Origin of the sequence: Rheinheimera hassiensis (genome assembly GCF_022436675.1) — a bacterium.
Lineage (GTDB): Bacteria > Pseudomonadota > Gammaproteobacteria > Enterobacterales > Alteromonadaceae > Alishewanella > Alishewanella hassiensis.
Window position 1 is genome coordinate 1 of the sequence record NZ_JAKUJZ010000003.1, and the last position, 198,125, is coordinate 198,125.

The window sequence follows — 198,125 nt, forward strand, 5'->3', positions numbered from 1 at the left end:
CGATAAATTTCATTTTTCGTGAAATCCATCATAAGTGCCCACACAGATGATTGATTGCTAATTGTTAAAGAGCGTGCTTTGAACTCTCAAAGCGGGAGGCGTATGTTACACTTCCCAGTTTTTAAGTCAAGCGTGACGAAGATTCTTTATCAACAAAAACTCTCGTCACACCCGACTTGTTTTCTCATTTCACCGCGTTAAACACCGCCGTGAAGCGAGGGCGCCATTTTAGTGATTTAAGCGGGTCTGTCAAGCGTCTTTTTGAAAGATTTTTGCGAACCGTTTTAACTCACCCGAGACACCCAAACTGCAGCACCCCGTGGCATGGCGCGCATTATAGGGCGTTTTTACATTGCTGCAAGCGGTTATTTGAGAATAACGATTCAACCGCTGCATAAATAAACAAAAAGCCTGATTTTACCGAACTATAGCTTTACGATTGTTATATTCAGCAACCATCTGCTGCATTTGCCCCTCATCGTATGGCATCAGATTGCTCAGGATCATCCGTTTTTCGCCTTTCCCTATCTGTTCGCCCTGCTCCGTTAGAGAAAACTCCAGTAATGCATTCCCGCGTTTGCCATCAACCATTAAAGAAGATTTCGTCAGGCTTAAATCGATGTTATGTTTTGGCAAACGACTAAAGCTCAATGCCATACTCTCATATATGACAAGTGGCCGTGTCGGGTTAATCATCACCTGATGTTGCTGCATCAGCGGTTGCAATATATGCGGGAAGTTTTGACCAGAGAATTTCACATAATCGCGGATCAGCGGTTCAATCACCGCCAGGTCATGCTGACACGCACCGCTGTGCTGCAGAGACAAATATACTTTCCCCTGACTATCACAAATGCTGATGAGATTATCCTGTTCTTTACATTGCAGCATGACATCAGCACCGACCATACCGGCAAATTGACAACTTAGTTGTTCAGTAATGCCATACCTGGTCAGTAAATATGAAAACAACAAGTCACCAGGGACACAAAAGCGCTTAGCATCTTCATCATGGATCGGATTGAAATCTGTCGCCACCTGCTTGGCAAACTCACACGCCTGTTTACGGCTAAAACTAAAACCTGCGCTACTCTGGTTAACATACTTTTCTAACAACATCGGTGGCTGACTCTCTTACAGTATAAGCAGGTTATTCTACTCAAATTTAATGGGGTAATGGTCCAGCCAGTACCGAAACAGCTGTGGCGGGGCCTCTGCGGCGCGAAACAAATATACCTCCAGCCGGCAACTTCTTCGCCTCTGCTTTTGCCGCTGTCGCTATCGCAGCCACATCATGATGACACAAACACAATGTGGGATCGGGTAATACTACTCCTATCGATAATGTCAGCAAAGGATAAAAGCAGATATCACCAGAACGGCTAACTGCACTAAGGCCCCCTGCCTCTAAGTGGCTCGCATCGTAATAATGTACGATGCGCTGATTAAAATCCTGCACTATCTGCTGGCAAGCAGTTCGCCAATTGTCACTGGTAAAGATAATAATGAAATCATCACCACCAACATGCCCGACAAAATTTCCGGCCCCCGCTACCACCTGGCAAATTATTTCACCCAGTAGCTGTAACACTAAATCCCCTCTGCTGTAGCCATATATATCGTTGTATGGCTTAAAATGATTTAAATCTGCATAGGCCAATGTAAAATTCCTGTGCTGGCTTAATAAGCGGTCTACTTCCTGATAAATCGGTACATTTCCTGGTAGTAAGGTTAATGGGTTGGCATAGCGCGCATGTTGTAACTTCCGTTCTGTAATTTTTTTCAGTAATAGCCGCACTGAGCCAATACCGGCATAACGCTGTGCTGAGGTAACAATAAAAAACCAGTTATTATCACCATCCTCATTATTAGTTACTAACTGACTGACATCGTCCAGGCTGGTGTGCTCATCCACCACTACCGGGCTTACTGCCATAAGGCGCTTTATCGGCTTTTTTTCATACAGTGCCCGGCCATATGGCATAGCAAACATTGCTAATAGCTGTGCCCGGCTTATCATTCCCACCGGGATGCCTGACTCAACAACAGCCAGACCAGCCCAATCAGGATTATTACTGAATAATTGCATAACTTCGCCCGCCGACACCGCACTTTCTACCGCAGGTAAAAACTGCACAATAGCGGATACTTTTTCCGCTGCCGCGGTGTAAGGTTGCTTCTGCTTGACCAGTAAATATCGTCCAGGCGGTGAAGACTCAATTTTTGCAGTTGGCCTTCCGAGCAAAAAACCCTGCCCATAATCAGCACCGAGCTCCTGGCAAAGTATTAATTCTTCTTGTGTTTCAATACCTTCTGCGACAATTTTTGAGCCTGTTGCATTTGCCAATGCCACGATATTTTGTACAAAAGCTCTTTTGGTCGGGTCGGTATGTAACTGGCTAATAAAGTAGCGGTCAATTTTAACAATATCCGGCTTTAGTTCAGACCACAGCTTCAAGCCGGAGAAACCGCTGCCTAGATCGTCAATAGCGATAGAAAAGCCAAGCTCACGGTAATGGTTTACGGCCTTTATTAATACACTTGGATCTTCAACCTGATATTGCTCTGAAATTTCAATCACAACCCGAGACGGATCAAGTTCGACCTGCTGTAGCAATCTGTTTGTCAGCCCGGAGGGATGATCTGATGCCAGTAATAGTAGTGGGTTGACGTTCAAAAACAGTAGGCCCGGCATTTTTGCTCTGGCGAACGCTTCAATACTTATCTGCCGGCACAGCATCTCAAGCTGTTCCAGCATTCCGCACATCAACGCCGCTTTAAATAACAATAAAGGAGAATGCAGCGGGCTGTTCGAGGGGCCTCTTATCAAGGCTTCATAACCCAGCACTTCTGTAGACGACAGATTGAAAATAGGCTGAAAAAGCGGGGTCAGTGCGCGCTGACGGATAAGGTGCGACAACTCAGTACAATAATTCGGGTTAATCGTCATAACTACAACCGATATAAGAAACTGCGGCAAAAGGTTAATACCACTGTATGACAACTGCATGACATGGCGTTGGTTTTATGACAGTAAAAAAACGGCTAAAACGCTTGCTTTTTACACAGCAAGCAAATACTGTATATCCATACACTGTATAAATAAACATGTAGGGATCGATATGTACAACCGTCCGGTTAACCAACAATTCTATAGTCATGCAGCAACCGCTTACGCCGATAGCCGCCTGCTGAAAATACATTCAGTAACCGATAGTGAAGCCACCGCAGCTAATGCATCGCATCACACTTTACTGCAGCTTATTCAGCAACATCAACATCAACAAGGATGGATTTTGTTAATAGCACCATCGCATATACCACACAAAGCATGGGCAGAGCAGCATCAATTATCTTTTCACAATGTTTTGGTTGTGCATCAGAAACAAATCAGAGATCTCAATGCGACTATCCAGCAAGCATTGGCATCATCGAGCTGTAAAGTCGTCATCAACTTTGCCCGGATGCTGGACCCGCAACAGCTTGACGGCTGTCGTAAACTGGCTGCCACGCATGACACCTGGTTTTATCAATGCGAACAGCTGCAACAGGAGCGCATTACCCATTAATGCATTTTAAATTCACACGACAAAGATGCTAAGATCTGGCCTTTCCAACAAACAGGTAAAGCAGATTAACATGCAGTGTTACTGTGGTTCAGCTAAAGAGTTCAGTTTATGTTGCCTGCCACTGATATCCGGACAGGCAAAAGCAGAACACTGTGAGCAATTAATGCGCTCACGCTATAGTGCTTATTGCCACCGTAATATCCATTACTTGCATCAGACTTACCATCCATCAAAACAGGCGGCAAATTCTCTTGCGTCACTCGCCGTTTTTGCCGATAGCAGCCATTTTATCAAACTGACTATTCTGTCTTCAGAGCAAACAGCTAGTGAAGGCTATGTTAGTTTCAGTGTCCGCTATATACAGCAAAGTACTTTGTACGAGTTTACCGAACGCTCCCGCTTTGTATACGATAAATCCTGGTATTACATTGACGGTATATTAGATGATAAAGCACCGGTAAAAATTGGCCGCAATGAGCTGTGCCCTTGTGGTGGCGCTAAAAAGTTTAAGCACTGTGTGGTGCACCGTCTATCGGGCAACTAACAGCTTTATTTAATAATTATGCAGCCTCAACGCCATGTATTTGCTGTAAGACTTCATAAAGATCAGCCGGGCTTGCCTGTGGCTTGTCTGGCGTTGTGCGCTGCAAACGTCTGCGGCTATGCAAACTCAAGTTTTGCCATACATCATCTGCTATTCGTTGTTTATTATCATAGCGGGCTAAAGGTGGCGGGTTAAGATAAGCAGCCAACTTTAACTGAGCTAAACTGCCCTGTGCAAAAGCCTCACTATGGCGCAGCATCTGCACTACATCGTCTTCTGTTTGTGCATAACTACGCGGTTGAGCAACACCAAGCTGTTGATACAGATTTGATGGTGCACTTTGCTGCAGGGCATCCGGAGTAAAAAACTGGGCAGACTCATCCACCGCCGGTGATAACAAGGCAAGGTACAAAGCAAAGTCTGTGCGCTGAGCACTTTGCAAAGCGCAATTTAGTTTTACATCAAGTTGCCATTCGTTAATTACCATCGACATTTTGTGCAGTTATACCGGTTTTATTTTACTCTTGCTGTATTTATCGGCAGTCAGACAAAAAAGTTTAGTAAATGCCTTTACATCAAAAGTCAGTTTGATAATATGCCGTCCACTCGTGGAGGGGTTCCCGAGTGGCCAAAGGGATCAGACTGTAAATCTGCCGGCACTGCCTTCGAAGGTTCGAATCCTTCCCCCTCCACCATTTTCCTGCTTTATCGCATCAAAACTTCATATCTCTTTATACTTCCATATTAATTCTCTTGCTAATCACCTTGTTATTTCCGACACTTAACTGAATTTAGCTTTAAGTTTAAGTGGTACTGATGAATAACAAGACGCTTGAGAATCAGCGAATATTAATCGTTGACGATCAACGGGCTTTTCAATTGATGTTTAAAGGTATCCTGTACTCTATGGGAGCAACTAATGTTGCATTTGCCCCTACTGGAGAACAGGCGCTGGCCAAGTGCGCTAATGTGAATTACGACATCCTGTTTGTTGATTACCACTTAGGCGTAGGGAAAAACGGCAAGCAGTTACTTGAAGATCTGCGTGAAAAAAAACTGCTTGGGCCGCACAGTATTTTTATGTTGGTTACCGGCGAAAACACCGTGCCCATGGTGATGAGCGCTGTAGAGTTAGAGCCTGATGACTATCTGGTAAAACCATTTTCACAAAATGTATTGCGCAGCAGAATTCAGCGGATAAAAAGAAAAAAAACGCAACTGGCAGGGGTTTATCAGGCTTTGTTTGATGAACAGGCAGAACATGTGGTAACGCTGTGCCGTCAAGAGATAGGCACCGAAGGCCGCTATCAGCAATTCTGTAAACGCGTACTGGTAGAAAACCTGATTAAGCTCAACCATCTTGATGAAGCCGAATATATATTACAGGAGGCGCTGTCACAGCGGCGCAGTGGCTGGGCGCTACTGTTGCAGGCTAAAGTGTACTATCGGCAGGACCGTTTTGAAGACAGTATGGTGTTGTGTCAGGAAGCTATCGAGAACAATCGCTATTTTGCCGAAGCTTATGATATTCAGGCACAGAATTATCGCGCCATGGGCGACATAGATAGTGCTTTTAGTAGCATTCAGGCAGCGGCGGAAATAGCGCCGTACAGTATGCAGCGTCAGTACCTTGTAATGGAGATAGCCCGCGATTTAAATAATATTCCCCAACAGGTTCTCGCCAGTAAGCAGCTATATGAGATCACCCGCCGCTCAATAAAACAAGATATTATCCATTTGCTTAACTATATTCGTACCGTTATTGAAGCCGCAGTAAGAGCCGACGAACCAGCAAGCCGTAACCGCTACCAGCAAGAAGTGTCGCTTGCTCTGCAAAGAGTTAAACGTGATGAAATGATGACCAGGGAAATCAACTTCGATTTATTTGAAGCCCTATGCCAGGCCCGGTTGGAATCATTAAACGGGGCCCAGTATCAGGCAAAAAAAACCTATGCGGCGGTATCTGAAGAACTACATGACCAACATCAGATTTTACCTGACGCGATCTTTTTGCTGAACCAGATTGGCGAGTATGAGCAAGCCGCAACACTACAAAAGCTTTTACCAGCAGAGCTGATGGCTAACCCGGTGCTGAATTCACTGTTCGGTGATCAACAACATTTTGTTGATCAGAAACAACTGCAGTTTGGTGAGTTAAATAAAGCCGGTATCAAAAGCTATAAAGAGGGTAATTTTACCGCTGCCGTCAGGCAATTTGAAGCCGCATTGGAAGTCGCACCAATGAACACCGGCAGTGCTTTAAATCTTATCCAGGCATCCATCCAGCTGTTAAACAGTCAACAACGACACAAATCAAGAGAGTTATTTGAGCGCTGCAAAAAAACATTCCGCGTTGTCGACAATATGCCATTACCAGAGCATCACCGCGTACGTTATAAAGAGCTTTTACAACAATTTGATAAATTACGCGATGAATTCAGGCGCTGATTATTGTGGCAAAATGTGTTGTGCCACGTCGTTAGCCAGCGCACTGGCTCCAATACGCATACCTGAGCTTGTGGCGATCCGACCCGTAATATCTTCATACAACTGCACCAGCTCAAGTGCCGGCGCAATACTGCGTACACCGCCTGAAGCTTTAAAGCCAACGGGCCGGTTTGCTGCCGCTATAACTGTAAGGATAATACGGGCCGCTTCAATAGTGACCCCAGTGGCGACTTTACCCGTTGAGGTTTTGACAAAATCAGCGCCCCCTTCTATTACCAGTTCAGTCGCTTTGGTAACTTGCTGAGCTGTAACCAGCTCACCGGATTCAATAATCACTTTTAAGCAAGTGTTGTCACAAGCCTGACGTATATCGTATAAAAAACTTTTAATTAAACCATGCTCGCCACGCAGCAGGGCTTTATAAGGCAATACACAATCAATTTCTGTTGCGCCTGCCATTTTGGCTTGCTGAATTTGCTCACATACGATATCCGCCGCTAAATCTGCGCCCGGAAAGTTAACCACTGTTGCAATCTCAGCCGGCAGTGCCCGCTGCGACCATTGTTGCAAAGGGGCTAAAAATTGAGGATACACACAGTAAGCTGCAGGCGTCAGTGCAGGTATGGTTTGCAGCCACTGGTTAAAACCCTGTTCTGTTTCATCATCTTGCAAACGGGTAATGTCTAATAATTTTGCCAGTTGTTGCAGGCGTAGCAGGTTTGTCATAGCTCAAGTCCAGTTACAAAGCAGCGATATCAGCTGTCTGTTCGTTATAGTCACACCACACTGTTGATGCCGCGGAGCTTAAACCAAATACATATAAAAATGCAAAACGCTGTCATGAAAAATAATTGAAAATAATTTTGAATCTTTTGCCAGGAGCCAGGTCCTATTTACCAGTAGTAGCTAAGTGATACTTTTTCTCTCCTGTTTCGATGTCCTAGTGTTTGCGCCGGTCTTGTACCGGCGCTTTTTTTATAACTCCAACAAATGCTGATTGTGTCTCAGCCAGGCTTTAGCGTCCTCCGCTTGCGGATAATACTCGTGTACTAATTGCCAAAAACGCGCCGAGTGATTCAGATGTTTAAGGTGAGCCAGCTCATGCACTACAACGTAATCCGCTACCCATTCCGGTGCCATCATCAAACGCCAGTTAAACCCCAACTCTGAGGTGCTTTTGCAGTAACCCCATTTTGTCCGCCAACTGCCAATCAATATATTGCCAGAGCGCACATTCATCTTGTTCTGCCAGTACAGTACCCGCTGTGTAAACCAGCTAAACGCTTGTTGTTGATACCATTTTTGTAACAACGTCAGCAGCACCTTTTGATAGCGTTGCGGTTGCACACGGGATGACACAATAATAGTAAGGTTATCTTTACTGTACAGCACTGCTGATTTTTCACCCCGCTGCCGGGTTAATGCCAGTGTTGTACCAAGCAGCGGCAATTGCTGCTCTGCCAACCATTGGGGCTTGGTTTGCAATTTAACTCGCTGCAGATGCTTTAATACCCACTGCTGCTTCTGTAGCACCAGAGCTTTGATCTCTGCCAGGCTGTAACCAAGTGGTGCACGTACTGTCAGCTGCCCCTGCTTAACCTGTAGTGCCACGCTACGTCTTCTTGAGCTGTAATGCACGGCATAGCTAAATTGCTCGGTTTCTATCATTAACGCTGACAATCTTTACTCCGTACCGGGTTTCTGACTTATGTCTATCACGCCGCCATTGTGCCACAGCATCGGATAAAGTGTTATTATCCTGCTACTTCGCCGCATTAAACAGATTAAGGGCCAATAACAATATGAAAATTATTTCCTTCAATATCAATGGAATTCGTGCAAGGTTGCATCAACTGCAGGCGCTTATCGACAAGCATCAGCCCGATATTATTGGCCTGCAGGAAATTAAAGTTCATGATGACGAATTTCCCATGGCCGATGTACAGGCGATGGGCTATCACGTTTATCACTTTGGTCAGAAAGGCCATTATGGTGTAGCCATTCTGAGTAAACAACCCGCTGTCAAAATGCAGTATGGCTTTCCTACTGACGAAACTGATGCTCAGCGCCGTATGTTGATTGGTAGCTTTACCCTTAATGACGGTACGCCTCTGACCGTACTGAATGGTTATTTTCCGCAAGGCGAAAATCGTGATCATCCGGTTAAATTCCCAGCAAAAACCAAGTTTTATGCCGATTTACAACGTTATCTTACCGAACACCATACCCCGGATGAGCATCTGGCCATTATTGGTGACATCAATATATCGCCAATTGACCTGGACATTGGTATAGGCGAAGCGAATGCAAAGCGTTGGTTGCGCGAAGGTAAAACCTCGTTCTTGCCTGAAGAGCGGGCCTGGTTGCAGCAGCTTAAAGACTGGGGCTTAATTGATACTTTCCGTGCGTTGCACCCGGAGACAGATGCACAGTACAGCTGGTTTGATTATCGCTCTAAAGGTTTTGATGATAACCGCGGCCTGCGTATTGATGTCGTTATGGCGACAGCCCCCCTGGCGCAGCGTTGCACTGAAAGTAGTATTGATTATGAATTGCGTGGCATAGAGCGGCCTTCAGATCACGCTCCGGTGTGGTCGGTATTTAGCGAAGAATAGCGGTAATATAAAGCAGTGGTTACAACCACTGCTTTATAAAAGTCTTGTCCAACTGCTGGTAGGCTTTTTTCAATAATGCCGCCAGATCTTTGTATCGCCCGGGCTGCGAAACGGGTGCCAGCTCTACTCCGTGCTTCTGCATTTGGTGCCGTACCTGCTGGTACCAGGATGCAATAGAAGGGGGTAACTGCGTTTCAGCACGCACGCCGAGCCAATACCAACCTTGCAAAGGCAGAGATACTAAAAACAGCATCATGGCCAAAATTTGTGGTAAAAACGCTGCCCCCAGATAACTGTATTGCACAGCCGCGCACAGTAACGCCAAGCCTGGCAAATATCGCCCTGTTAGCGACGTTAGTAAAATAACCTTGTTTTCAATAAACAGGCTATTAAGCTCAGCTCTGGCAGGCCATATCTTGCTGTACTCGCGCCCCGCGCGTAAGGTTGTATAAAGCGGATACTGCATTACCACCTCCTACTGAAAAGCAATATCTGAACGATAGCATAAAACCCGTGTATTTACCCCTGGCAATATCCCTGCAGTATTTTTGTTGTATAACAGCACGGATACAGCCATCACAAAATATGCACTTTACTCTGGTAAAACCGGCTTAATCATTTAAGGAAAACTAATATTTCAACCGGATTGACCCACTTTGCCATTACGAAACTGACTTTTTAGCAGCATTAGCGCGGCCTTTTGCTTAAACACAAACTAACAAAAAATATGCCATAATGTTTAGTTGTTTAGTTACATAAACTTAAGCAAGTTAAACAGTGTTACACACAAAGTTATCCACAAAATCTGTGGACAACACAACCCTATATAGCGCAACAAAACCACGGCTGTTGTCAGGTTATTTGCCAGCAAAAATGATGATTTCATGAAAAAATAATACTAAGTTCGTTAAAATGTCATATTTAGCGCATTCACCACTCTTACTATTTCGTTCTACGGTGCACGCAATGATACGAATTCATTGAGTAATCATGTTGGTTTGCATTAGGATAAGGCCACTGCCCTGTTTTAGGACCTCCGCTGTTGTTAAACTGGTTAACGCAATTAAGCGAGATGCAAGGTGTTGCGGTAAAAAGCCCCGCCTGCGGTATGCTATTACCCATGACTGCACACCCAGAGAGGCTGTATAACAGCGGCATTCTGCAGCAGGCGTTATGCATTAAGTTACAGCAGGGCACAGTGGTAGCGCCTTTTAACAGCCTTTACCAGTGCAGCCTGAACGGTCGGCGCAGGCTGAGTTTTAACCATAGCAGTGGCCTGACTCTGCAACTGGATTTACCCTCAAGCGTCATTGCTGGTTTGGGCCAGGGCATTGAGTATCAGGCAGATTCAGGCCAACAACTTAGCGCAGGTCAACCGGTATTAAAGCTAGACCCTTATTATCTGCAAGCTGAGCACGGTTGTTATGCAGCATTGATCGTTTTACCGCACCCTGCCATCGAGGCGATATTTTCTATGCAGCGTTATGTTACCGCAGCGACAGATACCGCCATAATTATTCAGTTAAAGAACAAGTAAAATATGACTACGCTATACGGCATCAAGAATTGCGACACCATCAAAAAAGCTCGTAGCTGGCTGGAACAGCAGCAAATTCCTTATCAATTTATTGACTATCGCGTTGATGGTTTAACAGCAAAGCAGTTGCAAACCTTCGCTGCACATTGCGGTTGGCAAAATCTGCTCAACACGCGGGGCACAACCTACCGTCAGTTACCTCAGAGTGATAAAGATGATCTAACAGAGCAAAAGGCACTGATGCTAATGCTCGCGCAACCGGCCATGATTAAACGCCCCTTACTGGTGCACAATGGCGAACATTATTTGGGCTTTAAACCTGCCGATTACCAACATATTTTTGGACTTAAAACATGACCGCCGTAAGCGCCGTAGTGGCATTAACACAAGACTTAATTTCGCGCCCGTCAGTTACACCGGACGATGCCGGTTGCCAGCAACTGATGGCAGCGCGTTTAGCCGCAGTGGGTTTTAATATTGAAGTTATGCATTTTGACGACACGTTAAACATGTGGGCCCGCCGTGGTAGCGGTAAACCGGTATTTTGTTTTGCCGGCCACACGGATGTGGTACCGACAGGGCCGGTTGAACAATGGCACACCCCGCCGTTTGAACCAACCATTATTGGCGACACGCTCTATGGCCGCGGCGCTGCAGATATGAAAGGCAGCCTGGCAGCGATGATAGTGGCCACCGAGCGGTTTTTGCAGCGCTATCCGACGCCGAGATTCGACTTAGCCTACCTGATTACCAGCGATGAAGAAGGCCCTTTTATCAACGGCACGAAAAGAGTGATAGAAACACTGGAAGCGCGTAACGAGAAAATAAGCTGGTGCATTGTTGGTGAGCCCTCCAGCAGCCAAAAAGCCGGTGATGTGGTAAAAAATGGCCGGCGCGGTTCATTAACGGGCCATCTTAGAATAAAAGGTATTCAGGGCCATGTTGCCTACCCTCAACTGGCAGACAACCCTGTACACAAAGCCGCCCCGGCATTAGCGGAGCTAGCAGCAGAGCAATGGGACAACGGTAATGCTTATTTTCCGGCAACCAGTTTTCAAATTGCCAATATTAATGCCGGCACCGGCGCGTCAAACGTGATCCCAGGTGAGCTAAAAGTCATGTTTAACTTTCGCTACAGCACCCAAAGCAGCGCAGAGCAATTACAACAACGTGTTATCGCACTGCTGGACAAACACGGTTTGAACTATGATCTGGACTGGACACTAAACGGCCTGCCATTTTTAACTGACAGCGGCAGCCTTGTGGCAGCCACCGTCAAAGCAATTTATCAGGTACAAGGCTTTGAAACCCGGCTTGAAACCACCGGAGGCACCTCAGACGGCCGCTTTATTGCCCCCACTGGCGCCCAGGTAGTTGAACTTGGTCCCTGCAATGCTACCATTCATAAAATTAATGAATGTGTGTCAGTAACCGATTTGGAGCAACTGGCCAAAATGTACGAGGCCGTGTTGGAACAGCTAGAATTGAGCCTATGACTAACTGCAGCGAAGACATTCTGACCGGCCTGAGCGAGCAGCACCTGCTAACGCGTTCAGACGGTTTTATGCTGCATAAAGCTGTTGCGCAGCCCTTTAGCGCATTATGTACAGCAGCGAAAGCCGCTGGCATTGAGATAAAAATTGTTTCTGCTTTTCGCTCTTACCAGCGCCAGGCTGCTATTTGGCAGGCAAAGTTAGCGGGTAACAGGCCTGTATACGATCAGGATGGGCAAGTAATTGATATCAGCAGCTTAAGTGGCAAAGCTAAACTCGATGCGGTACTGCTGTACTCTGCATTGCCCGGAGCCAGCCGCCATCACTGGGGCACAGAGCTTGATGTATATGATGCTGGCGCAGTGCCCCCAGATTACAAACCCCAACTTGAGCCGGCAGAATATGGTCCGGCTGGCCCATTTTACCGCTTACAGCAGTGGCTAAGCGCATATGCGGCTGAGTTTGGCTTTTTTCTGCCCTACCGCGAGTTTCAGGGAGGCGTTGCCGCCGAACCCTGGCACCTAAGCTACCAACCGCTGGCCAGCGCCTATCTGGCTAACTTTAATGCCGATATATTGCGTCAATGCCTGCTACAACATCCACTGGCGGAGCAGCAACTGGTGTTAACTCACCTCGACGCTATTTTCAACCGCTATGTCGCTAATATTTGCCTGGCAGAGCTATGAACTGGCCGCTGTTTTGGGCGTTGATCCTGGCCTTTGGCGTGGTTATCAGCAACCTTTTGCTGATAAAACACGCGGCAAAGTTAAAAATGCCCTCATCACCAAAACAGGCAGAGGGCAATAAAGATAACGTTACCAAGCAGCATAACACTACTCTGCGGAACCCTGTTCACGATCAAACGCCGAATAACCCTGAATAAAGCGCTGTAACTGATCGCGCAGGTTTGGTGGTGTGCCTTTAATCAAAATCGTATCGCTGTGTGGATCATACTGCACTCTGTCGCCAAGCAACTTCTGCTCGAAACTTAACGATAAGCCCGCCCCCTGCCCGGCAAATTTAATCAGCTTTTTCAGCTCCTTTACCTCAACCGGAAACTGCTCAGCCACCTCAAGCTGTTGCTCCTGGCAATAGCGCAAAAAGCCTTGCTGCTCCTGCTCATCAATCACAGCTGACAGCTCTGTTAACACTACATCCTGCCCGGCTTTGGCTCGCTCTTCGCAGTAGCTGAACACTTGTTTACGGGCATCCGTTTTTTCATTACTGTCAAACTCGGCAGCGCTAAAATACTCTTCTACCGAGGCCAACACCACTTTACTGTTCACCCGGGCATCTGTGCCTTCTTCACAGCCTAAAAAATCCAGAAAAAAATCAGCTACTTTACGCCCGGCCCGGCCACGGATAAAACTAATGTACTTGCCCTGCTCCGGTGAACTTTTATACTCGGTCAGATCGATCCGTGCCGCCAGTTGCATGCGGGCTATATCCAGATGGCGTGATGTTGCCAGCTCTAAATCATCACTTAATGAGAAGTGATCTTTACTACCTAACAAGCAATACAGCAGATAATCACTGGCCAGATAGCGGTAATGACAAATCAGCAAATAACCGCTTTCCGGCAACTGATGCGCCTGCAGTTGTTGCTCCAGTGCAGCGGTAGAGATATTAGCAAGCACGAGAAAGTCTGAGGTTTGCTTTTGCCAGTCATTCAATACTGTCATAACTTGCGGGTCTTTATCGGCGTTAAAAGCCGCATAGCCTTTGGCGGGTTTACCGTTGTACGCCAGATGTAACTGTTCAACCAAATGCGCTACCGCCGCCGTAGGTGTAACCAGAGATGGCCGGTAGTGCGCTTTACTCTGCGTTTGTTCATCCAGCTCAAGGTAATTTATCGCCAACTGCTGCACATCTACTGACATAATTTTTCCTGTTTAAAATGAATTCTGTTACTATTCTAACTGTTTAAACCACATGACTTGCGGATAATTCATGCCAATTGTATCAAAGTATTCCACCAGCCAGATTGAAAAACTGGTAAATCAGTTACTGGACGTACTGCATAACGAAAAAGCCACCACAGAACTCAGCCTGATGTGCCTGGGTAATGCCATTAGCCATGTTGTTAACAGCAGCGTACCGGCCGCTCAGCGCCAAACAGTTGTGGCACACTTTAATCAGGCATTAACCGATGCCGTAAATACTAAAGTGAACTAAGCGCTTATGGTGCTGGAAAATAATCTGTCACTGGTAAAAAAAGTAAACCGCCTGCTTAACTGGGGCCATTGGTTCAGTTTTTTTAATATTCTGTTGGCACTGGCTGTTACGTCCGCTTACTGGTTAGCCGAGCCTTCGCCGGTTTCCGTATTGGGTTGGTTGTATCTGCTGTTAAACTGGATTGGTCACACCGCTTTTTTATGCTTTATGTTTTTTATCCTGACTATTTTTCCGGTGTCGCTGGTATTCCCATATCAGCGCCATGTCCGCGGGCTGGCTGCTATATTGGCCACCACAGCGTTGGTCGTGCTGATTTTCGATGCCTATGTCTATGCCAGCCTTGGTTATCATATCGGAAGCGCCTCAATTGAGCAGGCTACAGAGCTGTTGCGCCAGCAAATTGTAACCAACTTACGTAATTTTGTCCTGATCGTACTGGCCGTTGGTACTTTGCTGCTGGCTGTTGAGCTGACCCTAAGCAACTACTGCTGGAAAAAAGTAGAACGTTTAAAGCAATCTGGTATTACGCGGCCGTTATTTACGCTTTTTATCGGCAGTTTTATGCTAAGCCATCTGCTACACATCTATGCAGATGCTAACCTGAAGTACGACGTCACCAAACAGGACAATGTACTGCCACTATCTTACCCGGCCACCGCAAAAACCTTTCTGGCCCGTTACCAACTGGTAGATTTAAACAACCGGGCTCTGGTTCAGTTGGATAAACTCAGCCTGCCAAATCAGTTTATCCATCAGGCGCTGGAATGCCGCGCGGATCATGCCGGTGCGTCAACCCTGTTGCTGGTTACCAGCAACTTTAGCGAACAGCTGAAAAACTCAGCTGTCAGCCAGGGCTTAAGGCCGCTGGAGCAGCATTTTGCGCCGCGCGCTGAAAATGAAGCTTTATTAAACTTACTGTATGGTAAGTTTATGATAGATAACCAAACAGAGCAGCAGTTGCTGGCAGAGCCGGGCTGGCTAGGTCAGCTTTCTTCCGCCAATATCAGCATCAACCGCAGCGCTGATACTGAAGTTGCAGGCCTGCCCTGGCTACAAAACGGCGTTTCCGGTCAGTTTGCTATTTTATTTGATGACGCTCCACAGCTGCGCTGGGAAGAATATCAGCAGTACAGCAATATCGTGCTGATGAACATTACCGGCGGCCACAATCAGTTTAATCTGGCGCCGGCTCAGGTCTGGTCAAACTGGGCTGCTTTGCGCCAGTTACAGCCGCACCAGGTAACCCAGCATCTGGACTGGCTACCTACCTTATTAGCCCAGGCTGGCTGCAGCGCTCATGGCAGCTGGCTGGGTGACAATCTGCTTAAACCACGCTCATTACCTAAACTTAATATCAGCGGTCAGGAAATTATCAGCTTTAAAAAAGATAAGATGGTAATACTGCGTGCCGATGGCAGTTACGGTGTCTGGTCTGCCGGTACACTGCTGCCGCTAAACGATAAACTTGATTTGCCGATGCTAATTGATGCGTTAAAACGGATCGAAACACCTGAGCATTAACTCTCCCCGTTTTAATGCACTGTTTGCGCAGGCCGCCTGGGTGGCCTGCCAGCCAGCTCTAACTCTGCCAGATGCAATATATTGGTTAATGCAATAGGTACTACCGGCTGAGAAAATCGCTCCAGATAAGCCACTTCAGCCTCTTTTAGCATCTGCTGACATAACTGGTCGTACATGCTAAAGCCGTCATAAGCTAAAGGTTCGTTCAATTCGGCCAGTTTTAATTCGCGCTGGCGGCGCATAAACCAATGCAATAGAAACTCAAACTGTTTTACCTCTAACCATTGTCGCCAGTCCATACCTATCTCCGGTAAGCTCGTTACAACATCATTGATAAAAGCGATTAGCTTAAATCAGTTTATTCACTTTAAACAATATTAAGAATCGCTATCATTTAACCTATAGCGATTACAGAGGATATCACCATGACTAAGACCATCACTTTTGCTGTTATGCATTTTACCATTGCTTTTGCCGTTACTTACCTGATCACTGGCAGCTTTGTGCTGGGTGGCCTGATCGCGGTAGTAGAGCCCGCTGTAAATACCGTCGGTTACTTCTTCCATGAAAAAATCTGGCAAAAACTGGGCAATACTGAACCGGCTGGTAAAAAAGTAGAGTGCATAAACTAACCTGCCTGCCGTTAGCAGCAATACATTAAACTATAGATTACCACTGAGTTTGTTGCTGTGGTGTCAGAAAGCTCCAGGCAAGAATACGGCTGACTTTTTGCCCCTGGCGCATCTCTATCACTTCAGATTGCACAGCGCCGACACTGCGTAGCAGTTTTTTCAGTATGCTCACATGCTTCTGCTGTGATACCAAAGTACTGAACCAGGATACCTGCTGTTTGAACAACTGGCTTTCAGTAATCATCTGGCTGATAAATTTAAGCTCTCCGCCGTCGCACCACAACTCATGCTGTTGCCCGGCAAAGTTGCGCTGATGCCCCTGACCGGCTTTACCAAGATTAGCCCATTTTCTGCTACTGGCTGCTTCCGCTTCTGCCAAAGATGCAAAAAACGGTGGATTGCACATTGTCAGATGAAACCGCTGGTCGCTTTTAATTACCCCACTGAAAATTGCCTTTGCCTCGTGCTGCTGCACAATATTAATATGCGATTTAAGCGCCGGATTAGCTGCAACAATAAGCGCTGCGGCCTTCACTGCTACTGCATCGATATCTGTACCATACACCTGCCAGCCGTAGCTCTGGCTGGCGATAACCGGATAAATGACATTGGCTCCGGTGCCAATATCAAGCAATTTAATTTGTTTGCCCTTTGGTAGTTCGTTATAGCTGCGCGCCAGTAAATCTGCCAGATAATGCACATAGTCGGCCCGGCCCGGAATAGGCGGGCACAAATAGCCTGGTGGTAACTGCCAGTACTTCACCTGATAATATTTTGCCAGTAACGCCTGATTAAGCAGCAACACAGCCTGGCTGTCAGTAAAGTCGATGGTGGGCTCTGCTGACGGATTCAACCGCACATAAGCTTCAAGTTGCGGTAAAGTTGCAATCAGCGCGGCAAAGTCGTAGCGCCCCTGATGAAGATTGCGTGGATGAAGTAACTGTTGTGACGACACTTTATGACAGAGCCTGTATCAGGAAAAATTACGCTAAGTTTATCATGCTATGGCTAATATGAAGCAGTGCTGCAAAAAAACCGCTACAATAGCCGCCATTGTAATCTGCCCGCTCAGGGCACACTTTTGGATACTGCATGCTGGCTCTTGGAAAAGTTAACCGTTTAACGGTAAAAAAACAGGTTAAATTTGGCTTTTATCTGGATGGTTTAAGCTGGGGTGAAATTCTGCTGCCCAATAATGTGGCGCCGGCGGGTCTGGAGATTGGCCAGCAACTGGATGTATTTTTATATCTGGACTCAGAAGATCAGCTGATTGCAACAACTGAACAACCGAAAATTAAAGTGGGTGAAGTGGCCCAGTTACAAGTTATTGCCACCACTAAAGTGGGCGCTTTTGTTAATTGGGGTCTGAAAAAAGATCTATTGGTGCCTTTCAGTGAGCAGCAAATTCCGCTAAAAGAAGGCAATAAATACCTGCTGTACTGTTATGTCGACAACAGTAACCGCATCGTTGCCTCCAGCAAACTCGACCGCCACTTACACAAAACCACGCCAGAGTATAATCCCGGTGATAAAGTCGACATTATTGTCAGTGAACAAACTGACATAGGCTATAAAGCTATCGTAAATTATCAGCACTGGGGCGTATTGTACAAAAATGAGGTATTTAAACCGCTGCGCCGGGGCGAAAAAATACAGGCTTTTATTGTTAAAGTACGCGACGATGGCAAAATTGACCTGCGTTTAAATGCCACTACTTATAAGCAAGCACTGGAACTTACAGAGCAGGTGCTGAAAAAACTGCAACAAAACGGTGGCAAGCTGGCATTAACAGATAAAAGTTCACCCGAGCTGATTTACGCTACCTTTGGCGTTAGCAAAAAAGCCTACAAGCAAGCTATTGGTACTTTATATAAAGATAAGAAAATTGTTATTCTGGAAGCAGGTATCATTCTGGTAAACAGTTAAAAGGGCCGTAAGGCCCTTTTAATCTGGTGGCATTATTCTCTGAAGCGCTTAAACTCATCTTCGGCTTCTTCGCGGGTCATGCCATAATGTTCCTGCATTTTGCCGCAGAACTTTTCAAAGCGGCCATTTACTTCTGACAGATCATCGTCAGTTAACTTGCCCCATTTTTCTTTAACAGAGCCTTTAACCTGACGCCATTTGCCTTCTGCAATATCACTATTCATAATTTGCTCCACTGTTAGTTAACTACTAAACACTGCAAATACGTTTTAATTACTCAGTCGCGTATTGCAGTAGCAACTTTAATAAAGCAAGGCATATACCACAAATAAAAATAGAAATAACACTATATTTTTCATAGTGTTATTTATAGCCAAGATCGAGTTGTTAAATTGTATTTAATAAACGTAAGTAGCTTTTACCGGTATCATTGCAACTTTTTCCGGAATATAAACCGTTAAGCACTGCGGTTTTGCGGTTTGGATAAAACCAAATGCACAGCGCTGGTGGCTCGCTCTCTAAAGCCGCCCTCACAGTAGCAAAGGTAAAAGTGCCATAGTCGGACAAAGTTATCGTCATACCCCAGCTGATGTACCTTATCGCGGGCGTGCATAAAATTATCGCACCAGTCTCTTAACGTACGGGCGTAATCAAAACCAATATCCTGCAGATGGCGTACAACCAGATCAGTTTTACGGCCAATAGCATCTGTCATCCGGCTGACCGAAGGTAAACAGCCACCGGGAAACACATAACGTTTAATAAAATCTACCTCACGCACGTATTGGCTGTAGCGTTGATCAACGATAGTAATAGCCTGTAACACCATTAAACCGTCTGGTTTAAGCAGGCTGGCGCATTTTTCAAAATAAGTATCCAGATAGTCTTCGCCCACCGCTTCTATCATTTCTATCGACACTAACTTGTCATACTGGCCTGTAAGATCGCGGTAATCATTCAGCAACAGGGTTATTTGCTGCTGCAGCCCCAACACCTCAATACGGGCCTTGGCGTAGTCGTACTGCTGCTGTGATATGGTAGTAGTGGTAACTTTGCAGCCATAGTGCTGCGCAGCAAATATCGCCATACTGCCCCAGCCAGTGCCTATTTCAATCAGGTGATCGTCCGGCTTTAACTGTAACTTTTCACAGATCATTTGCAGTTTATGCTGCTGTGCCTGCGCCAAATCGGCTGCAGCATCAGGATAAACAGCGCTGGAATACATCATGCTACTGTCTAAAAACAGCTGATACATGTCGTTACCCAGATCATAATGTGCCGCGATATTTTTTCTGGCTTGCTGTTTTGAATTACGGTTACGCCAGTTCAGTAGTTTCAACAGCGGACGGCCTAAGCGGGTTATTGCTGAATCCAGCTTATCCAAAGTGGCAAGGTTAAGAGCAAAAATACGTACCAAAGCCGTTAAGTTGTCACAGCGCCACCAACCGTAAATATAAGCTTCACCACCGCCAACTGAGCCGGCCATCACCATTTTCTGGTAAAAACCCGGATCCACAACGGTAATAACTGTTTTTAATTCGGCGTGTTCATCACCAAAGCGCAAGCGCTGGTTGCCTTCTACAACGGTAATATCGCCATGTTTTAGCTGGCTGATAAAGTCCAGTGCAAATTTGCGGCATAAGCGGTCAAACCAGCTCAGATTATCAAACACTGAAGCTTCAGTAAGGCTCATGGTCATGCATTTGTATCCTTCGTCTTGGGGTGGGCATGCACTGGTACCCTTTTAAAATACAGTTTAACGGCATGCCAGTATATTCGTAGTACTACCTGTACGTTTTGCCATGGCTGGCGGATCAGCCATTTTCGCCGCCAGGCAGCGCTGAGCTCATGCCGGGTTAACGTGATCCAGGCACTGAAAATTTGTTTCCCGGCCTCAGTATTGCGAATGCTGCAATGTAAATGCTGAGCCGGAGTGCTGATTTGCCAATGGTATTGCATATTCATTGGATGAAATGGAGATACGTGAAACGCTTTCTCGTGCACAAAATGATGCAACCCGGCATCCAAAGTGTGCAGCGGCATGGTCTGCAAATAATAATGCCGTTCATTCCAGGGCGTATTGGTTACTTCGGCCAACAAATAGCAAAAATGATCCTGTTCATCATAGCAGTAGTAAAGTGTTAACGGGCTGAAATACAGCCCCCAGTTAGCCAGTGGCGTCAATATATACACTTTTGCCGGAGTAGTGGTGCCGCCAAGCTCAGCGACTTTGCTACATACGGCGCTGTATACACTGCCGCTGCCTGGAAGATAATCCTTGCGCCGAAAACTCAGCGCGCCAAAGCGTTCAAACGCAACACCACAGGCTTGCAAGGAAGTTTTATCCAGCATGCTGCAATCAAGCCAGTAATGCGCCAGCGGGTAGCTAAAGCCATACTCGCGCGGGGATACGCGCAAATGCCCTACTTCGCCCTGATATACCGCATGGCCAGAGTGCATTAATAATCCACACCTAATAACGCAGCAACCTCTACCGCGCTTCTGGCACCGTCTTCATGAAAGCCGTTATGCCAGTATGCACCGCAATAATAGGTATGATTATGACCGCTGATTTTATGCCGCTGCTGCTGTGCGGCCAGAGTGTAATGGTTGTATACCGGATGATCGTACTGGAAAACACGGATGATTTTAGCCGGGTCAATAGCCTGAGTATTATTCAGCGTGACACAAAATGTGACCGGTGCACTTATCCCTTGCAGTAAATTCATGTTGTAGGTAAGGGTAGCGCGATCATTTACATTAGCATCCAGATTATAATTCCAGGCAGCCCAGGCCCGCTCCCGTTTGGGTAGTAAGCGGGTGTCAGTATGCAGCACCACTTCGTTCTGCTGGTAAGCTATACCACCTAGCACAGCGCGTTCTTCCTCTGTTGCGCTATCACCCAGCAACCGTAGCGCCTGGTCGCTGTGGCAGGCAAGTATCAACTTGTCGTAGTGCTCAGTGCGCCCATCAGCAAAGCTTAATGTTACGCCGTGTTCACCGCGCGAAACAGCACTAATCTGCTGTTGTAGTTTTACTTTTTCGTGCCCCAGTTTTGCCAGTAGAGCCTGCACATAGCTTCTGGAACCACCTTTTATTACCGACCACTGCGGCCTGTCAGTAATATTTAGCAAACCATGATTATTAAAAAACCGCAGAAAAAAACGCACCGGAAAGGCCGGCATATCCGCCAGGCCAGCCGACCAGATGGCAGCGCCCATCGGCATTAAGTAGTTATCACGAATGCCATTACCAAAATCATGTTTCAGTAAAAAATCACCCAGGGCCAGATCCAGATCGGCATCATTAGCCGCCAACAAGCGCTTACCCAACTTATTAAAGCGCATAATGTCACTAAGCATTAGCCAGAACGATGGCCGTAACACATTGCGGCGCTGGGCAAATAAACTGGCCAGGGTGTTGCCGTTGTATTCCAGATCCTGCGCGCTGTTTTTTACTGAAAAGCTCATTGTGGTGTGCTCAAAATCTACACCCAGCTCAGCAATAAAACGGTTAAATATTGGGTAAGTCCAGTTATTGAACACAATAAAACCGGTATCAATAGCATACGACTTACCCGCAACTTCAACGTCTGTTGTTGCTGTGTGACCACCCAGGTAATCGTTCGCTTCCAGTACCGTCACATCATGCTTTTGCTGCAACAGATACCACGCCATCATGCCCGAAATACCACCACCCACTACCGCTATGCGCATACTGCTCCCTTATACCACTCTATCTTTTGGCTAAATTACTGCCCGTTGGCCATACGTTGTTTTACTTTAGTGGTTAACCAGCCAATAACCGGTAAGTGCCGGTATACCATTTCGCTTAAATCGTAGTAATCTCGGTGATAAACAATCAGCCCGTCCTGCCAGCGCAATACACTGCAACCGTGTACTATTATGGTTTTACCTTTACCAATTGCCGGGTGGCTAAACTGCATTTGCCAGCTGAGAAACCCATGCTCACCCTGCTCCATTTGCTGTAAGCCAGTAAATTCGCAGTGCTGCAAACGGGCGTAGGCATGATCAAAATACTCTGTCAGCGCGCTGCGGCCATGTAGCTCATGTACCGGGTCAATAAAGTTGACGTCAGCATGATACAACTGCTGCAATTTCTGCATATTCTGGCTGGACAAACCATTATAAAACGCCAGAAATTGTTCAAAGCGTGGAGCTGCTGCAGTATTCATGCTTTTTTCTTTACCTCTGCAAAAAGCGCTAATGTGTGTTTACGTGCTGCACCGTGATCAACAACCGGCGCCGGATAATCGTTAGTAATCCCAGCCCCATGTGGCCAATGTACAGCTTTACCTTGCAGCTTACTTAGCTGTGGCACATAGAAACGGATAAAGTCACCCTTTGGATCAAACTTTTCACTCTGGCTGACCGGATTAAAAATACGAAAATAAGGCGCAGCATCGGTACCGGTAGATGCGGCCCATTGCCAGCCGCCATTATTCGCCGCAAAGTCACCGTCAATCAGCTTTGACATAAAGTATCGCTCGCCCCAGCGCCAGTCGATGTGTAGATCTTTTACCAGAAAGCTGGCGGTGATCATGCGCAGGCGGTTATGCATCCAGCCGGTTTGGTTTAACTGGCGCATCGCCGCATCAACAATCGGATACCCGGTCATACCATCACACCAGGCTTTAAACAGCGAAGGGTTATTACTCCAGCGAATAGCGGCGGTTTCAGCCTGAAATGGCTGATGTTTTATTAAATCGGGATAAGCCTGCAAAATGTGTTTATAAAACTCACGCCAGATAAGCTCAGACAACCAGACTTCCGCACCGCTTTTATCCTGCTGCCAGCTGTCGGCGGCTTCCAGTTGCAAACGTGCTACGCACTGCGCCGCAGAAACAACACCTGTTGCCAGATAAGCCGACAGTTTGGATGTGCCTTCTATGGCTGGAAAATCGCGGGCTGTTTGATAGTCTTGCACTTTCTCGCGGCAAAAGGCTCGCATTAGCTGCAATACGTCACTCTCTGCTACCGGCCACTCTGCAGAGCTGTTATCGCCGGCTTTTAACGGCGGAAAATCCGGCAACTTAAGCTCAACTTGCACCACTGGTTTAGGCCGGGCGTAACAGTTGACGCCTTGCTGCTTTAACTGCGCCAGCCAGCTACGCTTAAACGGGGTAAACACCTTGTAGATATCACCCTGCTGAGTACGCACAGAGCCCGGAGGCATAATGCACTGCGTGTCAAAGCGGATAAATTGGCCATTTAACGCTAGTACAGCTTGCTCAACCGCGGCATCACGCTGCTGCTCGCGCAGTTCATATTCACTTTGCCCAAATACTTTTAATAAAAAATGCTGCCCCAGCTGATTAAACACAGCGGGTATTTGCTGGTAACTGCTGCCTTCTAAGGCTAATAAAGGGATATTAAGCGTTGCCAGCTCTTGTTGTAGTTGCTTAACCCGCCGGCGAATAAGATCCTGCTTAATTGGCGCCATATCATGTAATTGCCAGGTTTTCGGCGTGGCAATATACAAAGCAATAACCCCGGCACCGGTTCTGGCGGCATCTTCGGTTGCACTGCTAAGCACTGCATTATCAAAACTACGTAAATCGTTGCGTAACCACACCACATTTAACTGCTGCATATCAGGCCCTCAGCCCAAGGTTTTCCGGATAAGGTGAAAAGTAGCGCTGGGCGCTGATATAAGCATTAGGGTATTGCTTTAAATGATGCTGCAACAAAGTCAGTGGTGCCATTAGCGGCACAAAGCCCTGGCGGTAGCGATGGATTAGCTCAGACAGCTCTTGCTTTGCTGCTGCCGTTAAACCATGTTTTAAAAAGCCCTGCAAATGCTGCAGCACATTGGTATGTTGCTTACGGGTAGCGATATTTTTCAATGCCTGCATTAAATCCTGCAGATAACGCTGTTGTAATTCCTGCGCTGAAAATAGTTTAGCCTGGGCAACCAGCCGGCCTAATTCGCGGTATGCCACCGGGCTATGCGCCATAACAAGAAATTTATAACGGCTGTGAAAGGCGACCAGCTTACCGGCAGAAAAACCGTCTTGCATACTCTGCTGATAGTCGTAGCAGCTAAATACGCGGCAGATAAAATTTTCTTTTAGTGCCGCATCAAATAAACGGCCATCTTCTTCTACCGGCAACCAGGGATAGTGCTGCATCAGTTGGCGGGTATAAAGGCCTACACCCAGCTTGCCAAGCTGCTGGCCTGCAGCATCAAATAACCTTACCCGCTCCATGCCACAACTGGGTGATTTGGCACAGACGATATAACCACAAAGATCTGCTAACTCAGGCAGCTTTTTCGCGGTAAAGTCCAGCATGGCTGCGGTATGATCAATGGTACTATTATCACTTTGCACCAGATGAACATTGTGGCCGTCGTCTAATTGCAGCCTTATTGCCGGACGCGGGGAGCCCATGCCAATAGCCATTTCCGGGCATATTGCTACATATTCAACTAAAGGTGCCAGTTGCTGTAAACAAAAAGCCGATGCTTTATGTCCGCCATCGTAGCGTACTTTATCACCCAGCACGCAGGCACTGATCCCTACTTTTATCGTCATAATATTACCGTTTAATTCAAGCCAATATTAATTACAGCAGGCAAAACAATTTGGATCGGAAAATTTTAGCCGCGCAGTGTTACATGCATAAAAAAACGGCAAGTTGCCTGCGCAACTTGCCGCTTTGTTATTCACAATAACAATAGCTTATTTTTTGCTGGTGCCAACCTCGACACGGGATTTTAGCTTTTGTCCCGGCCGGAAAGTCACAACACAACGGGCAGAGATAGGAATATCCTCACCCGTTTTTGGATTACGGCCAGGGCGCTGATTTTTAACCCGTAAGTCAAAATTGCCAAAGCCTGATAACTTAACCTGATCCCCCGCTTCCAGAGCTGCGCGGATCTCTTCAAAAAAAGCTTCCACTATTAATTTGGCATCGCGTTTGCTAACACCAAATTTTGTAAACAGACGTTCTGCTAAATCGGCTTTGGTAAGCGCCATTCTTAATCCCTCAACGTTGCGTTGAACTCTTCACCAAGCGCGTTAACTACTTGATTTACCAACTGTTGGATATCTTTATCTTCCAGGGTACGCGCTATATCCTGCAGGGTCAGAGCAATGGCCAGCGATTTAAAACCCTCTGCCACACCCGGTCCTGTGTACACGTCAAACAATTTTAGGTCAACTAATTGATTTCCGCCAACTTTTTTTATAGTAGCAGCTATATCAGCAAAACGCACCTCTGATTTCACTACCAGCGCTAAATCGCGCCGGTTGGCAGGGTACTTAGACAGCTCACGTGCCTGCACTATATCACGCAGACCAAGCGCAGCGACATTAAGTTCAAACAGATAGGCTTTACCTTTAATGCCAAGTTTGCGCTCGGCCTCCGGGTGCAGTGCGCCTACATAGCCGGCCAACACATCGCCACGATAAATCGCGGCAGTCTGCCCCGGATGCAGAGCACTGTGCTCAGCGGTAACAAAGCGGAACTGCTCTGTGGCTGACGTTTGTGCTAACAGCGCCTCAACATCGCCTTTAACATCATAGAAATCCGCAGTACGGCTTTCCATGTTCCAGTGTTCGTTATGCATAGAGCCAACAATAACACCGCCGATCACGGCTTCCTGGCGCACACCGCCTTCTGCTGTCGCATCAGGTATAAATTTAAGGCCATACTCAAATAAACGAATGCGGCTTTGCTGGCGATTCTGGTTATATTGCACCGTTTGCAACAAACCCGGCCATAAGTTTAACCGCATAGCCGACATGTCGGCTGAAATGGGGTTAGGCAACACCAGTGCAGTTTGCTGTGGAAACAGCTGCTGCTGTACTTTAGGATCAACAAAGCTATAAGTAATTGCTTCCTGATACCCTCTGTCTACCAGCACGGTGCGCAAACGCTGAACATTCAGCTCTGCCTCGTTAAAGCTGCGCATTTTCAGTGCAGCCTGTGGCGCGACATTCGGAATACTGTTGTAACCATATACCCGGGCGACTTCTTCAATTAAATCTTCAGCAATGCTGATATCAAAGCGGTAACCCGGAACACTAACCTGCCAGCCGTCGGCGGTTTCGCTTACATTCAGGCCCAACCGGCTAAAAATAGCCGTTACCTCAGCTTTAGCAATGTTAATACCCAAAATACGCGCCAGCTTGGCTTCTGTCAGGCTGATATTGGCAACTGCAGGTAAATGCTGCTCAGATACCGCTTCAACAACAGGCCCGGCTTCGCCACCACAAATTTGTAGTAATAACGCCGTTGCCCGCTCCATCGCGGTATGTTGTAACTGCGGGTCCACGCCTCGCTCGTAGCGGTGTGATGCATCAGTGTGTAAACCGTATTGGCGGGCTTTACCGGCAATGGCCAGCGGAGCAAAGAATGCGCTTTCTAAAAATACATCTTTAGTTTGCGCGGTAACACCGCTGTGCAAACCACCAAACACACCGGCCATCGCCAGCGCTTTGCTGTTATCGGCAATAAGCAGGGTATTGGCTTTTAGCGTGACTTCGCTTTCATCCAGCAATAACAGCTTTTCGCCCTCTGTTGCCAAACGTACGTTGATGTCACCGTCGATATTTGCCAGATCAAAGGCATGCATCGGGTGGCCCAGCTCCAGTAACACGAAGTTGGTAATATCAACCACCGCATCAATGCTGCGCACGCCACAACGGCGCAGTTTTTCAGTCAGCCACAAGGGGCTCGGTGCCTGTACATTTACATTACGTACAATACGGCCTAAATAACGCGGGCAAGCATCCGGGGCACTTAATGTAATGCCTTTTTTATCGCTGATTGCAGCGGCAACCGGGGTAATTTGCGGCTCGCATACGGCTTGCTTATTTAACACGCCAACTTCACGCGCCAGGCCTTTAATACCTAAGCAGTCGGCACGGTTTGGTGTTAAATCTACTTCAATAATATGGTCATCCAGTTGCAGATACTGGCGGATATTCTGCCCTACCGGCGCATCGTGCGGCAGTTCGATAATGCCATCAGAGTCATCCGCCATACCAAGCTCAGATAATGAACACAACATGCCATTTGAGGGTTGACCGCGTAGCTTAGCAGCTTTAATGGTAAAATCGCCCGGCAATACGGCGCCCACAGTCGCCACAGCCACTTTTAAGCCTTTACGGCAGTTTTTTGCACCACACACAATATCAAGCAGCTCGTTGCCGCCAACATTGACTTTGGTTACCTGTAACTTATCGGCATCCGGGTGCTGGCCACATTCAACCACTTCGCCCACCACTACACCACTGAATTGTCCGGCTACGGTTTCAATGCCGTCAACTTCCAGGCCTGCCATAGACAGCTGTTCAGATAAGGTGTTGGTGTCAATGGCTGGATTTACCCACTCGCGTAACCAGGCTTCACTGAATTTCATCTAAATTAACTCCGCTTATCTGAACTGTTTTAAAAAACGTAAATCGTTTTCGAAGAAGGCACGCAGGTCGGTCACACCGTAGCGCAGCATGGTCAGGCGCTCTACGCCCATACCAAAAGCAAAGCCGCTGTAAACTTCAGGATCAATACCCACAGAGCGCAACACATTGGGGTGCACCATACCGCAGCCAAGTACTTCTAACCATTTACCATTTTTACCCATTACATCCACTTCAGCTGAAGGCTCAGTGAACGGGAAAAACGATGGCCGAAAACGGATTTGTAAGTCTTCTTCAAAGAAGTTATGTAAAAAGTCGTGCAATATACCTTTTAGCTCAGTAAAGCTGACTTTGGTGTCGACCATTAAACCTTCAACCTGATGAAACATCGGCGTATGAGTTTGATCGTAGTCGTTACGGTATACCCGGCCAGGCGAAATAATGCGCAGTGGCGGCTGTTGCTGCTCCATAGTACGGATTTGCACACCGGACGTTTGGGTACGCAGCATCAGTTTTGGGTTGAAATAAAAGGTATCATGATCAGCCCGTGCCGGGTGATGCTCCGGAATATTCAGCGCATCAAAGTTATGAAAGTCATCTTCAATTTCAGGGCCCTGTTTAACTTCAAAGCCAAGTTCAGCGAAAAAAGCAGAAATACGTTCAATAGTGCGGGTAACGGGGTGTAAACCACCGGTTTCCAGCATACGGCCCGGCAGAGTCACATCAATTTGCTCTTGTGCCAGTTTGGCAGCCAGTTGGGCATTTTGCAGCAAATCACGGCGCGCATTTAATGCATCCTGCACCTGCTGTTTTAACTCATTGATCTCAGCACCGGCTTGTTTGCGCTGCTCAGGGTCCATCGCACCCAGCGATTTCAATAATTCAGTAATACTGCCTTTTTTACCAAGAAACTCGACCCGGATAGTTTCCAGTGCCGGAATATCTGCGGCGCCGGCAACGGCCTGTAAGGCGTTTTCCAATATTGCTGTTAGGTTCATGCGTGTCCTCAAAGCAGCTAGGGGTTAAATCGCGTCAAAGCCGCCAATGATACACCAGAATTGCCGCTAAACGCAGGCTGTTAAGGCATTTTTTCTAAAAAGCAGGCTGAAATAATGTTACAGATTAAATGAGGATTTCTTTAACAAAAGGAATTGTCAGCTTACGCTGATGCACGATGGTGGCTTTATCCAGTTTATCCAGAATAGACACCAAAGCGCGGATATCACGATCCTGATGATTCAATAAATACCGCGCCACCTCATCCGGCAGCTCCATACCACGCAGGCGGGCTTTTTGTTGCAGCAGCTTGTGCTTGTCGTCATCGGTAAGCAAACGCAGCTGAAACCCGGTACAAGCCTGCAGGCGCGAGACTAAATCGGCCAGTTGCAGGCCAAGTTGCTGCGGCGCTTCGTTGCCAACAATAATCAGCGCTTTACCCTGCTCTGCCATGCGGTTATATAAATCAAACACTGCCGTCTGCCAACTTAATTCACCGGCAATCGCCTGAATATTATCCAGACACACCAGATCAAGTTGCTCTAAATCATCAAGCAAACGCGGGCTTAACAAACGCCAGTCATCCAGCGTCAATAATTGGCTGGTCAGGCCCTGCTCTTGTGCCTGCACACAAGCGGCATATAGCAAATGTGACTTGCCACTGCCACTGGCACCAAACAGATAAACCGGGCTTTGATTCGCCGGCTTTTGCAGATAGTTTTTTAAAAACGCTACCGCAGCGGTTTGCCCGGCAGCGTAAAAACTGTCCAGTGTTTCATCTTCCGGCAAGGTTACCGCCAGCGTGTATTGCAACGGCTGCATCAGGGCCTCAGATAGCGGTATGTCGCCAACGTTGGCAGCGGTTGCTCATTCAGTGCTACAGCATCATTAGCCGGTACAAGCTGTAACTGCTTATTAAAGCGTAACGCGTTAAGCAAACCGTCTGCGGAAATCGCGGCCTGAACCGCATAGTGCGCAATACCTGCGTGATAACTGCTGACAGTAACCTGCGACACACCTACCACCTGTTGCAACAAACGTTGCACCTGAACAATGTCGGTCAGATTACCAAGCTGGCGCACCTGCAGCGTAAACTGCGCACCGCCGTCTGCTGACAACACACTGGCGTAACGCTCTGAAAGCTGAGTCGCCAGCACCACAGCAAACTGCTGCATTAATGCCGTTTCGTCAGCTGCGGTAATTTCATCGCGCAACGTTTTGCCATCGGCCTGACGCTGCCAGTTAAGCCGTAGCTGCTCTTTGCCGTCAGTACTTTGCTTTTCAATACTGGCTATTATCACTACATCAGCTGAGTAACGGCTACTGGCCTGTGCAACAGGTTGCCAAAAGCCAGCCCAGACATCAGTCTCAGATAAACTGAGCAAATCATCCATATCGTATAGTGGTAATGTTAATGGCAGTGCGGCTTGACGAAACGCCTGCTGCATAGCAGCATTAGCAGGGTGGCTGCTCTGGCGGATAAACTGACGTTCAGAGCCATTCTGCTCTACCAGCCAGATTAAGGTATCCGGGCGTAAGGCGCCCCATACTGCTATTCCTTGCTGCTGCAGCAACTGGTTAACCTTTTCAGCATCAAGCAATACCCGCATCCGGTTACCACCAGCCTGGCGCACGTTTTCAAATTGCTTAACATAGCCGGCTGCTTTTGCCAGCTCAGCTTTTACCTGTGGTAGCTCTGTAACCTCAGCCTTACCGCTAACCCGCACCAACACCTGCGCCAGCGCCTGACGCTGCCATTCATTGCCTGATGTTGTTGAGTCAACATCTGCCTGATATAAATCAGCAATTTGGGTAGCAAAAACAGGTTGCAGATACAGCATGCCGAGCAAAAATGCGACAATAGAAAAATAATGTTTCATCAGGTGTAACCTCAGGCCAATACCGGGAAAATACCTTTTAATCCGGCACCGATAAATTCAACCGTAATGGCAGCCAGTATCAGCCCCATTACCCAGGTAATCCAATTAATATTTTGTATTTCCAGCATAATCAAACTGCGTTATTTATGTATGCGATAGCTGCAGTGTAATGACAAAAGCAAATCCGTTTCAATGTGTTATAAAAAATAAAGCCACCGTAAGGTGGCTTTATCGGGAACGTAGTCTTTAATCCAGCTTAACACCAAGGCGGTTAGCCACTTCTTCATAGGCTTCTACCACACCACCTAACCCCTGACGAAAGCGGTCTTTGTCCAGCTTTTTACGGGTGGCCTTATCCCATAAACGGCAACCATCCGGTGAAAACTCATCGCCAAGCACAATTTCGCCGTTAAAAACGCCAAATTCCAGCTTAAAATCTACCAGCATCATGCCGGCAGCATCAAACAGCGCGGCTAACACTTCATTAGCTTTAAAAGTAAGCTGTTTCATTTTTGCCAGCTGGTCTTCAGTGGCCCAGTTAAAGGCGACAGCCAGAGACTCATTCACCATAGGATCATGCAAAGCATCGTTTTTCAGGAATAGCTCAAAGGTTGGCGGCGTTAACGCTATACCTTCAGCAACCCCCAGACGACGCACCAAAGAGCCGGCAGCAAAATTACGCACCACACACTCAACCGGGATCATGTTCAGCTTTTTTACCAGCACTTCATCGTCAGACAACAGCTGTTCTACCTGAGTAGGAATGCCTGCGTCCTGCAATTTTTGCATAATAAAATAGTTGAACTTGTTGTTAATCATCCCTTTACGGTCAAGCTGTTCGATACGCTCGCCGTCAAAAGCTGACGTGTCGTTACGAAAGTGCAACACCAGCAAGTTATGATCTGTTGTATTGTATACCGTCTTAGCTTTACCACGGTACAACTCGGTTGTCTTCTGAACCATTCTAAAACTCCAGCCGCGCAGCGAAAAATTCAGCCGCAGAGTATAAAGATCTTTGCCCTTTATTCAACTGCCTTTTCTGTTTGCTGTGTAATTAAAGCTCAACCATTGCCTGGCGTACAGCCTGTACAAAAGGATCATGTAGTGCCAGCACCATCTCAGCACTTAATGCCTCACCACTGCTATTTTGAATGGTCATTGCGGTACCATTGTTGTTACGCTTCAGCACCAGTTGGTATTCACCTTCCTGTAACGGTAACTGGATTGGCGCGTCGTTACCCCAAATACTGCTCCAAAAGCCCTGCTCCGGTTTCTGATAGTCCAGATAGTAGGTAAACGAGGATCGGTTCATATCGGTTACCGTTAAATTTAACGCCGTAAATACGGCTTCCAGCTGTGACCATACCACATCAACCGATTGCGAACTTAACAGTGCCGGATTACCGTCACTATCCAGGCCCGGCTCTACCGAAACATCTGGCGCTTTGGCTTTGTTGGCCAATGCAACTGCAATTTCTTCTTTGCCTACCCGGTCAATAATCTGGTTTAGCAAGGCTACTTCCTGGCGATGCGCTTCGCGGCCAGCCAGTTTATTTTCGGCAACAAAATACTCATGCTCCAGCATAGTTACCGTTAAACTGGCAGAGCGGCCGTGCGGACGCGGTTCAAATAATAATTTAAAACGTGCCTGTTCAGTTTCAGAGGTGGATTTCCAGAACCAAAAGCCGGTTTCATCTGAACGTTTTATCCAGCCGGTAGTATATTCCAGGCCTTTTTCGTCTGTTTGTTGCAGGGATACCCCCTGTTCCGCGAACTGTGCGGTTAAGGCGTGTTGTAAAAAGGGAATAAGATCGCCGGTAAAATCGTTGCGGTCAAACCAGACTCGCGCCAGGCGCTCGCCTTCTTCTACGCGGCTGCTGGACGCCGTTGCCAGCACCAGCGATGGTGCTTTTATTTCCACATCAGCCACTGCGGCATCCGTTGCCGGGATATCGAACTGGCCGGGTCTGGCGGGTTGTTGTAATCCGGCCGGAACTTTAATGCTCTCAACGCTACGCTGTGGCGCTGTGGCATCACCCTGACTGCCGTCAAACATGGAACAACCTGCCAGCAAAACACTGACAGCAATACTACTTTTGGCCCAATATTGCACTTAACTACTCCTAATAAATAACGCTATGCATTATGACAGCTCAATACCAGCCTGCTTTAATGCCTGTTCGATTACCGCCGCATGAATTGGTTCCAGTTGCGTTAATGGTAAACGCATCATGTCCGAACCTATCAAGCCCATTCTGTGCAAAGCCCACTTGGCTGGAATGGGGTTAGCTTCAATAAATAAATCGTGGTGCAGTGCCTGCAGTTTTTTGTCGATAGCCTCAGCTTCTGCCCGGTTACCCTGCGTAGCTGCCTGACACAAGTCCGCCATCAAACGTGGGGCTATATTGGTGGTAACAGAAATCACACCTTGGCCACCTTGCAGCATAAATTCAGCCGCCGATGCATCATCGCCACTTAGCAGTACAAAATCTTCGGGGCATAATTGCTGTAGCTCTGTCAGGCGCTGCATTGAACCCGTGGCTTCTTTAATACCAACAATATTTTTTGTCTTTGCCAGCTCGGCTACGGTTTCAGGTAATAAATCTACCCCGGTACGGCCGGGTACGTTGTACAACAATACCGGTTTATCTGTGGCAGCCGCTACAGCATTAAAATGTAATACCATGCCTTTTTGCATTGGTTTATTGTAAAACGGCGTTACCGTTAAAAAACCAGCGATGGGCAAATCTGATAAGGCTTTGGTGCGCTCTACCGCTTCAGCGGTGGCGTTAGCACCATTACCGGCAATAACGGCAATAGCACCATTAACTTGTTTACATACCGCAGCAATGACTTGCAGTTGGTCATTAAAACTAATAGTGGCCGCCTCACCTGTAGTGCCCATTATTACCAGGCCCTGAGTGCCATTTTTCAAATGAAAATCAACCAGCGCACTTAAGCCTGTGTAGTCAATTTCGCCTTCTGCAGTCATTGGCGTTATCAGTGCAACCCAGCTTCCTGTAAACATGTAAAGCACAACCCTTTTTACGTTAAGGGCGCCTATGTTAAAGACAGCAAGCAGCAAACACAAGAATGGATCCACGCTTATTGCAACTTGGTGTAAACGGATGAAATATTCCAGCCTTGTGCTACACTGCCGCGCATTGTTTTACTTTGTCTTTTTTATGTTTCTCCCGGGGTTTTATTATGCCGCAACAACTTGTTGTCACCGCCATCGGCACCGATCGTACCGGTATTGTTAGTAAATTGGCGCGTCTGGTTACCGACTGCAATTGCAATATTATTGATAGCAGAATGGCTATTTTCGGCGGCGAATTTACTTTTATTATGCTGTTGTCCGGTGATCCGGCGGCCATAAGTCGTATTGAACATTTATTACCCAACCTGGGGCTGGAGCTTGATCTGACGACCATGACCAAACGTACCAGTGCCCATCAGAGAAAACCGGTGGCCGCGCATTACGTGTTGGAATACACCGGCCCGGACCGGGTTGGTACCCTTGGCGCCATAACCGGTTTGCTGGCAAGCAGACAGGTTTATATTGGTTCGCTGCAATCAGAAAGCCGCCCCGGCACTGATAACAATCAAGCCGTAATGCATACTCTTATGACACTGGAGTTGCCTGAAGGCGAGCAGCCAGAACAGATAAAAGCAGACATTACAGCGTTAATGCAAACAATGAATTTAACCGGCAGTTTTCATGCCCAAACCTGAAATGGAGTGCCTAATGACATATTTAAGCGTCGGCGCCAGCGCGCCTGATTTTACCCTGCAAGACCAGCAGAATAATCCGGTACAGCTATCTGCACTGTTAAAACAACAACGGGTGTTAGTGTATTTTTATCCAAAAGCCATGACGCCAGGTTGCACGGTACAAGCCTGTGCTTTGCGTGACAGTAAAGCAGAGTTGGCAGCCAAAGGCGTAACCGTGGTGGGTATCAGTACAGATGCACCGGCTAAACTGGCTAAGTTTGCACAACGTGACCAGCTAAACTTTACTTTGCTTTCGGATGAAGATCATAACATTGCCGACGCCTTTGGCGTTTGGGGTGAGAAAAAATTTATGGGCAAAGTGTATGACGGTTTACACCGCATCAGTTTCTTAATTGCTCAGGACGGTAAGGTTGAAAAGGTTTTTGACAACTTTAAGACCAAAGATCACCACCAGGTCGTGTTAAATTACTTGAGCTAACTACAGGAGCACCATATGCAAAAACATTTAATGGCAGCACTTATTGCCCTTGCAATAGCTCCGGCAGCACAAGCTGATGATTTGAAAACGGAGAAAACGCCTCTAACCGTAAGCAGTGTTACCTCTGGGCTTAAGCACCCCTGGGGCATGGCTTTTCTGCCTGACGGCAAAGTCCTGGTAACCGAGCGTAATGGCGGCATGATAGTTGTTGACGCAGAAGGTAACAAAAGTGCGCCGCTGGCGGGTTTACCGGAAGTTGATGCCCGCGGCCAGGGCGGCTTACTGGATGTTGCCTTATCTCCCGACTTTGCGACCGACAGCACTATATATTTCAGTTTCAGTGAGCCCGGCACTGACAGCAATAGCACAGCCGTCGCCAGCGCCAAACTTAGCGGTGATAAACTAACCGACGTAAAAGTTATTTTTAGTCAGCAGCCTAAATATAAAAGTAACCACCACTTTGGTAGTCGCCTGGTGTTTGACAAAAACGGCGAGCTGTTTATTACCACAGGAGACCGCGGCAGCCAGCGCGATCAAGCACAAAAACTGGACAACCATATCGGTAAAGTGATCCGCATTAATACCGATGGTACACCGGCAAAAGACAACCCTTATATTAAAGACAGCAACGCCAAGCCGGAAGTTTGGTCGTATGGTCATCGTAATATTCAGGGCGCAGCACTGCACCCACAAACAGGTGCACTGTGGACACACGAGCACGGCCCTCAGGGCGGTGATGAAATTAATATCGCCCAGCCAAGTAAAAATTACGGCTGGCCGGTTATTACCTACGGCGAAGAATATGGCGGCGGCGTGATTGGTAAAAAAGAGCAGAGTGGCCTTGAGCAGCCGCTGCATTACTGGGTACCGTCTATAGCACCAAGTGGCCTGATGTTTTACACCGCCGATATGTTTAGTGAGTGGAAAAATAATATGCTGGTTGGCTCGCTGAAATTCGGTCAGTTGGTGCGCCTGGAGCTTGATGGTGAAAAAGTCAGCCACGAAGAGCGCATTATGATCGGCCACCGCATCCGTGACGTTGAACAAGGGCCAGATGGTGCAGTTTACTTACTGACTGACAGCTCAGACGGTCAGTTATTACGTTTAACACCGGCGAAATAATCCAGTGAACAAAGTAAAATCTACCGCCAGCCTACCGGCTTTGTCGGCGCTGGCGCTGGCTCTGCCATGCCTGTTCAACCACAGTTTACGCGCTGAAGAAACTGAAGTTATTGTGATAAGTGCCTCCGCGCAGTCTGAATCCTGGCTAGACAGTGCCGCTTCGGTAGAGCTTAGCCCGTTACCAGAGCAAGGTATTATTATCGACAGCGCGCAAATATTTGGCGCCATCAGCGGAGTGCAGGCAGACAGCAGAGCCAATTTTGCCCAGGACACCCGGGTTAGTATCCGTGGTTTTGGCAGTCGCAGTGCTTTTGGCATTCGCGGCCTGCATTTGCAGCAAGATGGTATTCCGCTGTCTACGCCCGATGGTCAGGGCCAGCTATCCAGCGTGTTGCTAGACAGCATAGCCCGGGTAGAAGTGCTAAAAGGCCCGCTGGCGGCACTATATGGTAATGCCTCTGGCGGCGTCATTTCGCTATACAGCCGCACACCGGTACAAAACGCCGTGACCGCCAGCGTGGCAGGCAGCGAGCAGCACCGGCAGTATCAGCTGCAGGCCGACTGGGTTAGTGGTGAGCACAGCTTAAGCACGGCGGTAAAACAGTTTCGTACCGACGGTTACCGGCCGCACTCTGCCGCAGAAAAACAACAGGCGCAGCTGCTATACAAAACGCTGCTGGCAAACAGCATTAGTCTTAGTGCAAGGCTGGATTACGCCCGAGATCCTGCCCTGCAGGACCCACTGGGTTTATCGCTGACAAACTGGCAACAAAACCCGCAGCAAACCGATAGTGCCGCACAAACATTCGATACCGAAAAAAACAGCCGCCACCGCCAGCTTAGCCTGAGTTTATCAGCCTATGATGATCCGGACCGCTGGCAACTCGGTAGCTGGCTTGGCGACAGACAAATTAACCAGCGTCTGGCCTTTACCGGCAGTGCGTTATCTTCTGCCGGGGGCGAAGTGGTTTTGCAACGCAAGTTTAAAGGTATCAATGGCAGCTATCGCTTGCTACACGGCGATAACTACAGCATACGCGCCGGTGGCAGCCTGGTACAAAGTGACGACGAACGCCAGGGTTTTGTCAATAACTTTGGCCAGCGTGGCGACTTGCGCCGCGATCAAACCGACAGCGCAGACAATACTGATGTATTTGTTCGTTTTAACTGGCAACCGGCAGATTTATGGCAGGTACAGGGCGGCTGGCGTTACAGCGAGTTAAAACTCAGCATTGCCGACCGCTTTATTATGCCGCAAAACCCTGATGACAGCGGTGCTAAACAGTTTTACAACGACGCTTTGGCACTGGGTTTAAGCTATCGCATTGCAGCGGGTTTTAGCTGGTTTGTTAGCGCAGGTACCGGCTTTGAAAGCCCTACCCTGGCAGAGATTGCGTACCAGACAGACGATACCGGCGTGAATCTGGCACTAAATGCCAGCAAAAACCGGCAATGGGAAAGCGGCTTTAAATGGCTAAGCGAGGGGCTGAGTGCCAGCCTGAGCTATTTTAACGTTGACAGCAAAAATGAGCTGTTAGTTGCCAGCAGCAATGGTGGCAGAACCAGTTACCGCAATGCCGCCAAAACAGAGCGCCACGGCGCTGAGTTGCAACTTAACTGGCAAACTAATGCTTATATACGCCAGCAGCTGAACGCCAGTTATTTATCCGCTAAGTTTGCCGATGCCGGGCTGGATGGCAAACGCTTACCAGGCATAGCTGACAGCCAGCTACACTGGCAACTGGCCGTGCAGCCATGGCAAGACAACACTGAATTTGCCCTGCACAGCCAGTATCGCAGCAAAGTGTATATTGATGATGCCAATAGCGACAGCGCACCGTCAGCGCTGACATTTTCACTCAGCGCACGCCATAGCCAGCAATGGCAACAGCTTAATCTGGCTTACTGGCTGGTATTGGATAATGTCAGTGATAAAGATTACGTCGGTTCAGTTATTGTAAACCAGAGCAATGGCCGCGCCATTGAACCAGCACCGGGTCGCCAGCTTAGTGCCGGTATCAGCATCGGCTACAACTGGTAACCTCAGGCTAATCGGTCCGCTCCGAGTTGGTCGGTTCAGAGTACGGATGTACTCTGGTCGACCAGGCATTAACGGTAGCTTTAACCAAGGAGGCCAGCGGAATAGCAAAGAAAATACCCCAAAAGCCAAACAGGCCACCAAAAAACAGTACCGCAATAATAATAAACACCGGATTTAAATCTACCGCTTCAGAAAACAGCAACGGCACCAGCAAATTGCCGTCCAGCGCCTGAATAATGCCATACGCCAGCATCAGATAACCAAACTCGGCTGTTGGGCCCCACTGAAAAAACGCTACCAGTGCTACCGGCAAGGTGACCACCGCCGCACCAACATAAGGAATTAATACAGACAAGCCCACCAGCACACCCAGTAACAATGGATAATTAAGCCCGAACAGCGCGAACACGGCATAACTCACTGTACCGACAATCAGGATTTCAAGAATTTTGCCACGAATATAATTCATGATTTGGGTATTCATTTCATGCCATACCTGCGTAATAAGCTTACGCTCGGTTGGCAACCACTGTACAAAGCTGGAGCTTAGTTGTGCCTTGTCTTTTAGCATAAAGAACACCATTAGCGGCACCAATACCAGATAAATCAGTAGCGCGACTAAATCAACAATTGAAGCCAGCGACAGCTCCAGCATATTGCGGCCAAATGTCATCACGCGTTCATTAACCGAATGCATTAAAATGTTGATTTGCTCAACGCTGACAATACCGGGAAAATTTTCTGGCAGCTCAAGCATGTAGGCCTGGCCCTGCTCTATCATCTGCGGTAAATCACGCAGTAAATTACGGCCCTGGTACCAGAAAATAGGAATAATCCACATCAGGATCAGTGTAGCCAGGCCCAAAAAGCCTGCTACAACCGCTATAGTACTGACACCACGCGACAACCCCAGTTTGCCAAGCCGCACTACCGGCCACTCCAGCAGATAAGCAAACGCAATAGCCACCAATACCGGTGCCAAAATGCCGCTTAGCCAGTAAATAGTCAAAAAACCAATCAGTAATAGCAGGAATAACGTAACCACCTGAGGATCAGAAAACTTATTGGTGTACCATTTCTTCAGCCAGTCCAGCATATTATTACTCCGTGTTACAGGGGGTTAAACGATTGCTGTAGCGTTTTGAGTATACCGGAGATCACAGATAATTTGGCAGTTAACATGCTGAGCTGACAAAATATATGGTAAATTAGCACGACACAAACACTGGAACTAATCAGCAAAAAGGCAGACAAAGTCTGCATTGTTGATCTGACATACAGAAGAGCCCGGGCGTTGTTATCATGAAATTTTCAGCAGTAACCAACTCTTTAACATCATGCCTGTTTGCAGCCAGCCTGCTCAGTTCAGTGTGTGCTGCCAGCAATTTGCCCGATTTAGGCGGCAATGGCTTTAGCGTCATTACACCTGATAAGGAAAAGCAGCTTGGCGATGTGATGATGCGCCAAACCCGTGGCAGTTTGCCCATGGTGTATGATCCGCTGCTTGACGAATATATAAACTCGCTGGGTAACCGTTTGGTGGCGCGGGCTAACGATGTGCGCTTTCCATTTAAGTTTTACTGGGTGCAAGACAGAAACATTAATGCTTTTGCCACGCTGGGCGGCAATATAGCGTCACATACCGGCACCCTGGCCGTTGCCGACAGTGAAAGTGAATTTGCGTCTGTAATGGCGCACGAAATTGTGCACGTAACCCAGCGCCATATCGCCCGTTTTGTTGAAGCACAAAGCCAGAAAGCACCGTTAACTCTGGCCGGTGTGTTAGGCGCCATCGTGCTGGCAACCGTTAACCCGGAAGCAGGCATGGCAGCCATGATGGCAACTCAGGGCGCCGCGCAGCAAAGCTCAATAAACTTTACCCGCAGCAATGAGCAAGAAGCCGACCGCATCGGTATGCAGGTTATGGCAGATGCCGGCTTTGATCCTTATGCGGTGCCTAATTTTTTCCGCAAACTGACTGAGCAAAGCCGCTTTCTCAGCCAGCAGCTGTCTTTTTTACAAACTCACCCGTTATCACAAAGCCGGGTAAGTGATACACGGATGCGGGCAGAGCAATTTCCACAACGCTTTATTCCAGACAGCCAGGACTTTACCCTGAGCAAAGCCCGGGTACTGGCGCGTTATCAGTACAATAAAAAAGATGCTGGGCAGGTATTTCGTAAAATGCTCAGCGAACCTGGTGGCAATACCAAAGCTAATCAGTATGGTTTAGCGATAACACTGCTGGATACCGGTAAACTGGATCAAGCCCGTAAACTGATTGAGCAGTTGCTGGAAAAAGACGAACATAATTTGTACTACATTGATGTGTACACCGACATTCTACTTGAGCAAAAAGAGTACCAGCTGTGTCTTGAAATGCTGGAACAGCAATATCTGCTGCGGCCAAATAATCAGGTTGTAACGTTAAACTACGCCAATGCGGCAATGAAATCCGGCGGCCACCATCTGGCAATTCATTTACTGAAAAGCCTGCTGTTCTATAAAAACGACAACATACTGGCCTACGATTTACTGGCTGATGCGTACAAAGAACTAGGCGACTTTGGCAAATTTTATGAAGCGAACGCCGACTTGGCTTATCAGTTAGCCAATTACCCCAAAGCCATTGATGATCTTAACGAAGCATTAAATCATCTTAAGCCGGAGCAAAAACTGGAAAACCGCCGGCTGGAAGCAAAGAAAAGACAATTACAGGCCGAATTTAACCGCCTGCAGCGTATGTAACGCTCAGGCCCTGCCGTAACAGGAATACACTGATGATAAAAATTTTGCATAACCCGCGTTGTTCAAAAAGCCGGGAAGCGCTGGCACTACTGCAACAACATGCATTACAAGTTGAAGTGATTGAATATTTAAAAACCCCGCTGACAGCAGACGAGCTTACTGTCTTGTTAGGCAAGCTGGATATACCAGCACGCCAGTTGCTGCGTAGCAAAGAGGACGAATACAAACAATTGGGGCTGGATGATATGTCGCTGAGCGAGCAGCAGCTGATTGAGGCAATGGCGCAACAGCCCAAACTGATCGAACGTCCGGTTATTATTAAAGGTAATAAAGCCGTTATTGGCCGCCCGGCCAGCAATATTCTGCCGTTGTTATCATGAGCTGCCGTATTCTGATTTTGTATTACTCACGCAACGGCGCTGTGGCTGCATTGGCAGATAAAATCGCTATTGGTGTACAACAAAGTGGCGCCGAAGCACTGGTGCGTTGTATTCCGCCACTGGATAAACAACATGCCAGCCGCCATGCCGTAGTTGAGCTTAAAGAGCTGGCCAGCTGCGACGGCCTGGCTTTTGGCAGCCCGGTGCGGTTTGGCAATATGGTTGCTGATGCCAAAGCATTCTGGGATGGCACCACCAGTGTCTGGCTTAAAGGTGAACTAATAGACAAACCTGCCGGTGTGTTTACTTCATCTGGCAGCATGCATGGCGGCAATGAGGCCACCCTGCTTAGCATGAGCCTGCCTCTGTTACATCACGGTATGCTGCTAACCGGCATTCCATACAGCGAGCCCGAGTTACACCAAACGCAAACCGGTGGCACTCCCTACGGCCCTACACATGTCAGTGGTCACCACAGCGATGACAAACTCAGTGTGGATGAACAACGGCTGGCCATTGCGTTTGGTAAGCGGCTGGCTACGTTAAGCCTGCAATTAAAACAACACAGGTTATAAATTATGCAACCAGGCAGTACTGCGCCAATGGCGGCCAAAACAACACGTTACTTATTACTGGGTCGTATTGGTTTTTTTGGTCTGTGGTTATTACAACCGCTATGGATCTTATGGCTGGCACCACCACAAATGGGTAATGCTTATGTGTTGCTCGCGTTACTCTGGCTGCCGCTGTGGCTGCCATTTTATGGCATTATCAAAGGCCATGCTTATACCATGGCCTGGGCCAACTTTATTGTGATGATTTATTTTTTGCATAGCCTGACTAACCTTTGGGTAAGCAGCGGTATACATCAACTATTGTCAGTAGTGGAGCTGGTACTGGCCAGCCTGATGTTTGTTGGTTGTACTTATTATGCCCGCCACCGTGGCCAGGAGCTTGGGCTAAAAATACCCAGACTGAAAGACGACCCCAGACGTTAACGCTCTAACGGCCGCCCCATATAAAATGCCAGCCGTTGCTCAATAAAGCCGCTGGCAGTTATCTGCTGCAATGTATCGAGTAGCAACTGCGCATTTTTTGGATTATGCCGGCTTAGGCCGCAGTATACTGTCGGTGCTTTTGACCACAAGGGATCCGCGCTAAAACTTTGATCGTCCAGAGTTGTTACAAAAAAATGGTAAGACAAATCAACTGTCATCACCATATCAAGCCGCCCTTGTTTTAAGCGTAATAAATTACTTTGTAACGAGTGTGCATCATCACGGATCACATCACCGCTTTGAAATACCTGCTCCAGCTCCGGGTAGGTAAAACCACGTGTCGTCCCTACTCTTTTGCCTGCCAGATGTTGAATGGCAGTAATCGGCTCGCTTTCACGGCGGCGCACTAACAGTTGCCGCGTGCTAAATAGTGCCGTGCTCCATAGCAGCTTATCAGGCTCATTTACCCAGTCAGGGTTTAAAAAGCAGGCAATTTCTGCCTGCCCTTCAATAAGCCAGGGCTCAACTCTGGCGCGGGGTAAATTAATATACTGTACCGTGCGGTTAATGCGCAGGCCCAGTTCGTCAATAATATCTTTGCTCAAGCCTGCTTGCAGTTCGTTATCGGCATTAAAAATAGCGTAAGGAGGAGTGTTGGTTTCACTGACAATAGCATAAAGCGGCGCTTTGTCTGGCAACGCTACTGCGGCATAAAACAGCAGAAACAGTAACAATGCGGCTATTGGCACTAGCTTAACTCCTTGGGCAGGCAGTCACTGGTTTCTGCGTCAGCTTTTAACTTAAATTATTGCTTGCTAATACAGCCTAGTCGCTTTCTTCCAGCCATTCCACTTTTTCTATCTGGCTGAAGCGGCTGCTTATTTTATGTGCTGATGTATGGATCTGTTTTACATCAGTCGCGGCCTGATCAATATGCTTAGCCAGATTATCAAAGCGGCCGCGGAAGCGGTCAAAATCCTCGGCCAGTTTAATCAGGTGCTCCTGGATTAAATGAATTTGCCGGCGTGTCGCGTCGTCTTTTAATACACTACGGGCCGTAGTTAGCACGGCCATTAACGTAGTTGGTGAGGTTAACCATACCCGGCGCCGGTAAGCTTCCTCTACGATATCAGCATGATAGGCATGCAGCTCTGCAAAAATAGCCTCGGCAGGTAAAAACATTATCGCGCCATCGGCAGTTTCGTTGGCAATAATGTATTTATCGGCAATATCGTTAATGTGCTTTTTAATATCCAGCTTAAACTGGCGCTGCGCCAGCTTGCGCTCTTCCGGACCAAATTGCGGATCGGTCATCTTTTTATAGCTTTCCAGCGGAAACTTGGCATCGATAACAATATTGCCGCTCGGCTTGGGTAAAAACAGTACACAATCGGCAATACGGCCGTTACTCAAAGTATGTTGCAAAGAAAAATGCTGTTCGGGCATCACATTACGGATCAGCGCGGTTAACTGCACTTCGCCAAAAGCACCGCGGGAGCGTTTATCAGCCAATACCTCCTGCAAGCTGACAACGTTAGTAGACAATTCGGTAATTTTTTTCTGGGCATCATCAATCAGCGCCAACCGCTTAACAATATCGGTAAAAGTTTGGTTGGTTTTTTCAAAGCCCTCGCTTAAACGGCGCTCTACCTGGCCGGCGATGTCTTTTAAGCGCAGATCAATGCTCTGCGTAAGTTGTTTAACTTGCTCTGCCAGCATAATTGCTTGCTGTTGCAAGTTTTTGCTCAGTTCAAAACGGGCTGATTGTTGGGTATCGGTTATTTTTTGCAGTACCTGCAGCAAATGCTCTTGCTGCTGTTGTTGTAAGTGCTGGCGTTGTAAATGCTGTTGCTCCAGCAACTGCTGCTGAAATTGTCCCTGCTGTTGCACCAGTTCAAGCTTATGCTGGGCCAGCTGCTCTGCCAGGCCAGTGCCCGGCGCACGGCGTAATAATAACAGCAGCACTAGCACGATATTCAGTGCCAACACAGCCGTTATCAGATAAATCCAGTGTTGTAATGTCATAAAACCCCTACTTTGGCCAAACCATTGCCGCTCATGTTACGTATAACAGGCAACTATACAACTTTATCAGCAGCACTATGAAAGAACTGGCATTATTTCCGCTAAACAGTTTTATCTTACCTGAGGGACGCATGCGCTTACGTGTGTTTGAGCGCCGCTATGTCCGTTTGGTCAGCGAGGCCAGTGTCGGTAAACGCGATTTTGCTCTGGCGCAAATTAACCCTTATGTCAGTAAGCAACATACTGATCGCATTCTGCCATTGGCAACACGGGTAAAAATTGAAGATTTTGAGCAGTTAGAAGATGGCTTGCTGGGCATCACCATTGCCGGTATTGAGCGGGTAAAAATTACCGAACGCTGGCAGGAGGCTGATCAGTTACACGTTGCAATGACAGAGCCTATGGAGAATTGGGCCACCACAGATGTAAATGCTGAATACACGCCGCTGATCAGGCAACTGCAAAAGCTACTACAAGAGTACCCGGCACTAAACCAACTTTACCCAACGCCTAAATATACTGACGCGGCCTGGCTGGCATCACGCTGGCTGGAGCTTATTCCGATGCAACCGGCACTTAAGCAAAAACTGGCGCAGGAAAACAGTCCGTCGCCTTGCCTGGACAGCTTACAAGCCTGGTTGTCGCATCAGGCCTGAGCATTGCGCACGCGCTGATAAGCAGCTTGTTCATCATCAGTAACTAATGCAACCAACTGCCAGTTACCTTGCTGTGATTGCAGTGTATATGAGGTATGGCAGGTAAACAGCACCTGATCGCCGTTACCATAGAAATACCAATACAGGCTGACAAACCTTAAGCTTTCTGACAGCCTAACCTGGCTTTGCAAGCGAAAGCTCACCCGGCTTACCCCTACCTGGCGGTATTGTTCAAACTGCTGTTCAAAATACTGCCGCAGGCTTTCAGGCTCGGAAAACATCATTTTGCTTTCGTCGGCTAATAACATGCACGGCAATGAGACTAACTCCAGCAAAGGCGACAACTGGTAATTGGAGTAGGCGTCGGCATAACACTGAAAAAACGGCTCAATATTTTGTGGCATTTAGCTAATCCCTAAATATTTATGCACCTGCACACTAAGCCGCCAGTTATGTTTTTTACACATTGCTATTGCCAGTTCTGTTGCCCGGCGCTGCTGACTGATCGGCTGCAGATAAATCAGCTTAGCTTTAGTGTCAGTATGTTGCAATAACTGCAACAGCTCATCTACATGTTTTTCCATCGCAACGGGGTGTTTAATCTCGTTGGCTCTGTCCAGCGCACTTTGCAAAACCTTGTAGCCACCAGCCATATTCACCTTGGGTGATACAGTAACCCAGGTTTGCGCTGGTGCTTGAATGGTAAAAGTACCACTGGTTTCAATTTGAGTACTGTAGCCATTGTGGTGTAGCAGTTCACACAAGGGGTTCAGATCGTACATGCATGGCTCACCACCGGTAATGACCACATGCTTCGCCTGGTAACCTTCTTTAGTAAACTGCGCCAGTAAATCCGCCGCGGTAACTTGTGCCCAGTGTTCTGTCTCAGCCGTTCTAATCACAATATCGCCCAACGGCATTGCCAGATCGTCTTTAATGTCCCAGGTGTGCTTAGTGTCGCACCAGCTGCATCCTACCGGGCAGCCCTGCAAACGGATAAAAATGGCTGCGGCGCCGGTAAAACTGCCCTCGCCCTGAATGGTTTCAAAAACCTCGTTAACTTTATACACTCTGTGCTTTGCCCTTTAGCCTGTGGCTGAATTACAGTACAATGCGCGCCCGGCTTCAGGGCCGGCAGCATTAATTGAAAATTTAAGCCGTATTATACAAGAGAGAGCCTGCTATGCCGAACAAAGTTGTGGTGATTTACTCCGGAGGGATGGATTCCTTCACCGTGTTACACAAAGCCGTGCAGGCCGGCCATGATGTATACGCGTTGTCTTTTAATTATGGTCAGCGCCATGTAAAAGAGCTGCAGTGTGCCGCACAGGTGTGTCAGGAGCTGGGTATCAAACATAAAATTGTGGATATCTCTGCTATTAACCAGCTTTTAGCCGGCTCGTCATTAACCGATGATATTGATATCCCCGAAGGCCATTACGCTGCTGATAATATGAAGTCTACCGTGGTACCCAACCGTAATATGATTTTACTGTCGCTGGCGGTAGGTTACGCGGTATCGCTGGGCGCATCGCAGGTATATTACGGTGCGCACTCGGGCGATCACTTTATTTACCCCGACTGCCGGCCGGAATTTGTGCAAAAAATGCATGATGTCTGCCAGATAGCCAACTATGAACCTATCGATATTATCAGCCCTTATCTGGCGCAAACCAAAATAGAAATCCTGGCCGATGGCCTGGCTATGGGGCTGGATTACAGCAAAACCTGGACCTGCTACAACGGCCGCGAAAAAGCCTGTGGTAAATGTGGTTCTTGTCAGGAGCGGTTAGAAGCCTTTACGCTGAATAAGGTTACCGATCCGCTGCCGTATGAGCAAAACCTGAGCTAATACCATATAACTGGTTATAACATATAGAAAAGCGGCCTTGTTGCCGCTTTTGTTGTCTCTATAATGGCGTAAAATTGAATTATGGCGCTATTTTATGTTGGCTTTCTGGTTTGCAATTCCGTTTTGGCAAAGAGTGCTGGGAGCACTGTTACTGGGTGTCACTACTGGTGTACTACTGGGCGAAACAGCCACCGTCTTTAAACCGTTAGGCACCTTATTTATTAATGCCATTCGCATGCTGGTAGTACCGCTGGTATTTTTTGCCCTGATCAGCAGCGTTACCTCACTGGCCGACAGCGGTAAAATGCAGCGGCTGGCATTTAAAACCGTGGGGTTATTTTTACTGACTGCCTTTATTGCCAGTTTAATTGGCTTAACGGTAGGCTCGCTGATGAACTGGGGCGATACCGTACAATTAACTGCTGCAGAGATAAAACCGCGCGATATTCCACCGGTAGCCGATGTACTGACCAACCTTATCCCTACCAATCCGCTGGCCGCGATGGTAAACGGTAATATTCTGCAAATTATCGTCTTTGCTGCCTTAGTGGGCATCGCCATTAATAAAATTGGCGAAAAAGCCGCGCCGATGAAAAAAGTGCTGCTGTCCGGTGCCGATATTATGTATCAGATCACCCGTATGGTGCTGGAGTTAACCCCGCTTGGCGTATTTGGTTTAATGGCCTGGGTAGTGGGTAATTATGGCCTGGACACTTTGTTACCGCTGGGCAAATTTATTCTGGCTATTTATCTGGCCTGTATTATCCATATTGTATTTACCTATGGCGGCCTGGTTAAGCTGTTTGGTGGTATGCGCGTACGTGACTACTTTAAAGCCATTTTACCGGCACAGCTGGTAGCCTACAGCAGCGCCAGCAGTTACGGCTCGCTGCCGGTAAGCCACAAAGTGGTAACAGAAAACTTAGGTGTATCAAAAGATTATGCCAGCTTTGTGCTGCCTCTGGGTGCCACCATTAATATGGACGGCTGTGGCGGCATTTACCCGGCCATTGCAGCCATTTTTATTGCCCATCTGTATGGCATAGACCTTACAACAGTCGATTATTTGCTGATTGCCGGCACCGCGACATTAGCGTCTGTTGGCACCGCCGGTGTACCGGGTACCGCTATGGTTATGCTAACAGTAACCTTAAGTGTGGTGGGTTTACCCATTGAGGGTATTGCCTTTATTGCTGCGATAGACAGGATTATCGATATGATGCGCACCGCCACCAATGTAACAGGCGATACCATGGTGGCACTGGTGATTGGCCGCTCAGAAGGTTTGGTACACACTCCTGCAAAGCCGGCACAACACAATACTGCAGTAGCATCATAAAAGACGCTACTGCAGTGCTTATTACGCGGCGCTAAACAGGCTTTGGTGCAGCTGTTTTACCACTGCCGGGGCATCGGCATCCTGCACTAAAAAGCACAGGTTATGCTTAGACGCCCCATGGCAGATCAGCCGCATATTAATACGCTCCAACGTATTAAATAAATCGCCGGTCACCCCTTTACTACTGTGCAGATGGTTGCCAATCACAGCAATCAGGCTTAACCCCTGCTCCACAGTCACTTCACAAAAACTGCGCAGCTCTGCCAGTGCCGGCTCTACCGACGCACTAAATGCACTGCTCATACCGCCTTCATCCAGCGTCAGCGCCACGCTGATTTCAGAAGTTGTCACTAAATCGACCGAAATCTGATGGCGGCTTAAAATATCAAACACCCGGGTTAAAAAACCTGCCGCGTGCAACATGGCCGGGCTTTTAACGGTGATCAGCGTTTGTGCTTTTCGAAGTGCAATCGCACGATAAGGCGGACGATCTTTTACCTCTTTGGCTATCCAGGTGCCGCCGGCTTGTGGTTCGCGGCTGGAGCCGACAAACACACCGATATTACGCCGCATCGCAGGTATCAGCGTTGCAGGGTGCAAGACTTTGGCACCAAAGGTGGCCATTTCGGCGGCTTCATCAAAGCTGATTTCTTTAATGCAGCGTGCCTGATCAGTTAGGCGCGGATCAGTGGTAAAAATACCGACTACGTCGGTCCATATTTGTACCACCGCTGCATTTAAGGCTTCACCCAATAAAGCTGCACTATAATCGGAACCGCCCCGGCCAAGCGTGGTGGTCTGGCCGATATCATCAGCACCAATAAAGCCCTGGGTAACGACCACGTTATCTGCCAGCAAGGGCTGTAACTGAATTGCACACAACTCACTGATTTGGGTAATTTGTGGCTCACCTTTACCAAAGCGGCTGTCGGTGCGCATTACCCGGCGGGCATCAAAGCATAAACCTGCAGCGCCACGCTCACGCAGCACCTGAGCAAACAGCACTGAGCTTAAGCGCTCACCGAAAGATTGAATTTCATCTTTATGTGCGCCGCTGTATACCGCGCCGCCCTGCTCTATCAGCTCTTTTAGTGCTGATAGCAGCTGGTCAATATCGGCAGCTACTGCATCGGGCTGCTGCAAACGGTTTAATACCGCCAACGTAATACGCTCAATGCCCTGATAGCAGGCATAGCGCTCGGTAACATCGGTATGTTTGGTAATATCGACAAGCAGGTTGGTTACGCCGGAACTGGCGCTAACTACCACTAAACGGATAGCGGGTTCAGCAAGAATAATGTCAGCGCAACGCGACATAGCATCGAAGTCTGCGACGCTGGTGCCGCCGAATTTTGCAACAATAAGTTTGGACAAGGGTGCCTCTCCTTATAAAACATAATAAGCAGAGCATGGCATTTGCTAACAGCAAAACGAGAATGGCACAGATTGCTTCTGTAATTTCTGTAAACTGTAGTTAACAAAGGCCAGAAGCTCTCCACCGAAATTCAGGTGACAGTCGCAAGGATTCAGCCTTAACGACCGAAAAGTGCAGCTCTATAACTGCGCTTTTCTCGGCGTTAGTCCCCCTTATTCAAGCTACGATGTATAGACATCTGTCCTGAACTACCTGGCTAACGCGCCTCTTCTGGTCTATCAGATATGATTGACGGGCGACACCTTACCTTGTTTTGCCTGAACAGGCAATAGCCTTTTAGCCGTCTAAAAAATAGTTACTCAGGTAACGCCCGCCGTCGTCTCTGCCAGCGCTTATAACTACGCGCTATGGTAGCGGTTTAAACTGAACAAATCCTTAGCCGCAGTGAAATAAAGCAGTAAAATAATTTAGTGCAGCCGGTTAATTTTGCGCAACTGCGCCACAAATTCATCCATATCTGTTTCTGATTTCGCATCACTGTGCCATTTGTTATGAAAACCCAAGGTTATCTGCACCTTGCCATTGCTAAAATACACCTCGTAACCATCAAAGCCAGAATTTACCGTAATCCCTTCCAGCTCAAAACCTGCGCCAAGCTCGTTGTTAATCGCTTTGCCGTGTTTTTCAACTTTACTAAACACGCTGAATAAAAATTTAGCATCCAGTTCATTTTGCATCTTTTTTTGCTCCAGTTTCAGTTGGCTTAAGCGTAACACCAGTTTGCAGCGAATACGCACAAAGGTTATAGTCCGGCGGTGTTATAAGGAGAAATATATGCACAAGACACTGATTACAAGCGCTATTGCCCTGACATTTTCTGCCGCTATTTCAGCGAATATAGTTCAGCCGGCGCCACAGGTATCCATAACCAGCCACGATGCTTACTTCGACAACCTGCGCGCGCACTGTGGTAAAGCCTATGAAGGCAAAGTCAGCATTGATAATCCGCAAAGTGGTGGCTTTGAAGGCCGTTTAGTTATGCATGTGCGTAATTGTACAGACACTCAATTACAAATTCCGTTTCATGTCGGAGGTGATCACTCCCGCACCTGGATTATTACCAAAACCGGCTCAGGCCTGAGTTTAAAGCACGATCACCGTAAAAAAAACGGCAGCCACGATGTCTCTACCATGTACGGCGGCCATACCACAGATGCCGGCTGGGCGAATGTGCAGAGCTTTCCGGCCGATCAATATTCAAAAGAGCTGTTCTCACGTTTAGGTAACCCGCAGTCAAATACCAATATCTGGCAAATGTATATTTACCCGCAAACCTTTAGCTACCGCCTGATCCGCGAAGGCCGCGAGTTCCGGGTTGATTTTGATTTAACCAAACCGGTCGCTCTGCCGCCAACACCATGGGGGTATAAAGACTAATCCCCCGGTACAGTCGACAGGTAAACTGGTCGCCTGATGTCAGTTACGCTAAGATAAACTGATTTTGCTCAACTGTCGCAGCCACTGCGCGTCAGTTAACAAAACAGACAACAATAAAAAACCACGGAGCCACTATGATTACCCTTTCCCGCTTTAGCGCGTTTGCCACTGCGCTGACAGCCATGGCAGTATTAACGGCTTGCTCAGAGCAACCAGCCAACGAAAAACCAGCAGAAGTTAACCCCACAGTCGTAAGCGAAACTGCAGCTAAAAGCAGCGAATTACAGTTTACTGAAGTCAACCCACGCTTAGGCGAATACATTAAAACGCTATCAGCAGACGAGTTTCAGGGCCGTGCGCCAGCAACAAAAGGCGAAGAGTTAACCGTTGCCTTTTTAGAAGACAATTTTCGCCGCATCGGTTTAAAACCTATCGATGGCGACAGCTATAAGCAACCGGTATCGCTGGTACAAATTGACCCGGTTCAGGTATCAGCCATGACACTAAAGGGCGATAAGTTACCGGCGCAGTTTAACTACCGTGACGATATGACAGCCTGGACAACCCAGGTGACCGGACAGGTTGAAGTAACCGACAGTGAAATGGTGTTTGTTGGCTACGGCATAGTGGCACCGGAATACGGCTGGAACGACTACGAAGGCCTGGACGTAAAAGGCAAAACCGTGGTGATGTTTGTTAACGATCCAGGCTTTGCCACCCAGGACCCGGCATTATTTAACGGCAATGCCATGACTTACTACGGCCGCTGGACCTACAAATTTGAAGAAGCCGCCCGCCAGGGTGCCGCTATGGCATTGATTATTCATGAGACCGCACCGGCCAGCTACGGTTGGGGCGTAGTAGCTCATGGTTCACCGATTAAATTCGATTTAATCAACGAAAACAAAAATATGGACCGCGCCAAAGTAGAAGGCTGGGTAACTACTGAAGCCGCCGAAAAGCTGTTTGCTAATATAGGCACCGATTTAGCTACTATGCACAAAAATGCCCTGCAAAAAGATTTTGCACCGGTCGCACTTAATGCCACAGCGTCAGTCAGTGTAAAAAACAACCTGCGCGAACTGGTATCCAGCAACGTAGTGGGTTATATCGAAGGCAGCAAATATCCGGATGAATATGTGCTGTATATGGCGCATTGGGATCACCTGGGCATGGACTTTTCTAACCCGACAAACAAAGTATTTAACGGCGCCCAGGATAACGCATCCGGCACCGGCGGCTTACTGGCACTGGCAGAGTATTTCACCCAGCAACCTAAGCCAGAGCGCTCAGTGGTATTTGTCGCGGTAACAGCAGAAGAGCGCGGTTTGTTAGGTTCAGCCTGGTATGCGGCCAACCCGGTATTCCCACTGGAAAAAACTGTCGTCGGCATTAACATGGACGTAATGAATGTGTATGGCCCGATGAAAGATATGGTGATTGTTGGTCTGGGTAATAATAACGCTGAAGATATTCTTATTAAGTACACCGAGCAACAAGGCCGTTATGCCGTGCGTGAGCACAACCCTGAAGCCGGTATTGCTTATCGCTCAGATCACTTTAATCTGTCGAAAAAAGGCGTGCCAATTCTTTATGCAAAAGGCGGTAACGACCACTTTGAAAATGGCGCAGAATGGGGTAAAGCTCAGCGTGCTGAATACAATACCTGTTGCTACCATAAGGTAAATGACGAGTGGAACGACGACTGGGATTTGCGTGGCGCACAGCAAGACTTATTCCTGTTTTATCAGGTTGGCAACGAGCTGGCTAACAGCCGCAACTGGCCAAACTGGAATCAGGGTAACGAATTTAAGGCAATACGCGATGCATCGGCTGATGCGCGTAAGTAAAAAAACCTTATGATAAGGGGCAGCCAAGGCTGCCCTTTTTTATTGCCACGGTTTTATACCACTGCTGCATAGAGATAACCTGGCCCAGCTGATATATTCATAATCTATTCAGTGAGTTCAGCTTACTGTCGGTTTACTTAAATAAAGGACCATACCCATGCGCTGGTGGCATAAAACGCTGCTTACAAGCTTAGTGCTAATGCTGCTGTTACTGGCTACGGGTTACTGGTACCTGCAAAAAACACTGGCGGCTTTGCCGGTGCAAAACCTGCATTATGAAGTCAAAGCTTTGTCGCTGCATCAACTGCAGTTAAGCCATGTCAGCTTTAACATCAGCTCTGCAGATGTTCATGTGCAATTGAATGACGTGACTGTTAGCTGGCTGTTTCCGGGCTGGTTTAGTCTGGCACTGGACCATGTTCAGCTGGGTAACGGCAATATTACCCTGACCACCTGGCCGCAAGCAGATACCAGCACTGCGGATACAGCAACGCCTGCTTTTAGCCTGCCAGAAAACTGGCAATTGCCGGCTATTTTGCCCGGCACTGTTTCGCTGCAACAGCTTGGTATCCACCTGCCCTGCGGCCAAAGCCGCTGCAGTTATCAGCTGCAGGCGGAACTGAGCATTGTGCAGCAAAAACTGCAGTACCAACTTACTGTTGCTGATGCTGCCAGTACCGACACATACAATGCCGATGCTGCCAACAGCGATATAACGCGGTTAAGCCTGAGCGGCGATTACCAGGCCATACAAAACCTCCCCCTGCTTAATGCCCAACTTACGCTGGATGACAGTGCCTGGCTTACACTCAGCCAGCAGCTCTCAGCCCAAGACGGCGTTAATGCCAGCGGCGAACTTAAGCTGGATATTGCCCCGCCCTCACCCTGGTTATTACAACAGTTTAAGCTGTGGCAAATTGAGTTGCCAGCCGATGCGTTAACGCAGTTTACCGCACCGGTAACGCTGCAGAGTAACTGGCAACTGGCATTACCGGAGCACCTTAGCCTGGCCAGCCTGAGTCAGCAAGCCAGCGGCACCTGGCAACTAAGTGCTAACCTGCCCACCCCGCTTAGCCTGCCGGGCATAGGCCAGCTGCAAGGCACGGTTGCCGCTAAGCTTGGCCTTGAACAAGGCGAATTAAGCCAATATCAGTTAAATAGCCAGTTAACCTTATTAAAACCACAGTTGTCCGGTGATTTGTTGCAGTTGGGCCTTAATGCCGACGCAGTGCATATTACAGTAAACGCCGATGGCAAAAACCAACCACAACTTAACGCCCTGCCACTGCAGATAGCCCTTACCAGCGAAGGCAAAACAGCGCTGGGCTTAACCGGCAATGCCATACTTAACCTGACTCCGCCAATGAGCGCACAGCTGCAACAGGCAAGGTTAAGCCTGAAACAACAGCTATTTAACCCGGCGCCAGACACTAAACTGGGCGAGGTACAACTGAACAGTGAGTTTAACGCCTACTGGCTTGCCGACAGCTGGCAACTGGATGTACAACAGTTAACCGCCGACATCGCCACCCTAAGTGCGCCCAGTATCAGTGGCCGTAATATTAAGCTCAGTATCAGCCCCGGCCAGTTTAGTGGTGACAGCCGCTTTAATCAGGTTAAGCTGCACTCTGATATCAAGCTGAGTGCCAGCGAACTGGCGCATCCGCAGTTAAAGCCCCAAAGCTGGCAGTGGCAAAGCAAACTCAGTGGCGAGCTAAACAATTTGGTACTGGACGGCCATATAAGCAATGCTGCCAGCCTGGGGCTTACACATCAGCTAACGTACCAACATGATAAGCTTAAACTTAACTGGCAACTGGATGATATGTTTTTGCTGGCCGGTAACCCGCTGGCGGCAACCCTAACCGCCTGGCCTGCCTTGCTGGAGTTTAACCGCGGCCGTATTGCCAGTTCAGGTGAGTTAACCCTGTTACCGGCAGTCAGTGCCAGCGCAAAGGTAAATTTTTCGGGTGTCAGTGGTATTTATGATCGTAGCCTGTTTAAAGAGTTAACTGCCGCTCTGCAGCTAAAATACCAGGCCGATGCCGTGCAACTGGCCACAACTGATGCCACCGTAGCCGAAATTGAGCACGGCGTAGTTGTCGGGCCACTAAAACTGAATGCGCAATATAATGCTACTGCCGACGCCATTACCGCAGGTAAACTGGATATCCAGCAGCTACAACTGCTGGCAATGGGTGGGCAGGTGCAGGTGGAACCGGTATTGCTGGATTTATCGCTGGCAGAGCAGCAATTACTGCTGCAACTCAAACAAATTGATTTAACTCAGCTGCTACAGCAACATCCCACAACTGATCTTAGCGGTAATGGCAGGATCTCCGGCACTATTCCACTGCTGCTTGGGCGTAACGGTGCCAGCGTTAAAGATGGCAGCATTGCGGCAGAAAGCCCGGGGGGCAAGTTACAGTACCGTCCGCCAACGGCGCAATCTATGGCAGCAAGCAACCAGGGCATGAAAGTGGTGCTGGAGGCACTGGACGATTTTCATTATTCGGTGCTATCGAGCAATGTCAGCTATGATACCAGTGGTAAATTGTTGCTGGGGCTAACCCTGAAAGGACAAAATCCGGCGCTGGAAGCTGGCCGGGCGATAAACCTGAATATTAATCTGGAAGAAGATATACCGGCGCTGATCACCAGCCTGCAGCTTAGCAGCAAAATCAGCGATAAAATAAAGCAACGGGTGCAACAACGTTTACAACAGTCAGGCGCAAAACGCGCTAACGGAGTACAACCATGATACAACAACTCAGTGGAGCAGTCGTTCTGGCACTATTGCTGGGCGCCTGCACTCCCAAAGTGCAGGTGGCTTTGCCAGCCGAACCGATTAACATCAACCTGAATGTAAAAATTCAGCATGAGATTTATATTAAAGTCGACAAACAGCTGGATGAGTTATTCAGCGATGACAGTGGTTTATTCTAAGGAGCACATGATGAAACGGTTTAATAAACTAAAAATGCTACTGTTACCTGCACTGTTTGCTATCAGCCTGCCGGTATTGGCAATGAATTTACAACAAGCCATGTCAGCACTGGGCCAGGCCAAAACACAAGGTTTGGTTGGCGAGCAGGCTAACGGTTATTTAGGAGTGGTCAGCAACAGTGGCGATGCGGCCAATATTGTTAAACTGATTAACGACGCCCGCCGTGCTGAATATGCCAAACTGGCGCAACAAAACAACATAGCGGTAGCAGACGTAGAGGCAATGGCAGGCAAAAAAGCCCTTGAGCGCACCAGCGCCGGCCATTATATTTTGCTCGACGGTAACTGGATTAAAAAGCCCTGAGTCCCGGCCCAGTCAGCCTTGTATATTCCAAACCGGCATCTGTAGCTAAGATGCCGGTCCTTCCAAGTTATTGGCTATTGGCGCATAGGATTTATCTATGCCAATAAAACCTTACCTCTGTTTTTTTTGCTTGTTTTACGGCAGTTTTTACAGCGCCGGTGCGCAGGCACAGCCACAACAGTTTGACGCGCTGGTAAAACAAATAGAACGGGGTGAGCGGCCTTTTTTCAGTATTGCAGATTATCAACAAGCACTGCTTGAGCTTGAAACTGCCCTACCCGCTAATGACACCAAGCGTGGCAGTATGCTCGACCGTTTACGCTGCACTTTGGTTTACTTTGATAAACCAGAGCAAGGCATCAGCTTTAGTGATGAAAAACTCAGCCTGGCTAACACAAATCAGGATCACGAGGCATTAGCCGATTATTATGTTTGCCGCTATTACCTTTACAGCCAACTGGGGCAAACCCAACTGGCAGAACAAAACGCCCAGCTTAGCTACGAAGCGGCCAGCACCAGTGAAAACCCGCTGAGCATTGCCATTAGTTTAAGCTTACTGGGGGATATAGCCTCATATCGGGGCCGTTATGCCGATGCCATGCAGCACTATGTTAGCGCTTATCAATTGCAGCTTAGTCTGGGATACAAATCTTATATCAGCGACTTAGTGCTCGCCATAGCGGCAACTTACCGTCGTATGGGCTTGTATCAGGATGCGCTGGATTATCTGGCTCAGGCAGACCAGGAATTTACCGCGCCACAAGAGCAATTTCGTCTGGCGATGATCTTAAACGAGAAAGCGTTCTCTTATGCTGAGATGAACCAGCCGCAACAGGCACTGGAGCTGTTTGAGCAATCTTTACAGGCGTATAAACAGCTGAATGAACCCTTATGGCAAACCTACATTAAGGTAAATCTGGTGTGGGTGTATAACCTGCTGCAGCAATATGACAATGCACTGGCCTACAACCAACAAGCGCTCGATGAGCTTAATAGCAGCACAGTGCCGGATCAGTCGTCGCTTGCTACCTACAAAGGGCTGTTAGCGCTGTACCACGGCGAAACGCTTATTGCACTGCAACAACCCGAAGATGCATTGCATCAGGTTACGCTGGCCGAACAGCACCTGAGCATTGATGACAACCCACGCTACCGGCTGATGCTGTACAAGGTAAAAGCGGAAGCTCTGGCAGCCACTGGTGACATGCCAGCGGCTTACCAAATGTTGCAACACTACCTCAGCAGTAATCAGCAACAACAGCAACAGGCCAAAGAGCAGCAAAGTAATTTGCTGCGCATTCAGTTTGACTCAGCCCGTCAGCAAGAGCGCAACCAGCAACTGGCGGCAGAAAAAACGCTGATGCAACAGCATGTCAGCACCTTACAGCTGGCCCAGCGCTGGCAATATGCCGCGTTAAGCTTAATTGCGCTATTGTTGCTGATTTTGTTTGCTGCTGCCCTGTCGCTAAAACGGCGCAACCGCAGGTTGCATAATCTCGCCATGACAGATGAACTAACCGGCATTGCCAACCGGCGGCGCATTATGTTGCTGGCCGAGCAAGAGCGGGTAAAAGCGCTGGATACCACCCTGCCTCTGAGCTTTTTAATTCTCGACCTGGATCATTTTAAACAGGTAAATGACCGTTACGGCCACGAAGCTGGCGATTTAGCCCTGCAGCAATTCAGTGTTACGGTCAGCAGTTTATTGCGGGAACAAGACCACTTTGGCCGCACCGGTGGCGAAGAGTTTTTAATCGTGCTGCCCGACACCGAACTGACACAAGCAGAAGTAATAGCCGAACGTTTGCGCCATGCGGTAGCGGCCATTAGCATAAGTGACAGCAAAAAGCCGTTTTCTATTACCTGCAGTTTAGGTATTGCGCAAAACCGGGCTGACGAAGCACTAAACATTACTCTTGGCCGCGCCGATGATGCGCTGTATCAGGCCAAAGCTGACGGCCGTAACAAATCATCAACGGGCCAGTAAGTATCAATAATCAGGTATAAAAAAACGGCGCTTAATCACAAGCGCCGTTTTTAAATTAAAACTTTATGCTGTTGCAGTGCGTTTATTATGCGCCATTACCAGCCCTATCAAACACATTACCGCAATCACTATACCTATCGGCTTACTGTATGTCGCAGGTAAATTCAAACCAATACCCGCTGTAGCAATATAAGCCACCGTTATAGCAGTACCAATGACAGCCGGAATGCTGGCAATCCAGTGGAATGTGCCTCTGTCAAACAGGTATTTTGTAGCCAACCACAATACGCTGGTTGATAACAGCATGTTAGAAAACGCGAAATAACGCCAGATCAACGAGAAATCCAGGAACGTCATTAAATAGGCAACGCCCAGTATCGGTACCGCCAACGCAAGTCTGTGCAGGGTTGTTTGCGAAATTTTAAACGCATCCATAATGGTTAGACGCAAAGAACGGAACGCCGTGTCACCAGAGGTAATCGGAAAAATAGCCACTGCAAGAATAGCCATAACACCACCGAAAATACCAAGATAGCTGGTCGCAATATGGTTAACCACTAAACCCGGCCCACCTTGAGCCAGCATAGTTTTTAATTCAACATAACCGCCAGGGAATGCAGCAATACCGGCCAAGGCCCAAACACAGGCCACAATACCTTCACACATCATTGCACCGTAAAAAACTGGACGGGCATATTTTTCATTTGTCAGGCAACGGGCAATCATAGGCGATTGTGTGGAGTGGAAACCACTTATAGCGCCACAGGTAATGGTTAAAAACAACAATGGCCAAACTGGCAAACCATCTGGATTTGGCGCTAAAAAGTCATGATCATGATGGCCATCAAAGTAAGCAAAAATGTCGTTCACCTGCGGCAGATGCGGAGCCTCCATCAGCAACGCAACCGCAATTAATGTGGTCATAACAATCATCAGCAAACCAAATGCCGGATACAGCTTAGTGATAATTTTATTAATCGGTAGCAGCGTGGCTAAAAAATAATACGCCAGTATTGCCAGCACCCAAAACGTATTGCCAGCCAAAAAAGTGCCTTCAAAATAAGACAAATTACTCAATAACCCGGCCGGGCTCATAATAAACACCACACCAACAAAAAACAGCAGCATCGCGGTAAATACCAACATGACGCCTTTAAATATTACGTTGTAATATTTGCCTGCAATCTCTGGTAAGCTTTTGCCGTCTTCTTTCAGACTCATCACACCGGAAAAATAATCGTGTACCGCACCACCAACAATATTACCAATGACTATCCAGACCAGTGCCACAGGGCCGTACAACGCGCCCAAAATAGGCCCGAAAATTGGACCAACACCGGCAACATTTAGAAACTGGATTAAAAACGCCTTAAAGGGACTGACTGCAACATAGTCCACACCATCATTTAGACGTTCTTGAGGCGTCTTGATATTAGGGTCTATACCCGCTTGTTTTTCAACAAAGGGGCTGTAGAACTTATAGCCGACAAGGAGTATGGCTATGCAGGCAAAGAAAATCAGCATTATAAAATTCCTTATTACTTCAGGTATTTAGGTAAATTAACTAGGATACTTGGTTGGCGCTTATTTTATGATCCGGCAGAATAGCACGGTATTTCCTCACTGAATACTAGCCTATAGTCGCAGATGCGGCACTGCGACATTGAACGGCAGATGCGCTTAACCCGAAAATAAAAAGGTGCATTGCTGATGAACAACAAACTGGCCGCTAGCGCGGCCAGAAGAGCGGTTTTACCTATTGGCTCAGGGAAGGCTCATATGTGTTATGTGAATTTAAACCGCGTGTGCTAACCATTTACAAGGCTCTAGACTCATTTCGGTAAACTTTGCTGTAAACGATGATTCTGAAGGACTACATGCATAAACGCCAAAACTCACCGCATTTTGCGCCGCTAACGGTGGATTACATTTACCCATTTCTATCGTAGTCTCTCCCAGCTGATGCAAGTGAAATATCCGCATTTGCTTGAAAACTTGGCCATCAAACGATGACTCGATGAGGAAATCTGGACCTCGACGATTTAAACGATACCAAATTTCTTTGGGGAGCGAGATGTCAGAGGTTGCCCAGTCTGAGTAACCTAAATTTGTAACCACACTACCGAGTCTGGAAAACTCTTGGTTTTCATACTCTATGGAAGCTTTGAACCAATTTTCATTATCTAGGTAAATGATCAATCCACATTGGTCAAACTGAGCTTGGTAAGCAAAACTTACCTTCGCTGTAAATGTGAAATTTTCTTCTGACTCGATTAATAATGCAGGGGCATTATCATTACGGAAACCGTAATAAGAGCGTTGCCAAAAATCTGTTTTCGGCCCCGTTGTTATCGACACTAATTCCGAAGTTACTTCACTAACTTTCGGCTCAAAAGTCCACTTTCCGACAGTAAAATTTACCATTACAAAATCTCTTTATTGTTTCCCGTAATCTGCTTATTTTCCTAAGTCCGTGCTTAACGGCAGTTTGCTATGCTCTACTGGTAAATAAGAGATAATGATCTCTGACGATTAGAGTCAAGAGTGAAACTATTCGCGTAATTTACTAGGTCATTTTCCTTAGGTTGCTCAAAATTATTTTCCAACATGGAAACTAAAGCTATTTTATTTGAGTCCATACTCAGCTCCCTCAAAAGTACATTTAGTTCGCTAAATTTCAGCTTTTTGGATAAAACATGTTTGTATTTTTGCACATAACCCAACTTACCTGAATCAAGCGAAAATGTTTTAAATTGATACAGGAACTCTGAAAATTCTAATTTTCTTACCTCTTTCCCAGTAGGCGAGCTACTTTCAGATACAGACGAGCCTGACACTAAAAGCTCTACAGGCTCAGGGATACTTGTTATAAGCCGACTACTACTCAATATTGACAACTTGATATTTTGCTCCAAAACCATTGTCATGCCGCATTTCTCGAAGTGTTAATACCACGTCGTTTAAATCCTGTTTTAACAAATCGTGTCGTCCATAAATTACTTTAAATGACGCGCTAGGTTCAGTGCCCGTGATGACTTTTTTAACATTCGCTTTAAACAAATAGAATGTAGACCAAGTCGAGCAATCGTTTTCACCAATGCATAATTTTCCTGATTCCTTTTGGGTATCTAAAAGGAACTCTAGATCAGCTTGCACTTTGATTTCGTTTGCTGCGAATACAAAGCAAGGTAAAAGCAAAAAAGTGAAGATTAATAAGTTTTTCATAAAGGCTTATAACGCCGAGCTAAGCGGCAGTTTTTAAGTTGTAGTTTTGTGGAATATTTTTGCGCAGCAAAACCACAAAACTGCGACTTAAAAACTGTCCAGCCACGAAGTGGCGGTGCTTGAGCGACTTGTTATGCATGGCTCGCGAATTAAAACCTTCCTATATCAATTTTAAGTCTTCCAGCATGGTATGCTCTGTGGCACTCTGGGCATAGAGTAATGATATTATCTGTTGATGCACTACCATTTTCAGAGAAAAGTATTATGTGGTGCCCATGATTTTTTTGGTCAACTTTGTTGCAAAAAAAACACATGTACGCATCAAGCTCCTTTCCTTCTTTCTGGGCTTTTTGGTGATCACTCGATCTTTTTTGGCTCATTTGAAATACTCGTTTGATTCAATTTGAGAGCTTCAGCTATTTTTTGTGGCATTTCGCTCTTAGTTCCTTTTGCAAATGTACCTCTGGCATTTGGTGCGACGGCACTTTTTAAATCAATTGCCCCCTTCAAAAGCTCATCTGCTTGTTGCGGAGTAACATTATCAAACTTAACCCAAAGTACATGACTTTCCGCTTGAACTGGTTCTCGATTGTTTTTTGGGCATGTCTTGGCATTGTGCCCATCTTCTTTACAAATTGAACAGGACATAGAGCATTCTCAAAATGAGCCAACTTCAAAGTTACTATCATCGTCTGCAATTGATGCCTTGACCGACTTTCCAGATTTAAAAGTTATCAAAACCGATCTCTCGTCAATCCGAGGGATTTGGTTTTCATCATAAGTTAGGGTGAATATTTCAAGATCACCACTTTTTTTCTTAATGGCGATTTTATTTTCGTAAAATCCAATTGCTTCATCACCTTGTTCAAGGATCTCAATCTTTACTTTCATAACGTTTATTCCATATAAAATTTTGGCAAATGTATTTGGCAGAACGATAGCGCATAACGCCTTGCTCACCGGAAAATTGCGAGCCCAGCGAGTAATTTATCCGTGTGCAGCGAATTGTTAGATTTACCACCCATCTATACCTCGTATTTCAAGATGACGTTTTCAACCAAATCGATAATGAAATCAGTTGCTTTGACATCAGATATCGTAACATTTGATGGGTGTGCATAAGAGTTCCTTATTCCTAACTTCACATCTAATATTTTCCGGACATCATTGGATATAATGCCTGCTGACCTAGTAAGCTCAATAAACTTGCCTTCTGGGATTTCTGAAAAGTCATCGACTTTTGAAATTTTTGTGACTTTGATCCTTTTGTCATTGTTTTTAGACAAGGCACCATCAAATGCAGTCCGCTCATATTTAAAAATATAATCATAAAGATGGTTTATAGTCAGAATCCATACCATGACAACCGAGGCTCTCCGCGCTCCAATTTCGTAGCAATCAATAGCCTCTTGTAGAAATGCACGTTTATGCTGACTCGAAACTTTGGAGAGAAGCCCCCTAAGTAGATGGCTTGTCTCTTGACGAGCAGGGCCAACATGCAATGTCTTTTGTATTTCTAACTCCATTCCCCTTTCAAGTTGGTAGCCAACTTTCGTTTTCAGAAATTTTGGTGAAGAGCTTTTTGATCTTTTCGAGTTCTTAGACAAATAGGCTGAAATATTTGAGTACTTTTGAATTCGCACAAGTTCAAAACACCTCTCAACTCCTGCAGCAGTGGCAGACCCCTCATTGATGATTACTGTTATAAAATATACAAAATACTCAATTAGTGTGGCTGGTTTCTGTTCCGTTATACTCGGAATTTGTTGAACAAATTCGTCGAGATCATCTTTCACTGCTCATCCCCTTGCTTTTTTAAATCATGCTCCAAGTGATTCATGCCAGGAACGGTAACTTTTATATCCTCTCCTTTGCTCGTATCAAGCCAACCTTTGTGCTTGGATGTATCCCAAAGTGACTGTTGAAGGGCACTAGGTACTTTAACTCCAACATCTCGGTAACATGTAAAAATATGATCGATAGTTATATTCTGAAGGTTGAGCCTGTGTTGTAGGTAATATACAAATATAAGATTTCGCTCATAGTTGCTTGATATCTTATATTGACTGAAGAAATCTTTGAGTCTTTCTGCCCCGCCGACGCCAGACAGATCTAAGTCGTTAACCATTTTTCCAGATGAGCTTCCACCACTTGCCTTTTTCTTCCGCCCAGTGAGTACCTTCTTGGCAGTTTCGGGCGCTGGGGGCGGAACTTCATGAGCCTCTCTCTTCACACCTTGCCCTGTCTTTTGGGGCGGAGAGAGTAAGCGATCCTTGAAATCATCGTAGACCGATTTAACAAAAGCAGAATCGCCTTCCGCTTCTACTATTCCTTGAACAAGGTCAATTCTTATTTTTGTATTTTCCATGACTCTCTCCTTATTTGAGTGAAAATCTAACGCTCAAAGCAGCTGCGCGGTACGCGTCAGATGCCTTTGCTTGTTAGCTGTGCTTTTCTTTGTTGAACATTTTAGGGATTCTAACTGCAGCAATAAATGCAAAAACAAATACTACTGCAACATATGCAAACCAAGATATTTGGTACAAACCCAATAAATTACTTAGTGCGTGAGACATGAAAAATACCAAGGTTGCAGAGAAGGCCAAATGTTTTATAGCGAGTGACTCTTTAATTTTGAGTTGCCCAAGATAGAAACCGACACCACCTATTAAACCTGCGACTAGAACGTTTATGCCAATATTTAGAACGCTAATATCTACGCCAGATTTATGCACCGAGTAATAACGAAGAATAAAACCAAATATAACCAAAAATGCAGTAAATATGCTTGATTGTTTAATAGTGCTCAATGGAACTCCTTGTACAGCTAACAGCTTTATAGTTTGGAGCGTACACGCTTTCACGCTGTGTAAACTCCCTTCTATCTTTTGTAAATAAAATCAAGCTATCCAATAACATCACGTAAAGCAACAGATTTTTTATTGAGCAGGATGCTTTTGCCTGGTGAAAGCGTGGTTTAAGTTTGCGATATACTTAACAACAATAAATTCACCTGCAACTGCTTATTTATCCATGCAATTTATTTTAATTTACACGCCATACAACGCTTGCTGCAAAGCGTGAAACTCGTCTTTAAATGCCTGTTCTGCTTTGGCCGGAAAGGGATAGCCTGCCGGGCCGACAAAAACGAAATCAGTTTGGGCGGTCAGGTGATTGTCATTGCGAATGCGGTTATAGGCTTCTATCCAGGCGTCGTAGTGTTCTATCAGGCTAACGGCGTGCAGCATAAGATGCGCTGGGATCAGGTGGCCTTTGGCCAGTAACAAATCACGAATGGCGATATTGCCCTTTTGAATAACCTCGGCTTCTAAATGCAGGTTTTTATTATCCCAGCGCTGAAAGGCGCGCTTGGTGCGCTCTAACTGCATTTGCATCGGGCCAAATAGCTCGGCCAGTGCTTGCTCTTTCCAGTTGCGGGTAGATTCAAACACCTTTAAGCCCTGGCTAAACTGGGCTTCTATCTGGGTTTCAATGGTTTTATTGCGCCGCAAAAACAGCACGCCCAGTAATGCAGTTACCACGCTGCTGCCAAGAAAACTGCCGATAATCACGTCCAGAAACTGTGCCATTTGTCAGCCGCCTGCTAGTTGTGGGTTTTAGCAATAAAGATAGCAGGCCGCTGTACGCTGCAGCGCAGATTTTAAGCTTTATCTTTTGCGCTACCCATTTAAGACCACAAAATACTTAAAATAATTAAGCCCATAATTGCAGACATAAACAATATGTTATACAACGAGCTGGTAAGCCAGAACTTCAACAGCGTTTTACCCCAGCCTTGCTGATAGTAAAATTTCTGGCTTAACAATAAATAAGTTGGGATCCAAATCAGGGTGGCCGTGGCCAGCCATTCAATGGGCTGCACCAGCCAGGGCCAGCTAACGGCAGCAAGTGCCTGCAGTGCCAGATACAACACTGAGAACTGCAGAATAAAACTGTGGCTGTGCAGTGCCACAATTAAGTGCTCGGTATAATACCGCTCTGAGCGGATATACAGCAGCTTAAGCAGTAGCGCAAATAACGGCAGCAGCACAAACATCATTTGCGGTGCCAGGCTGAAAAATTTATTTATCGCCAGTTTCGGGTTGGCCGTGATTGCATCCAGTTTGGTGTAAAAGATGTCTTTGTCGTCATCTGACAAAAACATCAGATCGTTATCAGTCGGCCCCTGTTTTTTTACGCCTTGATTAATGCCGCTGATCAGGCCGCTAATGCTTTCGGCCTGCTCTGCTGTGATGCCATCAGCAGCCAGCGGAGCGTTATCGTTGGGTATATTTACAGTGCCCACTGATTCAGGCATTAATTGAGCAAACAGTAAAAAAGCAATAATTGAAGTAAATAAATACAGCCGCAATGGCGGCACATAAGGTACGCGGTGGCCCTGTACATAACGGCGGCTTAAAAAGCCGGGCCGGAACCATAGCGGCACCAGTGTGCGCCAGACGCGGGTATCCCAGTTACTAAACTCACCGAAAAACTCTGTTACCACACCACTGACATTACGAATATAGCTTTTCTTCTCCTGGCCACACTGATGACAAAAATCACCTTGTAAGCTGGTGTGGCAGTTATCACACTGCCGGGCTGATAAATCCATTTTAGTCTCATGTTTTATTATTATCTGCATCACCGATTCTACGTTAAGCAATTGTTTTGGCAACTGTTGTCCGCAACTTTGCCGCGGACACTGCAAATGTCCGCGGACACTTATAAAAGCCATACCAAAAAAATAAATCATTAAAATTCAAACAGTTAAACTTTGGCACTAAAGCTGCTATATCACTACATTGCTAATAGGTAAGAGCACCGTAACGATGATCCAGGGTACAGAACAACAAGACAATATTATTCAGCGCCCGGCTAAAAGCGCACTGCGCCGTTTTCTCCCAGCCGTTGCCATCACCGGTACCACTTTGGTACTGGCGGTGGCGTTTTTTCAATCGGTTGGCGAAAGTGCCAGTTTAGTTTTACCACGCAGCCAAATGCAGTTTGCCAGCGTGCAACGCGGTGATTTAGTGCGCGACATCGCGGTGCAAGGCCGTATTGTGGCCGCCAATGCCCCTACCCTGTACAGCCAGGAAACCGGCCAGGTGCAGTTATTTAAACAGCCGGGCGAAGCCGTAACGCTGGGTGATTTACTGGCTACCATTACCAGCCCGGCTCTGCAAAACGATTTACAACAACAACAAGCCGTATTAGCCAGCATGCAAAGCGAAGCAGAACGTGCAGAGTTAGATGCGCGTGAACAACAGCTGGATATGGAGCAGATAATGAATGCCGCTCAGGTAAATTTACTGGCGGCCCGCCGCGAATTGCAGCGGGCCACCCAATCGATTGAACTTGGCGTCATTCGCAAACTGGATTTTGATATCGCCACCGATAATCTCACTAAAGCGGAATTGGAATTTGATCACGCCAAGCGCAAAGTTGAACTGGCAAAAGACAAACTTAGCTTTGAGCTCAGCTCACGAGAGCAGGATATTCACCGCCAGCAACTGGTGGTAAACGAGCTGGAGCGCAAAGTCACCGCATTAAATATTACTGCGCCGGTAACCGGCCAGCTGGGTAACTGGCTGGTTGAGCAACAAAGCCATGTGCTGCCAGGCCAGGCACTGTTAACCGTTATTGATTTAAGCCAATACGAGGCCGAACTTGCCGTACCGGAAAGCTACGCCCGCGATTTATTACCCGGCCAGCAGGTAGAAGTCGATTTAGGCAACCAACAGTTAAGCGGTGCCATTAGCTATATAGCGCCGGAAGTACGCAGCAATCAGGTAAGCGCAAGAGTGCGCTTTAGCCAGGCCGACAGCCGCCAACTGCGCCAGAGCCAGCGCTTAACCGCACGGGTCATACTGGAGCATAAAGAAAATGTGCTGAAAATTGCCCGTGGCGACTTTATCAGCTCAGGTGGCGGCCGCCAGGCTTATCAGGTGCTGAATAATCAAGCCATACGCAAGCCGGTTGAATTAGGTGCACTGTCGGTGCAGTGGGTAGAAATACTTAGTGGTGCCACCGAGGGCGAACAATGGGTCATTTCCAATTTAGCCGACTTTAAAGACCAGAACCGGGTAAACCTGAATTAACCATGCAACAAATCACATATAGGAATAACAAATGATAACGCTAACTAACTTAGGCAAAGTTTTTCGCACCGAATTAATTGAAACTCATGCCCTGCGTGAGGTTAACCTGCAGGTAAATGAAGGCGAGTTTGCCGCCCTTACCGGACCGTCTGGCTCGGGTAAGTCTACCCTGCTGAATATTTTAGGCACGCTGGAAAGCTTCGATAGCGGTGACTACCAGCTGGATGGCAAATCAGTAAAAGGGCTGTCAGATGCTGCGCTGTCCAAACTGCGCAATGAAAAGATAGGCTTTATCTTTCAAAGCTTTAATTTAATTAAAGACTTCAGTATTTACGATAATATCGAATTGCCACTGCGCTACCGCGGTTTAAATGCGGCAGCACGCAAGCAGCGTATTGAGCAGGCACTGGAGCTGGTTGGTCTGCATGCGCGGCGCGACTATCTGCCAGGCCAGCTGTCCGGTGGCCAGCAGCAACGGGTTGCCATCGCCCGCGCTATTGCCGGCGAACCTCGTATTTTACTGGCCGATGAACCCACCGGTAACCTGGATTCGTTAATGGCACGCCAGGTAATGGAGCTGCTGGAACAAATAAACCAGCAAGGCTGCACCATTTTAATGGTCACGCACGACCCGGATCAGGCGCGGCGCGCCGGGCGTAATATTCAGATCATCGACGGCCAGTTACACGACTCTACTATGTACGACCCACTGGCAGCGCAAAGCGCTTAAGGATCTGATAATGGAACAGTTTATTTACTACCTGAAAGTGAGCTTCAAAGGTATTAAGCGCGCACCGCTGCCTTATGCCTTAACCATTTTTATTCTAAGTGTTGGCTTGGGGGTGTTTTTCGCCAATGCTACCTTTTACTATCAGTTGAACTCGGATCCAATGCCACATAAAAGTGACAAATTATTTTTTCCGATGATGTTACTCGCACCATACACCTGCACCGATTGCAAACCACCCAGAGTGCTCAGTTACAGTAATATCGAAAAGCTCAGTCAGAGCGATATCCCATCAGCCAAAACCGCCATGTACAGCGCAGGTGGTTATATGCGGTTAAATGCTTCGCAGCCCGCGCTACCGGTGAGCATTCGTATTACCCAACGTGATTTTTTCAGCATGTTTGAAGTGCCGCTGCTGCATGGCACCATCTGGCCGGATAACAACGCCCGCCATGAAATTATTCTTAGCAAAGCTACCGCCGAAAAGCTGTTTGGCCGCACCGATGTAATAGGTGAAAAACTATTGCTGGATGACCGGCACTTAACCGTAACCGGCGTACTGGACGACTGGCAAATGTTGCCAAGGCTATATGATGCCAATAACCGCAATCATTTAAGCCCGGTTGAAGATGTTTATCTGCCGCTGGAAACCGGCTACGACATGAATTATCTGTCTAATACCCAGTCGCAAACCTTTGATCAAACAGACTACCGCCAGCTAAGCACTCAGGGCCGCACCGGCGCGCTGCACCAGTTGCAATATTGGGTGCAGTTGGATACCCCGGCGCAGCAACAGGCTTATCAGCAGTTTATGGCCAATTTAGTGCAGGACGAGAAAGCCGCGGGGCGTCACCCGTCTGAGGCCAATAATCAGCTGATACCAATGCGCAACATTGTTAATTACTTTGGCGGCGATAGTACTGATATTAAAGCGTTTGCTCTGGTAACTCTGCTGTTCTTACTGGTGTGTTTATTTAATGCCAGCCATTTATCCCTAAACCGCTATTTAGGTAACCAGTACGAATTTAGCCTGCGCCGAGCTCTGGGTGCCAGTCGTGCCCAGTTACAGTTGCAAATGCTGGCCGACGTTATACTGATGGCAGTATTTACTATCACTGGCGCGCTAATAACTGCTTACGGTGGTATTAAACTGATGAACCAGCTGTTGCCGAGTAACCGCCTGTTCTCCAGTTGGGATCTTACGCTGTTACTGAGTTTGCTAGGTATCGCTTTTGTCTGTAGTTATCTGGTAACACTTTACCCGTCGCTTCGTGCCTCTTTTGGTAATTTAAATCAGCAGCTTAAGGAGTAATCATCATGTCTTTTTATTTACTGTGCAAAGTGTTGTTTAGCCGTAAAGTGGTTACAGGCTTGTTACTGGTGCAATTGGCCATGACATTAGCGCTGCTGTTAAACAGTATTTTACTGGCGCAACAAACGCAGCAGCAATTAAATCAGCCAACCGGGTTAGATTTAAATAACACCCTGGTGGCACTGCTTAAGCCAACTACGGCTTCGTTACGGGTTTATCCGGCGCTGCAAGAGCTGTTAGACCGGCAATTAGCTGCAGTACAGGCATTACCCGGTGTTATCGCTGCGGCTTATGCCAATCAGTCGGCAATTTTGCAAGGCGGCAATAACGGTAATATCTATGATATAGAACAGGAAGAGCGGACTAATATCCCTACTGTCCCTATGTACTTTGTGTCAAAAGATTTTTTCAGTGTACTTAATGGCAAAGTGCTGCAAGGTGAGCTGCCACAACACTCAATATCGCTTGATGGCCCGGTTCAACCTGAAGTGGTGTTAACCAAAAGCCTGGCAGATAAACTGTTTTCTGGTGAAAGTGCCATAGGGCGGCAGAGTAGCCGTGGTCGGGTGGCTGCCGTTATCGACGATTTCTACGGCCAGCGCTACAGTGACCACGTAATGTACAATAGTGTGCAGGTGGCACCGCCTTATGGTGTTGACTGGGGCTACAGCATTATGTTGCGCACACAGCCTGAGCAAACCGAGGCGGTACGGCAGAAGTTAGCCGACGTGTTACGCGCCGTAGAACCTGATATAGAGATATTCCATGTCCGCACTTTGGCCGAACAGCATAAAGATCTGTATCGTAACGAATATGGTTTAGCCATGTTACTGGCTATTTTAAGTGCGTTAATGTTGCTGGTTACTATGGTCTCAAGCTATAGCAGCACCCATTTTCATGCTTTAAAACGTCAGCAGGAAATTGGCGTTAAACGTGCTTTAGGCGCCAGCAAAAACACCATCTTACTGGAGCTTCTAAGTGAGAACTGGCTCTGCACCGTTATCGGCGCAGTTTTCGGTATCGGTTTGGCTTTACTATTAAATCAGGCGTTGGCACAGGTCATTACTATTCCGCCATTGAGCTGGTGGTTACCGCTGGCAACCTGCGCTATCTTGTTGCTTTGTGTCACTGTAGCGACATGGTATCCTGCGGCTATTGCTACCCGGATATCCCCGGCCACTGCCACTAAAGCCTTATAAACTATGCTGAAATTATTGGTTATTGATGACAATCAGCCAATCTGTCAGGCCCTGCAAACGCTGTTTGCGTTGCAGGGTTATCAGGTGTTTTGTGCCCATACTCCCGAGCAGGCCTGGCAGTTGCTTGGCCAGCATAGCTTTAGCCAACACAGCATTGACTTAATCTTGCAGGATATGAATTTTAGCGCTGGCGAAATGCAGGGCGCTCAGGGCAAAGCGTTGTTTTACCAGCTGCGAGAGCAATATGCCGATATTCCTGTCGTACTGATGACCGCCTGGACCCAGTTAGAAATGGTGGTGGAACTGGTTAAAGCCGGTGCCACCGACTATATTGCCAAGCCCTGGGACGACCAGCGCCTGCTGCTTACCGTAGCTAATGCACTAAAACTAAAACAGCTGACACAGCAGCAACAGCGCGCAGAGCGTGAACGTAATGCCGCCTTTGCCGGTAAAGACCTGTGCGGCCTGGTGTTTGCCAGCAGCCAGATGCAGCAACTGCTGCAAATGACGCTGCAACTGGCACCGTCGTCGGCGGCGGTGCTGATTACCGGGCCGAATGGCGCCGGTAAAGAAGGCATAGCCAACGTATTGCATGCTAATTCTGCCCGTAAAGATAAGCCCTTTATTAAGGTGAATATGGGCGCCCTGCCCGCCGACTTAATGGAAGCCGAACTGTTTGGCGCCGAAGCCGGTGCCTATAGTGGCGCAACTAAAACCCGTATTGGCCGGTTTGAAGCCGCAGATGGCGGCAGTTTGTTTTTGGATGAAATTGGCAATTTGTCACTGGCCGGCCAGGCCAAGCTGCTGCGGGTGCTGCAAACCGGTGAGTTTGAACGCTTAGGCTCCAGCCAAACGCGCAAAGTAGATGTACGGCTAATCAGCGCAACTAATAGCGATTTAACCGCCGCTATTGCTCAGGGCCTGTTCCGCCAGGATTTATATTACCGCGTTAACGTGGTGCAACTGGCACTGCCTGCTTTAAGTGAGCGGCCGGATGACATCCTGCCACTGGCTCGTTATTTTCTAGCCGGTAAAAAAACCTTAAGTGCTGCTGCCGAACAGTTATTGCAACACTACCCCTGGCCCGGCAATGTGCGCGAGCTGCAAAACGTTTGCCAGCGTGCCTTGCTGCTAAGCAGCACTAATGATATTCAAAGCAACGATTTGGGTTTACCACAGTTTGCCCAGGCGGGTAAAAGAGCACTGGATGATATCGACCAGGCCCAACTGCAACAGGCGCTGCTACAAGCGGGGGGCGTAGTGTCGCGCGCAGCAAAACAGCTGGGCATCAGCCGCCAGGCGTTGTACCGGCGTATGGAGTACTACGGTATTGATGCGCCCTAAGCAGCGTTTTTATCTGCCAAGATTAGCAAAGTTAACCACCAATAGTCGGTTAAATGCGCTATGTGCAGCTATCGCCCTACTGTTGCTGGCAGTTCAGTACGCTTTTTTTGTTGCCAACGCCGTCGTCACCCTGGTGATATGCGTTGGCGTTGTGGTTTTGGCGCTGCTACTACGCTGGGTTTTAAAGCCGCTGCAACTGGAAATTCAGGCCCTTAACCTGCACGCGCAAAACCTGCAGGATGGCAGTTTTAACACCAGCGCTAATCAGCTCAGAGTACTTGAGCTCAGCAGCCTGGCTAGCAGCTTAAATGCCATGTCGGCTCAGCTGCGTACCGAGCGCGCCACCTTATATCAGCGCGAGTTACTGCTTGATACTGTATTACAAAGCAGCCCGACGGCGCTGCTGCTAACCGATGCCAGCGATACTGTATTAATGACTAACCCGGCGGCACGGCTGCTGCTTAACAGCGGTAAAGCCTTTGATGGCAGTAAGCTGTTTGCCGTTACCGGTATGCAGCCACAACTGGCTGCAGCCTTGCATAGCCGCCAACAAGGCCTGATCCGGTTGGAAAGCACCGAACAAGCCGTATGGCATTTATCTGTCAGCCAGTTTCAGCTTAACCAGAAGCAACACTGGCTGTATTTGCTAAAACCCCTTACCCGCGAAATTCAGCGCGAAGAGTTAAACGCCTGGAAAAAACTGCTAAGGGTAATAGGCCATGAACTGAATAATACGCTGGCGCCGCTATCGTCACTGGCATTTTCTGGCAGCCAGCTTGCACAGCAGCAACATAATACGGCGTTGGGGCAATTGTTTGACACCATCAGCGAGCGCTGCTTGCAGCTTAATCAGTTTGTGCAGGCCTATATTCAGTTTGCCAAATTGCCGCCGCCGCAATGGTGCGACATCAACTGGCCCAGGCTGATAAACCAGCTACAGGATCAATATGAGTTTGAACTGCAAGGTGAACTGCCAAACCAAAGCTGGCAGGCCGATCCGCAACAGTTAACCCAGTTACTGCTGAACTTGCTAAAAAATGCCCATGAAAGCGGCAGCAACCCAGAGCAAATTTCACTGCGGATAACACAAACGCCAGACAAGCTACTGCTGATATTGCAGGACAGCGGAGGCGGTATGACAGAACAGGTATTACAACATGCGCTGGTACCGTTTTATACCAGCAAACCCCAGGGCTCTGGTATTGGCCTGACATTATGCCGTGACATTGCCGAGGCACATGGCGGCAGCATCAGTTTGCGTAATCAGCCACCGGGGCTTGAAGTCACGGTGCAATTGGCAAAGCAAACACCCGCGGCGCTATAAGCTTTTTATTCCCACTGCACGGGAGTCTGCTTTTTCTGGGCTTTTTGCAGCATTTCCACTAACGGCATTGCCCGTACATTCAGGCTAATATAGGCTTTGCCAGTGTCGCTTTGCCCTTTATTAGCTTGTTCAGCTTCAGTTTGTGCTGCTTTTTCCTGCTCTGTTTCAGCTATCGCATTCAATCCCTGCTGCAGCTGCGCCAGTGCTGTTGCGACGTCTTCGGTAAATAATGCCGATGGAATTTTTTCGTCACGACCCATCAGTTTTAATAATTTAAGCGCCACATCTTTAAAGTAAATAAGATCGCCGCTGGCTTTGGATTTAAAGGTTACTATCATGCTCACTTTACCCCTGTGTTATAAGCCGCCGGGCTAATAATTGCCCGGCTGAACAATAACTGCAGCATAACGCTAAAACCGCTGCCAATGTTGAAATATATTTTGCTCTGGTGCAAAGCGGTAAACCAAGGTACCAGCAGTTATACAATACTGTGCTTAATAGCCTTAACCGGTTTATTTAAAAAATAATTTTGATCCAGCGCAAATTAAGCTTGCATAAAAAACGAGCGCTAATTAGAATGCGCTCGCTCGAAAGGCAAGTCTTCCGAAAGGAAGTACACGCAAAGCTTCAGGTCTAAGGGTTGTCAAGTAATGACATCTACGATAGCTGGGCTGCCGTCGCAAATGCGATGTTTATTCTGCTCTGTCAGAGTTACTCGACATGCTGCATGTCCTTTCGCGATAAGCACTTCAAATGACTGAAGCTGCTTAATTAAAGATTGTGAAATAACTCATTTTGGAGCACGACTATGAAAGCAAAATTAATCACCTTAGCTACTGTTATCGCCGCCACTTCATTTATCAGCACTCCAGTTGCAGCTAACGACCAGCTGGCACAATCAATTTGCTCTTACGTTGCAGCAGATAACAAAAACAACCTGCGTAAAACCTTAGCTGACAACCGTTTACGTTTACGTGCAGTATACGATGGTATCGTATGTGACGGTTTACCACTGGTTCGCCATGCTATCAAACACAATGCCGCTGACACTGCAGGCTTTATTCTTAGCCAGTTGCCAGGCAGCCTGGTTGCCGCTTCAGGTGACGCAGAGTGGGCTACAAGCAACGGTTTTGCTGCATCGCCAATTATCGCTTCTATCAAAGAGCGTAGCGCCAGCTAATAAGCTAATTCTTTTAAATAAAGGCGCCGGTTTGGCGCCTTTGTTTTTGCTGCAATGCTTGGCTTAGCGCCGGGCTTTGCTATAATCCGCTTTCAACCTGCCTGACGGGACGACCCGCCAGCGCATCTGTAACGGGGACGACCCCACCCGCTTTTGGTACTACCACTATGTCATGGTTTTTACTTTCTCTGGCAGGCCTGTTCGAAATTGGCTGGGCGCTTGGGCTTAAATACAGTGCTGGCTTTACTAAACTCTGGCCATCAGTATTTACATTAATAGCTATGCTGATCAGTATCAGCTTATTAGGCCTGGCTATGCGCCAGCTACCGGTGGGCACAGCCTACGCTGTTTGGACAGGTATCGGTGCTGTGGGTACCGTTATTGCCGGTATTATTTTGTTTAATGATCCGGTTAACCTGCCGCGGGTATTGAGTATTATGTTAATTCTGGCCGGAATCATTGGCTTAAAGCTAAGCTCTTAAAAGCAATCTGGTTAAAAACAGCCGCTGTCAGTGCAGCTGCAGCGGCTTTGTATCAGGCTTTTATATTAAAACAATGCTGTCGGACATGCTCTGCGATACCGACACCGGCCTCTGACATCGTTAAGTAGGTTTGATCAGCGCCGGCAGCAATAATATTGCGGGCTTCATCATCGTGCATACTGTGCGACACAATAAAGCCATTAAAACCAGCCTGGCGTAATTTTGTTGCGGCTATCATCTTGGCTTCAACATCATTCATGCTCAGGATCACGGCTTCTACACTGCCAAAATCCAGGCCTTGCCAAAATACCTGATCTTCTGCATCAGCATAGAAAATATTAATACCTTTTTTTTGATGCTCGGCAACTTTAGCCGGATCAGAATCCATGGCAATAATTGCGCGGCTGCTGGCTAAATAATTATACGCTGCAGTGCCGGTGCGCCCCATGCCCATAATCAGTACATCCGCATTACTTAATGACACCGGTTGCTCATCCGGATGATGAATATTACGTTCAAACTTCAGCAGCCGGTTACACAGCTTGTCATACAAGGGGTGCGCCAAACGATTTAACGGCGCGGAGATCACAAACGAAATAGCAACGGTAAGTGCCAAAGGAATAAGCCATTCGGGCAACACGACACTGGCGACTATCAGGCCAAACTCACTGTAATTGGTCAGGCTGATACTGGCTAAAAAAGCACTACGGGCGCGTAACTTGAACAGGATTAACAATAAGAAGAACAATATCGCTTTGACCGGTAACAATAATGACATGACACCGGCAAACAGCCAGGCATTTGCATCCGGCAGGCCATCAATACCAATTTGCAGGAAAAACCCCACCAGAAAAAACTCTTTAATACTCCAGAGCGATTTAGATAGCTCGCCAGCGCGCGCGTGTTTTGCCAGCATAGCGCCAAATACCAGCGCGCCAAGCTCAGAGCTTAGCCCCACCAGCTCAAAGCCCTGGCCACCAATTACCAGTGCCAATAGCAAGCCAAATAAAATCAGCAGGTCTTCATGGCCACTGGCATCAAGCAATTTATATAACACAGGGCGCAACAGCGGCAGAGCAAATACCAGCAGTGCCCAGGGCGATGGTATAGTGCCATTGGCCAGGCTCATAACCAGCAGTGCCAGTAAATCCTGCATGATCAGAATACCAATGGCAACGCGGCCATGAAAAGCGCGAATTTCACGCTTGCCTTCCAGTACCTTAGCCGCCAGTACAGTACTGGAAAATGCCAGCGCCACGGCCAGCATTAGCGCCTGATACCAGCTTACGTCAAAAATCAGCAGCACAGCCGGTAATGTAAGGACAATCGACAAGCAAAAATGCAGGATACTGCCACCCAGTACTTCAGGCTTGCCTAAACTGCGTACATTGAGCTTTAAACCTACGGTAAATAGCAGCAGCAACACACCCAGGTGCGCCACATGATGAATAATAGATGGCCCTTCTGATGGCAGGTTTAAATCAGAGGCCGTAGCAGAAATGACAAAACCAGCCAGCAAATAACCGACTAAAGGCGGCAGGCCGATGGCCCGTACCAGCAAACCCAGCGAAAATGCAAAGCCTATCCACACCGCTTCCAGCATCTGTTTATCCTTTTTATCCGGTGGTTAATATAGTAGCGTAATAACCAAGTTCACCTATTAATGTGGATCATGTCCGCGTTAAAAACTTGGCAGCCTGCCACTCTGCCTGCGTTATCGGGCTGGTTTCACCTTGTGGCACATTATGGCTGACAGCAAAATGTTTACGCTTGGCAACTTTTTGTAATATATCGATATTTTGCTCGTCTGTGCGCTTATTCCAGTCCACTATTTCACTGATGTGACGATAACAACCAACACATAACTTATCGCTGTTAAGCCGGCAACTGGCTACGCAGGGCGATTCAACCACATTTTACTCCTTGCTTTTATCTTTTGTTGTATGAGTTCTGACGCAAGGCCAGCATACAACGCTTAACTCTGCTACGGCTTTATGCCACTCTACAACAGAGAATAAAACTATGATAAGAAAATACAGGAACCTACCAATGAAACCAATAACCCCTTCGCTTATTGCACTTGCGCTAAGCAGTTTTTTTCTGCAGGCCGAAACAGACAGAGCACCGGATAAGGTACCGGCGTGGGACGTTAATGCACCGCAAGGTCAGTTTGAAACCGTTGATATTAACGTCTCACAAGGCAGTTGGATGAACGTGGCAGTGAGCCCGGATGGTAAAACCCTCGCCTTTGACTTACTTGGTGATATTTACACCATGCCCATCGGTGGAGGCAACGCCACACCGCTTACCAAAGACATTGGCTGGCAAATGCAGCCTACTTTTAGCCCTGATGGTAAACATATTGCCTATACCAGCGATGAAGGCGGTGGCGATAATATCTGGATCATGAATGCCGACGGCAGCGAGCCACGTGCTGTAACCAACGAGACATTCCGCCTGCTGAACAGCCCAGCCTGGAGCCCGGATGGCGAATTTATTGTTGCGCGTAAGCACTTTACTGCCAGCCGCTCGTTAGGTGCCGGTGAAATATGGCAGTACCATAAAACCGGCGGTAACGGCATTATGCTGACCGAAAGGGCCAATGATCAAAAAGACCTGGGCGAACCGGCATTTTCGCCAGATGGCAAATACATCTATTTCTCGCAGGATGACACACCAGGCAAAACCTTTCATTACAGCAAAGATTCTGAAAGCGGCATTTATGTGATCAAGCGCTTTGAGCGTGAAACCGGCAAATGGGAGGTGGTGCTGGACGGCGCCGGTGGCGCTATCCGCCCTACACCCTCACCGGATGGTAAATATCTGGCGTATATCCGCCGGGTAGATTTTCAAAGCACACTGTTTTTATATGATTTAACCAGCGGCGAACATATTAAGCTGTATGACGGCCTGGACCGTGATATGCAGGAAACCTGGGCCATTCACGGTGTGTATCCTACGCTTAGCTGGACACCCGATAATAAAGCATTGGTATTCTGGGCCGGTGGCGAGATTAAAAAGCTCAATATTGCCGATAAGCAAGCCACAACTATTGCGTTTAACGTAACAACCAGTAAGCAAATTCAAACTGCGGTGCGGGTGCAGCAGGATCTGGATAAAGATCAGTTCAATACCCAAATGCTGCGTTTTATTCAGGTGTCGCCAGACGGTAACCAGGCAGTATTTACCGCACTGGGGCATTTGTATATTACCGACGTGGCTAACCCGAAACCACGGCGCCTGACAAAACAAAGCACCGACTTTGAATACTACCCGCAGTTTTCCCGTGATGGTAAAGAGCTGGTGTATGTGAGCTGGAACGACAACGGCCAGGGTGCAGTGAATATTGTTAACCTGCGCAACGGCCGTATCAGTAAACTGACCGGCGAGCCTGGCAAGTATGTCGAACCGGTATTCAGCCCGGATGGTAAAACGGTAATATACCGCAAAACCGGTGCCGGCAGTTTACTGCCACGCCAATGGTCGTTAAATACCGGTTTATATAAAATCAGCAGCAAAGGCGGTACACCGGAGCTTATCAGCAGTAACGGCCGCGCGCCTATGTTTGGCGCCGACAATAACGCCGTTTATGCTATGGACTACGGTAGCTCGCCCAGCCTTATCCGCATTGATTTAACCAAACACACCCAACAAACACTGTACACTGCCAAATTCGGCACTGAATTTAAACTGTCGCCGGATGGTAAATACCTGGCATTTGCCGATCGTTTTAAAGTCTTTGTTACACCCTTTACTGAGCGTGGTAAAGCTATTGATATCAGCGGCACCGATAAGCAATTCCCGGTAAAACAACTGTCTGTGCGCGCCGGTGAATATATCAGTTGGAGCGGTAACAGCCGCCATATCTACTGGAGCCTGGGCCCGGAGCTGTATCATGCCAGCATTGAGGGCTTGTTTGATTTTGGTGATAAAACCGATTTTGCCGCTAAAAACGGCGTTAACCTGGGCTTTAGTGTACCGGCCGACATACCGCGAGGCAGTGTGGCTTTTGTTGGCGGCCAGGTGATCACCATGAACGGTGATGAAGTGATTCAGGACGGCGTAGTACTGGTTGAAAACAACAAAATTAAAGCCGTCGGTAAACGTAGTGATGTTGCTGTACCTACTGATGCAAAAGTATTTGATATCAGCGGTAAAACCATTATGCCGGGCCTGTTTGACGCCCATGCCCACAGCTCACAGGGCAGTAATCAGATAATACCGCAGCAAAACTGGCAGAACTATGCTTCACTTGCCTTTGGTGTTACCGCCATTCATGACCCGTCTAACGATACCCGCGAGGTGTTTGCCGCCAGCGAAATGCAGCGCTCCGGCATGATAGCCGGGCCGCGTATTTTTTCTACCGGCACTATTCTATACGGCGCAGAAGGTGCAGGTTACACCTCGCATATCGACAGCCTGGACGATGCTAAATTTCATTTAGAGCGCCTGCAAAAAGCCGGCGCTTTCAGTGTCAAAAGCTACAACCAGCCACGGCGTAACCAACGCCAGCAGGTTATTCAGGCTGCCCGCGAGCTAAATATGATGGTAGTGCCCGAAGGCGGCTCATTAATGCAGCATAACCTGACCATGATAGTCGATGGCCACACCACCGTTGAGCATGCGCTGCCGGCAGCAAAAGTGTATGACGACATTAAGCAATTGTGGCAGGCCAGCAAAACCGCCTATACCCCTACACTGGTAGTAGCTTATGGCGGTATTTGGGGGGAAAACTACTGGTACGATAAAACCGAAGTGTGGAAACACCCGAAAATGCGCAGCTACGTACCGATGGATCAGTTAGCACCACGCAGTATGCGCCGCCCTACCGCACCGGATAACCACTACAACCATTTTAATGTAGTAAAAACGGCCAAAGAGCTAAGCGATATCGGTGTAGTAGCCAATATCGGTGCTCATGGCCAGCGTGAAGGCTTAGGCGCGCACTGGGAAATATGGATGTTTGCCCAGGGTGGCATGAGCCCGCTGGAAGCGCTGAAAACCGCTACCATCAACCCGGCCAAAACTTTTGGTATGGACCATCAGTTAGGCTCACTGGAAGCCGGTAAACTGGCTGACTTAATTGTGATAGACGGCAACCCGCTCGAAGATATCCGCGTCAGCGATCGCGTAACCCACACCATGGTAAACGGCCGCTTATTTGATGCTAACAGCATGAACGAAATTGGCCTGCGCGAGCGTAAACGCCAGTTATTTGAGTTTGAACCACGTTAAAACATACAGCCCCGGCATAGGTCCGGGGCTTTTTGCTGCCACACAATAAGTAGTAACGATAACAACCTAACGTTTGAGCAGAAAATGGACCTGATTACGCAGTGCTTCGTTATCCTGAGTATCAAACGGCAATACCAGATCATCTTTGCCATTGCCGGTAAGGTCCATTACCTGCACTTTGCTGGCATCACGCGGTAAGTCCAGTTTTAACTTTTCACTGCGCCGGCTGAACAAGCGTGTATTATCATGCTGATATACCCGCAGTTGCTCGCGGCCATCGCCGACCAGCAATGATTTAAAGCCATCGCCGCTGAGGTTCGCTACCTGAAACAGCGGCATATCGTAGCGAAAGTTACCAATACTCACCTCAATGGTGGCTTGCTGGCGAAAATCGGCTTTGGCACTGTACTGGCGTTGCTCATTTAACAGATAAAAATCAATATCCAGATTAGCACTGCCGCGCAGCAATACCCGAACCAGAGTACCCACGCCAAAATGGGTGCTGGGAATATAAAAATCCTTGCGACCATCGCCGTTAAAATCATCAATCACCACATCTATCGGCGAGGTGTCGGTAGTAATACGGGTATCCGGCTCGGCGCTGAAGCTTAACCCCTGCTCAGTGGCAGTACCAAAGTGAATACGAAAACTGTTATTGCGCTCCAGTGCATCGGCCAGCTGCTCGCGGTTAATCACCAGATCAGCTATGCCATCACCATCAATGTCGGTGATATCACGCAGCGTGTCGATATTCTGGCCACTGTAACTACGCCCGGCATCGTTGCGCTGATCGGCTTCCTGCTCGGTAGACAACCCTACCGGCCAGTTCATTGCCACAGGCTCAGTAGCAAAACTGCCATCCAATTGCTGTAAAAATGCCTGGAACTTGCCCTGCCAGACAAACAATAAATCGGTTTTGCCGTCCATGTTTACATCAGCCAGATAGTGCTTACGCGGGCTGTAATCGGGGCTGGCACGCCAGCTTTGCACAAACGCCGGAATTTGCAGCGGATAGTGGGTAAAACTGCCATCAGCCTGCTGGCGGTATAAATGCGTGTGCTGAAAGTCCGCAATAATAAAATCACTTAAGCCAGAGCCAAGATCGACAACAAAATTGGCCTCGCGCAGCCGGTTTTGATCCAGCACCCGGTACAAGGACGTGCTGGTAACTAGCCGCTCAGCGGCCGTATTAGCGGCATTTAACCGGCTAATGCCACCCAGCCCGAGAAAGACCAGTTGTGGTTTACTGTCACCTGCCAGTAGGGCTTTGTTAAAAAACTGCGCGTCGTCCGGTATCGGCAACAACTGTACTTGATAATCGGTTAAATCTATTACCGACAACCAGCGGGCAAATTGGCTAAAACCTGACACCAGCAACTGCTGCCGCTCTGGCAAATGGATAATGCTGCCATTAGCAGGATGTTGCAGCGCAACCGTGACTTTATCTAACTGTGCCGATAATGCATCAACACAGGCAAAGCCTAAGGTAAACAGCAGCGCACTGACTTTTTTCATTATGTTTATCCCGGTTAAGACGTTAGGTGAATAAATAGTGTTACGTAACTTATTCTTATCCGGATGATAACGCAAAAAGCCGGTAAATACCGGCTTCAATTGTGTAACAAAATTTAGGACACCCTAACCTTAACGAGCGTTGGTGCTTTCGAAAATTTTATCTGCCGACGCCGCAACAAAACCGGTATACAGTAAACCGTTTGTCATTGGATAACGCCGGGCAAATTCATAAAAACAGCTTGGAATGGTAGCAACAACATCACTGAACTGCACCGGGTGTAAATCAGCCAGCGTCGACGACTGCTCTAAATAAACTTCTGGCGTGCCTTTAATTTCACCACCTGAAGTATTGAGTAAAAAGCCTTCGTCTTTTAATGTACTGTTTACCTGCTCTAAGGTAGCGAAGCTTTGCAAGTCATTCACACTCACGGTGAAGTGGTTAGCCCGGTAACCCCAGGCTGCAACCCAGGCCGCATACTCACTTTCTGCCAGCAACTTCTCATAGGTGGCCTGGCTTACCTGCCAGTGCGTACCGCTATAGAGGAAGTTATCCGCTGTTACCGCTTCAGAGGGGATTTGTTCAACCAGCGCGGTAATGGTATCGCGCAGGTAAGCTGAGCATTTATCTAACAGCAGCTCAGAGATAAACACTTTAGGTAAGCTACGATCGGCATGCTCGTAATGCTTGGCATACAGCTTTTTCGCTTCAAAATGATACTCGCCGCATTCTTCATAGCCCAGTGCTTTAAAGTGTGCAGCCAGTTTTTCCAACCCTACCTTTTCCAGATTAAAAGTACGCAGCGCAATATGGTCGTTAATCACGTCATCCTGCTGCGAGCTACCCAGCAACTGGTGTACTTTTTTGGCAGAAGGAGTCACGGCTACATAGTCTTGCCACAGGTTGGCAAACAACGCTTTTACATCAGTGTGCATATTTATTCCGCCTTAACATTTACCGGTTATTACTTGTCTGGCCCTCAGGCCTTGTCTAACACTATAAATCTCGCCATATCGCCATCGTGCAGACGCAGTGTATCGGCAAATTCTGCGCTTAGCAGCAGCTGTTGCTGATCTGCATCAAACTTGGCGTTCTTACCAAAACTGGCTCTGAACTGCTGCAATGCCGTATTTGCCACGGCCAGCGTTTGCTCCCCCTGCACTTCAGCGATTTTAACTCTGACTTTTTTGCTGGCCGCCACCGATTTTATTTGGCTTAACCGTGCCTCTACCGTGGGGCCCGCATCAAACAAATCAATATAACCACGATGGTTAAAGCCTTCGCTTTCCAGCATCTTCAGTGCCGGCTTGGTATTTTGATGCACCTGGCCTATCACCTGCTGTGCCGCTTCGGGCAGCAAACCAACATAAATAGGATGGCGCGGCATCAGCTCAGCAATAAAGGCTTTTTTGCCCACGCCGATTAAATGATCTGCCGTGGGGAAATCAATGGTTAAAAACAGCTTTTGCAACCAATGCCAAAATGGTGGCTGGCCATCTGTGTCGGCTGCGCCACGCATTTCAGCTATTACTCTGTCGCTAAAACGCTGTGGATACTCGGCCATAAACAAAAACCGCACTTTGGATAAAAACCGCCCGGCATGGTTGCGCCGGTAGCTTTCACGCAAAAACAGCGTGCAAATTTCTGATGCGCCGGTGTAATCGTTACACAGTGTCAGCGTTTTTAACTGGTTAAATACATTTAACTCAGCGCTGTGGTGAATAACGGTATTCTGCTGAAAGTGATACAGCGGCGTGCTGGTACCCACCGCGGCTTCTATGCCGGTAGTACCAACAATTTCACCGCTTTGGGTATCTTCCAGCACAAACAGATAGCCCTGATCGCCCGGTGTATTCACCTCAGCCGCAAAGCTGTGCTCGGCATGTTCAATTTTCTGCTTTAACCGCGCATCGTTTACCGGCAACGAGGTAAAACCGGCGCCGGATTCTATAGCGATATTTTTCAGCGCTGCAAAATCAGCTGCCGTTATCGGCCGGATCACTAACATGGTTTTACCCCTTCACTACGTGAGCTACGGCCTGCTCAAAGCGGGCTAAGCCTTCAGTAATGTCGGCGTCAGGTATAATCAGCGATGGCGCAAAGCGCACCACGCTGGCACCGGCCACCAGTGCCATTAAGCCCTGATCTGCCGCGGCTAACATAAAGTCACGCGCTTTACCGGCGTAATCACTGTTTAGTACCGCACCAATTAGTAAACCTGCGCTGCGTACTTCACTAAATACATGGTATTTATCATTAATTTGTTTCAGGCCGTCCTGAAACAATTGCGATTTAGCTTTAACGCCAGACAATACTGCCGGTGTATTTACCGTGTTAACTGCCGCCAGCGCCACTGCGCAGGCCAGCGGGTTACCGCCGTAAGTAGAACCGTGTGTGCCTACTACTAAGTGCTTGGCAATCTCAGTAGTGGTTAGCATAGCGCCAATCGGGAAACCGCCCCCCAGCGCTTTGGCTGTCGTCAGAATATCCGGTGTTACACCATAACCCATGTAGGCATACAGCTCGCCGGTGCGGCCCACGCCAGTTTGTACTTCATCAAAAATCAGCAGCGCATTGTGTGCATCACACAGCTCGCGCACACCTTTAATAAACTCAGCCGTGGCCGGCATTACACCGCCTTCGCCTTGCACCGGCTCTACCATTACCGCGCAGGTGTTGGCGTTAATCAGCGCTTTTACGCTATCAAGGTTATTAAATTCACCGTGCACTATGGCTTCCGGCTTAGGGCCAAAACCATCTGAATAAGCACTTTGGCCGCCCACAGTAACGGTAAAGAAAGTACGGCCATGAAAGCCCTGCTTGAAGGAGATAATCTGATTTTTCTGCTCGCCGTATTTGTCTTTAGCATAGCGGCGCGCCAGTTTCAGTGCCGCTTCGTTGGCTTCAGCGCCTGAGTTGGCAAAATACACTTTTTCAGCGAAAGTAGCGTCAACCAATGCCTGGGCCAGCAACAGCGCAGGCTCGTTAGTCATTACGTTAGATAAATGCCACAGTTTGTCAGCCTGTGTTTTTAACGCAGTTACCAACGCCGGGTGGCAATGGCCAAGGCAGTTAACGGCAATACCGCCGGCAAAATCGATAAATTCACGGCCTTGCTGATCCCACACACGTGAGCCCTCGCCTTTTACCGGAATAATTTTAGACGGTGCATAGTTTGGTACCATCACATCATCGAATACGCTTCTTGAAACCTGCATAACTACCTCACTGTGTCTGTTGAAATGGCCTGTCTTTATGAAGATAAACGCTGGCAGGCTCGGATAAATTTAACTCTATTATATTGCTCACCACTGCCACATTGCAGTACCATTATCGACAATTTAACAAGCTTAAATTGCAATTCAACGGAAAAGGTTAGCAAAATGATAAGCAAGGAAGATGAAAAATTATTAGCCGTACTAAAACACAATGCCCGCGCCAGTATATCTGACTTAGCCCGCATGCTGGATTTATCCCGCTCTACCGTACAAACCCGCATCGCCAAACTGGAGCAAAGCGGTGTAATTAAAGGCTACTCGGTAGATTACGGTGAGGACTATCTGGCGTCGCTGGTGTCGGCACATGTCAGCATTAAAGTACGGCAAAAACTTACCGCCAAAACCAATGTTGAGCTAAAACAAATTGCTCAGGTTTCAGCACTGTATGCCATCAGTGGCGAGTACGATCTTATCGCCATAGTGCAGGCACAAAGCACCGAGCAGCTAAGCCATATTCTGGATGATATTGGCAATTTAGACGGTGTAGAGCGTACTAACTCGTCGGTTATTTTAGAAACCAAGTTTAAGCGCTGAAAAGCAGGGTAGCAAAGCTGCCCTTAATCCGCTTTATCGCTGCAACGTCACCGTTGGTTCACGCTGTTGCTGTAATAATGCCGGGTTAGCTTTTAAGTAGTCTATAAACGCCTGTGCGGCGACTTTGCAATCTACCCCTTCGGTTTTACATGGTAGCCCGTCACTATTGTGATAGCGGGCGCTAAACGACTGCGCTCCGCTACTGTCTTGTACAGCGGTAACGCGTTTAACCGGATATAACACCACTTGCTGCTGGCGCAATATTATATCCTGCCGGTCGCTCTGTTTTGCCTGCAGTTGCTGTAACAGCTGCCAGCCGTCATTGCCATCGGCCAGATAACTGGTGGTGACCAAGCTATAACGCTGTTGCGGCTCAACGGCTTGCCAGCTTCCGTTTTGTTTGATGTCAAGCGTGGTTAAGTCTGCGGTAGCCGGGCCGGTTTGCTTTGCCACATAGCGAATACCGGCAACATAAGGAAACTTACCGGTGTGGGCACCTGCGACCACAGACTGGCTAATAATATCGGTTAATAGCGCACGTAGCTCGGCACCGCTAATGCTCAGCAAACTGAGTGGCGTATCAAACGGCAATACTTCCAGGCGGATATTACCTTCGCGCACTTCACCTGCGGCCAACGGCGCGCGGATATTACCGGCTGCAACTAATGACAGCTGTACCGGTCGTTTTATCAGGTTTTGCACTGCACTTTGGTTAACATATTTAAGCATGGCATCGGCGATATGCCCTGCCAGAGGCGAGCCATGTTTATCGCTGCCGCCGCTACCGGGCAGGCGCACATGCGGCACTTCGGTTTCGGTGCTGCTGATCACCGCACCATAAGCTTGCTGTACCGCCGGTAAGTAAGTGTTATCAAGCACAGAGCGCAGCGCGGCATCTTCGGCCACAATGGCGGTACGCGGCAGGCCGGCAACATAACGCTCTGTCACAGCCTGTTCAACTGCCGCAATACGGCTGGGTTCATTGCGTAATGCTTGTCGGAAATAGTCTGTGCCTGCCAGCAAGGTGTTTTGTCCGGCACAGCTTAACAGCTCACCGCCGGTGTTAAACTTAAGCGTTGCCTGGCCTACGGCCTGCGCAAACTGCCCGGCTTGCACTACGCAGGTTTGGCCTTTGCCATCAGGGTTAGTCACTATCGCAGCGTATGGGCGCTGCGCGCCCAAATACCAGTGGCGAAAATCACCCAGCAAACTGTGCGAATGGCCGCCAACAATGGCATCTATACCATTAACGGCGCTGGCCAGGGCCAAGTCGCGCTGGTGGCCTAAATGCGTCAGCGCAATAATATGCTGCACGCCCTGTGCCGTTAAGGCATCTACGGTGTGTTGTGCACTTTGAATTTCACTACTAAACACCACTGCACCGGTATCTGGGGCTATAGCGCGCATATCCTCCAGTGCCAGGCCAAACACCGCCACCACTTCACGTCCTGCTGCAGCGTTAACGCTTGCCACCGGTGTTAGTTGGTTGTTATCAAGCATAAATAAGCTGTATGGTTTCAGGTTCTGGCTGTTAGCCAGCAGCGGCTCAGCGGCGGTATCAATATTGGCCGCCAGAATAGGGAAATTAACCTTATCAGCAAAGTCGGCCAGCTTAGTTAAACCTATATCAAACTCATGGTTACCCAGTGCCATGGCGTCGATATTCATCCGGTTTAACACATCAATATTAATGCGCTGCTCGAACAGCTCAAAATAAGCACTGCCTTTAAAGGCATCACCGCCGTGCAAAAACAGCACCGGTATCCCCTCTTGTGCTGCTTGCGCACGTAGCTGCTGCGCCTTGGTTAACAAGCGCGGATGGCCACCAATATAGGTGTAAAGCGGTTCGCCGCTGGCGTCTTTCAAGCTGGCCGGGCTGGCATCAAATTGTGAGTGGGTATCATTAATATGAATAAGGCTTAAGGTTAAACCAGGCTCTGGTATTGATGACGGGGCTGAAGCGCAGCCGGCCAGCAGCATGGCAGAAAAAAGCAGTGAAGAAGTAAATCGCATAACCGGCAAACCTTTATAGCAAAGCAAAGAGTAACAATATTGGGCGCTACCTTAAGCACAAACCCGCTTTATCTCAAGTGAAAATCTGTAGTTGCTGCTTGTTTTGACCAGCACTGGCTGGCAGGATCATGGCTTCAGAAAAACAGAGGTTTAAAAATGGCGGCAATTGCAAATGTGGCCCTGCTGGTAGCAAACTACGACGAGGCTATTGCCTTTTATACCGAGAAGCTTGGTTTTGATTTGCTCGAAGATACCGAGCTTGGTGGCGGTAAACGCTGGGTACAAGTAGCACCAAAGAACAACAGCGGCACAGTATTGCTGCTGGCAAAAGCCAGTAACGAAAAACAACTTTCAGCCGTGGGCGATCAGGCCGGTGGCCGGGTATGGCTGTTTTTGCAAACCGATGATTTCTGGCATGATTACCATGCTATGCAGGCTGCTGGTGTAATATTTCACGAAACACCACGCCAGGAAGCTTATGCCACTGTTGTGGTGTTTGAAGACTTATACGGCAATAAGTGGGATTTATTGCAACGGCATGTTTAACCAAGGCGGCAAACCGCCGCCCTTACAGCTATCCGGTTTTTGCGGACAATCAGAGTGCTTCGCTGATTTTCTCTGCCAGAGCTTTTATTTTTTCCCTATCCCCCATTGCCGCACCATGGCCAGATAATTTACTTAAATGCTCCGGGATTAAGTGAAAATGCAGGTGCGGCACAGTTTGCCCTGCAGCGGTGCCATTTAACTGCAGCAGTACGACACCTTCAACACCCAGCGTAGATTTAAGCGCCGACATCACTTTTTGCACTGTGGTCATGGTGTGGCTAAGCTCGTCTGCCGGAATATCTAACAGCGTCTCGGCCTGAAATTTCGGGATCACCAGCGTATGGCCGTCGGCCTGCGGCATAATATCCATAAAAGCCAGGGTGTAGTCATCTTCGTACACTTTAAAGCTGGGGATTTCATCGCGCAGAATTTTGGCAAAAATATTGTCGTTATCGTAGCTCATGCAGCTCTCCTTTATGCGGGCCAATTTAATCAAGTATGCCAGCATCTGATGACATAAAACCAGCTTTTGACGTTACAGCTGAATAATCGCACTTGTTATTTAAACTCAGAAAACTGGCTGCAAAACCCGCCCCGGCTCGCCACAGCAACTCGCCCTAATGCCTGCGGCAGGGCTCAGACACTCTGTGGCGACCGAAACGGGGGGCCAGCCGCTTTTCAGGCCGGATTTAATCAAACAAATACCGTGCATGAAACTGTAAATGCTGCTCAATAAAGCTGGCAATAAAGTAGTAGCTATGGTCATAACCTGCCTGCATACGAATATCAGCTTTGGCACCGCTTTGCTTTGCCGCTGCGATTAAGCTTTCAGTGCGCAATTGCTCAGGGTAAAAGTTATCTGCTGTGCCCTGATCAACCAATAGCGGTAACGGATCTTGCGCTGCAGCTAACAATACAGATGCATCATATTGCTGCCATTGGCCTTTATCATCACCCAAGTAGCCACTAAAAGCTTTAATACCCCAAGGGCAATTTACCGGGTTACAAATGGGGGAAAATGCCGACATACTGCTATAACGTTGCGGGTTACGCAGGCCTATCACTAAAGCGCCGTGGCCGCCCATAGAGTGGCCGCTGATGGCACGTTTGGTCGATAACGGCAGTTCAGCTTCCAGCAACTGCGGTAATTCACTAACGATATAGTCGTACATACGGTAGTGTTTGGCGAACGGCTCGCGGGTGGCGTTAACGTAAAAACCTGCACCGAGGCCAAAATCGTAAGCGCCGCCTGCATCGTCCGGTACGCCATCGCCGCGCGGGCTGGTATCCGGTATTATCAGTGCTATACCCAGCTCAGCAGCAACGCGTTGTGCACCGGCTTTGGCAGAAAAGTTTTCATCAGTACAGGTTAAACCCGACAGCCAATACAGCGCAGGCACCGCCTGTGTTTCTGCCTGCGGCGGTAAAAACACCGAGAACTGCATATCGCAGTTCAGCACAGTGGATGTATGAGTAAAACGAATTTGTTTGCCACCAAAGCAAAGCTGTTCGCTGACTTTGGTTAATGCTGAAGTTGTCATTAGCTGTCCCTATATAATGACGACCAGAGAGGATTTGAACCCCGTTCTGGTCGCCACAGCGTGTCACTTTATTAACAGAGTAAAACTACCGGTTGCAATTCCCGCTGTGCTCGCCACAGCAACTCGCCCTACTGCCTGCGGCAGGGCTCAGACACTCTGTGGCTGCGCCATCGGGATTCCAACCTCTTTTTGCCGATTCTATTAAAAATGAATTACTGTGCGGATAGACTTACCCTCATGCATCAAATCAAACGCTTCGTTAATTTGCTCCAACGGCATGGTGTGGGTAATAAAAGTATCCAGCTCAAATTCACCGTTTAAATAGCGTTCTACATAATCTGGCAGCTCAGTGCGGCCTTTTACGCCACCAAAAGCTGTACCGCGCCAAACGCGACCGGTAACCAGCTGGAATGGCCGGGTAGAAATTTCCTGGCCGGCACCGGCCACACCAATAATCACCGACTCGCCCCAACCTTTATGGCAGCACTCAAGCGCCGAGCGCATAACGTTAACGTTACCTATACACTCAAACGAGAAATCTACCCCGCCGTCAGTCATTTCAACGATAACATCCTGAATCGGCTTATCAAATTTTTTCGGGTTAACAACATCGGTAGCACCAAGTTTTTTCGCGATATCAAACTTACTTTCATTAATATCAATGGCAATAATGCGGCTGGCTTTGGCCATTACCGCGCCGATAATGGCAGATAAACCGATACCTCCCAAGCCAAATACCGCAACAGTATCGCCCTCTTTTACCTTTGCGGTGTTCATTACCGCGCCCATGCCGGTGGTTACGCCGCAACCCAGTAAACACACTTTTTCCAGCGGTGCGGCTTTATTAATTTTAGCCAGCGAAATTTCCGGCAGTACTGTGTACTCCGAAAAGGTCGAAGTGCCCATATAGTGATAAATCGGCTTGCCATCTTTAGAGAAACGCGTGGTGCCATCCGGCATTAAACCTTTGCCCTGGGTAGCGCGAATAGCCTGACACAGGTTGGTTTTGCCGGATAAACAAAACTTACATTTACCACACTCTGGTGTGTATAGCGGAATAACATGGTCGCCAACTGCAACCGAGGTTACGCCCTCGCCCACCGCTTCTACTATACCGCCGCCTTCGTGGCCTAAAATCGCCGGGAAAATACCTTCAGGATCTTCACCCGATAAGGTAAAAGCATCGGTGTGGCACACGCCGGTGGCAACAATTTTAACCAACACTTCGCCTTTTTGTGGTGGCATTAAATCCACCTCTTCAATCGATAATGGCTGGCCCGGGCCCCAGGCTACCGCGGCGCGTGTTTTAATCATCTTCATTTAGTTGTCCTTTTACGTAAGTTCCACTGGCAATACTAGCATTGGCTACAAGTGTAACCTGATTTTTATTTTTGCCATATCAGTATGAATAGCACTAAAATGCAAATCAGTTTTTCATATATGAAAATCTGATTAACGAAAGGCTGCGGTTAGAACCCCGTTTTGGTCGCCACAGAGTGTCTGAGCCCTGCCGCAGGCAGTAGGGCGAGTTGCTGTGGCGAGCCAGGACGGGTGTTGTAACGCAAGCAGCCGGTTGACGGAGCAGAGGGGCTTAGTGAAACAGTGGATTGGCATCAGTGAATTTGTCGCCGTGGCAGAGCTGCAAAGCTTTACCAAAGCGGCCAAACAACTGGGTATTTCTGTCGCCCAGGTTAGCCGCAATATTGCCGAACTTGAAGCCAGTTTGGCGATAAAACTGCTGTATCGTAGTACACGCAGTGTTAGCTTAACCGAAGAAGGCCAACTGTATTTGCAGCATTGCCGGCATTTAGTCGCCAGTTTAGAAGAAGCCAACCGCACGCTGGCAAACTTAAAAGCCACACCACGCGGCCAAATAAAACTTACTGCGCCGGTATTTTATGGTGAAACCCGCATCGCTCCGTTGCTACATGATTTTATGCGCCTCTACCCCGATACCGAGCTGGATTTACAGCTGACCAACAACAAACTGGATTTAGTTCAGGGTGGCTTTGACCTGGCGATACGCCTGGGCACATTGGAAAGCTCCAGCCTTATTGCGCGTAAACTGGCCAGTAGAACGCAATATGTGGTGGCGTCACCGGTTTATCTGGCACAAAACGGTACACCGCAAAACCTGACAGAACTTGCCCAACATCAATGCTTAACCGGCACCGTAGCACAATGGCGATTTATGCAGCATGGCAAAGTGGTCCAGTTTAAGCCACAAGGCCGTATTGTCTGCAACAGCGGCGTAGCCTTGCTGGATGCCGCTCTAAAAGGGCTAGGCCTGGTGCAACTGCCGGATTATTATGTAGGCGACAAACTACAATGTGGTGAGCTGGTGGCAGTGCTAAATGAGTTGCGTCAACCTGATGATGGCATCTGGGCGATATACCCGCAAAACCGGCATTTATCGGCAAAGGTACGGGTATTGGCAGACTATCTCGCAGCTAAGCTTAATTAACCGCGCATTTGTAGCAGGCAAGCTTGGTAGTTAGCCCCTGCTATGATAGCGTTTTGACAAAATTTACTGTTTTGGATAGCCGATGAAAAAAATACTTTTTGCTTTAGCTCTGTTTTTAAACACTGGTTTTACTTATGCCAGTGAAACTTTCAATGAAAATGAACACTACAAAGTGCTGGAAATCCCCATCAGCGCCAGCCCAAAAGTTGTCGAGTTTTTCTCCTATTATTGTCCATTTTGTTATAACTTCGAACCTATCGTTGCTGAGCTTAAGCAAGCATTGCCCGCCGGTATCACCGTACAAAAAATCCCGGTTTCTTTTCACGGCGGTAAAATGGCGCCGACAATACAGCGAGCCCATGCTATGGCGGTTTCTTTGACTGTTGAAGAACAATTTACCCCGTTGTTGTTTACCCAAATTCATCAACAACGCCAGCCACCTGCAGACAGAGCAGCACTTAAAGCCCTGTTTAATAAAGCTGGCATTAACGGCAAACAGTTTGATGCCAACTTTGACAGTATGCCAGTTACGGCTATGGTGGCTGATTTCGATCAGGCCATCGAACAAGCAGCTGTGCGGTCAGTCCCCAGTTTTATAATTAATGACAAATATCTGGTAAATATCAGCGCAGTGTCATCTCAGCAGCAATTTAACGCCCTGATTAACCACCTGTTGAGCTTAAAACCCGGAGCCGCAGAATGACCACACTAAAAATCGACCTGGTATCAGATATTGCCTGCCCCTGGTGCGCTATTGGTTATGCCAGGCTACAGCAAGCGCTTGGCAGCCTGCCTGAGTTAAAAACAGAACTGGAATGGCATGCGTTTGAGCTAAACCCTGATAAAAACGCGCAGCAAGAGCCAATATTGCCGGCACTAAGCCGGAAATATGGTCGTTCTGAGGACGAAATGCGCGCGGCTCAGGCCAATATGATGCAAATAGCCGCCGCTTTGGGGCTTAATTTTACTAAAATGCAGCAGCGTTTTACCTGTAACACCTTTGATGCACATCGGCTGGTGAAATGGGCTGAGGCCAAAGCAAACAAAGGCACCGCAATGAAACTGGCATTATTTACTGCCTATTTTGGTGAAGCCAAAGATGTGTCTGATGCTGCCATTTTAGCGGACTGCGCCGAACAAGCAGGCCTTGATAAAGGTGAAGCTCAGGGTATTTTAGCCAGCGATGATTTCAGCGATATCGTCAGAGCAGACATTGCTAAATATCAGCAAGCCGGCATTTCATCGGTACCGGCATTTATTATCAATAACCGCTATCTTATCTCCGGCGCGCAGGAGCCAGCCCAGCTGGCTGCCAGCCTGCAGCAAATTGCAGACGAAAGGGCTTAAACTGCTACTGAGCATCAGAAGCGGGATGAAAGCGGTAATGGCCGGTAATGTTGTAGTCAAACAGCATATCGGCCAACACCGGCCCGGCACCGATATTGTGTACTATTAATGGTCGTTGGCCGTCGTCTGAACGCTTATTTACCACTATGCCGATATGCGGCAAATTACCCGGCAGCATCCAGGTTACCAGATCGCCCGGTTGATAGGCACTGCCCTGCCGGCTAATGGCCAAACGTTCACCATGGTGACTGAAAAAGGTTTGCAGGTTAGGTACGCGACGATGATCGATATTACTGTCCGGCCTGGTTAAACCCCAGATTCGCTTTGACGGATATAAGTCAAAATCAGCATGCATATCCTCATGCACCAACTGCTGCAAATCTATGCCCAAAGCACGATAACTGCGGATCACCACATCGGTGCAGACACCGATATCCGCCGGTACATCGCCATTTGGGTAAGCAATACGCAAATAACGGCCATCGTAGCGCACCTGGTGCTCAGTGCGCTCCAGCGCAGCAGCCACCAGTTTATCGCTGAATGTTTCGGCCATACTATGCAGGGGCAATAACCACAGCGCTATGGCCAACGTAGGTTTTACAACACGGGATAACAGGAAAACCGGCATAAATTGCTCCTTGCAACGCCGTTAAACTCTGACATAAGGCGTACCTGCAGCGATAAAGTTCCTCAGCGCTATGATAAAGACTCCAGCAACAGCGCTATCCCCTGGCCACCGCCGATGCACATAGTTACCAGGCCATAACGGCCGCCAATACGCTTAAGCTCTGCCAATAGTTTAATGATCAAGATAGAGCCGGTGGCTCCCACCGGATGCCCCAGCGCAATAGCGCCACCGTTGGGGTTTACTTTAGCGCTGTCAAAGCCCAGCGTCTGGCTTACTGCCAGTGCCTGGGCAGCAAAAGCTTCGTTGGACTCTATCACATCGATATCGGCCACAGTTAAGCCGGTTTGCGCCATCACCCGCTGTACTGCCGGTATCGGTCCTAACCCCATCACACCCGGCTCCACGCCGGCAAAAGCATAACCGAGCATACGTGCCTGTGGCCTAAGGCCACGTTTTTCCGCTTCAAACCGGCTGGTTAACAACATGGCGGCAGCACCATCGTTTAAACCCGAGGCATTACCGGCAGTAACTATGCCATCGGCTTTAAACGCCGGCTTCAATTTAGCTAAGCTCTCTGCTGTGGTATCGGCGCGGATATGCTCATCGCGGTCGAATTGCACTTCTTTTCGGCCAACCTGAACTGTTAGCGGCACAATCTGACTGTCAAAAAAGCCCCGCTGCTGCGCATTGGCAGCACGCTGTTGGCTTATTAGCGCAAAGGTATCTAAGTCAGTGCGGCTAAAGCCATATTGCGCGGCGATGGCTTCGGCGGTAATACCCATATGGCCGCTGCCAAACGGATCGGTCAAAATGCCGAGGGTTAAATCTGTTATTGCGCCGTGGCCCATTTTTAAACCACGCCGCAGCTTTGGCAATAAATAAGCGCCGTTACTCATGCTCTCGGCGCCACCGGCCAGGGCAATAGTGCTTTGCCCCAGCTGAATAAGCTGCGCCGCCGATATCACCGACTGCACCGCCGAGCCGCATAAACGGTTAACGTTAAAGGCAGCAGAGCCGGCAGCCATACCGGCATTTAATGCGATATGCCGCGCTAAATAAGCATCTTCAGCGCCAGTGGTAATAATATGGCCAAATACCGCATGGTCAACATCAGTTGCTACCACGCCGGCGCGGCTGATTGCCTCTGTCGCGGCCGCCGAGCCCAGCTGCGCCGGGCTAAGGTTTGCCAAACTGCCGCCAAAGCTGCCAATGGCCGTACGGGCACCGGCCAGGATCACTACATCTGATATTTTCATATTCTATTCCTATCGCATCAGCACTAAGCCAGCACAGGCCTTTTCGCTTTCGGTAAGCTTTTAACAATTAACTGATACGAGTTTTCAATCTGCCTTTTTATCTCGTTTTCCGGCACGCTACCATCCAGCAGCACGGTGTTCCAGTGCTGTTTATTCATATGGTAACCGGGGGTAATGGCCGGAAAAATATCGCGCAGCATCAAAGCTTCAGCCGGTTCGCACTTCAGATTTACCCGGGCTACGCCCTCTTTCTCACTTAAAATGGCGAAGATTTTGCCGACTTTATACACGTAGATGTCTGGGCCAAACGGGAAGTCTTCCATGCTTTGCAGTTGCATCAGGCAGTGATCACGGCATTGTTGAAAATCGAAAGCCATAATTAGCTCCTGGTATAGTGATGTAAAAAGAAGGCCGGTTTGTACACACCAACACGCCGTGAATACATCCCTGTAGGCTCGATTCAGGCATCCATGCCTTCAACGGTTGGTTTAGCACAAGCCGGCCTTCTTGTCGCAGTCAGGTTTACCCTGTCTTGCTATTTTTTCACTACTGCTTTGTGTATTTATCCAGCCACTGAAACACTTCGTTGTACCAGCGCACGCGGTTATCTTTATTTAAGATCCAGTGGTTTTCATCTGGGAAAATCACTAAGCGTGAATCGATACCCTTACGTTGCAGGTTAGTAAACGCACCTAAACCCTGAGCATAAGGTACGCGGTAATCTTTTAAACCATGAATAACCAACATAGGGGTTTGCCATTTATCGGCATGCGCCGCCGGGTTAAATTTCTGATAATCAGACTCCGGGTTCCAGGCTGGGCCACCTAAATCAAATTCCGGAAACCACAACTCTTCAGTGCTGCCGTAAAAGCTGGGCATATCGTATAAGCCGGCGTGGTTTACCAGACATTTAAAACCGGTTGGCCAGTTGCCGGCAATCCAGTTCATCATATAGCCACCATACGATGCGCCCAGTGCACAGGCCCTGCTGCCATCAATCCACGGCTGTGTTTGCACGATATAGTCAAAACCTTTTTTCAGATCTTCCAGCGGCTTACCACCCCAATCACGGCTGATAGAATCAGTAAAGGCCTGGCCATAACCGGTTGAACCATGAAAATCGACCATCACTACTGCATAACCTTTAGCAGCATACATTTGCGCATTCCAGCGCTCGTTAAACATATTGCCAAAACTGCCCTGCGGTCCGCCATGCACTAAAAACGCCATCGGGTATTTTTTATTGGCGTCAAAATCCCACGGTTTTACTAAGTAGCCATATACAGTTTCATCGTTGGCGCCTTTAAAACTAAATTGCTCATAGTCACCAAATTGAATGTCTTTGCGCCAGTTGGCATTAATATCCGTCAGTTGTGTCAGGTTGGCACCATCGGTGCTTAGCTGAAACACCTCAGGCGGCATATTCAGTTTATGGTTAGTAAATACAATTTTGTCACTGGCGACATTTAAAGCTCCTGCTGTGCCATCGCCATACACTTTGCGCACATCACCAAAGCTGGTGTTAATGGCATAGATAGCGTATTGGCCAACATCCTGCGTGGTAACATAAATGGTGCGGTTATCCGGGCCGAACTTATAATCGCTGACCGAGCGGTCAAATTCCGGTGCCAGTTCATTACGCTGCCCGGTTACCATATCCAGCAGCACCAAACTGAATTTATCGGCTTCAGCCTGTGGTTTACTCATGGCTTTGTAAGCCATAAAACGGCCGTCTGCAGAGAACGACGGCTGCGCATCCCAGGCTGGGTTTTCTGCCGTCATGTTTTGTTTTTCACCGCCAGCTACCGGTACCTTAAAGATGTCGTAATTGGTGTGCCAGGCCTGATCTTCGGCCGGGATCTTGGCACTAAATACCAGGTTTGCATTATCTGGTGTAAAGGCAACCTCGTTAATACCTGCAATATCAGTATTCCATTCACTCATCAGGTTAGTAGCATCTTTCACCACACCTTTACCCAGTGCAGCCACATGCAAATGGCTCCGATACGGCGTTAGCCAGCTGTCCCAGTGGCGCACCATCAACTGATCGTAGGCCATAGCGGTATCTTTTTTCGCCGTATCAGCCGTTTTAGCATCCAGCGTACACTGCAGGTTCTGGCAACCCGGTTTTACCGCCAGCGCCAGCGCAATTTGTTTACCATCAGAGGAGACTTTAAAGCCTTCTACCGGCAGCGGTAAATCGGTAAGCTGCAAGGCTTCGCCGCCGTATAACGGCAGCTGCCATACCTGATTAGTGCCACTACGGTTAGCAATAAAATAAATACTCTGGCCACCTGCTGCCCACTGCAACTGGCTTTCACGGCCGGCACTTTGGGTTAAGCGGGTCACTTTATTTAAGTTAGATAAATCCATCAGATATAAATCACTGGAGCTATCTGCCGGGCTAAAGCCACCGTTGGTTTGGCCATACACTAAAAAACGGCCATCTGGTGATAGCACTACATCGTGCAGCTTATTAAACTGGTTTAAATGCTCAACCGTCAGTGGTGCTTTGGCCATTGCACTGCCTGCTGCCAGCAGTGCCAGAGTGAGTAAGGTCTTTTTCATGCGTATTCCCTGGATTTTTTTGTTTTATAGGCTGAAAAAAATAAGGCTGCAGCAATGCTACAGCCTTGATGGTAAAGCAGTTACGCTTTGTCCATTTGCTGAATATTCACTTTCCAGATAGCCGGGCCTTGTTGATGCACGTTATTGCCATTGGAGTCTACCGCTACCGTTACCGGCATATCCTGTACGTCGAATTCGTAAATGGCTTCCATACCTAAATCGGCAAAGGCCACCACGCGGGATTTTTTAATCGCTTTAGACACTAAATACGCCGCACCGCCCACTGCCATTAAATACACCGCTTTGTGCTGCTTAATGCTGGCCACGGTTTTATCACCGCGCTCTGACTTACCAATCATGCCAAGCAAACCGGTTTGCGACAGCATCATGTCGGTAAATTTATCCATTCTTGTCGCCGTTGTCGGGCCGGCCGGGCCTACTACTTCATCGCCGACGGCATCTACCGGGCCTACGTAGTAAATAAAGCGGTTTTTAAAGTCGACGCCATCGGGCAGCGCTTCGCCCTTATTCAGCATATCGGCAATGCGTTTATGCGCAGCATCACGGCCGGTCAGCATTTTGCCGCTAAGCAGCACGGTTTCACCGGCTTTCCACTCTAATACGTCTTGTGGCGTCACGGTATCCAGGTTTACCCGGCGTACATTGGCGCCCAGCTCCCAAGTTACCTGTGGCCAGTCTTCCAGTTTTGGCGGGGTAATATCAGCAGGACCGCTGCCGTCTAAGTGAAAATGCACATGGCGTGTGGCAGCGCAGTTAGGGATCATCACTACCGGCAAGCTGGCGGCATGGGTGGGCACACTATTAATTTTTACATCCACTACCGTAGTTAAACCGCCCAGGCCCTGGGCGCCAATCCCCAGTTTATTTACTTTTTCGTACAGTTCTAAGCGCAGCTTTTCATCGGCGGTTTCTGCACCTTTAGCAATTAAATCCTGAATATCTACCGGTTCCATCAGTGCTTCTTTGGCCAGTACAGCTGCTTTTTCGGCCGTGCCACCAATACCTATGCCGAGCATGCCCGGCGGGCACCAGCCGGCGCCCATTTTCGGCAGCGTTTCCAACACCCAATCCACAATGGAATCAGATGGGTTTAACATCGCCATCTTGGTTTTATTCTCCGAGCCACCGCCTTTGGCGGCAATCATCACTTCAACATGATGGCCGGCGACTAAATCGATATGCACTACAGAGGGCGTATTATCTTTGGTGTTTTTGCGCGCACCGGCAGGGTCTGCCACGATAGAGGCGCGTAGCGGGTTATCCGGGTTTAAGTAAGCACGACGGGTACCTTCGTCCACCATCTGCTGCACCGTCATATCGGTTTTGTCCCACTTTACATCCATGCCAATTTTAACAAAGCAGGTTACGATGCCGGTGTCCTGACAAATAGGCCGGTGGCCCTCTGCCGACATGCGCGAGTTAATTAAAATTTGCGCTATGGCATCTTTCGCCGCCTGGTTTTGCTCTTTGTGGTAGGCCACTTCCAGTGCTTTGATAAAATCCAGCGGGTGATAATAAGAGATGTACTGCAGCGCATCTTCGATGCTGTCGATAAAGTCTTGCTGGCGAATAACCGTCATGTTTTACCTGTCCTCTGACGCCTCTGGCAGCGCCATGTTTAACTATTTTAGCGGGTGCTGGTATGATAGCGCGCATCAGAAACAGCGGCTAGCCCCATTCATGCAGCAGTACCTTATTCCGCCGGAAATTTACGGTGAAACGCCGGACAATTTACTTACGCAGTTCAGCCACTTCGCTCAGCAGCCCTGGGCCATGCTGCTCGACTCGGCTGCGCCAGAGCACGTTAATAGCCGCTACGACATCTTCGTAGCAGAGCCGCAGGCCACTTTAGAAGCCAAAGCTGGCTGTAGCATATTGACCGACGAGTACGGCGCCCACTCGTATAATGAAGACCCCTTTAGCGTATTAAACTGCGCACTAAAACGTTATTTTCCGCAACCAGCAGATAGCGCACTGCCCTTTATTGGCGGCGCCCTGGGTTACTTTGGCTACGATTTAGGCCGTTACATTGAAAAGCTGCCCGCCACAGCAGAAGCCGATATCAGCCTGCCAGATATGGCAGTAGGCTTTTATCGTTGGGCGCTAATCCTCGATAAACAGCTTAAGCAGTTATGGTACGTCGATTATCACGGCGAAGCAGAAGCCGGCTGGCAGAAGCTGCACGCCAGGCTGCAGAAAAAGTTAGCGAAGTCAGCGCCATTTAGTTTAAACGGTAACTGGCAAGCCAATATGGATAAGGCAGGTTACGTCGCCCGGTTTAATCAGGTGCAGCAATATCTGCTAAGTGGTGATTGCTATCAAATTAACCTGACACAGCGCTTTTCTGCATCGTACCAGGGTGATGAATGGCAGGCTTACCTTAAACTGCGCGATAAAAATGCTGCGCCGTTTTCTGCCTTTATCCGCCTGCCGCAGGGTGCCGTGCTGAGCATCTCACCGGAGCGATTTTTACAGCTACACAGTAACAAGGTAGAAACCAAACCGATTAAAGGCACGCGGCCGCGCGGTATTTGCCCGATGACGGACGAAGTTGAAGCCGATAACCTGCGTAATTCTGCCAAAGATCGCGCCGAAAACGTGATGATTGTTGATTTACTGCGTAACGATTTAGGCAAAGTCTGCCTGCCTGGTTCAGTAGCCGTGCCGCAACTGTTTGTTATTGAAAGCTTTCCGGCGGTGCATCATTTGGTCAGCACCGTAACCGGCACTTTGGCGCCAGAGTTCAGCGCCTGCGATTTACTGCGCGGCGCCTTCCCGGGTGGCTCTATTACCGGTGCGCCCAAGGTGCGGGCAATGCAGATCATTGAGCAATTAGAGCCACAACGGCGTTCAGTGTACTGCGGTGCTATTGGCTACATTAACAGCAGCAGCGATATGGATAGCAATATTGCTATCCGCACATTAATTTGCAGCGAAGGGCAAATTCACTGCCAGGCCGGCGGCGGTATAGTAGCCGACTCTGAAGTTAACAGCGAATATCAGGAAACCTTAGATAAAGTGAACAAAATTCTGCCGGTGCTGGCAGCTAAGGAGCAATAAAGGTGCTTGCTGCAGAGTTTCGCCAACGTTTTTTACTGCAAAGGGCCGCAGCAGCCGGCGCGATACTGCATAGCGATCAACATCAGGCGGCGGTGTTGATCCCCATTATTGATTACGGCGACAAGCTGCATGTGCTGTTTACCCAGCGTGCGCTGCACTTGCGCCATCACCCGGGGCAAATCAGCTTTCCCGGTGGCCGTATTGAACCAGGTGAACAAAGCCATAATGCGGCTTTGCGAGAGGCGCACGAAGAAATTGGCTTAGCTCCTGCCGCGGTTGAACTACTGGGCCGGCTGCCGCTACAAAGCACCAGCACCGGTTTTACTATTCAGCCCTGGGTTGGCATGCTGCAACCGCAGCGCAGTTGGTTATTGCAAGCCGATGAAGTGGCCGGCATTTTTGAAGTGCCGTTAACGCATTTTTTGCAGCAGGAAAACCGCCATCAGTTCAGCCTGCCGCTGCGTGGTAAGGTGCAGCAACTGCATGCAATGCCTTATCAGGACAAATTTATCTGGGGCGCAACCGCAGCCATTTTGCACCGGTTGTGCTTGCAACTTGCCTGAGTGTAAATTTTACGATACGCAAACATACTCCCTGACGAGAAAGCGGCTTGCTCTAAGCTAACCGTTGAAGCCCCGGACGGGCTGAGACGCCCCCCCAGGGATGGGTTTACGGCGTGTTGGCGTGAGCAAGCCGGTTTCTCTTCGAAGAAATACCGCTTTGCAGTTGGCTGTTTTACGCTGCTGTAATAAACGCCGACCAGTTACCAACTCACTTACAGAACACAGCGCCTTCCGTTACAATGGCGCCATTATGCTAACCACCCGGCAGAATTTATTATGATTATCAGCGCTTTTGATATGTTCAGTATCGGCATAGGGCCGTCCAGCTCACATACTGTAGGCCCGATGCGGGCAGCGAAAAAATTTACCGACGATTTAACCAACAACAACCTGCTCGACAGCGTTACCGCCGTTAAAGTAGAGCTGTTCGGCTCACTAGGCCAAACCGGTATTGGCCACGGCACCGGCAAAGCAGTAATCCTAGGCCTGGCCGGCTACCTGCCGGAAACAGTCGACCCCGACGCGGTACCCGGCTTGTTAAAGCAAGTCAGTGACGAGCAGCAAATCCGGCTGGCAAAAGTAAAACCGGTTAGCTTCCCGCGTGAAGGCGCCATTGTATTTCACCGGCGTAAAACCTTAAAAGAGCACTCCAATGGCATGGAGTTAGTTGCCTATGATAAAGACAAAAACATCGTGCTACGCGATGTTTATTTCTCTATCGGTGGTGGTTTTATAGTAAAAGCCGAAGACTTTGCCAAAGAAAAAGAGGCGGCCAGCCAGTTTGCTGCTGATAACCCGCCACCGTTTCCGTTTGAATCGGGCGCAGAGCTGTTAGCCCTTTGCAAAGAACATGGCCTGTCGATTGCCGGATTGATGCTGGAAAACGAAAAAGTGCTGCGCAGCCCGGCGCAAATTACCGACGAGCTTAACAATATCTGGTTAACCATGCGCGCCTGTATTGAGCGTGGCATAAAAACCGAAGGCATATTGCCGGGCGGGTTAAAAGTAAAACGCCGCGCACCGGCGTTATACAAAAAACTGATGGCGGAAAAAAGTAACGATCCGCTGCAGGTAATGGACTGGGTAAACCTGTTCGCACTGGCCGTTAACGAAGAGAACGCTGCCGGTGGCCGCGTGGTTACCGCGCCCACTAACGGTGCCGCCGGTATTATTCCGGCGGTATTAATGTACTACGATAAATTTATTCAGCCGGTTACCCCGGATATCGCCGTGCAGTATCTGTTAACCGCGGCCGCTATCGGCATTTTATATAAGAAAAATGCGTCTATCTCCGGTGCCGAAGTGGGTTGTCAGGGCGAAGTGGGCGTAGCCTGCTCTATGGCTGCTGCCGCGTTAACTGAAATTCAGGGCGGCACACCGTTGCATGTCGAAAACGCTGCTGAAATTGGTATGGAGCATAACCTGGGGCTAACCTGCGATCCGGTAGGCGGTTTGGTACAGGTGCCCTGTATTGAACGCAACGCCATGGGCTCGATTAAAGCCATTAATGCCTCAAGGTTGGCACTGCGTGGTAGTGGCGATCAAAAGGTATCACTGGATAAAGTGATTAAGACCATGTGGGATACCGGTAAAGATATGCAAACCAAATACAAAGAAACCTCACGCGGTGGCCTGGCAGTCAATATTATCGAGTGTTAGCCCGGTTGTATCTGGTTACAATTTAAGCTCAGTGCAAGGTTGAAAAAGTAGCTAACGACAACCACACTTGGCTTAACTGTGACACGGAGTATTGCTATGAGTAACACTGTCAGATGGAGTACATTAAGTCTGCTGTTAATTGCAGCCTTGGTTTGTTACCTGCTCGGCTTTCACAACAGCTCAGGCATATTGATTGTCGCTGGGGTGTTTTTTGAAGGTTGCTTTTGGTTTAAATTTTTAACATCACCAAAAGGGAAAGCGCTGTTATAAACAGCGCTTGCCTACCTTAAGCAGGCTTTTTCGCCCATGCTGCGCACCAGCCTTCGCTGTTCACCAGTTTGCCCGGAAAAATACCACATGGCCGCCAGACGTCGCCGGCATTGCCTTGTACTAGCATACAATTGGCACAGTGTTGCCCTTCTTTTGCCGACTTGTGTACATATTGCAGTGCTTTAGCCTGCGGGTTTTCAGGATCGACCTGCTCAGCCGCTACGGCATTTAAGCTAATACCGCCGACACCCAAACCAACTAAGCCTCCGGCTGATAATTTTAAAAAACGTCGTCTACTGGTTGTCATAATGATTCCTCTGATGTTGTTATTTACTGCCAAGCACGAAATTCTGTGTTGTTGTTATTCAATGCTGATACTGTGAAAAATAGCTTTTGGTTTAATTTGCGCGCTGCTTAAAAAACCAAACCAAAGCCGGGCTGTCTCGTATTGGTTACAACAAAACGGCAATAACGCCGCCATCAGAGATCTGACATGAGTAATACCGTTATTATCACCGGTGCAGCACAGCGGCTTGGCCTGCATTGCGCGCTGGCATTAAAACACGCTGGCTACAATGTGATAGCAACCTGGCGCACAGAAAAACCCGGTTTAGCACAGCTGCGTGACGCCGGAGTACAGTGCGTGCAACTGGATGTGACAGACAACACACAGCTAACCGATTTTATTGCCCAGATCAAACAACAACACAACAGCTTAAGGGCACTGATCCACAATGCATCAGAATGGAAAAAAGATTTACCGCAAAGCGACAATACGGTTACTGCGCTGACCGGCGACAGCGCAGTATATGATGCTATGCAAGCGGTACATGCCAAAGCACCTTACTTGCTCAACCGGGCTTTGGCACCGCTGCTACAGGCCAATGACGGCATTAGCGATATTATCCACCTGACAGACTATGTCGCCAGCACTGGCAGCGCTAAACATATGGCTTATGCTGCATCTAAGGCGGCACTGGAGAATCTGACACTCAGCTTTGCCAAGGCACTGGCCCCTAAGGTAAAAGTCAATGCCATAGCCCCTGCTTTGCTAATGTTTAACAACGATGACGATAATGAGTACCGTGAAAAAGCGCTGAAAAAGTCATTGCTGCAAATAGAGCCGGGAGCAAACGAAATGACAAACACAGTAATGTACCTGCTTAACAGCCGTTACATCACCGGTAGAGTGCTTGCGCTGGACGGCGGAAGGCCCTTAACGGGCAACTAGGCAGCAAAGGCCGGCTTTATGGCAGCGGAAAAATCATCCTGCTGCAGTACTAGGTGAAGCAGCGCCGTTCTGCTATCATTACCGGCTGTTTGTTAACCCGCCTTACCACCGTTAACAGGCAGCCTATACTGATACCGCTTTGCTTGTGCAGGAACTCTTATGATTAACCACTTTCGCGTACTTGGTGTAAAAACCAATGCCAGCGATGACGATATTAAAAAAGCCTATAAGCGCTTCGCCAATAAGTATCACCCGGACAAACTGCATGGCCTGACTGACGACGAAAAAGATCAGGCCGCAACACAGTTACAACGGGTAAAGGCCGCTTATGAGGTGTTATCTGATGCAAAACAAAAAGCTGCTTTTATCAAAGATTTTAACAATGTTATTGTTACCGACCCCGCCTCTGCCATGCAGGAGCTGTGGGATCAGTACTATTCATAAAACATCATGGTCGTGAACAGGTTATGGCAAACAAACTGAATATGGCGCGCATTCGCGCACTGCAAACTGATGCGCTGGAAAATATTGAATCCTACATGGACCCAGACACACCCAAAGCGCTGGAGCAATTTACTGCAAAGATGAAAGCCATTTTACTGGCTGATCCACAAATGCTTGAATCCGTACCCGAGTATTTGCCAATGGCATTATATGGCCGGGTCAAGTTTCCGCCAGCGGCCAAAACGCAGTGGCAACAGTGGTTAAATAGCAGTACAGCACCACTTTGGGACGAGTTTAAAACCTCAGTAGCCTTTAACACCGCCGACGTTGAGCTGGTAAAGGCTATTCGCGCTTATTCTGAAGCACAGTTAATCGAAGCCTGCGCCGTACTGTTTTTACTTGAAGGTGGCAAAATTACTGCCAAACGCCGTAACGGTAGCGAAACCTATAACGAAGATCCAAGCTACGATACCGATGATGACGAAGAGACAGACAGCTACCACAGCGACTACGACAGCGACGATTACGGCAATGATGACGACAGCGACGAAGAAGGTTACGACGATCAGTACGACGACATTCGCTTTAACGGAGAAAAACCTTAATGACGACTAACTTAATTGAGATTGCCGTAGCAGAAATTAAACAGCTGGCCGTAGTAGAGCCCAAACAAGCCAGCAAAAAATTTGAGCTGATTGCCAACACCATGAGTGATGAGCAACTGGTAGAAGTTATTGAAAATATAGACATTGTTACGCTTACCCAAATTAACAGCGAACATGACCTTTCCTTTCCTTCTATTATCTCTGAGCTGATGACACCCGAGCGCATCCGCGATATCGTCTGCCAGCAGCCGTTGTACTGGGAAGAAAAAATCAAAAATAATGCTGAAGAGCTCAAGCAGCATACCTTTGATTTTTTAACTTATTTAATCCGCACTCAGGATAACGAAGACAAACAAGCCGCCATTTTAGAATGCATAGCAGAAGACCCTGCCGGGCTGTTTTATTTATCTATTCCGTTTATTGAAATTTACCGCGGCGAACAGATTGCCGATGAAGACTTTTATGCCGACACCCTGCACGAAGAAGAAGAAGATTTAGAAGAAGCCCTCAGCTACACCGAGCGGCAAATAACCGAAGACGCACACGGCCTGGGCTTTGACGATCCGCGCAGTTTGCTGGCTTTGATCCGCCAGCTAGCACCGCAGGTAGAGCAAGCGATTAAAGCACTTATTCGCAACGAAAACTCCGGCTGGGAAGGTATTATCAGTAAGTTCGCCACCGAACTGGTGATGCAGGCAAAAGAGAAAAACCAGGCCACAGACGAATACGCCGAAGTAGACGACATGTTTAGCTTTCTCGACTAAGGAATAACGTCATGCAGTTAATGCTACGCGATGGCAGCTTTGGCCCGTTTTTAACCCAGGTTATCAGCAAAGCACAAGCCGACGACAAGCTCAGCAGTAATGATTTACAGCAAATTAAAAGCAAAGCTGTGCTGATGAGCTTAAAATTTGCCGATAAATTCTACAATAAATACAAAATGCACCTGCTGGAACAAGCGGCGCACGATATTATCGGCGTAGTCAGCTTGGGCTTGCTGGAGCTTAGCGATAATGACCCAGAGCGTGCGCTAACACTGCTGCTGGCGCCGGAAGGCGTGGTAAAGCCGTTTCAAAAAGGCTGGAACATGCTAAGCACCGTCAGCAAGAAAACCGGTAAAAACTCGCTGTATGGCGATGTGGAAGAACAACTGCTGCAAAGCATTGCCACCCCGCCCGACGCTGAAGAATGGAGCGGCTGGGCACAGTACCAGCAGGCACTGAAAGATCATCGTCGCACTCAATCAATGCAGTTACTGCAGCAGCAGTTTTACGCCCGCAGCCACTTTGACGAATTTGAGCACTTCAGCTTAGAAGAAGTGCTGGCCGAAGTGGTATTTTACCGCGCGCTTACCGGCGGCGATAAAGTACGCCAGGATTTAAAAAAGCGTATCCGCAATATTGAGCTGCAACCGCACTGGTTTAACGACACCTTTTTCCAGCTACAAACCGAAGCCACTTTGGCAGAGCTACCCGCAGCCAATGCCGACGCGATACGAGCAGACTTAGGCCAGCATTTTATTCCGGCACTGCTGCGAACCTTAAAATTCGCCAAAGACTATAAAACCATGGCACACACCGATGCCTCACCGGAAAAGCTCGACGCCTTTGAAGGCAAGCAAGGCTTAAGTAACCCGCTACTCGGCTGGCCGCAGTATTTAGAGCTATAAGCCGCGGCTCGCCGCGCAGCCAGGAAGAACCAAAGCATAATGAATAAACATCTTTGCCATATGGCAACTGCCACACTACTGAGTCTGTTACCGCTACACAGCGCTAACGCCAACACCGAAGACACCACAGCAGACGTATTGCGCGTTGCCTTACCCGCTGTAGCATGGGGTATGACGCAATACTTTGACGATGATGAAGGCAGCAAGCAATTTTACTATAGCTTCGCCACTACCGTGCTAAGCACCTATGCGCTTAAAACAGCGATTCATAAAAACCGGCCCGACGGCTCAGACGATGACGCCTTTCCTTCAGGCCATGCGGCTATGGCATTTCAGGGCGCAGCCTTTATGCAGCGCCGTTATGGTTGGAAATACGGTGCACCAGCGTATGCGCTGGCAACCTATGTCGGCTATAGCCGGGTAAACAATGATCATCACGACACCGGCGACGTACTGGCCGGTGCGCTAATCGGCATCGCCGCCAGTTACTGGTTCGCCGAACCGTTTTATGGCGTGCAAATTACGCCAACTGCCGGCATAAATGGCGTGGGTTTGCAGCTAACTGCAAAATGGTAAACCCAACAAATATCCGACTGTAGTTAGTGCCACGGGTAAGCTTTCACCCTGCATCCAGCCTGTAAATATGGTCAGAAAAATAGTTACCGCCAATACAATGCGCGTTGGCGATAATGCTTTGCAACGCAAAGCCGCATTTGGTTAATACCTTTTCCGATGCGGCATTGCCTTCTGTTACCAATGCCTGGTAACGGTTTATCTGCTGCGTGTCCGTTGCCCAGTCAATCAAGCCCTGCAGAGATTCCGCCGCATACCCCTTGCCATAGAATTCCGGTAGAAACAGATAACCCACTTCGGCAACACCGTCTTGCAATTGTAAGCCGGTGACGCCAAATTCTGCCCCGGTAGCTCTGTCAGCCACCACCAGTCCAAGCCAGTTGTCGCTGTCTGGCGTCCAGGGCTTAAGCCGCGCGTTAAATTTTTGTCTTATTATATCTTGCGGCGGCACATCAAAGCACAGCGCCACTATTTGCGCTTCGGTATGCAAGCGTAAAAACAACGGCCAGTGCTGCTGTTGCAGCGGGCTGAGGATTAAGCGGTTTGTTTCGATGTTTATCAACCGATTTTCCATTAGTATTTGGCTAACATCAGCAATGAGTTACGTTAAGCGGCCGCGCAGTTATCTAAACTGACGTAGTTGAATATGGTTGCCATCTGAATCTGCGATATTGCACACGGAAAATAGCGGATTAGACCATAAGCCTTCAAATAACCGGCCACCCAGCTCTTTTGCTTTTAGCTTTGCTTCTTCAATATTATCAACGGTTAAAAACAATTTTACGCTATTAAAATCTGGCTGCGGCATTGTTGCCGGTGGCGTATGAATAACAATGTTAAAGCCATCTTTAACAAGACTAATCAGCTCAGTTGTCTCCCTGATCACTTCCATAGCAAAAAGCTCTTTGTAAAACTTGGCCAGATTTTTTATGTCGTTTGAATAAACTAAAGCACCATGTTTTGCCGGGGCCTTCATGAAATCCCCTCAAAGGTTGAAATTAAAATACGTTATAGCGCTGCGTGGTTATATAGCCTGCTTACACTGCACAGGCGTTTGAGGTGTGCATGGCTTTGGTGTGCTGTGGTGAAGGATCACTGGCCAATCTTCCATATAGTGCGGAATCAGAAACAATACCATTGATTTCCCAGCGCTGCCTCAGTAAGCCCTCTTGATAGAACCCAAGCTTTTCTAGTGCTTTTGCTGAGGACTGGTTATCCGGGTCGATTTCAGCCTCAATCCGGCGAAGGCCCAGAGAATTGAAGCCATATTGAATTAGTGCTTCACCAGCCTCAGTAATATAGCCCTTCCCCCAACAAGCCCGGCTTAAACCAAAACCGATTTCAGCCCGTTTCGATTCTTTGTCATAACTAAACAACATACATTTGCCAACCAACTCAGCGGTAGACTTAAGATATACGCCAAGCACCAGTGATTCTTGACGCTGCATCGCATCGTTGCTGTTATCTACGAAACGATAAGCATCCTGAATGTCAGACCAGGGTGGTGTATTCCAGTACTTCATTACCTCAGGATCAGAAAATATTTGCAGTAAGCTGGCCGAATCAGCGGATACTAAAGGTTTCAATGTTAACCGCTCAGTTTCAATAACCGGGAAAAACAACACTTCTGACATTCATTGCTCCATTTTTGCCACTGTTCTTACCGCAGTGGCCCTTAACGCTCAAAACTGCGGTGTTATCAGTTTTTTGTTACTTTACCGGTTAAAAGGCGCACAGCCTTTACAACGGCTGTCGCCCCTTCTTTGGGTTTAGCCTGAAGAATAAAGTGAGGGCCGTCAAGCTCTGCAAAGGTAATGTCGCTGTATGCTTGTACAAACTCCAGCCTTTTCCGCCGATGTACCAGCATATCGTGTTCAGCGCCAATATATACCGCCGGAACGGCCGACTTAAAGCCGTCATATTTTGCCTGTGCTATGACTTTAAGCCTTAATTTAAGAGCGCGAACCGGAGCGGCATCTATAGCGCGTCTGAACAACTCAACTTCTTTATTGCCAGCGTCTTTCCCCAGAAAAAAAAGCCTGTAGACGATGCCGGAAAACGGCAGATGGGCTAAATGGCGTATTGGTAACCACGAGGCAAAGTGCGCCATCAACTTTTTTGGCGCCGATAAGAACGAAGCAACAAAAATTATGCCTGTTAAATGCGGTACCAGCTGCTGTGATAGCTGTGCGGCAATGCCGCCTGAGAATGACTCGGCAATGAGAATAAAATCCTCATCCGGAAGGCGCTTTAATATGTACTCTGACAGAGACTTGTAATCTTGTGCACCTTCATCTGGTAACGGTAGAACCATTACCTCTATGCCCTGAATATTTGCCAGCAGCGCGCCAAACAGCATTCCGGTTCCATCCATTCCGGGTAATAGCACTAACTTCAATTTTTATTGCCTTTTAACGTAATGCACCATGCCAACGAACCCCCTTGCGGATTGGCATCGGCTACTTTTTGGTCGTTGTGCAACAACGCATATTACAATCTCCGCTACCCATTGTTGCACCAGTTGTTTTGGCTGTATATGGCAAGAACTAGTTTGGGATCACTGATGTCTCGTGTGCAACTACATCACGGCTTTATTTGTGCTGAACAGGCAAAAGCTTCAGCAGTTGCCATTGGCAAGCAATTGCCGATTCTCTCGCCAGCACAAGATGAAGCGCTGATACGAAAGGCCGGTTTTTCAAACATCAGTACCTTTTATATTGGATTAGGATTCAGAGGCTGGGTGGCCTATGCCTGACAACAAACCTTTTAAGTATTCTGCTAATAAACCAACTCAATATCTACACTGTTTAGCAGCCTGACAGCTTCATCGCGGCTGAATTTTGCTTTGCTTATTTTGTTGTTAAAGATATCAATATCGTAATTAGTGGCTTCAGAGAAATCGGCACCAGACAGATCCGTTTTGCCAAATAAACTATTGCTGAAATCGGTATAGGTGAAAACCGCCCGGCAGAACCTGCCATCCCTGAAATCAACATCATGAGCTTTGCATTCTTCAATAACTATTTCGTCCAGGCTAAGGCCAAAAAAAGATGAATCATTAATAATGCATTTATTGAACTTGAGTGACACTGAAAAAACTAACCGCGGCCATGCGGCCCGCGTCCAATCAACACCAACCAATTTGCACTCTTCAAACACAACATCAGTAAACTGGCTTTGAGCAACCTTTATCACGCTTAAATTACAGCGGCTGAAGGTGCATTCAATAAAGCGACATTGTTTGAACGTAGTGTCGGTAAAGTTGCAATCCTGAAAGTGACAATCTTCAAATTCAATATTGCAAATTTCCTGGTTTATCGCAGATAACTTGCTGAATACTTTTGAAAGCTGTTCTTTCTCGTTGTTAAGTACTGTTTGCATGTTAGCTCAACGCCCGAATATAAATATTTTGGTTATTTGTCAGTATTACACCAACCCTGCTTTTCCGGTATATCTGGCACCGCATCGTTCAGGGGATCACGTTGTAATCAAACTCTTCTGTTTCTAATACCTCAAATGCGATCGCGCGGATACTGGCATTATTATTGTCGCATAACCGGGTTGAGGTTATTTTGCCGTGACGACGGGTAACAATACCGGCATGAAACTCGGCATCGTGCGGCTCGCCCGGTGTGAAATTGGTTCTTCGCATGCTGTCAAAAACCAGGTATTCGTAACCGGAATTGTTAAAGCGAATAATATTTGCCCCACCGCCAGAGAATCCGGCGCTAGACAGAAAAAACTTGCCCTGTGGCGCTACTTTTATTGCAGGGTAAGTCAGTTCAATCTTGCCGGGCTGCCCAAAACGGTATTGCACATAGCCGCTGGTGCTGTTGACATCCGCAGATGCGCATACAGACAACAGCTTGTGTTTTATTTCACAAGCGAAAATAACTTGCTCATCGGCGCGGCACAGGGATGCGGGTTCATAAGCCGACAGTGTAGGGCTTATCAGTGACACCAGCAGACAAATAAGCCGCCGCATATTGCCTGCTATTTCAGCTTGGGCAGAAACGATAAATCGACGTAGTATTTTGCCGGGTTGCCCTGAGCGATAAATACTCTGATTGTGTCCTGCTTGATATAAGCAGATGGGTCAAACCACAGATTATTACTTTTAAAGATATGAATATCAGACGTGGCCGGGTTTTGCCATTGCGTTAACACCCGAAACGGGTGTTTGCCATTTACAGACAACGCCGTATTCTGCTCAACGCTCTGGTACTGGGTTTCTATTGCCACGCCACTGTTTTTTAGCATTTCATCCTGCCGGCCTTTTAACGCGATAAACACAATAATGCCGGCGCCTACCAGAAAAAATGCCGCGCCCATACCTGCTAAAATAAGCGCAACGCCCCACAGCGAAAAGAAGTCATTAATTTTTGCATCTGATGGCCGCGCGGCCTGATAAAGCACTTCTACCTGCTCGCCTTCGGCATAACGTGCCGGATTACTACCGGCAGATGGGGCAAACTCAATGATCTGGCCGTTCTGAGCAGTAAACTCAACTAAAGGCCGGTAACTAATAGAATCATTCGTGCGCGATACCAACAGCTCCACCACAACTCCTTCTGCCGTTGCAGCCTCTTTTAAAAATGAGCTGGTACTGTTGTAAACAAAAAACGCCCCCGCCAGCATAGCGAAGCCAACTAAAGTGAATAAATATTTAACGATTGCAATGACTTTCATGTTTGATCCCAGTATGTACTTTGTATTATTACCCGCGGTTAATCTTTTACACAGGCGTTATCAATAACGGCAGCAGAAATATCCGCCGTAAGATAGTTTTGTGCTTCTGCTGCTGATATCGCTATATGGTCAAACAGCAGCCCGTCACCGGTAACGGTTAACGTACGCGATTCACAAGCTATTGCGACGGGCACGGCTAAGCTGCCGGATTTCCCTTCGCGCTGTAATTTAAGCTTTGTTCTGCCAACCAGATCGCCTTCAAGATACCACTCATCAAAATAAGGGCCGCCGACCATATCACGGTAAACAAAGTTGGCATCTGGCTTAAAGCTGCCGGTTTTTGCAGTAAGTTTCAGTTCACGGTTAAGTTGAGGCGGCAGGCGCAACCAACCCAGCACGCGGCTATTACCCAACCGGTAGCCGCTATCTTGCTGGGTAAGCGGTATCGCCTCACGGGAAGAATACACCGGCCCCGCATTTTGCTGCGCGACCACAACAGCATACGGGTTCACCTGCGCCACAATAGCTACATGGCCATAGGGGTTAAATAACGACGGGCCATAAACAATAATATCGTCCGGCGCCGGCATGGTGGTACCGCCGTTATGGTATTGCAGTAAAGCGCGTTGTTCATTTAAGGCGCCATCAGGCAGGGTTTGGTCAAAAAATGTTTTGGCGTGCCCGTAAGAATCTGGCATCTGATGGCCAAACCTTTCATAGTAATAGCGTTTTACAAACTCGATACACTGGTACCTGATGCCTAGGTTGTAGCCACCCGTGGATAAGTTTCTGCCATGCGACTGATTTACCCCACCGTTATAGTAAATAGCCACGCCGTTTAAATCATCAATCTGCGTACCCGGCGAAACACTACTGCCCAGCGGCACTCGGGTAATAAGCTGATAGGCGCCAAACGCTGCCGCGGCAACCACCAGCAAGCTGCCGGCTATTTTTATGGTTTTATGCATACACATCTCATCTTTTGATTAAGCAACCTGCTTTATCCTTTGCCCTGCTTTGTCATTTGCAAGTAGCCCAATCCGCAGTTAACAGTTTTAACCTTTGCTAACGGCTTATCACGGGTGTTTGATATACCACTGCAGGTACTCCACTCTTTTTTGCGTGTACTGCAGTAAACATGCGGTGTAAATGGTGCCAAAGCCACTGCCTAATCTGGAGTCAAACGTCTCAAAGTTACAGCCGGTATCACGCGACTTAAGCCAGGCTCTTTGCGCCTGTTTAAGGTAGTTGTATTGTGATTCAGCGCTCTGCCCGTCAGCTTTGTATCGGTCTATCAACTTTTTGTAAGCGGTATTTAGCTCGGTATCTGATTTTTTCAGTTCAGCGGTTAAACAGTCGTACATCTGTGCTTCGGTAGCCGCGTTATTGCACGGTGTAGCTGTTGCAGGCGTCGCTACTGCTATGGTGGTAAAGATAAACATTGCACTGGCTGCTATCGCTATTTTTCCAGACATAATTCTTCTGTTCTTTCGCTTAATAGCCGGCCCGGGTTAATACGGCACATAGTTATTCAGTTCTTTAATTCTTTGTTCTGCCCGCTGTTGTTGGCAAGTAAAATACATCGTTTTGCCAATAATGGCGGAGCTATGCATAGCGTGCACAGTGTCACAATCGGCATCTCTGAATTTTATCCAGGCCCGCTGCGCTGTTAGCAGCTTTTTTCTGTACTGTGTGTAGTTGTCCTGCGCTGTGTCAGGCTGCGTCAGTTGCTCTACCAGCTTGTGGTAACTTTCGTTTAGCTGCGCTTCCGTTTTATCCCGCGCAATAAGTGCACAGTGCTCCACCTGCAGCGCAGAGTAGGCTGCAGTGCAATCTATTTCAGATGATATTTCTGCATAGGAATTAACACAGCACAGCAGTAGTAAAGTAAACAGCAGACGTAAAGTCATCACTAACCCTAAGCACTTAATATACAGCATAAAACAGGCGGGCTATGGTTTGGCCCCCTTTTGCGCGAGCAAGAGTTTATTCTGTCAGAGGAATGTAAATCAAGTATTTTATGTTAAACAAACTTATGTAACTTTCGTTGCGCGACCGGATAAAAGCCCGCAGCCGGCCAGAGCAGCGGCCAGGACCAGGAATAGCAGAGTAGCTTCTGCAGCTTCGAGCACCCATAACGTCAGGCCCGACAGCAACAGCCAGAGCATCGGAATAAAAGTGACAAGCCACAAGCGCCAACCCCGCAGCAAAATAAGCAGCAGGCCAAGTGTCGTTATTGCTGTGGGATCAGCATGAATACCAAACACCTGCGCCTGCCACCAACTGCTGCCGCTATCTGTTGCAACAAGGAGCGGTGCAATAACAGGCTGGGCAATCAGGCCGGTAACAGCAATGGCAATACCGATTGCCACGCCAATAACAACCATGCGGCCGCCAGCGACGGGGCGTATATTAGCGGCCGATGCCTTACTTAAGCCAAAACCGGTTAACGCCAGCCATAACAGCAGTATGGCCTGAGCCAAAAAAGCATAGCCAACATAGTTACCCGCCCAGTTAAGCTGAGCATAGTGCTGGATAAAAAACACCAGCGCCACAAAGGCCCAAACCGGCGCGATTAGCAGACAAGCCAGCCTGCCACGCTGCTCATATTTCCGTACAAACAGCGCCAACACAAGTGCTGCGGCGCCCAGTGCCAGGCTAATTAAATGCAATGGCCACCAGGTTTCGCTTATACGCTCAAGCAGGCGAAAATAAACATCGGCGCTAAAGGGAATAAAATCCTGCAGCTGATAGCTGGCAAAGCTATTCATAAGGCTTCTATAAAGCGCGCCATTTGCTTACGGTCAGCCGCAGATGGCATGGGGTTAAGGCCGGCGCGCATATTTTCCTGTAAATGCTTAATTTGGGTAGTCGCCGGAATAGCGCAGCTAATAGCCGGGTGGCTAACAATAAACTTCAGCAAAAACCCTGCCCAGCTGGTGCAACCAAACTCTGCTGCCCAGCCTGGCAAAGGCTCGGCGCGCCGCTTCAGGTTTTTAATCAGACTACCGCCGTTGTAAGGTCGGTTGGCAATTACTGCTATGCCCTTCTCTGCTGCCAATGGCAGTAGCCGGTTTTCTGCCTCGCGCTCAGTAATATTATAAGTCAGTTGCACAAAGTCGATATCTTCAGAGCCCATAATCTGCTCCACCTCATCGTGCCGGCGGCCATGTGAGGTAGTAATACCGATATAGCCAACCTTGCCTGCAGCTTTTAGCGCTTGCAGCACCGCCAGATGTTCGCGCCAGTCACTCAGGTTATGTACCTGCAGTAAATTAAATTGCGGGATATTCCAGCGCTTTTGCAAATTGGCAACCTGCTCGCGCGCCGAGCCCCCGGCCGGGCTCCAGACTTTTTCAGCAGCAAACAGGTTATCGGCTAAACCCGGCTGATCAATACCAACCCGCGATAAGGCATAGCCCATTACATCGGGTGCCGAGCCATACATAGGGGATGAGTCAATCAAGCCACCACCCAGTTCAAAGAAGGTTTTTACCAGTTCAGTGCGGGCAGCAAGCAGCTTGGCATCGTTACCAACATTAAAGGTACGCCATGTCCCCATACCAATTACCGGCAGAGTTTTATTACTATTGGGAATGGTTTTTTGCCAGCGCCCGCCGCCAGCGGCAAAACCGGGGAATGCCGGTAACAAGCTGGCAGCCATAGCGGCAGCAAGTAATTTAAGGCTTTGTCTGCGGGTTGAGCGATGTACACGATGGTGCATGGTAGCGCCCCTTCAGATCATCATGGCCCGGCACGGTATGGCGCCAGGCAGCAAAATAAAGCATACCAGCCCAGCCAAACGGTGCCAACAGATGCCAACAGATGCCAAACCAGCGGCTATCGGAAAACGCTCAGGAAAAAAAGTTAAACTATTGCTTTTCTTTGCTGGCGGGATAATTAACACCAGGAAAACTACCGGCCAGCTCTTCCTCCAGTAAATTCAGTTTTTTACTGGCATCGCTATCTGATAACCCTTGATCGCGCACTTCACGCAGTATTGCTATCAGCCTGCGCCGGTAGTCCCAATGCCATTCACCACGCTGTTCCCATTTAAATGTACGCTGGAACAGTAAAACAAAAGCCGGAATAGCTGCAATAGCGGCTGTGAGCTTGGGTTGGTTATCACCAAATATCTGCGCAAAAGCCGGGTAACTGCTTGCCACAACCACCAGCAATAACAGCAGATGATTAAGTACAAAGTCAAATTTGGAGTAGCGATAGCGGGCTTTTACTTCACGTTCTATTTCTGCAACAACTGCACTTTTCTCGTCCATCGCTCGGCTCTCGTTAACAGATATTGGAAAATGTCTTGTCTGACGTGTAAACCCGAGGCGCAAAAAACAGACTTGCTCCTTTTATTCAACAAAAAATCTCGAACCCGCTTTTTGATGTTCGCTTTATTTTGTACATGGCAGAATCAGCTTGGTCGATTAATTTTTTTGCCTCTGTTGCATTATTTGGGAAAAAAGAAACCCCTACGCTACAACCTACTTTAATATTAAGTGCAGTGTCGCCTACAACAAGTGGTTTTTCTGTTGCGGCTACAATCCGCTGTGCAAGTGGTTCGACTTTAACGGGAGAAAAGTCTTCTAGTAGAAATGCAAACTCGTCGCCTCCCATGCGAAATACATTCTCACTATCTCGACTAATAGCTCTAAAACGCTGGGCTACCTGAACTAAAACTTCGTCTCCAATTGAGTGTCCATAGTTATCATTTATTTTTTTAAACCCATTTAAATCAACCAAATAAAGTGCTAAGACACTACCACTGTGCCTATTTGCTCGGGCCATTGCTCTATCTAACATCTCGTTAAATGCCGCCCGATTGTAGAGGCCTGTCAAAGAATCATGCATAGCTCTGTAGAGCACTTCGTCTTCTTGGCGAAGTCTCTCTGTAATGTCTCTTGCAATTGCATACAGATTAACGATTCCTGAGCTTACAGACGGACAAACCCACTCAATGTAGTGCCAAGACCCGTCTGCATGAAGATATCGATTTCTAAAGTAAACTGCATTTTCATGTCCCTGAGCCAACTTTTGGTGTAGATCTATTGTTTTTTGTTGATCTTCAGGGTGAATGAAATCAAAAATAGGTCGCGATGATAATTCTTCCTCTGAGTAGCCTAAGGCTTTAGCAAAAGCAGGGTTGACCCGTTTAAAAAAACCTTCTCTACTCGCAACACAAAGCATTTCGCTAGAATTTTGAAAAAACCAATCCCACTCTGCGAGTAATTTCTTATGGTTGCTAATTTCGGAAACAAGTTCTTCTGAAAGAACTTTATATTTGCCACACAAACTCTCTAGTTCACCGAGGCGTTTTTCCAATCTATCTAATTCCTGAACTTGTTTTCGTAATTCATCGAGTTCATTTGCCTGCTCTCTAAAGACATCGACATGCATAAATGTTCCGGTTGCAGTCATTTGCATTGTTATGATAGTAGCACAACGTAGAAGTTTAACATTTTAAGTGGTTGGCTGATCTACCTGCGAGGTGCCGCAATTGGAACAAACCAGCTGTTCCTCTAGTTTCCTTTTAAATTGGCAATAGCCAGTTGCTGCTGGCTGATGCTGAATTTCTTCAGCTTAATGGTTTCGCTTAGTTGCCGGCTATCAACCCGAAACTTGAGTAGTTTGCTTTTGGGGCATAAGTTAAACTCGGAAATGTCACTCCAGTAGTAAAATCGCTACTGACTGCACAACCACCTAGTGCAATACCCTCAGTATTCGCCCTAAATTGCCTGGGTTGCTTTACGCCTATCGAAATGAACAAAAAGCTAGTGTTGGTATGTTAATAACTGCCTCAATTCTGTGGCCATCAGGATCTATCAGATATGCTGCGTAATAGTTTGGCCCGTATTCCAGCCGCAGTCCTGGTTGCCCATTATCATGACCGCCAACAATAAGTGCTGTTGCGTGAAAAACGTCTACTGCCGTTCTTGATGGTGCAGAAAAGGCCAAGTGAAATCCCTCACCGGGTGGCAACGGATCCGTCTCAAGATTTAGCAGGAACATATCTTGGTTATCAATCAAACCATAACCTATTGATTCGTCGCCATCAAACACCCGGCGAAAACCAAGTGCGCCCAGGGCAGCGTCGTAGAAAGCGCCGGATAACTCCAAGTTACGAACGCCAAAAGAGATGTGATGAAGCATAATGGTTTAGCGCTCAGGTAGCCGGCCGCCAAGCCGGGATTGATTTTGTGCGAATATGCTCGTAGCACCACATAAAAGCAAGTACGGTGTGCAGACAATCATTCAACCGGATAAAACCAGGCGTTGACTATTAAGCCATCTTGTACTTCATACACCACCATTACTTCATACGGCTGTTCGGTTAAACCGTATACCCTTTCGTGGTCGATAACCTTATTACCCACCACCATTCGCTGCAGCACTTCGGCTCGCATTGCGGCTATGGTAAAGCGCTCGGTTTTGTAAAACGCTTCCAGTGCGTCGTGGCCTGTTAAAGCAGGTTCTGTTGCCGGCATACGGTAAATAGCAATATCGCTGTGGTAACAGCTGATAAAAGCAGCGAGATCTTTAGCGTTATAAGCATCCAACTGACGTTGTACCGGGGCTGTATTATTAGTCATGTTGTTTAAACTCTATGCCAAAACGCTTGGCTAAATGCTGCAGGCTTTTGTCTTGTGTCCAAAGTGTTGTACCCGGAGTTAATAAGGTGGCACAAAGCAATATTATATCGACCGAACCGCAACCCTGATTGAAGAGTTTCTCACGTTCAATAAAATCAGCAACTTCCTGTAAAGACGGCTGCTGAGCCTGACGTAACAACCGCAACGCTGCTAATGTGCGCTGGCGAGGAGCCGGTGGTGTACCACAGGCCAGCTCTAGTACGATAAGTGGATGAGTTAAAATTTGATCCGCCTGCAGCAACTTTGTCAGCGCCGCATTGTGATGCCGAAAATGACTAACCCAGACAGAGGTATCAACTAATACGCTCATGCCCCGGCAGGCTCAGCACGCCGCCGTTTAGGTTGTTGCATATCAGGTGCGGTACCGCCCAGTGCTGCCAGTCGACGGGCTGCTTGCACCCGAATATAGGTTTTAATCGCCTCACGAAACAACTCAGCTTTATCCATATCCGGCTCAGCTAACGCCAACGCCTGCTGATATAACTCGTCATCAATCGTTACTGTGGTACGCATATCAACCTCAACATCAGATAAAGCACAAGTATGCATCAAAATTGGCATCTTCACCAATTATGCTGCGCTAATTAACCGCGTGAAATTACTTATTCCAGTATTTTGCACATAAACAAACTATTGGGATCGTCGGTGTAATCAGCAAAAGGGCCGCAGTAGTGAAAGCCAGCGCTTTGGTACAAGGTGCGGGCTGGCAGGAAGAAGTCCATTGAGCCGGTTTCCAGATACAGCTTACTCATACCGCTTTGCCGTACTTCGGCCAGTAAAAACTGTAACAAGGCGCGCCCTACTCCCTTACCCCGCGCTTCGGGCGCGGTGCGCATCGATTTAATCTCGCCCATATCAGCACTGTGTTGTTTTAACGCCACACAGCCGAGCAAGGTATCATTTTGCCAGGCAGTCCAGAAGCGGATATCTGCCGCTTTTAACTTACTGATATCCAGTGCATGCACGCTCTCCGGTGGCGAGGTGGCATACATATCGGCCAAATGGCCTTCAAGTAACGCGATTACAGCAGCAGATTCCAGCTTATCGGCAATGATCTTCATGATGTTTTTACTTTAGTCAGAAAAATAATCTGTTTTTGGTTTTACTCTTGCGGCATTACCCGGTTACGGCCAGCGCGCTTGGCTTCATACATTGCAACATCTGCCTTACGTACAGCAGCGTCGGCATCGGTATCGTCTGTGGCTGAAGATGCGACACCAATACTGATAGTAACCTGACCGACAGTGTTAAATTGCTGCTGTGCTATCTGGCGGCAGAGTTTATTTGCCATGGTAACGGCACCAGATTGCTCTGTGGCAGGCAGGATAACAATAAACTCCTCGCCACCATAACGGGCAACAAAATCGCTTTCGCGGATAGCCTGCTGCAGTAATTTAGCAACTTGCTGAATAACCTGATCGCCGGTTTCATGGCCAAACTGGTCATTAATGTGTTTAAAGTGATCAATGTCTATCAGCAGTACAGCATAACGAAGGCTGCGGCGTTTTGCTGTGACAAATTCTGCCTGCAGCCGCTCATCAGCAGCTCGTCTGTTGCAAATACCGGTCAAAGCATCTTTACGGCTTAGCTCCTGCAACCTGGCATTAGCGCGCTCTAAATCTGCTGTGCGTGTTGCTACCTGCTGCTCCAATGTAATATTGGCCTGCAACAATGCCTGGCGCTTGGCTGCCATTTTAACCATCATGCTGCTAAGGGCGCTGCTGAGATAACGTATTTCTGTCAGCTTGCTGCTAACGTTAAACACCACATTTTCGCTTCCCTGCGCCACTTTAGCCGCCAGACTGGCCAGTTGCTCAACGGGACGGCTAAAGTGGCTGGCAAGCCGGTATGCCAGCACCATTGCCAGCACTAAAGTAATGGCGCCATACCACAAAAGCTGGCGGTTAAGCTTGGCTACCGGTGCCAGCGCCAGCGCTGCTGGTTGACGCAAAATAAGCTGCCAGCCCAGATCATCGCCAAACCGGGTGCTAATACGAATACGGCTGGTAAGGTATTGTTTATCTGCCCAATCTATCAATGCCACTTGCCCCGCCGGTGGCAGATCAGCCGGTACCGCCAACTGGCCTATATATTCGTACGGATGTAACCAGTGCCCGGCACTGCCAAGAATTAGCAGCTCTACTCCGCTATTGGCGGCATCAGCGGTAAGCACAGAACTGAGCACATCATGCACCCAGCTCCAGTGTACATGGGTAGCCACCACACCACGGATGCTATTATCTGTGCCATGCACCGGTGCGGCAAAGTCGACAAAACGCAGTGGCTCGTTGCTGCTTTGCAACGGCAGCAGCCTGGCCAGCAATACCGCTTCGTGCACATCACCAACAAAACTGCGCTGTAAACCGCCACTAAACCAGGGGCGCTGCGCCACATTCTGGTTCAACAGCAAGCCGTCTGTGGCCTGTAGCACAGTGCCATCTGGTGCGGCCAACCCAATCCAGGCGTAAAACGGATACGACTGGCGGATATTGTCCAGCAATTGCTGTACTTCAGCGCCCTGTAAATCACCGGATTTAAGTAAATGGCTTTTACTTAGCAGCCGTATTTCGCGCTCACGCTCAGCCAGCGTTCTGCTGATCAACATAGCGGCCGAATTACCGGTGCTATACAGCGCATCACCAGCGGCTTTAGCCAAAGTAACTGAGGCAAGGCGATCTAAATAAGCCGTTAAACCGATACTTACCGCTAAAAACAGGCTGCCGAATAACAGAACCAGTCTTGCGTGGAAACTATTAAATTGTTTCATTAACCATTCACTGTGTGCTCTGGCCGAAAGTTTTTTGTTACCAGAAAGCCCATTACAACACCGGCGCCAGCCGTTTTTGTACGTCGGCCAGCTCTTGATTATAGCTGCTGATATAAGGCAGTTCGGCAGCACTGGCGGCTAATTTTAATGCATAGCCGCGCTCGATATTGCACACTATGGCTAATGCCTCTGCCATCCGGCCGCTGTTACAGCTGATGGCCTGCTTGATGTCAGGGTTAATATTTAAATGCTGTAAAAAGCGGTCAGACTCTATGCCAAACAACATGTCCGAGCCCGAAATTAACGCGGCGAGAAAATACTGATGGCACTGCTCGTTGCTAAGTTGCCACAGTTTGGCAATACGCTGTGCGGTGTACGCGCGGGTTAGTACCGTTATCGCTGCAGTTGGTGCGGTATTGTTAAGTACGGCATACATTAGCACCCATTTGCGGGCCAGCTCCAGCCCAAGCCGGGTAATCATTTCTTTTACCGAGCTCACTTCGCGCGTTTTACGGTACAGCGGGCTGTTCACAATTTTCAGCATGCCCATCACTATGGCCGGTTCGTCCTGCAGCAATAAAACCAGTTGGTTAATGTCTGGCTCGTCGGCAAACAGGCAGCCGATAATTTCTGCCAGTCGCAGTACGCTGGGTTCAATTTTTTTACCAGCGATCAGTAAGGGTTTAGCTAAAAAATAGCCCTGAAATAACTCGCAGCCCAGTGCTTTAAAGGCAATAAACTGTTGTTCGGTTTCTACCTTTTCAGCCAGCCAAACCAGCCCCGGCCTGCTGTACTGCGCTTTATAACGCTCTACTTCAGCCAGGCTGCTGTTTAGCACATCTATTTTGATAATATCGGCCAGCTCCAGCAATGGCTGCCAGGCATCGCTGAACTCAAAATCGTCCAGAGCAAAACGAAAGCCCTGCTGCTTAAAACTGACAACAGCGGCAATAAATTCGGCAGTGGGCTCAATGCGTTCAATCAGCTCTATGACCACCTGCGAAGGATCAAGCGGCAAAAAGCTGCGTGACAGTAAAAACTGGGCGCACACATTAATAAATACCGGCGCACGGTATTGCTCAATTTGCTCGGTGATGCCGCTGCACAGGTTGTACAGCAGTTCAGTGGTGGCTTTAACATCACCCAATTGAAGCGCGGTAACACCGGTGTCGCTGCGATACAGCAGCTCTACTGCGTAGCGTTGTTTATTGCAATTAAAAATAGGCTGGGCGGCAAACAGGCTTTGTAAATCTTTGCTACAACTAATATTTTGATTGTGTCTGCTCACGTACTGTCCTTACAGCTAAACAGTTACAGTTGGTAAAGGCCAATATAAAGCCAGTAGTACAGGCTGTCTAGCTGCACGAGTTAATCAAAATTTACCTTTAACCAGCTATTGGCTTCACTTTGTTACAGAGTTATCGTATAACTCTGTAAAACACTTTTAAAATGTTGGGAAAACTCGCAAAAATCGTCAGCCAGTCACAGTTAACTTTTAAATTTAAAATAATAACAGAGCTCGATACCTGAGCTATGGTTATGCCATAGCCCGATAAATTATTACCACCCTGATTATACAAGAGCACGACTATGAAGCTACTGATTGAAAAAGCAACAAATTTACCCAGCATTCCCAAAGTAGTACAAGAGCTAATCGCCAGCTTTAATAACCCCGATATTACCAGTGGCCATATTGCGACTATCTTAAGCAACGATCAGGCGTTAACCGCTAAAGTGCTGCGTATGGCTAACTCGGTACGTTATGGTGGTCACCGCAAGGTAGGTTCAGTGAAAGATGCCGTACTGATTTTGGGTTTTAACTCGTTACGCACTCTGGTGTTGTCAGTCGGTTTTTCATCAGCATTAAAAGGCCCGGAAGCATTTAATCTGGAAGCTTTCTGGTTAAAATCGTTTAAAGTCGCTAACCGCTGCAAATGGTTGGCAAAGTCGTTTAAGGTAGATGCCGAGATTGCCTACACTTGCGGCTTGTTGCATGCGATCGGCGAGTATCTTATCCATCTGGTAAAGCCAGAAGAAGCTATTGCTATCGATAAACGGGTTAACACCGGAGAAAGCCGGTCTCGCCTTGAGCAGCAACTGCTGGGATTTGATTACACCCAGGCCGGTGCCGAACTGGCTGATTACTGGCATTTTCCGCAGGACATTGTCAGCGCTATCCGCTACCAGGAAAACCCGGCTGCAGCACCTGAACTGTCGGCTTACGCCGTATGCATCCATATTGCCCAATATATGCTGGACAATGAACGTAGTATTGCCCAAAGTAATTTTGATGGCTTCCCGGCAAAATTAGTGCACTCGTTACACCTGACTTTATCTGAACTGTTTGCCCGGCTGGAAAAAACACCTGCCCTGGATGAAGGCATTGAAGAGTTTCTTCACTAGAACTGATTAGCAACAGTAAAAACTGCCTCACACATGCCGGCACCGTTTATCCAGGCATGTTTAGCGGGGCAGTTTTTTATGCTTTGCATCAGGTTCTGCTAGCCCACGCTACAATAACGCCTTGATTGCACTGTTCAAACCCTGCAGCGTAAGAGCAAACATACGCTTTTGTAGCAACTGCTCTATCATGCCAATAGAATAATACTGCCCCCACCATGCCAGTGGCTGCGGGTTTAGCCACACCGCTTTGGGATATTGCGTTAATAAGCGCTGCAGCCATACCTTGCCGGGCAGCTCGTTGTAGTGCTCAACACTGCCGCCAGGGTAGTCAATCTCATATGGGCCCATAGTGGCATCACCGACAAAGATCAGTTTGTAGTCGCTACCGTAGGTATGAATAATATCGTCTACTTTTATCTGCTCGGTATAACGGCGTTTGTTGTCGCGCCACACGCCTTCATACACACAGTTATGAAAGTAGAAAAATTCCAGATGTTTAAACTCGGTTTTAACAGCGGCAAACAGTTTCTGGCATTGCTCAATATGGTCATCCATTGAGCCACCCACATCAAAAAACACCAGCAGTTTAATGGCGTTGTGCCGCTCGCGCATAAAGCGTAAATCCAGCCAACCGGCCTGCTCAGACGTAGCCTGAATAGTGCCGTGTAAATCCAGCTCGGTTTCCGCGCCGCTGCGGGCAAATTTACGCAGCTGTTTCAGTGCCAGTTTAATACTGCGGTTGTTAAGCTCGCTGTCGGTGTCCAGGTCTTTAAACTCGCGTTTATCCCACACCTTTACCGCACGGCCCGCACCACTGCCCTGCTGGCCTATGCGCACGCCTTCGGGGTTGTAACCATAAGCACCAAAAGGAGACGTGCCGCCGGTACCTATCCACTTATTGCCACCGCTATGCTTTTTTTGCTGCTCGGCTAAGCGCTCACGCAGGGTTTGCAGCAGTTTATCCAGCCCTCCCAACGCTAGCAGTTTGGCTTTATCTTCGTCAGTAAGCTTGCGCAGCACTTCGGGCACCAGCCAGTCCGGCGGTATGCTGGCGGCGATGTCTACTTCTGCTACCCCCTCAAAGTAATCAGCAAAGGCACGGTCGAACTTATCGTATTGGGTTTCATCTTTTACCAGACACAGCCTGGCTAACTGGTAAAAAGCCTCAGTGTCAGCGAAAATCACCTGCTGTTTAACTGCATTAAGCAAGTCCAGCAGTTCGGTAATGCTGGTTTTTAAGCCGTATTTGCGTAGCGTAAAAAAGAAGTCAATTAGCATGTGCTGGTTCCGCTGTGCTGTTCCCGCTGCGGCTCACAACACTTGCCCCGGCTCGTCGCAGCAACTCGCTCGGGCTGGCGCCCTCGCTCAGACACTCTGCGTCGACCGGAACAAGGTTCTGATCCTTCGCTGGCATAATTGTCGCAGCCGATCGAGGCGAATAAAATTCCTAACACAAGCATCCTTTAGCGCCCTTGCCTTTTTGCCAAAAACGCCAGCTTCTCTACCAGGCTAAGATCCTGCTCGTTTTTCAGCAAGGCACCAAACATCGGCATTAAGCCGCCCTTGTGCTGTTTGTCGATGAGTACTTCTGGCGGAATATCTTCGGCCAGCAACAACTTTAACCAGTCGAGCAGCTCTGACGTTGACGGCTTTTTCTTTAAACCCGGTAATTCGCGCAGCTCAAAAAACGCCTCCAGCGCCACATTTAACAGCTGCTGCTGAATATGCGGGAAATGCACGGCGACAATAGCGTGCAAGGTATCAGCATCGGGGAAACGGATATAGTGGAAAAAGCAGCGGCGCAAAAAGGCATCCGGCAGCTCTTTTTCGTTATTTGAAGTGATGATCACTATCGGCCGCTGAACGGCACTTATTTGCTCGCCGGTTTCGTGCACGTAAAACGCCATTCGGTCCAGTTCGTGCAGTAAATCATTGGGAAATTCGATATCGGCTTTGTCTATTTCATCAATCAGCAGCACCGGGCGTTTAGCCGCGGTGAAAGCCTGCCATAGTTTGCCGGGGCGGATATAGTTATTAATATCCTGCACTTTGTCGCTGCCCAGTTGGCTGTCGCGCAGGCGGGACACCGCATCGTATTCGTACAGGCCATGCTGCGCCTTGGTGGTTGACTTGATATGCCACTGGATCAGCTCGGTGCCGAGGCTTTGGGACAGTTCTTCTGCCAGCCGCGTTTTACCGGTGCCCGGCTCGCCTTTTATCAGCAGCGGTTTTTCCAGCGTTACGGCGGCATTTACTGCTAATGCCAGTTCATCAGACACTATATAGTTGTCGGTGCTTACAAAGGCCATTCTACCCTCTATGTTTAGTGTTCAAACCTGCTCTTTTTACAACCTGGCAGGCTTGTGGTGAAACGTAATATCTTATAGCCAAAAGCTACTGTAATTTTTGCCACGCTGGCGTATTCTTATAACCAATTTATCGTAAACGGAGTTTTTTTATGGCAAACGTCTATGCAGACAACTCATTGTCTATCGGCCGCACCCCGCTGGTCAAACTAAACCGGACTATTGAAGGCGGCGCTAATGTGTACGCCAAAATTGAAGCTCGCAACCCCAGCTTCAGCGTAAAGTGCCGTTTAGGTGCTGCATTAATTTGGGACGCCGAGAAAAAAGGCACCTTAACGGCTGACAAAGAAATTGTCGAACCTACCTCAGGCAATACCGGTATTGCCCTGGCGTTTGTTGCTGCCAGCCGTGGCTATAAGCTTACCCTGACCATGCCTGCCACCATGAGCCTGGAGCGACGCAAGCTGCTAAAAGCCTTGGGTGCTAATTTAGTGTTGACCGAAGGCCCTAAGGGCATGAAAGGCGCAATTGAAAAAGCTAAAGAAATTCAGGCGTCTAACCCGGATAAATATTTAATTTTGGGCCAGTTTGAAAACCCGGCCAACCCGCAAATTCATTTTGATACCACCGGGCCGGAAATTTTTAATGATTTAGACGGTAAAGTGGATATTTTTATCGCCGGTGTCGGCACCGGCGGCACCATCACCGGTGTTAGCCGTTATCTGAAAAACGAGAAGAAGTTGCCGTTATTAACCGTAGCGGTAGAGCCGGCGGAATCACCGGTGATTACTCAGGCCAAAGCCGGTGAAGAGTTAAAACCCGGCCCGCATAAAATTCAGGGCATTGGTGCAGGTTTTATTCCGGGCAACCTGGATTTAGCACAGGTAGATGAAGTTGAGCGCGTTACCAGCGATGAGGCCATTGCCGGCGCACTGCGCTTAATGCGTGAAGAAGGTATTCTGGCCGGTATCTCATCTGGCGCAGCCCTGGTAGCCGCGCAGCGCCTGGCCGCAAAACCGGAAAATGCCGGCAAAAACATTGTCGTGATCCTGGCCAGTGCCGCAGAGCGTTACTTAACCAGCCCGTTGTTTGCCAGTGTATTTACCGAGCAGGAATTACAAGCCTAATCAGCATGATGAACGCTATTAAGGGCTGCGGTTGCAGCCCTTTTCTTTACAGTCAGAGAAAAAAAAGCCACACTGGGTGCTGATTTTTTACCGGATGCCACAGATGAAGCTACGCTGGATACTGCCACTTTTGCTGTTACTGGTTGCCTGCAGCGAGAGCACGCCCAAGGTAAATGCCCAGTGGGGTACACCGGAATATATTGCCACCCAGTTTTTTCATGCCCTGTATAACGACAAAGATCTGGAAAAAGCCAAGCAGCTAAGTACCGAAGATTACGCTGCGTTAATGGAATCTTACGGCAGTGTGCGCCAGGTTAACCGCACCCTGATGAATATGTCGTTTGATAGTGTGGAAGTGCGCGTTAACCGCAGTGGCGGAAACCTGCGTGAGCAATATGAAAATGAAGCAAAAATTGCCATTTTGCTTACCGGCCCCTATGACGGTAAGCAAGTTGACGAACTGCGGGTGGTTGAAGTGATTAAGCATAATAACCGCTGGCTGGTTAAAACCGTGCAGGTAGATAAATTCAGCAGCAGTGCACGCTAAATTTAAGCCACAACACTTAATTTAAACCATCAGCCCTAACGCTGAAAAAATGCCGCGATGCGCTGCTGGCATTCGTCACTGTTAAGCAAGCGCTGAAACTGCACCAGCTCTGTAGCAATGGTTTCCAGCGTTAGCGGCTGTGCATTACGTTTTAACAGCGCTTTACTGCTTTGCACCGCATCGGCTGGCAGCGCCGCCAGCTTCAGCGCTTTTTCCAGCGCCAGCGCACACACTTCAGTATTGGTTACCACCTGATTAACCAGGCCCATCTGTGCTGCCTCGGCTGCACCAAAGGCTTCACCAAGCAATAAATACTGCGCAGCACGCTGATACCCCGCCAGATTTGGTAACAACACACTGGAGCCTGCTTCCGGACATAAACCCAGTTGGGTAAACGGCAGCTGAAAACGGGCATTGTCAGCGGCATAGACTAAATCGCAGTGCAGCAACACAGTAGTGCCAATCCCAATGGCTAACCCGCCTACAGCAGCCACCACCGGTTTAGGAAACTGAGCCAGAATATATAAAAACTGCACCGTCGGATGCTGGCTGTTTAACTCGCCAGCGCCGATAAAATCCTGCAGGTCATTGCCGGCACTAAAGCAGTCGGTGCTGCCCTGCAGCAGCACTACCTTGATTGCAGGATCGGTTGCTGCCTGCATCAGGGCGCTGTTAAGGTCGCGGTACATCTGCTGGCTAAGGGCATTCTTTTTTTGTGGCCGGTTCAGGCTAAGCTGCAGCACGCCCTGGGTGGTTTGTTGGGTAATGTCACTCATAAATTTTCGCCTTATTTACCTGCCACACTGCCTTCGCGGCGCGGATCTGCAGCGCCTTGCAAACCTTTAGCAGTAATCATTATCGCATGCAAGCCGCTGTTTAAGTCCTGCAGCTGTACTTTATAGCCCATATCTTCAAGCACGGCCTGCTGTTTTTCCAGCGCAGTGCCCTTCTCCAGCGCCAGATAATCATTACGGTGGGTAATGCGTGGCAGGTTCAGTGCCTGCTGCACATCCAGATCCCAGTCCAGCACGGCCACTATACTTTGCGCAACATAGTTAATAATGCGGCTGCCACCGGGCGAGCCGATTACCAGCTTCAGCTTATTATTCTGGTCAAACACCATCATCGGCGCCATAGAAGAGCGTGGACGCTTACCACCTTCTACCCGGTTTGCCACCAGATGGCCGTCAATTTCTGGGCTTAAGCTAAAATCGGTCAGCTGATTATTCAGTAAAAAGCCCCCTACCATTAAGCCAGAGCCAAACACGTTTTCAATACTGGTGGTCATGCTTACGGCATTACCGTCGCTATCGACAATAGAAAAATGGCTGGTATTTGGCAGTTCCGGCGAGTTAGCAGACAACAGCGCCGGTGCGCCCTCTGGTGTGCCCGCTGTGGCCTGAGCACCTGCTTTACTAAGATCAATTAAAGCCGCACGGCGGGCCAGATAATCCGGCGCCAGCATGCCTGCTACCGGTACAGTAACAAAAGCCGGATCGGCCAGGTATCGGTCGCGATCAGCAAAAGCCAGTTTTGCTGCCTGCGCCAGTATATGCGTGGCCTGCACACTGTCTGGTGCCACCTTGTTTAAGTCGTACTGCTGTAAAATACCCAATATCTGCAGTACCGCTATACCGCCGGAGCTTGGCGGTGCCATACCACACACTTTATATAGCCGGTATGGCATACATACCGCCTCAGGCTGTTGCACTTTATAATTGGCTAAGTCGGCCACACTGAGCTTGCCCGGGTTAACCGGCGCCGTTTGCACCCGCTCGCTGATGGCTTTGGCCAGCTCGCCCTTATAAAACGCATCGGGCCCTTTTGCGGCTATAGCTTTTAACGTTGCAGCATAAGCCGGGTTTTTCAGTAAGCTGCCCTCAGCCACAGGCCGATTATTGGGGAAAAAATACTGTTTTGATTCATAAAACTGCGATACGCCTTTATTCCAGCCCTTCTCCAACTGCCGTGCAGTACGTGATGATACCGGGAAGCCCTGCTCCGCCGCAGCGATCACGTCGGTAAACAACTCAGCCCAGGGCAATTTGCCGTGCTGCTGGTGTGCCTGTGCCAGCATAGCAACAACGCCTGGTACACCTACCGACTTACCGCCAACATAGGCCTCGCGCCAGTCCATGGTTTTGCCGTTAGCATCGCGGAATAAATCAGCTGTGGCGGCTGCTGGCGCCATTTCACGGCCATCAAAGGTGGTAAGGTGCTGCTGTTTGGCCTGCCAGTGCAGCATAAAAGCGCCACCACCAATGCCTGAGCTTTGTGGTTCAACTAAACCCAGCATTAGCTGGGTGGCAATGGCCGCATCTACTGCACTGCCACCTTTTTCCAGCACAGCGCGGCCAGCTTCTGTTGCCATTGGGTGTGCTGCCGACACCATATACTGCTTGCCACTAACCAATTGCTGCTGATAAATGCCGGTAGCGGCTTCCGGCTCACGGTTTTCCTGTTGCGCAGTAACTGCAAACACCGTTAAACCACAAAAAATAAACGCAGTACGATACAAACCTGAACGAGCAAACATAGTAAAAGATATCTTGTAAAGAAGGTGCTTACACCCTAACCAGATAACAGCCTAAGATCAATAACCACCAGCGCGGCTGAACGGGCTTTAGCATCAGTTTACCGCTAAGGCTGCAGCAGAAAATTTTACTTGACGCTAAAGCGCAAATCGTTTTGCATAGGCGCCCTGATAACTTACTGATGACACTGGTTTGCGCTCATTACTGCCCAACAACAGCCTGCCTGCCAATAGCTACTTAACCCCCTATTTAATATTGGCAACCATTATGGTTTTTTTCGCCATACTGCCTGATAGCTGGCAGCAAGCACTGCAATACAACCGGGCAGATATCAGCAATAGCCAATACTGGCGCTTATTTACCGGCCATTTGCTGCACAGCAACCACTGGCATTTACTGATGAATCTGGCTGGTTTACTGCTGGCCATGCTGCTGCATGGCAGCTATTACCGTGGCAAAATGTTAACACTGCAATGGCTGCTGTGTGGCCTGGCAATAAGCCTGGCGCTGTATTATTACTCGCCAGAGATCCATATTTATGTTGGCTTATCCGGCCTGCTGCATGCCATGCTAACGCTGGGCGCACTAAAAGATATTCAGCTAAAGCTCAGCACCGGCTGGCTGTTACTGGCCGGGCTGACAGGCAAAGTTGGCTGGGAGCAATGGCAAGGCCCGGATGCAAAACTAGCTGAGCTGATTAACGCCAGTGTTGCCACAGATGCGCACTTATACGGCGTATGCAGCGGCCTTGGCCTTGGTTTAGTACTCTATATCTGGCAGCACTCAGGCAAAAAATAACCAAGCTTTAACTGATTGCTATAACGAATGTACAAATTAAAACGGCGCGCTGGCAGTAAACTCCATCACCTGAGCGCTAAGCGGGTGTACAAAGCGGATATGTTCAGCATGCAGCATTAACCGCGGGCTTTTTGCGGCAACAGCTTGTGGCGCATACAAGGTATCGCCCAGCATGGCATGGCCCAGCGCCAGCATATGCACCCGCAGTTGATGCGAGCGACCGGTAACCGGCTCCAGTTTTACCCGGCTTTGATTGGTGTCAGCGTTATAACTTAACAGCTGATAGCGGGTTTGTGATGGCTTACCCTGTTGCGGGCATATTTTATACAGTGGCCGGCGTTGCTCATCGGCGGCTATGGCTAAATCAATCACCCCTTTGGCTTTAGCCAGCTTACCTTCCACCACCGCAACATAATGTTTTTGCACGCTACGGGCCTGAAACTGCTTACTGATATCTGATAATACCCTTTTAGTCAGCGGCAGAATTACCAGCCCGGAAGTATCGTAATCCAGCCGGTGTACTACCTCGGCAAAAGGAAATTCGCGCTGTACGCGGCGGATAAGACAATCCTGATTTTGCGGATGCCGCCCCGGTACGGTAAGCAGCTGTGCGGGTTTGTTTACCACCAGCAGCACATCGTCTTCGTACACTATCTGGTATGGCTCGCTGGTTGCCGGCAATATCGCCAGATCGTCAGTGCTGTTACTCATGGGGTTCTCCGTAGTTTTAACGGCGGCTATTATGCCGTAAAACCCCTTCGTCTGCTGGTTAAATTCGGCTAAGCTAAGCGCTTTGCCGCCAAAGCTACCACCTTATGACCGAACCTTTTGTTTATACCCCGCCCGTTGAGCCCTGGCTTGAGGTGCTATATCAGGACAAAGATCTGATTGTGCTGAATAAACCCAGCGGCCTGCTGACTAACCCCGGTCGCGGCGAGCATTTAGCCGACTGCCTGCTAAGCCGGGTGCAGCAGCAATATCCGCTGGCACAACTGGTGCACCGGCTGGATATGGCTACCTCCGGAGTGGTGGTTATTGCGCTGCGCCGCTCTAGCGAACGGGCACTAAAACAGCAATTTGCCGAGCGCACTGTTAATAAGCGCTATCTGGCTGTGGTTTGGGGCATACTGCAACAGGCAGAAGGCACTGTTGATCTGCCACTGATAGCCGACAGCAGTAATCCGCCAAAACAGAAAGTGTGTTACAGCCACGGCAAAAGCGCCATTACCCATTACCGGCTGCTACAACAATTACCTGATCGGGCACTGGTAGAGCTAAAACCTGTTACCGGGCGCTCACATCAGCTGCGTATGCATATGCTGGCGCTGGGGCACCCGATACTGGGCGATGCGTTTTATGCCAGTGGTGCCGCCCTTAATGCAGCTCCGCGTTTGTTGCTGCATGCCGCCACGCTGGAGTTAAACCAGCCATACAACGGAAAACGGCTAAGGTTTGATGCAGATACTGACTTTGTCAGTGCTACCGCCAAGTTAAACGGGATATAAAAAAACGCCCCACAAGGAGACGTTTTAGCATTGTCAAGTATTAGGAGGCCGGGTTAACAGAGCAAGCTGCCTAGACTCGAAAAAAACTCCTCACAAGGAGGCGTTTTAGAAGTATTAACTATGAGGAGGCCGGAAACCCGATCTGGTCGGCGCAGAGTGTCTGAGCCCTGCCGCAGGCATTAGGGCGAGTTGCTGCGGCGAGCCAGAGCGGGTATTGCGGCCGTATTGTTACAGCATTATAAATTTTGCTCAAATAACTTATAAATACGGCGGTATTCATCCAGCCAGCTGCTTGGCTGGCGAAAGCCATGCGGCTCTACCGGGTAAATTGCCGTTTCAAAGTTAATGTTTTCTTGCTCAATTAACCGCTGCACTAAACGCACGACATCCTGAAAGAATACGTTGTCATCAACCATAGGCGCATTAATCAGCAAAGGCTTTTTCAGGCCCTGAGTAAAGTAAATTGGCGAACTACGCTCATAGGCAATAGGATCAATTGCTGGTGTATTAAGAATGTTAGACGTATACGCATGGTTGTAGTAGGCCCAGTCACTCACCGGACGCAGCGCAGCACCAGCCTGAAATAAATCCGGTTCAGTAAACAGCGCCATAAAGGTCATAAAGCCGCCGTAAGAGCCACCGTAAGTACCAATACGGTTACGATCTACATTGGCATTCGCCACCATCCAGTTTACGCCATCAACCAAATCTTCAATCTCCGGTGTACCCATGCGGCGATAAATGGCAGTGCGCCAGTCGCGGCCATAACCTTTTGATGCCCGGTAATCCATATCCATTACCACATAGCCCTGCTGTACCAACAGGTTATGGAAGAAAAACTCACGGAAATAACCCGACCAGCCCATATCACTGTTTTGCAGATACCCGGCACCATGGTTAAAAATAACAGCGCGGCGTTTTTCGCCCTGTTGGTAATCGGCGGGGTAATACACTTTAGAAAACACTGGCTGTTCGCCGTGGCTGGAAGGTACCGCTACGATCTGCGGTGCTACCAGCGGTAACTGCTTAAACTCTGCCGATATAGTATCAGTAAGGCGCTTAACTTCTGCGCCCGGTGCAGCATCAGCCACATACAGCTCTTCCGGCATCAGATTGGTTGAATGGCGCAGTAACAGTTTTTGTTCGTCCGGCGACAACGTAAAGTCGGTGCTGCCACCCAGTTTGGTTAGCTGTTCAGTGTTACCACTGCCTAATACCGCACGGTACACCTCGTAGTTGCCCGGGTGTGCCACGTTAGCCTTAAAGTAAATAAACTGGTCATCGCTGCTAAGCACTAGATCGGTGACTTCAAAAGTACCGCTAGTCAGTTTTTTAGCTTTGCCTTTGAGCGGCTTTACATATAAATGAGAGTAACCGGACTCTTCCGACAGGTAGTACAGGCTGTCTGTGTTGTTTAACCAGCCGTAGTCGTTAAAAGCATAATTAATCCAGGCGGCGTCATGTAATCTGTGCTGTGGCACCAGTGTTTTTTTCTGTAAATCGACAGTAGCTATCCAGCGGTCTTTGTTGTCCAGCGCTTTAAGCATCAGGGCAACCTGCTCACCGCTGCTGTGCCAGCGCATAGCGCTTTGCGTCCAGTACCAGTCATTCATCAGGCCGATATCGCGGATCACCTTCTCGCTTTTGTATTTTTCACCGCGGGCTTTGGCATTTTCTACTTTAACCTCAGCCAGCACATCTTCGTTGTAGCCTGGCAGGCTGGTATAGCTTAACTCGCTGCTGCTGCCATCTTTAAGGTTTAGCAGCAAAATGCGCTGCGCTGCAGGAATAATATCATTAACCCGACCACGCACCGGCTGTGCGGCGATATCACCGTTCGCGGTAATGTAATTTGGCATAATATCTTTGTCATTACGCTTACCGGCTTTGCGCACCGATATCAGCATATAGTCGGCTTTAGGTGACAAGCTGGCGCCAACTACCTGTAAATCTTTACCCAGATAAAACGCTTTGGGCGCCATGCTGCTGTTTTGCGCCTGTAACTGCTGCTGCGCAGCATAACGCTGTTCAGCATTTTTTTGCTCCAGCGCCACAAACTCAATCAATTTACGCTGCTCTTGTGCCAGGTAACCTTTAGGTACTGCCGGTGCCTTGGGTGCGTCTGCCAGTTGCAAGTTAGCCAGCTCGGTGCGGTTGCCTGAGGCCAGGTCGACGGCGTAATAGCTCCAACCTTCGCGGTATGCCAGGCGGCCATCAAGCAAAAATAGTGGATCTGCCTGCACTGCGCTGTCGCGGGTTAACTGAATTAACTCAGCGCTTGCCATGCGGCGCACAAACAAATTGCCTTCAAAAATATAAGCCTGCAGGCTGCGATCTTTATTGTATACCGCACTGGCACTGCCTATCTGATGCTGGCTGGCTAATGCCACCTGCTCACCATTGCCCTGCGCAGTCAGTGGCCGGACAAACCAGTCGCGAAGCTCATTGCCTTGCTGCTTACGCTGATAAAACACCTGCTGGCTGTCAGCACTCCACAGCGCCTGTTCGGGCTGGCGTCCAAGCCAGTCTGGATCAGCCATAATCTGCTCCATGCTCAGTTTGATGCTGGTATCGCCATTAAAAACCTGGGGAACGCTGATAGCTGCTGTTTGATAGGTTTGTGGCTCGGCTTTTTTGGCCTGCAACGGGCTGGTTAGCACTAAGCTGCACAACGCGACAGCCAGCACTGAATGACGGATCTTAGTCATAGTGAGTTTCTTATAGTAGTAAAAGACGCTCTGTTATACAAAGAGCGCAGATGTAACGCAACTGACACACCAACAGATGCGGCTGACAGCAAAGCAGATAAGATTAACAGACAGAAAAAAGCCGGCCTGAACCAGACCGGCAAATACAGCGTGAATAACAAGTATTCGAACAGCTGTGGAGAAGTTAAGCAGCGATTTTAGCGCTGATTTCAGTTAAACGGGCCTTTGCTGCGGTAAGTGCCGCCTGTTGTGCGTCCGTTCCCATATTAAGGCCTTCGGCATAAACAAAATGCAGATCCTTTAAACCAACGAAGTTAAAAAATGTTTGTAAAAACGGTGTCTGGCTGTCCAGCCCGGTACCCTGATAAATACCACCACGGGCGGCAAAAATTACCACTGGCTTATCATCCAGCAAGCCAACCGGGCCCTGCTCGGTGTACTTAAAGGTAATGCCGGCGCGCGCTACGCGGTCAAGCAGTGCTTTTAACTGTGACGGTATACCAAAGTTGTACATCGGTACGCCTAAAACAATCACGTCGGCTGCTTTAATACGGGCAACTATATCGTCAGATATCGCGGCCAAACGTTGCTGCTCGCTGCTGCGCTGCTCTGCCGGCGTCATCCAGGCGGCCATTTCTGTCATTTCCAGGTGCGGCACCGGTGTGGCGTTTAAATCCAGCGTGTCCAGTTTAAAGCTGCCTTTTGGCAACTGGGCAATAAATTGTTGGGCTAACTGAGCCGAGTGACCTTTGTCACCGTTAATAGAACTGTTAATCAGTAAAATATGTTTCATGATGGTCTCCCGTTTTAAGTGAAGCCATAATAACGCAATTTTTTAGGAAGAAAATAAGATTAAAACGCACAAACCTTTCTATTTTTTAAATATATCAAATGGCAATCCAATGCGCGTTACAGTGCGTAGATAGGATTACACAGCAACAATGCCGGTAACACCGTAACCAGGAACATAAAACATGTTGAAGTCAATCAACGTACCAAGGCATGATAGAGCCCCCTCGCCAATACCGGATACTCAGGCCTCTATGACAAGGCAAGACATTACCAATAATAACTGGGAAGAGGCACTCACTTTTGTTGCCCTGCAGCGTGATCGCAGTGCTTATGCTGAACTATTTAATTATTTTGCACCAAGACTGAAAGCTTTTGGCATGAAAATGTTTGGTAATGAGCAACAGGCATTAGAAATGGTGCAGGACACCATGCTGAATGTATGGAAAAAAGCCGCACTGTTTGATGCATCGCGTGGCTGTGCTTCTACCTGGATTTTTACCATTGCCCGAAATGTGCGCTTTGATATGCTACGCAAAAAGCAAAGCCGTAAAGATGATGTCAGTGCTGATGACTTATGGCTTAACGGTGAATATCCCGAGCCGGAAGCCGACAACGACGCATCACAATGGGACACGCAGCTGCTGATGGATAAACTAGCACCGCACTTTACCAGTCTGCCGCCGGCGCAGCGCGAGGTAATGGAAAAAGTATATTTGCAGGAAAAAACGCATCAGGAAGTATCGGATGAACTGGCTATTCCATTGGGTACAGTGAAGTCGCGCATCCGCTTAGCGCTGGACAGATTAAGAGAGGCATTAGATGGCGCACGCAATTAAGTTTCACCCTGGCATGTCGTTGCTGGAACAACATGCTGAAGGCACCTTAAGTGCCGACGTTGCACTTGCTGTGGCAGCGCATATTGACCTGTGCCCGCATTGTAAGCAGCTTAGCCACGACATCACCACTGATTTGGCCTGCCAGTTGGCACAGCAGCCGGTTAAATCCAACACTACCGACTGGCAACATATGCTGAACGACATTATGGCGCAGCCGCAATTGTCTAAACAGGCCGCTGCCACGCAGGCGCACTTGTCTGCACAGGCCGCTGAGCCCATCATAGTTAACCAGCGCGAGTTTGTTGTGCCGCGTGCCTTACAACGTCTGGCCGCAAACCATGGTAAATGGTTGCATCTGGGGGGTATAGCAACGGCGAAATTGCCGGCGGGCAACGATTATCATGTATCGTTACTGTATATCAGTAAAGACACTGAAGTGCCTCAGCACACTCACCTGGGGCTGGAAATGACATTAGTGTTGGCCGGTAAAATTGTTGATGAAAACGGCGAATACAAAGCAGGTGATTTGCTGATTAACTCACCGGACGATACCCACACACCGCGCACCATGGCGGACGAAGATTGCTTATGCCTGTCGGTACTAAGTGCGCCGTTAAAGTTTAAAAAAGGCTTAACCCGGTTACTTAACCCGCTACAGCAGTTCTTTTACTAATCGCCATACCCGATTAACGCCAGCAACTGCTGGCGTTTTTTACAACTGTTTTAACACAGCAGAGCAGTGCCACCTTTGAGGTTAAATACCTGCTTAAAGCCCAAACGCCCCAGCACTTTGCAGGCCACCAGGCTGCGGTTACCTGAGCGGCATACCAGCAACAACGGTTGTTCGCAGTGTAATTGCCGATGAATAACCGCATCAGCCAGCTTGGATAACGGTATTTCCTGCACACTGTGTTGTGCCAGATAAGCTGCCGGTAAATACTGTGCCAGCGCACCGGCACTTTGCTCATGCGGCTCACGTACATCCACCACCTGCATTTGCGGCCATTGCTGTAAAAAGCCTGCCAGATGCTCTGGTGCAATCACATCAGTGGCATCAGATAAACTTACCTCAACCAAACCACAAAAATAACTGCTGGCCTGCTGTAATGTAACAGCCTGTTGCTGCAACTGTGGTTGCCATTCGGTTTGTGGCTGATTATTCAGCAAGGCCTGGATCAGCGGCTGCTCTGTTGCCGCCAGTGCCAGGCTGGTAAAAAAGCGTTGCGCGTAATCATGGCTAGATAACAACAAGGTATGCTGCCCTAATTTGCCAGCAAGTAACCGGATGCTGTTTGCCAGTGCTGAAATATCGCCGCCGGGTAAATCGGTGCGGCCGACTCCACCCGGCAGTATTACATCACCGGTAAAAGCGCATAGCAGCTGTTGCTGTTTGTGCAGCAAAATACTCACCGCTTCAGGCGTATGGCCCGGTGTGGCCAAGCGGGTTAACTGATAGGGCCCAAGCTGAATTTCAGTGCTGCGTTCAGGCCAGCCCAATACATCACAGCCGCTACCGGCGCATGGATTACCCAGCAAGGTTAATAATTCTGTGCGTGCCGACTGATGATCCTGATGCAAATGGGTGTCCAGCACCGCTTTTAACTGTAAGCCATGGCCCTGAATAATATTGGCAATACGGCCAGCCAGCGGCAATACCGGATCTATCACCAGGGCTTCGAGGCTGTCAGGGCAGATCAGCACATAACTGCATAAGGCTTCATGCTTTAGCTGCAGTAAGCCGCGGGCATGAATTTCAAGTGTTGGTGTTGCATCGGTCAACACCAGACAATGCATCGATACCACCACCTTTAGCGCAGCGATAGCCTGACAGGCGTGTTCGCATTCAGCGTTAGTCATCGCCGGGCCAAAGGATAAGCGGATAGCGCCTTGCGAGCGCCAGCTGTCCAGCCCCATGGCATCAAGCACAAAACTGCTAGGCACTTTAGAGCTGCAGGCCGAGCCCGAGCTTACGCGGATACCGGCGGCATCAAACAAATCCATAATGTCTTTGCTGTAAAAGCCCGGCACCGAAAAATTAATCGTAGTGGGCACCACATGCGGTATATCACTGTTAAGCACCAAAGCAGGAAACACCTGCTGTAATGCCGCAATAAGTTGCTGCCGGTATTGCCACAGTGTGGCTTCAGTTTGAAACGCAGAGCCGCTGGTTTTGGCCAGTTCAGAAAAAATGGCGTGCAAAGCAGCAATACCGGGCAGGTTTTCGGTACCCGAGCGTAAACCACTTTCCTGGCCGCCACCGGCAATAAAAGGCTGATAAGGCGTGTCTTTGCGTACATACAAAAAGCCGATGCCTTTAGGCGCGTACAGCTTATGGCCACTAAAGGGCGCGTAATCTATGCTGGTATCGGCAATATTCAGCGACATTTTACCCAGCGCCTGTACACAATCCACCATCCAGTAAACTTGCGGGTTAACGCTGCGGATCAGTTGCTCCAGCACCACCAGGTCCTGCTTTACGCCGGTTTCATTATTCGCCGCCATAGTGCAAATCATTACTGCAGAAGTCAGGTGCTCGCGGATAAAGTCGCTATCGAGCACACCATGCTGATCCACCGGAATGGCCTTTACCGTGGCATTAAGCTGTAATACCCGGTTCCAGTGTTTCAGGCTTTCCGGCACCGCTTTATGCTCAGTAGCGCCATAGAGTAATAAGGTTGCTGCGCCGGTTTTGCCCTGCGCCCGGGCGGCCATTAACGCTGAAACAATAGAAGCTTGAATGCCCTCTGTCGCCCCTGAGGTAAATACAATGTCACCACTGCGGGCGCCGATTAACTGCCGGGCCAAAGCGCGGGTGGTTTCCAGTTCGGCTTTGGCTTTAATACCGGTAGCGTGGCTGCTGCTGGGGTTACCATAACCACGCTGCATCGCATGCATTGCTGCCTCTGCAGCAACCGGCAGTACCGGTGTGGTAGCATTGTTATCCAGATACACTTCTGTATGCGCCGCGCCTTTCATAGCATTTGCCTCTACCTGTTATAACTAAAAAGAATATGTTATTCCGTACAATAATAACTGGCTGACCGGCACAGCTCAAGCGCCAATAGCGCATTAAATAACAAACCGCCCGAAGGCGGTTTGTGTTTAGCGGTTTACTCGACCAGATCTTTGGGGATCTGCGGCCGTAACTCCGACCAGACTAAGCCGCTTTCTTTACCATATTTACGTACGGCAAATACCACTTCGTCAAACTTACCGTTTTCGGCATAGAGTTTGATCTGGTGATAATACTTACGCGCCAGCTCACGAGCTTTAGGGTGCGAAAAGTAGAAACGGGCAATTTTGTTATACAGGCCGCGAAAACCGTTTAAAATCAGCACATAAATACGATTAGCTGAATACAGTGCCAGTTCGTGGTTTAAATTATAGTCAAATTCGGCAAAAGCCTCGGCGGTATCTTCCAGCGCTTCGGCACTGGCAAACAGTTCTACTACCTGCTGGGCATTGTTTTTGATTGCGCCACGGATATAAATCGCGCTGATATTAGTACGGGCAGATAATAAATCATCTACCAGTTTTGGCATTTGATCTTCGTCTAACCGGGCCAGCGTTTCGAGAATATTTAAGCCTGAGGTTTCCCAGTAATTATTTACTTTTGTGGGCTTACCATGCTGAATGGTTAACCATCCGTCACGAGCTAAACGCTGTAATACTTCACGCAAAGTGGTACGGGTTACGCCTATCAGTTCAGACAATTCACGCTCTGCTGGTAATATAGAACCAGGGGCAAATTTTCCGTTCCAGATCGAGTCAACAATATACTCTTCAGCAAAACCGGCCGGGCTTTGTGCTTTAATCAGATTAGTCATGCGGATCTGTCCGTCTTTTTGTTCAGAAAAAAAGTTGACTGATTGTACCAGAGCGCCAACAGTTAACAAGCCACCCTTCTAAATTAGCCCGACACCGCAGCCGGATTGTGCATTACGCTTAAATACCGTAGATTAACCGCAGCTGAAGAAAACTCCCGTCCGAAGGATAAGAAATGCTACAAAAAATCAAACGTTTATCTATGCAGCGCTGGCCCTGGATGTTGTTGATATTGTCCTGCCTGGGGTTATTGGCCAGCGCGCTGTATTTTCAGTACGGGCTAAACTTACAGCCTTGTATTAAATGCATTTATATTCGCAGTGCTTTTGTTGCTGTGTTAGTGGCCGCCATTATTGGTTTACTGGTGCCTGCCAATGCCTTGTTCAGGCTGCTGGCCCTGTTTGGCGTGCTTGCTGCTGCCGGTTTTGGCATTATGCAAGCCAACGAGCTGCTGCACATTGAGCAACTACTGGCAGAAGGCGGCTTTTTCAGTTGTGCGCTGTTTGCTGAGTTTCCGACCTGGATGCCGTTGGATCAGTGGCTGCCTGCGGTGTTTGAGCCCACCGGCAGTTGTGGTGACACCAGCTGGCAGTTTTTAGATAAAAGTATGGCATTCTGGAGTGCGGTATCGCTTTGGATTTATGCCGTAATAGCAGCAATACTGTTGCTAAGTCAGCCGGTACGGATTAGCAATAACCCTTATCGCGATTAGTAACCAGAGCACGAACCGGTTTGCCCACGCCAACACGCCGTAAACCCCTCCCTGGGGGCTCGATTATAAACTTCATCCATGAAGTTTATCCTTCGGACCAGCATAGCTGTTCAAATTCGCTCCCGGCGAATTTGTCAGCATCCATGCCTTCAACGGTTGGCTTAGGGCAAGCCGGTTCTCGTCTTAACTAAGTGCAGGATAATCGGTATAACCCTCAGCGCCGCTGGCATAAAACAGCTCTGGCTTAGGCGTATTTAATGGCGCATCTTTAGCAAAGCGCTGCACTAAATCCGGGTTAGCAATATAAGGCACACCAAAGGCTACCGCATCGGCCGTACCTGCTGCCAGGGCCGCATTAGCAGAGGCTTTATCAAATTTCTCGTTGGCGATATATACACCACCAAATTGCTGTTTTAATTTTGGTCCCAGGCTGTCATCGCCTTGTGCTTCGCGGGCACAAATAAAGGCGATGCCGCGTTTACCAAGCTGCTGAGCTATATAACCAAAGGTATCGGCACGGTGCGAGTCGCCCATGGTATGTGCATCGGCACGTGGCGCTAAATGCATACCTACGCGGCCAGCACCCCACACGCCAATAACTGCATCGGTTACCTCCAGCATTAAACGGGCACGGTTTTCAATACTACCGCCGTAGTTGTCGGTGCGTTTGTTGGTGCTGTCCTGTAAAAACTGATCCAGCAAATAGCCGTTGGCACCGTGAATTTCCACACCGTCGAAATCGGCTTTTTTCGCGTTTTCAGCCCCCAGGCGGTAGGCTTCAACAATACCGGCAATTTCGTCAGTTTCCAGCGCGCGCGGCGTAACATAGGCTTTTTTCGGCCGCATTAAACTAACATGACCTTCTGCGGCTATGGCGCTGGGGGCAACCGGCAACTGGCCGTCTAAATAATGCGGATCAGAGATACGGCCAACATGCCATAACTGCAATACAATGCGGCCACCGGCGTTATGTACTGCGGCAGTAATTTTACTCCAGCCGGCTACCTGTTCATCAGACCAGATCCCTGGCGTGTCGGGGTAACCCACGCCCATTGGCGTAACAGAAGTGGCCTCGGTTAAAATAAGCCCGGCATTAGCGCGCTGCACATAATATTCTGCCATCAGCTCATTTGGCACCCGGCCCTCACTGGCACGGCAGCGGGTTAAAGGCGCCATAATAATGCGGTTGGGTAACTGTAAATCACCTACTTTTATCGGGTCGAATAGTGTTGTCATAATATAATCCTGTGTAGTTAAGCTGCTCTGTAATTACGGCTTGTTGCTTAGAGTTGGCTGCTGATCTGTGCCAGAAACTGCTGGATCAGCACCTCATCCCGTTTAAAAAAATGCCACTGCCCTACTTTCTGACTGCTAATAGCACCGGCCCGTTGCAAAGTAGCCAAATGGGCTGACACCGTGCTTTGCGACAAGCCGGTTTTACGTTCAATTTTACCGGCGCATACGCCGAGGCTCAGCGGATGGTCCTGATCAGCAAAATACTGCTCCGGCGTTTTTAGCCAGTGCAAAATATCGCGCCGCACCGGATGCGCCACCGCCTTTATCAAGTCATCGATGTGTTTTGGGTTAAGTGCCGTCATACGCCCATCTTTAATTTATATATCGCGATGCAACGATATATGTGGTTAGGGGAATAGCATTTCAAGGGCGGGGTTTAAGTTAAATTGAAGATTTATGAAATTAGCTGGCCGCTATAAGGCGGCCAGCTGAACGATTTTAATCGTTGTATGTGCCAGGAAAATTGGCACGTTCAGCTTTATCCAACATTCTTAGTGCAAATCGACCTCTTTCGGATACAGGATTCGACTTATCTGCCGCAAATTTCTCTGCAAAGCCTCTGGCGCCACCTCCAAGCGTTTCAAGCTCTTTAATGAGAAGCTCTGCTGAAACCCGCCTGACCACTGAGGATCTATCTATCGCGGCCCCTTTTAATAATTCTAGGAATGGAATTTGAACATTAAATTTCCGTTCGGAAACAACGGCGTTAACCCTTCCCTCGCAGTAACGGATATCTGTCCATTGCCATTTCTGACCATCAATCCAGGTTATTCGCCCTTCAAATAGACTACGGTAGGCTTTAGCTCTAACTGAGGGTTGCACAGCACACTGTGCAATCTCTGCAAGATCACTATCGAGAATGGTGGTACGGCCAAGCTGAGAAAATAGTAAGGCCATTGGGCCTGATGCCGACGAGATTATCTTGGATTTCAACGCCTCTGCTATCTTATCCCTGGAAATAATCTGTAAAAGGGCCTGCTTTTCCAGCTCTTCAATTCGCCCCCAAGAGCTCCAGTTAGCCAGGGTAATACAAACTGCTTCAACTACATAATCAGGATTGGTTGCAGCTGCAATTTCAGGTAGTTTTTCTCTGGCAGCTATACGTACCTGGGGCACCCAATCATTTAACCTGCGAATAGCAAGTGAAAAGAAAAATGTATTTGGCGCGGCACCAGATAATGTCCGTAAAACTCTCTCACGCCTGTAGCCATCCCAACTGCTCAAATCTAACCAAGTTAACAATTCATAGGAGCTGTTGGCATCAAATGTCCAGTTTGGTTGATTGGCTTCGCGCAGCACCCTATAAAATTCAGAGCGAATCAGCCGTTCCCAATAGGCAAAATGCGTTGGCGGTATTTCAGACGTCGCAGTGATAAGCGCAGACATATCAGCTACGACTTTGCTGCCAGAAATTATTGAGCAGGCAAAATCCCTTACCGCCGATAAAACTTTATCTTCCGTAGTTTGTGAGTGTCGCACTAGCTACTTACCTCTGCTTAAACATTAAACACCCAGACAAGCAGCAACAGACTGCTGCAATATGTCCACCAGCTCGGACACTGCTAACGGCAGGTGGCCATACGCAACAATCCATGTTTTGACAGCAAAAGACTGCCGCCACCTGATGTGTTTATTAATAATTCGCCAGTTTCAACAAACCAGGATGAATGTGGTGCCCCCGGTAATTTCAACCATTCTTCTGCTCGCCATTGGCCGGTGTCGTCATGAATTAAATGATAAATCATGCCATTATTAGAGCCTAAATGGGAAAGACCTGTTACCGCGACATAGCGGTCGCTAAGCTTATAAATATCCTCAATATTTTCATCAAGAATTATCGTCGACGCGCCGTTATCAGCAATGTAAACAAGCTCGCCACCCCACTCACCACGGTTGCTTCCCGCGAGCCAGCCGTTCTTCACCCGCAAGGCAAGGTCAGGAACTTGCTCGATATTATGGCGGATCTCTCTGATATTGTTGGCATTAACCTCAATGATTGCGTCGGGATCTACTGCCTTTTGCGCGTCTTCATCATCAGCCCCATAACCCAGAACCACAGTGTTATAGGCCAGACTTTGCAACTTTTCACTGCTTTTTGATTTATATAGCTTCTGCTCGGACCGTTCAGATATAGTTTTTAACGTTATCTTTTCACAGGCGTTAAGCTGAAAATTCTGAAAATTGAAATACTCATAGCCAAAGTTATTTTCATCAGTTTTATTTTCGTAGCGTTGGCCCGTTTTAATCAGTTCCACCGCTTTGCGTGCCTGGTCCCGAACCGGCGGATACCAGTGACTGTCTGCCGCAGTGGTTAGCTCGGTTAATGCAGACTTAGCATTCAACCTGCCAAGCGCTTCTGCTGTTACCAGGTTCAGCAAAACGTCGTTAGGTTCATTCAGTAAGGGAATTAAATAAGGGATCGATGGGCTATAGCCAATATAGCCTAAGGTGCGCACCGCCAGCAGTTTCGCTTCTGGATCCATGCTGGTAAACAAATTCATCACCACAACACCTGCATCCACGGCGATTGGGCCAAACTCCGCGATATCACGCAGCGAATTGATGTCGCCAGTTTCAGCTAATGACTCGACGAGAATGTTCACTGCAAACTGAGACTTTATATCGACTAAGGCCTTATTTATTGCCTTGGTAAGTTGTGGCTGCTGCTCTTTTAATGTCATTAGCCGGCCATCAATAATAACTGCAGGTTTACCCAAATCACCCAGTATAGAAAGCACTCCAACACGGATATCATCAGAAAGTGACCTGTCCTCGGCAATGTCGATCAATGCCAGGGCAACATCGACCCGCTGCTCCCCCATTCGTGCCAGCACATCGCCAAGTAAATAGTAGGTTTTGTGGTTGCAACCATACTGGCATTTAACCGCATTCAAAATGGCTGGCAATGCTTTAGTGCCAAACAACCTGACTGCATAGGCTTCCTGATTGCCAGGCGATGATCTTGACGCCAAAAATGCTTTCACTGCAATTTCTGCCGCCTCTGCCGTCCCCACCTTAGCTAACGCCGGTGCTAGCCAGGACACGTCCCTGTCAAGACCACGTACAATTTGCGGTAAGTATTTTTTATCAATGTGCTCAGCTTCGCGAAGTGCTACAGCGCCAACCCGGGCAATCAGCTCGTCATTATCATCCAGAAGCTGCATGATAGCGGGCATAGCGTCATCACCAAATGCCAGTAATTTCTTAATAATCGCTTGCTCTGCCGCAGAGGGGTATTGCCCCGGGCCACGTTGTTTGTCAACAACACTGGCAACCTTGGCAATACATGCGGCGGGCGTAAAACAAGAGTCAGCAACGATGCTTTCATCAATCGCCATTGCCGCAACAGAAAAGAGTAAAAAACAAATACAGGCTATCTGTTTCATTCTGTTCTAAAGATCCTTTTCAGTTTTAATACTAAATTGCTTTTAGTCGGGGTTGGTATAACGTTCTTAATTACAACATGCACAGTGCTAACAAGAAACAAATTTGTCCCTAGCGCTTTTCCATTAAATAATTCGTTAGCACTACACCGCGCACTTCTTTTTGCTGCTGCCTTACCACTTCAAAGCCGTAATGCTGAAAAAATGGCTTAGCGGTAATGCTGACATCAGCGTAAAAGCGTTTTACGCCATAGCGTTTGCCGGTTTTTAACAGGTGCTTCATTAATGCTTTGCCCACACCCTTACCCTGATACGCCTGATGACAGAAGAAAAAGTCGATATAGCCGTCGGTTTGCACATCGGCAAAGCCGACAATTTCTTCGTTGTGTAGGGCGACAAAAGGCTCGCTTTGCACCAGGCGCGCTGCCCAGACATTAGCGTCGTAACGCTGTGGCGCCCAGGCTTCGCGCTGCTCAACGCTGTAATCGCGCTGGTTAACGTTATGCACCGTGCTATAAAACAGCTCGCGCAGTAGCGGCTCTTCGCCGGGTTGGTAGGATCGAATCTGGTACATTATTTAGCCTCTGACAAAAACCGCCGGCAGCATAGCAGAGCAACCTGCTGCAGCCTATGCCCCGGCAGGATTTTGTCTTAGCCTTGCTGTGGTTTTAGCTTAGCCAGGCCCGCTTAACCGACCTGAATTTTGGTGTCGGCATAGCGGGTTTTACGCTGTTTGGGTGTAGCAAGAAAATACGCCAGCGTTAGCGGCCCCAGCCTTCCGGCAATCATCAGAAAGATAATGACACACTGGCCCGGCACACTGAGGTTGCCGGTCAGGCCTCTGGATAACCCTACGGTGCTAAGGGCTGATACCGCTTCAAAAGCAATATCAAGAAAAGGTGCTTTTTCCAGCGCGGTTAACACGAAAATAGCGATAAACACCAATGCCATGGAAACAAATGTCAGCGCCAGTGCCTTCAGTACCTGAGCATTGGGTATAGTGCGCCTGAGCAAGGTCACATCATCACGGCGGCGTAAAAAGGCATAGGTTGCCATCATTAAAATAACAAAGGTGCCCAACTTAATACCACTGGCGGTACTGAGCGAGCCGCCGCCGATAAACATCAGCAGTAAGGTCAGCACATTGCTGGCGTCTGTCATCTGGCTGTAATCCAGAGTGTTAAAACCGGCCGTACGCGGCGTTACCGCCTGAAACCAGGCTGCCAGTGCCTGATCTTTTAGCGACAAATTAGCCAGGGTAGCCGGGTTATTTGCCTCCAGTATCCACAGCAGCAAAAAGGCGATGACATTGATAATCAGGGTAGATAGCAGAACAATACGGGTATTGACACTAAGTAAACGCCAGCGCTGTTGTTTTTTCAGATCGATCAGCACAGTAAAACCGATACCCCCAATAATAAACAAGCTGCTGATAATCATATTTACCGCAATATTACCGGCATAAGGCATCAGGCTGCTACTGCTAAGGGCAAAGCCGGCATTATTAAAGGCCGATATGGTATAAAACACCGCATGCCAGCTTGCCGTGGCCAGGCCAAGCTCGCGATACCATGTCAGCGTTAGCAGCAAAATACCGGCCAATTCAATAACCACAGAGTACAGCAATACCGCCTTGGCAATTTGTACCACCTGCGCCAGGCTGGTTTGGCTCATGGCTTCCTGGGCAATTTTTTGCTGTGTCAGGCCAATTTTTGCACCCAGGCTAATTACCGCCACCACGGCAAATGTCATAAACCCTAACCCACCGGCCTGGATCAGTGCCGCAATAACCAGTTGGCCAAATAGCGTAAAATGTGTACCGGTATCCACCACTACCAGGCCGGTTACCGTTACTGCCGATGTCGCAGTAAACAAGGCTTGCAGCAGGTTAAGCGGTGCCGTTGTTGCTGCGGGTAACGACAATAACAGCGCGCCAAGCAGAATCAAACCGGCAAACCCCAGCGCCAGCACTGTGGGTGGGCTTAGGGCTAGCGTGCGCGACGATAATGGCCTGCGCCGAATATAAGGCAGGTATTGTGGTAGCCAGTTTTTCATCAGCTTAGCTTAGGTGCCAGTGATTTAAGAATTTCCAGGCTACCAGCCAGTATCAGGCTGTCGTGGCGCTCTAACACAAAATCTGTTGCTACAGGTGATAGCAGTTTATCACGCCGCTTTACCAGCACCACTTTGACAAAAGCAGCGCCATCGGCCAGTAACTCATTAATGCGATGCCCTTCAAGACGTGGGCTTACATCAATCTCAACCAGGTACTGGTTATTTCCCAGCGCCATATACTGACTTACCATCGGGTAGTTCAGTGCCTGCGCAACTTTAACGCCCATCTCCTCTTCCGGGTGAATAATGCGGCTTACGCCCAGCCTCGATAAAATCATATGGTGTGCTTTAGAGGTGGCTTTTACCCAAACCTGGCTAACACCGATATTTTTCAGGTTCAGCACACATAAAATACTGGCTTCAAGGTTTTCGCCAATGGCCACCAGCACTGCATCACAACCGGCAATATCCAGCTCTTGCAGCGCCAGCTCATCAGTGGCATCGGCTATTACGGCATGGCTTAACTGATCTGCCAGACGGTTAATAAACTTACTATTGCTATCAATGCCTATCACCTGATGCCCCAGACGCATCAGTTCAAGTGATGCGGCTGAGCCAAACCGACCCAGCCCTATTACTGCAAATTGTGCCATTTTAACTGTGCCACTATGAAAAATAGCCCGCATTAAAAACCCAAACCGGGCGGCTGTCTGCGGCTTGGTAGCAATCTTTATAAAATCTTTATAATCAGCCGCCTAATCTTTAGAAAAGCTTTACAGCATCAAGCAGCCAAAATCGTTAGGCTTTACCTACCAACCGGCCTGTTCGCAGTACCTTATGTCGACCTACTCCTACTCTTTTACCGGTACCGACACCGGCAACAGGCATTTCTTCTACCGGGTTATTGGCTATTTACTGCTTAGCCTGAGCGGCGCACAACTGCTCACCACCGTTGTCAGCTTTAGCCTGGCCGACAAAGCTTTCTGGAGTTTTTTATTATCGGCCTGTATTACGGCCATTGCCGGTAGCATGCTGGTTGTGCGTTCCGGCGGCGTTGTGCAGCTAAAAAAACGGTATTTGTTTTTACTCACCACGCTTTGCTGGCTAACGATTTGCGTATTTTCGGCGTTGCCGCTTTACCTCAGTATTCCCGGCCTGAGTATTACCGACGCCTGGTTTGAAACGGTATCGGCCATTACCACCACCGGCTCTACCGTATTAAGCGGGTTGGATACCATGCCAAAAGGCGTATTGTTCTGGCGCGCGCTGCTGCAATGGATTGGCGGCATCGGCATTATCGTAATGGCGATTGCCATTTTACCGGCCCTGAAAATCGGTGGTATGAAGCTGTTTAAAACCGAAAGCTCGGACATTTCTGAAAAAATACTGCCACGCAGCAGCAGTCTGTCGGCCTATATTCTGCTGGTGTATTTAAGCATCAGCGCGGCGGCTGCCCTTAGCTACGCTATTGGCGGTATGTCGTGGTTTGATGCCATTACCCACGCCATGACATCGGCCGCCACCGGCGGTTTTGCCAATTACGACGCTTCGTTTGGTTACTTTAATGACAAACCCTGGTTACTCTGGTTGGCCAGTTTATGGATGCTGCTGGCGGCTTTGCCTTTTGTACTCTTTGTCGGCATGGCAAAAGGTGACAAATGGGCTTTGCTGCGCGACCCACAGGTAAAGGCATTTCTGGCAGTAGTGCTGGCCGTTACCCTGATGCTGACCTTATACCAGATACACCATCACGACAGACCCTGGCTGGACGCTTTAACACATACGCTGTTTAATGTTGTATCAGTAATTACTACCTGCGGTTATGCCTCAGAAGACTATTCGCTTTGGGGCAGTATGGCGGTAGTGCTGTTTTTTTACCTGACTTTTAGTGGCGGCTGCTCTGGCTCAACCTCGGGCGGTTTGAAGATTTTCCGTACCCAGCTGGCCGGTTATTTATTGCTGAAACAATTAAATTTATTGATCCACCCCAATGCTATCTGGACGCAAAAATATGGCAGCAAAAAAGTAGACGATGCGCTGCTTGGCGCAGTACTGGCATTCGCCTTTGTTTATTTTGCTACCATAGCCATACTGGCACTGGTGCTGTCGATGTTTAACCTGGATTTTGTTACCGCAATCACCGGTGCCGCTACGGCTGTCAGTAACGTTGGCCCCGGTTTGGGTGATATTATCGGCCCGGCTGGTAACTTTGCCTCATTGCCGGATGGTGCAAAATGGAGTTTAACCCTGGGTATGTTACTGGGGCGGCTGGAAATTTTAACTATGTTACTGTTATTTACGCCTATGTACTGGCGCTACTGAGTTGATACCACCAATGAAATTACTGCAAAGCGGGCATTATGCCATGTGGCAGCTATTACTGCTGGCGCTTGTTGTTCCGCTGTTAATTACGCTGGCATTGTTACCTGCCAGAGCATTACTGACCACCACAGATGTGGCAATGCTGCAACTGCTGTGGGTAACCTGGATAGCGCAGCAGGCGGGGCAGCGCTGGGCCATTATTACCACCATTAACAGCGTGGTGCTGCTGGACTTTCTTTTTGTAGCACCCTACTACACCTTATATGTGCACCAGGTTGACTACCTGATCACCTTTATTGTGATGCTATTGCTGGGCATTTTTATTGGCCGCTTATCCGGCCGTTTACGCGTTGAACTGGCCAGGGCGAAAAAACATATGCGCCAGCGCCAGCTACTGGCCGGTAAAACACGCCAGGCCCGGATGCAGGCAGAGCTTGAACACAGCCGCGCCATGATGCTGCGCTCTATTTCACATGATTTACGCACACCGCTGGCCACCATTATGGGCGCCTCCAGCATGCTGGCCGATAAAGAACTTCAGCTTAGCGAAGCAGAAGTACGTGAGCAGGCCGGCAATATTTACCGCCAGAGCAGCCTGCTTAGCGAGCACTTTGACAAAGTTATGGAGCTAAGCCGGGTGCAGCAACCGCAAAGCACTATGCAACTGGAATCGCTTGCCGTTACCGATGTCATCTCAGCCGCCATTGCCAGGCGCGCCGCCTTACTGGCCACACAGCCATTTGAAGTACAGCTTGTCACAGCCGACTGCTTTGCCGACGCCACCTTGCTGGAAATCGCGCTGGCGAATATGCTGGAAAACGCGGTCAAACACGGCCAGGCCCCGGTTTGCATTAGTTTTACCCGGCAAAACGGCCATTTTATGCTAAGCGTTTGCAATGCTGCAGCGCCTAAACGCAACGTGCAGCGGGACAGTGGCACCGGCCTTGGCACCGCTATTTGCAAAGCAGTGATGCATTTGCATAACGGCGACTTTAGTTTGCAGCACGACACAGAGCACGCTTGTGTTACTGCCCTGCTACGCTGGCCGCAAAGCAGTAATAACGGAGTACAGCATGGCTGAAACGATACTGGTGCTGGAAGACGATCCGGCAATGCAAAGCTTTCTTGGTACCTTGCTTAAAACCCAGCAGCATCAGGTGCATAGCTTTAGTGAAGGCATCGCCGCTTTGCAGCATCTGGTGCAACAGCCGGTAGATTTAATTTTGCTGGATTTAGGCCTGGCAGATATGGACGGCCAGCTGTGGCTGGCACAATTACGCAGCTGGTGCGACACGCCGGTAATAGTCATTTCCGCCCGCCACCGTGAGCAGGACAAAGTGCAGGCGCTGGATAACGGCGCTAACGACTATGTTACCAAACCCTTTAGTGCGGCAGAGCTGCTGGCACGCGTTCGGGCGAACTTACGCCATAATACGCCACAGCAGCAGGCATTCAGCTTTGGTAATATCAGGCTGGACCCGGTGCTACGTCAGGTTAGCCGCGCCGGTGCTGAAGTACACCTGACCAAAACAGAATACGATATTTTGCTTTTGCTGATGCGCCATGCCGATAAAGTACTGACCCACAACCAGATCCTGACTCAGGTATGGGGTAAAACCTATACCGACAGGCCAGAATATGTGCGGGTACATATGGCGCAGCTACGGCAAAAACTGGAAGACACTCCGGCCGCACCGGTATACCTGAAAACCGAGCCTGGCGTCGGTTACCGGCTTAAAATGACCTGAATCACAGCATTAGCCGGTAACCGATACCGGCTTCGGTGATTAAGTAGCGCGGTGTGGTGGGGTCGTCGCCTATTTTCTGCCGGATATGGCTGACCACAATGCGCAGATAGTGCGTATCCTGGCCATGACTGGGCCCCCAGATTTCTTCCAACAGTTGTTTTTGCGTGATCACGCACTGGCGATGCCGCGCCAGTTTAGCCAGTACTGCATATTCTTTTGGTGTTAAATCAATAACATCACCGTTGCAACACACCAGGCGCCGTGCCAGATCTATTTTAAGATAACCATCATCCAGCAGCGCCGGCGTGGTATCGGGCAGCCGGTCACGTAACTGTGCTCTTATTCTGGCCAGCAATTCTTCCACACTAAAGGGCTTGGTAACAAAGTCCTGAGCGCCGATATCCAGCGCTTGTACTTTATCGGCGTCGCCGCTGCGTACCGATAATATAATCACCGGCACCTTAGAAAAGCTGCGCAGCTCAGTCAGCAGCTCTAACCCATTGCCATCGGGCAGGCCAAGATCCAGCACCACTAAATCCGGCTGCTGCCGCACCGTGGCGGCCAGGCCGGTGGCCACCGATTCGGCCTCAGATACCTGATAACCGACACTTTTCAGCGCAATACGCAGCATTTTGCGAATTTGGCTTTCATCATCAATAACTAAAATATGCGCCGACAATAGCGTTAATCTCCGGCCTGAGCTTCAGGTAAAGGTAAGTCAATAATAAAACGCGAGCCGCTGCCCACACGGGCGGCATCGGCTTTTACTGTGCCACCATGAGCGCCAATCATACCACGGCAAATCGCCAGCCCCATGCCGGTATTATGCCGCTTACTGTCACCATCGGCGACCACATAAAACATATCAAACACTTTTTCCCGCAGCGATTCAGCAATACCCGGGCCACTGTCTTCAATTTCAATTCGGCAGATATTGGCTTTATGGCTGACAAACACCAATACCGGCTCACCCGGCGGGCTGTATTTGGCGGCATTTTCCAGAATATTAAAAATACCCTGCTCCAGTAGTGCTGCGTGCACATACAACAGCGGCATATCGACTTCGGCCTGATAAGTTAGTTCTACCTCGGGGAAAAAACGCTTTAACCTTTGGCGTGCACTGCCAATAATGTCGGCTACCGACACCCAATCGCGTTCCAGTTTTAACGTGCCATGGCCAAGGCGCGTCATATCCAGCAGATTCTGAATATACCTGTCCAGCCGCCCGCTTTCCTGCACTATGGTATCCAGCAGCTCTTTGCGATCCTCAGCAGATAACTGATTGTCCAGCATTTGCAGGCTCTCGGCACTGCCCATCATGGCTGATAAGGGCGAGCGTAAATCATGCGATACCGACGATAGCAGCGCCGAGCGCAGTTGTTCCATTTCGGCCTTAAGTTTAGAGCTTTCCAGTTCAGTATTTAACTGCATACGCTGCCACACGTTAAGGGCTTGCTGGCTTAAGCTGGTTAGCAGGTCGGTATCGTCTGGCCTCAGCAGTTGCTGCGCCGGTGAAAATTGCACCAGCAACACCGCTACTGTTTTGTCCTGTGCCGTCAGCGCAAAGGCGGTCCAGTCACTGGCGTTCAGGGTTTCACTAAAGCGGCCGGCCCGTTGCTGATGGCGCTGACACCAGTCAATCATCGCCTGGTCCAACGCCTGCAGCGGTTGTTTTAACGCCGGTATAATGTGTTGCTGTTCAGTTGTTGCCACTATGTGTACCGGGCAATGTAATGCCTGGCTTAATTGCGCCGCCAGCGTTGCCCACAACTCATCCGGCTGATTAATAACGGTAAGTTGCTGGGCAAAATCACGTTGTAATTCGCTGTAGCGATTGGCTTCTTTTAACAGCAAAAACTGCCGGCGAATACGTGATGCGGCCGGACCACACACCACACCGATAACCAGCATAAACAGCAAGGTGGCAATATCATGGTTTTTATTCACAAAAAAGGTGTAATAAGGCTCGGTAAGGAAAAAGTTAAAGCTTAAAAACGATAACACAGCGGTAAAAATGGCCGGCCGCGCGCCATATTTCAGGCCGCATACTACTACCGACAACACATACACCAGCACCAAATTACCGCTTTGCAACCAGGTACTTAACCCCAGCACCACCAGGCTGGCGATAGCGGTATACAGCAGGCCGTAAACATAGCCTGCCTTTTGGCCAAAGGTTGTGGACGCTTGTGCGGCAGGAGCAGGCAAACTACTGCGCTCAGCGACGCGCCAGACTGACACTTCCAGCGGTAAGCCGCTATTAATAAGCTGCTGATACAACGGTTTACGCCAGGGCTGAAAGCGCCTTTTGGTGCCGGCGCCTACCAATACCGTATTAATCCGGTGCTCTGCCAGATAAGGCAGTATGGTTTGCAAGGTTGACGGGCCGCGCAGAATTTCTGTTTGTGCACCCAGCTCACGTGCCAGCGCAAAAGCCGATTGCAGCCGTTTTTGCGCGGCCTGGTATTGCAACTGGCCGGTATCAACCCACACCACCAGCCAGGGCGTCTGGCGTTTTTCGGCCATACGCCGGCCAATACGGATCAGGTATTCATGGTCGCGCCGGTTAGATATTAACACCAGCAGTTTATCTTTAATCAGGTAATCACTGCTGCGTGCTTTGGCGTCCTGTTCGGTTTTCAGCTGGCTATCGACATGGCCCATTACCAGCTTCATTGCCATTTCGCGTAGCGCTGTCAGGGTTTCTAACTGGAAAAACTGCTGCACCGCCTGCTGCGCATAATCGGCCAGGTACACTTTGCCCTGCGCCAGACGATCCAGCAGATGGTTCGGGGCTAAATCAACAAACACCAGTTGCTGTGCCTGGTCGATAAACTGATCCGGCACGGTTTCACTTACCCGCACGCCACTGATTTGCAGCACCAAATCGTTCAGGCTGGCAATATGTTGCACATTTAGCGTGGTATACACATTAATACCGGCAGACAGCAGCTCGGCAATGTCCTGATAGCGCCTTTTATGCCGGCTACCGGGCACATTGGTATGCGCCAGCTCGTCTACCAGAATAAGTTCCGGCTTGGCAGCCAGTGCGGCATCCAAATCAAACTCGGTCAGCAGTTGGCCATGATAGTTAAGCTCACGTCGTGGCAAGATGTTAAAGCCTTGCAGCATGGCTTCGGTGTCAGCGCGGCCATGGGTTTCAATCAGGCCCACTGTTACCTTAACGCCCTGCTGCATACACTCTTTGGCGGCATTTAACATGGCGCAGGTTTTACCTACGCCGGGCGCCGCACCTAAAAATATCTTCAGTTGCCCGCCCTGCTGTTGTTGCAGGCTTTTAAGTAGCGCATCGGCTTTTTGGCTGCGTACATCTTGTGCCACGGCGTCTATCCTTATTAACTTAGCAAATAATCCGGATTAAAAGCTTTTGCCCAGGCTAAATACCCAGCGATTATCACACAGCGCATTGCAGGCCGCACTATTGATGGAGGTACCTGCATAACCCAGAGACCAGTCAAAACCCAGTTGCTGTGTCGCTAATGTCAGGCTCCAGTCGCTATAGCCGGAACCATCACGCACATCGGAGGCCAGAAAGGTTTGAAACTCAGCCGCATCGGCAAACTTATTGTACCCAATATGCCAATTAAGCTGAAGTTGTTCGGTCAGGCTTTGCTGCCAGCCGGCGGTCAGATACCAGAATTTGCCTACACCGGTGCCAAAATAGTCATCGGTAACTGCTAAGCCGAGCTGCCAATCCTGATAACTGAGTTTGGCGTAGCCTTCAAAAAAGTTAAACCCTGTGGCGTCGTTATCACCCTCGGGGTAGCGATACTGCATCAGGCCGACATCCAGCGCCCAGTCATCATTTAACGACCAACTGCGGCCAAGCGATATATCAAGCTCCATACTGCCGTCACCAAATTGGATATTCGAGCCCCAGGCGCTGACATACCAGCCAGCATCGTGGCTTAGCGTTAAGCTGCCCTGCAACGCCGGGCCTTCGTCGGTTTGCGAAATACCACGGTATAAATAATCAGAGGTAAACAGCACAGCACCGCTGCTACTGATTTCCGCGGCCTTAGCAACTGATGGCAGAGCAAATACGGCAGCGGCGGCGACAGACAATACCGAACCGGATAAAACAGATAATACTAAACGCATAATAAATTCCTGCATAAAGAAACGGGAAAAACAACCACCAGCAGCCTGTCGCGCGGGCAGCAGCCGGTTGCCCCGTGTAACAACCGGCTAAAACAAGTCACTTATGACAGCGGATGTTGTGCATCCAGCGCCAGGTTTAGCAGCAACACATTAACCCGTGGTTGGCCAAACAAGCCCCACTGCGCCAGCTCGGTGTGTTGCTGTACCAGTTGTTCCAGCTGAGCTGGCGACATACCGCGCGCAGCAGCAACGCGCTGCAGTTGCAGCATGGCCGCTGCCGGCGAAATGTGCGGGTCGACACCCGAGCCGGAGCTGGCGAGTAAATCTACCGGCAGCTCGGTAGCCGCAACCTGGTAACGCGCGGTTAGCTCAGCACTGGTTTGCGCCACGCGTTGGCGTAACTCCGGGTTAGACGGCGCTAAATTGCTGCCGCCGGTAGCCATAGGGTCATTATCAGCACTACTGGGCCGGCCATGAAAATAGTGCTCTGCGCTAAAAGGCTGCGCCACCAGCGCCGAGCCAACCAATTTGCCGTTGTGGCTGATTAAACTGCCGTTGGCCTGCTGTGGAAACAAAGCACCACTAATACCGGTAACCGCTGCACTGTAAATACCGCCACAGATTGCCAGCATTACCAGCGCCAGCCCCAGCGCCGGGCGTAAGTTTGCCGAAGATTCAGCAGGGTTTTGGCTAAAGCCGGGTTGAATAATACTCATGGTTAAAATACTCCGTTCAGTAGTACATCAATCAGTTTGATGGCAATGAAAGGCAGCACCACACCGCCCAAGCCGTAGATCAACATATTGTTACGTAATAACTTTTCTGCGCTAATCGCTTTAATTTTTACGCCTTTTAGCGCCAGCGGAATAAGCGCCGGAATAATTAAGGCGTTAAATACCAGTGCTGACAGCACAGCTATTTTCGGGTCCGGTAGCTGCATAATATTCAGCGCAGCAATGCCAGGCATGGCAGTGGCAAACACCGCCGGCACGATAACAAAGTACTTGGCAATATCATTCGCCAGCGAAAAGGTGGTTAAGGCGCCGCGGGTAATAAGCATTTGTTTGCCCACTTCCACCACCGACAGCAACTTAGTTGGATCAGAATCCAGATCCACCATATTGCCGGCCTCTTTCGCCGCCTGGGTGCCGGAATTCATCGCCAGACCAACATCGGCTTGTGCCAGTGCCGGAGCGTCGTTGGTGCCATCACCAACCATGGCCACCAAGCGGCCCTGCGCCTGCTCTTTGCGAATAAGCGCCAGTTTGTCTTCCGGTTTGGCTTCGGCAACAAAATCATCCACCCCGGCGGCTGCGGCAATAGCACCGGCCGTAATAGGGTTGTCGCCGGTAACCATTACTGTGCGCACGCCCATGGCACGTAGCTTGGCAAAACGCTCTGCCACGCCGGGTTTAATCACATCGGATAACTGGATAACCCCCAGCACGCGGTGGTTGCTTGCCACCAAAAGCGGGGTAGCACCTTGCTGGGCCACCTTCGTCACTATCGGATCTAAACCAACAGGTACCGACAAGCCCTGGTTTTTTGCCCAGCCTTTTACCGCATCGGCGGCGCCTTTAACAAACTGCTCGCTACTGGCCAAATGGATAGACGACAAGCGGGTCTGTGCGCTGAACGGGGTAAACTCATCGCCGTCAGCCAACGCCGGTGAGGCATAGTCCAGCTCGTTGGCGAGGCGCACCACAGATTTACCCTCTGGTGTCGGATCTTGTAATGAGCACCACAGCCCGGCTTTGATAAGCTCTGCCTGCGCAACACCCGGCAGTGGCAAAAATGCTGTGGCCTGGCGATCACCAAAGGTAATAGTGCCGGTTTTATCCAGCAGCAGGGTGTCGATATCACCGGCCACTTCCACCGCTTTACCGGATTTGGCAATTACATTGGCCGCCAGCGCACGGTTCATACCGGCAATACCGATGGCAGGCAGTAAACCGGCAATAGTGGTAGGAATTAAACACACCACCAGCGCAATCAGCATCAGCCAGTCCAGCTCAATGCCGACAAAGCTTGCCATGGCCGGTAAAGTTGCTACCGCAATTAAAAACACCAGCGTCAGCGCCGACAGCAATACCGTTAGCGCCAACTCGTTCGGGGTTTTCTGCCGGTTAGTACCTTCTACCAGACGGATCATTTTATCCAGAAAGCTGTGGCCTGATTCGGCGGTAACCTGCACGGTAATAGTGCCGCTAAGTACTTTGGTACCAGCGATAACACCGGAGTGATCGGTGCCGCCTTCACGCAGCACCGGTGCCGACTCACCGGTTAAAGCCGACTCATTAATGCTGGCCACACCACTCACAATTTCGCCGTCTGCCGGAATAAGCTCACCGGCCTGCACCAGAATGTTGTCACCGGCTTTAAGCTCGCTGGCTGATACTCTGCGCTCACCTGTGCTGTCGAGTTTTAACGCCGTCAGATCGCGCCGGGTAGCTTTTAAGCTAGCGGCCTGATCACGGCCACGTGCTTCAGCAATAGCCTCGGCAAAGTTGGCAAACCACAGCGTAAAAAACAAAATCACACTGCTGGTGAGCGCAAAGCCAAAGCTATCGCCAGTTGCCAGTTGCTGCGCTGTCATCAGTATGGCAATGACAGTAGCAACCCACACCACTAACATTACCGGGTTTTTAAACGCCAGCCTGGGATGCAGCTTGGCAAAGGCCTGCTGGCTGGCTTGTGTTAATGCTGAACTAGTATTCATATTATTCACCTGCATACGACTATTGACCTGCTAACACAGCGCTCTGCTGTGATAGCTCCAGCGCTTCACCAATAGGGCCAAGCACCATCGACGGTAAGAAAGATAAGAAGTTAACCACCAGGATCACGGTAACCAGCGTGACAGCAAAAGTAGGGTTAAACAGTGGCAGTGTGCCGGCCGTAGTGGGTACCCGACGTTTCTTAGCCAATGAGCCGGCAATCAGCAGCGGAATAACCAGCGGCAAATAACGGCCCAGGATCAGCACCACTACACAAGTAAGATTCCACCAGGGCGTGTTATCACCCAGGCCTTCAAAGCCGGAGCCGTTATTGGCAAAGGCCGAGGTATATTCATAAAACACCTGGGATATGCCGTGTAAACCGGGGTTAGAGTTACCGGTAAGTGACGGGAAGGTCACGGTAATAGCCGTAAAGGTCAGGATCACCGCACTGGGTAACACCAACAGCACGCCGAGCCAGCTTATTTCGCGCTTTTCCAGCTTACGGCCAAAAAACTCCGGCGTGCGGCCAATCATCAGCCCGGCAATAAATACCGCCAGCCAGACATAGACCAGGAAATTAACAAAGCCACAACCAATGCCGCCCCAGATGCCATTAATTAACATGCCCGAGCGCGTTACCAAGCCTGCGAGCGGGTTTAGCGAGTCGTGCATCGCATTCACTGAGCCGTTTGAGGTTTGGGTGGTAAAGGTGGCCCACAGTGCTGAGACATCAGTACCCAAACGCACTTCTTTGCCTTCCATATTACCGGCTTGTTGTGCCAGGCCGGTAAAGGCGGCGTTCGGTTGCTGCTCGCTGTACACTGCCAGCGCAATAAACAACAGGCTTAAAAACCCCATCACCGACAGCGACAACAGCGTAAAACCGCGGCGGCGCACCATACCGCCAGCCATAAACACCACCGCCATTGGCACCAATACCAGAGCGATAGTCTGAATAGCATTACTGACCGGTGTCGGGTTTTCCTGCGGGTTACTGCTGTTAGGGCCAAACCAGCCACCACCATTGGTACCCAGTTGTTTAATGGCTACCATGGCTGATACAGGGCCCAGCGGTATCGTTTGTTCAGTCAGGCTTTGCCCTTGTTCAAGCACCGGCACTGTGGGGCTGGCACTGTAACTGGCGGGTACGCCCTGGCTTGACAACGCCACAGCAACCACAGCGGCCAGTGGCAACATTACGCGCAATACAGCACGCACCGTGTCCTGATAATAGTTGCCCAGGTCACGCTCTTCGCCCTCGCCAGCGTCATCGGCATTGCGGCCGCCTAAAATGCCACGCAGCACCGCCACACATACAGCCAGCGCCATCGCCGGTGTCACAAACTGTAGCGTAACAATTAAGAAACCCTGGCTCAGGTAAGTAAGCTGGGCCTGACCGGAATAATGCTGCTGATTGGTATTGGTTAAAAACGACACTGCAGTGTGCAGCGCTAAATCCCAGCTCAGCCCCTCGATACCATTAGGATTTAACGGTAAAACATGCTGAAACAACAAAATAAGATAGGCAATAATGCCCAGCACCAGGTTACTGAGTAAAAAAGCAATACCATAGCTTTTCCAGTTCATACCCTGCGTTGACTTTACGCCCAGCAGTTTAAAGATGCCGTTTTCCAGCGGCATAAAAACCTTGTCACTCCAGTGTGGTCCGGCGGAAAATACGCCGGTCATATAATGCCCTAACGGCCAGGCTAACAGCAGCGCCAGGGTAAAAATCAATATGACTTCCATTGCCAACTCCTCAGAACTTTTCAGGTGCCAACATGGCAACGATTAACACAGCGCTTAATGCGCCAACTAACAACAGTAAAACCCAACCCATTTGCCGTATCCTTATGTGAAAACACGGTGCTAAAGGTAGGTGTAAGCGGTGTAAAATCTCCAGTAACGTCAGCGCGCCAGGCATAAAGATTTCGTAAAATTTTGCTGGTAGCAGGATAAAAGCGGCGGCGAAACGCTTATGCTAAGCGCCCTGACACAGCGTAAGAGAAACCCATAATGCGTTTGATAAGAGTAATCTTGCTATTCACCCTGCCACTGCTCACCCTGGCAGGCTGTGACAAAGCACCGGCTTTACATAAATTTTCCGGCGCAGCCCAGGGCACCACTTACAGCCTGACCTACTGGAGTAATACTGCGGTTGAGCAGCCACAGTTTGAAGCCGCCATTGCCGCCGAACTACAGCGGTTGGATAAGCTGATGTCTAATTACCGTGATGACTCGGTAATAGAGCAATTTAACCAAAGCCAAAGCACCGACCCGATTGAAGTGGGTGCAGAGATAGTCCGCCTGGTCAACATAGCCAAAACTATCAGCGCAGCCGCAGCAGGCTGCTATGACCCGACCATCAAGCCGCTGTTTACGCTATGGGGTTTTCGTGGCGATAAGCTTAGTATTCCGGCTGCAGCGCAGTTAGCCGAACTTGCACCGCAGCTGGGGATCAGCAAAGTTGACGTCGTCAATAACAGCACACTGCAAAAGCAGCAGCCAAAGCTGAGTATCGATTTATCCTCTATAGCCCAGGGCTACTCGGTACAGCGGTTGACTGAGGTGGCGGAGCAATTTGGTATTGATAACTATCTGATTGAAATTGGCGGTGAGCTGCAAACCCGCGGCCGCAAACCCGATGGCAGCAACTGGCGGGTGGCAATAGAGCGGCCGTTGCCAGGCGCTCAGCAGTTACAAAAAATAGTACAGGTAAAACAAACGGCGCCACTGGCTATTATGACATCCGGCACTTACCGCCATTATTACGACAACGAAGGCAAGCGTTACAGCCATATTCTTGATGCACGCAGCAAAGCGCCGGTAACACACGATACGGTATCGGTAACGTTACTGCACAATGATTTAACCGAAGCCGATGCCTGGTCTACAGCGTTATTGTGTTTGGGATCAGAGCAAGGCAGTAAGGTGGCCGGGCAGTTTAATCTGGCCGTACTGTTTATTGACCAGACAAATAATGGGTTAACTGAATTACACAGCACAGGGTTACAACAGCATGCGGGAGTTATGTTAGTTGATGCAAAAATGAAACAGTAAAAAGCAACAAGCCCTGCGATGCAGGGCTTAGGTTTTAGCTTGACTAACTATTGCAGCGCTACTACAACGCTATTACAGAATAGCTAACAGCTCTACGTCAAATACCAGTGCACTGAACGGTGCAATGGCATTGCCGGCACCGCGCTCGCCGTAGGCCAGATCGTGCGGGATATATAAACGTAATTTTGAACCTGGCGACATCAGCTGCAGTGCTTCTGTCCAGCCAGCGATAACACCTGATACCGGGAATTCTGCCGGTTCACCACGCTGGTAAGAAGAGTCAAACACAGTGCCGTCAATCAGGGTACCGTGGTAATGCGTGCGTACTGTTGAATTGCGTGTTGGTTTTTCACCTTCAGCCGCTACCAGTACTTCGTACTGCAGGCCAGAAGCGGTTACTGTAATTTCAGCACGTTTGGCGTTTTCAGCCAGGAAAGCTTCACCGGCACCGGCTAATAATTCAGCTTTCTCCGCTTGTTCTGCTTGCATACGCTCGCTGATCACACCAAATGCGGCACGAATTTGCTCGTCGCTTACCTCAGCGTCCTGCTCGGTATAGGCGGCGATAACACCGGCTGCAACGGCGTCAATGTCTAAGCCGTCAAACGGGTTGTCGGCCAGTTGCTGGCCCATTTGTAAACCAATACCATAGCTGGCGTGCTGTTCAAGCGTTGTATATTTATCTGACATGAGTTCCACTTATGTTAACGAAGCCAATGCTTCGGGTTAAAAAGTGCGCCTATGCTATCGCAAAAACGCGCGAATGTCTTGCCACCTCACAGCGCCAGTTGCTGTATCCGCAACCAGATAACATTAACATGCTGCTGGTCTTGCTCGGTTAACTCACCATTGGCTATCGCCTGCGTCAGGGTACTGCTGACCTGAGTTATGACATCGGCAGCGTCAAACGGCTCAGCAGCTACCTGCAAGGTGCCTACGGCTAAATCGAAATGGCCCCGCAGGTAACCGGCAGCAAATAGCTCGTCATCGGTAGCAACCGGCACTAAGGCATCAAACAAATCGGCGGCAGCGTCGATAAACTGCTCTGGTACTGATACTGCTGTCATCTTAAAGTTCATCCTCGTACCCTAAGCGGTACATTACGTAATCGTTATAGCCGGTTAATATATTGATTAAACCGGTAAGCTGCTGATCCAGTCTGGCATCGCCGGTATCGGCCAGTAACGGCCTGCCTTCAAGCTGCTGCAGTTTGGCTTTACCGGCAATCAGCACAATGTTATCGCGGCCAATAGCGCGGATAACGTCGGGCGATAACTGCTGGTTACCGCGGCCAAACACATGACCCTGGCCACCAATTAAGGTGATCACTAATTTACTCGGATAGCCCTGCACCAGCTCAAGCAGCTGAGCTGCGCTAACATCTTTGGCAATAAGCGCGCCGTTTTCTACCACATCAACACCCAGCAGCGTGTTATCCAGCCCAAGCTCAGCCATTACCGCCGCCACGGTAGAGCCGGAGCCCATCACGTAGCGCACGTTGTCTTCCATTTGTGTGGCAACATAAGCGGCTAAATCGGCCAGCACCAGCTCTTCAGATTCACGCCCGCCCATTTTCACGCTTTGCACATAACGCAATTGCGCAGGTATGCGCATTTCACCAAAACGGCGAGCTTTTACTACACCGTTGCGAAATGCCTGCTCGTCAATATCCATTACCGCCGCTTCGCTAAGTGACACCAGCTCACCGGCAATTAACTTAGCCACCAGCTTACCGGCGGCCTGCGGTGATATAGCATAAACGCCGGAGTGAATTTTTACCCCGGCCGGAATACCCAGCACTGTAGTTTGCTCGCCCACCGCAGCGCAGATATTACGCGCGGTGCCATCACCACCGGCAAACAACAAAATGTCTACGCCCTTTTCGGCCAGCAGCATGGCAGAGTGCTCAGTGTCTGCAGCTGTTGATGGCGACGTTTGTGGCTGATATACCAGCTGATAACCTAGCCCCAGCGCATCACACACGCTCTGGCCCATATCACCGGCTACAGTAAATACTTCAAACTGCCCACGCTGCGCCAGCAATTCTGTCAGCGCCGTTTTAGCACGGTTCATCGCCTGGGGCGTGGCGCCAAGCGCCAGGGCTTGGTCGGCCTGGCCGTCAGAGCCTTTTAAAGCCACGCTGCCACCTAAACCGGCCAGCGGGTTAACAATAAGCCCAAGCCGAAACAGATTTGCCATATTGCAATATCCTTTAGCGCACCTAAAAATGGCGGCTATTGTAAAGCCTTGGTCGCTGCTTTGCTACCCGGCAAGGTTAACGCCAGTAGTGTTGCCGCCAATGCCAGCAAGGCGGCAATCATAAAGGCTAAACTGGCCCCCTTGCCGTTTTGCCAGATTAAGCCAGAGAAATAAGCGCCTATGGCACCGCCCCCACCGAAAATAACACCGGCATACAACGCCTGGCCGCGGCTGCGCAGTTTTTTCGGGAAAAACTGCTGGATAAACTGCATGGCACAGCTGTGGGCGATGGCAAAGCTGCCAGCATGCAGCAGCATGCTAAAACACAGCAGCCAGACGTTATCGGCCACCGTTGCCAGCAAACTCCAGCGCAGCACCGTTAAGCCATAGCACACGCTTAACAGCACACGGTAACTGCGGTTACGCATTAAGTTGCCGGCAAAGTAAAACGCCGCTATTTCGGCGGCCACTGCCAGGCCAATAAACAAGCCGGTTTGGGTACCGCTGTATCCCAGATCGCGGCTGTATAGCGTGAAAAAACCATAAAACGGCGCAAAGCTCATTTGCAGTAATAAAGCTGCCAGCATAAAACGCAGCAACACACTGTTTTTTATCAGCTTGCTAAACCGCACCGGCTCGCTGGTAAGCTCAGCGCTCACACTCACCTTCGGCAGTAAAAATAAGCTGGTTAGCAGCAAGACTAAAAACAGCAATGCCGATAATGGCAAAAACTCACTGCCGTAGCGTTCAAACAGCCAACCGCCGAGCATTACCAGCACAATATAACCCACGCTGCCTGCAGTACGAATACGGCTGTAAGCACGGGTATCATCATTAACAAAGGCAAAAGTGGCGACTTCCAGCTGCGGTAAAATGGCGGTCCAGAAAAAACTGAACAGCGCAAAACCCAAAAGCAACGGCCAGAAACCATAATCGGCAAAGCTGCTAAGCCAACCAATAGCCGCTAATAAAGCACCAAGGCGCATTACGGTTAACGGCTTGCCGCTGCGCTCGGCGATCAACGCCCATACTGTAGGGCCAACAATACGGCTGGCGGTCACAATAGCCAGCAGCAGGCCGATATCAGCCGAGCTTAAGCCGCGGCCATCGAGAAACAGGCCGAAATACGGCACAAAAATACCCAGCACACCAAAATAAGTAAAATAGGCCAACACTAAGGCTGGCCGGGCGGAAATACTAAACATACGGCGGTTTAATCTCAGCTGTTGCGGGCAATATCAGGCGTAATTACCTGCACATGCATATTTTGCGCGCGGTGGCGCAGGTAGTGGTCCATCAGCACTATCGCTAGCATGGCTTCGGCAATAGGCACAGCGCGAATACCAACGCAAGGGTCGTGCCGGCCTTTGGTGACAATATCTATCACTTCGCCGCGGGTATTAATGCTTTTGCCGGGAATACTGATACTGGAGGTCGGTTTCAGCGCCATACTGACCAGCAAGTCCTGGCCGGAAGAAATACCGCCCAGGGTGCCACCGGCATGGTTAGCACTAAAGCCCTGCGGCGTTAATTCGTCGCGGTGGGTAGAACCGCGCTGTTCTACCACAGCAAAACCATCGCCAATTTCTACCGCTTTTACCGCGTTAATGCTCATCATGGCGTGGGCAATATCGGCATCGAGGCGGTCAAACACCGGCTCGCCCCAACCTACCGGCATGTTGGTTGCCACTACATTTACCCGGGCACCTACCGAGTCGCCGTCTTTTTTCAGCTGGCGCATATACTCATCCAGTGCTTCAAGCTTGGATGGATCCGGGCAGAAAAACGGGTTGTTATGCACTTCATCCCAGCTTACCAGATCGGCTTTTACCGGGCCTAACTGGGCTAAATAACCGCGAATTTCAATACCGCATTGCTCAAACAGGTATTTTTTGGCAATGGCACCGGCGGCCACGCGCACGGCAGTTTCACGCGCCGACGAGCGGCCACCACCGCGGTAATCGCGGATACCAAATTTATGCCAGTAAGTGTAATCAGCATGGCCGGGGCGAAATTGCTCTTTAATCTCAGAGTAATCCTGCGAGCGCTGATCGGTGTTTTCAATCAGCAGGCCAATGCTGGCACCGGTGGTGGTATTTTCAAACACGCCGGACAGAATTTTTACCGCGTCTTCTTCGCGTCGCGCTGTGGTGTAGCGCGACGTGCCGGGTTTACGCCGGTCTAAATCCAGTTGCAAATCGTCGGCAGTTAACGCCATACCCGGCGGGCAACCATCCACTATGCCGCCAATGGCCGGACCATGGCTTTCACCAAAAGTCGTGACTTTAAACAATTGCCCTATGCTGTTACCGGCCATAGCTGTTCCTTAACGTAATGAGTCTTTAAATAAATGCTGGCAGCGTTCAAGTTCGGCTTTGGTAATGGCAAATACGCCTAAACCACCGTGCTCAAATTCCAGCCAGTCAAACGCCACTTCGGGGAAATCCTGCTGCAGCTGCACCATGCTGTTGCCTACTTCACATACCAGCACGCCACCGTCGGTTAAATGAGCTGCGGCTTCACGCAAAATACGCCGTGTCAGTGCCAGGCCATCTTCACCAGAGGCTAAGCCCAGCTCAGGCTCGTGGCGGTATTCGTCCGGCAAATCGGCCATATCGTCGGCATCAACGTACGGCGGGTTGGTCACGATTAGATCATACTGCGCGCCGTCCAAAACACTGTAGCCGTCTGATAATATCGGGAATACTCTGTGTTCCAGGCCATGGCTTTCAATGTTTAGCTGTGCCACTTCTAAGGCATCTTCGCTGATATCCACCGCATCAACTTCTGCATCAGCAAAAGCATAAGCACAGGCAATAGCAATACAGCCCGAACCGGTGCATAAATCCAGAATATGGTTTGGTGTTTTACCGCCAAGCTGGCGGATAAACTTAGTGCCGATTAATTCAGCAATTGGCGAGCGCGGCACCAGTACACGCTCATCCACATAAAACGGTAAACCGGCAAAATAGGCCTGATGCGTTAAATAAGCTGCTGGCAGGCGCTGTTCTATCCGTTGCTTTAACAGGTTGATAAAACTCTGGCGTTCTGCGCGGGTAAGGCGCACCGAAAACAGCTTTTCATCTGTCATTGGCGGCAAAAACAACACATGCGTTAGCAGTGCTGCAGCTTCATCCCAGGGGTTATCGGTGCCGTGGCCCAGATAAACCTGCGCCTGGTTTAATTTGCTGACGGCAAAACGCAACCAGTCGTGCACGGTAATAAGTTCAACGAGGGCGTCGCTAATCAATTGTGGGGTAAACAGAATTTCGCCAGTATCGGACATGATGAATTTAAGCTCTTTTTGTAATAACCGGTCAGTTTGAGTAGACTTGCGCGATGCAAAAGAAAGCCATTGTAACATCAACCGGCATTAGTGCCGAGGACAGCCAGCTGTTTCGCGAGTCGATAACAGGCGCACAGCCTATTGCGCAGGACAAGATACCGCCAGTTGCTGCCCCCCGCAAGAAAAAAAGACGTACAGACGTCTTAAGCAAACAGCTTGATGAAAATTTATTCTGCTTCTCAGATGAGTTTGAAGGTTATGTTGCCGACGGCGCTAGCCTTAGCTGGATACAAAGCGGTGATGATCCGCATTTAGCCGGACGTTTGCGCCGCGGTGAATTTCAGCCCCAGGTAGTGCTGGACCTACACGGCATGACCACCCAACAGGCAAAAACGGAACTGGCCGGCCTCTTGGCATACTGTGAAAAACAGCAATTTAACTGTGCCTGCGTAGTGCATGGGAAAGGTTTGGGTATTTTAGCGAAGAAAGTGCCTAACTGGCTGATACAACACCCTAATGTACGCGCCTTTCATACCGCGCCGAAAAGCTGGGGCAAGCATGGCGCGCTGATACTGTTACTGAAAATAGCCAGCTAAAATCAGAAACTCAGCAGCGCCAGCTCCTGCGGTGATAATCGCTCTAACAAACGCCCAGCCTGCCCTGGCTGATAATCAATACAAGCCAGCTGCGCCGGGCTGAATATTGGCGCCTGATCCGGCACAGTAAAAGCTTCCACCAAAAAACTGACTAATGGCATATGCGATACCAGCAACACACGGGCATCGGGCTTTTCGCTGATGCGGGCGTCAAAATAGGCTTTAAATAACGCGGCATCACCGTCTGGCACCAGTTGCGACACAATCTCAAGTTGGCTAAACGGCGCCTGCTTGGCTAACATTAGCTCTGCAGTTTGACGGGTTCGTTGATAGGGGCTTGCCCAAACCCAGTCAAAGGCGGCATAGTGGTGCTGTAACCATAACGCCATCTGGCTAACCTCATGCTGACCTCTGGCATTTAGCTGTCGCTGGCTATCTTCCGATGATAGCGGCTCTGCTTCACCATGACGCATGATAACGAGATTTACCATTGCTTAAGTACCATACTGCTGTTTGAGTCCTGTTAAATCCCGGGCAGATAACAATACGCCGGGTAAAAATTGTGCGCTATGATAATGAAAGTTGTCGTCCAGAGTAACTGCTAATAACGCATAACATCTAAGCTGTTTATTACTTATCGCTATGATAAAGCCGTTCAGAGCCACACCAGTACCGTATAAAAAAGGATAACTTTTGAAAAATAGTCAGATATTGCAAAGCCCTAACGACAGTAGCAGCTATGAATACCTGCAACTAAGCAACGGCTTAACAGTATTACTGGTACATCAGGCTGATAGTGAGAAAAGTGCCGCGGCGCTTACGGTAAATGTTGGCCACTTTGATGATCCTCTGCCACGCGAAGGTTTAGCACACTTTTTAGAGCATATGTTGTTTCTTGGCTCTGTACGCTACCCTGTAGCTGGCGACTACCAGCAGTTTATCAGCCATCACGGAGGCAGCCATAACGCCTGGACCGGCACCGAGCACAGCAGTTTTTTCTTTGATATTGATACCGCATTTTTTGCCGAAGGGCTGGACCGTTTCGCCGATATGTTTAGCCAGCCGTTGTTTAGCCAGGAATATGTCGAAAAAGAACGCCACGCTATTGAGGCCGAATTTTCGCTGAAGTTAAAAGACGATGGCCGGCGGATTTATCAGGTACATAAAGAAACCATTAATCCGGCGCATCCATTTGCTAAATTTTCTGTCGGTAACCTGAGTACTCTGGCAGACACTGCCGAGGGCAGCCTGCAACAGGCTCTACTTGATTTTTTTACTGCACAATACAGTGCCAGCCGTATGACGCTGGCCTTGGTATCATCGCTAACCTTAGCAGAGCAAAAACAGTTGGTGTTGCAGTATTTCAGTGCATTACCGTCCCATTTACCGGCAAAAGCCGCCCTGACAGTGCCACTGTATTTACCCGAGCATCAGGCAATACAGCTTAATATTCAGCCGCACCGTGACACACAAAAATTAGTGGTCAGTTTTGCCATGCCGGATATTCAACACTGGTATAAACATAAAATTATCAGCTTTATTGCTCATTTACTGGGCGATGAAGGCCAGGGTTCATTACTCAGTCACCTTAAGCAGTTGGGCCTGGTAAACCAGCTAAGTGCTGGCGGTGGCATAGATGGCAGTAACTATAAAGACTTTACCATCGCCTTTGAGCTTACCGATGCCGGTCTTAACGGCCGCGACACTATTTTGCAGGCACTGTTCAGTGTACTGGCAGAGCTAAAACGCCAGCCTCTACCTACCGGCTTATTTGCCGAGCGGCAAAAACTGCTGCACTGGAGTTATTTGTATCAGGAGCCTTCAACAGCGCAGCAAACGGCTAATCATTTATCAGTCAGTATGCAGCACTACCCGATGGAAGATGTCATCTTCGGTGATTACCGCATGGAGCTGCCAGATACGGCGTTATACCAGCAAGTGTTAGGCTATTTTAGCAGTAACAATATGCGGCTAATGTTTATTGCACCGGGTGCTACCGCCACTCATGAGGCGCGCTGGTATCAAACACCCTACAGTGTAGAGCCACTAAGCGCAGAACTACTGCGTCAGTTGGATAACTGCCAGCCTGACAGCGCCATTAGCCTGCCCGCGGCCAACCCTTATTTAACCGGCGATATCAGCCTGCTTGAACAAAGTGCACATATGGCACTGCCCAAAGCGATATACCAGCAGCAGGCACTTAGCATCTGGTATAAAGCCGATACTGATTTTCATACCCCTAAAGGCCACATTTTTGTTCAGCTTAGCCTGCCGCACAGTATTAATAACTGCATGCAAATGGCCGCCACCCGGCTTTGGGTTGAGCTGTTTTTGGATAATATTAACCAGCAGTTTTACGCTGCCACCACCATCGGTCTGGTATATCATCTGCACGTGCAACGCCAGGGGATCAGTATTCACACCAGTGGACTGGCCACCAACCAAATTCTGCTGTTACAAGAGTTGCTAAAAGAAATGCCGGCGCAGCAATTTGACGAAACCCGCTTTGCCGAGCTAAAACGCCAGTTGGGCCGGCACTGGCGCAACAGCAGCAAAAACAAACCAGTTTCGCGCTTATTCAGCCAGTTATCGGCTATTTTACAGCCACTAAACCCTGAAATTGAACAACTGGCAGATGCATTAGATGCACTGAGCTTCAGCGACTTTTTGCAATTTGACCGCGATCTGCTGCAGCAGGTGCATATTGAAAGTTTATTGCTGGGTAACTGGTCGGCTAGCCAGGCGACCCAACTGACCGACGTGCTGCATAGCTGGCAAATGCAATTGCCCAGCACAGGCTTGCGGCTAAACAACCCGGCGTTTGCTTTACAAGGCCAGGGCCCGGTGTGGCTGCAACAGGATGTCGAGCATAACGACCACGCTCTGGTGATTTATTTACCGGCACAACAAGCTACACCTGAACACATGGCGCTGTTTATGCTGGCAAATCATGTGTTATCACCGGAGTATTTTCATCAGCTACGTACAGAGCAACAATTGGGTTATCTGGTAGGTACCGGTTATGTGCCTATCAACACCTTACCCGGTATTGCTTTTTATGTGCAGTCACCTAACACCCACTGCGAACAATTGTACGAAGCGACTATCATGTTTTTCCGCGCTTTTCTGGCCGACACTGAAACCATGTCAGCAGAGGATTTTGCCGAAATAAAACAAGGCTTACTGGCCCAACTACATGAGCGGGACAACAGCCTGGGAGCGAGAGCAAAACGTTACTGGCTGGCACTGGGCCAGCAAGACCATAGTTTTGCGTTAAACGATCAGATTGCCAGCGCATTAAGTGCGCTGAGCCTTAGCGACTTTATTGCGTTTTTGCAGCAGCTGTTACTGCCCGATTATGATGCCATTTTTCTGGCGACGGATGGCAAGCCAACACACAGCCATTTGCAGTTCAGTACAGCAGCTGATTTGAAACAGCGGCTGGCGCAAAAACAAATTGCTTTTGACAGTACCGGTAAAGTTATATAACGTAAGCGTTCATATTGCTGACTAGCCATTATAAGTGTTAGTAAAACTAAAAAAAATTATAAATATCAGCGCATTGCTCCTTAGCTTTTTGCCCTTTAACCTGCATGCAGCGGGCTGGACTAGCTTGCAACCCTATGTGCTCAGCATGGTTTTACTGTGCTCTTTTGGCGCCTTAATTCTGGCGCATGTCAGCATTTTAAAAATGCGCCGTTATCAGGCAAAACTTGAAAGCAGTGAAGAGCGGCTGCGGCTGTCACTCTGGGGCAGCGGCGATGAACTATGGGACTGGAATATCAGCAGTGGCGAGCTGTATCGCTCCAGCTCCTGGCTGCATCCGGTAGAGCTACAACCTAACACCAGCGATGTGCCGCCGAATAAGCAACAAATTCATCCACAGGATATTGACCGCGTCTGCCAGCAGTTACAGCTGCATCTGGAAGGTAAAACCAGCCACTTCGAAGCCACCTACCGGCTTAAAACTGCCGATCAGCACTGGACCTGGGTACTGGACCGCGGCAAAGCCGTAGAGTTTGCCAAAAACGGCAAACCCAGCCGCATGACTGGCACACTGAAAAACATTCACCAGATAAAACAAACAGAAGAGCAACTACAACTGTTTGCCCGCTGCCTGCAAACCATTTCCGATGCGGTGGTAATTTGCGATACCGATTTTAACATTATTGAGGTAAACCCGGCTTTTAGTAAAATTACCGGCAAATCCCGCGAATTAATGCTTAACCGCCGTTTTGAACTAACGATGTACCCCAGCCGGTTTATGCATGATATCCGCCACACACTGCACCTGCACGGCAGCTGGAGTGGTGAAATCCGTGAGCAGCGCCTTAACGCAGAAGTGTATCAGGCCGAGCTGACTTTCGATTTAATTAAAGATGACCTGGGTTTGGTCAGCCAGTATGTTGCTGTATTTTCTGACATTACCGAGCGAAAACTACGAGAGGCCGAGCTAAGCCGTCTGGCCAGTAGTGACACCCTGACCGGCCTGCCGAACCGGGCGGTATTTTTACAAAAGCTGGCACAACTGGTAACTGAAAAAACCGAGCACGCACTGCTGGTATTCGATTTAGATAACTTTAAAAAAATTAACGATTCCCTCGGCCATGAACTTGGTGACAACCTGTTGTGTAAACTGGCTGATCGTTTAAGTAATTATCAACGCTATCAGAACTGTTTGTATCGATTGGGGGGCGATGAGTTTGCCTTGCTGCTTGATCACACTAACGACCTGCACTTTATCACCTCACTGGCAAAAGAGCTGCTGGCGCTGATAAACCAACCGATATTGGTTAATCAGCATGAACTGGCCATTACCAGTAGCATTGGCATAGTATTGTTCCCGGATGATGGTAGCGATCCGCAGGCACTGCTGCGTAATGCCGATACCGCCATGTATCACGCAAAAAGCCAGGGTGCCAACCGCTATCTGTTTTTTAATGACTCGATGAACAAACTGGCAGTAAAACGGCTACAGGTAGAAAACCTTATCCGCCATGGCCTGAAAGAAAATTACTTCACTGTTTATTATCAGCCGAAAATGGATATTGTCACCGGCCGGTTAACCGGTATGGAAGCACTGGTGCGTTTTATTACCCCCAAGGGCGGCTTAATCAGCCCGGCCAGTTTTATTCCGGTAGCAGAAGAAACCGGCCAGATCATAGAAATTGGTGAAGTGGTTTTGCGTCAGGCCTGTAAGGATGTAAAACGCTGGATCGATCAGGATTTATTTCAGGGCCGGGTTGCAGTTAACTTATCTTCACGCCAGTTCAGCCTGCCATTTTTGTGTGAGCAGATAGACGATATTTTGCAGGAAACCGAACTGCCCTCTTATCATCTGGAACTGGAAATTACCGAAGGCACGGTAATGCAGTCGCCGCCGCAGGCGATTGACACCATGAAAAAACTACGCGCCCGTGGTATTCATCTGGCAATGGATGACTTTGGCACCGGCTATTCGTCACTGGCGTATTTAAAACAGTTTCCGCTAAACACGCTGAAAATAGACAAAGCTTTTGTCGACGACATGAACACCGCACGCGGCCGTAATATGGTAGACACCATAGTGACCATTGCGCATAACCTGAGCCTGACGGTAGTAGCTGAGGGCGTTGAACAAGCAGAACAGCTTGAGATGCTGCGTAAACTGCGCTGCGAAGTGATCCAGGGCTACTACTACAGTAAACCACTGTCTGCAGATGACTTTGCAGACTTTTTACGCCAGCACAAAATACAGCACAATAAACCGGTTGCTGTACCCGCGCTTAGCTAAGCTTATGCTGAACCGCAGCTACAAAAAAGCCCCGATAACGGGGCTTTAAGTTAGTCTGAGTCGGTCTCGACATAGGAAAAGTCGTCACTGCCATCGGCAATACGCTTTTTACCGAACACAGTATGAAACTTACGCTTTTCTGCCAGGCGCTGTTTGTATTTCAGCCAGGTTTTTTCAAACGCTGTGGTGGCAGGCTCTTCACCTTTACACACCAATATAAAACGTTTTTCCTCATCATTCACTGGTGCGCGGTTACCCTGCTCCAGCTCCTGCATTGCCACCCCATGTTTCTCCAGCATGTTACCTTCTGCCAGAGTAAAGCGCCCGGACCGCGTAAATCCTCTTGGGAAATTACGGTCATCGAAAAAGCGACGGTTAGCGACAAAACTTTGCTGCATCACTTTTTTCCTCTAATCTCGTTGAATATCAAGCCAGCCTGTTTAAACTGTGCGGAGTATGGTTAACAAAATTCCCGTCGTAAAACAAATATTTTTTATCGACACCATAAAAAAACTAAAGGATTCGATTTGGATACCGAACTGCTTAAAACCTTTATAGAAGTTCAGCGTACAAGGCATTTTGGTAAAGCCGCAGAAAATCTCTACCTGACCCAGTCTGCCGTTAGCTTCCGCATCCGTCAGTTGGAACAGCAACTTGGCGTTAACCTATTCAGCCGTTACCGTAATAATATTCAGCTTACCGCCGCCGGAGAGCGCTTATTACCGCATGCTGAGGCCATGCTGACAGCATTGCAACGAGCCCGCCAAGACGTTGCGGTAAGCGCTGAGCAGGCCCTGCAACTCTCTATCGCGGCTACCGCTAATGTGTGGGATGCGTTTTTATTGCAAGGCTTTATCAACATCCAAAGAGCGCTGCCGGGTTTATCCTGGCGGGCCGAATCGATGGGCAAAGATCAGATTGCCCGGCAAGTACTGGAGCGCCATCTCGATCTGGCTATTTTGTTTGATGCGCCCAAAATAGACGAAATGCAAATAGATAAGCTCGGAGATATAAAGCTATTACCCGTGACCACTTTTGCCAGCAACAATGCCGCAGAGGCTATGCAACAGCAATATATTCTGGTTGATTGGGGTACCGCTTTTGATATCCAGCATGCGCGTTTCTTCCCTGATTTACCGCCACCGCAGTTACGTACCGGCAGTGCGCGTATTGCACTGGAGCTGATGCAGCAAAGCGGCGGTTCGGCCTATTTGCCCGATACCATGGTAAAAAACCTGCTGGCTGATGCCAGCTTACGCCTGATTAAAGATGCGCCGGTAATGACGCGGGAACTGTTTGCTATATCCTTGCCCAAAGCCGCACAACGCAGCCAGATCAGCGATATTATTGCGCAATTGCGCACCATGCTACACAGCACCGCTAAATAACAACACTAGATATTCAGGGCCGGAATAACACGGTGTTGCGACCGTGCGCTTTATTAAGCTGCAGGCGCTTATGGCTGTTAAACAGGGGCAACAGCAGCGGGCCGGTAAATAAGGCCGCCAGCGCCCATTTAAACGCCTTCATGCCGCTGCGAAGCGCTGCAATATAAATACCAATGACGCTTAGCAACCATACTACCGGTAACACTAACACTTGCACCCCCTCAAAATAGCAACAGGCCGGTTATTATACCGGCCTGTTGCTATTACTGCTGTTAAGCTTTAGTTATAAAAACGCTGTTGCTGCTCGGCCATCGTTACCAATAACGGCGCTGGCGCAAAGCGGCTGCCAAACCGACTTTCCAGATTACGCAGTTGTGCTACCAGATTGGCAGCACCTAACTGATCGATATAACGGAATGGCCCACCCAAAAACGGCGGAAAGCCAATACCGAAGATGGCGCCGATATCACCGTCCCGCGCGCTGGCGATAATGCCGTCATCCAGACAACGCACAGCCTCGTTCAGCATTTGTACTACGCAGCGGTTGCTGATTTCATCGCTGTTAAGCCTCGGGGCTGGCGTAACACCCAGTACGCTATACACGCTTTCATCCACCAGCTTTTTACCTTTTTTGCCATTTTTGCCATACAGGTAAAAGCCTCTTTCGGTTTTCTTACCTTTGCGGCCATCAGCCAGCAGCTTATCAAAGGCGGCGGGCGCGGCAAAACGCTCGCCCAGCTCAGTGGTTAAAATAGGCGAAATTTTGGCACCAACGTCAATGCCCACTTCGTCGAGCAGGGTTACCGGACCAACCGGAAAACCAAATTTCACTAAGGCTTTATCTATTTTTTCTACCGGCTCACCTTCAAGCAGGATATTGGCCGCTTCGTTCATATACAGTGCCAGAATACGGTTAACGTAAAAACCTGCGCCATCTTTTACCACTATTGGCGTTTTGCCTTGTTTGCGCGCAAACGCCACTGTAGTGGCGATGGTTTGGGCGGATGTGGTCTTGTGTGCTATTACCTCTACCAGTGGCATTTTATCTACCGGTGAGAAATAGTGCAGGCCGATCACATTTTCTGGCCGGGCCGCTTTGGCTGCAATCTGACCTATTGGCAATGAGCTGGTATTGCTGGCAAAAATGGTGCTGTCAGCGCAATGCTGTTCAATATCAGCCACCATTTGTTGTTTTAAGGCTAAATCTTCAAATACTGCTTCTACCACGATATCAGCATCATGAAAACCGCTGTAGTCTGTAGTACCTGTGATTAACAGCAGTTGCTTTTGCATTTCAGCTTTGCTGATAAAACGACGTTTGAATTTTTTCTCCAGCAAAGAGTAACTGTATTTCAGCGCATTGCTGATCCCCTGCTCGCTAATGTCTTTAATACGCACCGGTATACCGGCTTTGGTGGCAGTAACATTGGCAATACCACCGCCCATTAACCCACCGCCCAGTACCGCGGCTTTACGCACTTTATTTGGCTTAGTATCGCCGGCGCCGCTTTCTTTTTTCATCTGGGTGGTAGCAAAAAACAAGCTACGCAGTGCGGCCGATTCTTTGGTCATACAAAGCTCACCAAAAGCTTTGGCCTCAGCGGCTAAGCCGGCTTGCATACCACTGTCAACACCGGTTTTTATTACATCAAGGATTTTCAACGGTGCCGGGTAATTACCCTGGGTTTTCTGCAGTGTTTGCTTGCGTGCCTGGCTAAATAAGATATTGCGGCCAAAAGGGGTACGCTCCAGTACTTTGCCAACCAGGTTTAATTTTGGCTGCTCGCGTTGTGGCTTACCTTTAAGCGCGCGCTTCACTGCGGCCTCTAACAGAATACTGTTTGCGACCACTTCGTCCACCAGTCCGGCTTTTTTTGCCTGCGCCGCACGCAGTTGCTTGCCGGTTAGTATCATATCCAGTGCTTTTTGCAGGCCAACTAAGCGTGGCAGACGCTGAGTGCCACCACTGCCGGGTAATAATCCCAGCTGCACTTCAGGCAGGCCCAGCACGGTTTTACTGTCATTGCTGGCGACTCTGGCATGGCACGCCATTGCCAGCTCTAAACCACCACCCAGGCAAGGACCGTGAATAGCCGCCACTAACGGGATAGATAATTGCTCAAGCTGATCAAACATTTGCTGGCCCATACGGCCAATAGCTTGCGCTTCTTCGGCAGTTTTACAGCCGTCGAGCATTGAAATATCCGCCCCGGCAATAAAGGAGTCAGGCTTGCCACTGATAAACACCAGGCCTTTTAACTGGTTGTTGGCTTTTATCTGTGCCAGCAGTGCAGATATTTCATCGGCAAAGGCGGCTTTTAATACGTTCATTGACTCGCCGGCGATATCCATCGTGATAACGCCAATCTGATCATCGCGAATTTGCAGGCTGAAACTGGTTGCTGTTGTCATTATTCTGTCTCCACTATCATCGCCGCGCCCAAGCCACCTGCTGCACAGGCAGTGGTTAAGCCAATACCGCCACCACGGCGTTTTAATTCATTCAGAGTTTGCACGATTAAGCGGGTACCGGTTGCCGCAAACGGGTGGCCATAAGCCAGTGAGCCGCCCTGAACATTAAATTTGGTCATATCAATGTCACCAATAGCAGCTGAGCGCCCCAGCTTTTCTTCAGCAAATTTTTTGCTGACAAACATTTTCACATTGGCCAGTGTTTGCGCTGCAAAGGCTTCGTGCATTTCAATCAGCGTTAAGTCATTTAAAGACATGCCAGCACGGTCCAGCGCAATCGGTGTGGCATAAGATGGCCCCATCAGCATGTCGTCATACACATCTATCGCGGCAAAAGCATAACTGCGGATATAACCCAGCGGCGCATACCCCAGCGCTTTAGCACGGCTTTCCGTCATCATTAATACCACGGATGCGCCGTCGGTCAGAGGTGTGCTGGTAGCGGCTGTGACGGTGCCATGAACACGGTCAAATACCGGTTTTAATTTACTGTAGGATTCCAGCTTAGAATCCTGACGGATATTATTATCGATATCTAAAAAGCGCGAATACGGCTCAACGTGCGCAGTCATTACTTCATCTTGCATCACGCCGCTTTGCCAGGCCTGGGTCGCTAAACTGTGAGAGCGGTGCGCCAGCGCGTCCTGATCGGCCCGGCTGATATGGTGGGTTTTTGCCATTTGCTCGGCGGTATCGCCCATCGATAAACCAGTACTGTACTCGGCCACCGCTGGAGGTACCGGTAATAAATCTTTTAAACCCAAACGGCGGAAAATAGCCAGTTTCTGGCCGAAAGTACGCGCTTTATTTAAATCTACCAGTGCCCGGGCCAGCTTTTTGCTGACACCAATCGGCAGTACTGAGCTGGAGTCTGCCCCGCCCGCTAAACCAACTTGGGTAATACCGGCCATCATCGATTCAGCCACACTGACCACAGACTGGAAACTGGTAGCACAGGCCCGGGTAACACTAAACGCATCGGTATGCACATTCATGCCGGTACCCAGCACAATTTCGCGGGCAATATTGGGAGCTTCAGGCATTTGTACTACCTGACCATACACCACCTGCTCAATTAATTTTACATCCAGCTCGCTTCTGATCAGCAGCTCGTTTACCACCAGTTTGCCCAAATCCAGTGCCGAAACACCATGAAATTCAGTAGCCTGTTTGGCAAAAGGTGTACGCAGGCCACTAACAATGGCGATCCGATCGCCCTGGCGGGTGGTAAGTTTAATTGGCGAGCTCATAGTGTTCCTCTTGTTATCAATATTACAGGTCTGACCTGTATTGTTGAGATCGATTGTAACGACAGTCGCTGAAAATTAAAACACTTGTTTTAATGCAAACGGAACCATATTTAGGTTATAACGTCTTAGCCTAGCCCGTTTTTTCGGCCAATGGCGATAAAACAACCAATAAATCCAATTAATTAAGACAGATAACATTATGGTGAATGCGTTTTCCGGCTTAAAAGCCTATCTGGACAGCCAGGTACTGGGTCAATCTGAACTTACTGAAGGTATTTTGCTGGCATTGCTGGCAAATGGTCATTTACTGGTAGAGGGCCCGCCGGGCCTTGCAAAAACCCGCGCCGTAAATGCACTGGCGCATGGTGTTGAAGGCCAGTTTCACCGCATTCAGTTTACGCCGGATCTATTACCAGCCGATTTAACCGGCACCGACATTTACCGCCCGGAAACCGGCCAGTTTGAATTTCAAAGCGGCCCGCTGTTTCATCATATTATTCTGGCTGACGAAATAAACCGCGCCCCGGCCAAGGTGCAATCTGCACTGCTTGAAGCCATGGCTGAAAAGCAAGTTACCGTTGGCCGCAAAACTTACCCGTTGCCAGAGCTGTTTCTGGTTATGGCGACACAAAACCCATTAGAGCAGGAAGGCACCTACCCCCTGCCTGAAGCCCAGCTAGACCGCTTTTTACTGCATTTAAAAGTCGATTACCCGGATGCGGCTACTGAACTGGCGATACTGCAACTAACCCGCGGCGAAGCGCTGTCTGGTGAGCAAGCTGCGGTGTCGGCCATCAGCCAGGCCGATATTTTTGCTGCACGTAAAGCCATTTTGCAACTGCATATGGCCGAAAGTCTGGAACATTATATTGTGCAACTGATTATGGCCACCCGTAACGCCAAAGCATACAGCGAAAAACTGGCCAGTTGGATTGGTTATGGTGCCAGCCCGCGTGCCACTATTGCCGTAGAGCGCTGTGCCCGGGCTAAAGCCTGGCTGGCGGGCCGTGACTTTGTTACGCCGGATGATATTCAGGCCGTATTTCATAACGCCCTGCGCCACCGTTTAATTCTGACCTATGCCGCAGAAGCTGAAGGCATCACTACTGATGATGTACTGAGCGAAATTCTGCGTCTGGTGCCGTCTGCCTGATATGAGCGTTCAGTTGTCTGCCCAGCAATGGCTGGCACAAAACGGCACTAATGGCACGGCGCCTGGCCTGACAGAACTGCTGTGGTATCAGCGTTATACCAAAGTGCTTAATTTAACCCCTGGTATGGCGATCCAAAGCAAACTGGCAGGTACTTATCTGGCCAAAAGCAAAGGCCGTGGCATGGAGTTTGATGAAGTACGGCATTACCAGAGCGGTGATGATGTACGCACCATTGACTGGCGTGTTACTGCCCGCACCGGCAAAGTACATACTAAGCTGTTTCGCGAAGAAAAAGAGCGGCCGGTTTTTATTCTGACCGATCTTGGCAATAGCATGCGCTTTGGCTCCAGTTTACTGTTTAAGTCGGTACAGGCTGCCCACTTAGCCGCGCTGATTGCCTGGCACGTTAAACAACGTGGCGACAAACTCGGTGGCCTGGTATTTAGCCAGCAGCAACACTTTGAACTTAAACCGCAAAGCCGCAGCCATGGCGTGTTGCGCTATTTTCATGCGTTAACAGAAGTACATCAAACTACCGCTGCGAACCGTGGCCTGAGTTTAAACGAAGCGCTCAGCCAGTTACGCCGTTTGGTTCGCCCCGGCAGTCTGGTTTATCTGTTGTCTGACTTTAACGATTTTAACGACGATGGCCTGCGCCATATCCGTGCGATTCGCCAGCACAACGAAGTAACCTGCTGCCCTATCAGCGATCCGCTCGATTTAATGCTACCGTTAAACAGCCATGGCATCGCCGCGGTAAGTGACGGCACTGACACCGGTTATATTGAACTTGGCAGCAGCACACTAAAACAACGCTATGCCAGCCAGCAGCAACATGCCCGGTTGCTATTGCAGCAGCATATCAGCCAACTTGGTTGTAAGTGGTTGCCGGTTAGCGCTGCCGAGCCGGTACTAAGCCAATTAGAGAGAAAGTGGTATGGCTGATACACATTCGCCGTTAGACCAGCTGGCCGATATCAGTGAACCTGCGCTGCAAACAGGTTTTGCGCTGGCTCCTGTATGGTGGTTACTCCTGATACTAGTGCTTTCTGCTGTGGCGTATTTATTACTGCGGCTATATAAACGCTGGCGTTATTTCGCTGCCAGACGCCAGGCTTTACAGCTACTGGAGCAGATATCGATTGAACCCGATGCCGCGGCACAAATTAATCAACTGTTAAAACGGGTGCTGCAGCATTATCAGCCGTCACACCCGGCACTAACGCTGCCCCCACAACAATGGCAAAGCTGGCTGGCACAGCAGCACAGTAAGCCCTTACCGGATCTGACCCGTCTGCTGTATCAGGCAGGCAGCGACAGCAGTGCTAATGAGCAATTTTACCAGTTTGCAAAAGCCTGGCTCAGCAACTATCGCGGTAAAGCACAACCCACCGCAACCAACAGCACGGAGGCTGCCAATGCTTGATTTTGGTTACCCCTGGCTGGCATTACTGGCACTGGCGCCTTTATTACTGCGGCTAAAACGCCGTGCAGCCTCTGAAGCCACTCTAACACTGCCTGCTCTGGCTAAACTGGCGTCATCTGATAAACAGGTTGAGCGCAGCTGGTTCAGTTTAAGCTCTGTACTGGCGCTGCTGATTTGGCTGTTACTGGTGGTATCTGCAACCCAACCGCGTTGGCTGGGTGAGCCTGTGTCTTTACCACAGCAAGGCCGCGATTTAATGCTGGCACTGGATTTATCCGGTTCAATGGAAATTGCGGATATGCAGCATCAGGGCCAGAGCATTAACCGGCTCGATGCGGTAAAACTGGTAGTAAGCGACTTTATTAAACGCCGTCAGGGCGACAGAATTGGTTTAATTTTATTTGCCGACGCCGCTTATCAGCAAACTCCGCTGACGTTTGATTTAATCACTGTGCAAAAAATGCTGGATGACAGCGTGTTGCGCCTGGTAGGCACCCGCACTGCCATTGGCGAAGCTATAGGTTTAGCGGTAAAGCGGCTAAATACTTATGAAAGCTCAAACAAAGTACTTATTTTACTTAGCGACGGCGCCAATACTGCCGGTAATATTCAGCCGCTTGAAGCCCTGCAGCTGGCTAAAGCCGCCGGGGTAAAAATTCATACCGTCGGTGTCGGAGCAGAGCAAATGATGCAACAAAGCGTCTTTGGCCGGCGCATGGTTAACCCGTCGCAGGATCTGGACGAAGCCTTATTAACCCGGCTGGCCAGCGAAACCGGTGGCCGTTACTTCCGGGCCCGCGATTTAAATGAGCTAAATCAGATTTACCAACTGATAGACCAACTGGAACCCATAGAGCGCGACAGTGTAACCTACCGGCCACAACGTAGTTTGCTGCACTGGCCGCTGGCGCTGGCGCTGTTGCTGTCATTTATGTTGGCAGCACGCAACATATACTGGCGTGGAGTATTTAAACATGCTGGCTGATTTTCACTTTTTGCGTCCTTTATGGTTACTGGCTGCCCTGCCCGTGCTGCTATTTGGTGTATTGCTGTATTACTACCGCCGCGAGCAAAGCCCGTGGCACAGCCTTATTGCGCCGCATTTACAGCAGGTGTTACTCGGCGGCCAGCTACTGATAAAGAAACAACCACTGGCATTACCCCTGCTGATGCTGTGCTGGCTTATCACGACACTGGCGCTGGCAGGCCCCAGTTGGCAAAAACTGCCGCAACCAGCATTTGCGCTGAAAAAAGCCACCGTACTGGTACTGGATATGTCGTTGTCGATGCGCGCTACCGATATGGCGCCCGATCGGCTGACACAGCAGCGCTTTGCCGCACTGGATTTTACTGAGCAATTAAAGGAAGGCGAACTGGCCCTGCTTAGCTTTGCCGGCGATGCGTTTGTTATTTCGCCGCTAACGCCGGATCATAATAATATCCGCTTACTAATCCCCGATTTAAAGCCCGAAATTATGCCTGCACAAGGCTCTAATTTACTGGCTGCACTGCAACAGGCAGATAAACTGCTGCGTCAGGCCGGTTATGTCAGAGGCGATGTGGTGGTTTTTACAGATGGCTTTGACAACAATAGTTTGCGTGACATACAAGACTTACTGAATAACTGGCCACACCGGCTATCGGTGTTAGGTTTTGGTACTGAAGCTGGTGCTCCGGTTAAACTGGAAAGCGGTGAACTGCTAAAAAGTGCCACCGGTGCTGTGGTAGTGCCAAAACTGCCACAAGCTCAGTTAGCAGCACTGACTAAGCGCAGCGGCGGTGTTTATGTACAGGCTACTGCCTCGGCTATTTCGCTGGATGATCTGGTTAACTTACCGGCGCTTTCCGCGCTGGATCAGGCCGATTCAGGCAAGCAAATTCAGGGTGACCAATGGCAGGACAATGCCGTTTATCTGATCTGGTTATTATTACCGCTGTTATTGCTGCAACGTAAATACAGCAGCCTGCTTAGCCTTGGTGTATTAATGCTGTTGCCTTACCAGGCCGATGCCGTGGAATGGCGCGACTTGTGGCAGACCAAACAACAACAGGCGAAACAAGATTATGTCAGCGGTGATTTTGCGGCGGCACAGCAAAAGTTTAACGATCCTTTATGGCAAGGTAATGCAGCTTATCGCAGTGGCGACTATATGGCAGCAGAGCAGGCATTTCGCCAGGCGGCAGAGCAAAGCCCCGGTACAGATGCCCTGCATAATCTGGGTAACAGCCTGGCACAGCAACAACGCTATGAAGAGGCACTGGCAGCTTATCAGCAAGCTTTGCAGCAAAATAAAGACTTTGCCCCCGCCCAAAAAAACGCCGATTTAATGCAGCAGTTACTGCAACAGCAGGAACAGGAAAAACAGCAGCAAGAGCAGCAACAAAACCAGCAGCAGGACGGCGATAAACAACAACAGCAAGACGCTGATGGCGAACCACAAAGTGACGAAAATGCCGATAGTGAGGCGGATAACGAAGCCGACGCCGACAGTGAATCGCAGCAAGAAAGTGACCGGCAGCAACAAAATGCTGAGCCAGAGCAGCAGGAACCCGCTGAGCAACAGCAAATGCCGGCAGAAGAAAATGACCAGCAAGATCAAGCTGAGCAGGAACAGCTGCAAGCGGTGCATGAAGCCTGGCCTAATGCCACACCGGAAGAGCAACAGCAACTGGATAATCTGCTGCGTAAAGTGCAGGACGACCCTGCCCTGCTGCTACGCAATAAAATGTATTTAGAATATTTAAAACGCCAACAACAGCGTTTACCCAAGGGAGTTGATGAACAATGGTAAAAGGTGTGCTGCTGGCAGCCGTGCTGCTGCTGAGTTTGCCGTTACAGGCACTGACACAGCTCAGCGCCAGCGTTGATAAAAACCCGGCCTTGCGCGGTGAAGCCGTTACACTCGAAGTTACCGCTAACGCCAGAGTTGCAGCTGATGCTATTAATTTCAGGGTACTGGAATCAGATTTTACTGTCATGGTGCCATCGGTCAGCACCAGCACTCAGATCATCAACGGCCAATCGAGCCAGAGTACTATCTGGAGAATTGTGCTGCTACCCAAAAAAGCTGGCAGCTACACCATACCAACATTCACCTTACAGGGCCTTAGTACACAACCTATCAGCTTAGAGGTGCTTAACGAAACAGCACAAAATAACAACAGCAGCAATACCGAACTGTTCCTGCAAGGTAGTATGGAGCAGCAGCAATTATATGTGCAGCAATTAAGCTATTATCAGGTAACGATTTATTTTAATGGCGACCTACAGCGCGGCTCTTTATCAGAGCCGCAAATGGACGACGCCAGTATTATGCAGGTTGGTCAGGATGCCGAAGGTACTGAGCTGGTTAACGGCATTCGTTACCGCACTATTACCCGCCGTTACGCCATTACACCGCAGCGCAGTGGCAATTTCACCATTACTCCGCCAACCTTCAGCGGTGAAATGATTGACCGCGACAGCGCCCGCTATAACTATTTTGCCCGCACTAAAACGGTAGTGCAGCAGGCCGAACCGATAGACGTAGTCGTGAATGCTATTCCGGCTGATTTTCCGGGAAACTGGCTGGTAGCCGGCCTGGTAACGTTAACGGAAGAATGGAGCCCGGACATTAGCAAGTTAAAACAAGGTGAACCGGTAACACGGATTATTACCTTATCTGCGGTAGACGTAGCAGAAAATCAGTTACCTGATTTAAAACAAGGTTTTCCTGATGGCCTGCGGCTATATCAAGAGCAGCCACAAGCTAAAAGTGCCGAACGCAACGGCCGTCTGGTGGCGCAGAAAATTTTTACCACCGCCGTGATTGGCAATGTTGAAGGTGAACTGGAGCTGCCAGAAGTATCTTTAGCCTGGTGGAACAGCCAGACCAATAAACTTGAACATGCCCGCCTGCCTGCCCGCACACTGAGTGTTGCACCCATCGCAGGCGCCGCAGAGCAAAGCACAACTATATCGCCTGCGCTGAATGTTGCCCCTCCTTTAGCAACACCAGCCCGCAGCAGCGAAGCGTCGCCATGGCAATGGAACTATACAAGCAGTTTATTGCTGGCTATCTGGCTGTTAACCCTGCTTGGCAGTTATGTATTATGGCGGTTAAAAGCCCACGTTAAGCCTGCCATGCAAACACAAAACCGGGTACGCTTTAACAACACCGAACTGAAACGCGCCTGCAAACAGGGCGATGCAACAACAGCCAAAGCAGAGCTGTTACGTTTTGCCCATCAACAACTGGATCAGCGCTGCCAGTCTTTAACTGAGATGAGCGCTTATATTCACCCGGCCGAACTTAAAAACCAGCTTATAAAACTAAATGCTGCTTTATATGGCAATGATGCTGCCACCTGGCAAGGTGATCCGCTGTGGCAGGCATGGCAGCAATATGATGCAGGCAGACAAAACAGTAGCGTTTCTGCTGGCTTGCAACCGCTCTATCCACAATAGCACTTCTGGCTCGCCACACTTTACCTGCCCTCCGGGCATGCTTACCGTTTAACGCTGGTAAGCATGCCCGCAACTTGTTAGCATAAATACGTTAACTCAGCCTGATCCCGTATCAGGTATTTTTTTGTACTGTATTTTGGTGAACCATATTTTTTGGTTGGCCACTGGTTTTTGGTTAGCCACTGGCTAACCAAAGCTCAGAGCAGCTTATATAAGGAGAAACTGTTTTGGAAACAGGCACTATTATTTCATTGGGAATATATTTTATCGCCATGTTGGCGATAGGGTTATACGGTTACAAAACGTCCAGCGATGATGTTTCAGGCTATATGCTCGGTGGCCGCAAACTGGGCCCTGGTGTTACTGCGTTGTCGGCGGGTGCATCAGATATGAGCGGATGGATGCTGCTTGGCGTACCCGGCGCCATGTACTTGTCGGGTGTCAGTAGTGTTTGGATTGCTGTGGGTTTACTTATTGGTGCCTATCTTAACTACCTTATCGTTGCACCAAGGCTAAGGGTATACACCGAAGTAGCAAACGACTCGATTACCATTCCGGATTATTTTGAAAACCGCTTTGCTGACAAAACCCGCTTACTGCGTATTGTATCCTCTGTCGTTATCGTTATTTTCTTTACGCTTTATACTTCATCAGGTGTAGTTGGCGGCGGTAAACTATTCGAAAGCTCGTTCGGTTTAAGCTACGAGCTGGGCCTTTACGTAACAGCCGGTGTGGTGGTGGCTTACACCTTATTTGGCGGCTTCCTGGCAGTGAGCATTACCGATTTTGTCCAGGGCTGTATTATGTTTATTGCCCTGATCCTGGTGCCCGTGGTTGCCATAGATCATCTGGGCGGCTTAAGCTCGGTTTTTTCGCAGGTTACAGCGCTTAACGCAGATTATATCGACCCTTTAACTAACGCCGAAACAGCTCAAGCCTTATCAGCTCTGGGTATCATCTCTTTATTGTCCTGGGGTTTTGGTTACTTTGGCCAGCCACACATTATTGTACGTTTTATGGCAATACGCTCGGTAAAAGATATTAAAGCTGCACGTCGTATTGGTATGAGCTGGATGCTGGTGACTATAATTGGTGCAGTAATGACCGGCTTGGTGGGTATAGCTTACGTTGCCAACACCAAAATGACATTAAGCGATCCTGAAACTATCTTTATCGTGTTTTCTGAGTTTTTGTTTCACCCGTTAATTTCCGGCTTTTTGCTGGCGGCAATTCTGGCCGCGATTATGAGCACAATTTCATCACAATTGCTGGTAACATCCAGCTCACTGACAGAAGATTTTTACAAAACCTTTGTTAAACGTGATGCCAGCCAGCACGAACTGGTTATGGTAGGACGTTTATCTGTGCTGGCAGTAGCGTTGGTTGCCATTGTGCTGGCGTATGACAGAGACAGCTCTATTCTGCAGCTGGTAAGCAATGCCTGGGCTGGTTTTGGTTCAGCCTTTGGCCCTCTGGTAGTGCTAAGCTTGTACTGGAAACGTATGACCTTCGCCGGCGCATTAAGCGGTATTGTTAGCGGTGCTGCAACTGTCTTATTCTGGATTTTCGTACCTGTATTTGAAAACGGCGATACGCTAAGCAGTGTGGTATATGAAATTGTTCCAGGCGTTATTGTCAGCACTGTAACTATTATTCTAGTCAGTAAACTAACAAAACAGCCTTCCGCTGAAGTAAAACAGCTATTTGAGCAGATGCTGGTTAAACTAAAACAAGCTTAAAAACACTTACCTGTAAAGATCAGCCGGGGAGCAACAAAAAGTTGTATCCCCTGCTGACAATTTTTTGCTAAATTACAAATTCAGCGTTTCCTTATGAGACCATACGTCTATGTATTTTTATGCGGCCCGCCAACCTATTCTCAATCGTAATAAAGAACTATACGCCTACGAGTTATTATTTCGCGATGGCCTTGAAAATGCATTTCCAGACATAGACGGCGACGAAGCAACGTCTCGTATGGTTGAAGGTAGCCAGTTTAGTTTCGGGCTGGATGATTTTCTCGGTGATAAACCCGGCTTTATCAATTTCACCCTGGATACTCTGCAAAAAAAATATCCCGCTATGCTACCCAAAGAACAGGTTGTAGTAGAAATACTGGAAACCATACAACCGGGTAAACGCTTGCTGGCTGAATGCCAGGATTTAAAAGAAAAAGGCTATGTGCTGGCTTTGGATGACTATATTCATCAACCGGTTTGGCGGCACTTTTACCCTTTTATCGACATAATAAAGATCGATTTTCGTTCTACCTCAACCGATACTATTACTGATATTAAGCAAGCTATTGCTGATTTTCCGCATATTAAGTTGCTGGCCGAAAAAGTAGAAACTAATGAAGAGTTTCAGGTAGCCCTTGATCTTGGTTTTAGTTATTTCCAGGGATACTTTTTCTCCAAACCTGAAATGATGCAAAGTAAAGCCTTGTCACCGGCGCAAATGACGCTGGCAGAATTGCTGTATGAAACATCTAAATCAGATCTAGATCTCGGTAAAATTACTCAGGTATTTCAGCGTGATGTGCACCTGTCATACAAATTACTGCGCTACAGCAACTCCACTATTTTTAAACGTCGCTCAGAAATTGAAACCATAAAACAAGCTTTGGTTGTGCTGGGCCAGGCTGAACTTAAGAAATTTCTGTCGTTATTATTTACCTCACAAATCAGCAGTGATAAACCGGCAGAGTTAATGCGTTTATCAATGACCCGTGCCCGCTTTGCCGAGGGTATTGCCGAGCTGCATGGCAAAGTAGATACCGCCAAAGCTTTTCTTACCGGCATGATGTCGCTGATGGATGCAATTCTGGACGAATCTATAGACAGTGTCATGAGCAAACTGCCTTTAGCTAAGGAAATTAAAGATGCGCTGGTTATGCGCCAAGGCGTGTTGTCGGAGTACATAACCTTAATCCAGTTTTATGAACAAGGCCAGTGGCAAGAAGCTAATCAGGCAATCAATATGCTGCAATTACAGTCAGATAAAGTGCCTGATGCCTATCATACGGCAGTGCAGTGGGCTAATGAGCAAATGAAAGCCCTTGGAGACTAACCCAAGGGCTGCTCCTGTTTTTAATAACTGAGATAAGGGCCAATTTTAGCCGCTAGTTTTTCGCCAATGCCTTTTACCTGAGTTAGCTGCGCCTGATCTTTAATCGGGCCATTTTCTGCAATGTAATCCAGCACGGCCTGGGCTTTTTTCTTGCCTAAACCAGGAATTGCATCAAGTTGATCCAGCGTGGCAGTGTTGATATTTACCTTTTGCACATTATGCGCAGCAGCGCTGGCTTTGGTCACTTCAGCTGCAGATTGCGTCTGCGCCAGACACTGGTTTGCAGTTAAGGTTAATAATGTCATGCCCACAGCAATAGCTAGTTGTTTCATTGTTTCATCCTTAAAGTGCTCCCCTATCCCTGAAGACGTCCTCGACTACAGCCTGACATACCACGGTTGGCATTATTCCGGCAGGCAGGCTACCCAATCAGCATCGGAGATCTATGAATGCCAACATTTTTAAATTAGCCAATAAATTCACATTTGCAAATTTTAATTAACCTAAATCCGATTTAGTTAGCAATAACATTCAGCGCTAATTAAGACATCTGCGACTAAGCTGCTGTCAGAAGCTCAAAAAAGGTGCTGAAGTGTGATGGAAAAGCAAAGATAAGTCTTTGACACACATTGATGATTGCCGCTGAATTAATAGTTCGGTACAGTACCGCTGATACATTATGGAGAGAACAATGCTTCGCACTAAGGTACTTCTGATCATAATTGCACTGCTGTTTAGTGCTACCTCTGCTGCCATGACGTCACCTAAACGACATGCTGTGTCAAAAGAACAAGCTGCAACCCTGGCTCAACAGAGATATCCGGGTAAAATCGTCAAAGTTCAAACCGAGCAACAAAATTATCGCATCAGAGTGTTACAATCTGATGGCCGCGTGGTAACAGTATTAGTTGATGGCCGTTCCGGCCAGGTGCAAAGGGAAGGAAATTAATGCGTTTATTAGTTGTTGAAGATGAAAACCTGCTGGCTCAGCAAATTAAAGAACAACTGCAGCAGCAACAATTTAGCGTTGACGTTGCGACCGATGGTGATGATGGCTGGTTTAAATTGTCTGAGTATCCTTATGATCTGGCAATTATTGACATCGGTTTACCGAAAATGGATGGCCTGACACTGATCCGTAAAGCCAGACAAAAAGCGCTTAAAACGCCAATTATTGTGTTAACCGCCCGTGGCAGCTGGCAGGAGAAAGTTGAAGGGCTGGATGCAGGTGCTGATGATTATCTGACTAAACCCTTTCATACCGAAGAGTTGCTGGCCCGTTGTAATGCGTTAATACGCCGTGCAGCTGGCCAACCGGAACCTACGCTGTCAGCAGGCCCTATTGCACTAAATAGCCGCACCCAACAGGTTTGGGTGCGCGAGGAAGAAATAAACCTTACGGCTTACGAGTACAAAGTACTTGAATACTTTATGCTTAACCCGAACAAGGTAATTTCAAAAACAGAACTAACCGAACACATTTATGATCAGGACTTTGATCTGGACAGCAATGTTATTGAGGTTTTTGTACTGCGACTGCGCAAAAAGCTGGACCCGGATGGCGAAACTAAGCCCATAGAAACACTGCGTGGCAGAGGCTATCGCTTCACAATGACAGTAGCCTGATATGGCACTGTCATTAAAGCTGAGGCAGCTGCTGATCAGCATTTTTTTGCTGCTGTTGCTGCTTCCCAGCTCTTTTCTGGCGATTGATCGTGCGTTTTACACACAGCTTCTGACTAACACAGAACAGAAGCTGGAAGTGCATATGTACGCTATGTTATCTGAACTTAGCGTGTCAGAAGACAAAGTTGAGCTAATCAACAATACTCTGGCGCCAGATTTTTACCGGCCAGACTCTGGGCTAAGCGCTTTTATTACCCATGAACAGGATTTAGTCTGGCAGTCGGACTCGTCACTGAACCAGAACTTTGTGCCACCGGCAGACGAGATGCCGCCAGGCGAGCATTTATTCCGCCAGGTTACACAACACGGCGTGCAGTATTGGGTTTTATCAATCTCATTATTATTTGATGCCGAAGATTATACCCGGCCACTTAGTATGCATGTGGTACAAACCCATGAACGTTTAATAGCTCCGCAAAAGACATTTCGCGCGACGTTAATTCAGTGGTTTATCGGCATCGGTATTATGCTGCTGTTATTAATGCTGCTGGCCTATTACTGGACTACTAAACCTCTGTCACGGCTGGATCATGAAATCCGCCGGGTTGAAAATGGCAGCCAGGAACAACTGACCGGCCGCTATCCGGCAGAACTGACCATTATTAAAGAAGACTTAAATTTACTGCTGCAAAACCAAAACCGGCAAAAGCAGCGCTACCGCCATCACCTTAGCGATCTGGCTCATGCCCTGAAAACGCCTGTAGCTGTATTACAAACCTCAGCCCTTAGCCAGCAGCCGGAGCTTAAAGAGCAGCTGGATCGTATTACCGCCATGATTGAGCACCAGCTTAAACGTGCAAGCAGTTCAGGCCAGGATATCTGGAAAAAGCAAATTACCGTTAAACCGTTAATAGAGAAGCTTACCTCGGCGCTGCAGAAAATTTACCGCGATAAGAATGTTGCCTTTACTGTAGATTGCGCTGCTAACGCAGTATTTCGCGGTGATGAGACAGACTTAATGGAGATTCTGGGCAATCTGCTCGACAATGCCAGTAAAGCCTGTCGGCATCAGGTTTATGTCACCATTGGCCAAAACCCGTTCAGCCTCTGTGTTGAAGACGATGGCCCAGGTGTACCAGTGGCAAAGCGGAAGCAATTGTTTGAGCGCGGTACCAGGCTGGATACTTATCGTGAAGGCCATGGCGTAGGGCTGGCTATTGTTGCTGAGCTGGTTGAGTCCTATTCCGGTGAACTGGTATTAGATGACAGCCCGCTCGGTGGTGCCCGTTTTAGCGTGAAATTTAACTAAATACACTCTCCGGTGTCCCGGTGCTGATCGTGCCGGACAAACCGGGCGTAATGGCATACTGAATTTCTAATTTGAGTTGGATACCATCTGATGGAACTGAATAACCCCGCCGTAATAAAAATTAAAAACTTACGTCTGCGTACCTACATTGGTATTAAAGATGAAGAAATAAACAATAAGCAAGACGTGGTCATTAACGCGAAAATTCATTACAGCGCCGCCGATGCTGCTAACACAGATGATATGGACAAGGCGCTTAACTACCGCACTATTACTAAAAAGATTATTGCACTGGTTGAGCAACAGCGCTTTTCTTTATTAGAAAAACTGACAGCAGAAGTGCTGGCCATTGCTGCCGAACACCCCTCAGTGCGTTATGCCGAAGTAGAAATTGATAAACCCCACGCCCTGCGTTTTGCAGATTCCGTATCGCTTACCCTGTCGCTGAATAAATAACTTCTATACTGAGGTTGTGTTCAACGCTGTCAGCAAGGTTTATCTATGCATATTTTACTGACCGGCGGCACCGGTTTAATTGGCTCAGCGCTGGTAAAACAATGGCTTAACCAGCATACGTTGGTTGTACTAACACGAGATCCGGCCAGAGCTCTGCAACGGCTGGGGCCAGAGGTAAGCACAGTACAGTCATTGCAGCAGGTTGACTTTAACCAGATTGATGCTGTGATAAACCTGGCTGGCGAGCCTATTGTCGGTAAGCGCTGGAGTCATGCACAAAAGCGCCTGCTGTGTGAAAGCCGCTGGACGATAACGGAACAATTGGTTGCTGCGATTAAAGCCGCCAGTTCACCGCCGTCGGTACTGATCAGCGGTTCTGCTATCGGTATTTATGGCCGCCAGCAACAACAGTTTATTGATGAAGACTACCAGCCGTTTTATGCTGAATTTTCATCTGAACTATGCCAGCGCTGGGAGCAATTGGCATTGAAGGCTCAGTCTGAAAATACCCGTGTCTGTCTGTTGCGTACAGGCATAGTGCTGGCAAACGAAGGTGGCGCATTACAAAAAATGTTACCACCATTTAAGCTTGGCCTGGGTGGTCGTATTGGTACTGGTGAGCAGTATATGTCGTGGGTGCATTTGCAAGACATGCTGCGTTTAACTGACTTTTTGCTGCAGCACCCTACATTGACCGGGGCGTTTAACGCTACGGCACCTAACCCGGTAACTAATGCTGAATTCAGCCAGCAACTGGCCAGTGTATTGCACCGTCCGGCCCTACTCCCCATGCCGACCTTTGTGCTTAAGCTTATGCTCGGTGAAATGGCCGATTTGTTACTCACCGGCCAGCGGGTTATACCAGCAAAACTGCAGCATGCCGGTTTTACATTTAACTACACTCAACTACACGATGCATTAGAGGCGCTGCAAGGTTAACCTTGCAGCACTTTACGCATTAGCTGGGCACCGGGCATACGCAGCAGCCGCTTGAGCTGCCACCAGCCAAGCAAGGTTACTGCCACTACACCTAATACAGGCCCCAGCCACCACAAATGGTAATGCAACTGAAACGGCATATTAAATACCCGCTGCTGCACTATCACCAGCATTAACTCAGCCAGAATGGTGGCAAATAAACCGGCCATAGCACCCAGCAAGGCAAACTCAAGCATCAAAGCATTACGCAAAAATGCATACTGGGCCCCTAAAGTACGCAAAATAGCCAGTTCCTGCTCACGCTGCTCCAGCGTAGCCTGCACCTGAGCTACCAGCACTAATCCGGCGGCCAGACAGATAATCACCAGGATAAAACTAAGTGCTACTGTCACTTGCTCAATAATATCATTTACCTGTTTTATAATATTATCTACGCTTATTACCGTTACCGTGGGCATTAAACGCGCCAGTTGGTTCAGCAATTGGTTACGCTCAGGCTGCAGATAAAATGCAGTGATATAAGTAGCTGGAAAATCTGCCAGTAAGTCAGGACTTAAAATCATATAAAAATTCGGCTGCAGACTGTTCCAATCGACTTTGCGAATACTGCTTACTTTAGCACTTTTAGGTTCACCACCAATAGAAAACACCAGCGAATCACCCAATTTTAACGCCAGTCGCTCAGCCAGCTCGGCTTCCACGGACACTTGCGCAGTCGCTGTGCTGTCAAACCAGTTACCTGCGGTAATTTGATTATTGGCCGGCAACTCTGACAGCCAGGTCAGGTTTAGCTCACGCCCTACCCCTACGCGCTGCTGGCTGCGATCTTCTTTAGTAGCTTCTTGCTGCAGTTGCTCGTCATTAACTGACAATAAGCGGCCACGTACTACAGGATAATAGGCGTCCAGCTGCAAATTATGCTGCAAGGCAAACTGGTTCAGATCGACGCGTTGCTGTTCAGTAATATTAACCAGAAACTGGTTTGGCGCACCTGGAGGGATTTGCCGCTGCCATTGGCCAATTAGCTCTGCACGCAGAAAATACAGTAACAAGCCAAGAAAAATGGCCAGACTAAACGTGATCAACTGAAAACTATTCGCCCAAAGCCGACGACGTAAATTGGCTAACGCCAGACGCCTGGCGCTGCTTTGTCCGGCAGCCACCGGTTTTGCCAGCCGCACCAGCAAACTGGCGCCGCCAAGCAGCAGCAAAGCAAACAAGCCACAAAGCAAAAATAAGCCAATACTTAAAATAAATTCACCGCTAAACAGCCACATTAGGCCCCAGATGGCGACACCACCGCAGACCAATTGCAGTTTATCCAGGCCTAGACTTGTTGCCGGTTGCTTTAGCACATCTATTGCTGCAGTTTGAGATAATCGCCACATAGGCCGGGCTGCGAATAACAAGGCACAAATAGCACAGGTTAGTATTCCCAGCCAAAGCGGACGCCAACTAAACTCAGCCCGGTAATCGCTGAGAAACTGCGTAATGCCCCATTGTGCGGCTTGTATAGTAAGTTGCCCGGCAATAGCGCCGCAAAGCAGACTGAACATAACCACCAGCAACAGGTGACTACCATAAATAAGCCTGATTTGCGCTGTAGTGGCGCCCAGAGCTTTGATTACAGCTACCGACTGGGTGTGTCGCTGACTATAGCGACCAGCCGCCACAGCAGCCGCACAGGCAGCTAAAACAATACCCAATAGCCCTGCCAGCAGTAAGAAACGCTCTGCACGTTCCAGTGCACTGCCAATGGCAGATTCGCGGTCCATATCCTGCCAGCGCTGATGTGCTGTCAGCTGTGGGGTCATCTGAGTTTCAAAACTGGCCAGATCTGCCGTAGCACCGGCAATTAAAAAACGATAGCCAATACGGCTGCCAGGTTGCACAATTTGCGTTGCACCGACATCTTCCAAATGCATCAGTACCCGTGGTGCTCCGCCAAAAACGCTTAGGGGCGCGTCAGGTTCATTGGCAATAACGCCATTGACGGTAAGGCTTAACATGCCTATCTCAACTTTGTCACCTGGTGCTATACCCAGTAAGTTAAACAGGCGCTCTTCAATATACACTGAACCGGGTTCCAGATTGCCATCCTCACCACTGCCTATATTCTCTGACTTTTTAAGCAACAGCTCGCCACGTAATGGATAGCTGCTGCTCACTGCTTTTATTGTTGCCAGCTGCATACTGTCACCGGCGAACAACATAGAATCAAACTGCATTTGCGTAGCCGTTGCCAGATTATTCTGCAGCGCAAGTTCAATCACGGCCGGATCAAACGGTTGGCTGGAGCGCAGTACTTTATCTGCAGCGGTAAACTGAGCACTGCGTTGCATCAGGGCACTTTTCACCCCCTGCGTAATGCCACTGAGGCTAACCACTGAACCTACCGCCAGAAATAAAGCAAAAGCGATAACCCATAACTCACCACGGCTTAATTCGCGCCAAAACAGGCGCCAGGCGATACTAGCCCACATGCGCCATTTCCTCATCTGCACTAACAAAACGTCCGGCCTGCATCCGGTGTTGTCGCTGACAACGAGCGGCCAGTTCGTCATTGTGTGTTACCAAAACCAGTGTAGTGCCCTGCTCAGCGTTTAAACTAAACAGCAAATCTTCAATTTTACGTCCTGTTGTAGCATCAAGATTTGCTGATGGCTCATCGGCGAACAGCACTGCAGGCCGTGTAATAAAAGCCCGAGCTATTGCAACACGCTGTTGTTCACCACCAGATAATTGCGCCGGATAAAAATGCGCACGCTGTGCCAGGCCAACCTGCTGCAATAATTCCAGCCCGCGCTGTCTAGCCTGTTTATCGCCGGCAAGCTCAGCTGGCAAAGTCACGTTTTCCAGCGCAGTCAAACTGGGTAATAGCAAAAACGATTGAAATACAAAACCCACATCTCTGGCACGGATTGCCGCACGTTGATCTTCTGACAGCGTATGCAGCAAGTGCCCGGCTAAGTGCACTTCACCGGCAGTAGGTACATCCAGCCCGGCCAGCAAACTCAATAGTGTTGACTTACCAGAGCCTGAAGCACCGACAATAGCAACTGTCTCAGCACGATTGATAGTCAGACTGATATCATGCAGGATAGTGAGTGAACCATCGGTAACTTTGACGCTCTTAGCCAGATTAACCGCTTTAATATGAACTTCAGGTATTTTCATCATGCGTATTTTCTTAATTTTGTTAATCGGATTTTTCAGTCAGGTCTGTTTTGCACAAAAATTACTGATCCTTGGCGACAGCCTTAGTGCAGCTTATGGCATGCAGCAGCAACAGGGGTGGCCACACCTGCTACAACAGCAACAGGAAGACTGGCAGTTGATTAATGCCAGCATCAGCGGTGAAACTACTGCTGGCGGATTAGCGCGTTTACCCGCACTGTTAAAACAACATCAACCAGATGCGGTATTAATTGAGCTTGGCGGTAACGATGGCCTGCGCGGTTTTGCCATTGATACTGTGCAATCGAACCTCAATAACATTATTTCATTGATACTGCAGAGTAATGCCACACCGGTGTTAATGCAAATACGCATTCCGCCAAACTATGGACCACGTTACGGCAGACAATTCAGTGATTTATACCCGCAACTGGCAAAAAAACATCAAATAACACTATGGCCGTTTTTTATGGACGACATTGCCATCAACAGTGAGCTTATGCTAGCAGATGGCATACATCCGAACAGCCAGGCACAGCAGCAGATTAGTGAATTTGTCGGCAAGCTATTGGCAGCGTTAAAAACAGACTAGCGGAGTTTGAAACAGAATAGGTAAAGACTCAAGGATGAGTTTGTTAGCGGATGTGTATTGGTAAATTCAGACTATGACGCGAAATG

The 198,125-nt window shown here is 48.8% G+C and carries 202 protein-coding genes, 1 tRNA gene and 2 riboswitches; of the genes, 86 read left to right on the plus strand and 117 right to left on the minus strand.

Going from position 1 to position 198,125, the window contains the following annotated elements:
• Positions 1-417: 417 nt before the first annotated feature.
• Together MJX74_RS05800 and MJX74_RS05805 are read right to left on the minus strand one after the other, a co-directional pair.
• Entirely contained in the window at positions 418-1,119 is a 702-nt protein-coding gene (locus MJX74_RS05800) for a DUF3581 family protein (RefSeq protein WP_240221616.1), read from the minus strand.
• 46 nt (positions 1,120-1,165) lie between these two features.
• The gene (locus tag MJX74_RS05805) at positions 1,166-2,950 is read right to left on the minus strand and encodes a GGDEF domain-containing protein (RefSeq protein WP_240221618.1); all 1,785 of its coding nucleotides are present in this window, start codon (positions 2,948-2,950) and stop codon (positions 1,166-1,168) included.
• Positions 2,951-3,122: 172 nt separating this feature from the next.
• Between MJX74_RS05805 and MJX74_RS05810 the strand changes: the two genes are divergently transcribed.
• Positions 3,123-3,569 (plus strand): SulA-like leucine-rich domain-containing protein, encoded by a 447-nt coding sequence (locus tag MJX74_RS05810; protein WP_240221620.1) that lies wholly within the window; start codon positions 3,123-3,125, stop codon positions 3,567-3,569.
• A gap of 70 nt (positions 3,570-3,639) precedes the next feature.
• Positions 3,640-4,113, plus strand: coding sequence for a YchJ family protein (locus MJX74_RS05815; protein WP_240221622.1), 474 nt, complete (start codon positions 3,640-3,642; stop codon positions 4,111-4,113).
• A 16-nt stretch (positions 4,114-4,129) separates the two neighbouring features.
• On the opposite strand, the gene MJX74_RS05820 is transcribed toward MJX74_RS05815, so the two are convergent.
• Positions 4,130-4,606 (minus strand): VC2046/SO_2500 family protein, encoded by a 477-nt coding sequence (locus tag MJX74_RS05820; RefSeq protein WP_240221623.1) that lies wholly within the window; start codon positions 4,604-4,606, stop codon positions 4,130-4,132.
• A gap of 117 nt (positions 4,607-4,723) precedes the next feature.
• Between MJX74_RS05820 and MJX74_RS05825 the strand changes: the two genes are divergently transcribed.
• Both MJX74_RS05825 and MJX74_RS05830 read left to right on the plus strand, forming a co-directional pair.
• Positions 4,724-4,808: transfer RNA gene (locus MJX74_RS05825), tRNA-Tyr, on the plus strand.
• Positions 4,809-4,929: 121 nt separating this feature from the next.
• Positions 4,930-6,561, plus strand: coding sequence for a response regulator (locus MJX74_RS05830; RefSeq protein ID WP_240221624.1), 1,632 nt, complete (start codon positions 4,930-4,932; stop codon positions 6,559-6,561).
• Here the strand turns inward: MJX74_RS05830 and deoC are convergent, their stop codons facing one another.
• Complete coding sequence (deoC, locus tag MJX74_RS05835) at positions 6,562-7,287, minus strand: deoxyribose-phosphate aldolase (RefSeq protein WP_240221625.1); 726 nt, start codon at positions 7,285-7,287, stop codon at positions 6,562-6,564. It lies immediately after the preceding gene.
• A 249-nt stretch (positions 7,288-7,536) separates the two neighbouring features.
• Positions 7,537-8,241 carry a M48 family metallopeptidase gene (locus tag MJX74_RS05840; RefSeq protein WP_240221626.1) on the minus strand — a complete coding sequence of 235 codons (705 nt, stop codon included), beginning with the start codon at positions 8,239-8,241 and terminating at the stop codon, positions 7,537-7,539.
• Positions 8,242-8,363: 122 nt separating this feature from the next.
• Between MJX74_RS05840 and xthA the strand changes: the two genes are divergently transcribed.
• Positions 8,364-9,176, plus strand: a complete 813-nt coding sequence (xthA, locus tag MJX74_RS05845; protein ID WP_240221627.1) for an exodeoxyribonuclease III — start codon at positions 8,364-8,366, stop codon at positions 9,174-9,176.
• Positions 9,177-9,195: 19 nt separating this feature from the next.
• On the opposite strand, the gene yfbV is transcribed toward xthA, so the two are convergent.
• Positions 9,196-9,642: a terminus macrodomain insulation protein YfbV gene (gene yfbV, locus MJX74_RS05850; RefSeq protein WP_240221628.1), complete on the minus strand. Its 447-nt coding sequence runs from the start codon at positions 9,640-9,642 to the stop codon at positions 9,196-9,198.
• Between the two features lie 576 nt (positions 9,643-10,218).
• Between yfbV and MJX74_RS05855 the strand changes: the two genes are divergently transcribed.
• The 5 genes from MJX74_RS05855 to MJX74_RS21915 are packed head-to-tail and all read left to right on the plus strand — an operon-like array spanning position 10,219 to position 13,089.
• Positions 10,219-10,713: a PTS glucose transporter subunit IIA gene (locus tag MJX74_RS05855; RefSeq protein ID WP_240221630.1), complete on the plus strand. Its 495-nt coding sequence runs from the start codon at positions 10,219-10,221 to the stop codon at positions 10,711-10,713.
• A gap of 3 nt (positions 10,714-10,716) precedes the next feature.
• Entirely contained in the window at positions 10,717-11,070 is a 354-nt protein-coding gene (locus MJX74_RS05860) for an ArsC family reductase (protein ID WP_240221632.1), read from the plus strand.
• Positions 11,067-12,209, plus strand: coding sequence for a succinyl-diaminopimelate desuccinylase (gene dapE, locus MJX74_RS05865; RefSeq protein WP_240221634.1), 1,143 nt, complete (start codon positions 11,067-11,069; stop codon positions 12,207-12,209). Before MJX74_RS05860 ends, dapE begins: the two co-directional genes overlap by 4 nt.
• Entirely contained in the window at positions 12,206-12,892 is a 687-nt protein-coding gene (locus MJX74_RS05870) for a M15 family metallopeptidase (protein ID WP_240221636.1), read from the plus strand. The genes dapE and MJX74_RS05870 overlap by 4 nt, the downstream gene beginning before the upstream one ends.
• Positions 12,889-13,089: a DUF2897 family protein gene (locus MJX74_RS21915; RefSeq protein WP_420851383.1), complete on the plus strand. Its 201-nt coding sequence runs from the start codon at positions 12,889-12,891 to the stop codon at positions 13,087-13,089. Before MJX74_RS05870 ends, MJX74_RS21915 begins: the two co-directional genes overlap by 4 nt.
• Here MJX74_RS21915 and yejK read toward each other — a convergent pair.
• Complete coding sequence (yejK, locus tag MJX74_RS05875) at positions 13,040-14,086, minus strand: nucleoid-associated protein YejK (RefSeq protein ID WP_240221639.1); 1,047 nt, start codon at positions 14,084-14,086, stop codon at positions 13,040-13,042. The two genes, MJX74_RS21915 and yejK, sit on opposite strands and share 50 nt — an antisense overlap.
• Before the next feature lie 70 nt (positions 14,087-14,156).
• Here yejK and MJX74_RS05880 point away from each other — a divergent pair, with 70 nt between their 5' ends.
• Together MJX74_RS05880 and MJX74_RS05885 are read left to right on the plus strand one after the other, a co-directional pair.
• The gene (locus MJX74_RS05880; RefSeq protein WP_240221641.1) at positions 14,157-14,381 is read left to right on the plus strand and encodes a YejL family protein; all 225 of its coding nucleotides are present in this window, start codon (positions 14,157-14,159) and stop codon (positions 14,379-14,381) included.
• Between the two features lie 6 nt (positions 14,382-14,387).
• The gene (locus MJX74_RS05885; protein ID WP_240221643.1) at positions 14,388-15,902 is read left to right on the plus strand and encodes a DUF3413 domain-containing protein; all 1,515 of its coding nucleotides are present in this window, start codon (positions 14,388-14,390) and stop codon (positions 15,900-15,902) included.
• 11 nt (positions 15,903-15,913) lie between these two features.
• Here MJX74_RS05885 and MJX74_RS05890 read toward each other — a convergent pair whose 3' ends face one another.
• A complete protein-coding gene (locus MJX74_RS05890) occupies positions 15,914-16,201 on the minus strand; it encodes a hypothetical protein (RefSeq protein WP_240221645.1) in 288 nt (95 codons plus the stop codon).
• 126 nt (positions 16,202-16,327) lie between these two features.
• Here MJX74_RS05890 and MJX74_RS05895 point away from each other — a divergent pair, with 126 nt between their 5' ends.
• Positions 16,328-16,534, plus strand: a complete 207-nt coding sequence (locus tag MJX74_RS05895; protein ID WP_240221647.1) for a DUF2061 domain-containing protein — start codon at positions 16,328-16,330, stop codon at positions 16,532-16,534.
• 37 nt (positions 16,535-16,571) lie between these two features.
• Here MJX74_RS05895 and rlmF read toward each other — a convergent pair whose 3' ends face one another.
• Positions 16,572-17,489, minus strand: a complete 918-nt coding sequence (gene rlmF, locus MJX74_RS05900) for a 23S rRNA (adenine(1618)-N(6))-methyltransferase RlmF (protein ID WP_240221649.1) — start codon at positions 17,487-17,489, stop codon at positions 16,572-16,574.
• Positions 17,490-17,626: 137 nt separating this feature from the next.
• On the opposite strand from rlmF, the gene MJX74_RS05905 reads away from it, so the two are divergent.
• On the plus strand, positions 17,627-18,460 hold the full coding sequence (locus MJX74_RS05905; protein ID WP_240221651.1) for a CvfB family protein: 834 nt from the start codon (positions 17,627-17,629) through the stop codon (positions 18,458-18,460).
• A gap of 32 nt (positions 18,461-18,492) precedes the next feature.
• Here MJX74_RS05905 and MJX74_RS05910 read toward each other — a convergent pair whose 3' ends face one another.
• The 15 genes from MJX74_RS05910 to dapA all read right to left on the minus strand — a co-directional run bounded on the left by MJX74_RS05910 (position 18,493) and on the right by dapA (position 33,752).
• Positions 18,493-18,684, minus strand: coding sequence for a CsbD family protein (locus tag MJX74_RS05910; RefSeq protein WP_240221653.1), 192 nt, complete (start codon positions 18,682-18,684; stop codon positions 18,493-18,495).
• Positions 18,685-18,917: 233 nt separating this feature from the next.
• Complete coding sequence (locus tag MJX74_RS05915) at positions 18,918-20,159, minus strand: SAM-dependent methyltransferase (RefSeq protein WP_240221655.1); 1,242 nt, start codon at positions 20,157-20,159, stop codon at positions 18,918-18,920.
• Positions 20,156-20,920, minus strand: a complete 765-nt coding sequence (locus tag MJX74_RS05920; RefSeq protein ID WP_240221657.1) for a DUF1365 domain-containing protein — start codon at positions 20,918-20,920, stop codon at positions 20,156-20,158. Before MJX74_RS05920 ends, MJX74_RS05915 begins: the two co-directional genes overlap by 4 nt.
• The gene (locus MJX74_RS05925; RefSeq protein WP_240221659.1) at positions 20,920-22,176 is read right to left on the minus strand and encodes an NAD(P)/FAD-dependent oxidoreductase; all 1,257 of its coding nucleotides are present in this window, start codon (positions 22,174-22,176) and stop codon (positions 20,920-20,922) included. Before MJX74_RS05925 ends, MJX74_RS05920 begins: the two co-directional genes overlap by 1 nt.
• 35 nt (positions 22,177-22,211) lie before the next feature.
• Positions 22,212-22,655, minus strand: coding sequence for a nuclear transport factor 2 family protein (locus tag MJX74_RS05930; protein WP_240221661.1), 444 nt, complete (start codon positions 22,653-22,655; stop codon positions 22,212-22,214).
• Positions 22,652-24,073 (minus strand): deoxyribodipyrimidine photo-lyase, encoded by a 1,422-nt coding sequence (phrB, locus tag MJX74_RS05935; protein WP_240221663.1) that lies wholly within the window; start codon positions 24,071-24,073, stop codon positions 22,652-22,654. The genes MJX74_RS05930 and phrB overlap by 4 nt, the downstream gene beginning before the upstream one ends.
• A gap of 1 nt (position 24,074) precedes the next feature.
• Complete coding sequence (locus MJX74_RS05940; RefSeq protein ID WP_240221665.1) at positions 24,075-25,016, minus strand: YbgA family protein; 942 nt, start codon at positions 25,014-25,016, stop codon at positions 24,075-24,077.
• A gap of 147 nt (positions 25,017-25,163) precedes the next feature.
• Positions 25,164-25,460 carry an integration host factor subunit alpha gene (gene ihfA, locus MJX74_RS05945; RefSeq protein WP_068235786.1) on the minus strand — a complete coding sequence of 99 codons (297 nt, stop codon included), beginning with the start codon at positions 25,458-25,460 and terminating at the stop codon, positions 25,164-25,166.
• A gap of 2 nt (positions 25,461-25,462) precedes the next feature.
• Positions 25,463-27,850, minus strand: a complete 2,388-nt coding sequence (pheT, locus tag MJX74_RS05950) for a phenylalanine--tRNA ligase subunit beta (protein ID WP_240221667.1) — start codon at positions 27,848-27,850, stop codon at positions 25,463-25,465.
• A gap of 15 nt (positions 27,851-27,865) precedes the next feature.
• A complete protein-coding gene (gene pheS, locus MJX74_RS05955; protein WP_068235781.1) occupies positions 27,866-28,846 on the minus strand; it encodes a phenylalanine--tRNA ligase subunit alpha in 981 nt (326 codons plus the stop codon).
• Between the two features lie 124 nt (positions 28,847-28,970).
• Positions 28,971-29,666 carry a DnaA inactivator Hda gene (gene hda / locus MJX74_RS05960; RefSeq protein ID WP_240221669.1) on the minus strand — a complete coding sequence of 232 codons (696 nt, stop codon included), beginning with the start codon at positions 29,664-29,666 and terminating at the stop codon, positions 28,971-28,973.
• Complete coding sequence (locus MJX74_RS05965) at positions 29,666-30,724, minus strand: DUF2066 domain-containing protein (RefSeq protein WP_240221671.1); 1,059 nt, start codon at positions 30,722-30,724, stop codon at positions 29,666-29,668. Before MJX74_RS05965 ends, hda begins: the two co-directional genes overlap by 1 nt.
• A 246-nt stretch (positions 30,725-30,970) precedes the next feature.
• Positions 30,971-31,687: a phosphoribosylaminoimidazolesuccinocarboxamide synthase gene (purC, locus tag MJX74_RS05970; RefSeq protein WP_240221673.1), complete on the minus strand. Its 717-nt coding sequence runs from the start codon at positions 31,685-31,687 to the stop codon at positions 30,971-30,973.
• 91 nt (positions 31,688-31,778) lie between these two features.
• The gene (gene bamC / locus MJX74_RS05975) at positions 31,779-32,837 is read right to left on the minus strand and encodes an outer membrane protein assembly factor BamC (protein ID WP_240221675.1); all 1,059 of its coding nucleotides are present in this window, start codon (positions 32,835-32,837) and stop codon (positions 31,779-31,781) included.
• A 30-nt stretch (positions 32,838-32,867) separates the two neighbouring features.
• A complete protein-coding gene (dapA, locus tag MJX74_RS05980; protein ID WP_240221677.1) occupies positions 32,868-33,752 on the minus strand; it encodes a 4-hydroxy-tetrahydrodipicolinate synthase in 885 nt (294 codons plus the stop codon).
• A gap of 179 nt (positions 33,753-33,931) precedes the next feature.
• Between dapA and MJX74_RS05985 the strand changes: the two genes are divergently transcribed.
• From MJX74_RS05985 to MJX74_RS06000, 4 genes are read left to right on the plus strand one after another with little or no spacing between them, the layout of a single operon-like run.
• Positions 33,932-34,459 carry a glycine cleavage system transcriptional repressor gene (locus tag MJX74_RS05985; protein WP_068235763.1) on the plus strand — a complete coding sequence of 176 codons (528 nt, stop codon included), beginning with the start codon at positions 33,932-33,934 and terminating at the stop codon, positions 34,457-34,459.
• Positions 34,460-34,472: 13 nt separating this feature from the next.
• The gene (gene bcp, locus MJX74_RS05990; RefSeq protein WP_240221679.1) at positions 34,473-34,937 is read left to right on the plus strand and encodes a thioredoxin-dependent thiol peroxidase; all 465 of its coding nucleotides are present in this window, start codon (positions 34,473-34,475) and stop codon (positions 34,935-34,937) included.
• A gap of 15 nt (positions 34,938-34,952) precedes the next feature.
• On the plus strand, positions 34,953-36,059 hold the full coding sequence (locus tag MJX74_RS05995; protein ID WP_240221681.1) for a PQQ-dependent sugar dehydrogenase: 1,107 nt from the start codon (positions 34,953-34,955) through the stop codon (positions 36,057-36,059).
• A gap of 4 nt (positions 36,060-36,063) precedes the next feature.
• Positions 36,064-38,100, plus strand: coding sequence for a TonB-dependent receptor family protein (locus MJX74_RS06000; RefSeq protein ID WP_240221683.1), 2,037 nt, complete (start codon positions 36,064-36,066; stop codon positions 38,098-38,100).
• A 7-nt stretch (positions 38,101-38,107) separates the two neighbouring features.
• On the opposite strand, the gene MJX74_RS06005 is transcribed toward MJX74_RS06000, so the two are convergent.
• Entirely contained in the window at positions 38,108-39,196 is a 1,089-nt protein-coding gene (locus MJX74_RS06005; protein WP_240221685.1) for an AI-2E family transporter, read from the minus strand.
• Positions 39,197-39,402: 206 nt separating this feature from the next.
• Between MJX74_RS06005 and bepA the strand changes: the two genes are divergently transcribed.
• Genes bepA through MJX74_RS06025 form a run of 4 tightly spaced genes read left to right on the plus strand, consistent with a single transcriptional unit; the run spans position 39,403 to position 42,226 of the window.
• On the plus strand, positions 39,403-40,848 hold the full coding sequence (bepA, locus tag MJX74_RS06010; protein WP_240221687.1) for a beta-barrel assembly-enhancing protease: 1,446 nt from the start codon (positions 39,403-39,405) through the stop codon (positions 40,846-40,848).
• A gap of 32 nt (positions 40,849-40,880) precedes the next feature.
• Entirely contained in the window at positions 40,881-41,228 is a 348-nt protein-coding gene (arsC, locus tag MJX74_RS06015) for an arsenate reductase (glutaredoxin) (protein WP_240221690.1), read from the plus strand.
• Entirely contained in the window at positions 41,225-41,803 is a 579-nt protein-coding gene (gene wrbA / locus MJX74_RS06020) for an NAD(P)H:quinone oxidoreductase (RefSeq protein WP_240221692.1), read from the plus strand. The genes arsC and wrbA overlap by 4 nt, the downstream gene beginning before the upstream one ends.
• Before the next feature lie 3 nt (positions 41,804-41,806).
• The gene (locus MJX74_RS06025) at positions 41,807-42,226 is read left to right on the plus strand and encodes a DUF2069 domain-containing protein (protein WP_240221694.1); all 420 of its coding nucleotides are present in this window, start codon (positions 41,807-41,809) and stop codon (positions 42,224-42,226) included.
• Here the strand turns inward: MJX74_RS06025 and MJX74_RS06030 are convergent.
• Positions 42,223-42,975 (minus strand): substrate-binding periplasmic protein, encoded by a 753-nt coding sequence (locus MJX74_RS06030; RefSeq protein WP_240221696.1) that lies wholly within the window; start codon positions 42,973-42,975, stop codon positions 42,223-42,225. The genes MJX74_RS06025 and MJX74_RS06030 overlap by 4 nt on opposite strands.
• A gap of 76 nt (positions 42,976-43,051) precedes the next feature.
• Positions 43,052-44,251 carry a DNA recombination protein RmuC gene (locus MJX74_RS06035; RefSeq protein ID WP_240221698.1) on the minus strand — a complete coding sequence of 400 codons (1,200 nt, stop codon included), beginning with the start codon at positions 44,249-44,251 and terminating at the stop codon, positions 43,052-43,054.
• Positions 44,252-44,328: 77 nt separating this feature from the next.
• Here MJX74_RS06035 and MJX74_RS06040 point away from each other — a divergent pair, with 77 nt between their 5' ends.
• Positions 44,329-44,907 (plus strand): LON peptidase substrate-binding domain-containing protein, encoded by a 579-nt coding sequence (locus MJX74_RS06040; protein ID WP_240221700.1) that lies wholly within the window; start codon positions 44,329-44,331, stop codon positions 44,905-44,907.
• Here MJX74_RS06040 and MJX74_RS06045 read toward each other — a convergent pair.
• Together MJX74_RS06045 and queE are read right to left on the minus strand one after the other, a co-directional pair.
• Positions 44,898-45,311 carry a hypothetical protein gene (locus tag MJX74_RS06045; protein WP_240221702.1) on the minus strand — a complete coding sequence of 138 codons (414 nt, stop codon included), beginning with the start codon at positions 45,309-45,311 and terminating at the stop codon, positions 44,898-44,900. The genes MJX74_RS06040 and MJX74_RS06045 overlap by 10 nt on opposite strands.
• On the minus strand, positions 45,312-45,977 hold the full coding sequence (gene queE / locus MJX74_RS06050) for a 7-carboxy-7-deazaguanine synthase QueE (protein ID WP_240221704.1): 666 nt from the start codon (positions 45,975-45,977) through the stop codon (positions 45,312-45,314).
• 113 nt (positions 45,978-46,090) lie between these two features.
• On the opposite strand from queE, the gene queC reads away from it, so the two are divergent.
• On the plus strand, positions 46,091-46,759 hold the full coding sequence (gene queC / locus MJX74_RS06055; protein WP_240221706.1) for a 7-cyano-7-deazaguanine synthase QueC: 669 nt from the start codon (positions 46,091-46,093) through the stop codon (positions 46,757-46,759).
• 94 nt (positions 46,760-46,853) lie between these two features.
• A complete protein-coding gene (locus MJX74_RS06060; protein WP_240221708.1) occupies positions 46,854-48,098 on the plus strand; it encodes a dicarboxylate/amino acid:cation symporter in 1,245 nt (414 codons plus the stop codon).
• Between the two features lie 21 nt (positions 48,099-48,119).
• Here the strand turns inward: MJX74_RS06060 and lysC are convergent, their stop codons facing one another.
• Positions 48,120-49,472, minus strand: a complete 1,353-nt coding sequence (gene lysC, locus MJX74_RS06065) for a lysine-sensitive aspartokinase 3 (protein WP_240221710.1) — start codon at positions 49,470-49,472, stop codon at positions 48,120-48,122.
• Between the two features lie 106 nt (positions 49,473-49,578).
• Positions 49,579-49,751, minus strand: a riboswitch (Lysine riboswitch).
• A gap of 189 nt (positions 49,752-49,940) precedes the next feature.
• Positions 49,941-50,270 (minus strand): DUF3081 family protein, encoded by a 330-nt coding sequence (locus MJX74_RS06070; RefSeq protein WP_240221712.1) that lies wholly within the window; start codon positions 50,268-50,270, stop codon positions 49,941-49,943.
• A gap of 37 nt (positions 50,271-50,307) precedes the next feature.
• On the opposite strand from MJX74_RS06070, the gene MJX74_RS06075 reads away from it, so the two are divergent.
• The 6 genes from MJX74_RS06075 to MJX74_RS06100 all read left to right on the plus strand — a co-directional run bounded on the left by MJX74_RS06075 (position 50,308) and on the right by MJX74_RS06100 (position 58,057).
• Positions 50,308-50,910 (plus strand): hypothetical protein, encoded by a 603-nt coding sequence (locus MJX74_RS06075; RefSeq protein WP_240221714.1) that lies wholly within the window; start codon positions 50,308-50,310, stop codon positions 50,908-50,910.
• 134 nt (positions 50,911-51,044) lie between these two features.
• Positions 51,045-52,760, plus strand: a complete 1,716-nt coding sequence (locus tag MJX74_RS06080; RefSeq protein WP_240221716.1) for a M28 family metallopeptidase — start codon at positions 51,045-51,047, stop codon at positions 52,758-52,760.
• A 157-nt stretch (positions 52,761-52,917) separates the two neighbouring features.
• Positions 52,918-55,521 carry an intermembrane phospholipid transport protein YdbH family protein gene (locus MJX74_RS06085; RefSeq protein WP_240221718.1) on the plus strand — a complete coding sequence of 868 codons (2,604 nt, stop codon included), beginning with the start codon at positions 52,918-52,920 and terminating at the stop codon, positions 55,519-55,521.
• The gene (locus tag MJX74_RS06090) at positions 55,518-55,706 is read left to right on the plus strand and encodes a YnbE family lipoprotein (RefSeq protein WP_240221720.1); all 189 of its coding nucleotides are present in this window, start codon (positions 55,518-55,520) and stop codon (positions 55,704-55,706) included. Before MJX74_RS06085 ends, MJX74_RS06090 begins: the two co-directional genes overlap by 4 nt.
• Positions 55,707-55,716: 10 nt before the next feature.
• Entirely contained in the window at positions 55,717-56,070 is a 354-nt protein-coding gene (locus MJX74_RS06095; RefSeq protein ID WP_068235698.1) for a YdbL family probable chaperone protein, read from the plus strand.
• A gap of 97 nt (positions 56,071-56,167) precedes the next feature.
• Positions 56,168-58,057, plus strand: coding sequence for a tetratricopeptide repeat-containing diguanylate cyclase (locus tag MJX74_RS06100; RefSeq protein ID WP_240221722.1), 1,890 nt, complete (start codon positions 56,168-56,170; stop codon positions 58,055-58,057).
• A gap of 63 nt (positions 58,058-58,120) precedes the next feature.
• Here the strand turns inward: MJX74_RS06100 and MJX74_RS06105 are convergent, their stop codons facing one another.
• From MJX74_RS06105 to MJX74_RS06155, 12 genes are all read right to left on the minus strand, one after another.
• Positions 58,121-59,581, minus strand: coding sequence for a carbon starvation CstA family protein (locus MJX74_RS06105; protein WP_240221723.1), 1,461 nt, complete (start codon positions 59,579-59,581; stop codon positions 58,121-58,123).
• Positions 59,582-59,851: 270 nt separating this feature from the next.
• Positions 59,852-60,481, minus strand: coding sequence for a DUF1349 domain-containing protein (locus MJX74_RS06110; RefSeq protein WP_240221725.1), 630 nt, complete (start codon positions 60,479-60,481; stop codon positions 59,852-59,854).
• 74 nt (positions 60,482-60,555) lie between these two features.
• A complete protein-coding gene (locus tag MJX74_RS06115; protein WP_240221727.1) occupies positions 60,556-60,984 on the minus strand; it encodes a DUF4476 domain-containing protein in 429 nt (142 codons plus the stop codon).
• Entirely contained in the window at positions 60,938-61,282 is a 345-nt protein-coding gene (locus tag MJX74_RS06120) for a hypothetical protein (RefSeq protein WP_240221728.1), read from the minus strand. Before MJX74_RS06120 ends, MJX74_RS06115 begins: the two co-directional genes overlap by 47 nt.
• A gap of 149 nt (positions 61,283-61,431) precedes the next feature.
• Positions 61,432-61,662 carry an HNH endonuclease gene (locus MJX74_RS21920; RefSeq protein ID WP_420851384.1) on the minus strand — a complete coding sequence of 77 codons (231 nt, stop codon included), beginning with the start codon at positions 61,660-61,662 and terminating at the stop codon, positions 61,432-61,434.
• Entirely contained in the window at positions 61,640-61,930 is a 291-nt protein-coding gene (locus MJX74_RS06125; RefSeq protein ID WP_240221729.1) for a hypothetical protein, read from the minus strand. Before MJX74_RS06125 ends, MJX74_RS21920 begins: the two co-directional genes overlap by 23 nt.
• A gap of 9 nt (positions 61,931-61,939) precedes the next feature.
• Positions 61,940-62,173, minus strand: coding sequence for a hypothetical protein (locus MJX74_RS06130; protein ID WP_240221730.1), 234 nt, complete (start codon positions 62,171-62,173; stop codon positions 61,940-61,942).
• A gap of 134 nt (positions 62,174-62,307) precedes the next feature.
• The gene (locus tag MJX74_RS06135) at positions 62,308-63,078 is read right to left on the minus strand and encodes a hypothetical protein (RefSeq protein ID WP_240221731.1); all 771 of its coding nucleotides are present in this window, start codon (positions 63,076-63,078) and stop codon (positions 62,308-62,310) included.
• Positions 63,075-63,650 carry a hypothetical protein gene (locus MJX74_RS06140; protein ID WP_240221732.1) on the minus strand — a complete coding sequence of 192 codons (576 nt, stop codon included), beginning with the start codon at positions 63,648-63,650 and terminating at the stop codon, positions 63,075-63,077. The genes MJX74_RS06135 and MJX74_RS06140 overlap by 4 nt, the downstream gene beginning before the upstream one ends.
• A gap of 73 nt (positions 63,651-63,723) precedes the next feature.
• Positions 63,724-64,092 (minus strand): hypothetical protein, encoded by a 369-nt coding sequence (locus tag MJX74_RS06145; protein ID WP_240221733.1) that lies wholly within the window; start codon positions 64,090-64,092, stop codon positions 63,724-63,726.
• Between the two features lie 240 nt (positions 64,093-64,332).
• Entirely contained in the window at positions 64,333-64,872 is a 540-nt protein-coding gene (locus MJX74_RS06150) for a hypothetical protein (protein WP_240221734.1), read from the minus strand.
• A 98-nt stretch (positions 64,873-64,970) separates the two neighbouring features.
• On the minus strand, positions 64,971-65,897 hold the full coding sequence (locus MJX74_RS06155) for a DUF3667 domain-containing protein (RefSeq protein WP_240221736.1): 927 nt from the start codon (positions 65,895-65,897) through the stop codon (positions 64,971-64,973).
• A gap of 217 nt (positions 65,898-66,114) precedes the next feature.
• Between MJX74_RS06155 and MJX74_RS06160 the strand changes: the two genes are divergently transcribed.
• Genes MJX74_RS06160 through MJX74_RS06185 form a run of 6 tightly spaced genes read left to right on the plus strand, consistent with a single transcriptional unit; the run spans position 66,115 to position 73,289 of the window.
• On the plus strand, positions 66,115-67,383 hold the full coding sequence (locus MJX74_RS06160; protein ID WP_240221738.1) for an efflux RND transporter periplasmic adaptor subunit: 1,269 nt from the start codon (positions 66,115-66,117) through the stop codon (positions 67,381-67,383).
• Positions 67,384-67,414: 31 nt separating this feature from the next.
• Positions 67,415-68,113: an ABC transporter ATP-binding protein gene (locus MJX74_RS06165; RefSeq protein ID WP_240221740.1), complete on the plus strand. Its 699-nt coding sequence runs from the start codon at positions 67,415-67,417 to the stop codon at positions 68,111-68,113.
• Positions 68,114-68,123: 10 nt separating this feature from the next.
• A complete protein-coding gene (locus MJX74_RS06170) occupies positions 68,124-69,422 on the plus strand; it encodes an ABC transporter permease (RefSeq protein WP_240221741.1) in 1,299 nt (432 codons plus the stop codon).
• A gap of 5 nt (positions 69,423-69,427) precedes the next feature.
• A complete protein-coding gene (locus MJX74_RS06175) occupies positions 69,428-70,621 on the plus strand; it encodes an ABC transporter permease (protein ID WP_240221743.1) in 1,194 nt (397 codons plus the stop codon).
• 3 nt (positions 70,622-70,624) lie between these two features.
• The gene (locus MJX74_RS06180) at positions 70,625-71,965 is read left to right on the plus strand and encodes a sigma-54-dependent transcriptional regulator (protein ID WP_240221745.1); all 1,341 of its coding nucleotides are present in this window, start codon (positions 70,625-70,627) and stop codon (positions 71,963-71,965) included.
• The gene (locus tag MJX74_RS06185) at positions 71,955-73,289 is read left to right on the plus strand and encodes a sensor histidine kinase (protein ID WP_240221747.1); all 1,335 of its coding nucleotides are present in this window, start codon (positions 71,955-71,957) and stop codon (positions 73,287-73,289) included. Before MJX74_RS06180 ends, MJX74_RS06185 begins: the two co-directional genes overlap by 11 nt.
• Before the next feature lie 5 nt (positions 73,290-73,294).
• On the opposite strand, the gene MJX74_RS06190 is transcribed toward MJX74_RS06185, so the two are convergent.
• Positions 73,295-73,627 (minus strand): DUF1840 domain-containing protein, encoded by a 333-nt coding sequence (locus MJX74_RS06190; protein WP_240221749.1) that lies wholly within the window; start codon positions 73,625-73,627, stop codon positions 73,295-73,297.
• 245 nt (positions 73,628-73,872) lie between these two features.
• Positions 73,873-73,968, plus strand: a riboswitch (cyclic di-GMP riboswitch).
• A gap of 129 nt (positions 73,969-74,097) precedes the next feature.
• Here MJX74_RS06190 and MJX74_RS06195 point away from each other — a divergent pair.
• Both MJX74_RS06195 and sugE read left to right on the plus strand, forming a co-directional pair.
• Positions 74,098-74,469, plus strand: coding sequence for a DUF3718 domain-containing protein (locus MJX74_RS06195; protein ID WP_240221751.1), 372 nt, complete (start codon positions 74,098-74,100; stop codon positions 74,467-74,469).
• Positions 74,470-74,636: 167 nt separating this feature from the next.
• Entirely contained in the window at positions 74,637-74,951 is a 315-nt protein-coding gene (sugE, locus tag MJX74_RS06200; protein WP_240221753.1) for a quaternary ammonium compound efflux SMR transporter SugE, read from the plus strand.
• 52 nt (positions 74,952-75,003) lie between these two features.
• Here the strand turns inward: sugE and MJX74_RS06205 are convergent, their stop codons facing one another.
• Together MJX74_RS06205 and MJX74_RS06210 are read right to left on the minus strand one after the other, a co-directional pair.
• Positions 75,004-76,554: a cation:proton antiporter family protein gene (locus tag MJX74_RS06205; RefSeq protein WP_240221755.1), complete on the minus strand. Its 1,551-nt coding sequence runs from the start codon at positions 76,552-76,554 to the stop codon at positions 75,004-75,006.
• Positions 76,555-76,621: 67 nt separating this feature from the next.
• On the minus strand, positions 76,622-76,864 hold the full coding sequence (locus MJX74_RS06210) for a DUF1289 domain-containing protein (protein ID WP_240221757.1): 243 nt from the start codon (positions 76,862-76,864) through the stop codon (positions 76,622-76,624).
• A gap of 136 nt (positions 76,865-77,000) precedes the next feature.
• Here MJX74_RS06210 and MJX74_RS06215 point away from each other — a divergent pair, with 136 nt between their 5' ends.
• On the plus strand, positions 77,001-80,186 hold the full coding sequence (locus tag MJX74_RS06215; protein ID WP_240221759.1) for an amidohydrolase family protein: 3,186 nt from the start codon (positions 77,001-77,003) through the stop codon (positions 80,184-80,186).
• A gap of 66 nt (positions 80,187-80,252) precedes the next feature.
• Here the strand turns inward: MJX74_RS06215 and MJX74_RS06220 are convergent, their stop codons facing one another.
• The 4 genes from MJX74_RS06220 to MJX74_RS06235 all read right to left on the minus strand — a co-directional run bounded on the left by MJX74_RS06220 (position 80,253) and on the right by MJX74_RS06235 (position 84,917).
• Complete coding sequence (locus tag MJX74_RS06220) at positions 80,253-81,701, minus strand: FG-GAP repeat domain-containing protein (RefSeq protein ID WP_240221761.1); 1,449 nt, start codon at positions 81,699-81,701, stop codon at positions 80,253-80,255.
• Positions 81,702-81,830: 129 nt separating this feature from the next.
• A complete protein-coding gene (locus MJX74_RS06225; protein WP_240221762.1) occupies positions 81,831-82,634 on the minus strand; it encodes a DUF1338 domain-containing protein in 804 nt (267 codons plus the stop codon).
• 44 nt (positions 82,635-82,678) lie between these two features.
• Complete coding sequence (gene astA / locus MJX74_RS06230) at positions 82,679-83,707, minus strand: arginine N-succinyltransferase (RefSeq protein ID WP_240221763.1); 1,029 nt, start codon at positions 83,705-83,707, stop codon at positions 82,679-82,681.
• A 4-nt stretch (positions 83,708-83,711) separates the two neighbouring features.
• Positions 83,712-84,917 carry an aspartate aminotransferase family protein gene (locus MJX74_RS06235; RefSeq protein ID WP_240221764.1) on the minus strand — a complete coding sequence of 402 codons (1,206 nt, stop codon included), beginning with the start codon at positions 84,915-84,917 and terminating at the stop codon, positions 83,712-83,714.
• 24 nt (positions 84,918-84,941) lie between these two features.
• Between MJX74_RS06235 and MJX74_RS06240 the strand changes: the two genes are divergently transcribed.
• Positions 84,942-85,511 (plus strand): Lrp/AsnC family transcriptional regulator, encoded by a 570-nt coding sequence (locus tag MJX74_RS06240; protein WP_476748530.1) that lies wholly within the window; start codon positions 84,942-84,944, stop codon positions 85,509-85,511.
• Between the two features lie 33 nt (positions 85,512-85,544).
• On the opposite strand, the gene MJX74_RS06245 is transcribed toward MJX74_RS06240, so the two are convergent.
• On the minus strand, positions 85,545-87,524 hold the full coding sequence (locus MJX74_RS06245) for a bifunctional metallophosphatase/5'-nucleotidase (RefSeq protein ID WP_240221765.1): 1,980 nt from the start codon (positions 87,522-87,524) through the stop codon (positions 85,545-85,547).
• Positions 87,525-87,680: 156 nt separating this feature from the next.
• On the opposite strand from MJX74_RS06245, the gene MJX74_RS06250 reads away from it, so the two are divergent.
• Positions 87,681-88,070 carry a VOC family protein gene (locus MJX74_RS06250; RefSeq protein WP_240221766.1) on the plus strand — a complete coding sequence of 130 codons (390 nt, stop codon included), beginning with the start codon at positions 87,681-87,683 and terminating at the stop codon, positions 88,068-88,070.
• A gap of 49 nt (positions 88,071-88,119) precedes the next feature.
• On the opposite strand, the gene MJX74_RS06255 is transcribed toward MJX74_RS06250, so the two are convergent.
• The 3 genes from MJX74_RS06255 to MJX74_RS06265 all read right to left on the minus strand — a co-directional run bounded on the left by MJX74_RS06255 (position 88,120) and on the right by MJX74_RS06265 (position 90,922).
• Entirely contained in the window at positions 88,120-88,533 is a 414-nt protein-coding gene (locus MJX74_RS06255) for an HIT family protein (protein WP_240221767.1), read from the minus strand.
• Positions 88,534-88,759: 226 nt separating this feature from the next.
• Entirely contained in the window at positions 88,760-89,611 is an 852-nt protein-coding gene (gene fghA / locus MJX74_RS06260) for an S-formylglutathione hydrolase (RefSeq protein ID WP_240221768.1), read from the minus strand.
• 201 nt (positions 89,612-89,812) lie between these two features.
• Positions 89,813-90,922: an S-(hydroxymethyl)glutathione dehydrogenase/class III alcohol dehydrogenase gene (locus MJX74_RS06265; RefSeq protein WP_177172298.1), complete on the minus strand. Its 1,110-nt coding sequence runs from the start codon at positions 90,920-90,922 to the stop codon at positions 89,813-89,815.
• 283 nt (positions 90,923-91,205) lie between these two features.
• On the opposite strand from MJX74_RS06265, the gene MJX74_RS06270 reads away from it, so the two are divergent.
• The 3 genes from MJX74_RS06270 (at position 91,206) to MJX74_RS06280 (ending at position 93,422) form a co-directional block, all read left to right on the plus strand.
• On the plus strand, positions 91,206-92,075 hold the full coding sequence (locus MJX74_RS06270; RefSeq protein WP_240221770.1) for a LysR family transcriptional regulator: 870 nt from the start codon (positions 91,206-91,208) through the stop codon (positions 92,073-92,075).
• An 82-nt stretch (positions 92,076-92,157) separates the two neighbouring features.
• Positions 92,158-92,778 (plus strand): thiol:disulfide interchange protein DsbA/DsbL, encoded by a 621-nt coding sequence (locus MJX74_RS06275; RefSeq protein ID WP_240221772.1) that lies wholly within the window; start codon positions 92,158-92,160, stop codon positions 92,776-92,778.
• A complete protein-coding gene (locus MJX74_RS06280) occupies positions 92,775-93,422 on the plus strand; it encodes a DsbA family oxidoreductase (protein WP_240221774.1) in 648 nt (215 codons plus the stop codon). The genes MJX74_RS06275 and MJX74_RS06280 overlap by 4 nt, the downstream gene beginning before the upstream one ends.
• 4 nt (positions 93,423-93,426) lie before the next feature.
• On the opposite strand, the gene MJX74_RS06285 is transcribed toward MJX74_RS06280, so the two are convergent.
• From MJX74_RS06285 to MJX74_RS06305, 5 genes are all read right to left on the minus strand, one after another.
• Positions 93,427-94,050, minus strand: a complete 624-nt coding sequence (locus MJX74_RS06285) for a DUF1287 domain-containing protein (protein WP_240221776.1) — start codon at positions 94,048-94,050, stop codon at positions 93,427-93,429.
• A 68-nt stretch (positions 94,051-94,118) separates the two neighbouring features.
• Positions 94,119-95,306, minus strand: coding sequence for a beta-ketothiolase BktB (bktB, locus tag MJX74_RS06290; RefSeq protein WP_240221779.1), 1,188 nt, complete (start codon positions 95,304-95,306; stop codon positions 94,119-94,121).
• A gap of 23 nt (positions 95,307-95,329) precedes the next feature.
• Positions 95,330-95,683 carry an MmcQ/YjbR family DNA-binding protein gene (locus MJX74_RS06295; protein ID WP_240221781.1) on the minus strand — a complete coding sequence of 118 codons (354 nt, stop codon included), beginning with the start codon at positions 95,681-95,683 and terminating at the stop codon, positions 95,330-95,332.
• A gap of 169 nt (positions 95,684-95,852) precedes the next feature.
• Entirely contained in the window at positions 95,853-97,874 is a 2,022-nt protein-coding gene (locus tag MJX74_RS06300; protein WP_240221783.1) for a S9 family peptidase, read from the minus strand.
• An 80-nt stretch (positions 97,875-97,954) separates the two neighbouring features.
• Positions 97,955-99,475, minus strand: coding sequence for a fumarate hydratase (locus MJX74_RS06305; RefSeq protein WP_240221785.1), 1,521 nt, complete (start codon positions 99,473-99,475; stop codon positions 97,955-97,957).
• Between MJX74_RS06305 and pabB the strand changes: the two genes are divergently transcribed.
• The 4 genes from pabB (at position 99,474) to MJX74_RS06325 (ending at position 103,447) form a co-directional block, all read left to right on the plus strand.
• Positions 99,474-100,955, plus strand: coding sequence for an aminodeoxychorismate synthase component I (pabB, locus tag MJX74_RS06310; RefSeq protein ID WP_240221787.1), 1,482 nt, complete (start codon positions 99,474-99,476; stop codon positions 100,953-100,955). The genes MJX74_RS06305 and pabB overlap by 2 nt on opposite strands.
• 2 nt (positions 100,956-100,957) lie before the next feature.
• Positions 100,958-101,518, plus strand: coding sequence for a CoA pyrophosphatase (locus MJX74_RS06315; RefSeq protein ID WP_240221789.1), 561 nt, complete (start codon positions 100,958-100,960; stop codon positions 101,516-101,518).
• A gap of 276 nt (positions 101,519-101,794) precedes the next feature.
• Positions 101,795-103,177, plus strand: coding sequence for an L-serine ammonia-lyase (locus MJX74_RS06320; RefSeq protein ID WP_275692693.1), 1,383 nt, complete (start codon positions 101,795-101,797; stop codon positions 103,175-103,177).
• Positions 103,178-103,273: 96 nt separating this feature from the next.
• The gene (locus tag MJX74_RS06325) at positions 103,274-103,447 is read left to right on the plus strand and encodes a hypothetical protein (RefSeq protein WP_240221790.1); all 174 of its coding nucleotides are present in this window, start codon (positions 103,274-103,276) and stop codon (positions 103,445-103,447) included.
• A gap of 16 nt (positions 103,448-103,463) precedes the next feature.
• Here MJX74_RS06325 and MJX74_RS06330 read toward each other — a convergent pair whose 3' ends face one another.
• On the minus strand, positions 103,464-103,754 hold the full coding sequence (locus tag MJX74_RS06330; RefSeq protein WP_240221791.1) for a high-potential iron-sulfur protein: 291 nt from the start codon (positions 103,752-103,754) through the stop codon (positions 103,464-103,466).
• A gap of 186 nt (positions 103,755-103,940) precedes the next feature.
• Here MJX74_RS06330 and folM point away from each other — a divergent pair, with 186 nt between their 5' ends.
• The 6 genes from folM to MJX74_RS06360 all read left to right on the plus strand — a co-directional run bounded on the left by folM (position 103,941) and on the right by MJX74_RS06360 (position 107,972).
• Entirely contained in the window at positions 103,941-104,678 is a 738-nt protein-coding gene (gene folM, locus MJX74_RS06335) for a dihydromonapterin reductase (RefSeq protein WP_240221792.1), read from the plus strand.
• Between the two features lie 159 nt (positions 104,679-104,837).
• A complete protein-coding gene (gene atcJ / locus MJX74_RS06340; RefSeq protein ID WP_240221793.1) occupies positions 104,838-105,122 on the plus strand; it encodes a cold adaptation protein ActJcold adaptation protein ActJ in 285 nt (94 codons plus the stop codon).
• Positions 105,123-105,145: 23 nt separating this feature from the next.
• Positions 105,146-105,727: a cold adaptation protein AtcA gene (gene atcA / locus MJX74_RS06345; RefSeq protein WP_240221794.1), complete on the plus strand. Its 582-nt coding sequence runs from the start codon at positions 105,146-105,148 to the stop codon at positions 105,725-105,727.
• The gene (atcB, locus tag MJX74_RS06350; RefSeq protein WP_068235569.1) at positions 105,727-106,491 is read left to right on the plus strand and encodes a cold adaptation protein AtcB; all 765 of its coding nucleotides are present in this window, start codon (positions 105,727-105,729) and stop codon (positions 106,489-106,491) included. Before atcA ends, atcB begins: the two co-directional genes overlap by 1 nt.
• An 11-nt stretch (positions 106,492-106,502) precedes the next feature.
• Positions 106,503-107,396, plus strand: a complete 894-nt coding sequence (gene atcC, locus MJX74_RS06355) for a cold adaptation protein AtcC (RefSeq protein ID WP_240221795.1) — start codon at positions 106,503-106,505, stop codon at positions 107,394-107,396.
• 39 nt (positions 107,397-107,435) lie between these two features.
• On the plus strand, positions 107,436-107,972 hold the full coding sequence (locus MJX74_RS06360) for a phosphatase PAP2 family protein (RefSeq protein ID WP_240221796.1): 537 nt from the start codon (positions 107,436-107,438) through the stop codon (positions 107,970-107,972).
• 43 nt (positions 107,973-108,015) lie between these two features.
• Here the strand turns inward: MJX74_RS06360 and MJX74_RS06365 are convergent, their stop codons facing one another.
• From MJX74_RS06365 to MJX74_RS06380, 4 genes are all read right to left on the minus strand, one after another.
• Positions 108,016-108,531, minus strand: a complete 516-nt coding sequence (locus MJX74_RS06365) for a GNAT family N-acetyltransferase (RefSeq protein ID WP_240221798.1) — start codon at positions 108,529-108,531, stop codon at positions 108,016-108,018.
• Positions 108,532-108,591: 60 nt separating this feature from the next.
• Positions 108,592-108,945, minus strand: a complete 354-nt coding sequence (locus MJX74_RS06370; RefSeq protein WP_240221800.1) for a VOC family protein — start codon at positions 108,943-108,945, stop codon at positions 108,592-108,594.
• Between the two features lie 61 nt (positions 108,946-109,006).
• Complete coding sequence (locus MJX74_RS06375) at positions 109,007-109,603, minus strand: GNAT family N-acetyltransferase (protein WP_240221802.1); 597 nt, start codon at positions 109,601-109,603, stop codon at positions 109,007-109,009.
• A 65-nt stretch (positions 109,604-109,668) separates the two neighbouring features.
• Complete coding sequence (locus MJX74_RS06380) at positions 109,669-110,367, minus strand: alpha/beta hydrolase family protein (RefSeq protein ID WP_275692694.1); 699 nt, start codon at positions 110,365-110,367, stop codon at positions 109,669-109,671.
• A 165-nt stretch (positions 110,368-110,532) separates the two neighbouring features.
• On the opposite strand from MJX74_RS06380, the gene MJX74_RS06385 reads away from it, so the two are divergent.
• Positions 110,533-110,724 carry a hypothetical protein gene (locus tag MJX74_RS06385; RefSeq protein WP_240221804.1) on the plus strand — a complete coding sequence of 64 codons (192 nt, stop codon included), beginning with the start codon at positions 110,533-110,535 and terminating at the stop codon, positions 110,722-110,724.
• Positions 110,725-110,747: 23 nt separating this feature from the next.
• Here MJX74_RS06385 and MJX74_RS06390 read toward each other — a convergent pair whose 3' ends face one another.
• The 17 genes from MJX74_RS06390 to MJX74_RS06470 all read right to left on the minus strand — a co-directional run bounded on the left by MJX74_RS06390 (position 110,748) and on the right by MJX74_RS06470 (position 123,369).
• The gene (locus MJX74_RS06390) at positions 110,748-111,350 is read right to left on the minus strand and encodes a pentapeptide repeat-containing protein (protein ID WP_240221806.1); all 603 of its coding nucleotides are present in this window, start codon (positions 111,348-111,350) and stop codon (positions 110,748-110,750) included.
• Between the two features lie 88 nt (positions 111,351-111,438).
• Entirely contained in the window at positions 111,439-111,954 is a 516-nt protein-coding gene (locus tag MJX74_RS06395) for a hypothetical protein (protein WP_240221808.1), read from the minus strand.
• Between the two features lie 8 nt (positions 111,955-111,962).
• A complete protein-coding gene (locus MJX74_RS06400) occupies positions 111,963-112,658 on the minus strand; it encodes a DUF3592 domain-containing protein (protein WP_240221810.1) in 696 nt (231 codons plus the stop codon).
• A gap of 38 nt (positions 112,659-112,696) precedes the next feature.
• Positions 112,697-113,626: a CHAP domain-containing protein gene (locus MJX74_RS06405; RefSeq protein ID WP_240221812.1), complete on the minus strand. Its 930-nt coding sequence runs from the start codon at positions 113,624-113,626 to the stop codon at positions 112,697-112,699.
• 108 nt (positions 113,627-113,734) lie between these two features.
• Entirely contained in the window at positions 113,735-114,133 is a 399-nt protein-coding gene (locus MJX74_RS06410) for a lysozyme inhibitor LprI family protein (protein WP_240221814.1), read from the minus strand.
• Between the two features lie 36 nt (positions 114,134-114,169).
• Positions 114,170-114,568, minus strand: coding sequence for a lysozyme inhibitor LprI family protein (locus MJX74_RS06415; RefSeq protein WP_240221816.1), 399 nt, complete (start codon positions 114,566-114,568; stop codon positions 114,170-114,172).
• Positions 114,569-114,691: 123 nt separating this feature from the next.
• The gene (locus MJX74_RS06420; RefSeq protein ID WP_240221818.1) at positions 114,692-115,429 is read right to left on the minus strand and encodes an MFS transporter permease; all 738 of its coding nucleotides are present in this window, start codon (positions 115,427-115,429) and stop codon (positions 114,692-114,694) included.
• Positions 115,426-116,382 (minus strand): aldo/keto reductase, encoded by a 957-nt coding sequence (locus tag MJX74_RS06425; protein WP_240221820.1) that lies wholly within the window; start codon positions 116,380-116,382, stop codon positions 115,426-115,428. Before MJX74_RS06425 ends, MJX74_RS06420 begins: the two co-directional genes overlap by 4 nt.
• 148 nt (positions 116,383-116,530) lie before the next feature.
• Entirely contained in the window at positions 116,531-116,935 is a 405-nt protein-coding gene (locus MJX74_RS06430) for a hypothetical protein (RefSeq protein WP_240221822.1), read from the minus strand.
• A gap of 85 nt (positions 116,936-117,020) precedes the next feature.
• On the minus strand, positions 117,021-118,061 hold the full coding sequence (locus tag MJX74_RS06435) for a sensor domain-containing diguanylate cyclase (protein WP_240221824.1): 1,041 nt from the start codon (positions 118,059-118,061) through the stop codon (positions 117,021-117,023).
• A 354-nt stretch (positions 118,062-118,415) separates the two neighbouring features.
• The gene (locus tag MJX74_RS06440) at positions 118,416-118,814 is read right to left on the minus strand and encodes a VOC family protein (protein WP_240221827.1); all 399 of its coding nucleotides are present in this window, start codon (positions 118,812-118,814) and stop codon (positions 118,416-118,418) included.
• A gap of 98 nt (positions 118,815-118,912) precedes the next feature.
• Positions 118,913-119,254, minus strand: coding sequence for a nuclear transport factor 2 family protein (locus MJX74_RS06445; RefSeq protein WP_240221829.1), 342 nt, complete (start codon positions 119,252-119,254; stop codon positions 118,913-118,915).
• On the minus strand, positions 119,247-119,624 hold the full coding sequence (locus MJX74_RS06450) for a type II toxin-antitoxin system VapC family toxin (RefSeq protein WP_240221831.1): 378 nt from the start codon (positions 119,622-119,624) through the stop codon (positions 119,247-119,249). The genes MJX74_RS06445 and MJX74_RS06450 overlap by 8 nt, the downstream gene beginning before the upstream one ends.
• The gene (locus MJX74_RS06455; protein ID WP_166840850.1) at positions 119,621-119,827 is read right to left on the minus strand and encodes a type II toxin-antitoxin system VapB family antitoxin; all 207 of its coding nucleotides are present in this window, start codon (positions 119,825-119,827) and stop codon (positions 119,621-119,623) included. The genes MJX74_RS06450 and MJX74_RS06455 overlap by 4 nt, the downstream gene beginning before the upstream one ends.
• An 89-nt stretch (positions 119,828-119,916) precedes the next feature.
• Positions 119,917-120,375 carry a GNAT family N-acetyltransferase gene (locus tag MJX74_RS06460; protein ID WP_240221833.1) on the minus strand — a complete coding sequence of 153 codons (459 nt, stop codon included), beginning with the start codon at positions 120,373-120,375 and terminating at the stop codon, positions 119,917-119,919.
• 41 nt (positions 120,376-120,416) lie between these two features.
• Positions 120,417-122,081, minus strand: a complete 1,665-nt coding sequence (locus MJX74_RS06465; protein WP_240221835.1) for a sensor domain-containing diguanylate cyclase — start codon at positions 122,079-122,081, stop codon at positions 120,417-120,419.
• Between the two features lie 52 nt (positions 122,082-122,133).
• Positions 122,134-123,369, minus strand: coding sequence for an EAL and HDOD domain-containing protein (locus tag MJX74_RS06470; RefSeq protein WP_240221837.1), 1,236 nt, complete (start codon positions 123,367-123,369; stop codon positions 122,134-122,136).
• A gap of 302 nt (positions 123,370-123,671) precedes the next feature.
• On the opposite strand from MJX74_RS06470, the gene MJX74_RS06475 reads away from it, so the two are divergent.
• A complete protein-coding gene (locus MJX74_RS06475) occupies positions 123,672-124,484 on the plus strand; it encodes an HDOD domain-containing protein (protein WP_240221839.1) in 813 nt (270 codons plus the stop codon).
• A gap of 108 nt (positions 124,485-124,592) precedes the next feature.
• Here MJX74_RS06475 and MJX74_RS06480 read toward each other — a convergent pair whose 3' ends face one another.
• Complete coding sequence (locus MJX74_RS06480; RefSeq protein ID WP_240221841.1) at positions 124,593-125,762, minus strand: vWA domain-containing protein; 1,170 nt, start codon at positions 125,760-125,762, stop codon at positions 124,593-124,595.
• A 185-nt stretch (positions 125,763-125,947) separates the two neighbouring features.
• Positions 125,948-126,793: an AAA family ATPase gene (locus tag MJX74_RS06485; RefSeq protein ID WP_240221843.1), complete on the minus strand. Its 846-nt coding sequence runs from the start codon at positions 126,791-126,793 to the stop codon at positions 125,948-125,950.
• A gap of 149 nt (positions 126,794-126,942) precedes the next feature.
• Here MJX74_RS06485 and cysK point away from each other — a divergent pair, with 149 nt between their 5' ends.
• Both cysK and MJX74_RS06495 read left to right on the plus strand, forming a co-directional pair.
• Positions 126,943-127,917 (plus strand): cysteine synthase A, encoded by a 975-nt coding sequence (gene cysK / locus MJX74_RS06490; RefSeq protein ID WP_240221845.1) that lies wholly within the window; start codon positions 126,943-126,945, stop codon positions 127,915-127,917.
• Positions 127,918-128,020: 103 nt separating this feature from the next.
• A complete protein-coding gene (locus tag MJX74_RS06495; RefSeq protein ID WP_240221847.1) occupies positions 128,021-128,464 on the plus strand; it encodes a hypothetical protein in 444 nt (147 codons plus the stop codon).
• 35 nt (positions 128,465-128,499) lie between these two features.
• On the opposite strand, the gene MJX74_RS06500 is transcribed toward MJX74_RS06495, so the two are convergent.
• Together MJX74_RS06500 and ggt are read right to left on the minus strand one after the other, a co-directional pair.
• On the minus strand, positions 128,500-129,240 hold the full coding sequence (locus MJX74_RS06500) for an enoyl-CoA hydratase (protein WP_240221849.1): 741 nt from the start codon (positions 129,238-129,240) through the stop codon (positions 128,500-128,502).
• A gap of 11 nt (positions 129,241-129,251) precedes the next feature.
• A complete protein-coding gene (ggt, locus tag MJX74_RS06505; RefSeq protein WP_240221851.1) occupies positions 129,252-131,000 on the minus strand; it encodes a gamma-glutamyltransferase in 1,749 nt (582 codons plus the stop codon).
• Positions 131,001-131,190: 190 nt separating this feature from the next.
• Between ggt and rrtA the strand changes: the two genes are divergently transcribed.
• Positions 131,191-131,796 carry a rhombosortase gene (gene rrtA / locus MJX74_RS06510; protein ID WP_240221853.1) on the plus strand — a complete coding sequence of 202 codons (606 nt, stop codon included), beginning with the start codon at positions 131,191-131,193 and terminating at the stop codon, positions 131,794-131,796.
• 36 nt (positions 131,797-131,832) lie between these two features.
• On the opposite strand, the gene MJX74_RS06515 is transcribed toward rrtA, so the two are convergent.
• The gene (locus tag MJX74_RS06515) at positions 131,833-132,507 is read right to left on the minus strand and encodes an RluA family pseudouridine synthase (protein WP_240221855.1); all 675 of its coding nucleotides are present in this window, start codon (positions 132,505-132,507) and stop codon (positions 131,833-131,835) included.
• Between the two features lie 104 nt (positions 132,508-132,611).
• Between MJX74_RS06515 and MJX74_RS06520 the strand changes: the two genes are divergently transcribed.
• Positions 132,612-133,301 (plus strand): RluA family pseudouridine synthase, encoded by a 690-nt coding sequence (locus MJX74_RS06520; protein ID WP_240221857.1) that lies wholly within the window; start codon positions 132,612-132,614, stop codon positions 133,299-133,301.
• Positions 133,302-133,537: 236 nt separating this feature from the next.
• On the opposite strand, the gene MJX74_RS06525 is transcribed toward MJX74_RS06520, so the two are convergent.
• Both MJX74_RS06525 and MJX74_RS06530 read right to left on the minus strand, forming a co-directional pair.
• Entirely contained in the window at positions 133,538-136,009 is a 2,472-nt protein-coding gene (locus MJX74_RS06525) for a S9 family peptidase (protein ID WP_240221859.1), read from the minus strand.
• Positions 136,010-136,193: 184 nt separating this feature from the next.
• Positions 136,194-136,802: an FMN-dependent NADH-azoreductase gene (locus MJX74_RS06530; protein ID WP_068235454.1), complete on the minus strand. Its 609-nt coding sequence runs from the start codon at positions 136,800-136,802 to the stop codon at positions 136,194-136,196.
• 181 nt (positions 136,803-136,983) lie between these two features.
• Between MJX74_RS06530 and MJX74_RS06535 the strand changes: the two genes are divergently transcribed.
• Complete coding sequence (locus MJX74_RS06535) at positions 136,984-137,637, plus strand: sigma-70 family RNA polymerase sigma factor (RefSeq protein ID WP_240221861.1); 654 nt, start codon at positions 136,984-136,986, stop codon at positions 137,635-137,637.
• On the plus strand, positions 137,621-138,310 hold the full coding sequence (locus tag MJX74_RS06540; protein WP_240221863.1) for a ChrR family anti-sigma-E factor: 690 nt from the start codon (positions 137,621-137,623) through the stop codon (positions 138,308-138,310). Before MJX74_RS06535 ends, MJX74_RS06540 begins: the two co-directional genes overlap by 17 nt.
• 50 nt (positions 138,311-138,360) lie before the next feature.
• Here the strand turns inward: MJX74_RS06540 and MJX74_RS06545 are convergent, their stop codons facing one another.
• Both MJX74_RS06545 and fadR read right to left on the minus strand, forming a co-directional pair.
• On the minus strand, positions 138,361-140,613 hold the full coding sequence (locus tag MJX74_RS06545; RefSeq protein WP_240221865.1) for an aminotransferase class V-fold PLP-dependent enzyme: 2,253 nt from the start codon (positions 140,611-140,613) through the stop codon (positions 138,361-138,363).
• Between the two features lie 134 nt (positions 140,614-140,747).
• Positions 140,748-141,464 (minus strand): fatty acid metabolism transcriptional regulator FadR, encoded by a 717-nt coding sequence (fadR, locus tag MJX74_RS06550; RefSeq protein WP_092790743.1) that lies wholly within the window; start codon positions 141,462-141,464, stop codon positions 140,748-140,750.
• Positions 141,465-141,637: 173 nt separating this feature from the next.
• Here fadR and dsbB point away from each other — a divergent pair, with 173 nt between their 5' ends.
• On the plus strand, positions 141,638-142,174 hold the full coding sequence (dsbB, locus tag MJX74_RS06555) for a disulfide bond formation protein DsbB (protein ID WP_240221867.1): 537 nt from the start codon (positions 141,638-141,640) through the stop codon (positions 142,172-142,174).
• 183 nt (positions 142,175-142,357) lie between these two features.
• Here dsbB and MJX74_RS06560 read toward each other — a convergent pair whose 3' ends face one another.
• The 7 genes from MJX74_RS06560 to MJX74_RS06590 all read right to left on the minus strand — a co-directional run bounded on the left by MJX74_RS06560 (position 142,358) and on the right by MJX74_RS06590 (position 149,561).
• Positions 142,358-143,410: an alkene reductase gene (locus MJX74_RS06560; RefSeq protein ID WP_240221869.1), complete on the minus strand. Its 1,053-nt coding sequence runs from the start codon at positions 143,408-143,410 to the stop codon at positions 142,358-142,360.
• A 47-nt stretch (positions 143,411-143,457) separates the two neighbouring features.
• Positions 143,458-143,772 (minus strand): ArsR/SmtB family transcription factor, encoded by a 315-nt coding sequence (locus MJX74_RS06565; protein ID WP_240221872.1) that lies wholly within the window; start codon positions 143,770-143,772, stop codon positions 143,458-143,460.
• 136 nt (positions 143,773-143,908) lie between these two features.
• On the minus strand, positions 143,909-144,949 hold the full coding sequence (locus tag MJX74_RS06570) for a hypothetical protein (protein ID WP_240221874.1): 1,041 nt from the start codon (positions 144,947-144,949) through the stop codon (positions 143,909-143,911).
• An 83-nt stretch (positions 144,950-145,032) separates the two neighbouring features.
• A complete protein-coding gene (locus MJX74_RS06575) occupies positions 145,033-146,856 on the minus strand; it encodes a HEAT repeat domain-containing protein (protein WP_240221876.1) in 1,824 nt (607 codons plus the stop codon).
• Between the two features lie 109 nt (positions 146,857-146,965).
• Positions 146,966-147,427, minus strand: a complete 462-nt coding sequence (locus MJX74_RS06580; RefSeq protein WP_240221877.1) for a GNAT family N-acetyltransferase — start codon at positions 147,425-147,427, stop codon at positions 146,966-146,968.
• A 113-nt stretch (positions 147,428-147,540) separates the two neighbouring features.
• Positions 147,541-148,908: a TrkH family potassium uptake protein gene (locus MJX74_RS06585; protein ID WP_240221878.1), complete on the minus strand. Its 1,368-nt coding sequence runs from the start codon at positions 148,906-148,908 to the stop codon at positions 147,541-147,543.
• Positions 148,908-149,561 (minus strand): potassium channel family protein, encoded by a 654-nt coding sequence (locus tag MJX74_RS06590; RefSeq protein ID WP_240221879.1) that lies wholly within the window; start codon positions 149,559-149,561, stop codon positions 148,908-148,910. Before MJX74_RS06590 ends, MJX74_RS06585 begins: the two co-directional genes overlap by 1 nt.
• 184 nt (positions 149,562-149,745) lie before the next feature.
• Between MJX74_RS06590 and MJX74_RS06595 the strand changes: the two genes are divergently transcribed.
• Genes MJX74_RS06595 through MJX74_RS06605 form a run of 3 tightly spaced genes read left to right on the plus strand, consistent with a single transcriptional unit; the run spans position 149,746 to position 152,978 of the window.
• Positions 149,746-151,230 carry a TrkH family potassium uptake protein gene (locus tag MJX74_RS06595; protein ID WP_240221880.1) on the plus strand — a complete coding sequence of 495 codons (1,485 nt, stop codon included), beginning with the start codon at positions 149,746-149,748 and terminating at the stop codon, positions 151,228-151,230.
• Between the two features lie 13 nt (positions 151,231-151,243).
• Positions 151,244-152,311, plus strand: coding sequence for a sensor histidine kinase (locus tag MJX74_RS06600; RefSeq protein WP_240221881.1), 1,068 nt, complete (start codon positions 151,244-151,246; stop codon positions 152,309-152,311).
• A complete protein-coding gene (locus MJX74_RS06605; protein ID WP_240221882.1) occupies positions 152,304-152,978 on the plus strand; it encodes a response regulator transcription factor in 675 nt (224 codons plus the stop codon). Before MJX74_RS06600 ends, MJX74_RS06605 begins: the two co-directional genes overlap by 8 nt.
• 1 nt (position 152,979) lies before the next feature.
• Here MJX74_RS06605 and MJX74_RS06610 read toward each other — a convergent pair whose 3' ends face one another.
• The 6 genes from MJX74_RS06610 to kdpA form a co-directional block, all read right to left on the minus strand.
• Positions 152,980-153,657, minus strand: coding sequence for a response regulator (locus tag MJX74_RS06610; RefSeq protein WP_240221884.1), 678 nt, complete (start codon positions 153,655-153,657; stop codon positions 152,980-152,982).
• A gap of 5 nt (positions 153,658-153,662) precedes the next feature.
• Complete coding sequence (locus tag MJX74_RS06615; RefSeq protein ID WP_240221886.1) at positions 153,663-156,320, minus strand: DUF4118 domain-containing protein; 2,658 nt, start codon at positions 156,318-156,320, stop codon at positions 153,663-153,665.
• Positions 156,321-156,356: 36 nt separating this feature from the next.
• Entirely contained in the window at positions 156,357-157,100 is a 744-nt protein-coding gene (locus MJX74_RS06620) for a TorF family putative porin (RefSeq protein ID WP_240221888.1), read from the minus strand.
• 101 nt (positions 157,101-157,201) lie between these two features.
• Positions 157,202-157,816 carry a potassium-transporting ATPase subunit KdpC gene (gene kdpC / locus MJX74_RS06625; protein WP_240221890.1) on the minus strand — a complete coding sequence of 205 codons (615 nt, stop codon included), beginning with the start codon at positions 157,814-157,816 and terminating at the stop codon, positions 157,202-157,204.
• 2 nt (positions 157,817-157,818) lie between these two features.
• Positions 157,819-159,819: a potassium-transporting ATPase subunit KdpB gene (gene kdpB / locus MJX74_RS06630; protein ID WP_240221892.1), complete on the minus strand. Its 2,001-nt coding sequence runs from the start codon at positions 159,817-159,819 to the stop codon at positions 157,819-157,821.
• A 19-nt stretch (positions 159,820-159,838) separates the two neighbouring features.
• Positions 159,839-161,569, minus strand: coding sequence for a potassium-transporting ATPase subunit KdpA (gene kdpA, locus MJX74_RS06635; protein ID WP_240221894.1), 1,731 nt, complete (start codon positions 161,567-161,569; stop codon positions 159,839-159,841).
• Positions 161,570-161,857: 288 nt separating this feature from the next.
• Here kdpA and MJX74_RS06640 point away from each other — a divergent pair, with 288 nt between their 5' ends.
• On the plus strand, positions 161,858-162,880 hold the full coding sequence (locus tag MJX74_RS06640) for an FAD:protein FMN transferase (protein WP_240221896.1): 1,023 nt from the start codon (positions 161,858-161,860) through the stop codon (positions 162,878-162,880).
• Positions 162,881-162,952: 72 nt separating this feature from the next.
• Here the strand turns inward: MJX74_RS06640 and MJX74_RS06645 are convergent, their stop codons facing one another.
• The 6 genes from MJX74_RS06645 to prmB form a co-directional block, all read right to left on the minus strand.
• Positions 162,953-163,570, minus strand: a complete 618-nt coding sequence (locus MJX74_RS06645; protein ID WP_240221898.1) for a BamJ family beta-barrel-assembly machinery protein — start codon at positions 163,568-163,570, stop codon at positions 162,953-162,955.
• A gap of 86 nt (positions 163,571-163,656) precedes the next feature.
• A complete protein-coding gene (locus MJX74_RS06650) occupies positions 163,657-163,947 on the minus strand; it encodes a YfcL family protein (RefSeq protein WP_240221900.1) in 291 nt (96 codons plus the stop codon).
• Position 163,948: 1 nt separating this feature from the next.
• On the minus strand, positions 163,949-165,079 hold the full coding sequence (locus MJX74_RS06655) for an ATP-NAD kinase family protein (RefSeq protein ID WP_240221902.1): 1,131 nt from the start codon (positions 165,077-165,079) through the stop codon (positions 163,949-163,951).
• A 35-nt stretch (positions 165,080-165,114) separates the two neighbouring features.
• Positions 165,115-166,284: an MFS transporter gene (locus MJX74_RS06660; protein ID WP_240221904.1), complete on the minus strand. Its 1,170-nt coding sequence runs from the start codon at positions 166,282-166,284 to the stop codon at positions 165,115-165,117.
• Positions 166,285-166,298: 14 nt separating this feature from the next.
• On the minus strand, positions 166,299-167,396 hold the full coding sequence (gene aroC / locus MJX74_RS06665; RefSeq protein WP_240221906.1) for a chorismate synthase: 1,098 nt from the start codon (positions 167,394-167,396) through the stop codon (positions 166,299-166,301).
• Positions 167,397-167,405: 9 nt separating this feature from the next.
• Positions 167,406-168,365 carry a 50S ribosomal protein L3 N(5)-glutamine methyltransferase gene (prmB, locus tag MJX74_RS06670; RefSeq protein WP_240221908.1) on the minus strand — a complete coding sequence of 320 codons (960 nt, stop codon included), beginning with the start codon at positions 168,363-168,365 and terminating at the stop codon, positions 167,406-167,408.
• Positions 168,366-168,418: 53 nt separating this feature from the next.
• On the opposite strand from prmB, the gene smrB reads away from it, so the two are divergent.
• Positions 168,419-168,961 (plus strand): endonuclease SmrB, encoded by a 543-nt coding sequence (gene smrB / locus MJX74_RS06675; RefSeq protein WP_240221910.1) that lies wholly within the window; start codon positions 168,419-168,421, stop codon positions 168,959-168,961.
• 2 nt (positions 168,962-168,963) lie between these two features.
• Here the strand turns inward: smrB and sixA are convergent, their stop codons facing one another.
• On the minus strand, positions 168,964-169,452 hold the full coding sequence (sixA, locus tag MJX74_RS06680) for a phosphohistidine phosphatase SixA (RefSeq protein WP_240221913.1): 489 nt from the start codon (positions 169,450-169,452) through the stop codon (positions 168,964-168,966).
• A gap of 202 nt (positions 169,453-169,654) precedes the next feature.
• Here sixA and MJX74_RS06685 point away from each other — a divergent pair, with 202 nt between their 5' ends.
• A complete protein-coding gene (locus tag MJX74_RS06685; protein WP_240221915.1) occupies positions 169,655-172,450 on the plus strand; it encodes an insulinase family protein in 2,796 nt (931 codons plus the stop codon).
• Positions 172,451-172,595: 145 nt separating this feature from the next.
• Complete coding sequence (locus MJX74_RS06690) at positions 172,596-174,734, plus strand: putative bifunctional diguanylate cyclase/phosphodiesterase (RefSeq protein WP_240221917.1); 2,139 nt, start codon at positions 172,596-172,598, stop codon at positions 174,732-174,734.
• A 50-nt stretch (positions 174,735-174,784) separates the two neighbouring features.
• On the opposite strand, the gene MJX74_RS06695 is transcribed toward MJX74_RS06690, so the two are convergent.
• Positions 174,785-175,132: a MaoP family protein gene (locus MJX74_RS06695; RefSeq protein ID WP_068235379.1), complete on the minus strand. Its 348-nt coding sequence runs from the start codon at positions 175,130-175,132 to the stop codon at positions 174,785-174,787.
• Between the two features lie 129 nt (positions 175,133-175,261).
• Between MJX74_RS06695 and hdfR the strand changes: the two genes are divergently transcribed.
• Entirely contained in the window at positions 175,262-176,122 is an 861-nt protein-coding gene (gene hdfR / locus MJX74_RS06700; RefSeq protein WP_240221919.1) for an HTH-type transcriptional regulator HdfR, read from the plus strand.
• Positions 176,123-176,135: 13 nt separating this feature from the next.
• Here hdfR and MJX74_RS06705 read toward each other — a convergent pair whose 3' ends face one another.
• The 3 genes from MJX74_RS06705 to fadI form a co-directional block, all read right to left on the minus strand.
• Positions 176,136-176,333: a hypothetical protein gene (locus MJX74_RS06705; RefSeq protein WP_240221921.1), complete on the minus strand. Its 198-nt coding sequence runs from the start codon at positions 176,331-176,333 to the stop codon at positions 176,136-176,138.
• 68 nt (positions 176,334-176,401) lie between these two features.
• Positions 176,402-178,534, minus strand: coding sequence for a fatty acid oxidation complex subunit alpha FadJ (fadJ, locus tag MJX74_RS06710; RefSeq protein ID WP_240221923.1), 2,133 nt, complete (start codon positions 178,532-178,534; stop codon positions 176,402-176,404).
• Positions 178,534-179,844 (minus strand): acetyl-CoA C-acyltransferase FadI, encoded by a 1,311-nt coding sequence (gene fadI, locus MJX74_RS06715; protein WP_240221925.1) that lies wholly within the window; start codon positions 179,842-179,844, stop codon positions 178,534-178,536. Before fadI ends, fadJ begins: the two co-directional genes overlap by 1 nt.
• 199 nt (positions 179,845-180,043) lie before the next feature.
• Between fadI and MJX74_RS06720 the strand changes: the two genes are divergently transcribed.
• From MJX74_RS06720 to MJX74_RS06755, 8 genes are all read left to right on the plus strand, one after another.
• The gene (locus MJX74_RS06720; protein WP_240221927.1) at positions 180,044-180,997 is read left to right on the plus strand and encodes an AAA family ATPase; all 954 of its coding nucleotides are present in this window, start codon (positions 180,044-180,046) and stop codon (positions 180,995-180,997) included.
• A gap of 1 nt (position 180,998) precedes the next feature.
• Positions 180,999-181,943 (plus strand): DUF58 domain-containing protein, encoded by a 945-nt coding sequence (locus MJX74_RS06725; RefSeq protein WP_240221929.1) that lies wholly within the window; start codon positions 180,999-181,001, stop codon positions 181,941-181,943.
• Positions 181,936-182,424: a DUF4381 domain-containing protein gene (locus MJX74_RS06730; protein ID WP_240221931.1), complete on the plus strand. Its 489-nt coding sequence runs from the start codon at positions 181,936-181,938 to the stop codon at positions 182,422-182,424. Before MJX74_RS06725 ends, MJX74_RS06730 begins: the two co-directional genes overlap by 8 nt.
• Positions 182,417-183,409 (plus strand): vWA domain-containing protein, encoded by a 993-nt coding sequence (locus MJX74_RS06735; protein ID WP_240221932.1) that lies wholly within the window; start codon positions 182,417-182,419, stop codon positions 183,407-183,409. The genes MJX74_RS06730 and MJX74_RS06735 overlap by 8 nt, the downstream gene beginning before the upstream one ends.
• The gene (locus MJX74_RS06740; protein ID WP_240221933.1) at positions 183,399-185,216 is read left to right on the plus strand and encodes a VWA domain-containing protein; all 1,818 of its coding nucleotides are present in this window, start codon (positions 183,399-183,401) and stop codon (positions 185,214-185,216) included. Before MJX74_RS06735 ends, MJX74_RS06740 begins: the two co-directional genes overlap by 11 nt.
• Complete coding sequence (locus tag MJX74_RS06745; RefSeq protein WP_240221934.1) at positions 185,210-186,871, plus strand: BatD family protein; 1,662 nt, start codon at positions 185,210-185,212, stop codon at positions 186,869-186,871. Before MJX74_RS06740 ends, MJX74_RS06745 begins: the two co-directional genes overlap by 7 nt.
• A gap of 272 nt (positions 186,872-187,143) precedes the next feature.
• The gene (putP, locus tag MJX74_RS06750) at positions 187,144-188,610 is read left to right on the plus strand and encodes a sodium/proline symporter PutP (RefSeq protein ID WP_240222485.1); all 1,467 of its coding nucleotides are present in this window, start codon (positions 187,144-187,146) and stop codon (positions 188,608-188,610) included.
• 109 nt (positions 188,611-188,719) lie between these two features.
• Positions 188,720-189,940, plus strand: coding sequence for an EAL and HDOD domain-containing protein (locus MJX74_RS06755; RefSeq protein WP_240221935.1), 1,221 nt, complete (start codon positions 188,720-188,722; stop codon positions 189,938-189,940).
• A 20-nt stretch (positions 189,941-189,960) separates the two neighbouring features.
• Here MJX74_RS06755 and MJX74_RS06760 read toward each other — a convergent pair whose 3' ends face one another.
• Positions 189,961-190,272, minus strand: coding sequence for a ComEA family DNA-binding protein (locus MJX74_RS06760; protein ID WP_240221936.1), 312 nt, complete (start codon positions 190,270-190,272; stop codon positions 189,961-189,963).
• A 359-nt stretch (positions 190,273-190,631) separates the two neighbouring features.
• On the opposite strand from MJX74_RS06760, the gene MJX74_RS06765 reads away from it, so the two are divergent.
• From MJX74_RS06765 to MJX74_RS06785, 5 genes are all read left to right on the plus strand, one after another.
• On the plus strand, positions 190,632-190,889 hold the full coding sequence (locus MJX74_RS06765) for a PepSY domain-containing protein (protein WP_240221937.1): 258 nt from the start codon (positions 190,632-190,634) through the stop codon (positions 190,887-190,889).
• Positions 190,889-191,566, plus strand: coding sequence for a response regulator transcription factor (locus MJX74_RS06770; RefSeq protein ID WP_068235334.1), 678 nt, complete (start codon positions 190,889-190,891; stop codon positions 191,564-191,566). Before MJX74_RS06765 ends, MJX74_RS06770 begins: the two co-directional genes overlap by 1 nt.
• 1 nt (position 191,567) lies before the next feature.
• A complete protein-coding gene (locus MJX74_RS06775; RefSeq protein ID WP_240221939.1) occupies positions 191,568-192,875 on the plus strand; it encodes an ATP-binding protein in 1,308 nt (435 codons plus the stop codon).
• Between the two features lie 90 nt (positions 192,876-192,965).
• Positions 192,966-193,331, plus strand: a complete 366-nt coding sequence (gene folX / locus MJX74_RS06780; protein ID WP_068235332.1) for a dihydroneopterin triphosphate 2'-epimerase — start codon at positions 192,966-192,968, stop codon at positions 193,329-193,331.
• A 45-nt stretch (positions 193,332-193,376) separates the two neighbouring features.
• The gene (locus tag MJX74_RS06785; protein WP_240221941.1) at positions 193,377-194,270 is read left to right on the plus strand and encodes a TIGR01777 family oxidoreductase; all 894 of its coding nucleotides are present in this window, start codon (positions 193,377-193,379) and stop codon (positions 194,268-194,270) included.
• Here the strand turns inward: MJX74_RS06785 and MJX74_RS06790 are convergent.
• Positions 194,267-196,753: an ABC transporter permease gene (locus MJX74_RS06790; protein WP_240221943.1), complete on the minus strand. Its 2,487-nt coding sequence runs from the start codon at positions 196,751-196,753 to the stop codon at positions 194,267-194,269. The genes MJX74_RS06785 and MJX74_RS06790 overlap by 4 nt on opposite strands.
• Complete coding sequence (locus MJX74_RS06795; protein ID WP_240221944.1) at positions 196,743-197,450, minus strand: ABC transporter ATP-binding protein; 708 nt, start codon at positions 197,448-197,450, stop codon at positions 196,743-196,745. Before MJX74_RS06795 ends, MJX74_RS06790 begins: the two co-directional genes overlap by 11 nt.
• Between MJX74_RS06795 and MJX74_RS06800 the strand changes: the two genes are divergently transcribed.
• Positions 197,449-198,039 (plus strand): arylesterase, encoded by a 591-nt coding sequence (locus MJX74_RS06800; protein ID WP_240221945.1) that lies wholly within the window; start codon positions 197,449-197,451, stop codon positions 198,037-198,039. The genes MJX74_RS06795 and MJX74_RS06800 overlap by 2 nt on opposite strands.
• Positions 198,040-198,125 lie beyond the last annotated feature (86 nt).

Coding starts and splice junctions, on each gene's coding strand:
- MJX74_RS06360 (WP_240221796.1), top strand. CDS start 107,436: ATGAATAAACATCTTTGCCATATGGCAACTGCCACACTACTGAGTCTG.
- ihfA (WP_068235786.1), bottom strand. CDS start 25,460: ATGGCGCTTACCAAAGCCGATTTAGCAGAACGTCTGTTTACAAAATTT.
- ggt (WP_240221851.1), bottom strand. CDS start 131,000: ATGTTTGCTCGTTCAGGTTTGTATCGTACTGCGTTTATTTTTTGTGGT.
- MJX74_RS06770 (WP_068235334.1), top strand. CDS start 190,889: ATGCGTTTATTAGTTGTTGAAGATGAAAACCTGCTGGCTCAGCAAATT.
- MJX74_RS06045 (WP_240221702.1), bottom strand. CDS start 45,311: ATGCCACAAAATATTGAGCCGTTTTTTCAGTGTTATGCCGACGCCTAC.
- MJX74_RS05815 (WP_240221622.1), top strand. CDS start 3,640: ATGCAGTGTTACTGTGGTTCAGCTAAAGAGTTCAGTTTATGTTGCCTG.
- MJX74_RS06450 (WP_240221831.1), bottom strand. CDS start 119,624: ATGAGCGTATTAGTTGATACCTCTGTCTGGGTTAGTCATTTTCGGCAT.
- MJX74_RS06725 (WP_240221929.1), top strand. CDS start 180,999: ATGAGCGTTCAGTTGTCTGCCCAGCAATGGCTGGCACAAAACGGCACT.
- MJX74_RS06740 (WP_240221933.1), top strand. CDS start 183,399: ATGCTGGCTGATTTTCACTTTTTGCGTCCTTTATGGTTACTGGCTGCC.
- MJX74_RS06140 (WP_240221732.1), bottom strand. CDS start 63,650: ATGGAAAATACAAAAATAAGAATTGACCTTGTTCAAGGAATAGTAGAA.
- MJX74_RS05940 (WP_240221665.1), bottom strand. CDS start 25,016: ATGACGATAAAAGTAGGGATCAGTGCCTGCGTGCTGGGTGATAAAGTA.
- MJX74_RS06520 (WP_240221857.1), top strand. CDS start 132,612: ATGACCGAACCTTTTGTTTATACCCCGCCCGTTGAGCCCTGGCTTGAG.
- MJX74_RS05965 (WP_240221671.1), bottom strand. CDS start 30,724: ATGAAACATTATTTTTCTATTGTCGCATTTTTGCTCGGCATGCTGTAT.
- MJX74_RS06475 (WP_240221839.1), top strand. CDS start 123,672: ATGAAGCTACTGATTGAAAAAGCAACAAATTTACCCAGCATTCCCAAA.
- dsbB (WP_240221867.1), top strand. CDS start 141,638: ATGCTACAAAAAATCAAACGTTTATCTATGCAGCGCTGGCCCTGGATG.
- MJX74_RS06560 (WP_240221869.1), bottom strand. CDS start 143,410: ATGACAACACTATTCGACCCGATAAAAGTAGGTGATTTACAGTTACCC.
- MJX74_RS06480 (WP_240221841.1), bottom strand. CDS start 125,762: ATGCTAATTGACTTCTTTTTTACGCTACGCAAATACGGCTTAAAAACC.
- aroC (WP_240221906.1), bottom strand. CDS start 167,396: ATGGCCGGTAACAGCATAGGGCAATTGTTTAAAGTCACGACTTTTGGT.
- MJX74_RS05830 (WP_240221624.1), top strand. CDS start 4,930: ATGAATAACAAGACGCTTGAGAATCAGCGAATATTAATCGTTGACGAT.
- MJX74_RS06415 (WP_240221816.1), bottom strand. CDS start 114,568: ATGACTTTACGTCTGCTGTTTACTTTACTACTGCTGTGCTGTGTTAAT.
- yejK (WP_240221639.1), bottom strand. CDS start 14,086: ATGTCAGTAGATGTGCAGCAGTTGGCGATAAATTACCTTGAGCTGGAT.
- MJX74_RS06255 (WP_240221767.1), bottom strand. CDS start 88,533: ATGAGCTACGATAACGACAATATTTTTGCCAAAATTCTGCGCGATGAA.
- MJX74_RS06800 (WP_240221945.1), top strand. CDS start 197,449: ATGCGTATTTTCTTAATTTTGTTAATCGGATTTTTCAGTCAGGTCTGT.
- MJX74_RS06330 (WP_240221791.1), bottom strand. CDS start 103,754: ATGACAACCAGTAGACGACGTTTTTTAAAATTATCAGCCGGAGGCTTA.
- MJX74_RS06195 (WP_240221751.1), top strand. CDS start 74,098: ATGAAAGCAAAATTAATCACCTTAGCTACTGTTATCGCCGCCACTTCA.
- MJX74_RS06435 (WP_240221824.1), bottom strand. CDS start 118,061: ATGCATGTCGATGTCTTTAGAGAGCAGGCAAATGAACTCGATGAATTA.
- kdpC (WP_240221890.1), bottom strand. CDS start 157,816: ATGAGTATTATTCAACCCGGCTTTAGCCAAAACCCTGCTGAATCTTCG.
- MJX74_RS06605 (WP_240221882.1), top strand. CDS start 152,304: ATGGCTGAAACGATACTGGTGCTGGAAGACGATCCGGCAATGCAAAGC.
- MJX74_RS05925 (WP_240221659.1), bottom strand. CDS start 22,176: ATGCGCATAGCGGTAGTGGGTGGTGGTATTTCGGGCATGATGGCGTGG.
- dapE (WP_240221634.1), top strand. CDS start 11,067: ATGACCGCCGTAAGCGCCGTAGTGGCATTAACACAAGACTTAATTTCG.
- xthA (WP_240221627.1), top strand. CDS start 8,364: ATGAAAATTATTTCCTTCAATATCAATGGAATTCGTGCAAGGTTGCAT.
- MJX74_RS06005 (WP_240221685.1), bottom strand. CDS start 39,196: ATGCTGGACTGGCTGAAGAAATGGTACACCAATAAGTTTTCTGATCCT.
- MJX74_RS05930 (WP_240221661.1), bottom strand. CDS start 22,655: ATGAATACTGCAGCAGCTCCACGCTTTGAACAATTTCTGGCGTTTTAT.
- MJX74_RS06405 (WP_240221812.1), bottom strand. CDS start 113,626: ATGCATAAAACCATAAAAATAGCCGGCAGCTTGCTGGTGGTTGCCGCG.
- sugE (WP_240221753.1), top strand. CDS start 74,637: ATGTCATGGTTTTTACTTTCTCTGGCAGGCCTGTTCGAAATTGGCTGG.
- MJX74_RS06765 (WP_240221937.1), top strand. CDS start 190,632: ATGCTTCGCACTAAGGTACTTCTGATCATAATTGCACTGCTGTTTAGT.
- MJX74_RS05915 (WP_240221655.1), bottom strand. CDS start 20,159: ATGACCATGAGCCTTACTGAAGCTTCAGTGTTTGATAATCTGAGCTGG.
- MJX74_RS06215 (WP_240221759.1), top strand. CDS start 77,001: ATGAAACCAATAACCCCTTCGCTTATTGCACTTGCGCTAAGCAGTTTT.
- MJX74_RS06085 (WP_240221718.1), top strand. CDS start 52,918: ATGCGCTGGTGGCATAAAACGCTGCTTACAAGCTTAGTGCTAATGCTG.
- MJX74_RS06425 (WP_240221820.1), bottom strand. CDS start 116,382: ATGCACCATCGTGTACATCGCTCAACCCGCAGACAAAGCCTTAAATTA.
- MJX74_RS06540 (WP_240221863.1), top strand. CDS start 137,621: ATGGCGCACGCAATTAAGTTTCACCCTGGCATGTCGTTGCTGGAACAA.
- MJX74_RS06575 (WP_240221876.1), bottom strand. CDS start 146,856: ATGAAACAGATAGCCTGTATTTGTTTTTTACTCTTTTCTGTTGCGGCA.
- MJX74_RS06275 (WP_240221772.1), top strand. CDS start 92,158: ATGAAAAAAATACTTTTTGCTTTAGCTCTGTTTTTAAACACTGGTTTT.
- MJX74_RS06295 (WP_240221781.1), bottom strand. CDS start 95,683: ATGGCTTTCGATTTTCAACAATGCCGTGATCACTGCCTGATGCAACTG.
- MJX74_RS06040 (WP_240221700.1), top strand. CDS start 44,329: ATGAAAGAACTGGCATTATTTCCGCTAAACAGTTTTATCTTACCTGAG.
- MJX74_RS06420 (WP_240221818.1), bottom strand. CDS start 115,429: ATGAATAGCTTTGCCAGCTATCAGCTGCAGGATTTTATTCCCTTTAGC.
- hda (WP_240221669.1), bottom strand. CDS start 29,666: ATGCAGCCGTTGCAATACACGCTGGCGGTAACCTTGCCGGAAGATGAA.
- MJX74_RS06185 (WP_240221747.1), top strand. CDS start 71,955: ATGCGCCCTAAGCAGCGTTTTTATCTGCCAAGATTAGCAAAGTTAACC.
- MJX74_RS06100 (WP_240221722.1), top strand. CDS start 56,168: ATGCCAATAAAACCTTACCTCTGTTTTTTTTGCTTGTTTTACGGCAGT.
- MJX74_RS05870 (WP_240221636.1), top strand. CDS start 12,206: ATGACTAACTGCAGCGAAGACATTCTGACCGGCCTGAGCGAGCAGCAC.
- MJX74_RS06190 (WP_240221749.1), bottom strand. CDS start 73,627: ATGATAGTAACCTTTAAATCCAAAGCCAGCGGCGATCTTATTTACTTT.
- smrB (WP_240221910.1), top strand. CDS start 168,419: ATGCAAAAGAAAGCCATTGTAACATCAACCGGCATTAGTGCCGAGGAC.
- MJX74_RS05810 (WP_240221620.1), top strand. CDS start 3,123: ATGTACAACCGTCCGGTTAACCAACAATTCTATAGTCATGCAGCAACC.
- bcp (WP_240221679.1), top strand. CDS start 34,473: ATGACATATTTAAGCGTCGGCGCCAGCGCGCCTGATTTTACCCTGCAA.
- MJX74_RS06745 (WP_240221934.1), top strand. CDS start 185,210: ATGGTAAAAGGTGTGCTGCTGGCAGCCGTGCTGCTGCTGAGTTTGCCG.
- MJX74_RS06565 (WP_240221872.1), bottom strand. CDS start 143,772: ATGACGGCACTTAACCCAAAACACATCGATGACTTGATAAAGGCGGTG.
- MJX74_RS06595 (WP_240221880.1), top strand. CDS start 149,746: ATGTCGACCTACTCCTACTCTTTTACCGGTACCGACACCGGCAACAGG.
- MJX74_RS06300 (WP_240221783.1), bottom strand. CDS start 97,874: ATGAAAAAGACCTTACTCACTCTGGCACTGCTGGCAGCAGGCAGTGCA.
- pheT (WP_240221667.1), bottom strand. CDS start 27,850: ATGAAATTCAGTGAAGCCTGGTTACGCGAGTGGGTAAATCCAGCCATT.
- MJX74_RS06245 (WP_240221765.1), bottom strand. CDS start 87,524: ATGCGATTTACTTCTTCACTGCTTTTTTCTGCCATGCTGCTGGCCGGC.
- pheS (WP_068235781.1), bottom strand. CDS start 28,846: ATGAACCTAACAGCAATATTGGAAAACGCCTTACAGGCCGTTGCCGGC.
- MJX74_RS06180 (WP_240221745.1), top strand. CDS start 70,625: ATGCTGAAATTATTGGTTATTGATGACAATCAGCCAATCTGTCAGGCC.
- MJX74_RS05805 (WP_240221618.1), bottom strand. CDS start 2,950: ATGACGATTAACCCGAATTATTGTACTGAGTTGTCGCACCTTATCCGT.
- fadI (WP_240221925.1), bottom strand. CDS start 179,844: ATGAGCTCGCCAATTAAACTTACCACCCGCCAGGGCGATCGGATCGCC.
- MJX74_RS06460 (WP_240221833.1), bottom strand. CDS start 120,375: ATGAAGATCATTGCCGATAAGCTGGAATCTGCTGCTGTAATCGCGTTA.
- MJX74_RS06785 (WP_240221941.1), top strand. CDS start 193,377: ATGCATATTTTACTGACCGGCGGCACCGGTTTAATTGGCTCAGCGCTG.
- MJX74_RS06760 (WP_240221936.1), bottom strand. CDS start 190,272: ATGAAACAACTAGCTATTGCTGTGGGCATGACATTATTAACCTTAACT.
- MJX74_RS06280 (WP_240221774.1), top strand. CDS start 92,775: ATGACCACACTAAAAATCGACCTGGTATCAGATATTGCCTGCCCCTGG.
- MJX74_RS06240 (WP_476748530.1), top strand. CDS start 84,942: ATGGCCTGTCTTTATGAAGATAAACGCTGGCAGGCTCGGATAAATTTA.
- MJX74_RS06320 (WP_275692693.1), top strand. CDS start 101,795: ATGATTATCAGCGCTTTTGATATGTTCAGTATCGGCATAGGGCCGTCC.
- MJX74_RS06090 (WP_240221720.1), top strand. CDS start 55,518: ATGATACAACAACTCAGTGGAGCAGTCGTTCTGGCACTATTGCTGGGC.
- MJX74_RS06755 (WP_240221935.1), top strand. CDS start 188,720: ATGTATTTTTATGCGGCCCGCCAACCTATTCTCAATCGTAATAAAGAA.
- MJX74_RS06370 (WP_240221800.1), bottom strand. CDS start 108,945: ATGAAGGCCCCGGCAAAACATGGTGCTTTAGTTTATTCAAACGACATA.
- MJX74_RS06170 (WP_240221741.1), top strand. CDS start 68,124: ATGGAACAGTTTATTTACTACCTGAAAGTGAGCTTCAAAGGTATTAAG.
- folM (WP_240221792.1), top strand. CDS start 103,941: ATGAGTAATACCGTTATTATCACCGGTGCAGCACAGCGGCTTGGCCTG.
- MJX74_RS06600 (WP_240221881.1), top strand. CDS start 151,244: ATGAAATTACTGCAAAGCGGGCATTATGCCATGTGGCAGCTATTACTG.
- yfbV (WP_240221628.1), bottom strand. CDS start 9,642: ATGCAGTATCCGCTTTATACAACCTTACGCGCGGGGCGCGAGTACAGC.
- prmB (WP_240221908.1), bottom strand. CDS start 168,365: ATGTCCGATACTGGCGAAATTCTGTTTACCCCACAATTGATTAGCGAC.
- MJX74_RS06390 (WP_240221806.1), bottom strand. CDS start 111,350: ATGCAAACAGTACTTAACAACGAGAAAGAACAGCTTTCAAAAGTATTC.
- MJX74_RS05910 (WP_240221653.1), bottom strand. CDS start 18,684: ATGAATAGTGATATTGCAGAAGGCAAATGGCGTCAGGTTAAAGGCTCT.
- MJX74_RS06120 (WP_240221728.1), bottom strand. CDS start 61,282: ATGAAAAACTTATTAATCTTCACTTTTTTGCTTTTACCTTGCTTTGTA.
- MJX74_RS06060 (WP_240221708.1), top strand. CDS start 46,854: ATGTTGGCTTTCTGGTTTGCAATTCCGTTTTGGCAAAGAGTGCTGGGA.
- MJX74_RS06515 (WP_240221855.1), bottom strand. CDS start 132,507: ATGAGTAACAGCACTGACGATCTGGCGATATTGCCGGCAACCAGCGAG.
- MJX74_RS05860 (WP_240221632.1), top strand. CDS start 10,717: ATGACTACGCTATACGGCATCAAGAATTGCGACACCATCAAAAAAGCT.
- MJX74_RS06110 (WP_240221725.1), bottom strand. CDS start 60,481: ATGGTAAATTTTACTGTCGGAAAGTGGACTTTTGAGCCGAAAGTTAGT.
- MJX74_RS06125 (WP_240221729.1), bottom strand. CDS start 61,930: ATGTCCTGTTCAATTTGTAAAGAAGATGGGCACAATGCCAAGACATGC.
- fadR (WP_092790743.1), bottom strand. CDS start 141,464: ATGACTAATCTGATTAAAGCACAAAGCCCGGCCGGTTTTGCTGAAGAG.
- MJX74_RS06655 (WP_240221902.1), bottom strand. CDS start 165,079: ATGGCAAATCTGTTTCGGCTTGGGCTTATTGTTAACCCGCTGGCCGGT.
- purC (WP_240221673.1), bottom strand. CDS start 31,687: ATGGTTCAGAAGACAACCGAGTTGTACCGTGGTAAAGCTAAGACGGTA.
- MJX74_RS06305 (WP_240221785.1), bottom strand. CDS start 99,475: ATGACGGTTATTCGCCAGCAAGACTTTATCGACAGCATCGAAGATGCG.
- MJX74_RS06730 (WP_240221931.1), top strand. CDS start 181,936: ATGGCTGATACACATTCGCCGTTAGACCAGCTGGCCGATATCAGTGAA.
- deoC (WP_240221625.1), bottom strand. CDS start 7,287: ATGACAAACCTGCTACGCCTGCAACAACTGGCAAAATTATTAGACATT.
- MJX74_RS06075 (WP_240221714.1), top strand. CDS start 50,308: ATGCACAAGACACTGATTACAAGCGCTATTGCCCTGACATTTTCTGCC.
- MJX74_RS06695 (WP_068235379.1), bottom strand. CDS start 175,132: ATGCAGCAAAGTTTTGTCGCTAACCGTCGCTTTTTCGATGACCGTAAT.
- MJX74_RS06445 (WP_240221829.1), bottom strand. CDS start 119,254: ATGACTAATAATACAGCCCCGGTACAACGTCAGTTGGATGCTTATAAC.
- MJX74_RS06025 (WP_240221694.1), top strand. CDS start 41,807: ATGCAACCAGGCAGTACTGCGCCAATGGCGGCCAAAACAACACGTTAC.
- MJX74_RS06650 (WP_240221900.1), bottom strand. CDS start 163,947: ATGACAGCAGTATCAGTACCAGAGCAGTTTATCGACGCTGCCGCCGAT.
- putP (WP_240222485.1), top strand. CDS start 187,144: ATGTTGGCGATAGGGTTATACGGTTACAAAACGTCCAGCGATGATGTT.
- MJX74_RS21915 (WP_420851383.1), top strand. CDS start 12,889: ATGAACTGGCCGCTGTTTTGGGCGTTGATCCTGGCCTTTGGCGTGGTT.
- kdpA (WP_240221894.1), bottom strand. CDS start 161,569: ATGGAAGTCATATTGATTTTTACCCTGGCGCTGCTGTTAGCCTGGCCG.
- MJX74_RS05920 (WP_240221657.1), bottom strand. CDS start 20,920: ATGCACTCTGGCCATGCGGTATATCAGGGCGAAGTAGGGCATTTGCGC.
- sixA (WP_240221913.1), bottom strand. CDS start 169,452: ATGGTAAATCTCGTTATCATGCGTCATGGTGAAGCAGAGCCGCTATCA.
- astA (WP_240221763.1), bottom strand. CDS start 83,707: ATGTTAGTGATCCGGCCGATAACGGCAGCTGATTTTGCAGCGCTGAAA.
- MJX74_RS06150 (WP_240221734.1), bottom strand. CDS start 64,872: ATGGCACAGTTTCTGGACGTGATTATCGGCAGTTTTCTTGGCAGCAGC.
- MJX74_RS06235 (WP_240221764.1), bottom strand. CDS start 84,917: ATGCAGGTTTCAAGAAGCGTATTCGATGATGTGATGGTACCAAACTAT.
- MJX74_RS06205 (WP_240221755.1), bottom strand. CDS start 76,554: ATGCTGGAAGCGGTGTGGATAGGCTTTGCATTTTCGCTGGGTTTGCTG.
- atcJ (WP_240221793.1), top strand. CDS start 104,838: ATGATTAACCACTTTCGCGTACTTGGTGTAAAAACCAATGCCAGCGAT.
- atcC (WP_240221795.1), top strand. CDS start 106,503: ATGCAGTTAATGCTACGCGATGGCAGCTTTGGCCCGTTTTTAACCCAG.
- bktB (WP_240221779.1), bottom strand. CDS start 95,306: ATGAAAATATCAGATGTAGTGATCCTGGCCGGTGCCCGTACGGCCATT.
- MJX74_RS06790 (WP_240221943.1), bottom strand. CDS start 196,753: ATGTGGGCTAGTATCGCCTGGCGCCTGTTTTGGCGCGAATTAAGCCGT.
- pabB (WP_240221787.1), top strand. CDS start 99,474: ATGTTTTACCTGTCCTCTGACGCCTCTGGCAGCGCCATGTTTAACTAT.
- MJX74_RS06130 (WP_240221730.1), bottom strand. CDS start 62,173: ATGAAAGTAAAGATTGAGATCCTTGAACAAGGTGATGAAGCAATTGGA.
- MJX74_RS06660 (WP_240221904.1), bottom strand. CDS start 166,284: ATGTTTAGTATTTCCGCCCGGCCAGCCTTAGTGTTGGCCTATTTTACT.
- MJX74_RS06485 (WP_240221843.1), bottom strand. CDS start 126,793: ATGGCCTTTGTAAGCACCGACAACTATATAGTGTCTGATGAACTGGCA.
- MJX74_RS06795 (WP_240221944.1), bottom strand. CDS start 197,450: ATGATGAAAATACCTGAAGTTCATATTAAAGCGGTTAATCTGGCTAAG.
- MJX74_RS06395 (WP_240221808.1), bottom strand. CDS start 111,954: ATGCGGCGGCTTATTTGTCTGCTGGTGTCACTGATAAGCCCTACACTG.
- MJX74_RS06775 (WP_240221939.1), top strand. CDS start 191,568: ATGGCACTGTCATTAAAGCTGAGGCAGCTGCTGATCAGCATTTTTTTG.
- arsC (WP_240221690.1), top strand. CDS start 40,881: ATGATAAAAATTTTGCATAACCCGCGTTGTTCAAAAAGCCGGGAAGCG.
- MJX74_RS06400 (WP_240221810.1), bottom strand. CDS start 112,658: ATGAAAGTCATTGCAATCGTTAAATATTTATTCACTTTAGTTGGCTTC.
- MJX74_RS21920 (WP_420851384.1), bottom strand. CDS start 61,662: ATGAGCCAAAAAAGATCGAGTGATCACCAAAAAGCCCAGAAAGAAGGA.
- MJX74_RS06525 (WP_240221859.1), bottom strand. CDS start 136,009: ATGACTAAGATCCGTCATTCAGTGCTGGCTGTCGCGTTGTGCAGCTTA.
- fghA (WP_240221768.1), bottom strand. CDS start 89,611: ATGACAACTTCAGCATTAACCAAAGTCAGCGAACAGCTTTGCTTTGGT.
- MJX74_RS06160 (WP_240221738.1), top strand. CDS start 66,115: ATGATCCAGGGTACAGAACAACAAGACAATATTATTCAGCGCCCGGCT.
- MJX74_RS06385 (WP_240221804.1), top strand. CDS start 110,533: ATGTCTCGTGTGCAACTACATCACGGCTTTATTTGTGCTGAACAGGCA.
- MJX74_RS06735 (WP_240221932.1), top strand. CDS start 182,417: ATGCTTGATTTTGGTTACCCCTGGCTGGCATTACTGGCACTGGCGCCT.
- MJX74_RS06545 (WP_240221865.1), bottom strand. CDS start 140,613: ATGAAAGGCGCGGCGCATACAGAAGTGTATCTGGATAACAATGCTACC.
- MJX74_RS06080 (WP_240221716.1), top strand. CDS start 51,045: ATGATTACCCTTTCCCGCTTTAGCGCGTTTGCCACTGCGCTGACAGCC.
- MJX74_RS06530 (WP_068235454.1), bottom strand. CDS start 136,802: ATGAAACATATTTTACTGATTAACAGTTCTATTAACGGTGACAAAGGT.
- kdpB (WP_240221892.1), bottom strand. CDS start 159,819: ATGAATACTAGTTCAGCATTAACACAAGCCAGCCAGCAGGCCTTTGCC.
- MJX74_RS06690 (WP_240221917.1), top strand. CDS start 172,596: ATGGTTTTACTGTGCTCTTTTGGCGCCTTAATTCTGGCGCATGTCAGC.
- MJX74_RS06105 (WP_240221723.1), bottom strand. CDS start 59,581: ATGCTGATTTTCTTTGCCTGCATAGCCATACTCCTTGTCGGCTATAAG.
- MJX74_RS06590 (WP_240221879.1), bottom strand. CDS start 149,561: ATGGCACAATTTGCAGTAATAGGGCTGGGTCGGTTTGGCTCAGCCGCA.
- MJX74_RS06225 (WP_240221762.1), bottom strand. CDS start 82,634: ATGCACACTGATGTAAAAGCGTTGTTTGCCAACCTGTGGCAAGACTAT.
- MJX74_RS06115 (WP_240221727.1), bottom strand. CDS start 60,984: ATGACAATGGTTTTGGAGCAAAATATCAAGTTGTCAATATTGAGTAGT.
- atcB (WP_068235569.1), top strand. CDS start 105,727: ATGACGACTAACTTAATTGAGATTGCCGTAGCAGAAATTAAACAGCTG.
- bepA (WP_240221687.1), top strand. CDS start 39,403: ATGAAATTTTCAGCAGTAACCAACTCTTTAACATCATGCCTGTTTGCA.
- MJX74_RS05895 (WP_240221647.1), top strand. CDS start 16,328: ATGACTAAGACCATCACTTTTGCTGTTATGCATTTTACCATTGCTTTT.
- MJX74_RS06220 (WP_240221761.1), bottom strand. CDS start 81,701: ATGAAAAAAGTCAGTGCGCTGCTGTTTACCTTAGGCTTTGCCTGTGTT.
- MJX74_RS05800 (WP_240221616.1), bottom strand. CDS start 1,119: ATGTTGTTAGAAAAGTATGTTAACCAGAGTAGCGCAGGTTTTAGTTTT.
- MJX74_RS05985 (WP_068235763.1), top strand. CDS start 33,932: ATGCCGCAACAACTTGTTGTCACCGCCATCGGCACCGATCGTACCGGT.
- MJX74_RS06440 (WP_240221827.1), bottom strand. CDS start 118,814: ATGCTTCATCACATCTCTTTTGGCGTTCGTAACTTGGAGTTATCCGGC.
- MJX74_RS06175 (WP_240221743.1), top strand. CDS start 69,428: ATGTCTTTTTATTTACTGTGCAAAGTGTTGTTTAGCCGTAAAGTGGTT.
- MJX74_RS06645 (WP_240221898.1), bottom strand. CDS start 163,570: ATGTCAGATAAATATACAACGCTTGAACAGCACGCCAGCTATGGTATT.
- dapA (WP_240221677.1), bottom strand. CDS start 33,752: ATGTTTACAGGAAGCTGGGTTGCACTGATAACGCCAATGACTGCAGAA.
- MJX74_RS06250 (WP_240221766.1), top strand. CDS start 87,681: ATGGCGGCAATTGCAAATGTGGCCCTGCTGGTAGCAAACTACGACGAG.
- MJX74_RS05880 (WP_240221641.1), top strand. CDS start 14,157: ATGCCAATTGTATCAAAGTATTCCACCAGCCAGATTGAAAAACTGGTA.
- MJX74_RS06465 (WP_240221835.1), bottom strand. CDS start 122,081: ATGAAACAATTTAATAGTTTCCACGCAAGACTGGTTCTGTTATTCGGC.
- MJX74_RS06535 (WP_240221861.1), top strand. CDS start 136,984: ATGTTGAAGTCAATCAACGTACCAAGGCATGATAGAGCCCCCTCGCCA.
- MJX74_RS06585 (WP_240221878.1), bottom strand. CDS start 148,908: ATGAAAAACTGGCTACCACAATACCTGCCTTATATTCGGCGCAGGCCA.
- MJX74_RS06095 (WP_068235698.1), top strand. CDS start 55,717: ATGAAACGGTTTAATAAACTAAAAATGCTACTGTTACCTGCACTGTTT.
- MJX74_RS06620 (WP_240221888.1), bottom strand. CDS start 157,100: ATGCGTTTAGTATTATCTGTTTTATCCGGTTCGGTATTGTCTGTCGCC.
- cysK (WP_240221845.1), top strand. CDS start 126,943: ATGGCAAACGTCTATGCAGACAACTCATTGTCTATCGGCCGCACCCCG.
- MJX74_RS06455 (WP_166840850.1), bottom strand. CDS start 119,827: ATGCGTACCACAGTAACGATTGATGACGAGTTATATCAGCAGGCGTTG.
- MJX74_RS06375 (WP_240221802.1), bottom strand. CDS start 109,603: ATGTCAGAAGTGTTGTTTTTCCCGGTTATTGAAACTGAGCGGTTAACA.
- MJX74_RS05820 (WP_240221623.1), bottom strand. CDS start 4,606: ATGTCGATGGTAATTAACGAATGGCAACTTGATGTAAAACTAAATTGC.
- MJX74_RS06410 (WP_240221814.1), bottom strand. CDS start 114,133: ATGTCTGGAAAAATAGCGATAGCAGCCAGTGCAATGTTTATCTTTACC.
- phrB (WP_240221663.1), bottom strand. CDS start 24,073: ATGCAGCAGTTAAATGTGGTGTGGTTACGCAACGATTTACGTAGTTTT.
- MJX74_RS06035 (WP_240221698.1), bottom strand. CDS start 44,251: ATGACATTACAACACTGGATTTATCTGATAACGGCTGTGTTGGCACTG.
- MJX74_RS06495 (WP_240221847.1), top strand. CDS start 128,021: ATGAAGCTACGCTGGATACTGCCACTTTTGCTGTTACTGGTTGCCTGC.
- queC (WP_240221706.1), top strand. CDS start 46,091: ATGCCGAACAAAGTTGTGGTGATTTACTCCGGAGGGATGGATTCCTTC.
- MJX74_RS06500 (WP_240221849.1), bottom strand. CDS start 129,240: ATGAGTGACATTACCCAACAAACCACCCAGGGCGTGCTGCAGCTTAGC.
- MJX74_RS05905 (WP_240221651.1), top strand. CDS start 17,627: ATGCTGGCTCTTGGAAAAGTTAACCGTTTAACGGTAAAAAAACAGGTT.
- MJX74_RS05890 (WP_240221645.1), bottom strand. CDS start 16,201: ATGGACTGGCGACAATGGTTAGAGGTAAAACAGTTTGAGTTTCTATTG.
- MJX74_RS06165 (WP_240221740.1), top strand. CDS start 67,415: ATGATAACGCTAACTAACTTAGGCAAAGTTTTTCGCACCGAATTAATT.
- MJX74_RS05995 (WP_240221681.1), top strand. CDS start 34,953: ATGCAAAAACATTTAATGGCAGCACTTATTGCCCTTGCAATAGCTCCG.
- fadJ (WP_240221923.1), bottom strand. CDS start 178,534: ATGACAACAGCAACCAGTTTCAGCCTGCAAATTCGCGATGATCAGATT.
- MJX74_RS06580 (WP_240221877.1), bottom strand. CDS start 147,427: ATGTACCAGATTCGATCCTACCAACCCGGCGAAGAGCCGCTACTGCGC.
- MJX74_RS06430 (WP_240221822.1), bottom strand. CDS start 116,935: ATGGACGAGAAAAGTGCAGTTGTTGCAGAAATAGAACGTGAAGTAAAA.
- folX (WP_068235332.1), top strand. CDS start 192,966: ATGGAACTGAATAACCCCGCCGTAATAAAAATTAAAAACTTACGTCTG.
- atcA (WP_240221794.1), top strand. CDS start 105,146: ATGGCAAACAAACTGAATATGGCGCGCATTCGCGCACTGCAAACTGAT.
- wrbA (WP_240221692.1), top strand. CDS start 41,225: ATGAGCTGCCGTATTCTGATTTTGTATTACTCACGCAACGGCGCTGTG.
- MJX74_RS06720 (WP_240221927.1), top strand. CDS start 180,044: ATGGTGAATGCGTTTTCCGGCTTAAAAGCCTATCTGGACAGCCAGGTA.
- MJX74_RS05885 (WP_240221643.1), top strand. CDS start 14,388: ATGGTGCTGGAAAATAATCTGTCACTGGTAAAAAAAGTAAACCGCCTG.
- MJX74_RS06155 (WP_240221736.1), bottom strand. CDS start 65,897: ATGGATTTATCAGCCCGGCAGTGTGATAACTGCCACACCAGCTTACAA.
- MJX74_RS06325 (WP_240221790.1), top strand. CDS start 103,274: ATGAGTAACACTGTCAGATGGAGTACATTAAGTCTGCTGTTAATTGCA.
- MJX74_RS06285 (WP_240221776.1), bottom strand. CDS start 94,050: ATGCCGGTTTTCCTGTTATCCCGTGTTGTAAAACCTACGTTGGCCATA.